General features: G+C 40.6%; 190 protein-coding genes (2 of these 190 running past the window's edge). 124 read left to right on the forward strand and 66 right to left on the reverse strand.

Going from position 1 to position 230686, the window contains the following annotated elements; genetic code table 11:
* Positions 1-821, reverse strand: the 5' portion of a protein-coding gene (locus tag OK025_RS14335) for a ferritin-like domain-containing protein (protein WP_317664691.1). Its footprint begins 13 nt before the window's first position; the window shows 821 of its 834 coding nt (coding positions 1-821); it begins with the start codon at positions 819-821; its stop codon lies off the left edge, out of view.
* 21 nt (positions 822-842) lie between these two features.
* Positions 843-1565, reverse strand: coding sequence for a ferritin-like domain-containing protein (locus tag OK025_RS14340; protein ID WP_317664693.1), 723 nt, complete (start codon positions 1563-1565; stop codon positions 843-845).
* A gap of 596 nt (positions 1566-2161) precedes the next feature.
* Between OK025_RS14340 and OK025_RS14345 the strand changes: the two genes are divergently transcribed.
* Together OK025_RS14345 and OK025_RS14350 are read left to right on the forward strand one after the other, a co-directional pair.
* Positions 2162-4975: a PAS domain S-box protein gene (locus OK025_RS14345; RefSeq protein ID WP_317664695.1), complete on the forward strand. Its 2814-nt coding sequence runs from the start codon at positions 2162-2164 to the stop codon at positions 4973-4975.
* A gap of 211 nt (positions 4976-5186) precedes the next feature.
* Positions 5187-5921, forward strand: a complete 735-nt coding sequence (locus OK025_RS14350; RefSeq protein ID WP_317664697.1) for an SDR family NAD(P)-dependent oxidoreductase — start codon at positions 5187-5189, stop codon at positions 5919-5921.
* Between the two features lie 208 nt (positions 5922-6129).
* On the opposite strand, the gene OK025_RS14355 is transcribed toward OK025_RS14350, so the two are convergent.
* On the reverse strand, positions 6130-7209 hold the full coding sequence (locus tag OK025_RS14355; RefSeq protein ID WP_317664698.1) for a fatty acid desaturase: 1080 nt from the start codon (positions 7207-7209) through the stop codon (positions 6130-6132).
* A gap of 477 nt (positions 7210-7686) precedes the next feature.
* Here OK025_RS14355 and OK025_RS14360 point away from each other — a divergent pair, with 477 nt between their 5' ends.
* The 3 genes from OK025_RS14360 to OK025_RS14370 all read left to right on the forward strand — a co-directional run bounded on the left by OK025_RS14360 (position 7687) and on the right by OK025_RS14370 (position 9720).
* Positions 7687-8382: a VIT family protein gene (locus OK025_RS14360; RefSeq protein ID WP_317664700.1), complete on the forward strand. Its 696-nt coding sequence runs from the start codon at positions 7687-7689 to the stop codon at positions 8380-8382.
* Positions 8383-8417: 35 nt separating this feature from the next.
* Positions 8418-9074: a type II CAAX endopeptidase family protein gene (locus tag OK025_RS14365; RefSeq protein ID WP_317664702.1), complete on the forward strand. Its 657-nt coding sequence runs from the start codon at positions 8418-8420 to the stop codon at positions 9072-9074.
* Positions 9075-9288: 214 nt separating this feature from the next.
* Positions 9289-9720: a hypothetical protein gene (locus OK025_RS14370; RefSeq protein WP_201669400.1), complete on the forward strand. Its 432-nt coding sequence runs from the start codon at positions 9289-9291 to the stop codon at positions 9718-9720.
* Between the two features lie 29 nt (positions 9721-9749).
* On the opposite strand, the gene OK025_RS14375 is transcribed toward OK025_RS14370, so the two are convergent.
* A complete protein-coding gene (locus tag OK025_RS14375; RefSeq protein WP_317664705.1) occupies positions 9750-10598 on the reverse strand; it encodes an NAD(P)-dependent oxidoreductase in 849 nt (282 codons plus the stop codon).
* 336 nt (positions 10599-10934) lie between these two features.
* Between OK025_RS14375 and OK025_RS14380 the strand changes: the two genes are divergently transcribed.
* Together OK025_RS14380 and OK025_RS14385 are read left to right on the forward strand one after the other, a co-directional pair.
* On the forward strand, positions 10935-12146 hold the full coding sequence (locus tag OK025_RS14380; RefSeq protein ID WP_317664707.1) for an enolase C-terminal domain-like protein: 1212 nt from the start codon (positions 10935-10937) through the stop codon (positions 12144-12146).
* A gap of 208 nt (positions 12147-12354) precedes the next feature.
* Positions 12355-12735: a YidH family protein gene (locus tag OK025_RS14385; protein WP_153846473.1), complete on the forward strand. Its 381-nt coding sequence runs from the start codon at positions 12355-12357 to the stop codon at positions 12733-12735.
* A gap of 44 nt (positions 12736-12779) precedes the next feature.
* Here OK025_RS14385 and OK025_RS14390 read toward each other — a convergent pair whose 3' ends face one another.
* Positions 12780-13961 carry an MFS transporter gene (locus OK025_RS14390; protein WP_317664710.1) on the reverse strand — a complete coding sequence of 394 codons (1182 nt, stop codon included), beginning with the start codon at positions 13959-13961 and terminating at the stop codon, positions 12780-12782.
* Between the two features lie 248 nt (positions 13962-14209).
* On the opposite strand from OK025_RS14390, the gene OK025_RS14395 reads away from it, so the two are divergent.
* Complete coding sequence (locus OK025_RS14395) at positions 14210-15139, forward strand: 2-dehydropantoate 2-reductase (RefSeq protein ID WP_317664712.1); 930 nt, start codon at positions 14210-14212, stop codon at positions 15137-15139.
* Positions 15140-15243: 104 nt separating this feature from the next.
* Here OK025_RS14395 and OK025_RS14400 read toward each other — a convergent pair whose 3' ends face one another.
* The 5 genes from OK025_RS14400 to OK025_RS14420 all read right to left on the reverse strand — a co-directional run bounded on the left by OK025_RS14400 (position 15244) and on the right by OK025_RS14420 (position 18459).
* Positions 15244-16338, reverse strand: a complete 1095-nt coding sequence (locus OK025_RS14400; protein ID WP_411567672.1) for a DKNYY domain-containing protein — start codon at positions 16336-16338, stop codon at positions 15244-15246.
* 59 nt (positions 16339-16397) lie between these two features.
* Positions 16398-16772, reverse strand: coding sequence for a nuclear transport factor 2 family protein (locus OK025_RS14405; RefSeq protein ID WP_205400689.1), 375 nt, complete (start codon positions 16770-16772; stop codon positions 16398-16400).
* Between the two features lie 170 nt (positions 16773-16942).
* A complete protein-coding gene (locus OK025_RS14410) occupies positions 16943-17743 on the reverse strand; it encodes a DUF1080 domain-containing protein (RefSeq protein ID WP_317664717.1) in 801 nt (266 codons plus the stop codon).
* A 144-nt stretch (positions 17744-17887) separates the two neighbouring features.
* Positions 17888-18250 (reverse strand): VOC family protein, encoded by a 363-nt coding sequence (locus OK025_RS14415; RefSeq protein ID WP_317664719.1) that lies wholly within the window; start codon positions 18248-18250, stop codon positions 17888-17890.
* A gap of 5 nt (positions 18251-18255) precedes the next feature.
* Positions 18256-18459 carry a hypothetical protein gene (locus OK025_RS14420; protein WP_317664721.1) on the reverse strand — a complete coding sequence of 68 codons (204 nt, stop codon included), beginning with the start codon at positions 18457-18459 and terminating at the stop codon, positions 18256-18258.
* A gap of 197 nt (positions 18460-18656) precedes the next feature.
* Here OK025_RS14420 and OK025_RS14425 point away from each other — a divergent pair, with 197 nt between their 5' ends.
* Positions 18657-20675: a hypothetical protein gene (locus OK025_RS14425; protein ID WP_317664723.1), complete on the forward strand. Its 2019-nt coding sequence runs from the start codon at positions 18657-18659 to the stop codon at positions 20673-20675.
* Positions 20676-20773: 98 nt separating this feature from the next.
* On the opposite strand, the gene OK025_RS14430 is transcribed toward OK025_RS14425, so the two are convergent.
* On the reverse strand, positions 20774-21040 hold the full coding sequence (locus OK025_RS14430; RefSeq protein WP_317664725.1) for a hypothetical protein: 267 nt from the start codon (positions 21038-21040) through the stop codon (positions 20774-20776).
* A 61-nt stretch (positions 21041-21101) separates the two neighbouring features.
* Positions 21102-22010 carry a diacylglycerol/lipid kinase family protein gene (locus OK025_RS14435; protein WP_317664727.1) on the reverse strand — a complete coding sequence of 303 codons (909 nt, stop codon included), beginning with the start codon at positions 22008-22010 and terminating at the stop codon, positions 21102-21104.
* Between the two features lie 51 nt (positions 22011-22061).
* Here OK025_RS14435 and surE point away from each other — a divergent pair, with 51 nt between their 5' ends.
* On the forward strand, positions 22062-22796 hold the full coding sequence (gene surE, locus OK025_RS14440) for a 5'/3'-nucleotidase SurE (protein ID WP_317664729.1): 735 nt from the start codon (positions 22062-22064) through the stop codon (positions 22794-22796).
* A gap of 24 nt (positions 22797-22820) precedes the next feature.
* Positions 22821-23849 carry an aldo/keto reductase gene (locus OK025_RS14445; RefSeq protein ID WP_317664731.1) on the forward strand — a complete coding sequence of 343 codons (1029 nt, stop codon included), beginning with the start codon at positions 22821-22823 and terminating at the stop codon, positions 23847-23849.
* Positions 23850-23941: 92 nt separating this feature from the next.
* On the opposite strand, the gene OK025_RS14450 is transcribed toward OK025_RS14445, so the two are convergent.
* The gene (locus OK025_RS14450) at positions 23942-25138 is read right to left on the reverse strand and encodes a GAF domain-containing sensor histidine kinase (RefSeq protein WP_088162480.1); all 1197 of its coding nucleotides are present in this window, start codon (positions 25136-25138) and stop codon (positions 23942-23944) included.
* 38 nt (positions 25139-25176) lie between these two features.
* Positions 25177-25356, reverse strand: coding sequence for a lmo0937 family membrane protein (locus tag OK025_RS14455; protein WP_088162479.1), 180 nt, complete (start codon positions 25354-25356; stop codon positions 25177-25179).
* Between the two features lie 211 nt (positions 25357-25567).
* On the opposite strand from OK025_RS14455, the gene OK025_RS14460 reads away from it, so the two are divergent.
* Entirely contained in the window at positions 25568-26440 is an 873-nt protein-coding gene (locus tag OK025_RS14460) for a helix-turn-helix domain-containing protein (protein ID WP_317664735.1), read from the forward strand.
* 124 nt (positions 26441-26564) lie between these two features.
* A complete protein-coding gene (locus tag OK025_RS14465; protein WP_317664737.1) occupies positions 26565-27785 on the forward strand; it encodes a TCR/Tet family MFS transporter in 1221 nt (406 codons plus the stop codon).
* A 45-nt stretch (positions 27786-27830) separates the two neighbouring features.
* On the opposite strand, the gene OK025_RS14470 is transcribed toward OK025_RS14465, so the two are convergent.
* Positions 27831-28028, reverse strand: a complete 198-nt coding sequence (locus tag OK025_RS14470) for a hypothetical protein (protein ID WP_317664739.1) — start codon at positions 28026-28028, stop codon at positions 27831-27833.
* Between the two features lie 177 nt (positions 28029-28205).
* Between OK025_RS14470 and OK025_RS14475 the strand changes: the two genes are divergently transcribed.
* On the forward strand, positions 28206-30554 hold the full coding sequence (locus OK025_RS14475; RefSeq protein ID WP_317664741.1) for a TonB-dependent receptor: 2349 nt from the start codon (positions 28206-28208) through the stop codon (positions 30552-30554).
* An 84-nt stretch (positions 30555-30638) separates the two neighbouring features.
* On the opposite strand, the gene OK025_RS14480 is transcribed toward OK025_RS14475, so the two are convergent.
* From OK025_RS14480 to OK025_RS14490, 3 genes are all read right to left on the reverse strand, one after another.
* A complete protein-coding gene (locus tag OK025_RS14480) occupies positions 30639-31148 on the reverse strand; it encodes an STM3941 family protein (protein ID WP_317664742.1) in 510 nt (169 codons plus the stop codon).
* Positions 31149-31349: 201 nt separating this feature from the next.
* Positions 31350-33170, reverse strand: coding sequence for an outer membrane beta-barrel family protein (locus OK025_RS14485; RefSeq protein ID WP_317664744.1), 1821 nt, complete (start codon positions 33168-33170; stop codon positions 31350-31352).
* 27 nt (positions 33171-33197) lie between these two features.
* Positions 33198-33812: a carboxypeptidase-like regulatory domain-containing protein gene (locus tag OK025_RS14490; RefSeq protein WP_317664746.1), complete on the reverse strand. Its 615-nt coding sequence runs from the start codon at positions 33810-33812 to the stop codon at positions 33198-33200.
* Between the two features lie 280 nt (positions 33813-34092).
* Between OK025_RS14490 and OK025_RS14495 the strand changes: the two genes are divergently transcribed.
* The 7 genes from OK025_RS14495 (at position 34093) to OK025_RS14525 (ending at position 40457) form a co-directional block, all read left to right on the forward strand.
* Positions 34093-34734, forward strand: a complete 642-nt coding sequence (locus OK025_RS14495) for a MarR family transcriptional regulator (RefSeq protein WP_317664748.1) — start codon at positions 34093-34095, stop codon at positions 34732-34734.
* A 200-nt stretch (positions 34735-34934) separates the two neighbouring features.
* Entirely contained in the window at positions 34935-36413 is a 1479-nt protein-coding gene (locus tag OK025_RS14500) for a phytoene desaturase family protein (RefSeq protein WP_317664749.1), read from the forward strand.
* Positions 36414-36417: 4 nt separating this feature from the next.
* The gene (locus OK025_RS14505; protein ID WP_317664750.1) at positions 36418-37254 is read left to right on the forward strand and encodes a phytoene/squalene synthase family protein; all 837 of its coding nucleotides are present in this window, start codon (positions 36418-36420) and stop codon (positions 37252-37254) included.
* A 9-nt stretch (positions 37255-37263) separates the two neighbouring features.
* Entirely contained in the window at positions 37264-37722 is a 459-nt protein-coding gene (locus OK025_RS14510) for a sterol desaturase family protein (protein ID WP_317664751.1), read from the forward strand.
* Positions 37719-38420, forward strand: coding sequence for a lycopene cyclase domain-containing protein (locus tag OK025_RS14515; RefSeq protein ID WP_317664752.1), 702 nt, complete (start codon positions 37719-37721; stop codon positions 38418-38420). The genes OK025_RS14510 and OK025_RS14515 overlap by 4 nt, the downstream gene beginning before the upstream one ends.
* A gap of 242 nt (positions 38421-38662) precedes the next feature.
* Entirely contained in the window at positions 38663-39226 is a 564-nt protein-coding gene (locus tag OK025_RS14520) for a Crp/Fnr family transcriptional regulator (RefSeq protein WP_075993728.1), read from the forward strand.
* A 76-nt stretch (positions 39227-39302) separates the two neighbouring features.
* Positions 39303-40457 (forward strand): acyltransferase, encoded by a 1155-nt coding sequence (locus OK025_RS14525; protein ID WP_317664753.1) that lies wholly within the window; start codon positions 39303-39305, stop codon positions 40455-40457.
* 216 nt (positions 40458-40673) lie between these two features.
* Here OK025_RS14525 and OK025_RS14530 read toward each other — a convergent pair whose 3' ends face one another.
* Both OK025_RS14530 and OK025_RS14535 read right to left on the reverse strand, forming a co-directional pair.
* Positions 40674-41006, reverse strand: coding sequence for a hypothetical protein (locus OK025_RS14530; protein WP_317664754.1), 333 nt, complete (start codon positions 41004-41006; stop codon positions 40674-40676).
* A gap of 76 nt (positions 41007-41082) precedes the next feature.
* Positions 41083-41607: a Crp/Fnr family transcriptional regulator gene (locus OK025_RS14535; RefSeq protein WP_317664755.1), complete on the reverse strand. Its 525-nt coding sequence runs from the start codon at positions 41605-41607 to the stop codon at positions 41083-41085.
* Between the two features lie 584 nt (positions 41608-42191).
* Here OK025_RS14535 and OK025_RS14540 point away from each other — a divergent pair.
* From OK025_RS14540 to OK025_RS14560, 5 genes are all read left to right on the forward strand, one after another.
* Positions 42192-42758: an RNA polymerase sigma-70 factor gene (locus OK025_RS14540; RefSeq protein WP_317664757.1), complete on the forward strand. Its 567-nt coding sequence runs from the start codon at positions 42192-42194 to the stop codon at positions 42756-42758.
* A gap of 84 nt (positions 42759-42842) precedes the next feature.
* Positions 42843-43877 (forward strand): FecR family protein, encoded by a 1035-nt coding sequence (locus OK025_RS14545; RefSeq protein WP_317664759.1) that lies wholly within the window; start codon positions 42843-42845, stop codon positions 43875-43877.
* A gap of 482 nt (positions 43878-44359) precedes the next feature.
* Entirely contained in the window at positions 44360-47485 is a 3126-nt protein-coding gene (locus OK025_RS14550; protein WP_411567702.1) for a SusC/RagA family TonB-linked outer membrane protein, read from the forward strand.
* 23 nt (positions 47486-47508) lie between these two features.
* On the forward strand, positions 47509-49290 hold the full coding sequence (locus tag OK025_RS14555; protein WP_317664763.1) for a RagB/SusD family nutrient uptake outer membrane protein: 1782 nt from the start codon (positions 47509-47511) through the stop codon (positions 49288-49290).
* A 15-nt stretch (positions 49291-49305) separates the two neighbouring features.
* Positions 49306-50754: an arylsulfatase gene (locus tag OK025_RS14560; RefSeq protein WP_317664765.1), complete on the forward strand. Its 1449-nt coding sequence runs from the start codon at positions 49306-49308 to the stop codon at positions 50752-50754.
* Between the two features lie 169 nt (positions 50755-50923).
* Here the strand turns inward: OK025_RS14560 and OK025_RS14565 are convergent, their stop codons facing one another.
* Together OK025_RS14565 and OK025_RS14570 are read right to left on the reverse strand one after the other, a co-directional pair.
* A complete protein-coding gene (locus OK025_RS14565; RefSeq protein WP_317664766.1) occupies positions 50924-51481 on the reverse strand; it encodes a hypothetical protein in 558 nt (185 codons plus the stop codon).
* A 12-nt stretch (positions 51482-51493) separates the two neighbouring features.
* Complete coding sequence (locus OK025_RS14570; protein ID WP_317664768.1) at positions 51494-51619, reverse strand: hypothetical protein; 126 nt, start codon at positions 51617-51619, stop codon at positions 51494-51496.
* 236 nt (positions 51620-51855) lie between these two features.
* Here OK025_RS14570 and OK025_RS14575 point away from each other — a divergent pair, with 236 nt between their 5' ends.
* Both OK025_RS14575 and OK025_RS14580 read left to right on the forward strand, forming a co-directional pair.
* A complete protein-coding gene (locus OK025_RS14575; RefSeq protein ID WP_317664771.1) occupies positions 51856-52026 on the forward strand; it encodes an SMI1/KNR4 family protein in 171 nt (56 codons plus the stop codon).
* A gap of 301 nt (positions 52027-52327) precedes the next feature.
* A complete protein-coding gene (locus tag OK025_RS14580; RefSeq protein WP_317664773.1) occupies positions 52328-52834 on the forward strand; it encodes a hypothetical protein in 507 nt (168 codons plus the stop codon).
* A gap of 25 nt (positions 52835-52859) precedes the next feature.
* Here OK025_RS14580 and OK025_RS14585 read toward each other — a convergent pair whose 3' ends face one another.
* The gene (locus OK025_RS14585; RefSeq protein WP_317664775.1) at positions 52860-53486 is read right to left on the reverse strand and encodes a hypothetical protein; all 627 of its coding nucleotides are present in this window, start codon (positions 53484-53486) and stop codon (positions 52860-52862) included.
* Between the two features lie 331 nt (positions 53487-53817).
* Positions 53818-54207: a hypothetical protein gene (locus tag OK025_RS14590; RefSeq protein WP_317664777.1), complete on the reverse strand. Its 390-nt coding sequence runs from the start codon at positions 54205-54207 to the stop codon at positions 53818-53820.
* 685 nt (positions 54208-54892) lie between these two features.
* On the opposite strand from OK025_RS14590, the gene OK025_RS14595 reads away from it, so the two are divergent.
* Entirely contained in the window at positions 54893-56233 is a 1341-nt protein-coding gene (locus tag OK025_RS14595) for a serine hydrolase domain-containing protein (RefSeq protein ID WP_317664779.1), read from the forward strand.
* 392 nt (positions 56234-56625) lie between these two features.
* On the opposite strand, the gene OK025_RS14600 is transcribed toward OK025_RS14595, so the two are convergent.
* Positions 56626-57432: a DUF6896 domain-containing protein gene (locus OK025_RS14600; protein ID WP_317664780.1), complete on the reverse strand. Its 807-nt coding sequence runs from the start codon at positions 57430-57432 to the stop codon at positions 56626-56628.
* Between the two features lie 1014 nt (positions 57433-58446).
* Between OK025_RS14600 and OK025_RS14605 the strand changes: the two genes are divergently transcribed.
* Both OK025_RS14605 and OK025_RS14610 read left to right on the forward strand, forming a co-directional pair.
* The gene (locus OK025_RS14605) at positions 58447-58569 is read left to right on the forward strand and encodes a hypothetical protein (RefSeq protein WP_317664782.1); all 123 of its coding nucleotides are present in this window, start codon (positions 58447-58449) and stop codon (positions 58567-58569) included.
* 241 nt (positions 58570-58810) lie between these two features.
* Positions 58811-59182 (forward strand): two-component system response regulator, encoded by a 372-nt coding sequence (locus tag OK025_RS14610; RefSeq protein ID WP_317664784.1) that lies wholly within the window; start codon positions 58811-58813, stop codon positions 59180-59182.
* Between the two features lie 246 nt (positions 59183-59428).
* Here the strand turns inward: OK025_RS14610 and OK025_RS14615 are convergent, their stop codons facing one another.
* From OK025_RS14615 to OK025_RS14625, 3 genes are all read right to left on the reverse strand, one after another.
* Positions 59429-60517, reverse strand: a complete 1089-nt coding sequence (locus tag OK025_RS14615; RefSeq protein WP_317664786.1) for a PepSY-associated TM helix domain-containing protein — start codon at positions 60515-60517, stop codon at positions 59429-59431.
* A gap of 2 nt (positions 60518-60519) precedes the next feature.
* Positions 60520-62661, reverse strand: a complete 2142-nt coding sequence (locus OK025_RS14620; protein ID WP_317664788.1) for a TonB-dependent receptor — start codon at positions 62659-62661, stop codon at positions 60520-60522.
* A 74-nt stretch (positions 62662-62735) separates the two neighbouring features.
* Positions 62736-63110, reverse strand: coding sequence for a hypothetical protein (locus OK025_RS14625; protein WP_317664789.1), 375 nt, complete (start codon positions 63108-63110; stop codon positions 62736-62738).
* Positions 63111-63389: 279 nt separating this feature from the next.
* Between OK025_RS14625 and OK025_RS14630 the strand changes: the two genes are divergently transcribed.
* The 11 genes from OK025_RS14630 to OK025_RS14680 all read left to right on the forward strand — a co-directional run bounded on the left by OK025_RS14630 (position 63390) and on the right by OK025_RS14680 (position 75057).
* Entirely contained in the window at positions 63390-63950 is a 561-nt protein-coding gene (locus OK025_RS14630; protein ID WP_317664790.1) for a sigma-70 family RNA polymerase sigma factor, read from the forward strand.
* Between the two features lie 55 nt (positions 63951-64005).
* Positions 64006-64998, forward strand: a complete 993-nt coding sequence (locus OK025_RS14635; RefSeq protein WP_317664791.1) for a FecR family protein — start codon at positions 64006-64008, stop codon at positions 64996-64998.
* Positions 64999-65010: 12 nt separating this feature from the next.
* Positions 65011-68034, forward strand: a complete 3024-nt coding sequence (locus OK025_RS14640) for a TonB-dependent receptor domain-containing protein (protein WP_317664793.1) — start codon at positions 65011-65013, stop codon at positions 68032-68034.
* A 4-nt stretch (positions 68035-68038) separates the two neighbouring features.
* The gene (locus OK025_RS14645; protein ID WP_317664794.1) at positions 68039-69388 is read left to right on the forward strand and encodes a DUF4876 domain-containing protein; all 1350 of its coding nucleotides are present in this window, start codon (positions 68039-68041) and stop codon (positions 69386-69388) included.
* Positions 69389-69398: 10 nt separating this feature from the next.
* Positions 69399-70973 (forward strand): DUF6850 family outer membrane beta-barrel protein, encoded by a 1575-nt coding sequence (locus OK025_RS14650; protein WP_317664796.1) that lies wholly within the window; start codon positions 69399-69401, stop codon positions 70971-70973.
* Complete coding sequence (locus OK025_RS14655) at positions 70963-72132, forward strand: cytochrome-c peroxidase (protein WP_317664798.1); 1170 nt, start codon at positions 70963-70965, stop codon at positions 72130-72132. Before OK025_RS14650 ends, OK025_RS14655 begins: the two co-directional genes overlap by 11 nt.
* Before the next feature lie 275 nt (positions 72133-72407).
* Positions 72408-72842, forward strand: a complete 435-nt coding sequence (locus OK025_RS14660; RefSeq protein ID WP_317664800.1) for an RNA polymerase sigma factor — start codon at positions 72408-72410, stop codon at positions 72840-72842.
* Between the two features lie 26 nt (positions 72843-72868).
* On the forward strand, positions 72869-73066 hold the full coding sequence (locus OK025_RS14665; RefSeq protein ID WP_317664801.1) for a hypothetical protein: 198 nt from the start codon (positions 72869-72871) through the stop codon (positions 73064-73066).
* Positions 73067-73188: 122 nt separating this feature from the next.
* Positions 73189-73626 carry a hypothetical protein gene (locus OK025_RS14670; RefSeq protein WP_317664803.1) on the forward strand — a complete coding sequence of 146 codons (438 nt, stop codon included), beginning with the start codon at positions 73189-73191 and terminating at the stop codon, positions 73624-73626.
* Between the two features lie 155 nt (positions 73627-73781).
* Positions 73782-74297, forward strand: a complete 516-nt coding sequence (locus tag OK025_RS14675; protein WP_317664805.1) for a YegJ family protein — start codon at positions 73782-73784, stop codon at positions 74295-74297.
* Positions 74298-74700: 403 nt separating this feature from the next.
* Positions 74701-75057, forward strand: coding sequence for a hypothetical protein (locus OK025_RS14680; RefSeq protein WP_317664807.1), 357 nt, complete (start codon positions 74701-74703; stop codon positions 75055-75057).
* 209 nt (positions 75058-75266) lie between these two features.
* Here OK025_RS14680 and OK025_RS14685 read toward each other — a convergent pair whose 3' ends face one another.
* On the reverse strand, positions 75267-75863 hold the full coding sequence (locus OK025_RS14685) for a hypothetical protein (protein ID WP_317664809.1): 597 nt from the start codon (positions 75861-75863) through the stop codon (positions 75267-75269).
* Between the two features lie 166 nt (positions 75864-76029).
* Here OK025_RS14685 and OK025_RS14690 point away from each other — a divergent pair, with 166 nt between their 5' ends.
* From OK025_RS14690 to OK025_RS14710, 5 genes are all read left to right on the forward strand, one after another.
* Entirely contained in the window at positions 76030-76398 is a 369-nt protein-coding gene (locus tag OK025_RS14690) for a hypothetical protein (RefSeq protein WP_317664811.1), read from the forward strand.
* 10 nt (positions 76399-76408) lie between these two features.
* Positions 76409-76900: a DinB family protein gene (locus OK025_RS14695; RefSeq protein ID WP_317664812.1), complete on the forward strand. Its 492-nt coding sequence runs from the start codon at positions 76409-76411 to the stop codon at positions 76898-76900.
* A 271-nt stretch (positions 76901-77171) separates the two neighbouring features.
* The gene (locus OK025_RS14700) at positions 77172-77327 is read left to right on the forward strand and encodes a hypothetical protein (RefSeq protein WP_317664814.1); all 156 of its coding nucleotides are present in this window, start codon (positions 77172-77174) and stop codon (positions 77325-77327) included.
* 15 nt (positions 77328-77342) lie between these two features.
* Entirely contained in the window at positions 77343-77573 is a 231-nt protein-coding gene (locus tag OK025_RS14705) for a hypothetical protein (protein WP_317664815.1), read from the forward strand.
* Between the two features lie 320 nt (positions 77574-77893).
* Positions 77894-78445: a putative glycolipid-binding domain-containing protein gene (locus OK025_RS14710; RefSeq protein WP_317664817.1), complete on the forward strand. Its 552-nt coding sequence runs from the start codon at positions 77894-77896 to the stop codon at positions 78443-78445.
* Between the two features lie 32 nt (positions 78446-78477).
* Here the strand turns inward: OK025_RS14710 and OK025_RS14715 are convergent, their stop codons facing one another.
* Genes OK025_RS14715 through OK025_RS14725 form a run of 3 tightly spaced genes read right to left on the reverse strand, consistent with a single transcriptional unit; the run spans position 78478 to position 80434 of the window.
* Entirely contained in the window at positions 78478-78843 is a 366-nt protein-coding gene (locus OK025_RS14715) for an SRPBCC domain-containing protein (protein WP_317664819.1), read from the reverse strand.
* Positions 78844-78887: 44 nt separating this feature from the next.
* Entirely contained in the window at positions 78888-79781 is an 894-nt protein-coding gene (locus OK025_RS14720; protein WP_317664820.1) for a cyclase family protein, read from the reverse strand.
* Positions 79782-79819: 38 nt separating this feature from the next.
* Positions 79820-80434: a Crp/Fnr family transcriptional regulator gene (locus OK025_RS14725; RefSeq protein ID WP_317664822.1), complete on the reverse strand. Its 615-nt coding sequence runs from the start codon at positions 80432-80434 to the stop codon at positions 79820-79822.
* A 131-nt stretch (positions 80435-80565) separates the two neighbouring features.
* On the opposite strand from OK025_RS14725, the gene OK025_RS14730 reads away from it, so the two are divergent.
* A complete protein-coding gene (locus tag OK025_RS14730) occupies positions 80566-82008 on the forward strand; it encodes a serine hydrolase domain-containing protein (RefSeq protein ID WP_317664823.1) in 1443 nt (480 codons plus the stop codon).
* Between the two features lie 151 nt (positions 82009-82159).
* Here the strand turns inward: OK025_RS14730 and OK025_RS14735 are convergent, their stop codons facing one another.
* On the reverse strand, positions 82160-82621 hold the full coding sequence (locus tag OK025_RS14735) for a VOC family protein (RefSeq protein ID WP_317664825.1): 462 nt from the start codon (positions 82619-82621) through the stop codon (positions 82160-82162).
* A gap of 393 nt (positions 82622-83014) precedes the next feature.
* On the opposite strand from OK025_RS14735, the gene OK025_RS14740 reads away from it, so the two are divergent.
* The 3 genes from OK025_RS14740 to OK025_RS14750 are packed head-to-tail and all read left to right on the forward strand — an operon-like array spanning position 83015 to position 84332.
* The gene (locus OK025_RS14740) at positions 83015-83662 is read left to right on the forward strand and encodes an Imm19 family immunity protein (RefSeq protein ID WP_317664826.1); all 648 of its coding nucleotides are present in this window, start codon (positions 83015-83017) and stop codon (positions 83660-83662) included.
* Complete coding sequence (locus tag OK025_RS14745) at positions 83659-83871, forward strand: hypothetical protein (protein WP_317664828.1); 213 nt, start codon at positions 83659-83661, stop codon at positions 83869-83871. Before OK025_RS14740 ends, OK025_RS14745 begins: the two co-directional genes overlap by 4 nt.
* A gap of 32 nt (positions 83872-83903) precedes the next feature.
* Positions 83904-84332: a hypothetical protein gene (locus tag OK025_RS14750; RefSeq protein WP_317664830.1), complete on the forward strand. Its 429-nt coding sequence runs from the start codon at positions 83904-83906 to the stop codon at positions 84330-84332.
* A 248-nt stretch (positions 84333-84580) separates the two neighbouring features.
* Here the strand turns inward: OK025_RS14750 and OK025_RS14755 are convergent, their stop codons facing one another.
* Positions 84581-84934, reverse strand: coding sequence for a hypothetical protein (locus OK025_RS14755; protein ID WP_317664832.1), 354 nt, complete (start codon positions 84932-84934; stop codon positions 84581-84583).
* Between the two features lie 840 nt (positions 84935-85774).
* Here OK025_RS14755 and OK025_RS14760 point away from each other — a divergent pair.
* From OK025_RS14760 to OK025_RS14790, 7 genes are all read left to right on the forward strand, one after another.
* Entirely contained in the window at positions 85775-86089 is a 315-nt protein-coding gene (locus tag OK025_RS14760; RefSeq protein ID WP_120336459.1) for a hypothetical protein, read from the forward strand.
* Between the two features lie 162 nt (positions 86090-86251).
* Positions 86252-86902, forward strand: coding sequence for a MarR family winged helix-turn-helix transcriptional regulator (locus tag OK025_RS14765; protein ID WP_075993673.1), 651 nt, complete (start codon positions 86252-86254; stop codon positions 86900-86902).
* Between the two features lie 231 nt (positions 86903-87133).
* Positions 87134-89458, forward strand: coding sequence for a TonB-dependent receptor (locus OK025_RS14770; protein ID WP_317664833.1), 2325 nt, complete (start codon positions 87134-87136; stop codon positions 89456-89458).
* Between the two features lie 4 nt (positions 89459-89462).
* Complete coding sequence (locus tag OK025_RS14775; RefSeq protein ID WP_317664835.1) at positions 89463-90263, forward strand: DUF4249 domain-containing protein; 801 nt, start codon at positions 89463-89465, stop codon at positions 90261-90263.
* Positions 90264-90523: 260 nt separating this feature from the next.
* Entirely contained in the window at positions 90524-90940 is a 417-nt protein-coding gene (uraH, locus tag OK025_RS14780; RefSeq protein WP_317664836.1) for a hydroxyisourate hydrolase, read from the forward strand.
* Between the two features lie 44 nt (positions 90941-90984).
* Positions 90985-91821, forward strand: a complete 837-nt coding sequence (locus OK025_RS14785; RefSeq protein WP_075993670.1) for a phytoene/squalene synthase family protein — start codon at positions 90985-90987, stop codon at positions 91819-91821.
* Positions 91822-91876: 55 nt separating this feature from the next.
* A complete protein-coding gene (locus tag OK025_RS14790; protein ID WP_317664838.1) occupies positions 91877-92803 on the forward strand; it encodes a TIGR01777 family oxidoreductase in 927 nt (308 codons plus the stop codon).
* 828 nt (positions 92804-93631) lie between these two features.
* On the opposite strand, the gene OK025_RS14795 is transcribed toward OK025_RS14790, so the two are convergent.
* Positions 93632-94198: a fasciclin domain-containing protein gene (locus OK025_RS14795; protein WP_411567673.1), complete on the reverse strand. Its 567-nt coding sequence runs from the start codon at positions 94196-94198 to the stop codon at positions 93632-93634.
* 425 nt (positions 94199-94623) lie between these two features.
* Here OK025_RS14795 and OK025_RS14800 point away from each other — a divergent pair, with 425 nt between their 5' ends.
* From OK025_RS14800 to OK025_RS14830, 7 genes are all read left to right on the forward strand, one after another.
* Entirely contained in the window at positions 94624-95175 is a 552-nt protein-coding gene (locus tag OK025_RS14800; RefSeq protein WP_317664840.1) for a putative glycolipid-binding domain-containing protein, read from the forward strand.
* A 295-nt stretch (positions 95176-95470) separates the two neighbouring features.
* Positions 95471-96031, forward strand: a complete 561-nt coding sequence (locus OK025_RS14805; RefSeq protein ID WP_317664842.1) for an RNA polymerase sigma-70 factor — start codon at positions 95471-95473, stop codon at positions 96029-96031.
* A 73-nt stretch (positions 96032-96104) separates the two neighbouring features.
* The gene (locus OK025_RS14810) at positions 96105-97085 is read left to right on the forward strand and encodes a FecR family protein (protein ID WP_317664844.1); all 981 of its coding nucleotides are present in this window, start codon (positions 96105-96107) and stop codon (positions 97083-97085) included.
* Positions 97086-97170: 85 nt separating this feature from the next.
* Positions 97171-100677, forward strand: coding sequence for a TonB-dependent receptor (locus tag OK025_RS14815; protein ID WP_317664846.1), 3507 nt, complete (start codon positions 97171-97173; stop codon positions 100675-100677).
* A gap of 10 nt (positions 100678-100687) precedes the next feature.
* A complete protein-coding gene (locus tag OK025_RS14820; RefSeq protein ID WP_317664848.1) occupies positions 100688-102679 on the forward strand; it encodes a RagB/SusD family nutrient uptake outer membrane protein in 1992 nt (663 codons plus the stop codon).
* Positions 102680-102764: 85 nt separating this feature from the next.
* Positions 102765-104282 (forward strand): alpha-L-fucosidase, encoded by a 1518-nt coding sequence (locus OK025_RS14825; RefSeq protein WP_317664849.1) that lies wholly within the window; start codon positions 102765-102767, stop codon positions 104280-104282.
* A 112-nt stretch (positions 104283-104394) separates the two neighbouring features.
* The gene (locus tag OK025_RS14830; protein ID WP_317664851.1) at positions 104395-106917 is read left to right on the forward strand and encodes a glycoside hydrolase family 2 TIM barrel-domain containing protein; all 2523 of its coding nucleotides are present in this window, start codon (positions 104395-104397) and stop codon (positions 106915-106917) included.
* A 141-nt stretch (positions 106918-107058) separates the two neighbouring features.
* Here the strand turns inward: OK025_RS14830 and OK025_RS14835 are convergent, their stop codons facing one another.
* Entirely contained in the window at positions 107059-107778 is a 720-nt protein-coding gene (locus tag OK025_RS14835; RefSeq protein WP_317664853.1) for a hypothetical protein, read from the reverse strand.
* 307 nt (positions 107779-108085) lie between these two features.
* Here OK025_RS14835 and OK025_RS14840 point away from each other — a divergent pair, with 307 nt between their 5' ends.
* From OK025_RS14840 to OK025_RS14875, 8 genes are all read left to right on the forward strand, one after another.
* Entirely contained in the window at positions 108086-108670 is a 585-nt protein-coding gene (locus OK025_RS14840) for an RNA polymerase sigma factor (RefSeq protein ID WP_317664854.1), read from the forward strand.
* 54 nt (positions 108671-108724) lie between these two features.
* Entirely contained in the window at positions 108725-109933 is a 1209-nt protein-coding gene (locus OK025_RS14845) for a FecR family protein (RefSeq protein WP_317664855.1), read from the forward strand.
* A gap of 177 nt (positions 109934-110110) precedes the next feature.
* Positions 110111-110782 (forward strand): STN domain-containing protein, encoded by a 672-nt coding sequence (locus tag OK025_RS14850; protein ID WP_317664856.1) that lies wholly within the window; start codon positions 110111-110113, stop codon positions 110780-110782.
* The gene (locus OK025_RS14855) at positions 110783-113650 is read left to right on the forward strand and encodes a SusC/RagA family TonB-linked outer membrane protein (protein WP_317669774.1); all 2868 of its coding nucleotides are present in this window, start codon (positions 110783-110785) and stop codon (positions 113648-113650) included.
* A gap of 34 nt (positions 113651-113684) precedes the next feature.
* Positions 113685-115436 carry a RagB/SusD family nutrient uptake outer membrane protein gene (locus OK025_RS14860; RefSeq protein ID WP_317664857.1) on the forward strand — a complete coding sequence of 584 codons (1752 nt, stop codon included), beginning with the start codon at positions 113685-113687 and terminating at the stop codon, positions 115434-115436.
* Positions 115437-115447: 11 nt separating this feature from the next.
* Positions 115448-116329 carry an endonuclease/exonuclease/phosphatase family protein gene (locus tag OK025_RS14865; RefSeq protein ID WP_317664859.1) on the forward strand — a complete coding sequence of 294 codons (882 nt, stop codon included), beginning with the start codon at positions 115448-115450 and terminating at the stop codon, positions 116327-116329.
* A gap of 65 nt (positions 116330-116394) precedes the next feature.
* Positions 116395-117468 (forward strand): SGNH/GDSL hydrolase family protein, encoded by a 1074-nt coding sequence (locus OK025_RS14870; RefSeq protein ID WP_317664860.1) that lies wholly within the window; start codon positions 116395-116397, stop codon positions 117466-117468.
* 426 nt (positions 117469-117894) lie between these two features.
* Positions 117895-119712: a DUF4365 domain-containing protein gene (locus OK025_RS14875; protein ID WP_317664862.1), complete on the forward strand. Its 1818-nt coding sequence runs from the start codon at positions 117895-117897 to the stop codon at positions 119710-119712.
* A gap of 191 nt (positions 119713-119903) precedes the next feature.
* Here the strand turns inward: OK025_RS14875 and OK025_RS14880 are convergent, their stop codons facing one another.
* From OK025_RS14880 to OK025_RS14925, 10 genes are all read right to left on the reverse strand, one after another.
* Positions 119904-120341 carry a hypothetical protein gene (locus tag OK025_RS14880; protein ID WP_317664863.1) on the reverse strand — a complete coding sequence of 146 codons (438 nt, stop codon included), beginning with the start codon at positions 120339-120341 and terminating at the stop codon, positions 119904-119906.
* Between the two features lie 2 nt (positions 120342-120343).
* A complete protein-coding gene (locus tag OK025_RS14885; protein ID WP_317664865.1) occupies positions 120344-120844 on the reverse strand; it encodes a helix-turn-helix domain-containing protein in 501 nt (166 codons plus the stop codon).
* A 7-nt stretch (positions 120845-120851) separates the two neighbouring features.
* Positions 120852-121406, reverse strand: a complete 555-nt coding sequence (locus OK025_RS14890) for a hypothetical protein (RefSeq protein WP_317664867.1) — start codon at positions 121404-121406, stop codon at positions 120852-120854.
* Positions 121407-121641: 235 nt separating this feature from the next.
* Positions 121642-122439, reverse strand: coding sequence for an IS3 family transposase (locus OK025_RS14895; RefSeq protein ID WP_317669775.1), 798 nt, complete (start codon positions 122437-122439; stop codon positions 121642-121644).
* 20 nt (positions 122440-122459) lie between these two features.
* Positions 122460-122726, reverse strand: coding sequence for a transposase (locus tag OK025_RS14900; RefSeq protein ID WP_317664869.1), 267 nt, complete (start codon positions 122724-122726; stop codon positions 122460-122462).
* Positions 122727-122821: 95 nt separating this feature from the next.
* A complete protein-coding gene (locus OK025_RS14905) occupies positions 122822-123256 on the reverse strand; it encodes a hypothetical protein (protein WP_317664871.1) in 435 nt (144 codons plus the stop codon).
* A gap of 73 nt (positions 123257-123329) precedes the next feature.
* Positions 123330-124262 carry a hypothetical protein gene (locus OK025_RS14910; RefSeq protein WP_317664873.1) on the reverse strand — a complete coding sequence of 311 codons (933 nt, stop codon included), beginning with the start codon at positions 124260-124262 and terminating at the stop codon, positions 123330-123332.
* A gap of 90 nt (positions 124263-124352) precedes the next feature.
* The gene (locus tag OK025_RS14915; RefSeq protein ID WP_317664874.1) at positions 124353-124943 is read right to left on the reverse strand and encodes a hypothetical protein; all 591 of its coding nucleotides are present in this window, start codon (positions 124941-124943) and stop codon (positions 124353-124355) included.
* A gap of 188 nt (positions 124944-125131) precedes the next feature.
* Positions 125132-125818, reverse strand: a complete 687-nt coding sequence (locus OK025_RS14920; RefSeq protein ID WP_317664876.1) for a hypothetical protein — start codon at positions 125816-125818, stop codon at positions 125132-125134.
* Positions 125819-125867: 49 nt separating this feature from the next.
* A complete protein-coding gene (locus OK025_RS14925) occupies positions 125868-126365 on the reverse strand; it encodes a hypothetical protein (RefSeq protein WP_317664877.1) in 498 nt (165 codons plus the stop codon).
* A 607-nt stretch (positions 126366-126972) separates the two neighbouring features.
* Between OK025_RS14925 and OK025_RS14930 the strand changes: the two genes are divergently transcribed.
* Genes OK025_RS14930 through OK025_RS14945 form a run of 4 tightly spaced genes read left to right on the forward strand, consistent with a single transcriptional unit; the run spans position 126973 to position 133408 of the window.
* The gene (locus OK025_RS14930; protein WP_317664878.1) at positions 126973-127341 is read left to right on the forward strand and encodes a hypothetical protein; all 369 of its coding nucleotides are present in this window, start codon (positions 126973-126975) and stop codon (positions 127339-127341) included.
* Between the two features lies 1 nt (position 127342).
* Entirely contained in the window at positions 127343-128881 is a 1539-nt protein-coding gene (locus OK025_RS14935) for a TlpA disulfide reductase family protein (protein ID WP_317664879.1), read from the forward strand.
* Positions 128878-132045: a SusC/RagA family TonB-linked outer membrane protein gene (locus tag OK025_RS14940; RefSeq protein WP_317664880.1), complete on the forward strand. Its 3168-nt coding sequence runs from the start codon at positions 128878-128880 to the stop codon at positions 132043-132045. The genes OK025_RS14935 and OK025_RS14940 overlap by 4 nt, the downstream gene beginning before the upstream one ends.
* A 4-nt stretch (positions 132046-132049) precedes the next feature.
* Positions 132050-133408, forward strand: coding sequence for a RagB/SusD family nutrient uptake outer membrane protein (locus OK025_RS14945; protein ID WP_317664882.1), 1359 nt, complete (start codon positions 132050-132052; stop codon positions 133406-133408).
* 44 nt (positions 133409-133452) lie between these two features.
* On the opposite strand, the gene OK025_RS14950 is transcribed toward OK025_RS14945, so the two are convergent.
* The 4 genes from OK025_RS14950 to OK025_RS14965 form a co-directional block, all read right to left on the reverse strand.
* Positions 133453-133782 carry a hypothetical protein gene (locus tag OK025_RS14950; protein WP_317664883.1) on the reverse strand — a complete coding sequence of 110 codons (330 nt, stop codon included), beginning with the start codon at positions 133780-133782 and terminating at the stop codon, positions 133453-133455.
* A 143-nt stretch (positions 133783-133925) separates the two neighbouring features.
* Entirely contained in the window at positions 133926-134501 is a 576-nt protein-coding gene (locus OK025_RS14955; RefSeq protein WP_317664884.1) for a MauE/DoxX family redox-associated membrane protein, read from the reverse strand.
* 140 nt (positions 134502-134641) lie between these two features.
* Positions 134642-135466 carry a hypothetical protein gene (locus OK025_RS14960; protein WP_317664886.1) on the reverse strand — a complete coding sequence of 275 codons (825 nt, stop codon included), beginning with the start codon at positions 135464-135466 and terminating at the stop codon, positions 134642-134644.
* Positions 135467-135494: 28 nt separating this feature from the next.
* Positions 135495-136484, reverse strand: a complete 990-nt coding sequence (locus OK025_RS14965) for a helix-turn-helix domain-containing protein (RefSeq protein ID WP_317664888.1) — start codon at positions 136482-136484, stop codon at positions 135495-135497.
* Between the two features lie 317 nt (positions 136485-136801).
* Here OK025_RS14965 and OK025_RS14970 point away from each other — a divergent pair, with 317 nt between their 5' ends.
* From OK025_RS14970 to OK025_RS14990, 5 genes are all read left to right on the forward strand, one after another.
* Complete coding sequence (locus OK025_RS14970; RefSeq protein ID WP_317664890.1) at positions 136802-136942, forward strand: hypothetical protein; 141 nt, start codon at positions 136802-136804, stop codon at positions 136940-136942.
* A 77-nt stretch (positions 136943-137019) separates the two neighbouring features.
* On the forward strand, positions 137020-137904 hold the full coding sequence (locus OK025_RS14975) for a hypothetical protein (protein ID WP_317664892.1): 885 nt from the start codon (positions 137020-137022) through the stop codon (positions 137902-137904).
* 45 nt (positions 137905-137949) lie between these two features.
* The gene (locus OK025_RS14980; protein WP_317664894.1) at positions 137950-138981 is read left to right on the forward strand and encodes a hypothetical protein; all 1032 of its coding nucleotides are present in this window, start codon (positions 137950-137952) and stop codon (positions 138979-138981) included.
* Positions 138978-139721 (forward strand): LytTR family DNA-binding domain-containing protein, encoded by a 744-nt coding sequence (locus OK025_RS14985; protein WP_317664896.1) that lies wholly within the window; start codon positions 138978-138980, stop codon positions 139719-139721. Before OK025_RS14980 ends, OK025_RS14985 begins: the two co-directional genes overlap by 4 nt.
* A gap of 6 nt (positions 139722-139727) precedes the next feature.
* Entirely contained in the window at positions 139728-140057 is a 330-nt protein-coding gene (locus OK025_RS14990) for a helix-turn-helix domain-containing protein (protein WP_317664898.1), read from the forward strand.
* 110 nt (positions 140058-140167) lie between these two features.
* On the opposite strand, the gene OK025_RS14995 is transcribed toward OK025_RS14990, so the two are convergent.
* Positions 140168-140623, reverse strand: coding sequence for a PA2169 family four-helix-bundle protein (locus tag OK025_RS14995; RefSeq protein WP_317664900.1), 456 nt, complete (start codon positions 140621-140623; stop codon positions 140168-140170).
* A 238-nt stretch (positions 140624-140861) separates the two neighbouring features.
* Here OK025_RS14995 and OK025_RS15000 point away from each other — a divergent pair, with 238 nt between their 5' ends.
* Together OK025_RS15000 and OK025_RS15005 are read left to right on the forward strand one after the other, a co-directional pair.
* Positions 140862-141845, forward strand: a complete 984-nt coding sequence (locus OK025_RS15000) for a YihY/virulence factor BrkB family protein (RefSeq protein WP_317664902.1) — start codon at positions 140862-140864, stop codon at positions 141843-141845.
* A gap of 99 nt (positions 141846-141944) precedes the next feature.
* The gene (locus tag OK025_RS15005; protein ID WP_046675215.1) at positions 141945-142130 is read left to right on the forward strand and encodes a CsbD family protein; all 186 of its coding nucleotides are present in this window, start codon (positions 141945-141947) and stop codon (positions 142128-142130) included.
* A gap of 51 nt (positions 142131-142181) precedes the next feature.
* Here the strand turns inward: OK025_RS15005 and OK025_RS15010 are convergent, their stop codons facing one another.
* The 6 genes from OK025_RS15010 to OK025_RS15035 all read right to left on the reverse strand — a co-directional run bounded on the left by OK025_RS15010 (position 142182) and on the right by OK025_RS15035 (position 151530).
* Positions 142182-142445, reverse strand: a complete 264-nt coding sequence (locus tag OK025_RS15010) for a SemiSWEET transporter (protein WP_317664908.1) — start codon at positions 142443-142445, stop codon at positions 142182-142184.
* Positions 142446-142488: 43 nt separating this feature from the next.
* Entirely contained in the window at positions 142489-144819 is a 2331-nt protein-coding gene (locus tag OK025_RS15015) for a BamA/TamA family outer membrane protein (protein WP_317664910.1), read from the reverse strand.
* Positions 144785-150091: a translocation/assembly module TamB domain-containing protein gene (locus OK025_RS15020; protein ID WP_317664912.1), complete on the reverse strand. Its 5307-nt coding sequence runs from the start codon at positions 150089-150091 to the stop codon at positions 144785-144787. Before OK025_RS15020 ends, OK025_RS15015 begins: the two co-directional genes overlap by 35 nt.
* 93 nt (positions 150092-150184) lie before the next feature.
* Complete coding sequence (locus tag OK025_RS15025) at positions 150185-150343, reverse strand: hypothetical protein (protein WP_317664914.1); 159 nt, start codon at positions 150341-150343, stop codon at positions 150185-150187.
* Positions 150344-150571: 228 nt separating this feature from the next.
* Complete coding sequence (locus tag OK025_RS15030; RefSeq protein WP_317664916.1) at positions 150572-151303, reverse strand: PRC-barrel domain-containing protein; 732 nt, start codon at positions 151301-151303, stop codon at positions 150572-150574.
* A gap of 44 nt (positions 151304-151347) precedes the next feature.
* Positions 151348-151530, reverse strand: coding sequence for a hypothetical protein (locus OK025_RS15035; RefSeq protein WP_145329788.1), 183 nt, complete (start codon positions 151528-151530; stop codon positions 151348-151350).
* A 607-nt stretch (positions 151531-152137) separates the two neighbouring features.
* On the opposite strand from OK025_RS15035, the gene OK025_RS15040 reads away from it, so the two are divergent.
* From OK025_RS15040 to OK025_RS15125, 18 genes are all read left to right on the forward strand, one after another.
* Positions 152138-152779: a DUF6266 family protein gene (locus OK025_RS15040; RefSeq protein ID WP_317664919.1), complete on the forward strand. Its 642-nt coding sequence runs from the start codon at positions 152138-152140 to the stop codon at positions 152777-152779.
* Between the two features lie 87 nt (positions 152780-152866).
* On the forward strand, positions 152867-153253 hold the full coding sequence (locus OK025_RS15045; protein WP_317664921.1) for a hypothetical protein: 387 nt from the start codon (positions 152867-152869) through the stop codon (positions 153251-153253).
* Positions 153172-153786 (forward strand): CHAP domain-containing protein, encoded by a 615-nt coding sequence (locus OK025_RS15050; RefSeq protein ID WP_317664923.1) that lies wholly within the window; start codon positions 153172-153174, stop codon positions 153784-153786. The genes OK025_RS15045 and OK025_RS15050 overlap by 82 nt, the downstream gene beginning before the upstream one ends.
* Positions 153787-153797: 11 nt before the next feature.
* Entirely contained in the window at positions 153798-154244 is a 447-nt protein-coding gene (locus OK025_RS15055; protein WP_317664925.1) for a hypothetical protein, read from the forward strand.
* 398 nt (positions 154245-154642) lie between these two features.
* On the forward strand, positions 154643-155248 hold the full coding sequence (locus tag OK025_RS15060; protein WP_159333192.1) for an RNA polymerase sigma factor: 606 nt from the start codon (positions 154643-154645) through the stop codon (positions 155246-155248).
* Between the two features lie 104 nt (positions 155249-155352).
* Positions 155353-156525: a FecR family protein gene (locus OK025_RS15065; RefSeq protein WP_317664928.1), complete on the forward strand. Its 1173-nt coding sequence runs from the start codon at positions 155353-155355 to the stop codon at positions 156523-156525.
* A gap of 213 nt (positions 156526-156738) precedes the next feature.
* Positions 156739-160176 (forward strand): TonB-dependent receptor, encoded by a 3438-nt coding sequence (locus tag OK025_RS15070; protein WP_317664930.1) that lies wholly within the window; start codon positions 156739-156741, stop codon positions 160174-160176.
* An 11-nt stretch (positions 160177-160187) separates the two neighbouring features.
* Positions 160188-161813 (forward strand): RagB/SusD family nutrient uptake outer membrane protein, encoded by a 1626-nt coding sequence (locus OK025_RS15075; protein WP_317664932.1) that lies wholly within the window; start codon positions 160188-160190, stop codon positions 161811-161813.
* 74 nt (positions 161814-161887) lie between these two features.
* On the forward strand, positions 161888-163030 hold the full coding sequence (locus OK025_RS15080) for a SusE domain-containing protein (protein ID WP_075993610.1): 1143 nt from the start codon (positions 161888-161890) through the stop codon (positions 163028-163030).
* A gap of 13 nt (positions 163031-163043) precedes the next feature.
* Complete coding sequence (locus OK025_RS15085; protein ID WP_317664936.1) at positions 163044-164168, forward strand: glycoside hydrolase family 76 protein; 1125 nt, start codon at positions 163044-163046, stop codon at positions 164166-164168.
* 67 nt (positions 164169-164235) lie between these two features.
* A complete protein-coding gene (locus OK025_RS15090) occupies positions 164236-165420 on the forward strand; it encodes a glycoside hydrolase family 76 protein (RefSeq protein WP_317664938.1) in 1185 nt (394 codons plus the stop codon).
* Between the two features lie 171 nt (positions 165421-165591).
* A complete protein-coding gene (locus tag OK025_RS15095; RefSeq protein WP_317664940.1) occupies positions 165592-169494 on the forward strand; it encodes an ATP-binding protein in 3903 nt (1300 codons plus the stop codon).
* A gap of 149 nt (positions 169495-169643) precedes the next feature.
* Complete coding sequence (locus OK025_RS15100) at positions 169644-172220, forward strand: hypothetical protein (protein WP_317664942.1); 2577 nt, start codon at positions 169644-169646, stop codon at positions 172218-172220.
* 198 nt (positions 172221-172418) lie between these two features.
* On the forward strand, positions 172419-175403 hold the full coding sequence (locus tag OK025_RS15105; RefSeq protein WP_317664944.1) for a SusC/RagA family TonB-linked outer membrane protein: 2985 nt from the start codon (positions 172419-172421) through the stop codon (positions 175401-175403).
* Between the two features lie 32 nt (positions 175404-175435).
* Positions 175436-177001 carry a RagB/SusD family nutrient uptake outer membrane protein gene (locus OK025_RS15110; RefSeq protein ID WP_317664946.1) on the forward strand — a complete coding sequence of 522 codons (1566 nt, stop codon included), beginning with the start codon at positions 175436-175438 and terminating at the stop codon, positions 176999-177001.
* Between the two features lie 111 nt (positions 177002-177112).
* Positions 177113-178165: a DUF5111 domain-containing protein gene (locus OK025_RS15115; RefSeq protein ID WP_286771053.1), complete on the forward strand. Its 1053-nt coding sequence runs from the start codon at positions 177113-177115 to the stop codon at positions 178163-178165.
* A gap of 36 nt (positions 178166-178201) precedes the next feature.
* A complete protein-coding gene (locus tag OK025_RS15120) occupies positions 178202-179224 on the forward strand; it encodes an arabinogalactan endo-beta-1,4-galactanase (protein WP_317664950.1) in 1023 nt (340 codons plus the stop codon).
* Positions 179225-179288: 64 nt separating this feature from the next.
* Positions 179289-181772, forward strand: a complete 2484-nt coding sequence (locus OK025_RS15125) for a DUF4982 domain-containing protein (protein WP_317664952.1) — start codon at positions 179289-179291, stop codon at positions 181770-181772.
* Between the two features lie 306 nt (positions 181773-182078).
* Here OK025_RS15125 and OK025_RS15130 read toward each other — a convergent pair whose 3' ends face one another.
* The gene (locus tag OK025_RS15130) at positions 182079-182258 is read right to left on the reverse strand and encodes a hypothetical protein (protein ID WP_317664954.1); all 180 of its coding nucleotides are present in this window, start codon (positions 182256-182258) and stop codon (positions 182079-182081) included.
* 518 nt (positions 182259-182776) lie between these two features.
* Between OK025_RS15130 and OK025_RS15135 the strand changes: the two genes are divergently transcribed.
* From OK025_RS15135 to OK025_RS15165, 7 genes are all read left to right on the forward strand, one after another.
* Positions 182777-183556 (forward strand): hypothetical protein, encoded by a 780-nt coding sequence (locus OK025_RS15135; RefSeq protein WP_317664955.1) that lies wholly within the window; start codon positions 182777-182779, stop codon positions 183554-183556.
* A gap of 146 nt (positions 183557-183702) precedes the next feature.
* Positions 183703-185202 (forward strand): alpha-L-fucosidase, encoded by a 1500-nt coding sequence (locus tag OK025_RS15140; protein WP_317664956.1) that lies wholly within the window; start codon positions 183703-183705, stop codon positions 185200-185202.
* Between the two features lie 303 nt (positions 185203-185505).
* Positions 185506-186051, forward strand: coding sequence for an RNA polymerase sigma factor (locus OK025_RS15145; RefSeq protein WP_317664958.1), 546 nt, complete (start codon positions 185506-185508; stop codon positions 186049-186051).
* 51 nt (positions 186052-186102) lie between these two features.
* Complete coding sequence (locus tag OK025_RS15150) at positions 186103-187206, forward strand: FecR family protein (protein ID WP_317664960.1); 1104 nt, start codon at positions 186103-186105, stop codon at positions 187204-187206.
* A 253-nt stretch (positions 187207-187459) separates the two neighbouring features.
* Positions 187460-190822: a TonB-dependent receptor gene (locus OK025_RS15155; protein WP_317664962.1), complete on the forward strand. Its 3363-nt coding sequence runs from the start codon at positions 187460-187462 to the stop codon at positions 190820-190822.
* Between the two features lie 13 nt (positions 190823-190835).
* On the forward strand, positions 190836-192650 hold the full coding sequence (locus OK025_RS15160) for a RagB/SusD family nutrient uptake outer membrane protein (RefSeq protein ID WP_317664964.1): 1815 nt from the start codon (positions 190836-190838) through the stop codon (positions 192648-192650).
* A 116-nt stretch (positions 192651-192766) separates the two neighbouring features.
* On the forward strand, positions 192767-195166 hold the full coding sequence (locus tag OK025_RS15165) for a PQQ-binding-like beta-propeller repeat protein (RefSeq protein WP_317664966.1): 2400 nt from the start codon (positions 192767-192769) through the stop codon (positions 195164-195166).
* A 144-nt stretch (positions 195167-195310) separates the two neighbouring features.
* Here the strand turns inward: OK025_RS15165 and OK025_RS15170 are convergent, their stop codons facing one another.
* Positions 195311-195667, reverse strand: coding sequence for a helix-turn-helix domain-containing protein (locus tag OK025_RS15170; protein ID WP_317664968.1), 357 nt, complete (start codon positions 195665-195667; stop codon positions 195311-195313).
* A 133-nt stretch (positions 195668-195800) separates the two neighbouring features.
* Between OK025_RS15170 and OK025_RS15175 the strand changes: the two genes are divergently transcribed.
* The 7 genes from OK025_RS15175 (at position 195801) to OK025_RS15205 (ending at position 204586) form a co-directional block, all read left to right on the forward strand.
* Positions 195801-196694 carry an NAD(P)-dependent oxidoreductase gene (locus OK025_RS15175; protein ID WP_317664970.1) on the forward strand — a complete coding sequence of 298 codons (894 nt, stop codon included), beginning with the start codon at positions 195801-195803 and terminating at the stop codon, positions 196692-196694.
* A 228-nt stretch (positions 196695-196922) separates the two neighbouring features.
* Complete coding sequence (locus OK025_RS15180) at positions 196923-198407, forward strand: TlpA disulfide reductase family protein (protein ID WP_317664972.1); 1485 nt, start codon at positions 196923-196925, stop codon at positions 198405-198407.
* A 76-nt stretch (positions 198408-198483) separates the two neighbouring features.
* Positions 198484-199395: an alpha/beta hydrolase family protein gene (locus OK025_RS15185; protein WP_317664974.1), complete on the forward strand. Its 912-nt coding sequence runs from the start codon at positions 198484-198486 to the stop codon at positions 199393-199395.
* 460 nt (positions 199396-199855) lie between these two features.
* The gene (locus tag OK025_RS15190; protein WP_317664976.1) at positions 199856-201433 is read left to right on the forward strand and encodes a hypothetical protein; all 1578 of its coding nucleotides are present in this window, start codon (positions 199856-199858) and stop codon (positions 201431-201433) included.
* A gap of 50 nt (positions 201434-201483) precedes the next feature.
* A complete protein-coding gene (locus OK025_RS15195; RefSeq protein ID WP_317664978.1) occupies positions 201484-201654 on the forward strand; it encodes a hypothetical protein in 171 nt (56 codons plus the stop codon).
* A 648-nt stretch (positions 201655-202302) separates the two neighbouring features.
* Complete coding sequence (locus OK025_RS15200) at positions 202303-202650, forward strand: hypothetical protein (RefSeq protein WP_317664979.1); 348 nt, start codon at positions 202303-202305, stop codon at positions 202648-202650.
* A 445-nt stretch (positions 202651-203095) separates the two neighbouring features.
* Positions 203096-204586 (forward strand): tetratricopeptide repeat protein, encoded by a 1491-nt coding sequence (locus OK025_RS15205; protein ID WP_317664980.1) that lies wholly within the window; start codon positions 203096-203098, stop codon positions 204584-204586.
* A gap of 28 nt (positions 204587-204614) precedes the next feature.
* Here the strand turns inward: OK025_RS15205 and OK025_RS15210 are convergent, their stop codons facing one another.
* Together OK025_RS15210 and OK025_RS15215 are read right to left on the reverse strand one after the other, a co-directional pair.
* A complete protein-coding gene (locus OK025_RS15210; RefSeq protein WP_317664981.1) occupies positions 204615-205508 on the reverse strand; it encodes an AraC family transcriptional regulator in 894 nt (297 codons plus the stop codon).
* Positions 205509-205874: 366 nt separating this feature from the next.
* The gene (locus tag OK025_RS15215) at positions 205875-206363 is read right to left on the reverse strand and encodes a PA2169 family four-helix-bundle protein (protein ID WP_083663697.1); all 489 of its coding nucleotides are present in this window, start codon (positions 206361-206363) and stop codon (positions 205875-205877) included.
* A 185-nt stretch (positions 206364-206548) separates the two neighbouring features.
* Here OK025_RS15215 and OK025_RS15220 point away from each other — a divergent pair, with 185 nt between their 5' ends.
* The 5 genes from OK025_RS15220 (at position 206549) to OK025_RS15240 (ending at position 213982) form a co-directional block, all read left to right on the forward strand.
* On the forward strand, positions 206549-208264 hold the full coding sequence (locus OK025_RS15220) for an FAD/NAD(P)-binding protein (protein ID WP_317664983.1): 1716 nt from the start codon (positions 206549-206551) through the stop codon (positions 208262-208264).
* A 137-nt stretch (positions 208265-208401) separates the two neighbouring features.
* Positions 208402-212022 carry a response regulator gene (locus OK025_RS15225; protein ID WP_317664985.1) on the forward strand — a complete coding sequence of 1207 codons (3621 nt, stop codon included), beginning with the start codon at positions 208402-208404 and terminating at the stop codon, positions 212020-212022.
* Between the two features lie 20 nt (positions 212023-212042).
* The gene (locus OK025_RS15230) at positions 212043-212417 is read left to right on the forward strand and encodes a response regulator (RefSeq protein ID WP_317664986.1); all 375 of its coding nucleotides are present in this window, start codon (positions 212043-212045) and stop codon (positions 212415-212417) included.
* Positions 212414-213241, forward strand: coding sequence for a protein-glutamate O-methyltransferase CheR (locus tag OK025_RS15235; protein ID WP_317664988.1), 828 nt, complete (start codon positions 212414-212416; stop codon positions 213239-213241). The genes OK025_RS15230 and OK025_RS15235 overlap by 4 nt, the downstream gene beginning before the upstream one ends.
* A gap of 84 nt (positions 213242-213325) precedes the next feature.
* Positions 213326-213982 carry a response regulator transcription factor gene (locus OK025_RS15240; protein WP_312352607.1) on the forward strand — a complete coding sequence of 219 codons (657 nt, stop codon included), beginning with the start codon at positions 213326-213328 and terminating at the stop codon, positions 213980-213982.
* A gap of 109 nt (positions 213983-214091) precedes the next feature.
* Here OK025_RS15240 and OK025_RS15245 read toward each other — a convergent pair whose 3' ends face one another.
* The 3 genes from OK025_RS15245 to OK025_RS15255 form a co-directional block, all read right to left on the reverse strand.
* Positions 214092-215633 carry a hypothetical protein gene (locus OK025_RS15245; protein WP_248932095.1) on the reverse strand — a complete coding sequence of 514 codons (1542 nt, stop codon included), beginning with the start codon at positions 215631-215633 and terminating at the stop codon, positions 214092-214094.
* Between the two features lie 21 nt (positions 215634-215654).
* Complete coding sequence (locus tag OK025_RS15250; protein ID WP_317664990.1) at positions 215655-218699, reverse strand: SusC/RagA family TonB-linked outer membrane protein; 3045 nt, start codon at positions 218697-218699, stop codon at positions 215655-215657.
* Positions 218700-219105: 406 nt separating this feature from the next.
* A complete protein-coding gene (locus OK025_RS15255) occupies positions 219106-221835 on the reverse strand; it encodes a DUF5695 domain-containing protein (RefSeq protein ID WP_317664992.1) in 2730 nt (909 codons plus the stop codon).
* Between the two features lie 254 nt (positions 221836-222089).
* Here OK025_RS15255 and OK025_RS15260 point away from each other — a divergent pair, with 254 nt between their 5' ends.
* Positions 222090-225491: a family 43 glycosylhydrolase gene (locus OK025_RS15260; RefSeq protein ID WP_317664994.1), complete on the forward strand. Its 3402-nt coding sequence runs from the start codon at positions 222090-222092 to the stop codon at positions 225489-225491.
* Between the two features lie 75 nt (positions 225492-225566).
* On the opposite strand, the gene OK025_RS15265 is transcribed toward OK025_RS15260, so the two are convergent.
* The gene (locus tag OK025_RS15265) at positions 225567-226046 is read right to left on the reverse strand and encodes a hypothetical protein (protein WP_317664996.1); all 480 of its coding nucleotides are present in this window, start codon (positions 226044-226046) and stop codon (positions 225567-225569) included.
* A gap of 235 nt (positions 226047-226281) precedes the next feature.
* On the opposite strand from OK025_RS15265, the gene OK025_RS15270 reads away from it, so the two are divergent.
* Positions 226282-227205 carry a hypothetical protein gene (locus OK025_RS15270; protein ID WP_317664998.1) on the forward strand — a complete coding sequence of 308 codons (924 nt, stop codon included), beginning with the start codon at positions 226282-226284 and terminating at the stop codon, positions 227203-227205.
* 2 nt (positions 227206-227207) lie between these two features.
* Here OK025_RS15270 and OK025_RS15275 read toward each other — a convergent pair whose 3' ends face one another.
* Positions 227208-227420, reverse strand: coding sequence for a hypothetical protein (locus OK025_RS15275; protein ID WP_317665000.1), 213 nt, complete (start codon positions 227418-227420; stop codon positions 227208-227210).
* A 547-nt stretch (positions 227421-227967) separates the two neighbouring features.
* Between OK025_RS15275 and OK025_RS15280 the strand changes: the two genes are divergently transcribed.
* Positions 227968-230686, forward strand: the 5' portion of a protein-coding gene (locus OK025_RS15280) for a TonB-dependent receptor (RefSeq protein ID WP_317665002.1). Its footprint extends 389 nt past the window's final position; only the first 2719 of its 3108 coding nucleotides appear in the window; its start codon is at positions 227968-227970; its stop codon lies beyond the right edge, outside the window.

Here is a 230686-nt window from a genome sequence, read left to right on the forward strand (position 1 = left end):
AATAAACCTGCAATATTAAGTACAGCTTCTGCAGTTAGAGGTTCGTCGAATGACTGAGTGGCTGCATTGGTCGAAATTTTCCCCGAGGCGCTTGACAAAGTCGTAATATCCACTCCCGCTTGTGTCACATTATTTTCGCCTGCATAAACCGGATCGACAACTGCTCCTATACCACTGTCATTGTTTCCGGTAATCCAAGGTTTTTGATTGGCGGCTCCACCTCCGCGGGCACGGCGCATTTGACGGATATGGGAGGCATGTCTTGCCTCAACCGAATGGATCTGCAGTGCGGCGGTCAGTACAACGCGATTGCCAAGTAAAATTCCCGCCTGGCCTTTATAAGCTCTTACACCAGTATCTTCAAATGCTTGTGCGACAGCTAAAAATGTATCATAGTCACTGAAAACATTGCCAAAAGTGCCACCAGCAGTAAAATCAAAGGTTGGTTTTGAAACAGCTTTACTGCCCAATACCTGTTTCAGAAAATTCACATGTGCAACTTCATGGTCACGAATGGTGGTTATCGCACCTAGTGGTTTACCTGTGGGGATAAGACCTGCCTTGGCAACACCCATTGTGTAATATTCTGCTTCGAGATATTCCAATGTCAAGGCATAGTTGAGTACACCATTTACATCTGTGGGCGCAGTGGCACCGTAGGCTTTTTTAAAGAGTTCACCTATCATAAAGGGCAGGGCAGCCAAGGTTACTTTTTTACTCATGGAAGCCAAACTTTTGATTGCTTCACGGCGAGGGCTGATGCGATCGCTGAATTCAGGATCTACAGCATTTATTTGTTCAAAAACGTTTAAGAGATTCATGATAATCAGATTTTGGATGAATTAATAGGTTGGTAGATCACTAACATCAATCTTGGACTTAATAAATGGTGCAGCGGCACTAAGCACCACGCTTGGACTCTTTGCGAGATCAAGACCATTTGAATCCACTACTTCTTGATTGGCAAAACTGCCGTTGTCGATCATATCTCTGACCCAAGCGGCATGTCGTGCTTCAACAGAAACAATCTTACCTGCCAATAGTAAATAATTGACATCTTTGATTAGCCAACCAGCACCATTGTAAGCCGAAACACCAAGGTCTTCAAATGTTTTTGCTGTTGCCAGTACTGTTTCACGGCTATTGAAATTGACGCCAGCTAGATTAAATTCGAGACTTGAAATGGCTTTGGCACCCAAGGCCACTTTGAAGAACTCACGGTGAGCGATTTCATGATCACGGATATCGGTAAAAAAAGTTTTTTCCATATCCGTCATACCGCTATAGGGATTATTGACTAACTGGATGTAGAATGCGGCTTCAAGTTGTTCAAGTGCATAGGCATAATTTAGGATAGCAATGTCGCCGCTGCCAAAATACATGCCCTTGCCGCCGTTATCCATACCATCGTCGTGGTCTTTTTTACAGCTCGACATACCGAGTATGGCTAATGTCGCTGCGCTGGCTCCTGCATATTTTAAAAAGTCTCTTCGTCTGAGATCTCTTTTGTCCATGTCACTATTGGAGTTCAATAGTGTTTCGTTGTGGGAGGTTATCTTTTCCATAACAAAAGTCTTTTAGTTTATAATTTTTTCTCTGTACTTATACCCATTTACGACTTTTTGGAAAGCTTGGATTTCACAAGTTCAATTTTTTTTAAATATTTTTTTCGCATTGAAAAACTGATATAATCTTCTCCTTTATGGGCGCCAAAGACAGAACAGTCCTAAAAGATTTTGATGATTTCTATTTTCAATCGACACAGGTATATATTATTCGTTACATTTATTGCATGTTCGTTTCAGGTCGCGTGTTATTAGGAAAGGATAACAGTTGGCTTTGGATAATTTTAAGCGCAAATGGTAGGTGGGAGTGAAGTACTTATTGTTGGTAGACTTTTAACCTAATAGTTTGTTTTTTTATTTAAAACTATTTTAACGTAGCGGTGTTCATGATTATATTTATCATGCTATTAGCGCTGGTTTTCGATGTTTTACCATAGAACCAGAAGAGTTAATACAAAATCTATTTTAGATGGGCGTGGGAATGATTCAAATCAATGTTTAAAAATAGTGTAAAATCATTTGTACGCTAGAGCAAGCTATACATGAGGACCAATAAGGAATTCGAAGATAACATTAATAACAATAGAAGCTTTTGAATGACTGCTAAATTATCCCCAAAGAATGAATCAGATCGGATTCGCATATTGCACGAATACGAAATTTTAAATACCGCAACCGAGGAAGAGTTTGACCGAATTACGAAAATCGCATCGCTTGTATGTGGTACACCTATTTCATTGATTTCTTTGGTGGATAAAGACAGGCAGTGGTTTAAGTCGCGCGTTGGTTTGGAGACTGAAGAAACCAGACGGGATGTATCTTTCTGCCAGTATACCCTGGAAGAAGATCAACTGATGGAAGTTGAAGATGCTGAAAAAGACGAACGTTTTAAATCCAATGAGCTTGTTACCCGAGAACCAAATATCCGTTATTATGCTGGTTTACCATTAATCGATCCCAATGGCTATGCCTTAGGTGCGCTATGTGTTATCGATCGTGTTCCAAGGCAACTCGACCAGCATCAGAAAGAAATTCTAACTCTTCTCCGGGATGAAGTTGTTGCGCTTATTGTCAACAGAAAGGAGAAAGAAAAATACAGGGAAAGTGAACAAAAGCTGAAAGCATTTTTCGATAATTCTCAAGGGCTTATGTGTACCCACGATCTGAAAGGAAATTTCATCACCGTCAATGATGCTGGAGCCAGGATCTTAGGCTATACGAGAGATGAGATTCAGGTATTATCACTTTTTGATATTGTTCCATCGGAGGGGCACAAAAATTTACAAAACTACCTGGATGCGATTGTTCGGCATGGAACAATCAAAGGAGAAATGCGTACCATGACTCGTTCGGGTGACATGCGTATCTGGATGTTTAACAATATTCTCCAGGCCAGTGAAAAAAAAATACCTTATGTGATTGGTAATGCAGTCGATATTACAGAAGAACATTTTCTAGAAAAGAAACTTAAGCATGCACAGGCCACATTGATACGGACCGGCAGGGTAGCTAGAATTGGCGGCTGGGAATATACACCTGCTGATGGGAAGATAGTATGGTCCGAAATTACGAGAGAGATTCATGAAGCACCTGAAGACTATGAACCAGATCTGACAACTGCATTACAGTTCTATAAAGAGGGGGCAAGTAGAAAAAAAATACAGACTGCAATTGAACACGCACTCGCTACGGGAGAAGCTTGGGATTTGGAACTTGAGATTGTCACCTTCGCTGGTCATGAACTATGGATACGTGCCTTGGGAAATGCCGATTTTGAAAATGGTCATTGTGTCCGTTTATATGGTACTTTTCAGGATATTGATAAGCGTAAACGTATTGAAGCAGAGTCTTCCAATTCAAAAAAATTACTTGCAGAAGTGTTGGAAGCAACCTCTGCTGTCGGTATTATTGCGACCGACAATGCTGGTGTAATTACATTGTTTAACACAGGGGCCGAAAACCTCTTGGGATATCGTAGTGAAGAAGTGATTGGTAAATTTGGTCTTGCACACTTTCATCTAGAAGAGGAACTTGTTTTGAGGGCGAAAGAACTGGAGGTCGAATTGGGACATTCAGTAGATAAACTTCGGCTCTTTGTAGATATGGCAGAGCTGCACGGTGCTGAGCAGCGCGAGTGGACCTATTGTCGAAAAGATGGATCTCAATTATATGTTTCCTTAGCAGTTACTCATATTAGGGATATTAACGACAACGTCATCGGTTATCTTGCGATTGCGACAGATATTAGTCGGATTATTCATCAACGCGAGGAGCTGGAAAAGGCAAAATTAGTAGCCGAGCAGGCAAATGCAGCAAAATCACAATTTTTGGCAAATATGAGCCACGAACTTCGTACACCGCTGAATGGAATTGTTGGCTTTACCGATCTATTGCTTGGAACAGCATTGGAGGATACGCAACGGGAATACCTTACGATCGTTGATCAATCCGCTAATTTATTGCTTGGGATCATAAACGACATTCTAGACTTCTCTAAAATTGAAGCCGGAAAGTTAGAACTGGAAATTGAACAGACCGATCTCCACGACCTAGTTATTCAGTTGACGAACTTTCTTAATCTGCAGATCAAAACCAAAAATCTGGCGTTTTATCTGAATATCGCGGCCGATGTACCGCATTACATCTGGGTTGACGCTCTTCGCATCAAGCAAGTATTGATGAATTTATTAAGTAATGCCACAAAATTTACCGAGAAAGGAACCATTGAACTAAGCATTACAGTAGAATCACATGATGCTGACCAGGCTGTTCTGTGCTTTAGTGTCAAAGATACAGGCATAGGCATCAAAGCGGATAAATTGGAGCGGATATTTGATGCGTTTACGCAAGAAGATAACTCGATGACTAAACGTTATGGCGGAACTGGATTAGGATTGACTATATCCAATAAACTGCTTAAAATGATGGATAGTGAATTGAAATTGGAAAGCACTTTAGGTGTTGGCAGCCGTTTCTTTTTCAATATTCAGGTGCGTTCTATCTGGGAAATAAAAGAGTGGGAGGAATTGAAAAAAATAAAGAATGTACTCGTTGTTGCAGAAGAAGAATCTGAACGAAATGTTTTGGCTCGGATGCTATCTTTAAAGAATATTGATAGCGTACAGGCAAAAACTGGATTTGAAGTATTACAGATGTTAAAAGGGGGGCGCTGTTTTGACGCTATCTTGATCGACAATCAATTGCCTATTATCAGTGGTATCGAAACAATAAAGAATATTCGCGAAAAAAAATTTAATAACAATTTTGAGCAGAACATCATTCCCATTTTTAGTGCTGAAGAGCAAGACATAGAACCGCTTTGTCATTCTCTGGCTATAAGTTATTGGTTAATCAAACCTGTTAAACCTGAGGACCTGTACACTGCCTTGATAAAGGTGATTACTTCTTAGTTTGAGTTAATCCATTGGTTTATGGATCGATATTTCCGAATTTATTGTCCTAGTCTAAAGTTATCCCTATATAAACCTGCAATATTATTTCTAGATAGCGCAATGTTTCAATCATTGTGAATTCAAGAAGGCATGTAAACATTATCGCAAGTTTCGGATTTTATAAGATGATCTTTCAGTATAGCTTTGTGTTAAATAATGAAAAAACACGATGCAAATTTTTAAAGACAAAGTCATTTTGGTTACAGGAGCCAATAGAGGGATAGGCAAATCACTGGTAACTGCATTGCTCAACAACGGAGCAGGGAAGATATATGCAAGCTGTAGGGATTTAAAAAAGATGCCAGTATTTGCTGATGATCGGATAGTACCTTTACAGCTAGACATCACAGATATTAAACAAGTAGCAAGGATTGCAGTCGCTGCATCAGATACTGAAATTCTAATCAATAACGCAGGAACCTTAAGCCCAGGGAATATTTTACAAGGAGAGCCATCAGGGATGGAAAAAGATCTGGAGGTAAATTATTTTGGAACAATAAAGATGATGCGTGCATTTGCGCCAATTCTTATACAGAATAGACCATCTATGATGATCAACATTGTTTCGATAGCAGCCTATTCTCCTTTACCTTCGATTGCTGGGTATGCCGCCTCCAAAGCAGCTCTTTATTCCGCTACGCAATCTGTTCGGATCGAACTGGCTAAAAATGATGTAAAGGTTTTCGCTGTGAACCCCGGAGCGATTGCTACCGATATGAATAAGGGAAGTGACTGGGATATGCCAGATCCAGACAGTATAGCTATTAAGATTTTAGAAAGTGTAGCTGACGGAAAACTTGATATCGTCCCGGATGAAATGGGACAAGGTATGTATGCCGCATGGCGAGAAGAACCTGCGAATCTGTCAAAAATATTTGCTGATCTCTATCATGCAGAAAAATAAAGGTCTATGTATTATTCGGCGTTCTCTATGGTGATAAGAAACGCCGAACATTTTGCTTAAGTTCAAAAAAAAATCACTATTTACCATAGATATTTAACGATCTTCGCTTGCTCTGTAGAAATAGTAACGCTAGAAAATTGTCAAAAAATTAAAATATAAAATGGCGCGTCAAAAGAATCCTGGAGTATATGATTGTCGATATTGATTACTATTCCTTAGATTTTAGGTAGGGGATACGATATTGTTCATCAAATCTTCTCTTGTCATCCCGATAACTACTGACTGCACCGAGTTTATGCATCATTTTGATATAACACCAAGCGAGATCAATCTGATAAGGTTTAAAACCACTCCGCGCACTCTTAGGATATAAGTGATGGTTGTTGTGCCATTCACCGGCTACAATGCCGGGCCATAACTGATTTATTGATTTGTCTTTCTCATTGAAATCAATACCTTCACGTTGCTTGTCTTCACCTTTTGCATGGCCTTCATAGTTGAATGTCCGTACACCGATTGCCCAGAAACCGGCCGCACCAAAGAGTGTGCAGGCAAGTGCGTGGCCACCGATCAAATAGAAAATGGCATACCAAAAAGCCCAGTTTAGTATCCAGGATCCAATAGCATGAGAAGGATTTACGTACGACCCCCATTTTCGATATTGTGCATAACTATTGGCGGTTACACCTGTATGTCGCATCAGTAATTTGACACGGTTATATGAATTTTCAGTAAGGTCCTTGGCAATAGGCTGATGATTTACATCGGCTAAAAAACAGTATAGAAAACCAGCCTGTGCATTATAAGGATCACCGGGGGTGTCAGATTTTGCGTGATGAACATGATGTGAAATCACATATATTTCTTCTGGAATTACATTAATCGTTAGATTCTGTGTGAAAAAACGCCAGAATCCGTTCCGGAATTTAAATGCGCCGTGTGTTGCAAATCGATGGTGCCATATCGTACCATGGGTCCCCATAACAATCATACTGTAGATAAATGCTGCCAAGACAGTCCACCAACTGAAGTGGTACACCAAAAAGATGATAAAAAAGGGGATGAGGCAAGCTACTTTTAGCCAGCTAAAAAAGGGTAACCAATTTCGTTTATCTTTAAAAATATTGAGGCGTTTGAAGAATTCTTTGAAAATTTCTTTTTTGCTTGGCTTTACGAGGTTTCCATCGTTGTCTTTCCATCCGTAGGTAGGAACTTGCAGAACATGGTCTAAAAAGGGCATTTGTGGTTGATGTAAATTATAATATTTGCTAAAGCTACCATTTAACATCGTTAAAAAGTGTTAATACGAAAAGTTTAACATATCCTTAAGATGCATCAGGCTATTTGGAAATATACATTAAGGAAACCGACTCCCATACGCGGTAAGTTTAATCTCATATAGTCTTCGATATTCACTCATACAATCGACGCTTTTTCCTCGGAGCTTAGTCGCTATTTATTCGCTCCCAACCGAAGAAGCACCGAAGAAGTTCCGAACAAGTACCGAACAAGCACCGAGTAATCTCTGAAGATAATAGCTATTAATTAAGCAAGATTCTTTACAACACCTTCTCTTTAAGTGCTTGAGTGGAATAAAGTTTGCGAAATGTTGAAAGGTAATGGTTAAAAGGGATACCCACAATCGGGAAAAAATCAGGATGGCACTGTAGATAATTTGATAGGTTGTTGACTTACAGTGAGATCAGAGTAGCTTTAAATAAATATAATTGCTAAATTTAAGCATCTTTCACAAATACATACTGATATGCACCATCCATTAGAAAAACACTATGTCAACCGGGTTGGGTGGCTTCGCGCTGCTGTGTTAGGTGCCAACGATGGCTTGTTATCGACGACGAGTATTGTAATTGGAGTTGCAGCGGCAAGCCCTGAACGCAATACCATTGTCTTGGCAGCATTAGCGGGCATGATTGCGGGAGCAATGTCTATGGCAGCAGGAGAATATGTTTCCGTAAGCTCACAGGAAGATACCGAAAAGGCCGATCTCCTACGTGAGAAAAAGGAACTTGAAGAAATGCCTGAAATTGAGCTACAGGAGTTAGCCAAAGTTTATGAAAGAAGAGGCGTCAGTCAAGAAACCGCCTTACAGGTAGCACGTGAACTAACGGCACATGATGCATTGGGCGCCCATGCACATGATGAATTGGGTATAAATGAGATTACCCAAGCTAGACCCCTACAAGCTGCACTGGCATCTCTGGGCTCATTTGCGTTAGGAGCGCTACTTCCTTTTATAGTTTCATTACTTGCACCAATTAGGCAGATGGTCTATCTGCAGTATGGTTTTACGATTATTTTTTTAATGGTTCTTGGAGCGAACGCGGCTAAGACTGGTGGCTCGAGTATCGGAGTTGCAGTAGGCAGAATATGTTTCTGGGGAACAATAGCAATGGGGGTGACCGCGTTAATAGGACACTTCTTTGGTGTTACGGTTGCTTAAATTTTTGAAATAATACGCACTTCATAACTGAACCTATGAAAAGGAAAGCATTTTCAATAATTCAGGATATCGGGTTCATCCTATTTCTTGTCGTATTTCCACATGCTGTGCCATTACCTTTTTATTCCTATGCAGTCGTTTGTTTTCTAGCAATTTTTCTTGTTTTAAGAAGAAAAGGCAAGACATTGAGGGATTTGGGAATAGATATGAAAAACCTTTCTTCGCATGCTATTCTTTTAGGAATTCTCTCTGCATTAGCCTGGGTAATATTTATGCAGATAATATATATTCCAGTTATCAAACATTTATTTAATGTTCCCGATTATACGGAGTATAATTTTATCCGGAGCAGTATGGCAAGATTGATCATGACAATTGTTGCAGCTTGGATTATTGGTGGATTTTATGAAGAAGTTGTGTTTCGGGGCTATATCCAGAATATACTCGAAAAAAGATTGTTTAGAGGAATGGGACGTTGGTTGCCTATTTTGATAACCAGTATTCTTTTCGGTCTCTATCATCTGCAGCAAGATATATTTGCTGTTATAGCTGCTTGTTTGGGAGGATTGTACTGGGGTATTTTATTTAAAAAATGGAATAATAATCTTTGGGTTTCAATCATTTCACATACGCTATTCGATATGATTACCCTTATCCTAATCTATACTGGGAAATTTGGAAAACTTATATAGATTTTGTTGTTTTTTAGACTTGTTTCATATGCTTTGTAAGCTCAGACAAGAATCTGGCGATAGAAAAACAGCCGACTAAATATGGCAAAAGTATTACCCTTATTTATTGATAGTGGACGAATATTAAGGAGATCAAAGCGATAATTATATTATGTGGGAGATTCCTTTTGCTTTTAACTATTTTGGTGTATTAAATCAATTTTTTATAATTAGTATGAAAATCAATCTATCACAGCGTACACTCATTTTTTATGGTGTCTTGGCGCCCTTTATTATTTTCGGATCGCTCTATAATCTTTTGGGAATTATCTCAGGTACAAGTACGGTTATTTCTTTTGGGGCCTTTGCTCTTTTTGGATTTGTTCTTTTACCCGCCTTACTTGTTTCCACCTATCGGCAAAACCGTTGCACGCTATTCAGTGACCGGATAAGCATTGGAAAAAAAGAATATGTTTTCGATAGTTACGCAGTTTCTATTGTTGAAAAGTATCTACCGCTAAAGGAAAGGCCACTTTTTTCATTATTTAGAACACAATATGCTAATTTAATTATTCGGGAAAAATCAAGTGGACAAATCGTGCTCAACAAAGATTTAGCTATTTCCTTGCAAGCAATAAATAAAATGAAGGCGTTTTTATCGGTGTAGATCAATAACTAAAGTGCCGTCTTGCTGTTTTATGGAAGTTGATTGAGAAGAAATTCGAAAGTATACTGCGGAGTGTAACCAAGTAATTGCTTTGCTTTATCACTTCGGTAGACTCTATCTATCGATGTTGGAAAACTCCAGCCTTTCAGTCGGTATATTTCAATGGCATTTGGGATACGCTTAGCGATGATATGGGAAGGGTTAGATTTTAGTTCAATTAAATCCTCCATTTCAAAAGGCGAACCGCTAGAAATATTAAAAATCTGAAACGACGTGACGTTGGATTCGACGCCCAATCTAAGAGCCTCCGCTCCATCTCTTTCGTCCAATCCCCGATACAAACGATGATTTAGCATCAGGTTATCGGGCTCTGGAAGAAATCGGCCAACGCGATAGACGCTGGTCATTAGCTGTTCTTTTTCGAAAAAGTCTCTGCATAATTCTTCACAAGCCTGTTTTGTAATGTCATAAATATCACGGGGTTGGACTATAAGTTCCTCTGTAACCCACACCGCCTTTTCCGCATCAACAAGTGCATTGCCGTATATGGAGGTTGTAGAGGTAAAAAGAAAACGCTTTATTCCGTTCTTTACACAGGCATTTAACAGATTTAATGTGCCTGTTATATTGGTATCTATAAAACTTTGCCGGCTATAATTCAAATCCATATGTCTACCATGCAGCGCTGCAGCATGGATAATGGCTTCATAACCACTTGTGAATTCAGTAACTGACTCGGCTCGTTTTATATCTAATAATTGGTCAGTGGTATCGCTTTCCAATAAATCAACTCCCGTAACATCATGTCCAGCCCGACGTAGATTCTGAACTGTTACACTTCCCAATTTTCCCGAAGATCCTGTTACCAATATGCGCATGTATACAAAATAAAGGAAAATTTAAGATATAGGTATTTATATGCAGATTTTTTTATATGGTATTGACATAAGGTAATAGGTCAGCCGAACCAGTAAAGACGATCACACAGTAATTGTACACGACAGGGACATGTAGAGAAAAAGTGATACAAATTGTACAGCAATTGATACGCCTTGTCAATAAATACAAACGCGTATGTAGTATCTTTCATATGGATATTTATAAACTAATTATAAAGCTTTGGTTAGGTGGCTAGTTATGCCTATGCTGGTGTAAAGGAAAAAACTAGAAAAAAGTCTATCCTGACGGTTTCGGATAATTGAAATAAATCAACTATGAAAAGAAGAACATTTATTCAGGCGCTGAATTTTGGCATTGCCTCAGCTACATTGTATAAAGGTTACGCAAATGAAATTTTATTTTCCTCTGATGCTGAACCAGGAAACAAGGTACTGTCGTATCACAAGATAAAAGATATCAGATTTTCTACCGTAAAGATGAATTATCCGAGGCTTGTGGGCAAAAATGCCCGTCTCGACCTACATGGTTATGGACCCGATGTGGAAATTTGTGTTATAAGGACAGACCAGGGAGCAATGGGCTGGGCCTCACTCCGTGGCTCAAGACGTGAAGCTGAACAAATTTCGGGAGAATTGATAGGCAAGAAAATGTCAGCTCTTTTTTCTCCCAAAGTCGGTACGCTGCTGCAGACACATATTCCCTTTGATATGGCCTTTCATGACCTTGCCGGAGTCATTTTAAATAAACCTGTTTATGAAATACTTGGTCGAAAAGATCCGATCATAACGGATTATTATAGTGGTATGATCTATTTCGATGACTTAGAACCTGCAGATAGGCCATCAGGAATTGACCGTATTCTTGAGGAATGCCAATATGATTATGGAGTGGGGTACAGGCAATTCAAGTTAAAAATTGGAAGGGGGCATAAATGGATGCCTTTTTCCAAAGGACTTCAACGGGATATAGAGGTTACAAAAGCAGTGGCAGACGCATTTCCTGACTGCAGAATTTTAGTTGATGGAAATAACGGTTTTACATCAGACCAATTTATTCAATATTTAAAAGGTATCCCAATGGTAAATCTCTTTTGGATTGAAGAACCTTTTCATGAAACGGTGATGGACTATCAAAAGCTAAGGGACTTTTTAAAATCGGAAGGCATAAATACCTTGCTGGCGGATGGTGAAGCAGATCCTGATCAGAACTTGCTGAGAACCTTATTTGAAAAGAAACTGCTGGATGTTCACCTTACGGATATTGAAGGCCTTGGATTTACGAATTGGAGGAACTTAATGCCAAAGTTAATACAACTCGGAGCCCAAGCATCTCCACATGCCTGGGGATCGCTTCTCAAGAGCTACTATACAGCGCATTTAGCCGGAGGGCTCGGAAATACCGTAACCATTGAAGGGGTTACAAGTACATCTGATGATGTGGATTTGTCGGGATATCTGGTCAAAGATGGGAAACTTATTCCTTCCTCATCTGCAGGGTTCGGTATGCCATTAATAAAAAAAATCTGAAAGAAGAGACATTAAAATATTTTTCAAACTTTTCAACGTTCTACAGCGTTTAATGAAGAACAAACAAAATGATTTCTTAACCTTAAAAAATTGACTAACCTGTGAACGAAATGAGCTAAAGCATAGTCACAGCTGTAAAAAGTTGTTTAAGGGTAAGGAATGGGTTTTATGATTCTTTTAACATAGTTGTTGATCAAAATTATTTCGAATGTCTAAAAATGCTCCACAAAAGGTAAATGACCATCTTGCTAATGAACGAACTTTCCTTGCTTGGATACGGACAAGCCTAGGGATTATGGGATTCGGTTTTGTAGTTGTTAAGTTCTCTTTATTTATTCGCCAGATTGAGCTCATTCTAAAAAAAGATGTAGTTGCAGGCTCCCAGCATGAACATTCTGGTGCTGTTGGCGTTTCCATTGTGGTCATTGGTGCATTGACGGTTATTGTCGCTTTCTTTAAATATCGTAAAACGAACAAACAAATCGAAGAAGAAAACTTTACTCAAACTTCAAATAGCATCACAATTGTGGCCGTATTAATTTTTGTCATAGGTATTATTCTGAGTTGGTATCTTATCGATGGTCTTTAAGGAGAAAGCGTTAGATTGGCTATTTATAATACCGGCAAAATATATTATTGCTGTGTACACTGTACCACGGTGATTTGATTTATGGAGTTGCGTCTTTCTAAAAGCTGCCGTAAGGCGATCATCAAAAAGGCTAGAAAACCAAAGCCCATCGTTAGCCAGGGCGAAAACTCCACACCTCTTGAAACGATAATCCAGCCACCTACGGTAGTTCCCACAGTCACCCCGAGATTGCCAAATGAAGTCGCTAGACTATTGGCAAATTCTAGCGCCTCGGGGGCGGAAGAAATCATATAAGTAGATGCGTTTAAGAAGCTGGGAGAATACAGAAATCCCCATAAGGCAATCGTACAGACTATAGCTAAAGTGTTGCCATCAGAAAAATGTAGCAATAGTGGAACAATCAGTGTACCCGATAAGAAAAATGCGGTGGTAACCGTAATATTTCGGTTGAGCATTTTCCCTGCCACCCAGTTAGCAATGACTCCGATAATACCAAATACAAATAGCATATAACTAACCATGGTACTATCCATATTCTTTGCTTTGTTTAAATATTCGGCGAAGTAACTATAAGTAGAAAACCAAGCTGATACCATAAAGAAATTCATTGCGGTACTGACTATAAAGATGGGTCTGATTAATATTTTCATCTGACTACCGTAGGATTTTTTTTCTTTTACAGGCAAAGGAGGAATAGCAAAATAGATTGCCAGCAGTGCTATAATACTGACAATAGCCTGTATCGTGAAAGAATATGTCCAGGAGTAGAGACTGGCAATATACGTGGCGAAGGGGACAGTTGTTACCATGGCAATTGCAACACCGCTAAAAACAATGCTCATAAGCTCATTTTCATTTTGCTTTCCTCCTTTTAAAATGGAAACTGACAATGCTGTCGCAATATAGACAGGTTGGAGAAAAGCGGGAAGAATTCTCACGATAAGCAGTAACCAAAAAGGAGGAGATAATGAAGAGACAATCGCCGTGACTAAGAAAATAGCGATGGCTGTTAACATGACTTTCTTGCGGTCGAATCCCGAAGCCAACAATGTCATAAATGGCCCAGTTATGGCAATGATCAAGGCAAAGGCACTCAATAAATAACCTGCTTTGTCGATACTGATATGATAGTGATCGGCTATTTGGGGCAAGATGCCAATAATGCCAAACTCGGTTGTGATTACTGCGAGAAAACCCAAAGCTCCGATGTATGCGTATTTTTTCATAAATAAAAACTTATTGTACATGATTAATTATACGAGCAAATGTAAAGGCAAATACTTGCTTCTGGTTGTAAAGCAGCTATTTGTGTGTTACTAACAAATTTGTAAGTAATGGTAAAAGAAAAGTTGTTCCTGAATAATTGATCTCCGCCTGACATTGATAAGTTGTGTGTTGTCAAAAGTTCCTTTATATTCACTTTAGATTTATTTTAAGGTTGAATACAGATAAGGAATACGAATTAAATAAATTAATGGAACAGCATATATTAATTGTGGGCCTGGGGGGAGTAGGCGGATATTTTGGTGGTATGTTAGCGCGTAAGTATGAAAACACAGATATTCATATCAATTTTTTGGCGCGAGGTAATCATCTTGAGGAGATTAACCAACATGGTTTAAAGCTGTTATTGGAAAAAGGAACCTTTATAGCGAAGCCTTATAAGGCTTCCAGTGAGACTGAAAATTTTACAAAAATGGATTACATTTTTCTCTGTACTAAATCTTATGATCTTGAAGATACGATGGCCTTATTAGGACCGTGTGTGAGCGCAGATACAGTATTCATACCCTTACAGAATGGAGTGGACAGTAAAGAACGTATCAACAGATATTATCCGAATAATTTGGTGGTGGATGGTTGCGCCTATATTGTGTCCCGGTTAAAGGCTGCCGGAGTAATTGAAGTGACAGGAAAATGGGGTACAATGAGTTTCGGATTGAATGGAGAACATGATGAGAGACTGGATAGGTTATATCATCTTGTGCAACAGGCTGATATCCATGTGAATTATTCCGATGAAATTGAGAAAATAATATGGGATAAATTTATTTTTATTTCCGCTATGGCCACAGCTACTTCTTATTTTGATTGTTCTATTGGTCAGATAATGGAAGATCCAAAGAAGAAAGATGCGGTTATTAAACTTATTCAGGAGGTTGCAACATTAGCTCAGGAAAAAGGAGTCGTTATTGCTGATCATATTGTACATATGACCTTGGACAAAATGGAGCAAATGCCTTACGATGCGACTTCATCCATGCATACGGATTATCTTAATAAACGACCGAAAACAGAGTTGGCATCTTTGACAGCTTACGTTATTCGTGAGTCTAAAAAGTATAATCTCGAGACACCTGAATATCAACGCATGTTTGATGTATTGCGCCTAAAATCTGACTAGCTGTATTAAAATAGTTTGCGAGGTGGAAATTTCAATCGATAAGTTCCCCTGGACAAGCTTTTTTTGAATACAAAAAGTAAGTTTTAGTATTCAAAAGAGGGGCATTAGATTTTATTTCCTGTAAGGGCGCTGAATTTATTGCCCCGATTGTCTTTATAAAAATCACCGTCCTTCTTAAAACTATTTGCATCTACTCCTTCAAGTAGCTGTTTTTGATAAAAGACATTTTTTGCATCTTTTCCGAAATCGTGACCTAAAGGTATAAACGTTTTCATATCGGCACCCGGAATTATTTCCTGATTATAATACACATTATTCTTGTCTTTTGAATAGGAGTTGCTTCCATACACATCATTCTTTTCATCAATCGGGAATAACGCAAAGGAAGGAGCATCTACCTGTTCATACCTGAAGCTTTTCCCCCTGAATAGGATCGTTTTGTTGTCAACACTAATATGATCCTGATCAAGTACACGAATTTTATCAATGGTCTTAAAAGACTTCGTTATGGCATCTGATCCCTGCTGAAATGGTGGGTAATAAATTGTATTACCAATTCTTATGTAATATTTGTTTATGGCTTCAATGTTTCCAGCGTTAGCAGTAACTGCTTTAAAGGCTCCTATATTTGGCGAGACATAAACTGAATCTTTATCCATTAAAAAATAGTCATTGACGAACGAAAAGGTTTTCCGATCTGCCTTTATCATGTCATTACTGTAGAAGTAATGGTCCTTGTCGCGTGCCCAGTTTATATGATCCTTTACGAGCTCATATGTTTTTGGATCTGCTCCCTGGATGATATTAAAGCCTAGGGCCTGATCGATATAATAGACATGAAAACGATCTTTTGGAATCTGATTATCGACATAAAAGGAATTCTTGTCCACGAGTTTTTGATTCGTGCCACGAAAATATACCGCATTTTTGTCTTTAGCTATATCTTCTGACAAAACCTCAAATGATTTTGCATCAGCCTGCATTTGTGAAATGCCCAAGCTAAACCAATTCCCGTTCTGACAATAAGCTATCTGCCCTTTTGAATCGATGAAGTAAGAACCGGATTTTTGTTTATCAACAGGTTTGCCAATATTTCGACAAGAAATAAAAAAGCAAAGTAAAATACAAGCCAGAAAAAAAGTGTATTTTTTCATTTTTGCATTGCATATAATTCTAGATTTATTAGTTATTATACCCATCTATATAAATTTACAACTACAAAATTAAAAAACCGAATTTTCAGTTTTCCGTTCCATTATTAAGGCAATTGCATAAAACTGGCACCAATGACTTTTAGCGTGTTGTCAATGCGTTTCCACACCCTAAAATATCTAAATTTTCCTTCTAATGGTGTTCCCATTACCTTGCCTTTTGCCGTCATCGTAGTAACGGAAAGTGCGGTATCCCCAATTATTCTGATCTCATTAATTTCTGTTGAAGCATTTTCAATAATCATAGCCTTTGATCGGTGTGCATTTAGATCCATTTCTTTGGTTAACATTTGACCATCAGGTGCTACAGCAACAAGGTCGTCATATAGGAGGAGATCAAGACCATCTACATTACTGGCTAGCTGCGCCAAGAAAAGTTGGTTCTCTACTTCTGCAATTTCTTTTATCGTGATTTTATCCATATTGTGATTTTTTATGTATAAATCTAGATATTAGTTGGCTGACTATAAGACAGTGTGCAACTATTTAAGGTTTATCTAAATCAAGAATTTTGTATAACTATAAAAATGGAGTTGACCTTGTTAAACGGCTAAGTTTAAAATCAATATGTTGCCTCTGTTGGAAAAATTAATTACTTCTTTGGTTTAGGTAGTTCCTTAATCCATATATTCTTAAAATCTACAGGTTGACCTTCACTCTGTAATGCAATAAATCCACTGCTGAGCAACTTACCATCGATCTTAATTTTGGGGTCATATCCATTGGCTGTTCCACCTCCAATCTGAGGTCTTGAATATTCTAGTACGGTATCTCCGTTAATGATATGTTTGATTAACGAATCTCCTAATACAATCAACTCCCCTTTAACCCATTGATCACCATCATAGGTCTTCGAAGTAGAATTTAAACAATGTGAGGAAGCTATTTTGCCCTGATAGACCACATTGGTTCCAGGAGAACACATATTGCCTGTAGGGCGGGGCTGGCCATCGCTCAGTCCTCCCAAAAGTTGCATTTCGACAGAAATGGGCCAATCCTGTTCTTTCAACATTGTTCTGGGGTCCTGCGAATGAAACATAACGCCGCTATTACGAAGTGTATAGGCGGGGGCACCTTTATGCAGCTCCCCTACAAATCGATATTCAAATTTTAAATGATAATATGAAAAGGGTGTTTTATAATATAAATGGCCAAATTGATCATTAAAATCACCATACTGATCATATCTGACCTTAATTATTCCATCTTCAACTCTAAACGTATTTCCGTAGTTCACACCAACATCATGATGATGAATTTTGACAAACCAATCATTGATGTCCTTTCCGTCAAACAAGGATTTCCAGCCATTATTATCGCCCTGACCTTTCATTCCTGCGCATCCTGTAAAAATAAGACTGCTAGCTACTATTGAATAGATAATTCTTCGCATTGAAGTGATATTTGGTTTAAAATTGGATAGCAAGATACGATATATTCTATTAAACTTTACAGTCTAAGAAATATCGTGGACAGCCGTAGCTCATTGCCCTTAAGCGCTGGTTAGATCATAATAAAACAATTTAAACGGTACTCATCAAACTTTATTTGATTTGGAATAATCTGTTATTCCAAGTTTGTTTCCGAATGGATCATTAAATTCAACCGCTAAACCCGTCATGATCTCAAATGGCTCGCTTAAAAATACGACTCCCTTTTCCTTTAAATATTCACATGTAGTTTTCACATCGTCAACAGTAAACCAAATAGTCGGTTTGGTATGTTGTACTGTACTAAGAATGATTGCAGGTTCATTTTTGCCTATTTTGAACGCAATCATTCCCTTATCCGAAAAATCGAATTTAGTTTCAAGACCAAGTTGATTTCCATAAAATTCCTTGGCGCTATCCAGGTCCTGTGCTGGTAGAAAGAAATTGTCGTAATCTAAGAGTAAGTTCATGATGGTTACGCTCTAATTTGTGATAAGTCAACACCAAATGCTGTCAATTGGGATTCTCCGAGTTCGGTAATATAGAGGTCTTTATCGATGGGATCTTTTTTTGCTAGCCAGCCTTTTGCTATTAACGCCTCCAATAAGAGCTGGCCGAGTTTTCCGCCGATATGTTCGTAACATAATTTTGCGGACTTTACTTTATCGTAGTTTTTCATTTTTGTTTTTTTTACGTTGGGCTTAACTTTTGATTTATAATTTCTTAGCTATAAAATTATGAAAATGAAAAGGGCAGCAAAATGATCAAAATCATCAAATCAAGTGGCTATTTGACACAATGTAGCGTGTTATTCTTTCAGTTTAAAAAAACAAAATGTACCTAAATTTGGTATCTAAATCAGGGATTTTATGATTTATGAAAAAAGAACAGGATAAAGAGCAGCAGGTAAGCAGTTTGTTTATACGATATAAAACTCAATTGGAAGACTCGTCTTATGTAAGCGTCGATTTTTTGGTTCTACTCGTGGATATCATTCGTCCCAAGCATACCAATCTGCTCTATAAGATCGATATTCAATTTTTGCTGGACTATCTCCATGCCGCACCTGAAGAGCTGGAAAGCTTTCAGCTTTATTTAATAAGAATTCTGGCTAGTAAAGATTTTGATCAATTGATTTCAGATACAGGAATTATCAGCTATGCGGATTTTTTTTACGAGCTTAAAAAAAGGATCACCGAGCGATACTTACCTTTTCAGCCACCTAAGTCTACTTTGCAATATATATTAAATCAGGTTTTTTATAAACCTGGTGATGCCGATTGGATTGCTACGGTTTCGCAAGAGCAGGTCGATGAACTCTTTCGTTTATGTGGATTCGAAACAATTTATGATGATGAAACTGGTTTTGGAATGATCGAAATATTGTATGGGTTGGAACTGTTGGTTCAACGCATTACGGGGCGTGCAATGGAAACGGATGTAAATAAGATGGTACCTGAGTTTCAAAATTTTGATAGTCCATTTATAGCCATTATGCGGGAATTCACCGAATTGAATGATCGTATTTTGCAGTCGGACAATAAGTTTATCTCTTCGGATGATCTGACTTATAAACAAATTTTGGTACTTCATAAGCAATGCGAATCGTATATTGAAACTGCCTTCGATAATTCACATCGTTTCGGAATTTCCATAAAGGTTAATCAATCACTTTTGCGCATGCGGCAACAACTTGAAAGGATCCGAGAAATCTTGCTTTTTTTAGTGATTGATCATCCGGAAGAAAAAAAGGAAAAGACGATTGCACTGGCAATGACCCTTATTGGATACAATTCCCGAAAAAGTAATATTCGCAAATTGGTTGGGCAGAGTACACAGCTTTTAGCCTACGAGATTACTCATCATACTGCACAGACTGGAGAACATTATATTACTTCAAGTCGGCAGGAATATTGGAAAATGTTCCGTTCTGCCTGCGGTGGCGGCCTCATTGTGGGCGTAATGTGCATCGTTAAATTATTATTAGGTAAGGTACACAGCAGTGAGTTTGGTCATGCATTTTTATATAGCCTGAATTATGCTGTTGGCTTTACGTTAATTTATCTCTTTGGGGCTACCTTAGCCACCAAACAACCTGCAATGACAGCTTCAGCATTGGTCAACGCAATTGAGCAGGGGATTGCCGAACAGGGGACCAGCAAGCATCGGTATTGGATATTTGCCGAATTATTTGCACGATTATTTCGGTCTCAGTTTATTGCTTTTGTTGGTAATGTTTTGATGGCTTTTCCGATGAGTCTTTTTCTTATTTGGGCGATTCAACAATTGTGTCAGGTCAATATTGCGAGTGCCAAGTGGTTGCATCTGGTCAATGACCTCAATCCGATAAAGACGCCCTTGGTCTTGCATGCCTCTATTGCAGGTGTTTTTTTATTTCTTTCTGGAATTATTGCCGGCAGTATTTCAAATCGGGACAAGCATAACTCCGTATATTATCGTATTCAGGAACACCCCATGTTGAAAAAGATATTTGGACAAGCAAAAACAAACAAAATAGCTTCGTTTTATGAAAAAAAATGGGCAGGAATCGTGTCTAACGTGTGGTTCGGGATCTTTATGGGTTCAACAGCTTCCATCGGACTTTTTTTAGGTTTAAATCTTGACATTAGGCATATTACATTTGCCAGTGGAAATTTGGCCCTGGGCTTATTTGGTCATGGGATGGAGCTCTCTACCGACATATGGGTTTGGGGCATTCTAGGAATTGGAATTATAGGGTTCTTTAATTTTATGGTCAGCTTTTCGCTATCCTTGATGTTAGCCTTCCGGTCGCGAAATTTATCGTCGAAAGAATTGATTAAAATGGGAAAGGCTGTTTGGATCTATTTTAAAATAAATCCAAAACTGTTTTTCTTCCCACCTCGAAAAGGTTAAGGGATAAATATTATCTTGACTACGATGTTTTGATGCCGAGAGGTATATGCCCCCACGGAAACGCCCCACGTAAAAATATAGGGTCATTTTGCTATGATCTAAACGTTGATGTCACCAGAAAGGTCGGGTTTATCTTTGTCATCTTTTTCTTTCTGTTCGGCCTGTGCTTCCTCCTTGTTATGGGTGCGATCGTCTTTGAGGCCAGATAGGTCGGTGTTAGGGTCCTCTTCTTCCTCTTTAGAGGCCTCCTCTTCCTGTGGCTTGGACAAGTCTGGGCTTGGCTCACGTGGATCCGGATTTGGGATAGCAGTCATGAGAAGAACCACCATACCTAGTTTATTATTTATGTTTTTTGATCTGTTCATTTTAACTCGTTTTTTAAAAGAGAACATTTTTCGAACCATTATCGTTGGCTGAAATCGTATCTTATTTATTGCCTGTGATAATTTCAACTATACCATGCAGCAAGGTAAGCTTCAACTGTTGGCCAAAGTAACTCTTGCGCTCATCATCGATGTGTATTTCTTTGCCTTCCCATTCCATTGCTAATCGACTCGTCCGGATAGGTATTATTTTAAATTCGACGTTTGTTCCATTCAATAGTCCATCGATATAGTTTATAAGTTCCTGACGTTGATCGACAGTGACAATGATGATATCAAACTGCCCATCTCCAGGATCAGCATCAGCAGCAAGCACTAACCTCGGTCCGATGCTTGGTATATTCATGATCTCAACCAGTATGCACTCTTTTTCATAGTTATTTCCAGCTACTGTAAGTCTCAGTGTGGTAGCGGGAAATGTTTCCACCAGTTTGCGGAGCTGTCTTAGTGCAGTTTTGATTTCATCTTCTGCACTAAGATCTTCGGTGTTTTTTTTATCCATTTTTTTTATTAGTGTAGGAAATACCCCAAAACCGATAGATTCAATAAAATATAGAGGTTTTTTTTCTAATCCTATGACCATCCCTACATCGAATTTTTTAAGTAGAGCGTTTCTCCAAAGACCAATAGCTTTTTCACAGTCGAGAGGAATACCGAGAGAAATAGCAATATTGTTTGCGGTGCCTTGTGGTAATATGGCGATCGGCCTCTTAAATCTTAGCTTTTTTTCCAGAAGACCCAAAACGGTCATTCTTATGGTGCCATCACCGCCGGCCAAGGCGATGATATCTGTCTGTGGGTCGATCTTTTTGACAGCATCTTTTTTTGTTACTACGGTGCAATTGTGGCCAAGATCTTCAATCAGTTGACATAGTTCGTCTTTGTCGCCGTTCGAGTCATCTCCAGCAGCAGGATTGTGTACTAACCTGATATTTTTGCCCTGTTCTTTCATAACAGCAGAACAAAGCAGGTTTGAGATTGGTTTTCATAGAAAAGGACAGCTATGAATATACTTATCACCAATGACGATGGTATCTATTCTCCGGGCATTGCGGCACTGGCACAGACGGCGAGAGAGTTTGGGACGGTAAAGATTGTGGCACCCGATGTTGAGCAGTCGTCAATGGGTCACGCTATTACGCATTCCCGGCCCTTAAGCTATCGGCGAGCGCCTGTTACTTTTGCAGATATTGATGCCTTTAGGGTCAATGGAACGCCGGCAGATTGTGTGGCCTTGGGTTTACATATGTTTCCAGATACGCAGGTTGTGCTTTCAGGTATTAATATGGGACCAAACCTAGGCAATTCAATGTGGCACTCAGGAACATTGGCTGCGGCAAAGCAGGCAACATTGCTCGGGATTACGGGTATTGCATTGAGTACACCTGTTGGAAAGACAGAACCTGATTTTGAAGGGCTGTCTCGGTGGACAATCGACGTGCTCAAGATATTACTGAAAAATAAGGGCCCTGCTCTTTATAATGTGAATTTTCCGCCTAAACCTCAAGGGCTTTCCTGGACAAGACAATCAGTACGTTTATATGATGGCCGTGTGGTGCCTGGAGAGGATCCTATGGGAAGGAAAAACTATTGGATCACAGTAGTGCCATTAGAACCTGCTGAAAAGGGTACTGATCGCTGGGCAGTAGAACACAATTTGGTTTCTATTACCCCCTTACGTCTTGACCTAACTGCACATGATGAACTTGCGGCCAGGCAGACAAGCGAACATAAATAATAGCGAGTAATAAAATACTATAAGATGGTAACAACCGAAAATTTAATACAAAAGAAAAGATTCCGTCCCGCCAACAAAGCTGGATTTGGGGGAGTGGCATTGGGAAATGGATTTCAGCACAACTCAGATGTCGAATGCTTAAAGGCAGTCGAAGCCGCCTGGAATGCAGGGATACGATTGTTTGACACCTCGCCATGGTATGGTTTGGGTATCAGCGAACGTAGGATGGGCTTATTTTTAAAAGATCAGCCTCGAGAAAGTTTTACGCTGTCAACAAAAGTAGGCCGATTAATGTTGCCACGGGAGGATTTTAAAATGGAGCAATCGTTATGGAAAGGAAAATTAAATTTTGCTTACCAATATGATTATAGCGCTTCAGGAGTGAGAAGAAGTATCGAAGATAGTCTACAGCGCTTGGGATTATCTTCCATTGATGTGGTATTTATTCATGATCTTTCACCTGACAATGGAGATATGAAAGACAGCTATACACATTATTTTGAGCAAGCTATTCACGGAGCAATGCCCGAATTGACTAAGATGAGAGAAGAAGGTATTATTAAAGGTTGGGGACTGGGAGTTAATACCATTGCGCCTATCTTACAGACATTGGAAGTTGCTGATCCAGATATTTTTCTCTCAGCCTGCCAGTATTCATTGATAAAACATGACGATGAACTGAATCAGATTTTCCCGAAAGTTGCTGAAAGAGATATTTCGATTATTGTAGGAGCGCCATTATGTGCTGGATTTTTATCGGGTAAAGATCGTTATCTCTATGATGGGAAGTTTCCTGCCGGTGTTAAAGAAAAGCTAAATGCTTTGCAACAGGTCGCGAAAAATCACGCTGTAGATCTTCGTACAGCAGCATTGCAATTTGCAGCCGCTCCCGACGCAGTGTCTGGTGTTATACCCGGTGCACATACCGCTGAACAGGCCGTGCAAAATGCACATTCCTTTGAGGCAAAGATTCCTGTCGACTTTTGGAAAGAGTTGAAACATGATAAACTTATTGAAGATCACGCACCGGTACCCAATATTCAACATAACTGATAAAACTAAGGGTGTGAATAGCGCACCCTTTTCTGTTGAATAAAGCATCTCAGCGACAACTAATGCTCGCTGAAATATTTGTTTATTCTTTATTATTGAACAACGTTAGTTAGATCGATCGGGATCATCAGGTTAAACGTAATTTTATTGTCTTTTAAATTTACGACTATCTTTCCTTTATGAATTTTAACTATTTCACTCACAATAAATAGCCCTAATCCGAGTCCATTACTATTGACTCCTTTTACGAAAGGCTTAAATAGATCTTTAAGATCTGAATATTGCGGATAGGTGACCTCATTTGTAACACTAAAAACAAAATTTTCTTTTTTAATGCATGCATTTATTTCGATATTTTGATGAGGATTACCATGTTTTATAGCATTTCCAATTAAATTAGCGAAAGCCCGCCCCATTTTCTGATGATCACAAGGCACATCAACCGGAAGGTCGATGTTGACGATTAACGTTCTATTATGTAATACTTCAAATTCCGATAAGATTTGCTTAATCAATGAATCCATACGGTAATGATCATTAATTCTAATTAGTCTGCCTTGAAGACGGATCGTACTGAAATCTAAAATATCATCTATCACTCCTTTCACCCGTAATGAAGCCTCTTCTATTTTCTTTATTAATTTTTTTTGACTTTCATCTTTAATGTTTGCGCCAAGATATTGCGAAATCACTTTTAAGATGCTGACAGGATTATTTAAGTCATGGGCCAAGGACGATAAAACCAGTTCTCTGTTTTTGGAATACCTAAGTTCCTGTTCTAATTTTCTTCTCGTATTTCTACGTTCAATGACAGTTTTAAAATCTATTGCAATCAAATCACTGCAAACAGGGAGCAACGTCTCCAATTTAATTGGGTCGAAGTGTACGGGTTCCGCATTCATGAAACTCAAGTGTCCAACAATAGAATTATTTTTGTTAATAATTGGATAAGAGATATAGCTTTTTAAACCGAATTCATGAAGAACTTGTGTCCATTCGTCGACAGAACATTGCTCGCTATCGTCAATGTAAATAGGTGAGAAACCTTTCCTTATTTCCTGATATATTTTAACGTAGTTTTCACTGTTTTTATTGACGATCTTCTGAGAGTGATAGTCATAAACGCACCAATTCCCCCATTTACGGCCAATTTTCCTACGTATCATGCCATACCTCATTTTCGTGTGGCCACATAAAGCCTCCAAAATTCTTTGACAGGAGTCGAAGTCGCTCTTCTTCGTATACCTATCGTACCATTGATTTTGATTTAATTGGTTTGGGATTGTCATTTTTATTGCCGGTCTATTTGTTTACGAATAGCTTTGACTTACTGTTGAGGTTGGTGCACCTTAGAAGTACTAATACCCTTTATTGCGCGAAATATAAATGCTATAGCTGCAATAATTAATAGAATATGAATAAAATCTTCTGTTATGAATCCGCCCACAAAAGTAACCGCCCAAACAATCATTACGCTAATAGCTACCGAATATAATAGGTCTTCCATATAATATTATTCTTTATTGAAGAACAATATCTAAATAGAATCGTTTCGTAATTTTGTAACTTGATAAGAAAACTTATAAAAAAAGCCGTTTTACATTAGTATAACGGCTTTTTATTCAATTTCTGCGACTTAGGACGTTGATTCCCTTAGGAAAATGGTAAAAGTAATGAAAAACACATGTTATGCTGTTTTTTTTTAACGACATTTGAACATGGCTCTATTAATAACTTTGGATAATGTCTATCAATTGTATAATCTCGACCTTTCAAAAAAGACGGAAGGCATAGTTATTCTTAGTCAACGACATGGTCCTGGGAAGAAATATACAAATCATAGCCGCATATTTGATGGTTTATTATTAGGTTTTATGGTACAGGGATCTATGAAATCTCAAATCCATTTCTTAGAATATGAAGTAAACAAAGGGGACATTGCTATTTTACAGCCACAAGTGATGATCGACACAAAATCATTGAGTGAAGATGCTGAAATTATAACAATCGGTCTTTCATTGGATTTCATTACAGAATTTCCTGTTCTACGGGAGTTTGTAATGAACAATCAAATAAGATGGCAGCCAATTATTAGACTTCAATCGGAAGAAATTAAACTCCAAAATGAATTATTGACCCTTATACAAAACTTCTACCATAAAAAAGCAAGTCCCAATAAGACACAAATGCTACGGCATCTCGTCATGGTGCTAGTTAGTATGATTTCTGAAGTCTATTCTAAATTACCAAATAACAAAAATTTGGTGAAAAGCCGTACGCATGAGATTATCGATGAATTTTATCTGCTTGTTTCAAGGTATGCCGGGCAACAAAGAAGTGTTGTATTTTACGCTGAAAAACTACATTTAACACCTCAATATCTTTCAACTTTCCTCAAACAGAAAACTGGAAGATCTGCATTACAATGGATTGATCATATCACAATTCTACATGCTAAAACATTATTAAAATCTTCTAATTTATCAATCAAAGAAATCAGTAATGAACTTCATTTTGAAGAAACAAGCGTCTTTTGCAGATACTTCAAACGAATTGTTGGTTTGTCACCAACAACTTATCGAAATGTGTGATAGATGGTATTCGTTTAACTATCGAAGGCATTTACAGATTTTCAAGTAGAATTAGCTTTCAAATGGTACGTAAACACCATTAAATTGTCAATAGCTCCTTTTCCCGTCTGTTTAATTTTACGGCATGAAAAATACAGGAAAAAAAGCAGCTATCGGGTTTATATTTATTACCCTGTTGATTGATATTACAGGTTGGGGCATTATACTTCCAGTTGTTCCTAAACTCATTGCAGAACTTATTCATGGAGACCTTAGTGAAGCAGCAAAATATGGAGGATGGCTCGGCTTTGCTTATGCTATTACACAATTTATATGTGCGCCTATAGTGGGCAATCTCAGTGATAAATATGGTAGACGCCCAATTATCTTAATTTCTCTTTTTGGATTTGCCATCGACTATATATTATTAGCATTGGCGCCATCTATCAGTTGGCTCTTTTTGGGAAGAATCATTGCTGGGCTGACTGGGGCTAGTATTTCAACCGCTAGTGCATACATCGCTGATATATCCACGGATGAAGATAGAACCAAAAATTTTGGTTTAATAGGCGCAGCTTTTGGTATGGGGTTTATCTTGGGCCCGGTAATCGGTGGTTTACTTGGATATTACGGCGCTCGAGTACCCTTTTATGCAGCCGCTTTATTATGCCTAGTAAATTTTCTCTATGGGTGGTTTTTCCTGCCGGAAAGTTTAGATAAGGATAAACGACGACCATTTGATTGGAAACGTGCGAATCCTATTGGAACATTTAATTTTCTGAAAAAACAATCGAAAATAGCGCGCCTTGTTATTGCCTTGATTTTGGTCTATATCGCTCTTCACGCCGTGCAGAGTAATTGGCATTTCTTTACCATGTATAAGTTTAGTTGGACAGAACGGACGGTTGGCTTATCACTTGGGTTGCTCGGATTATTGCTTGGATTAGTACAGGGGTTTCTAATAAGATGGGTAACCCCTAAATTAGGCGACGAGAAAAGCGTATATTTTGGATTATTCTTTTATGCGGTCGGTCTTATGCTATTCGCATTCGCTAGTGAAGGATGGATGATGTTTGTTTTCCTTATCCCATATTCCTTAGGCGGAATTTGTGGACCCGCACTGCAATCTATTATTAGCAAGAGTATTCCTTCAAATGAACAAGGTGAACTTCAGGGAGCGTTGGCCAGTTTGGTAAGTGCAACATCTATTATTGGACCTCCAGTAATGACAAACTCATTTTATTATTTTACACAGGATAAAGCGCTATTTCAATTTTCGGGAGTGCCATTTTTTCTGGGATCCATTTTAATTTGCATGAGTGGAATTATGATATATTTTGTTTTTCAACGAAATAATAATCATTAAGAAAAGGGGCGTTATTTTTACTTATTTGCTTTCTACTGCGACTTCCTATGCTTTATAATAGCTTTCTATTAAAGCTTGATAACTAGGCATCACCAAGGAAAGTGCATGCGCATGTGCATATTTCGCAGCGTCAGTATGTTTCCAACTTTTTAATATTTCGCTAATGACGGCTGTTTTCGTAATGGGGATAACGCCTGCCAACTGTAATCGAGAAATTGTTACTTGTGTCGATAATGGATTCATATTCTAAATTTTTAGCTTTAAGTATTTCCTAACTTTACTATATTTGCCATTAATAATAATTAGTCTAAATAGTAATTATATCTTTTTCAGGACAGGCTTTTCCAGATAGAAAGGTTTGGAAATAGACAGATATCTATATGCGGACAGGACGAGTGATTTTTTAAATACCTTCAACACGTGAAAACAACAACAAGATCTTGGTTTATTACCCAAAAAACAACATTGGCGAGCAGTCTATTGGTTTTAAGTTTTTCCATAATTCCAGCAATAAGTTTTTCAAGGGAAAGACTGATTGCTGTCAAGAAAAATGGTAATGATCAAGAATCGGGGACAATTAAGGGCAAGGTGAAAAATTCAGAAGGGAAAGGTTTGTCCAATGTGTATATCAATATTGACGGGATAAATAGCGCCAAGACTGATCATGAAGGGAATTTTATTTTTTCAAAGATTCCTAAAGGCATTCACTCCATGACCGTAAAGCATATTGGTTTTCAAGAAATCAAATCGCAGATCGCACTGGAAAGGGAAACCCTCGAGCTCCCAGATTTTGTCATGGAGCAAACAAGTAATCATTTGAATGAAGTTGTCGTAACGGCGAGCCGACTGGCTGAAAGTATTGACGAAGTGCCATCATCAATTACCTATATCGGCGGTAAGACCTTAGAAGATCAACGTCTGATAAATGACAACCTACCCAATATTTTAATGCAGAAAGTGCCCAGTATCTCTCCCAGTGAGGAAAGCCAAAACAATTTTATTGCTAAAATACGTGGTCGGAATTTTTTAGTACTTATTGATGGAATTCCTCAATCGACTCCATTAAGAAATGGCGGAAGAGATATGAAGACGATTGATGCTAGTGCAATTGACCATATTGAGGTCATCAATGGTGCTTCAGCTATGTATGGAAATGGCGCCGCAGGTGGTATAATTAATTACATAACAAAGAAGCCAAAGAAAGACAGGAGTTTTCATTCTTCAACCTCTTTAAATAATTCACTAAGCTTGGTCAGACCAGATGAAACATACGGGTATAATTTGGCACAAGTATTTTCGGGATCGAAAGACAAGTTTGATTATGTTGTGCAAGGAAAGATTGCGCGAACAGGTGTGGTACGTAGCTCCGATGGTACCATTGTAAGTCCATTTTATGGCCTGGGCGAGACAAAAAGTTATAATGCCTTAGCGAAGATTGGTTATCAGATTAACGATAATCATCGTATTGAACTTATGGGGAACTATTATAGAAGTGTTCAGGATAGTAAATATGTTGGCACTAAGGGGGAGTTTGGCAGTAAACCTGCTATAGGGATACCTTCAGATACAGTGATTAACGGTGGGACACCTTACAATAAAGCTTTTCATGTAAAGTATGAGGGTAACTTTGGTAGAACCTCAGCAAATATGGGGCTGTATTATGAAGATATGAACACGGTATTTGAAAGCTACAACCAAACATATTCTGATCATAAGGGAGCCAGACTAAATTTTAGTACGCCCTTTGATCTATCTAACAGCAATAATGTAACTTTAATTTATGGAGTAGATCTTTTAAAGGATCACACGGTTCAAAAAACGTTGAGCGATGGATTAGTGACACCCGATATGAACATGAAAAGTGGTGCCTTATACCTTCAAAGTAAATTTAATCTCGCCGATTACTGGATAGTGAAAGGTGGGGTGCGATACGAAAACTTGGATTTCAAGGTTGGAGATCTAACAAAAGCAGGGAAAGTCACTCCTGGAGATAAGAGCAACTCAAACGCATTTGTATTCAACTTGGCAGGAAGGTATAATAAATTAAAATACCTGCAGCCCTTTGTGTCATTTTCACAAGGGTATTCTATCGGCGATGTGGGACTTGTATTACGGAATGGAGTACCTTTGAGTCAAATTGATCCGAAGCCTGTAGTTGTCAATAATTTTGAGTTGGGGCTAAATGGAACCTATGCTATGTTAAGTTACCAATTGACAGGATATTATAGCTCTTCCAAGAAAGGCAATACTTTCGCAGAAACTTCGACACCGGGTAATTACGAACTTATCCAAGTACCGCAGCGTATCTACGGTTTGGAATTGGTTGTCGATGTAACCCCTGTTGACTGGTTTAAGTTTGGTACCATACTTGGCTACATGGATGGTCGACAAGATTTGAAAAATGAGGGAAAATATAAAGATAAATTGGATAATTCCATTATTTCACCTTTTAAAGTAAATATCAATGCAGATTTCAAATTGACAGATCGGTGGAATGTCTATCTGCAGTATTTACATTTAGGGAAACGCGATGTGTTTCAACCTTCTGAATATAATTATGGCAAATATCCGATTTCGGGCTATGGTCTGATGGATGTCCAAACACGCTACAAATTAAAGAATCTGGCGTTCATTTTTTCAGTTAATAATATCCTTAATAATGATTACTTTCCACTGCACGCGGAGGTGAGGGGAGCTACAAATGAAGGCCGTTATTATGTAAAAGGAAGCGGAACAATAGCGAATTTAGGTATCCAACTGGATTTGTAATACAACAATTTGATACGATTAATAGAAACAAGCCCCTGTAAGATTTTTATAGGGGCTTGTTTATGGCGAGTCTTTTCCCTCTTATTATCGCGTATACCGCTCATAATACTCATCTATTAATTTTTTGAGTGTATTAAAATCAAGCGACAATTGATCTGCCGAAACGGCTATTCCATTTTCGAGCAGATGTTGTTGTACTTGTGGAGAGAACTGCTGCATATAATCTTCGGGATGGTGTAGCTTCAAAAAAACAAAATGGACACCATGGGCCATTCCTGTCGAGACAGATTGAATAGCAGTCCATTTTACAGTCCCAGCCTTTATTCCTACTGGCGTACCATGATATCGAATGCCATTTGCATTCAATATCAGGCCAGTCCGATCTTTAACAAATAGGCTTTTTACTCCGCCAATTAGACAATAACATCCTAAGCCCCCTAAGGTCAACATCAATGCTCCAGGGAAAATTCTTATTTTTTCAGCGACAAAGAAAATATAGTAAGCAAATGCCAAAGCCGCTATCGTCAACAGCAAGCCAAATAGCGCCAATTTCAGACGTTTTTTGTTATCGAATTCTATGATAGTCTCGTTCATAATTAATGTTCTCTTTCACATGTTTATCGGACTAAGTTAAAACAACGCTTCTCATATTTTCATGCGAATTTCAATTCGTGTGGAATCGTTTTAAATTCGCAGTATTTTGACGTCTATCTGTATTTAAGCCATTTTCTAAACTCAATTAAACCCAGCGCTATGCTTCCACGAATCATCTTTGACGATTAACGTATTGATGGGTTAATCTATCCTCGAATCTTTTTCCAGCTTTTTGGTCTGTTTTGCGGAGAAGGTTTTTCCGAAATTGTAACTGAAACTCAATTTTGCATAGCGAGACTTCAATTTATTCACTGTTTCAATGCTAATCACATTGCCTAAACTGGAAATAGGTGCTTTTTGTAAGTTGAAAATATCCTCAATCGTCAGGGATATGTTTAACTTGTCCCGAAGCACTTTTTGTTGTAAACCCGTCGTGATATATCCTGTTGCCCCATATTGCATTTGAAAACTATTTCTTTTCGAAGTATAAAAGCCGAGTATTTGAACAGTAGTCTTTGGCAGAATATTAATAAAGGTGTTAATCGACCCACTAAAGTTGACAATCCCAGGTAACAAAATATCTGCTGTATTATTCGATCTGAAAGTCGGTCGTTGGGCCGATAAATATGTACTGACATTCACGCTGCTTCCAAATTTGTTTTGCGACATGACATAAGCTCCAATCTGGTTTAGATTATAATCATTATAGTAGTTAAACTCTGGACTTCCAACCTCCGCATTATATCTTGAGATATAGGTAAACATATTCTTCGAGGAGTTTCCATATAAAGAAAAGATCAGTGAGTGGTTGGTATTCCACTTATGTGAATATTGCAAATCTAGTCTATTTGCAAAATATGGCTTCAAATGTGTGTTACCGTTGGTAAAATAGATAGGATTATTGTTCATCGCAAATGGATTGAGCATGTTATAACCTGGTCGTTCGATTCTTCTGTTCCCCGATAAAGCAATGCTGTTTTTAAGGTCCTCGAAATCATAACGTATATTAAAGTTGGGAAATAAATTAAGATAGTTGTTTTTAATCTGTTCGTCAGTTAAAACGGATAGTAATTTATAATCGAATGATTCTAGTCGCAAGCCTACATCAAAGGAGAAATGTTTATATTTACCATTAAGAGAAGAATAAGCAGCAAGTATATTTTCGTTATATTGAACCTTATTTTCACTATTTACTTCACCTCCGACGGTATTTCCATCTGTGGCTAGATTCTTAAAGAAACTTTCTGTATTTGCACGGGCATATTTTACACCGAATTTTAGATCAGTACCCTTTCCGATGTTAGTTTTGAAGTCTGTATTGAATGTCCAGATTTCATATGGTCTGGTAATAATAAAATTTCTGCTACCATTTTCTGAAGAATTTATTTCCGTGTTAGAAAAATCATATGCCTTTCTCCAGAATGAAGTGTTATTTTCATTTGAGTATTTCGCGTAATTCAGGCCGATTGAAAGCTTGCTTTTCTTTTTGAAATCTTTATCATAAATCAAATCGACGATATAGAAATTATTATCCAAAAACATGAGGTCCAGCTGTTTAAGCTGCCTTTGGAATTTATCCTTCCGATTATAGATCGTGGCGTCTCGTTCATTTGGAAATTTACCATAAAAGCTGGCGTACCAATAATTAAAAGAGAGCGAACTTGTTGAATCAATATTATAAAGTGTATTGATTTTCATGGAATGTGTCCTTTGGGATCTTTCGCTAACCTGTTTTTGTCTATAGCGATAACTGGAATCAGGTAAGTAATAGTTTTTTATTAGATCGTTTCGTTTATGCAGGTTTTCACCGTATGAAAAATTATAACCTAATGAAATTTCAAACTTACTTTTTTTAAGATTTAAATTGAGCGATTGGTCCGTTCCCCAAAGGGTAGAAACAGCTGTACTTGCCGACCCAAAGAAGCCCAAATTGGAATTTTTCTTAAGTCTGATATCGAGGATACCTCCATCTCCGGCGGAATCATAGGCCGCACCCGGACTGGTAAGTACATTAACAGACAAGACCTCGTTGCTCGGTAGAGATTTCAGCTAGTTCAATAGATCCTGACCACCCAAATTGACTTTCCGCCCATTTATCAATACAGTAGCTCCCTTTCCAAGCAACTGTAATTTACCTTCTATTTCATCAACGGTCAATCCCGGTACCTGCTTGAGCAGTTCTGCTATATTTGTACTATTGCCTAATATATTGTTTTCCGCATTAAATCTATACCCACCGGTAATTAGCTCCAAGGTAGGTCTCTTGGAGGAAACTGTAACCTCCTCAAGTTTATTGTCAATCTTATGAAGTTCTATAGTACCGATATCTATATCGCTACCGTTCAGCGTTTCGATTCTTTTTATTTGAGGCTGAAAGCCAAGGTGGTTGATTTTTAGGTAAAATGAACGCTGACTGTGGGTGAATTGAAAGTCCCCACTTTCATTTGTAACCACTGTTTTGATAGGGGTGCTGCTACTTTGATGATCCATCAGGTATATTGAAACTAAATGAACGGGTTCTTTTGTAAGCGAATCGACTACTTTGCCCGTAACAGTAAAGGTTGAATCGATGCGCGAAAGGATAATTCTATTAGATGAACCATGAGCTATGGCGAAAAGAAGCAGGCATGGGAAGACTAGGGCAATTTTTTTTAAGACTTTCATTTAATTAAGGTTCTTGTGCAAAGTTTGATGACCATTGTTTGCAGTTAGTGACTATAGGTTAGTCGAGCTCAGGAAAAAAATGTTGCACGATTAATAATAAAAGCGATTACCAATTGGCACAAAAGTCTTTTTATAAGTAAAAGCAAGTCTCTACCCGATATGAGTTGCAGTTGGTCAAAATTAAGAGTAGATAAGATTTATGGTCTATATTTATTCTAAAAAAAATCTTTATTAAAAAAAACAAAACAAATATAGTATATTTATGTTCTAAATAAAGTGTATGAAATATCAGCTTTTAAAAGAAATCATTGTATTAGTAGAGGAATTTGAACAGGAGAACGTAGATGGAATCTACAGTACCGACGCGGATGGATTTAAACGTTGGGTAGTGGCAAAAGAAACCGATGTTCTGGTCGAACCTGAATGGGACGGTAAGGAAAATGGGCGTAGTCCAGAGAGTGTGATCAGCACATTAATAGTGCATATGAATAGGTTTGCAAAAAGTTATTCAAAGGCAGCTATTTGGGAATCTGATTTTTCTACACAAGAGGAGTTTATATACCTTATAACCTTAAGGTCGTTTGGCGAGATGACAAAAATGGAATTGATCAGGCGGAATATTCATGAAAAGCCCGCCGGCATGGCGATTATAAATCGTTTGATCAAACAAGGATGGATCGGTCAGCAAGATTCAGAGCAAGACCGACGAAGTAAGGTGCTTTATATCACAGAAAATGGCTTATCGGCGTTGGATCGACAAATGGGAAAAATACGTCATGCTACCCAGATTGTTTCAGGTGATTTGACCTACAGTGAAAAAATAACACTGATAAGTCTATTGGATAAATTGAGCAAATTTCATCAATTAATCTATGATAGAAATATTGCACCTGATAAATTGCTGGAACAAGTGAAGTTATAATTCAGTCCGAAGTGTAATAGGAATAGCTGGCTTTTTGTTGTCTTTTACACTTTTTGAAAAAGTCGCCTCCGAAATCTGATGATTAATAGGCAGATCAAATTATGGATATAATAAGATACTTTAATGCACACATTGTCCATTGCGGTAATGGAAGGTCCATCTGGATGTTACCCTCGCATAGGGAGTTAAAATAAACAAAAATGAAAAAGAAAGTAGCAGTTATTGGTGCAGGTTTTTCGGGTCTTTCAGCGGCGGCCTATCTTGCGCAGGCAGGATACGATGTGCATGTTTTTGAGAAACATACGCAGCCCGGTGGAAGGGCGAGACAGTTTAGTACGACAGAAGGATTTAGATTTGATATGGGACCGAGCTGGTACTGGATGCCTGACATCATTGAATCATTTTTTTTAGATTTTGGGTGTTGTACTGCTGATTTTTTTGAACTTGTATCACTCAATCCACAATTTGAAATGATATTTAACTCTGGACAGATTCGTGTACCTGAATCCTATCAGGAGTTAAAACAATTATTTGAACAGATCGAACCTGGGGCTGGTACGCAGTTGGATAGATTTATGGAAGCTGCAAAATTTAAGTATGAAGTGGGCATGCGGGATTTTGTGAATAAACCCTGTCACAATTGGGGCGAATTTCTCTCTCCAAAAATTGCACTTAGTGCTTTTAAGCTAGATTTGCTTTCTAATTTTAGATCCTATGTTGCCAAATATTTTAAGGACCAAAGATTGCGGACATTGATGGAATTCCCCGTTATATTTTTGGGCGCTTCACCCAAGGATATTCCGGCATTATATAGCCTGATGAACTACGGCGGTTATGCGCTTGGAACCCATTATCCCAAAGGGGGCTTTTTTCAGTTAGTACTGGCGATGCAGCAAGTAGCGGAGAGACAAGGTGTCACTTTCCATTTTGATCATAATGTTGATACGTTAAATATTGAAAAGAATAAGATCACATCATTAGTTGTTAATGGTGTGAATCATCCATTTGATCTCGTGGTTGCATCGGCCGATTATCACCATATCGAAACACTACTTGCCAAGGAGTTGAGAAACTACGATGATGATTATTGGAAGAGCAGGACCTTTGCCCCCTCAAGTTTGATCTATTACCTAGGGATGAAATCGTCCATTCCAAATCTAACGCATCACACACTGTTCTTTGAGCACCCGTTGGATGATCATATCGACTGTATTTATGGTGAAAAAAAATGGCCTCAAAATCCGCTGTTCTATGTATGTTGTCCATCCAAAACGGATCCGCATGTTGCTCCTGCAGACAGTGAGAATCTCTTCTTATTAATGCCCTTGGCAACTGCTATCTCGGATGATGATGAAACACGTGAAAAATATCTAATTAAGATGTTGAAGCGTTTGGAAAAGCATACCGGTACAAAAAACCTATATGAACAGATTGCATACAAGAGGAGTTACTGTGTGAGCGACTTTATCAGCGATTATAATGCTTACGGGGGAAATGCTTATGGACTAGCAAATACATTGAAACAGACAGCAGTATGGAAACCCAAGATCAGAAATAAGAAAGTCCATAATCTTTTTTATTCAGGTCAGCTAACGGTTCCTGGTCCCGGTGTGCCTCCCTCCATTTTATCAGGGAAAATTGTTGCCAAAGAAGCCATTGAATTATATCGTAAAACATAAGACCATGAAAAAGCTATTTGATGAACTCGCTTATGAAGTAAGCAAAAAAACAACTGAAAAATATAGTACAAGTTTCTCGCTCGGTATTTTGGCGCTCAAGCCCTCCATTAGGGCTAGTATATATGCGATTTATGGCTATGTACGATTGGCTGATGAAATCGTGGACAGTTTTCATGGATATGATAAGAAGCGGCTGTTGGCGCGGTTATATCTCGAGACAAACTGTGCTTTAGAGGAAGGTATCTCATTAAATCCGATATTACAATCTTTTCAGGAGACGGTACATAAGTATGCTATCGACGTCGAGCTAATCCGCCAATTTCTACACAGCATGGAAATGGACCTGAATAAAGTGGACTATAATTCTGAACGCTATAAAGAATATATTTATGGCTCGGCTGAAGTGGTGGGATTGATGTGTTTACAGGTTTTTACAGAAGGTAATAGACAGCGCTATGAGGAGTTAAAACCTTACGCTATGAAACTAGGCTCCGCATTTCAGAAAATAAACTTCTTGCGGGATCTTAAAGACGATTACCATGTTCTTGGGCGTACTTATTTTCCGAATTTGGATATGGCTGTCTTTGATAATGCACTCAAAAGCCAGATTGAGGATGAGATACACAGCGAATTTAAGGAAGCGCTTTTGGGAATTAAAAAATTGCCTGCATCGGCAAAATTTGGCGTTTATCTGGCTTACAAATATTATCTTTCCCTGTTTTCGAAGATTCGAAAAAAATCCTCAAAGGAGATTTTGGAAAGCAGGGTGAGGATACCAAATGTACAAAAAGCCTATGTTGCTTTAAAAAGTTATCTGCGTTACAAAGCTGCTTACTTATAAAATAAAGCTATGAATTTTATTACTGTATTGGTCACTTTTATTGCTATGGAGGGCGCAACCTGGCTTATCCATAAGTATATTATGCACGGCTTTCTCTGGGTATTACATCGCGATCATCATGATCATAGCAATTCGGGCTTTTTGGAAAAGAATGATTACTTTTTTATCATTTTTGCTCTTCCTACAATCGCGTTGATGTATTTTGGTTCGTTAAGGGGATACAATTATCTGTTTTATATTGGATTAGGGATTATGCTTTATGGTATGGCATATTTCTTTGTACATGATATATTTATCCATCAACGTTTCAAATGGTTGAGTAAAACAAATAACCGTTACTTTTTGGCGCTTCGTCGTGCCCATAAACAACATCATAAACATTTGGGTAAAGAGGAGGGCGAATGTTTTGGCTTTTTATATGTTCCGATGAAATACTTTAAAATGTATACTAACAATGAAAAAATATGATGCCATATACTTACTCGCTTATCTTATTTTTTACGGTCGTAATCTGTTTTGTCGCATCCTTCGACAAGCGGCTTCGATTCGATCGTGAGTTTGTCCCATTTTTAAAGTCAGCGGCACTTGTTGCTGTATTTTTTATCGCTTGGGATGTCTGGTTTACCAGTAAGGGAGTATGGTGGTTTGACACAAGGTACACCCTAGGCCTGGTTATAGCAGGTTTACCATTGGAAGAATGGTTATTCTTTATATTTATCCCTTTTTCCTGTATATTTACTTATTTCTGTATCGATAAATTTTTTAGATTACAATCGCTATCTGCCTTTAATAATATCGTAGTCTTTGTGAGTGTCATTATATGTGCTGTGGTGGCACTTCGATATGCCGACAGAATCTACACAGTTGTTACCGCTACGGTGACTATCGTGACATTACTGCTTTTTCACTTTGCATTTCGGATACAATGGATTACGCAGGCCTCTGTAGTCTTCACCTTGCTAATGTTGGGTTTTTTACCTGTCAATGGTATACTCACCGGAACAGGGTTGGATTCTCCGATAGTAAACTACAATCCCATGGAATTTATGGGGATCAGGGTGCTTACGATTCCGGTTGAAGATGCGGTGTACGGATACACCCAGTTTTTGTGGGTTCTTTACTTTTTTAAAAAATTTCAAAGCAGGCCTAAGAAACCCAATATATAAAGAAGGAATTCAGATTCACTGTACTGTCTAAAAAAAATGGAAACTTAGTCAAAAATAGCTTCAGAAAATACTAGTTCAGAAGCCGTTTTTTCTTACGACATTGCGAATTGCCTGTTGAAATAAAGCTTAGATAATTTACTCCACTTTTTTGAGCGTTATCATTTCGTTAGGCAATTTTTATTCTTTTATACATTTGATTTCATTAGTTTTGTCACTCATCCAACAATTGAGAATAACATTTAATGGATCACATCATCGCAGCTATACGAGCTCATTTCGATATAAAAAAAGAGCCTTTGGAAATATTGTTAAGCAATTTAACCATGCTAAGCGTTCCTAAAAAGACAAAACTAATACAGCCAGATAGAAGCGATAAGAACATTTATTTTGTCGAAAAAGGTATTGCCCGCGCCTACACCATACGCGATGGAAAAGAGGTAACCTCCTGGTTTAGCAAGGAGGGAGATTTACTTTATTCAACAAATAGTTTTCACGGATTTGTGTCAGGGTATGAGACTGAAACAGTACAGGTTCTCGAAGATTCACTTTTATATTATATGACAATAGATCAACTGGAAATGCTTTCCCGTGATTATATCGATATTGCTAACTGGATGCGATACGTCCATCAGAAAGCTTTTGTCGAGATGGAACGTCGGTTAATCAACCGCTTATATCTTTCGGCCGAGAAAAGATATGAAGATTTTATGGTTAACCATGCAAAATTGGCTCAGCGGGTAAATTTGGGATACATAGCGTCTTTTCTTGGCATATCACATGTGACGTTATGTGCACTTCGAAAATAGCGCTATTTCTTTAACTACTTAAAAATTACTCCAGGGTGGATTGTTTATTTTTGCATCTTAACCAACTATATTGAGTATGCAAATTTCTAATGCACATGTTGATCAGCAACGAATTGCCTGGGTAGATGTATTGCGTTTTATCGCAATATTCATGGTAATCGCCATTCATTGTTCAGATCCATTCAATGTATCGGCCGAAGCAAGGTCTAATACGGATTTTAACTATTGGGGCTCCATCTACGGGTCGGTGCTAAGGGCCTGTGTACCTATTTTTGTGATGATTACCGGATTACTGTTGCTACCTGTGAAAATGAGTATGGGTGAGTTTTATAAAAAGCGTCTGTTGCGTATTACTGTTCCGTTTTTATTGTGGTCGGTACTTTACAACCTTTTCCCTTGGATAACAGGACTATTGGGACTTCCGCCAACGATCATTTCAAATGTATTTGCCTATGCTGCCAAAGATTCATCACAGTCGTTAGCAAGCGCACTTGTTCAAATTTCTTTAATTCCAATTAAATTCAATGTTTATACCGTACCCATGTGGTATATTTATATGTTGATCGGTTTATATCTTTACATGCCTTTCTTTTCCGCATGGGTTGAAAAGTCGACCTCGGGGCAGCAGAAGGTATTTTTGGGAATTTGGTTATGTACACTGGTTTTGCCTTATGCCTATTCATTTTTCTCAAAAGAGCTATTTGGCCTTAGTGCCTGGAATACTTTTGGTACATTTTATTATTTTGCGGGTTTTAATGGGTATTTATTACTTGGGTATGTATTGACTCATCACCTAAAAACCTGGTCTTTTCCCAAGACATTTTTAGTGAGTGTACCTTTATTTATAATCGGCTATACAATTACACATACCGGCTTTAAATGGATGGCTTCCAATCCGGCTGCCAGTGAAGAACAGATCGAGCTGTTCTTTTTATATTGTTCTCCTCAAGTATTCATGATGACTTTAGCCATTTTCTTGTTAGTACGTACTGTAAAGTTGACGTCGGTAAAGATGAGAAGCATTTTTTCAAATATTACAAAATGTGGCTTTGGCATCTATTTAGTACATTATTTTGTTGTAGGGCTTGGCTATTGGTTGGCCAATGTTCTTTCAATTCCAATATCACTAAAAATACCTATGACTGCAGCCCTTGTTTTCCTAATTTCCTGGGGCTTTGTGGCTACTTTTTATAAAATAATCCCGCGGGCGTCAAAATGGATCTTTGGGTAAGGATAGCTACTTAATCGCGCTATAGGCCAATGATTGGGGAGCGATATTATGGATGTCTTTATCGGCTCCCCGAATGATATTTAGGCTTAAATTTATATATTATCGGTATTTTCAGCTTAAATAAAACACGATATTATATTTCATTTAAAATAGCTCCAGCTATGAATACCAGTATTGGTGCATCCTAAACAGCGTTTGAACGATAACCAGCGTTGTCTATTGCTTTACCCAATAAAAAGTCTTTGAAAAAATGCCTTTATGAGCCACTATTTTTAACTTTTTTCCCTGCAGGTACATTTCGCAATTGCCCTTTTGTCCAGTGTCGTGGTTTTCCACAGTCCCTTTCCACTCATTTTTTTCAAAACGCACATTATAGAGTGTTGGACGGCCTTTGGGATCGAGACCGGAAAATTTTCCGCTGTTGTAAGAGATCGTAATAATGTAGCCTTCCTCAGTTTTCCATTTTCCTGCAAAATTATCATTAGAGGATTGGGCAACACTCATGATTGTCATAAAGACGATGACAAGGGATGATAGTATTTTTTTCATATTTAATGATTTCATACTGCAAAGCAAATTATAAAAATCTACAGTGTTTTTAAGATATCTTAAAAAATGAAATCAGTTACCTGCTCGCACGTATCACGCTTAGTGTTTGTTGGGTAATACCCAGATAGGAAGCAATATGTCCCAGGGAGGTTCGTAGCAATATGCCAGGAAATTTGTCGAGCATATTTTTATAGCGCTGCTCGGCAGTCTGAAATTGTAATGCAAGAGTTTTATCGGATAACATACTTATCACTTGTAACGATACTTGCAGCCGGAAGTCTTTAAAAGCGGGTATGCTATTACAGAGTTCATCTAGTTTGCTATACGGGATAATACGCAGACTTGCTTCTTCCAATACTTGTTTGCCATAGGGGTGAGGACGGTTAAAAAAAATACTTTCAAAAGATACCAGGAAATTATTCTCGTCGAAAAAATAATGGGTGATATCTTTTCCATCTAAGTTATAAAAAGCACGTAATAATCCTTTTTCAATAAAATAAACATTTTGGTGGTGATTATCTGGATGTGCCAGAATAATACCTTTCGCAAAAGTTTGTTTACTAAAGGCTTTGTCGATAGCTTCGCATTCGGCGTTGTTCAATTTTATGTGCCTAAGTAGATAAGATATGAGTTCCATTTACTTCAAATATAGAAAAATGCAGCAGGCTGCCCATGACTCCTTTCCATATTTATTCTAATAGTCTTCAAGTCCATCAGGAAGTAGATAGATTAATTTTACTATTGCCAAAAAAGTGTGAAATGTAAGTCCAAGATTGTTTCAGTCCCCGCCGAGCATCCTGTTGTGTCGCAGTCCTGTAACGACTGAGGTTAATAATACAACGCTATAAGCCAGTGTGATGGACAGGATCAAATTGGGGCAATAGCTGGAGCGCTTGCTGTCCCGCTACTGGAGCCTTCTCAATATCACCTTGAGCCAGATAGATATTAGCATAAAGATTATATAGATAGGATTCCAATAATAATCTAAAGGTGGGATTCTGGTCCGATTACGTATTGGCGCAGTTTCTATCCCGCTTATAATCCAATTAGTACAGCAGTTGGTCGATCAGTGAATAATATCGTGATTAGTAAATGTTGAGCCGATAATGCTTCTTTTAAAATTCTTATATTCTTGCAAAAATTGATATCTTTATTTCCCATAGACCATTTCATATTTTTATTTAAATGCAAAAGTTGAATCAAGATCCCTTTTTATGGACTGAATTGCGGTATGCAATTGTATTCGATCGAGACCAGTTTGCATTTAAAACGTTATTTAAAAAATTTTACCCCGATTTATATGACTTTGGTCATGCAATTATTAAGTCACCAGTTCCGGTTGAAGATATTATTTCAGAAATTTTTATGAAATTATGGCTATTGGAAGATAAGTTAATGGAAATTGAAAACATCAAAACTTATCTTTTTAGGTCTGTAAGAAATAATGCCATAAAATACCTTGAAAGACAGCATACCCATGTGGATATTTCAGAAATTATTGACTTTAACTATCAATATCCAAGTGTGGAGCAAGAATATATTTCAAGCGAAAACCTGAAAATTATACAGCAGATCATAGACGAATTGCCTTCCAAGTGTAAAATGGCTTTTACTTTAGTCAAGGAACTTGGCTTTACCTATCATGAAACGGCTGCCATTATGGAAATTTCTACGAATACCGTTGACCGACACATCCAACTGGCGCTCCGTCGTTTAAGAGATTCTATTACTTGTAGAAAAATAAATAGCTAGAAATTAGTGTTTTAAAATTATTTTAAATTTCTATTGGTGAGATTCGTCTGTAATTGGCTCTTATATTAAAGACTCAAGCGTAAGATGGATCAGGATCAACTTCTAGCATTATTGAACAAAGAAATTCAGGGGAAACTAACACCTGAGGAGAAGTTACTGTTTGAAAAGTTGCTTATTGACAATCCAGATCACCAAGTCCTTTATCATTTTATTAAAAATCAGCAACGAACGCCGTCATCAACCATCGAAAAAACTGAAATGGCATTTGATCAGCTATGGAAGAAATTGGAAGACAGTACCCCCGAAAGCATTCCAGTAAGGAGTCGGGTAAAAAAACGCAACCTCTTTTATCTAGTAGCGGCTAGTATTGCAATCTTCTTTTTTGTTGGTATGTGGCGGTATTTATCTCAACAAGAAGTTGTTGAGTATAGAATGAGTTATAGCAGCAGTAAGGGCGAGAAACGGATAATTAGCCTGCCTGATGGGAGTACCGTTTGGTTAAATGGCGACAGCAAACTCTATCTGGCTACAGATTTCAATAAAAAGGAACGTCGGGTAAAATTGGTGGGGGAGGGCTTTTTTGCTGTTGCCAAAGATAAAAAACACCCATTTATTGTCTCATGTAAGGATTCCGAGGTAAAAGTATTGGGAACAAAATTCAATATCAGGGCGTATCAGGACGAGAATAAAACACAGACTTCACTTGTGGAGGGTGCTATCGAATTGAAAAGTCAAAATAGTGACAAAACCTATAAGATGGTACCCGGAGAAAAGTTAACCATAGCCCACATATCGATAGGATCCAAACCTAGTGATGAGAGCAGCACAAATGGGGTAAAACGGACAGCGCTTATTGTTCAGGATGGAGAAAAAATGCCCTCCGAAGCATTGTGGCTTGAGAATAAACTTTCCTTTGATGCTGACCCGATGGATATTGTTGCGTCCAAAATAGGCAAATGGTATAACAGGAATATCGTAATCGACAATACCGAACTGGAGAAAACCACCTTTACCGGGACGATGGAGAATTATAGCCTAGAGATGGTTTTAAAGACTATTTTATTGGCCAATCCGAAGCTACATATCAAAGAAGAAAACGAATCAATTATTTTATATTAACCCTAAATAAACGATAATGAGAGATTATACATAAAGTTTCAAAAAAAGGATACACCCAATGATGTATCCTTCATGTTCATGAAATAAGAGTGCGTAGTCCCTGAGAAAGATAAAGCACTCTATGGTTCCATAATCAATTTAAAACTATGAAAAAAAATTTACATGGTCAGGTATTTTTTGCACGAAAATCTAGCACCATTAAATATGCATTAATGACAAAATTAACATTAGCGCTCACTTTTGCATTTACCGTAAAGGTCTTCGGAATAGGTACCAAAGCACAGGAAAAGGTATCCCTAAAAATAAAAAATACCGATCTTAAGACTGTTTTAAAAACCATTGAAAAGCAGACTAAAGTCAAATTTATATATTTTGACAACGTGATCGCCAATAAAAGCCTTCCCCTTATTTCTGTCGAGAACCAAAATTGGACCAACGCTTTAGCGCCATTGCTGAATAAATTTCAGCTCCGGATGGAAAATATGAATGGAAACACCTATGTGATCACTGTCAACAATAAAGAAGCCCAAGGGCTTGATATCAAAGGAAAGGTTTTGGATCGGCAGGGCTTACCTTTATCGGGCGTCACCGTAGTCGAAAAGGATAAGGATCGCGGTACAAGTACAAACGATAAAGGCGAATTTAATCTAAAAGTAAGTGGGCCAAATGCCATTTTACTTGTCAGTAATGTAGGCTTTATCAGTCAGGAGATTCCGGTTAGCCAGTCATTTATGAATGTTGTCCTCCAAGAAGATCTGACCTCCTTGGAAGAAGTTGTTGTTGTTGGTTACGGTACACAACGGAAAGCAAATCTTACAGGGGCTGTAGCCTCAGTTGATATGGAAAAAGTGTTGGGAGATAGACCTGTAAGCAGTAGCTCTCAAGCATTACAGGGGGCTTTACCTGGTTTACAGGTTACTTTTGGTGGAGGACGTCCCGGAACATCGACAGAACTAAATATTCGGGGCGTTACTTCCATAAACGGTGGTAGCCCCTTAGTATTGGTCGACAACGTCCCTATGAATATGGACGATATAAATCCCAAAGATATCTTAAATGTCACCGTCTTGAAAGATGCTGCCGCTTCTTCTATTTATGGTGCTAGAGCAGCCTTTGGGGTCATTCTAATCACCACAAAGAAAGGATCCAGAAATCAGCCGACCAGCATCAATTACTCGAGTAATCTGACTTGGAGCCGCCCTTCAACGCTCCCTGAGAAAGCGACTCCACTTGAATTTGTGCAGGCGTTAAAAGACTTTGGAAATACTTCGAATTGGGCAGGACAAAATGTCGATACCTGGCTTGATTTATTAAAAAATTATCAAACAGATCCAACAAAATTTCCTGATGGAATAGCCGAGGTAAATAACACAAAATATCCCCTAAAAGAATACGATTTATACGATGAGGTATTCCAGACCGGATTTGAACACCTGCATAATCTTTCTATCAGAGGTGGTTCGGAAAAGATTGCGTATAGGCTTTCTGGTATGTATAGCAACGAAGATGGTATTATGATTACCAAAAAAGATAGCTATAGTAGATATAATTTCAATGCTTATGTAAACGCCGAATTGTTCAAAAATTTTAATGCGAGTGTCAATGTGTTTTATAAAAAGGATAATCGCCTTACCCCAGCCAATATGGGTGAGATGTTTTATCGGGCTCTGACATTCGGGTCATATCTTAATCCTGGCGAGACGATAGACAGTGATGGGAAAGCCATACCTTACGGTACGCCCAACAATTATCTAAAATATGAAGATCCTTCGCGCAGATATGAAGAAAATCTTAGATTGTTTGGTAAACTGGAGTATAACCCTTTACCAGGATGGAATATTACTGCTGAATACACCTTTAGTAAAAACAATCTGAACAATAAAAATGCGCAGAACAGAAATAGGTATATGAATCCGAATAATTTTAATACGGAATACCTGTTCAATCAAGATTTTTATACCCGTTCTAATTCCCTGACGGACTATAATGCTTTAAATCTCTATACGAGCTACAGTCGTGCATTGGATGACCATAATGTGAAAGTTTTGGTGGGAACAAATTATGAGAAAAGTTATACCGAATCATTTTCAGCAACCAGATATGGGATTTTAAGTCCTGATTCACCTTCATTGGGGACAAGCACAGGGACACAAAATACATCCGACAGTTTTAGTCAGTATGCTATCCTCGGTTATTTTGGCAGAATTAATTATGATTATAAGAATCGTTATCTATTGGAACTGAACGGTCGACTAGACGGTTCATCCCGTTTCCTCAAAGGTAGCAGGTTTGGATTTTTTCCATCCGTTTCTGCTGGTTGGAATGTTGCTGAGGAACAATTTATGACGGGGTTAAAAAATAGTATCCCAATGTTGAAGTTCAGGGCTTCTTATGGGGAAATCGGTAACCAGGTCGTATTTGATACCAATAAAAATCAAGTTTATTTTCCTGCAATACCTCAGATGGGGACAGGCAATGCAAATTGGATAGATCCAAATACTGGCATTCGCTACCTGACGATAAATCCACCAAATTTAATCAGTTCAACTTTTTCCTGGGAGAAGGCGCGTACTTTAAATTTCGGTGTCGACATTGCTTTGTTCAATAGCAAATTGAACGGAAGTTTTGACTGGTTTAGACGGCAGACAATAGGCATGCTTTATCAGGGGGCCGACCTACCGGCAGTTTTGGGCGCACAACCTCCATTCCAGAATATTACGGATCTTGAATCAAAGGGATGGGAGCTGGAACTTTCCTGGAAAGACAAGATTAAAGATTTTAAATATTCATTTACATTCAATCTTTCAGATAATCGAGGTTTTATTACCAAAATCAACAACAGTGCTGGCTTGATCGATGGCTTCTACAAAGGAAAAGAACTCGGTGAAATATGGGGGTATGTTACAGAGCGTTATTATACGGTAGATGATTTTCAGGAAAATAGTTTAAATGCCAGTTTGGTAAATGGAAAGTTAAAAGATGGAATCCCGTATTTCAAAGGTGTTGCTCAGAATCCTGGAGATGTTAAATATGCTGATTTAAATGGTGATGGTATCATCTTCAGTGGTACAGGTACTGTATCCGATCCTGGTGACATGAAGGTTATTGGCAATAATAATAGACGGTTTCAATTCGGTCTGAATAGTAATTTCTCTTACAAGAATATTGATTTGAGCCTGTTTATACAGGGTGTAGGAAAGCGGGATCTTTGGTTGAGCAATTTCTTGATGTGGCCTTATAATAACGAATTCGGTACCCTCTATAAGGGTAATCTAGATTATTGGACGCCGAACAATACTGATGCCACCTATGCGCGTATCTATGCAAATGCAGGTTTAAATACATCAGCGAATCGAAGAACACAGACCAAATACCTTTCGGATGGCTCCTATCTTCGGGTGCGAAATATTACACTTGGTTATACCATCGACAGAAAGACTTTACGGAGCAAAGTGATCGACAATATCAAGGTATTTGTTTCGGGTGAAAATTTATTTAAAGCTGATCGTATGCCCAAAGGGATGGAGGCCGATGGTGAAAACATCGGGTCGGGAGGTATTTATCCATTCCTGAAAAAGTATAGTTTTGGCGTTAATGTCACGTTTTAAATCTTCAAAAACCGCAGAATATCATGAAAAAGAAATTTATCCACTATATCCTTTGCTTGGGGCTAGCCACATCGTTAACAAGCTGCAGTAATTTACTTGATCTCGATCCAGAAGGTACATTGACAGAGCAAAGTACTTTCACAAACTATAACAATTTTATTTCCTATGCTTGGCAATTCTATGGCACGTTTCCTGGCTACAGCAATGCTGTCCCTGACGCTGAGGTCAACGGCGATCTATTTGCCAAAGCGCAGGCAAACGCCACTTCTGATTGGATTTGGCAGCGAATGGTCGTCCCATCAACAAGTAGCGATTACAGTAATCCTTTTGTGCAGATACGATCCATCAACGTTCTTTTGGATAATATTGAGCAGGCAAGCCAGCTATCTGAACCGGAAAAGAAGCATATCCGTAGCATCGGCTACTTTTTCAAGGCTTACCAATATATGGATCTCCTCAACAAATTTGGTCAGGCAATCTGGGTAGAGCGTACGATTGACGATGGCGATACCGATGTTCTCTACGGTACCCCGGGAACTCGAGATGAAATTGCGGCACATATCGTAGAAATGCTCAGCTATGCCGGAGAAAATATCAAAGAAAATGGGGATGGGCCAAATACTATCAATCGTAAGGTTGTCTTGGCACTGACAGCCCGTTTTGGCCTGAGGGAGGGGACATGGAGGAAATATCATCAACTTAAAGACGCTGAAAAATACCTGAAATTGTCAACTGCAGCAGCAGAAAAAATCCTATCCAGTACGATACCTCTATTGAGCAATTATGACCTGCTGTTTAACAGTGAATCATTGGCAAATGTCGCTGAGGTTTTTCTTTATAAGCAGTATGAGTTAAATCAGATTACACATGGTCTAGCATCGCTGGCACGTAATTCCTCAGGTAGATGGGATCTCACCAAGAAAGCTGTGGATATGTATCTGATGAAAGATGGGAAAACTCGCTGGGTGAGTCCAACATTTGCTGGTGATGAAAGTGCATATACTGAATTCCGAAACCGTGATACCCGTCTATACTTTACTATTCCACCTCCCTATAAAGTTAAAATGGGGAAGACAAATATGCTTTGGGAGTACTCGGATGATCCGAAGGACCGGGAGTATATCGATTTGATGGCCACACTATCAGACGACAAACATAAAACTTTACCCTGGATGAACTGGGAAGGTCTCATATTGAAAGAGGAACCACATTATGTAGATTTCACCAATGGACAGCCTTATAGTGTAAGCTACACCGGATATCGGTTTTACAAATTCAGTAACAAGATCAATAGGATCCAGAATGTTGATATCAACGATGCTCCTATATTTAGGCTTGGGGAATTGTTGGTTGGATATGCTGAAGCAAAATATGAATTGGGAGAGATCAACCAGCAGATTATCGATCAAACGATAAATAAATTAAGGTCACGCGCTGGCGTGGCTTCTCTGGAGTTGACGGCAATTCCACCCGATCCCAAGCGCGATGAGACGATAAGCCCCGTGCTGTGGGAAATACGTCGCGAGCGTGCTGTTGAACTAATGGGTGAAGGGTTTCGTTTTGACGATCTCAGACGATGGAAGAAAATGGATTATGCCATTACCCAAAAATTAGGACGATATATAACCAAGGGATTAGATGTACCTTCTAATACGCCTATTCCAGTTGAAAATGGACAGACAAAAGGTTATATTGCCTACGAAGGTAAAGCGCCATCTCCTTTTCCTGAATACTATTATTTATATCCGATACCTGCTGCAGAACTGGTACAGAATAAAAACTTAAAACAGAATGAAGGCTGGTAAAATAATTTATAACACATGAAAATATTAACATTGATAACGCTGAAGAAAACGTTCCTAGTTGTCTTAATCGCGACGTTCACAAGCAGTCTTTTCGCGCAAAGTGGAAGCAAAAGACCGAATATTGTATTTATTATGGCCGATGATCTTGGTTACGGCGATTTGGGGGCTTATGGTCAAGTTAAAATTGAAACCAAACATATCGATTCATTGGCCCAATTGGGGATGAAGTTTGATAACTTTTATGCAGGCACTTCCGTATGTGCACCATCGCGTTCATCCTTGATGACAGGACAGCATACAGGACACACTTACGTCAGAGGTAATAAGGAAATTGAACCGGAGGGGCAAGAGCCATTGGCAGATTCAGTGCAGACCATCGCGATGTTGCTGCAAAAGGCCGGTTATACCACCGGTGCCTTTGGTAAATGGGGGTTAGGCATGGTAGGTACAACGGGTGCACCTGACCAGAAGGGATTTGACGAGTTTTATGGGTACAATTGTCAGCGTCAATCACATCGTTATTATCCTACCCATCTTTGGCATAATAAGCAGCGTATTGAACTTGATGGCAATGGGTTGATGGCAGAGGGCCAATATGCACCGGCATTGATTCAGGAAAGAACCCTTGCTTTTATCGATGCCAACAAAGATAAACCCTTCTTTCTTTTTGTCCCCACGGTGCTACCCCACGCTGAACTTGCAGGACCAGCAGACGAGTATTATAAGCAATATGCCGATAAGTTTGATGAGAAGCCTTACCGAGGCAACGATTATGGTCCTAAAGCAACAGTTCCGGGGTACAACAGTGTCGAAAAGCCGCATGCAATGTACGCCAGTATGGTAAGTCGGATGGATGCGTATGTAGGACAAATTGTTGAAAGATTACGTCAAAATAATCTGCTTGATAATACAATTATTATATTCACCAGTGATAATGGGGCACATAAAGAAGGGGGAGCAGATCCTATTTTTTTCAATAGTTCAGGCGGATTACGAGGTACAAAACGCGATCTGTATGAGGGCGGCATAAAGACGCCGTTTATTGCTTACTGGCGAGGTAAAATTGCAGCTGGAAAAACATCAAATTATTTAGGTGCTTTTTGGGATATTATGCCAACGATGGTCGAATTAGCCAAAGCCGATAAGCCAAGATATACCGATGGAATTTCTATTGTCCCGACATTGTTGGGTGAAAGTAAAAAGCAAAAGCAGCATGGTTATCTTTATTGGGAATTCCATGAGGACGGAGGACGTCAGGCTGTCCGTAAAGGGAATTGGAAACTTATTTTACAGAAAGTGATGAGCGGTGCTCCAACAACGGAATTGTTTAATCTTAAGCAAGATCCAAAAGAGCAAAATAATATTGCTGCCGATAATCCAAAAAAAGTCATGGAATTACGTCGTCTGATCGAAAAAGCACATGTTGAAAGCACTATTTTCCCTTTGATTAAAAAGGTTCAATAAATCAAAATCTTTTCATATTAAATTAGCCCAATCTTTTATAAAAGGATTGGGCTAATTTTTCTGTAAAACAGTCGATCAACTTGACCTGAAAATTTTTATTTTCGAAGGTTATCTAAAACCAATCGGGAAATCATTTGCCAAAAGAAATTTCCACATCCAATGATCAGTTTTAGTTATTCTTTTTTGACTGTTCTATTATTTTCCGCTTAACATCATGGTTACTGTTGTATTTAAGCTTTTCTGAACCACATATTCCACAAGCCATAACTGTATATCTAAATGGTTTTTTAAGTTGAAATTTATTTTTCGTTATTGGGCCAGTAAGGTTTTTACAAGTCTCGCAATAGTATTTATGACGTTGTTCGCGGGAGATATTTAAGCCTTCCATTTCGACGAAGATTTTCATTTCCTCCAAGATAAATTCCTTTGAATTTTCAAGCGTAAGCCCTGGATTGTAAAGGGGCGAGTTGTTATAGTTCAAATAGTCCATATCCTCGTCAATTTCATAAAAGGCGATATACCTGTAATTGTATCCGCTTGCAGACACAATTTTTCGCATTTGACTGAAGGCATATTCTATACTGATCTCTTCGCTGATTGCTTTTTTTGCGATTGTTAGGGCATAGTTTTCCATTAAATCCGCTTCACTTTTCTCTATATTTAATTTTAGATCAGCAATTGATTTCCAAAAATAGATTTCGCGTTCTTCCGTAGATGCGTTATCCAAACCACCTAATATTTAGAGGTTTTCACTCTCATACCCCAGGGTTAACACATTGATGGCCCAGGTAACCAGGTGTTTACTCTCAAAATACGTCAATGCCCTTTCCGCATAAATTTCAAGTGTTAATTCTTCAAGTGTCATATATGATAATTGCTAATACTTTTACAATTGTTACACGTTTTCGCTGTTGGCTATAAAACAGTAAAAACTAAACAAATATATTCCAAAGGTACGCAGGGTATTTGCGCAATATATTTATTTCGAAACTAAGCAAAAATTCGCTGTGCTAACCATAATGTCATCGATATACATATTCTAATGCGACATAACCTCTAATTTGATGTGTAAATGTTTAAATTTGTGGGAAATAAATCGTTATGGATAGTCTAATAGCTTTGTATTTTGGTGATTTCATCAAAGGATTAGCAGTATCTGCCGATTTGATCAATCGGGTACAGAAGGATCTCGGTTTTAATCTTCCAGATGATTATATTTCTATGTTGAAAGAATTCAATGTGAGTGAGGGTGAGGTAGGATACAATAGCTGATTAAGACTGTTTCCTTTAGAGGAGCTTCAAGAAATAGATGAAAGCTATATCTTACTAATGGGGCAAATTCTAGACTATTTTTTATTCGGGATGAATGCCACAGATACCAGTTATGCATTCCACAAAGTAAAAATGACATTTCACTCATTTGGTTTAATGTCGAATTTTAAAACTGATTACATTGATTTTTGCGGAAATTCATTTTCCGAATTTTTAGAAAATTTATATAATTTCAGATCAAAATAAATAGCTCATTAATTATAATTTCCATCTCCATTTTTTATCTTGGCACCACATATCGATGAAAAAGCCAAAAAGTGAAGAAAAGATGAAATTAAATATTATTTATATTATGTTAGTTATTATGATAACGAGCTGCACAAAACAACAGTGTGGTTTTTATCAAAATAGTAAGTCAATTGAATCTGTTCAAAGAATTATAGTTAATAATCCGAAACAATTCTTTAATAATTCGGATATGCCAAAGTCCTATTTTACAAATATATACAAGGATCAGTATGCAACTAAAGATGATGATTTTAAAAAGAGATTAAGTGAAAGCGATTTCAACAGTTTGAAAAATCACTTTAATCAATTATCTATAGAAGAAATTCTTTTTTTTAACTCAGATAATATGCTATTTAAGGTTGGGCAAAATGAAGGTTACTTAAATACGCATGTTTACTATTTGGGATTTCTTGAAAATATAAGGGAACAGGATCTTTCTAAGTATTACGAAGTTGAAGATTTTAGGAATTGCAATGGAAATTGGTATTCAGCTATTATTATTCAGTCACTAGCGCAGTAAGTTTTCTTTATTTTTGAAGAATGCTCTAACAATAGGATATGTTTAAGGGGGATGTTAATATATATATTTCAAACCTCCCCACTAACTCCTTAAAATCAGCAATAAACTTGGTCTTATCAAAAGACACCTCCTTATGTCTTTTAGCCTTGAAAAGATGGTTATTACAAAAGTAGTCCCAGACTTTCGTAAGTTCTCCCGCTTCGCGAGATTTGAGCAGGTCTCCAAATCTTTCATCTTGGTAGCTTAGGTCACCGACCAAATTGTAAAAATCTACAAAATCAGCAAGAGTATCAACCGAAACAGCATCTGATCGAAAACCATCGATAATTTCCCGGGGAGAATAAGTGATCGATTTAGTAGGAGGTAAGTTTTCCATACCAGACAACCATGCTTCTAAATTAGCAGGTGCCTTGAAGGTATCGTTATTACTAATCAGTAAATGAACCAAGTTATCTATTGAAGGGGAAAGAAACACTTTTCCATCATTAGAGATTAGCAGCTTATCGTTTTCATCTGTATCTTCATACCAAATGAAATATTTAGTCGTGGGGCAGTCTAATGGTATGTAGCTCGAAATCCAGATCCTATAGTCTTGACAATGTTCCAGAAACTTTTCGGTTTCATTCAATATCTTACTGTAAGTAGTTCTCATATTGTCTACCTCCGCTTGCAGAGCAAATTCTGGTTCTGTTCTTTTATTTGTCAATTTCGAAAGAGCAATTTGTAATTCTAAAAGACTAAAAGCATTTTTAAATCTCGATTTGAGTATCATGTAGATGTTGAGTGCAGATTTTGGCTTGTGAAAGTAATGGTGTGAGAGAGCTTTTCAAAGTCAGACCTTAGGATCTTCTGATTATTGAAGCTTTCTGTTTTCGATACAAGATATGTGCTGTTTTTATCCAATCGTTTCATACATTTTTTAATATACTTAATCAATTATTTAAAAATTAGTTTTAGAAAACGAGTTGATCGTCTCTAAGTAATTAAATTTCACCTCTAGTGTCAGGAGTTAGGTATATTTTAAAGTTTATAAGATTCTTTTTATACCTCCCAGGGCGTAGTAAAAATGGTGTTTTTGTTGGTTTAATAACAAATATACCTTTGGGTACATGATTTTTATCAAATATGAGGAGCTTGGCATTGCTGCTGCTATCGATTACATTACCTGGCATGTTTTTAACATTATCTATTGAAACTTCTTTGCCATTTTCGATGTCAAAAAGCTGAATATTTATACCAACTTTATCTTTAGCAATTCTACTATCCTCTACCTCACTTCTTTGGTATTTTCCACTGTTATCCGCGACTTTCAATGTGGTACAAGACAACAGTAACCATGTGCCCAAAAGGATATTGTATTTTAAAAACTTCATTTTTCTAAATTTTGACAGTAATACTTTTTACACTTTGCTTGACCATATAATGTCATGCTGTGCGACAGTTGTTGTATGTATTGGTTAAAAAAACTTTCGTATTGAGGTAGTCATGAATTGCTTCTTATAGCGTAATCAAAGCTACATATTCCTTTGAAGCATTGCGCAATGTATTGAAATTTAAATCTATTCTAATACCCATATTAACAAAGGTGTAGTAGTTGACACACTTATTGGTCTTAGCGAAAAATGAGAATAAAAAATTGTATATTGTAACTTAATAGCCAATATTTATAAAAAGATCCTACTTTTTATGGAAGAAAATACCAATGAAAATATCGAGAATATTCCCGAAAAATCAATTTCCGATGATGATGCAAAAAAGCTGATAAAGCACATTCAAGAGGAATATAAGTTCTAAATTAACATATATCCCAGCGACAATAGACGCCGAGCCCTAGGCTTGCTATAACGAAGCTTCAAATAATATCAAGCTAATATTGTAAGATATGTTAAGGGATCTGAGTTTAAACTCAAATCGCATTTCCAAATTGTTTTTAAGTTTAAATTTGTTATTATACACTTTTGTTAAAATAAATCAATTAGTTGTCTAAATTAGAGAAATCAAATGGTGGCTGTTGGAAAGTTGAAAACAGAGAAATCGATTGTTATATAAATCCCTTATATGTGTTTTCTAAAAAATAGTAAGAATATCTCTGCCCTTATTGTATTATTTGCTTTTCTCGGCAATAGTACATTAGTGGCGCAAGAAAAGTTAGATGCCTATTTTGCCCATCTTTTCCAAAATAATAAAATGATGGGAACTGTAGCGGTATTGCACAACGATAGCCTATTTTATACAACTTCAATAGGCTATGCTGATGTTGGTTCCAAAAGAAAAAATGATAGCAATACAAAATTTCGCATTGCCTCTAATACAAAAACGTATACAGCCGTTTTAATTCTTAAAGCTGTGGAAGAACAAAAGCTAAGTTTGGATACTCATCTTTCGATATTTTATCCCCAAGTAAAAAATGCCGAAAAGATTACCATAGAACAATTGTTGAAACATCGTAGTGGTATATTTAACTTTACTGAGGTCGAGGGGCAGGAAATATGGGATCAGGAATTTCATACAGAAGCGGAATTTATCAACCATATTAAAAATGAAAAAAGCAATTTTGAACCAAATACTGCCTACGAATACAGTAATACGAATTATGCGTTATTGGGATTTATATTGGAGAAAGTATATCACAAGTCTTATGCTGTGCTATTACAGGAAAAGATATGCAAACCACTTAAATTGAGCAATACATATTTCTCTCCGGAGACAGATCCAAATAAACATGAAGCGATATCGTATAATATTCAAAATAGGTATATTGAAAATTCAAAGGTAAATTTTTCGAATCACCCTGGTAGCGGTGGTATAGCAACCACGGCTGTGGAACTTAATCGATTTCTTTCAGGCCTGTTTGAGGGTAAGTTAATTTCAAAGGAGAGCCTCGTGTTAATGTTACCCGAGAATAAGGGGGAATATGGAATGGGAATTGAAAAAGCACGATTTAAGAATCCAACAGGATATATTCATGGTGGTAGAATTGAAAACTATTTCTCGGATTATTGGTATTTTCCAGCGGAAAAGCTAGGGATCGTAACTTTGTGTAATGCCGTTAATATCGACTTAAGCCAGGTTCAAAATACACTCATCCAATATGTTTATGGTAGAGATCCCATCTTACCCGATTTCAATAAAACAAAAGACCTGACTGAGGAACAGTTTCGCCAAATAGCAGGGACCTACCGGTATAAGGATGGAAGTCAAACAATGACGATTTCTTCAGATGGCACAAATTTGATTGGTCAGTTATCAGATAATGGACAGATGTATGTCCCTTATCTCTATAAGTCAGAACATACATTTGTGTATGATGATGAAGGTAGCATCTTGGAATTTATACCCGGTGAACAGCTCCTGTTGTTGAAAGATGGAGACTTGGTTCTTGAGTTCAAGAAAATATAAGGATCCAAAGTAAACAGGCCTCGATAGTCTTCTTGAATTTCGGCATCTACTCCGTTCGGTATTACTAGAAAATATTGAACATTCGTGAGCCGTAAGTTAAATAACGCGTTTATAATTTCTATGTTGCTTAGTATAACCTCGAGACCGGCTTGTTTTCTACCCCCCTCGAATTCGAGGAGGTTAAAATTCCCGACTTTTCAATATCTCCCTTATACCGCTTAGAAAGATAATCTAGAAAATAATGCTAATGCGGTGATCGGGCTGTGACTTTGGCAATGTGGAGACACTCCTAGCATTTTGGCGGCATCAGGTAAACCTAAAGCGGAATACTTCTAGGGATAGCCTTTACACATTCTTTATGGAGAATCTTCTCAATAGTCTTGTTGCCAGGCTCATCTTTTTATTCCAAGAAATTCCCAAAGGTTGAACTTGGCTTTCTTCTTAATTTCCTCAATATGCTTTCCGAATATTTTCTCTAAATCCATGTCGGATTTAATCTCAATTTTTTCTCTATCTGTGACAACAACACCAGTGTGGCCAGGGACATTCGAAGGGATTTCTTCAAATTTCCCTAATGCGGTCATTTTTTTTATTATTCTTAACCCGTCGGCATATTCGCCAAATAAGGGAATTGGCAGAGTCCTATAGTCTGGTGAGGACAGAATAAACTTCATGAAAAAATATGGATCTAAATCTCCAAATTCGAGTCCGAATGCTAGAGGAACCTCAATACATTGTCCCGTTGTCAAATGGTGAAAACCACAGTGAAAACCATGGACGAAATACTTCCATTCATCAACTATTCCTAGCTGTCGATCGTCTCGTTTTAATTCGTTGAACGTATCTAGTGGAAAATCCTTGTTTAAGTTTAGATCAAGTTTGTCGATCAATATAAATACTAATTGCTCACCAAGTTTCCTGTAATCTTTCGCACATTGTTCAAAAAAGTCCTGATGGTCTTCAATCTCTTGATCCGTAATAAGCTTTACAATGTTTAGTTCAGGTTCGACCGTATGGGTCAAAACTTGGAAACCTGAAAGTGCATGTTCGAGATATTCTCCGACTCGTTCTCGTTGTTTATTCATCTTTCCTTTAAAAATAAGCTTTAAGGCCATCTCTCTTGGAATGGATTTAATTTCATCTAATGTCGGAATTTGGTCAATTGACTTAATAGTGATTATATGTGTTGTTCTGTCCAATGCAATTCGTTTTAAATCGATCAGTTATGGCTATTATTTTGGTTTATTTGCTTTTCCACTCTTCCTTAAGGATACTATAAACATAGGTTCCTTTGCTTTATCCATACGATTTGATGTTGTAATTTCTTAAAAGCCCTTCATTAACACTTCCAAACATCGTTATTCCGATTGGAATAGGACCGGACATATACCAGGTCAGAAATTCTTACGTATTTGGAGCACTGTAGACAGAAAGCTAAAAAACATATAGGAGAGTTCACTCCGAGCAGAATGAATGCCCATTGGATCAACGAATCTAAAAACTTTTCTTTTGCAATTCCGTCCCTATTCAGCGTTAGTATTTCTGTCGATTGTCGTTCGGAGGCCGTCTTAAATAATCTATAAATAGCTATTAAGAGGAACGGAAATAATATCAGTAACAGCCAGCTCGAGAGATCATGTGCAGGGCGTACAAGAAAAAGGGTAGTTGTTAGTGTAATGGCCAATAAAACCGTAAAAAACCAAACAAGAATGGCTGAGGTTTTACTGCGGTTATTAAAACGAAATTGATAGCTTTTCATCGTAAGTTGAGTAAGGGGAATTTCTAATAAAAAACCATAGCCTTCAATAATAAATATATGAATATTTTGTTGGAAATTAGTAGAATATCATAGAAGTCTTGGCAGATCGTTTGGTAGCCATGTTTGAACATGAGCTCTACAGATTTGTAATGGTATAAATCTTACATGACCTATGGCAATAGAAAAATAGGTGCTTCATTGTCAATTATTATTTGTATATTTAATACTATGATCTACTATTTCACATAACCCCATTTTGTAGATCCAATATGATAAACAAACTTGTTTTATCTTTAAATTCTCCACAATATATTTTCCGGAAATTTTTAGTTTAACAAATAGCTGCTAGCGTACCTCAAAGAGAGAAGACGTTTTAGTTTACATTTATTCTTCCCGATCAAGTATAAACATTGAAAAGGGAAAAGGATAATACGCACTATAAAATCCATATATCATGAGTAAAGACACTAAAAAGGAAAAAAGCACAAAAGAGAAAACGCAATCTTCTTATCAAAAAGAAAAAGATTCTGTCTCTAAAGACTTAACAGATAATGTTTTCCGTAAAAAAAAGAAATAGGCAATTGAAAAGATAGCTTATTGTTTGCTCTTGCACAAAGGCAGATTAATTAGGAGCGGGTACAAAGGCTGGATTATTAGACCAGGCTTTTGCTCGCTTTTTTTAATAAAACTGAATTTGACTACAATAAGCTGCATCTTCATGATGTACAGATGTTTAGAGTGGTTTTAAATAGATTTCATGTTTTTATGCAATTAAGCGTTGCATGTCTCTGATCAATAATAACAAAAAAAGACTCAAGATGAAAAAGAAAATAGTGGTATGTGATGACGACAAGGGAATACTGAATGCATTTTCCGTTGTATTGGAGGATCAAGATACAATGGTTATAACTGTTTCGAACAGTTTAATTCTGATAGATGTACTGAATTGTATAGATGCCGATATACTCTTTCTGGACATTCATATGTACGCACGAAACGGAGAGTTGATACTACAGGATTTACGGAGTTTACCTAAACATAATAGGCTACCTGTGATAATGATTTCAGGTCATACCGATGGACGGACTATTTCAAAGGAATGCGGAGCAGACGGTTTTTTAGCGAAACCTTTTGATCTTATCGATTTGGAAAACTATATCCGCAGATTTGTTTATGATACTTTTGATTAATTTTTAGGCTGTGAAGACACTAAGATTTCTGAATGAAGATGTTTCTTCCAAATTTCTACGAGGTAATTTCTCCCACCAGTTCGTTAGATGAGTGCGTATCAATTATATCAAGGAGTCAGAATCCTTCGACTTTTCGTCGACCTTATAATCTTAGGTCAATACCTGTAAAGGCTTGCTTCCCCCCCTTCGAATCCAAGAGGGGGAATTTGGCCAGTAAATCTTATTACTTTATTAATAAAGCTTAATTTACCAATTACGCTTATACCATAGATAGGTACCAGTCAAAGCAAGTAATGCTGGTGTCAACCCGATTAAAGCATAGATAAACTTTACGATGTAACCGCCAAATCCGCCAATATGCAATTGATAAATTGCCCATGAAATTCTTTTCGAAAAATCTGCTTTTTCAATATCCAGTTGCCCCATAAAGGTTGCATGAACAGGATCGAAAGCAAAATTGCTCGCCTTTCCACCAAACAAAAAGAATGTGGTACCTGGCAGGTGACCGCGGACCAAAATAGGGGATTTATTATCTTTTGGAATATTTATCGCAATGGGTTCAAATCCCGGAGCAGCTACTTCGCAGTAGTCCAGTAGTTTATCTAAATTTGGTTTTTCCGCGAAGGCACCCTGTTGCTGCGCGATGGTTTTGTGGTCAGAAAAAAGGTTCTGAAAAACGGGAATATTCATCCATACACCTGTGACCAGCAGGACGATATTGATCAAGGCTGACCAAACTCCTACCACCCGATGCAAGGAGGAGTATAGTCGCCGCCCTCCCTTGTATAGCGGTACCTGAAATAAAATAACTTTCTTGATGTATTTCCTATAGACAACCAGGCCCGAAATAATCGTCATTAAGAGAAGTATGCCGACAATGGCGCAGATACCTTGTCCGATGCGACCGAGTAAAAAGCTGTAATGCATGGCATATATCCATCTAAAAAATGAACCACTAAGGTCCTCGTAGTTGCCTTGGCGCAGAATTATACCCCGATGTGAGTCTACAAAAGCAAAACTCAAATGATTATCGTAAGGGCTTTTGGTCTTTCGATAAAGCATAAATTCGTAGGGTTCTTCCGATGATAGCGGAAAGTCGTGTAGGACAATTTTTTCCAAATCCGGAAAAACTTCTGCGACAACCCTATAGGCGCTGTCAGCAGAGATCATAAGCCCGCTGTCGGGCCTATGATAGATGTCTGGGTTGAATGCTCTGTCAAGATTGTGTCGGAATAGCAACAATGACCCTGTAATCCCCAAAATTAGAAAGCATAGCCCCGAACTTAGTCCCAGCCATCCATGCCAGCGGAATGCCCACTTGGTTATCGTCTTCATGGCTAGAAATTATAAGATACATTCAACCGGAACTCACGCGGGGCATAGGGCACATAGGCGTAGAGACCTATTGGCCTTGTCCAGGCACTCCCATAATTGAATCGGTTTGTCAGGTTATTGATAAGACTATTGATTGTTATTTTGCCATTTGTCCAACCTAGACCAGCATCCAGGCGAAAGAGCGCTGCAATGGATGGAATTTCATCCTGCGGATATCGGCCAGCTCTACCAGCTTGATATTGGTAGCCTGTGGAAATACTCAGTCCCGTCAGTTTCTCAAAAGGAAGCCGATAATTTAGCCAAGTGTTTTGTATATGCCTTACGCGATAGGGGGTAGCCTTACCTACCAGTGCTGGATTGGCATCGGCGGAAATATAACTATCGGTATACGCATAATTAATGACGGCATTCAATCCCTTGACAATTTCACCTTTGAGGTCAAACTCAATTCCTTTGGACTTGGTCTGCCCAATTTGTGATTGCAGGTTTGTCGAAGGGTCGGTCACCAAAATATTGTCGCGGGTAATATGATAAAGGGATAGGGTACTGTTCCATTTGCCATTCCACCAGTCTTTTTTTATACCAATTTCATAATTTTTCCCGCGTAGCGGATCGAATGTTTTCCCTTCCGCACTTAAGCCACTTTGTGGCGTAAAGGTATGGTCATATAATGCATAAATCGAGGCGTTTGTGCTGAGTGCATAGTTTACACCGAGACGAGGTGTGAGGACGAGATCCGAAACACTGGATTTTGCAGGGATATCAATATCGCTTTTCGATCGTGTTAAGCGCGCCGCCAAGGTTAGATGTAGTTGATTCTGTAAGAAACCAAGTTCATCCTGTAGGTAGAAAGCTAAATATTTTATCTGCTGTTTATTTGTTGCAATGCTTTCGAGTGAACCTGACTTTTTGTTGTCATCGAATGGTGTACCATACACGGGGTTATTAACATCTAGCGGGTATAGCGTTTGGTTGGCACTTTTGTCATTATATCCTGAGTAGCCAAGTAACGACTTTCGATTTCCGTCCAAGCTGGCCAAAATGTGATGATCGAGCTCACCTGTTTTGAACAGACCGTTCACAAAGACCTGAATGGAGGCAACATCGGTCGTAAATCTTTCGTAAGTAACACGTCTTTTGATTTCGGATGGCCGGTTTTTATCATAGGCAGATACAAAAAAATAGTTGCCATCCATATGGCTATTGGCGTAAGCAGTTTTTGCTGTCAGGTTCCAGTTGCTGCTTAGTTTTTTTGTATACGTTAAAAATGCGCTGTGTTCGGCGGCCTGTACAGGATCCTTCGTTGGGTCAGCAATACTGAAATCACGTGGGAGCGATGCGAATCCATAGGGAGAGAATACCGTGAGTAGATATTGAAGGAAAGATTGTTTTTGAAAACTATACTCCGCCGTTAGGGCGGATGTGGAGTCTATGCTGTATGTCAGGCTCGGATTGACCACGACTTTGTCATTAAATGCAAAGCGTTGAAAAGAACGCGATTTTTGCCCTAACGCATTTAATCTATAGCGCCATCTTTTATCCTTATCAAAACTGCCGTCCAGGTCAGTGCCCAGACGGTAGAGATCCCAGCTTCCTGTCTGAAAGAAAACTTGGTTGGATGTGATACCTGTTGGTTTCTTGGTGACAAGGTTAAAAGATCCGGCAGGATCACCGATTGCATTCATAAAGCCCGAAGGGCCCTTGATAAATTCCAATCGATCGATCATATTGGCATCTTCAGGCATAGGCCCATAATAGATCATGGACATGTCAATACCATTGCGTAAGGTATTGATCCCAGCCCCGCGCATAAATAGAAAGGGACCATAAAAATCGGCGGTGTTGTTGCGCATGACACCACTGACATTCCTGCTCACGGCTTCATTGATATTAATTGCCTGCTGGTCGGTGATGATACTATGGTCTATTTCTTGAATATTTTGTGGAAGCTGGAGTAGGGGAATCTGTAGCTTTAAAGTGTTGGATGCAGCATCCAATTTGTATTTTCTGTAATATTTGGAAGTGACAAGAGCTTCGTTAAGTCTGATGCTATCGCGTAGCCTAGCTGATGTATCGGGTGAAGAATGTTGTGCATATACGATACTGCCTGACAATGCAAGCAATACGGAAAATGAGTATTTCATGAATTTATGTTGCCTTTGATGATTTTTTTCTAAGAATAATGCAATGGCCGATAGTGCCATTGTAGGAAAAGTAATTAGGCAGCAATAGGGGGGCGAAATAAACGATTTGAGTCTATACTGTGATATTTTGTAAAAACCGGTCCCAGTTGAATCGATTTTATTTCAACCGAAGCTGGAGTGAAGGAAAATAGTGAATACGAATTAATGAAATCATACACTTCAGCCTTAAGCTTCGCTGTTGGATTCTGCTTTTCTTTCTCCTGTGCCTTCCTGATTTTTTTCATTAACACACAATTTCCGTTACAGTGCAATTGTGGTTTATCGCGGTTTTCACAAAGATACTTCGCAATGTAATCTTTGTTGACATAAAATGCACCTATGACAACATACCCCCAGCTAGCTTGGACGAGCAAGGAAATTGTCAAGAAGTATAGGAGCATTTTTTTCATTTGGCCAAACTTAGATAAATTGTTTCTGAAATACAATTTAATTTTTTGGAAGTCAATTATTGCCTTACTGAACAGTTCGTATTTCTTGTTACTTATCCAAATGGGATGGGACGCTAATTAATTTTCAACACTAGTAAAAATGCTGTCGGGCTTTTCACTAAAACAAGACGTTTCAAATATTAGTTTAACAGCACTACACATTTTCATTGAGAATGTGTAGTGCTGTTAATTGCTTAATATTATTTGGAATAAATCTAAATAATTATTTATTTTGCGCACTTGGATGCACTACAAACATGGAACGAGATTAAAACTGGCGATAGCGACAGTTTCTTGGCTTTATACGACTCGTTGTATACAGCGCTGTTCCGTTACGGATTGAAAATTAATGCCGACCGTGAAGTTGTAAAAGAATCAATCCATATCTTGTTTTGTGACCTATGGGAAAAGCGGGGAAATTTACCCATACTAACTACGGATCCAAAATATTATCTCTTTGTATGGCTAAAACGTCTGATCTATAAACAAGGGGCTAACCAAAATATACCACTGGAAGAACTGTTGCACACACCGATAGAAGATTCGATCGAATCGCAAAAAATAGCAATTGAAGAAACATTGGAACGAGATCAGGCTCTACGCAAAGCGATGGCTAACCTGACAAAAAAACAGCAGCGTTATATTGAGCTAAAATTTTTCCATAATAAGAGTTATGAGGAAATCGCAGAAATGGAAAATGCAGCACTGAGAACAGTTTATAACGTTGTTTATGAGGCAATAAAAAAATTAAAGAGTTCATTATCAGTGGTTGTGTTCCTTATTTTAAATTTTTCCAAATAAAAACAGGTAAAAAAATGAGTTTTTGTGCACTACTGTGTAAACACAATATCGAGGAATGGAACAACCTACTTTGGAAAAACTGATCTGTAATGAATCCTTTATCAATTATTGTCTGCAAGTGAGGCTTGAGGATATGGAATATTGGAAACAATGGGTTGAGGCAAATCCGCAGCATCGGCAGCTTGTGGAAGATGCGAAAGGATTAGTCCAACTGATGCAGATGGTTCCAAGTCAGGCCCAGGTAGCAGAAGAGCGTGTCAGACTTCAGGCCTTTATCAATAAAAATGTTACTCCAGTGCATCGTTTACGAAACTACAGATGGATTGGCTATACAGCAGCTAGCCTCTTGTTGGTATCTATGGGTTTTCTATTCTTAAAAAGACAGTTGCCGATAGCGGAAAATGCCACTCAAACTGAACTTGTTAGCCAACTTGTACCGACCGGTAAGTATATGAATGTAATTTTAAGCGATAGTACCAAAGTGAAGCTCGGCCCAACGTCTACACTGCGATATCCAAAGCATTTCAATGGAGATAAGCGAATCGTTAGCCTCAATGGTGAAGGCTATTTTGAAGTCACTCATAACATCCATAAACCTTTTATCATCCAAACCCCTGATCTTGAAATCAAAGTTTTGGGAACTTCTTTTAATGTACACGCTTTTGAAAATGATGAGCTGTCAAAAATAGCATTGTTCACTGGAAAAGTAGAGGTATCAAAAGGAACAAAGAGGCTACTGCTAAGTCCGGGGCAGGCTATTGTTTATCATAAGGACAAAGCAACCTTTGCAGTAGAATCCTTTGATATAGCCAAAGAGAAGGAAAATATGACGGGTGTTTTGCATTTTGAGAAGGCCACTTTCAGCGAAATAGCCAAACAGCTGAACCGAAAATTTGGAATCATTGTGCAGGACCGACCGGATATCGAATTGATGTATTCGGGGACCATAGGGCATGAGCCGTTGGAAATGGTGCTTGAAAAGCTTTCCTTGACAACAGGCTATCAGTTCAGTATCGAATCCAATACACTTATCGTTCGTAAAAAATAACATCATATATCTATGTTTTCTAAATCCATCAATAGAAGCGCCCTGCTTCTTGGTGTAATTCTTTCTTTCCAGGTGTTAGCTGTCGATGCACAACAACTGAAGATTGAAAGTAAAAATCAACCACTAAAGTCTATTTTGAAGCAGATCGAAGAAAAATCGGGTTACAGTTTTCTCTACGACGAGTCTCAGATCAATATGGATCGCCGCATCAATATCGAGGTAAATGGAGCGCTTCCACAGGTTTTAAATCAACTGGAACAGTTGACTTATCTTAAATTACAGATCTCGGGTAAGAATATTTTGATCAGTAAAGCTTCTCTGGGTGTTTTATCAGGTAAGGTTGTCGATGAAGCAGGAAAAGGAATACCATTGGTAACCGTGCATCTTAAAGAACTTAACCAGTATTATTTCACGGATAATAAAGGGACGTTTAGATTCCAGTTTCCGGCCCATCGGCTAAAGTCAGCAAACTTGCAGTTTTCCATGATTGGAAGGCAAGGGACTTCCATTACAACTATTTTAAATGGGACAAATAATGCCATTGCCGACATTACATTACCGACGTTGAGTGTAGGGCTAGAAGAAATAGCTGTCACTCCCCGAACAAACAGGCGGCTGGAAAGCAATAGTTCACTTTATATCAACCGCGAAGTGATCGAACAGTCGGGCGCATTAAGTATTAATGATTTATTAAGCCTTATTCCTGGACAAAAGATCGCGGCACCCTCCTTACAACAGGTCCAGCAAGCCAATTTAAGAAGCGCAACATTGGGCACAAACTCTTTTTCCAACAAAGATCCATTTGCACTCAATAATTCTTTTGGTGTAGCACTGATCATGGATGGTATCGCATTGTCTAACAACGCCAATATGCAAACCTTAAATGTGGGAATCTATGGTATGGGAAATTCTTATGTCAATGGCAAAATATCCGGACTGAGTGGGAGTGACGCCAGTATAGATAACTATACAGGTGATTATACGTTTGGCGGTACCGATCTCCGACAGATTGCCACAGACAATATCGAAAGCATAGAAATTGCTGCTGGTGTACCTTCTGTAAAGTATGGGGATATGACAAATGGTGCTATTATCATCAACCGTATTGCAGGCAAAACACCACTCAATTTTAATGTTCAACTCCGCGACAATGCAACCGTTTACGGAATTAGTAAAGGTTTTGATACCCGAAAGTTTGGGGCCTTCACTGTTGGTGGAAATTTCACGCGCTCCTTTGAAGACAACAGAGATAAGTTGAAATCCTACGACCGTCTAGGCGGAAATATCATGTGGAGTACCTTCGCAGGAAAAGAAAAAGCTTTTACCAATACGTTATCCATAGATTATGGTCGCAACATGGATAAAGTCCGGCGTGATAGCGATGATCCAACGGCTGCGGTCATGCGTTTCAAATCATATAATTTCGCTATCGGAAGCCGCGCCAATTACCGGATTGATCGAGGTTTTCTTTCTAATATCGGGTTGAACATCCGTTATAGCGAAACTTATCAGAATACGTACAAAGAACAGGACGTCAACGGTACTTATATTATCTACTCAGATGCCACAGAAACGGGAGTTCATCAAGGCCAATATGCAAGCGGAATCTATCAGGCCGTAACCAATATTGAAGGGAAACCCATCGATTTAACAGCACGTCTGGATCTCACGGGCACATTTCAGACGGGCGAACTGCTGCATCAAGTGAATTTTGGCTCATTTTTAAATTACTCAAAAAATATTGGAAAAGGACAGATTGTCGATCCATCCAGACCCCGTAATAATACCATCGCGACAAATGCTGATATTCGGAAAGAACGCTATTATGACGTCTCTCGTATTCATGGACAACGTCAGCTGGGGTTTTATGCGGAGGATATATTTACGGCGAAAATAGCGCATCGAGACCTGAACGTCCGTATTGGGACGCGGTTGGACAAATTTGAAAAGTATGTTACATTTTCACCGCGGACGAATATTAACTATGCAGTTTCTCCAGCGCTGACCGTGGGGATTGCGTATGGCTGGGCAAGTAAGGCGCCCGCATTGGCGCAATTGTATCCAGGACCGGTATTTTATGAGATTCCCTTATATCAGCATACTGCCTTTAATGGAGGAAGTGTCGATGAGGCAAATAGCCTTTACCTGATGTATGTAGATAAATTTACACCGGATAATAGCAAGCTTAAGCCTTCGTTGTCCGAGCAGCTTGAATTTTCAGCCACCTATGAATATAAAGATTTTAAATGGGGGGTGAACGTTTATCATAAAAAGAATTATAGAGATGTCGTTACCGTTAACAGTTTTGAGAAAATCCTGCTGGACAAATACGACGATAATCCAGATCCCAATGCGGAAGTTCCTTATATTATTGAGGGGACAAAACAATATAGGCTATCGCGCTTTGAATTTATGAATGCTGGCGACAAAAGAACTCAGGGGATCGAATTCATGCTATCTACCCCAAAATGGACGGCGATCGCTACCTCATTTAATATAAGGGCGGGATTGACCAAATCAACCTATAGACCCTTGCAAAACATGGCGACATTTACCAACAACACGGGCAATCCCAATCGTGCAGAATCTGCAATATATCCAACACAGCGAAGGACGACTACGGTGAGCAACGCTGCAATTACTTCAAGTACACATATACCCAAAGCTAAACTGTTGATCAATTTCACAACCGAACTTAATCTCATGAATAAAACCAATACCGATGCGTCGGACGGTATACCTATTGGCTATTATACGCAGGATGGAACTTATCATGCCCTAGCCAATTTTGATCGCGATAACGTCGATTATGCCCATACCCTAAGGCCTATAGAGGAAATCAACAATCAGAATCAGCCGGCTGTCTATACAAATTTTCACTTAAATGTATCGAAGGAAATCAGCAAACGGCTAAGCTTGGCTTTCCATGTCTATAATGTATTTAACTATCGTCCACAGTATAAACGCTCTGATAATTCCATGATCATTCCAAATGGTAAACCTACCTATGGTGCGCAACTCAGACTTAAACTATAACGCCATGAAAATCATCATTAAACTTATACTTCTGATCTTTGGTTTTAGCTATCTTATTAGCGGGTGTCAAAAAGATATCTTTGCCGATAACGGTTCCGTAGATATCTCATTGAGTACGTTTTACGAAAGTGAAACCTATGCCAGCAAATTGCCTTTGAATGATATTACGCTAAATCTCTATACCCTGAAAGGCAAACTGCTGATGACGGTGAAATCTGATGAAAATGGTGTCGTTAAGTTTCTAGATCTGGCTCCAAATAGGTATAATGTTCAGGTCGTGAAAAAATTCAGTGCGGCAGAATTTAATCAGCTAACGGGGCAGCGTGAAGACAATGAGGTTACTTTTAGTTCTGTGATACGCCAGATCGAGGTCGTAAAAGGGGCGGCGGCAACACATTGGGATCTCTCTCTCCTGACAGGTAATAGTAATCAGGAAGGCTTGGTTATCAAGCAGATTTATTACGCAGGTTCAGACGCCAATCAAGGCGCTAGTTTTAGGGATCAATTTATCGAAATCTATAATAATTCCGATGAGATTCGCTATGCAGACAGTCTCTATATAGCTGAAGCTTTTGGTGCGACAAATGCGAGTACGACCTATGTATACCAACCCAATAGTGGACAGTATGATTGGAGTAAGTCTTATCGTATGCCACAGGATATTGATGCCAACAGTGATTATGTCTACGCTCATCTGATTATCCAGCTTCCGGGCAGAGGAAAAGACTATCCGATTCTGCCGGGCGAGAGTATTGTTGTTGCCTCAACAGCAGCCAATCATCAGTCGCCCTATGTAGGAGCCGACGGGGTAGCAATCTCTGTAAAGAATCCGGGCCTCACGATTGATCTCAGCAAGGCAGACTTTGAAGCTTACTATGTGCCCTATCTTGGAAGTACTAAACCTCTGGCATCTGACATCGATAATCCAAATGTCCCCAATATACGCCTGATCAACCGGGGGAATGGTGCTGACATGATTATGAACCAAGCGGGTCAACGCAGCTGGATCATTTTCCGTGATCAGAACATGGGGCCAGTAATCAATTGGAAGGGCTATATGCCGCCATATGCCGATGGAAGGGAAAATTTGGGAACAGATTACCTTCAGATTCCAGTAGCTAATATTTTGGATGGCGTGGAAATTCAGTCCTCAACCTCAACACAATATCCGAAACGATTTACGGCAAAAATCGATGCTGGATCTATCGCTGTAGACGGAGGTGCGCGTTCCTCAAATTCAGTTATTCGGAAAACAAAAGAGATCATCAATGGAAGAAGAATATTGGAAGATTCTAATAACTCAAGTGATGATTTTGTGTCAATGAAGGCAAATCCAAAGGGATTTATTGATTAAGCGAAGAGAAATGAAAAATTATATTCAAGTTACCTTATGCCTATTTGTTGGGGTGTTGTCCCAGCTTCCGGCCAAAGCGATAGCACGACAAGATACCATATCCTATATTCAATATATTGATCAAGATAGCATGCAATTGCGCTTACGGCAGTTTGCTATCGATAACCCGATGTGGCTGGAAAAGAAGGTGCCGCAGCGTTACAGTTTGATTAGTATGGGATACAATTCCACCTCGGGCGATTATCACCGTGCCCAGGACGCACAGCGGGTAAATATGCTGAATTTTAGTTCGGAGGGAGCTGTTACTATTAAAGATGTACGCTTGTGGGGGCGTTTCAATTATACGAGATCTGTCGAAGATAGTACGAGGTTTGCCCATCAGACCAGAGAAAACACCTCTTCCCCCTGGTATTTTGGCTCCTATGGCTACAATCATTATGAACGAACGACCTATCGTATCCAGACACGGGGACAGCGTTATTTTGCAGATAGAAAATATGCTGTCTTTGGTGGATTCGATTACCAGGTAGCAAATCATTTTAGCAATAATGATCCGAGAGGTAGCATACGCGTAGCGCAACTTAACGGTACGCTCGGCGGTAGTATGCGTATCGTCAAAAACGTCGATATTGGTCTCGAAGGGAAGTATGGTTATGGGCAGGAGGACTTTGAAATCGCTTATAAAAATGGAAATTCGGCCACAAGCGCTGTGGAATCGCCCTACATGAACTATATTATCAGAGGATACGGATGGAAGGTGAGTGACTGGCTACTGGAGCAGAAGATGTTCTATCAGAACGACATGAAGCGCTTTGGTGGTAAATTTTACTCCTCATTGAATTCTTCAATAGGGGATTTTTATGGCAATGTAGCTTATCTACGTGAGGAACAGAAATATCGACAAACGCTGCGTAACGAGTCTCGCATCAATGAACTCAGTCAGTATAATTTAAACCGACTAGATTACAATTTGGTGTGGCAGCTGTCATCAGGAAATCAGACTTATATGGCATCACTTGATTGGTCCAGTACACGTGGAAAGGACCAGGTAACAGAAAGTGGAAATGCACAGAATTATGTTTATCAGAATGATAATGGAGCATTGAATTTAGCTTATATGCTAGCGAAGAAAAAGTGGCGACACTATTACGGGGGTAAAATTGGTTTATTGAATGAAATCAGAAGGGATGGCGGCACTGGCACAAGTCTGGACTATGAGCATTTAAACTATCAACTCAATGGAGCCTGGACCTATATCACCGCTGCGAATCAAGAAATAGAATTTGGTCTCACAGGTTCTCTTCGCCAAAATATAGGAACATCCTGGTCGCTACCGCTAATCAATGAAAACGTATTCCATCAATATGTCTTTTATCATGATGTCCTTTATAATCGTGCAAATTTATATGGGGGTAAAGTAAAATTGGGTTTCAAACAGCGCTTAAAAAAGGGAAATTTCATTCATTTGATTGCAGACTATAATTATCAAAAAGCGGCATGTTTATCTGATCTGAATCGCGAGAATCTTGCCCCTATAGGGACCACCCGGAAACAAGTGAATTTAATGATAGCATATGGATTTTAGGAAGTGGACTTTGATGAAGAAGAATACACTGATTGTTATCGCAATCTTTATTGCACCTTTGTTGATTTCGGCATTTGCAAATCGTGCCGACGAGCAGGTAGATCTACAGGAACTGCGCGAACGCTACAGTAGTGGACGTCAGGAACTATGGCCACAGCCACATATTGACTCAGCTGTGAGACCTGGTTTTATGGATATCGGTGTATTGCCCCAGGTAAGCTATCCGGTGGATAATCCATATAGCAAGGAAAAATCGCTGCTCGGAAAGTTGTTGTTTTTTGACCCCAGACTTTCAGCATCAAAGCAAATCTCTTGCGCAAGCTGTCATGATCCGCAATTGGGATTTGGAGATGGAAAAAGCCTCGCGCACGGACATGGAAGGCGTGAGGGAAAAAGAAATGCGATGACGTTGTACAATGTCGCATTTTATAAGTCTTTAATGTGGGACGGCCGTGCTAAGAGCCTGGAAGATCAGGTCTTGCTACCGACACAAGACCATTTGGAAATGAATACACCGTTGGATACTTTAATAGCACATGTAAAAGCTGTGCGCGGCTATGCGAAATACTTCGAACAAGCTTTTGGGGATAAACAGATTACCTTGCTTCGAATACAACAGGCGCTCGCTACCTTTGAACGTGGTATTGTGAGCTATCCAACAAAATTTGATCGATTTGTACAGGGGCAGGCCGATGCATTGAACGATGAGGAACTCACCGGGCTACATTTGTTTCGCACCAAAGCACGTTGTATAAATTGCCACAATACACCTTTGTTCTCTGACAATCTATTTCATAATGATGGACAGACACTGTACGGAACCAAACAGCAGGATTTTGGCCACTACCAGCTCACCGGAGATCAGAAAGATATTGGCGCATTCCGTACACCATCGCTTCGAAATACAGGTCTGACAGGTCCCTGGATGCATCACGGCAACTTTCCAACCTTGCGTGATGTGGTCGAACTCTATAATCTTGGTAATCCAGCACCAATACAAAAGCATGTAAAAATTGATGAAAAGACAAGACCTATACATTCACCGCTGTTAAAGAGATTGAATTTATCGAGACAGGAAGTCGATGCGGTCATAGCTTTTTTACAGGCTATAAGTACACCGACACAACGTCGGATTGCTATGCCACAACTTCCTGAATAAGGAAAGCTATATCTTGTTAGCGAATCAAATTCCAGGCTGATTTTTAGTTGATTTTTTTCTTTTACGCCTTGCCAGGGATGGAATTGCAGCTGTAATTATTACTTTAAAGCAGCTGGAAAAGGCTTTATTTTCATGCTTAGAATCGCATTGGGGCCAGGAATATTCGCTTTTCGGCAGTAGAATTATTCGATCTTCTGTTCATAGAAAAAAAATGGTAGATTTGAATGTAAATTTTATCTACTTAAACTGAAAAGCAAAAAGTCGCGCATTAATCGATGAACTCCGATCAACAGATTTGGCAAATGTTTCAAGTTGGGCATGAACCGTCGTTCAAAATACTTTTTGAACGATACAACCAACTGTTGTTCAATTATGGGTTTAAGTTTACACAAGATGAGGTGATTATCGAGGATAGTATTCAAGAGTTATTTGTTAAATTATGGTGCAACAGAGAGAACTTAAGTACAGATGTTGCGGTCAAAAACTACCTATATAAGGCTTTCCGTCGTACGTTGGTAAAGAAAATCGAGCAATCACTTCGGCGGACAGAAGTGACCAATTCTTCCGTTGATTATTTGCCATTTACCATTGAGCTTCCACATGATCTTACTATAATCCGTCGGGAACGTGCTATGAAGATTCGGGATAGACTCGATCAAGCGCTGCAACAGATGACCGCTCGTCAGCGCGAAATTATTCATCTACTCTAGTCGATGTAGTGTTTATTGATGCTCTTATGGATACTTGCATATTTGTTTTTGACGAAGATGTTTCTGGGGAATTTAGCACAATTGATCTGTTGTATCGAGGTCGGTTTGAAAATGGCAATGAGCTAGCTGAGTTTGATGGTTCTGGACGATCTTTGTACTATATAAGTTTTTATAGCGGGCTAGAATTAGAGGTATTTGCGAAAGCATTAGTAGTTGAATTATAGAATAGATTTTAATAGAAGTATTATATCTCGATTTTGAAGCAAGATAATAGAAGTGATTAGATTGATTTTCGCGGACATTCATTTTCCGAATTTTTAGACAACCTATATTATCAAACAGGACGATGAAAAAGATTCTTTTGTTTATCATACTGATATTTTTTCTTAGCGGTTGCTTTCAAAAGCCTGCCCTTGACAAATCACGAATTGACTATAGAATAGGAAATAGTTTTATTCGACTTTATATTGATCATTCAGGCCACGCTACCGCTCAATCCGGACGGTTAATTGAAAAGGGTGATAATAGCATTGTCATAGATCGTATTTTAGATAGCACAAAGTTTACTGTTAAAGCTGGTGGTGAATTTATAAGTAGGTTGAGAAAAATTAATAATCCTGTAGTTGAAGGCGGGAATGGTTACAGTCGAACCCAAATATTTCTCGGTGACTCTTTGTGTTATGATACTAAGGTATATAGTTCGAATTTTTGGAAATTATATTCTATCATTTCTGAAGACATACCCAATGAATTTAATCCATTTAAAACACATCAATTTGATTAGTTTTTTCAATTAGACTATTGGTATGAATGATCTAATTAGTAAAAATGCAAATTAAAATAATGTTTCCTGTACCGTATTTTTTAGAATGGATCGATTTGTTTATATTTCCTTATTTAAATGGCCGAGTAAAAATTGTGTATGCAAAATATTAAAAGATGAGATCAAAAATTTTTAGACCTATTTTATTTGTTGTTGTCAGTAGTACGCTGTTGCTGGCATGCCAGTCACCGTCCATAAAAGATAAAATTGAAAATGATGATGTTATTGGTTTCCGCTCTGATGATGAGGCAATGAACGCAGCCATAGTAAAGGCGAAAAACTCACTCAATCTGTTTTTACAGGCTGTTGAAAAACCGCAAGAAGGGTATGAAGCATTTGCACTTAAAATTGCATATGATACTCCTGATAAAAGTTTCGAGCATATTTGGGTCGGCGATATCACCTATCAAAATGGTCAATTCACTGGCATTGTCTCTAACAGTCCGGTCTCTACGAAAGAGGTCGCTCTTGGCGATACCGTAGTGATTGATAACCAAAAAATATCAGATTGGATGTATTTAGAGAAGGGAGTATTACGAGGAGGTTATACGATCCGTGCCATGCGTGATCAACTGTCAGGATCAGAAAAGGAAGAATTTAATAAATCGATCGATTTTGTTATAGAAGACTAGGTTTTTTTTACAACATAACAATAAGGTCCCATACTGTGCAGAAGCATACATATAGCAGATATATGAAGTGAAAATGACTGTTTTTTTTGTTAAGTTAGCTTCTATGAGATTTTATGAAAAGAGGAATCCTACAAGTGTTAATGGGTAAGTCCAGTTTTTTTAAGTATTGCTTTTCTTGCATCCTTTATTGCCTGCTTGCCTTATTGCTTGTTAGCTTTATGGGAGGTATAATTGCCATTATGTTAATTTGTTCGTAGTAAGAAAGAAAATTCAGACTTTCGATTGCCGTCATATGAAATATCTTTCGTTAATTATTGAATTAAAAAAGATAAAGAACTTCGTGAATAAATTTTGATGCTCTCGCTACAACTCAATAATTGAAGTATGCACTTGAAATATATAAATGATACCAAAAAAAGAAACAATCGCAACACTCAGTAAGAAGTTATCGTTGCCTTATACAGGTACGGAGCAGGACTGGGATATTGAGATGGCAGACTCCAATCGCATCAATGAATTTATCGAGTGGTATCATCAATATGAATTACCTTTTGAGGAAAAAGTGGCATTAATGTCTCTGATCATTGCATCTTATGATGATTTTCTAAATGAGAATAATGTAGAGATAGATTACAGATGGGTTATCATTAAGGCGATGTTAGCAAAGGATAGAATACACTTTGTGGGGTTGATAAATTATTGGTCACTGCGTAATCAAACGGATATTTTCAGGATAACACCTCTTATGAGGACTGTATAATGTGAATAGCTAGAAATATCCCATCTGGGTAGTTGGTTGTCAGCTAAATCAGGATGACATCATTCATCCAGTTCTAAGAATGTCGGTAAATCTGATGTGATGCTAAGTGAGATTTCGGTACTAGTTGGCCAAATATGATCCGAATATTCATGCTTGAAGCTTCTCATTAAACGATCAAATAGACTAAGAATTTGTTCTCTTGATTTCATTTATTTAAATTTCCTTAATTCTTCCAGCAATTTATTCTGCCTGGTAATGAAAGTATTCAGGCTATCCATTTTTAGGGGATGTGCATTTTGATACTTTTCAATTTCAGGTAGCGTTTTTCTGATCTTAAAAGCAGTGTACATGCTAACCAGCTTTTCAGTATTTTTAGTTATTTGACTGATATGATCTGTTATATTTTTTACTTTAAGATCGTATCGATCAGCACTGGCGCTAATTTCTTTTTGTACCTGTTGTTTTACAAGTGAATCTGTAATGGCCTTCGTTTGATCATCGGCATCCTGGTAATAAGATTTAGTGGTGTTCAGTACATTGTTATATACCGCTAAAACTTCTTCTGTTTCCTCCAATGTCTTCACAATCCTGGAATTGAGTGCTGTAAGATTTTTATCATCTTTAATTAATTCGGAATAGATATTGTTTACAGTTATGTTATTTCCACGATAACTTTTAAAAGAACCTGAAACAGCAGATTCAGCATTGTCCACCGCATTTTCTACAAGAGGTAAATTTTGTTGCTTATTTTCTTGGCAGGAAAGGATAGACAGAGCCAGTGTGGAAGCGAAAAGGACATTTTTCATAATAGTTTTGCTAAATGGCGTAATATTGTAACCATCCTATATGTCTTCATAATTAAATATACACATTTAACTCACATTTTACCAATTATCTTTAACTTGCCGAATGTCTTATCGCGCTAGTGGGGAGCAGGCTTAGAATAAAGATTATAAATATGCCATTTTAATAATGATGAAAGACCAAGATTTGTTTATTAAAGAGTTGATTCAATTGTTTCCGAGTTTGAAAGAAGAGTTTTTAGACGAAGATTGCAGGGCTTCTATTACCTTTCAAATGGGCCGATTTAAACGATTTATACAGCAAGCGATAGCTAAAAATGACGGGGATAAGTTTGATGTTATGGTGGATTTTTTAACCAAGAATTTGCCTTTAGTTGATAAACGGGTTCAAAATGCCATTTATCTAAGTTTTTTGCGTAAATTGGATTTTTCCGAAAATCCTGATTTAAAAAAACGCTTAGGACAGCATTTAGGTAAGGCCTATACTGATATAGAGAATTACAATAATTCTCCAAGAAACAATCGCGGCACCGAGTAAAAAGTCAAATATGCAAGATTCAATGATGATAAAAGACGCGCTTTGGAGCCAGTTTGGAGCTAGTTTAGACATGCTCGAAAACGCAATCCATATGTGTCCCGATGAACATTGGGACACCGCATTAGATTTTTGGTACCTGTCTTTCCACAGTCTCTTTTGGACAGATTATTATTTATCGGTAGAACCCAATAAATTTGAGCCACCAAAACCGTTTACTTTTTCAGAATTTGATCCGACGGGCAAAAAACCGGACCGGACATATACCAGGTCGGAAATTCTTGCGTATTTGGAGCACTGTAGACAGAAAGCTAGAAAGCATATAGAAGAACTCACACCGAGCAGAATGAATGCCCGTTGGATCAACGAATCTAAAAACTTTTCTCTCCTTGAGATTCTATTGTATAATATGCGGCATATTCAGCATCATGTTGCACAATTGAATTTATACCTTAGACAGACTATTGATCGTGCTCCGAAATGGGTATCTCAGGTGAAAAAATAAACTAGTGCTAAGGCCGAGTCGAGACGCTTTTTTTAAACGCCTGTCTCTACAACAATGTCGCAGAAGACAAACCTACTATTCGTTATCACTAAAAAAAATGACCAAATGAAATTATAGACCTGCTTTTGATGATGGGATATGTATTGATTAGGATCAAGTTGTCTTGTAAAATGTATTTACATGGACAAGATCAAGATTTTAAGTACTACTGTAGCAGATTATCAAATTCACTCGTATTGTTGATGTATCAATAATAAATAACCAAGAAGTTATGAAAAGAAATTACAGAATCTTATTTCCAGCCATCATTATTGTCGTTCTTAGCTCTTGCAAAAAAGATGAAAAGATAGCCATTGATAACCTTATCGGTAAATGGACCGTGGCAAATGATGATTCTAAAATTGCCGTAGATGGTTCCGTTACATAAAAATTCAACTCAGATATGACCTGTATTAAGAATATCTACGATGCGCTTTCAAATCGAGATACCACTATTTACAGAACCTATGTATTAAGTAATGATAAGACTTTGGTGACGCTCTACGATGAACGCAAGATATATACAGAACAGTATCTGATAAAAAAATTGAATACGAAGGAAATGAAATGGGAGAACGCTTCCCCAAATGACGGTAACGAGAATAAGAGGTTAGTTCGATCTAACGATCAATAGATTTCATTAACTTTTCAGATGAATGCGGGGCAGGAATCAAGAAGATAATGGCAAATATGGGCATCGGATCTTCAGTCGCAATCATGACAATACGAATGGATATATAATTAAATAAAAGTAAATTTTATCTTAAAGGCCGGTATTTATATAACATTCACCTTTTATTTAGATTTGAGAAATAACTGGTACAATAACTGCTTAATTACATAAATGACTTTTAGAACCGGTTCGCAACGGTATTGGGAAAGGGAATCAATCTCAAAAAATCATTCAAAGAAATGTTCAGAAATAAGACCGCAAACTGTAATTCATAGATCGAAATGAGAAAGATTATCTGGAGAGGCTTGGTTTATAAATCCTGGGAAGATTGCACGATAGAACTGAAAAATGATGCCTATTATGTAAAATCGTCTATCATTGGCAACTATTTGAACCGTATTTATAATGTAGATTATGTTTTAAAAATAGACAGAAATTGGTGCATACAGGAATTTGAAATAAAAACAGAAATTGAAGGGCACAAAAATTTAATTATCGGGACAAACGCTGCAGGTTTATGGTCGATCAATGGAATTCCTAGACCGGAGTTCAATGAATTTCTCTTTATCGATATTTCGGTTACACCTTTTACAAATACATTGCCAATCAATAATCTGTTACTGGATATAGGGCAATCAAAGTCTATTGATGTCATATACATCAACATTCTTGAAAATGAAATAAAGCCAGTCAAACAGCTTTATTGCAGAAAAAAGAAGGATGAATATCTGTACGATAATCTTGATACCGTATTTTCCTCGTCGATCACAGTCGATCAGAAAGGCATTGTAAAGAGCTATCCCGGTCTATTTGAATTAGTTTTGGAAGATTAGGGAAGATAAAACAATCCCTATTCATATGGGATTTAAGAGTCAAGTAATAGCTTCAGATCTTCAATCACTTTTGACCAATATGCTCTCGTCACTTCACGTTGGCTTTCATTCTTTAATTTATCAACATGAAATGAAATTGTTGTTTTATCTTGATTTTTCGAAGGAATAAATCTGATCTGTAAATTGGCTTCTTCTGTGAAATCTTTGTGCCTCCACTTTGTCCGGATATGGGAATATTTATTAAAAGTTGAAAAACCCTGGTCTACACCTTCAGACCAATAACTTAATCCCCTGTCTGAAAAAAAGACATTCCACAGTGTTTCCAGGTTTGCTGGCAAAGTTTTTCTGATTCCGAACTGCCAACCTGCATCTTTTGTTAATCCTACGTTATTTTTCATGTAATTGTGTTTCTTGTTAAAGGTGATTTCGTATTTGAATTTAATTATTTCTTTTCAATAGAAGCAAATGCCCTGACCGGAAAAGTCCCCACACCTTTAAATTTTGGTGGAGCGGCTGTAAACGTAAAATTCTCAGCAGGTAATTTATTCAAATTGCAGAGATGTTCAACGATTAAAATCCCGGCACCCAATAGCACCGTATGGACAGGTCTTGTTCTGCCATCCGTGTCATCTATATTATGGGAATCAATACCTACAAGTTTAACTTTACAGTCCCGGAGATACATTGCCGCCTGTTCGGTAAGAAACGGATGGTTTTGATAATATAGCTCCGTATTCCAATGTTTATCCCAGCCGGTCTGTATTAATACAGCCTTATTCCTGATTTCTCTATTTTTAAGATGAGCTTCTGTAATTTTCAGGGTTTCTGTAAATGGTATATGGATCATCACAGCATCCAGCTGCGCAAAATCTTTTAATACTGTTTGAGCTGTGTCTTTGCCATCCGCAAATCTATGAAATGGACAATCGATATAAGTTCCGGTGTTAGTGACCATCTCTATTTTTCCAATCTGAAAAGATGTATCGCTATCATAGTTCTGTTTTGATTGTTCCCTGGAGAGATAGTCGCAAATAATCGGTGCGGGTAGCCCCTTGTAAGTAATCAGGCCATCCTCTATTGTATGACTTAAATCTATTAAGAAATCTTCCGCCACACTTTCATCAATTGGTTTACGTTTATGGGGCTCAATGAGGATTTCTTTGTTAAGGATATTAACTTTTCCTACCATGAGCAACTGCATATCTTCAACGATGTAGTCCGCCAGGGCACTGTCAATGATATCGTCTCCAGATATATCTAATCTGAAATCTTCCCCTTTGATACTACCGCCGTTCGTAAAGAATATCTCGAAGTCAAATTTTACTCTTTTTTCCATAAATGATTTCAATTTTACTATGACAAAAGTGTGGAAATCTAAATATTGTTTACTTGATTTAGATCAATTTGGTTGATTTTTTTACTCCTGATCCTACTGAGTGTTTCAGGACTCATCCCAAGGTATGAAGCAATATGGAAAAGCGGTATCCGATTATCTGCATCAGGGAATTGTTTTAGAAAATAGTGATATCGTTCATTGGCATCCAAAAGCAGAAAGGAACTTTCCCTGCGGCATTTTTTGATATATTCATTGGCTAAAATATTATTCAATAAAATATTCCATTTGGTATCCTTCCGGAGCAATTTATCTATGAGATCCTTTGGTATGCTTATTAAATCACAATGTTCAATGCATTGAAAATGCAAGTTCGTTTTTTCCTGGGTAAGAAAACTTGTAAACGCAGTAAAAAAATCATTTTCAAAAAAGAATTCGGTATTGATTTCTTTATAATCTTTCTGATAAAAACTTCTAACAGTTCCCTTTTCTAGGAAAAAAAGCCGATCGGCAACATGCAGCGGTCTGATCAGGTTATTTTCCTTTTCTGCGGAAAAAATGCTGATACTATCCGTCAAGAGTAGAACCTCCTTATCATTCAAAGGGAACAACTGCCTAATAATTTTAATTAAATGATGTAATCGATTATCTTCCAAATTTTATATTTTAAAAATTCAATAATTGGTGCATATTCTTGACAATGTAGATAAAATCTTATTAATGAAAATAGTAAAGATTCTTCAATTGGATATATTAAATTTGTTAAACATACCCGAAATACACAAAAATGAAAATTAAACCAAATTATAGATTTTACAGTCTCCTGGTTTTATTGCTGTTCTCGGTACGGTACTTACCTGCCCAGACTACTCGTGCCGATTACAATTATTTTATGGAGGAGTTTCAAAGACTTTTTAATGAAAAAAAATCAGACGTGATTTACGGGCAATCGTCCGCCACTTATCAATCTAAAATTTCAAAAGAAAAGTTTTCGTTGGGAATGCGGAAGTTTGTGGCAAATGTGGGCATGATGCAATATTTTTCTCTTATTGATTCTACTAAAAACGGGTATAATTATACCATTCAATTTGAAAACTCCGAACAATTATTTTCTGTGCTGCTTGATAATGAGAAACAGGTTCTAAGGATGAATTTTAAGGAACTGCCATTTTTCATAGAAGATAAGAATTTCAAAGCAGAAAGTAATAATCCGTTAAAAGACTCCATAGATTTGCTGGTGGAAAAAATCGTCAGGCCTTATATTCAAAAGGGTGCTGCCACAGGTATTATGTTAGCGGTAATTGATGGAAAGCGACAAAGAAAATATAGTTATGGAGCTATTGCTAAGACAAGTAAACAACTTCCAGATGCTTCCAAAAGTATTTTTGAGATTGGGTCAGTTACAAAAATTTTCACCTCACTTTTATTGGCAAAAGAAGTCGTTGATGGCAATATGCAATTAGAGGATCCGATCAGTAAATACCTGCCCGATTCCATTCCTCGTTTAGCATGGCATGGTCATCCCATCACACTTGTGCAATTATCAAATCATACCGCTGGATTTCCTCGGCTCCCAGATAATATTTTTACGACTAATGCCGTTCCGGCAGATCCTTATAGTCATTATAAGGTTGATTCACTCTTTCATTTCCTTAAAAATTATCATGTTTCGTCTCAGACCGGAGCCAGATTTTCTTATTCAAATTTAGGCGCTGGGGTTTTAGGTGTAGCATTAGAACGTCATAGTAACAAAAGTTTTGGACAATTGGTCATTGATAATATTTGTTTGCCCTTGGGAATGAAAAATACATCGCTAGGGGATACCGACGTGGTACAAGGATACGATGAAAAAGGAAGGCCAACGTCGTATTGGCACTTGGAATCTTTGGCGGGATCTGGTGCCATAAGATCTACATTGGACGACATGATTATTTTTATGAAGGCACAGTTAGGCTTCAAAAATAAACTGACAAAGGCTATTCATTTAACTCATCAGCTGACTTTTGCGGATAAAGATCAGGTGATGGCATTAGGGTGGCGTGTTAAAAAAGCTGGGAGTAAGGCGATATTTCATCATTCTGGAGGTACAGGTGGATTTAGGTCTTTTGTGGCATTTGATGATAAATCTCAAAAAGCAATTGTTATTCTGTCCAATGCTGCATTGGATGTCACCGCTATCGGATTTTCGATATTTGAAAATCACCTAGACCAATCTCCCTTTGAAAGATAACGGCTTGCGCAATAATCAGAGACGCATTTTCAAATTTTTAAGAAGGCCTCGGTCTATGATTGAAACCTAGCGGCCATTGCTGCGTTGCCGGCACATTTATTTTTTCGAGTTTACACCAGTGTTTGAATATGGACTTTGTCGTTACCTAGTTTTAGAAATCGGCAATAATGATCTTTTTCATGCCCATCATTTTTTTGAATGCGCCCGGTCTTTTGTTGAGTTCCGCCCAATTTTCAGGGCAAACCTGCCAGCTTAATCCGAATTTGTCTTTCAGCCACCCGCAAACGCTCTCCTGTCCTCCATCCGATGTAAGTGCTTCCCAATAGTAGTCTATTTCAGTCTGATCTTTGCAGGGGATCATCAGCGAAATAGCCTCGTTAAATTTGAATATCGGTCCGGCATTGATCCCGATGAAACGCATTCCCAGAATCTCAAACTCAACGGTAAGCACTTTCCCAGCGAAATCTTTCTGGAAATCAGCTAGGCCTTCGGCTTCCGAATTGGGGTAATACGTAATATTGATTATTTTTCCATTTTTGAAAACCGAAAGGTAGTATTCCGCGGCTTCCTGTGCATTACTGTCAAACCAAAGGTTTGGAATAATCTTTTGCATAGCTTTATATTTTTAATTATTTTTTTCTTTATCAGTATAGACTACATTTGATAATCCGCTATTCCATTATATCTGGATTTTGATCATTTGCAGTCTTACAAATCTAACAGATTTGTTCTTCGATCGACTTGGCATAGGGTAAGAAATAGAACTGCATACCTAACGCATTGCATCGCGTTGATAGTCTGATAGGCAGGATAATTTTTCGAACAAGATATTTTGAAAGCGGATTTTTCGCCCGGGATCCAACTGCGAGAAGTACCTCAAGTTTGATGGATAAAATAATAAAATTTATGGTGGTTTAACCAAAAGATATTTCCACTATATTAGCTGAAGGGGAGGTAGTATAATAAATTGGCTTGTCGGACCAATTTTAAATAGCAGTAGCTAAATATGAATAGACAAATTACACTAAACAACTTAGAAGACAATGCGTTCTTTTGGTATACGTATATTAAATGGTTCAATGGGTACGATGACATCAACGAGATCAATATTGACGAAGCACTAGAAGTTATCGGAATTGACAAAGAAAAATTAGCTGAATGGGAAGAACAATTTTTTTCGATAGATAAAAGTGGAGAATCTTTAAAATTTATCGGAGGAAATTTAGTGGAAGATATAACTTTCTTAATTGAATTTCAAGATCATGAAATTGTATTTTTTCTTAACGACATTTACTTTGGAAATTTGGGAGGACATTTTGAAGCATGGTTTCTAACTTGGGATGAACTTTTATCATTTCAGCAGTTTGAACATTTATTTCTGCTTATGTTACCAATGACAGCAATTGAACAACATCAAAGAGACAATGCGAAGCAGATTATACATGACCATTTAAAAACAATACCAAAGTTTGAACAAAATGCAGAATATATTTCTAGTTGTATATTAAACGGACTTTTAATTGACGAGCTCTTTTTTGAAATCGATGAAGTGGGTACCGTAAATAATCAAAATCATAGTGTTCGAAATATTCGAAAATATCCAAGATATCGAGAAAACGTAATTGAATTAAATAAAGTCTTGAAAAAATTGTGAGATTCAAAATTGCAACTCCTTTTTTCGTGCAGGAAATAGGCAAAGATGATTTATGTTGGATCAATTATGATGGTAAAAGAATTCAAGTTTCTAAAATTGACTGTTTTGGGCTTGAAAGATTGGCGACTTGGAATGCGATGTATGTAGCGAAACGTATCAGAGATCACTATGATGGAAAACCTAATTTGTATCTTTGGGATTGGAGTTAAGATAGGTTTCATTATCCTTTTTAATTAAGTAAATGGCTAGCAAAATAATAAAGGGAAAGATTAGTTTAACACAAGCTGAATTATTTAAAAATAATATAACGCTAGATTTGGATGATGCTCATCTTGATCTACATAACGACTATGAGTGCATTAGATTGGTATACAACCGAACATATAACGAATTTCGCCTTACTTTTAAACGTGTCACTCTAGAAACTGATGTTAACTATAATCAAGTTGATGTAGTGTTTATCGATGCTGTTATAGATACTTGCCTATTTGTTTTTGACGAAGATGTTTCTGATAAATTTAGGACTATAGACTTGTTGTATCGAGGTCGGTTTGAAAATGGTGATAAGCTGGCTGAGTTTGATGGTTCAGGGAGATCGTTGTACTATATCAGTTTTTATAGCGGGTTAGAATTAAAAGTATTTGCAAAGGCATTAGAAGTTGAGTTATAGAATAGCTTTTCTAAAACAATAAAGCGCCCTAATTAAACTAGGGCGCTTGGTTGAATTTATTTAAATGATAAACAAAACGACTTTAGTAATAATATGGATATTATTCATATTTGGGAGCTATTCATTTGCGTAGTTTTCACTATCATTTAACATTTCATCAAAAATATCTAAATCTGCTTCGAAACCGTATGGTCTCAATGTCCGAAATATCTATTTCGTCATTGTCTACCTTTTTGCTCCATCGTCAACTAACTGAGCTGTTCATTCCATTGAGGTATACCGATAAACATATCATTTACAAATTTTTCTGTATACCGCTGCATTCCAGTTTCCTCTTTATCAAAGTAGGTTTTTATTTTTGAGCATACTTTAGGATTGTAGCATAAACTGACACGGAAGTTTTCGATCCATTCGGCCCGTATAACAGTGGTTATTAATCTTTTTGTATCTCTGGACAAGCCGATTACGGTGATAGCTTGGCACATCCCAGCATACCAATCGATAATATACACTTTGGTGCCCGGGCTAAACTGTTTCGTGCCATAACGGGTTTGCAGTTTCCCTTGACCATAGCTAATTTCCTGTTTGATGTTAGCTACCAATGTTCATAATGGTATAGGTTCTAAATGATCCATCTCGATTCAGTTCTATTTTAATTAGTTTATTTCCATTGACAAAATCTATCCGATAGTTAAGAGGCGACAGTTATCTGTCGTTTAGTAATATTCATAATAATTGCTTTGAAAATATTGCGCCCTCCTGAGAGAGAAATTATCCGTAATGAGCTGATGTATGCTATCTATTACTTTGTTAGGCCGTTTGATTTGACTTAATTTCCACTGAGGTTCAATCCCGTTATTATTCGCTGTATCATCAGCTACAAGTTGTCTTAGCCCCTGAATATACAGCTGCTTTTGTTTATCGATAGCATATGTTTTTCGTAGCTCGTTCTCGTCTTTTGGCATTAGGTAAATAGCATATTCTATTTCCGCATAGTTTATAACCAGTGCTGAAATGCCGTCATCTTGGAGCTACATCCCAATATAGTAGGCCATCGCTCCGTATAAAAAGGAATAGAAAACAGTTATTAAATATCTTGTAAATTTCCATATTAGAAAAGGAATAAAAAGAGGATTGCAAGAGCGGGAATACTAACTATTTCTATCCAGATGAAGTTGTTTTTTATGTACAGGAAAAAATGGAAGATAATATTTTTACAGTCAACCAAGTTTTTGTTTCAACGACATCATGGGCATCATTTTATGGTACAAAGACAAAATGTATCTTTGCGCAGATACACAAATCTTTTGGATTGTAAACTGATCACCGATTTTTCGGTAACTCCCGAATACCGCTTATATAACCTTTCTTTTTTCAGGCATTATTTCTAAAAACAATATGCTATTGGACGCTGTCCAATAAATGGAACATAAAAAAAGCAAATGAATTTTGATATCATAAAGTGTGAAGACCTGCAGCAGGCTATACACATACCAAATACGACGGAAGACCATAAGGAAGAAACCTGGTTTGTGAAATTTGGTGAAGAAATAATAGGAGTTGGGCTTTTTTCAAAACACAGCGGGCGTTGTGTTTTGGCAATTGTTGGTGATGCTTATGATGATAAGAAAATAATTGGCGATATCAATTCACACGATAAAATTATTATTGAAGGATTGAGTATAGCTTTTGAAGGGTATTTAAGATCCATTCTCGGTGATGTAGTGATTGGCGAAAAGAAAGTGGATGATAAGTAACAATAATGATATATATAGAAACGCCTTCAAAATTTTAGGCTGTTTATAAGATCAAAGTGATCAATTTTAATAATCAGTCGTTCAAATAGAAACTGATACAAAAACCTTTTACTTTTTTTTTCGCAATAAAAATCTTTCATTTGTATAGCAGAGAAAGTTGTGATGATAAGAAAAGATCTTTTGATCGAAATAGCTGAAGAGCTAGAGGATTACTGTACCAATGAATCGGTGAATGGTACGCTCACTGATTTTTTAAAATACATGTATCTCAAAAATTCAATTGGGATGACCCAGACACGTAAAGTTGGGGGAGAGCATGCTATTGTCACAGAAAGAGATGTCCCGGCAGAAGATTTGGGTAAACTTCTTTTGATGATGAATCGTTATGCGAAACATTACATAAAGTTAGCATTCGAAGGAACCCATCTGCAGACTCCGGAAGATTTTACCTTTCTAATGGTGTTGTTCTCTTATGATAAGCTACTTCAGACAGAACTGATTAGGAAAAATGCTGTCGAAAAAGCTTCTGGTACAGAAGTCATCCGTCGATTAATGCGACTTGGTTTAATCGAAGAAGCACCCAAAGTCTCCGATAAAAGAGCCAAACCAATCTGTATTTCCAATGCTGGCCGTGCTGAACTGTTTAAGGTGCTGCCTAACATGAAAACGGTAGGTAATATCCTGATCGGCAACCTTTCAAACGAAGAACGCGATTTATTAATAATATTACTTGCTAAGCTCGATCACCATCACCATACCCTGATTGATATGAAAGATGTGACCCATCTTGAACAATATCTCAAAAAGGATTGAGATAAGTTTAACCTATCTCTATTTTAAAAATTATTCTTTATTCATTTATCTATAATGCTGAATATCAATTGTATGATTTTGATATGAAATAGCGTGCATAGAAAATATTTCGTCGTTTTTGTACTACAATTCGGTCATGTCTTTATTATTTTTTAAAAAAGTAGTGTTATTTAATACTAAATTAGAGTTTAAATAAACTATATTTGATTTTGAATTCTTAAAGGTAGCCGTATGTTTGACAAAAATTTCATTTTAACGACACTCATTATGCTAAGTGCTTTTTCTGGTTTAGCCCAAAAGAAAGTACTCTCCGGCATTGTGAAAGATGCAAATACAGGTGAGACTCTAATCGGCGCAGTTGTTTCAGAAAAGGATACAGAGCGAGCAACGTCAACAAACAATTATGGGTTCTATTCCCTAGTACTCGAAGCAGGAGAGCGGATTGTGACTTTCAGTTATGTGGGGTACGAAACTCAGACAAAAACAATCTCCTTAAATGAATCAATGAAGAATGATATCGAACTCATACCTAACCAGAATGCATTGCAAGAGGTTGTTGTATCGGGCGTTCAACGCAATAAAAATGTGCGTAGTCCACAGATGGGATCATTCAAATTTAGTGTGGAAGAGATAAAAAACGTACCTGTACTATTTGGCGAGAAAGATCTGCTCAAGACGATACAGCTGCTGCCCGGTGTTCAGAGTGGAGGCGAGGGAAGCACAAATTTTTTTGTTCGTGGTGGAGGGGGAGATCAGAATCTGATTTTGTTGGATGAAGCAATTGTTTATAATGCCGCTCATCTTTTAGGTTTTTTTTCCACCTTCAATTCTGATGCGGTTAAAGACGTGCAGCTGTACAAAGGTGGGATACCAAGCCAATATGGCGGACGAATATCCTCCGTTTTGGATATTACGATGGTGGATGGAAATCAGAAAGAGTTTTCTGCTGAAGGCGGTGTTGGTCTTATTGCATCGCGCCTAAAGGTATCGGCACCTTTGCCTGATGATCGCGGTTCATTCATGCTCAGTGGCCGGCGTACATATGCGGACCTTTTTCTCAAACTTTCAAATGATCAGGATGTGAAGCAGAGTAAATTATATTTTTATGATTTAAATGCTAAACTAAACTATAAGATTGACGAACGAAATAAAGTCTTCCTTTCGGGTTACTTTGGAAAGGATGAACTGGGTTTTTCAGATAAATTTGGTTTTAACTGGGGAAATACAACAGCTACTGTGCGGTGGAATCATATTTTCAATGATCGCTTGTTTAGTAATACCTCCTTAATTTACAGTGATTTTAATTACAATGTTGGCGTCAATGGTAATAGCGGTGACTTTGATATCGCTTCCAAAATTGGGAATTGGAATCTCAAACAGGATTTTTCTTTTTACCCATCCAATAGGTCCACAATCCGCTTTGGCGCAAATGCGCTGAACCAAAATATCCGACCTGCCAGTTTAGATGCTAACGAAGATGCCAATGTCAATTCGATTCGTATTGAAAAGCGTAAAGGCTGGGATTTAAGCGCTTATTTTTCTCATGAATGGAAAGCCAACGATCGCCTTTCCTTACTGTATGGTTTCCGATTGTCAGATTTTATGGTGATGGGGCCAGGTACTTTCTATCGTTTTGATGACGATAGAGATGTTACTGGCGAACAGTATTTTGGAAAAGGAACGGTGGCGAAGCATTACATCAATCTGGAACCTAGGCTATCTGCAAGCCTACTTTTAAACTCCCTGAGCAGTATCAAACTTTCCTATAATCGGATGGCGCAGAATCTGCATCAATTAACCAATTCCACTTCGGCACTTCCTACAGATCAGTATGTGCTGAGCAGCTTGAATATCAAACCGCAGCTCGCTGATCAGATTGCTTTCGGATACTTTCGAAATTTCAACGGTAGCGCTTATGAATTTTCAGTGGAGTCCTATTATAAGGCCATGGCCAATCAGATCGACTTTCGGACCGGTGCTGATCTCCAGGCTAACGAATTCCTTGAAGGTGAACTTCTTTTTGGTAAGGGCCGTGCATATGGTCTTGAATTATTGCTACGGAAAAATAGCGGTAAACTAAGTGGATGGATAGGTTACACTTTGTCCAAGAGTGAGCGAAAGTTTAATGGAATTAACCAAGGAGCCTGGTTTAATGCCCGGCAGGATCGTACCCATGATCTTTCCTTGGTGACCATGTATAAGTTATCGGATAAATGGTCTTTGGGTACAAATTTTATTTTCAACAGTGGTCATGCAGTTACTTATCCAGCAGGGAAATATGACTTAAACAATACCACATTATTTTATTATACCCAGCGAAATAGCCATAGGTCCCCAATTTACCATCGTTTGGATCTGTCTGCAACGTATGAACCTCAAAAATCAAACAAACGTTTTACCTCCAGCTGGACATTTGGACTAAATAATGCCTACAACCGACGCAATGCCTATATTGTGGATTTTAGGGAGAATGAAAATAATCCCAATATAACAGAAGCCTATCAGATTGCATTATTTGGTATTATACCATCCGTTACCTGGAATTTTAAGTTTTAATATTATGAAAAGAAACCTACTTACAATATTGGCGCTTCTGACTGTTTTATTTTCCGCCTGTGAAAAGGTGATCGATCTAGACCTGGAAAATAGCGAAGCGCGCATTGTGATTGAAGCCAATTTAAATGATTTAAATGTAGATCAGCTTATTAGGGTTACTAAAACAGTCGCTTTCGGTACAGATAGAAAGGGCGACCCCATTTCCGGTGCATCGGTGCTGGTGCGGTCTTCTGTGAATGAGGAAATAACTTTTGTTTATGAGCGTGATGGTTATTATCGTGCCCAAAACTTCCACGTGCGTCCAGGAATAAAATATAGCCTTGAAATAGAATTAGAAGGAGAATATTATCGGTCTTCGGTTACTATGCCTCCCTATGTAGCTATTGATTCTTTGGGTGTCACAAAAGAAAAGATCTTCACAAAAGAACGATACTATCCAACCTTTAAATTTTATGATCCGGCTCAAACAGACAATTATTATCTGTACGAAATCGCTATCAACAATTCTCCTACGCGGTTTTCTTCAACATATAACGATAAGTTCAACGATGGAAAATATGTTACCCATAAAATCTCTGACCGTACAATAGATTTGGAGTTGAATGACGAAGTTAAGGTAATTCGGTATTGCGTTGATGCCAGCGTTTATAAATTCTGGAATGAGTTTCAGGCAGCAAATCCCGGTGGGGCAGCGCCCGGAAATCCAAGCTCAAATATATCTAATGGGGCCTTAGGCTATTTTTCAGTAGCATCTTCAGGGACATATTTGTTTAAAACGCAGGAATATATGGAGAAATTAGAATGAGACGGACTTGGATATATATATATTATTTGGTTTAATTTTATACTAAAAATCAGGTGTATTAAAAACAAATTTAGGATATTAATGGTATAAATATATACTTTTTTATCTTTTAGACCATCATAAGTGTGCATTTGAAAAACTAATTTGAGGAGAAAATTATAGTGTTGCCAGTGATCAAGCTAATGAATAAAGCAGAAAAAATTGAAAAAAGCTGATCATAATTAAATGAATTATATAACGAAACAAAGATGAATATAGCGATGATGAGTAAAAAAAAGTACATGATCATGTTGTTATGTATGCTGTTTGGATTGACGGCATATAGCCAGAAAAGTAAATATCAATTATCAAGTCACATTCTGGATATTTCAAAGGGATATCCTGCTCCGGATGTTAAAGTTGATTTGGAGAAATTGATGCCAAACAAGCAATGGGTTACTGTGGCAAGTGAAAAAACGGATAACAGTGGTCGCATCGGTACTTTCCTGGAAACTGGTAAAGTAGACAATAAAGGAGTATATAAACTCAAGTTTTATACGGAAAGCTATTTTCTTAATCAAAAAATCGAAACATTTTACCCATTTATCGAAGTCGTTTTTGAAATCAAAGACGATAAGCATTATCATGTTCCGATCACTGTTAGCCCATTCGGATATGCAACATACAGAGGGAGCTAAGTAAAATGAAATAAACGTAGAATCGGAAGATAATCTATAGGCCTATGAAGAGACTATTTGATGAACTAGCATATGAAGTAAGCAAAAGAACGACCGAAAAATATAGCACAAGTTTTTCGCTCGGTATTTTGGCGCTAAAACCCTGTATTCGTAATAGTATCTATGCAATTTATGGCTATGTGCGACTTGCTGATGAAATTGTTGATAGCTTCCATGGATATGATAGAAAGCGTCTTTTGGGACAATTGTATCTAGATACCAACTGTGCTTTAGAAGAAAGGATTTCTTTAAATCCAATTTTGCAGTCCTTCCAAGAAACTGTGCACAGGTATAAGATCGACGTCGAGCTGATCAGCCAGTTTCTTCATAGCATGGAGATGGATCTGAATAAGGTTGACTACAATTCCGAAAGTTATAAGGAATATATTTATGGTTCAGCAGAGGTGGTAGGACTTATGTGCTTACAAGTATTTACAGAGGGAGATCGAAAGCTGTACGAGGAGCTCAAGCCTTTTGCAATGAAATTGGGATCAGCGTTTCAGAAAATAAATTTTTTACGGGATCTCAAACAGGATTACCATACGCTTGGAAGAACCTACTTCCCCAATCTGGATATGACAGTCTTTGATAATACGGTCAAAAGTCAGATCGAAAATGAAATTCATACAGAATTTAAGGAGGCGCTTTTGGGAATCAAAAAACTCCCAGCTTCAGCAAAGTTTGGGGTTTATCTTGCCTACAAATATTACCTTTCACTTTTCGCGAAGATCCGTAAAAAATCTTCAAAAGAAATTTTAGAACATAGGATTCGCATACCGAACACCCATAAAGCGCTTGTTGCCCTAAAGAGCTATTTGCGTTACAAAATTGCTTATTTATAAAACAGCGCAGCATTCCGCTTCACGATGTTGTAGAAAAGATTAAGAAAGCTTATATATGAAAAAGATTTTAATTGCCGGGGGGACTGGTTTTGTAGGTGGGTATCTTGCTGTACACCTTAAGAAAATTGGTTATGAGTTACACCTCCTTACGCGGACACTTAAAGACCAATCTGCAAGTGGCGTAAAATATTTTGAGTGGGATCTGAAAAAAAGCTTCATAGATATCAATGCCTTCGATGGAGTCGATACCATTATTAACCTCACTGGTGAAAATATAAGTGCAGGTCGATGGACTTCCTCACGTCGCCTTGAGCTTATCGAAAGTCGTGTATTATCATTGAATTTACTATTTGAATACGTCAAACGCCACGAGCTTAATATTGATAAAATCATTTCATCATCTGCAGTAGGTTATTATGGAGCATATACTTCAGATACCATCCTTTCTGAAGATTCTATTAGTGGAAATGACTTTTTGGCTCATACTTGTGAGGTATGGGAAAAGGCCGCATGGCAGTTTGAAAGCTTGGGTGTCAAAACCGTTATTTTACGAAAAGGTATTATTTTAGGTAGAAATGGCGGGATGTACGCCAAGCTTGCTCCTTTGGCAAAACTTGGTATCAATGTTTCTTTAGGTGATGGAAAGCAATATATCCCATGGATAGACATACATGATGTCGTGCGCATGTACGAATTTATTCTTGATCGGACGGATATTCGGGGTGTGTATAATGCCGTTGCTCCTCAACATATCACAATGAACGATTTTGCGTATGTATTGCTTAGGTCATTTGGTAGGAGTAGCGTTTTGCCAAATATACCTGGTTTCGTTATTAAACTATTGTATGGTGATATGGCTGCTATGCTATTAAATGGTTCTCGTATAAGTGCCGAAAAAATTAGAAATAAGGGATTTAAATTTAATTATGATACCATTGCAAGATCGCTGGAGAATTCCAGTAAGTCAGTTATTAAAAGCTAGTGATTATTATGATGTTTATTTTTCCTGAAAAATAGGTTGCTTCTAGATGCAGATAAATGGAAAAAAATATATTGTATCTTTAATGATGGCTAAAAATAATTTATTTACGTTCAACCGGGTTATACCTTATCCCACAAGTTGGAGCCTTTTCATTATTATTCCCTGCTTGATATGCTATAGTATTTTATACTATATTTTTTTTAAGGCAATATTCCATCTTTCGCTCATGATGTTTTTCATGCTCATCTACTTTGGTACATGTTATATTATTTTAAAAGCGCTCTCCGTGCGTATGACAATTTGGTTTGATGGAGATTTTATGTATGTACAAAAAGGAAATGGAGCTCAGAAGAGGTTCTTAAAAAATAATATTTATGGATTTTATGCTTACAATTATGAAACCGAATCAGCTACCTTAAAAACCTCAAAGATATATTTCAGGTTCTGTTTGACAGTTGGGAAAGATATTTATTTAAACGATGTCGAATATAAAAACAAATATGATGACATTAAGGGCAGTAATCTGAAGAAATTTCTGAAAACGGCACAAACAGAATTTCACTTTTCGAAAACATCTAAAAACAGCCTTCAAAACATATATTGGTATTCCAATCAAAATTAAAAAGCGTTATTTTGGCTGGAGAAAAATAAAGTATACTAAGTTTAATGAACAAATTACTTATTGTAAACGGATTGGATGGATGGAAAAAATAAAACGAGCAATGTTAATATTGCCCGTTTTATCATTATCGACACCACTTTGATGTAATAAGAAAACATCATTGAATGTATGCTGCCAATAGATAGTTGATTTTATGGCAACAATATTTAGGGCATCAATACAGCATCTATCACATGAATAACCCCATTGGATTGATTGACGTCCGCAACTGTTACTTTTGCGCTATTACCTTTTGCGTCTTTTACATATACATCGTTCCCTTTCATCCAAAAAGTAAGGTTTCCACCTTGGACTGATTTGGTTACATAGGTTCCTTTACCATCCTTAATCGCTTTGGTGATCTGTGCGGCACTCCATTTTCCAGGAATCACGTGGTAGGTCAATATTGATGTTAATTGGGCCTTGTTTTCTGGAAGCATTAAGTTATTTAGGGCCTCTTTGGGTACTTTAGAAAAGGCGTTATTTGTAGGGGCTAAAACAGTAAAGGGACCAGGCCCCTGTAAGGTTTCTACAAGGCCAGCAGCTTTTACTGCAGCAACCAACGTAGTGTGATCCTTGGAATTGACTGCATTCTCAATAATGTTTTTGGAAGGATACATCGGTGCACCACCTACCATAACAGTTTTTTCCTTTGTTTGAGCCTGACCCATGTAGGTGCTTCCCAATAATGTTGCTGCAGTGGCAGCCGCCCATAAGATTGATTTAATTTTCATGATCTTTATTTTTTATCTGTTATTTAAAAGCTTTATATGATCACTTACGATGAAATCGAAAAGTTGGATTGCAGTGAAGAACAAAATTTGTTATTCGTATATAAATCATGTCATTATAGGCTAAATTGCATTAATATAAATAGGTTGCTAGGTCCCTCTCTTGAAGATTAATCGAACTTAACTTTAAACGATGATTCGCTAAAGGAGTTGGATGACGATTGATGGGATACCGATGAAGGCCGGTATTTATATAACATTCACCTTTTATTTAGATTTGGGAAATAACTGGTACAATAACTGCTTAATTACATAAATGACTTTTAGAACCGGTTCGCAACGGTATTGGGAAAGGGAATCAATCTTAAAAAAAATCATTCAAAGAAATGTTCAGAAATAAGACCGCAAACTGTAATTCATAGATCGAAATGAGAAAGATTATCTGGAGAGGCTTGGTTTATAAATCCTGGGAAGATTGCACGATAGAACTGAAAAATGATGCCTATTATGTAAAATCGTCTATCATTGGCAACTATTTGAACCGTATTTATAATGTAGATTATGTTTTAAAAATAGACAGAAATTGGTGCATACAGGAATTTGAAATAAAAACAGAAATTGGAGGGCACAAAAATTTAATTATCGGGACAAACGCTGCAGGTTTATGGTCGATCAATGGAATTCCTAGACCGGAGTTCAATGAATTTCTCTTTATCGATATCTCAGTTACTCCTTTTACAAATACATTGCCAATCAATAATCTGTTACTGGATATAGGGCAATCAAAGTCTATTGATGTCATATACATCAACATTCTTGAAAATGAAATAAAGCCAGTCAAACAGCTTTATAGCAGAAAAAAGAAGGATGAATATCTGTACGATAATCTTGATACCGTATTTTCCTCGTCGATCACAGTCGACCAGAAAGGCATTGTAAAGAGCTATCCCGGTCTATTTGAATTAGTTTTGGAAGATTAGGGAAGATAAAACAATCCCTAAATTCTCAGCCAGTAATTTATTTTAATTGCAGAGATGTTCAACGCTTAAAATCCCTGCATCCAATAGCACCCTAAGAACAGGTCTTGTTCTGCGATTCCTTGTAAATGGCATATCACTATGATGCTAAAGCAAAATTCGGATTGGTTTTTATTTAAAAATTTTATAGATCATTTTATACATTTATAAAAAAATGTTAATATTGTACTTATGTAATACATAATATTGTTGGCATTTTTCATAATCTAACCAATTAGTCTTAAACATCTGCTAACCATTGAAGAACAATTTAATTACCGATATGGAATCGAATCAAGTGGAAAGTCAAATAGAGCACAAAATTTTGCGCTGTCTAAAAGACGGAGATATGCAAGCATTTTCCTTAGTATATAATTTTTACTGGGATGGCCTCTATACCTTTGCTTTACGATTGATGAAGGAAGAATCACTAGCACAAGATGTTTTACATGATGTCTTTACTGAGTTGTGGGCCCGTCATAAAAGATTAAACATCGAGTCATCGTTAAAAGACTATTTATTCATTTGTACAAAAAATAGATGTTTTAAGCTGCTGGGGAAATTACGTCGGTTAAATGAAGTAGAGGAACACCTGTTGTTAGATATAGCGATTGAGCATGATGAGCTTTCGTATAAAGAACTTTCTGATCAGCTTGATGGCTTACTAGAGAGACTTCCTGTCAAAACAAGGGCAATTTTTATCATGAGTCGCGAAGATGATTTATCCTACAGACAAATTGCAAAAAAAATGAACCTTAGTATCAAATCTGTCGAATATCATATATCTAAGGTCTTGAATAAATTACGAAAAGCCTTATAATAATATTTACCTTTTCGTTATTTTGTCATATTAACAAATTAAAATCTTTCAAGTTCAACCGTATTATAAGCATATGCCCATAAACGATAGAGAAGATATAAAAAAACATACTTTTGATCGTATTCTAACAACGATTAGTAGAAAGAAACGTAAAAAGCGTTTGTTGAATGGTGCTATCCTATTTTTTGTTTTATCTATTTGTTCTGTTAGCTTATATATTTTTTATTCTCGTTCCTTTGATCTGTCCTCCAAAAAAGCCGAGCATATTTATGCGGATATTTCAGCTGGAGATATCACAATTTCAGGATCAAGGCCCATGTCCCTTGCTGAATGGGAGAATAATAAAAACAAACCTTTCAAAGTCAGTAAAAAGAAAGATATGTTGATTATTGAACCGACCGAATCATCAACCTCCGAATTTGATGATGTTGTTCTGCGCGTTGGGGTCGGTGGATTGTATAAGGTTTTGTTAAAAGATGGAACTATAGTATTTCTCAATTCTAATTCTGAGCTGAGTTACAAAGGCGATTTTTTAAAAAATCGGATTTTAACTTTAAAAGGGGAAGCCTTTTTTGAGGTTGCTAAGAAACAGCAGGCTGATATTAAACAGGAGTTTATTGTTCTGACAGATAAACAGCGGATAGCTGTATTAGGTACAAAGTTTAATGTTTTGTCTCGTGAAGGAGCCGAGCAGACTGTATTAACAGAAGGAAGTATAGCTTTAAAAAGTATTAAATCAGGAAAAAACAAGTTGCTTGTTCCTGGAGAGATGGCCATGCTGGATGATCATGGATCTATTGATAAAACAACTGCTATAACCGAAGATTATACGTCGTGGAAAGATGGTAATTTGTATTATGAAAATAAAAGCTTGCGCTATATTCTCTCAGATCTTGCTAATATCTATCCAATTCATTTTGATCCCAATAAAGTTCCCAATCGGAATTTTACACTTTTTCTTAAAAGAGATCGCTCGTTTTCTGAGATTTTGGATCTCATAAAAAAATCAGGCAAATTGAACATCACGTTAAAAGGTCATGAATTAATTTTTTAAAAAAAGTTTTTAGGGTAATCGCGTTTGGGAGACTCTTTATTGTAAGAATGGGAATAATGCCCCTTTTACAATAAAGCCTAAAAATATGAATAAAAAATTTCACCTGAGAAAAAACAAATTTGGGTTTGTTCGGGACAAATCTGCTTTAACTTTTTTAAAGCGATCGTCAAAAATAGGAACTATCCTCGGTTTGATAGCTCTCCAAAGCCTTCCCTTAGCCAAGGCACAAGAATTAAACCTTAATCTAAAAAATGCCACCTTAACAGAAGTACTAAAAGAGATACGTAAACAAACGGGATATCAGATTATTTATGATTCTGATATTTTGCAAAACAAAAAATTAATCTCTTATTCTGGTTCCAAATTGGATTTGAGGTTAGTGTTGAAAAAAGCGCTCACGGAGCAGGATCTAGATTTTGTGATTGAAGGCAAGACTATTATTGTTAAACCGCAGGAAAGGGCTAGTTTTAAAAATATCCCAGATCGGAAATCAGAAAAGATAGAGATTAAAGGTACAGTTTTAAATGCATCGGGAAAACCAATTGCGGGTGTGACCGTGACAGAAAGAGGTACGTCAAATACTGTATTGACAGCAGAAGACGGAACATTTACTTTAAAAGTAGCAAATGAAAAATCCATTTTGGATTTTTCCTATGTGGGGTATGCTTCTTTAAGCGAAAATGCGAGTCGCAACCCAATGATGTTGACAATGTCCAGTCAGGATAGGGCGTTGGAAGAAGTCGTTGTAGTAGGGTACGGAACACAAAAGAAGGCAAATTTGACTGGTGCGGTTTCGTCTCTTGACGGTAAAGAGTTAGAGTCAAGACCTGTGCAGAATGTTGGACAGGCCCTGCAAGGCATGATTCCTGGGCTGAATTTGCAGACAACCGGACTGGGGGGTGAACTAAATCAAAATCTAAGCGTCAATATCCGTGGTGCGGGGACGATAGGCGTAGGGTCGAGTTCATCAGTTTTGGTTTTAATTGATGGGATGGAAGGCAATATGAATGCGCTAAATCCTCAGGATATTGAAAATATCACCGTACTTAAAGATGCAGCAGCTTCTGCTATTTACGGGTCAAGGGCACCTTTTGGAGTTATCCTCATTACAACAAAATCTGGAAAATCGGGTAAGATAACAGCAAATTATAACAATAATATAAGATTGGGTAAGCCAAGGGGGCTACCCACGATGTTAGATTCCAAAACATTTGCGTATTATTTCAACGAAGTGGCAGCAAACGATGGTGAAGGTGCAAAATTTTCTCAGGAAGTATTGGAACGAATTGAAGCTTATCAAAGAGGAGAAATAGAAACGACGACTACCCCAAATACGAGTGACAGATTTCAATACTATACAGGGTCTAATGGGAATACAAACTGGTTTAAAGAGTTTTACAGGGATTTTACAACTTCCCATGAACACACGCTCAGTTTGAATGGCGGTACTGAAAAGCTAAATTTTTATAGTTCAGCAAATTACATGGATCAAAATGGCTTGAACAGGTTTGCTAATGACAATTTTCAACGATATTCGATAGCTACAAAAATCAATGCAAAGATTAGCGATAAGGTAGACCTCATGTACAATACGCGTTTTGTACGTGAAGACTACGAAAAAGCAAGCCATATGAATGATTTATATTATCATAATATAGCGAGAAGATGGCCTACGATACCTTTGTACGACCCAAATGGAAATTATTCCGAACCAAGTGAAATATTGCAGCTCCAGCAAGGAGGACGTTCTAAATTTCAGAAAGATTTTCTTTATCAGCAGCTACAATTGCATTATCAGCCAATCAAAAATTGGAATATAACAGGAAATGTCAATTATCGTATTACAAGTCAAAATGACCATGCCGAAATTTTGAGAGCTTATTCAAATGATGCAAAAGGAAATCCATTTCCTGTTGCGGTAGGGTACAATGCTGCTGGATATACCAATGTTTCGGAATACAATCGCAAAGACGAATATTTCAGTACAAATTTCTTTTCAGATTATTCCTTTGACATCAACGCTGATCATCATTTCAAAATTTTGGCTGGTTTCAATTCAGAGCTCAATAAGTATAGAGATCTTAATGGAAGCATGAGCGATCTGATCACAGATAATGTTCCGACATTGAATACTGCCACCACCAATCCCAGGGCTTCTGGGGGGTATCAACATTGGGCTACTGCTGGTTTTTTTGGACGATTAAACTATAGCTACAAAGATAGGTATCTTTTTGAGGCTAACGGACGATACGACGGTTCGTCACGTTTTCCAAGAGACTTGCGCTGGAATCTCTTCCCCTCAGTTTCCGCTGGATGGAATATAGCGAATGAGTCATTTTGGCCTATTAAGGAGCATGTTTCCATGTTTAAATTGCGTGGTTCCTACGGCGAGCTGGGAAACCAATATACGGACAATTGGTATCCTTTTTATGCAACAATGCCCGTTAGTATAGCTAATGGTACCTGGCTTTTGAATGGACAAAAAACAAATACGGCCAGTGCCCCTGGGCTTATTGCCTCTACCTTGACCTGGGAACGTGTCTCAAGCTGGAATGTGGGATTAGATCTGCGGGCACTTTCCAATCGTTTAGGTTTATCTCTTGAAGTCTATCGTCGGAATACATTCGATATGATAGGACCAGCACCAGAGCTTCCTGTTATTTTGGGTACAGCTGTGCCGCGTTTAAACAATGCCGAGATGAATTCCAAAGGCTTCGAAATTGAGTTAAATTGGAAAGATCATATTGGTAAATTGAATTACAGCGCTAGAGCTGTCCTTTCCGATGATCGTCAGACAGTCACCAAATATCCTAATCCTACAGGTACGCTGAGTACCTGGTACGATGGTCGCAAGAATGGAGAGATCTGGGGATATCAAACTTTAGGAATAGCACAGAGCGGAGAAGAAATGGCTGCCCACCTCGCTAAAACCAAACAGTCTTTCGGGACAAACTGGCAAGCTGGGGACATTATGTATGCTGATCTCAACGGAGACGGTCAGGTTAATAATGGAGCCAATACCTTGGCGAACCCAGGGGATCTTGCAATTATAGGAAATTCGGCCCCACGCTATCGTTATAGTTTTGATTTAAATTTCAATTATAGCGGATTCGATTTAGGGATTTTCTTGCAAGGTGTTGGAAAACGCGATTATATGCCCAATGGGCCATATTTTTGGGGGGCGAATGGCGGGATGTGGCAATCCGCTGGTTTTGTTGAGAATATGGACTTCTACCGCGATGAGAATTCCACGATGGTACAGAACGGTGTTTTAGGTGTTAATAAAGATTCCTATTTACCGAGACCTTATTTTAACACTTCAAAAAATCAGCAAACACAAACTAAATATTTACAGAATGCTGCTTATTTACGTTTAAAGAATGCTCAATTTGGATATACGTTTTCTCCACAACTATTGGGCAAGATAGGATTTTCTAAAATTCGTATTTATGCATCAGGTGAGAATTTGTTGACTTTTACCAAAATGGCTAAGGTTTTTGATCCGGAAACCGTTGGACTTGGAGGGTGGAATGATGGAAAAACATATCCATTTTCGACGACTTATTCTTTTGGCCTTAACTTGAATTTTTAAACCGATATATATGAAAACGACATATTATTTTTCCACAATTTCTTGGTTGTTATCGATGACCGTGTTGTTCACATTGCATTCCTGCAATAAGTATTTGGATAGAGAACCCTTATCCAATGTAACACCGCAGGAATATTTAAATACCGAAGCAGATTTGGCCGCATACACGGTTGGCCGTTATGCCTTTCCATCCCATTCTGGCTGGGGCCTTGGTACATTTGCTAACGATAACGGTACAGACAACCAGGTGACTTCAAGTTATTCGACACGTTGGGTACCTGGAGAATGGCGTGTGCCGAGTTCGGGCGGTGATTGGGATTTTACTCAGATTAGGCAGTTGAACTATTTTCTTGAACAGGTACTCCCAAAATGGAAGAACGGTAAGTTAACGGGCAATTCAGCAAATATAACTCATTATGTGGGTGAAGCCTATTTTTTGAGAGCGTATGAATATTTTAATAAAGTGCAGGCGCTTGGTGATTTTCCGATTGTTCGAAATACACTTAAAGATAATATGGAAGAGCTGACGGCTGCTTCCATTCGACAACCTAGAAATATGGTGGTTCGATTTATTCTTTCTGATTTGGATTCGGCAATTACATTATTGAACGATGTAGCTCCTGACGGGAAGAACCGTATTTCAAAAAAGGCCGCTTTACTTTTTAAATCTCGTGTAGGGTTATTTGAAGGCTCTTGGCTAAAATACCATAAAGGAACTGCTTTCGTCCCTGGTGGAACTGGCTGGCCCGGTGCAAAATCGCACCCAAATTTTTCGATCAATATCGATAATGAGATCAATTATTTCTTAGAACAGTCTATGACAGCCGCCGCTCAGGTAGCCGATGCAGTCGAACTTGTCGGAAATACAAAGGACGATGGTTATAATTCATCTTCGAACCCCTATTTCAAAATGTTTGGCGACGAGAATTTAAATGGCTACAGTGAAGTGCTTTTATGGCGGAGTTATTCCACACCCTTGGGAATTACCCATGCCGTAAATCATTACATGAATCGAAATGGCGGAAATTCCGGATATTCAAGAGGTCTTGTGGAAAATTTTACCATGAAAAACGGACTACCTATTTATGCTTCAAACTCGGGTTATGCAGGCGACGATTCCATCAGCCTTGTCAAAAAAAATCGGGATAACCGATTACAGCTATTCATGAAGGCACCTGGGGAATTGAGTTATACCAACCAGACTTCTTCAACCGGTGCTGTACAGACAGAGCCTAGACCCGATATTATTGGTTTGGCAGAGACACGGTACGTGACAGGTTACGCTTTGAAAAAAGGAATGAGTTACCTTTTTGCCCAAGCTGAGGGGCAGACTGGTACTACAGGCTCAATTATATTTCGTGCTGTTGAGGCTTATTTAAACTATATTGAAGCAAGTTATCTTGCAAAGGGAGTAATCGATGCAAAAGCCAACAGTTACTGGACGAAAATAAGAGAAAGAGCAGGCGTAAATACAGATTTTATGGCAACCGTAAACGCGACCGAAATGCAAAAGGAAGCTCAAGGTGACTTCGCTGCATATTCAGCCGGACAGTTACTTTCCGATAAAATTCTTTATAATATTAGAAGAGAACGCCGTTTGGAACTTATTGCCGAGGGATTTAGATTTAATGATCTTAGGCGTTGGCGGGCGCTTGATCAGCTAGCAAACAATCCATACATTATTGAAGGGATGAGGCTGTGGGGGCCTATGCAGGACTGGTACAAAGATAAGGGCGTCTCTACTTTAATCGTACCGGGCACAGCAGGAAAAACAGCAAATGTGTCTTCACCCCAGGAAAGTCAATATCTAAGACCCTATCGGATTAATCTTTCGGCTAACAATCTTGTTCTAAATGGCTATAGTTGGACCAGTGCGCATTATTTGTCTCCCATAGCCATAAGTCATTTGAGCATAACTTCGACAGATGGTAGTCCAGCTGGTTCAATTATCTATCAAAACCCGAATTGGCCTTTAGTTGCCAATCAGGGGGCCAATCAATAATTGGTCGGAACCTTTACGAAAATTTTGAAGATAAGATAGTTCGGAGATTATTCCGGCTATCTTATTTTTGTCCTATAGATATAAAATGAAGAAAATTAATATCATTACTTTACTATTATTGGCAGCGGTATTTGATACTGCGGCTCAAAATATGATTGCCTTACAACCCGGAGAATCAGAATCTGCTATTGTAACCAAGGCAGCCAACGTGATACCGACCCAAAGACAGCTTGATTGGCAAAAGCTGGAAGTGACCGGATTTCTCCATTTCGGGATCAATACCTTCACAAATAAGGAATGGGGTGAAGGGAAAGACGATCCAAAATTATTTAACCCGACACAACTAGATGCAGAACAATGGGTTAGGACAGCAAAAGAAGGTGGAATTAAACTTTTGATTCTTACCGCGAAGCATCACGATGGCTTCTGTCTCTGGCAAACGAATACAACAGACTATTCGGTTAAAAATTCTCCTTACAAAAAGGGAAAAGGAGATGTTTTTGGCGAACTAGCTGCGGCCTGTAGAAAATATGATATGAAGTTAGGGGTATATCTTTCCCCTTGGGATCGACATGAGGCTTCTTATGGTTCAGAAGCTTATAATGATTTTTTTGTTGCCCAATTGAGCGAATTACTGACCCGATATGGTCAGATTGATGAAGTTTGGTTTGATGGTGCTAACGGAGAGGGACCGAATGGTAAAAAGCAGGAATACGATTGGAATCGTTATTATCAGGTTATACGTGAAAAACAACCTGAGGCCGTTATCGCAGTAATGGGACCCGATGTAAGATGGGTCGGTACAGAAACGGGCTATGGTCGGGACACAGAATGGTCAGTTGTACCTGCTAGTAACCTAGCGCAAAATCATATAGCTGCTGGATCGCAACAGCAGATGAATATTAAACCGGCGGGAGATATGCGTAACAAAGATCTTGGGAGCCGGGAAAGGATCAAAGAAGCAAAAGGGCTGGTCTGGTACCCAGCGGAAACCGATGTTTCTATACGCCCGGGATGGTTCTATCACGAGGAAGAGAATAACAAAGTCAAAAGCCCAGGGAAGTTGATGGATATTTATTTTAATTCGGTGGGAAAAAATGGTGTCTTGTTGCTTAATATTCCACCAACAGCAGCCGGATTGATTCATTCGGTAGATGCTGCAAATTTAAAAAAGTGGAACGACTGGCGAACAGCATTGTTTTCGAATAACATTTTAAGCAAAGCCAAACTCCAGACTACCGACCTCGTTCTAAAAAAATGGAAAAAAATGCCATTTTGGACGACGAAAGATCAAAAAACCAGCACAGCAACTTTTGAATATATCCTGCCTAAGGCAACCGCGTTCAACGTTCTCTCCCTACAGGAAAGCATTGCTTTAGGCCAGCGTGTGGAGCGATTTAATTTGGAAGTATGGCAAGATGGAGTCTGGAAAGAAGTGTCGAAAGGTACTACGATCGGTAACAAACGTCTATTAGCTTTTCCAACAGTTATTGCCCAGAAGATAAGAATCAACATTTTACAATCTCGTCTAAATCCGCAGATAGAACAGTTGGGGCTCTATTTCAATGAAATAGGAGTATTTGAATGGCAAACCATAATTTAAGTTTTAAATCCAATCACAAAAGACCTGAATAATTTTATTATGTTATACATAAGTTGTATTTTGGGATCTTTAACTCGTTTTTTTGAACAAACTCAACCTTAAAATGCTATAGATGCAAAAAGAATCTAAATCTTATTTATTCATTTTTTCAACCCTAGGACTGAAATTTATACTGTGTGCAATAATATCTATTGGACCCAATACTTTATTTGCTCAGGAACGAATAGTAACCATGCTCGAGGATGGATGGAAATTTACAAAACATGATCAGCCAAACTTCGCTGATATCGGATTGATTACAAGCGAATGGCAGACTGTTCGTGTTCCGCATGATTGGGCAATTTATGGCCCGTTTAGTGCCAACAATGATAAGCAGAATATGGCTATTGCCCAAGATGGACAAAAGGAAGCATTGGAACATGCAGGTCGGACTGGTGGACTTCCGTTTGTTGGCGTTGGTTGGTATCGTAAAGAATTTGAATTGCCACAAAACGTTCAAAATAAGCGCACGGTTTTACAGTTTGATGGTGCTATGAGCAATGCTGTCGTTTTTGTTAATGGGAAAAAGGTCGGCAATTGGCCTTATGGCTATAATAGTTTTTATTTTGATATTTCCGAGTATGTGAGTCCGGGTAAAAATTTGGTAGCCGTAAGATTAGAAAATAAGTCTGAGTCATCCCGCTGGTATCCTGGCGCAGGATTATATCGAAATGTTCGATTGGAGATCACTGAAAAAACAAGTATTGCCAATTGGGGCACCTATATTACGACACCTGAGATCACAAAGGATTTCGCTCGAATTCAGGTTCGGACTGATTTAGTTGGTATAGATCTGTCGAAAGATTCTCTTTCCTTAGAGACTATTCTTATAGACAGCGATGGACAGATTGTGGCGAAGAAGAATGATCGAATTGGCAACTACCAGATCCAGCAGGAATTGTTCGTTGATAAACCACAATTATGGGAATTGCAATCCCCCAATTTATATAAGGCTGTCAGCAAGCTCTATCAGAACGGCAAATTAATCGATAAATATCAAACAGTATTTGGAATCAGAAGCATTGCTCTGGTACCAAATAAGGGGTTTTATTTGAATGGAAAGCTGACCGTATTTAAAGGAGTGTGTTTGCATCATGATTTGGGGCCGTTGGGAGCAGCCGTGAATGAGGCCGCTATTAGGCGGCAGTTGCGAATAATGAAAGATATGGGCGTTAATGCCATTCGCACCTCTCATAATATGCCGGCGCCGGAACTGGTACAAGCCTGTGACGAAATGGGAATTATGCTAATGGCGGAAAGTTTTGATGAATGGAAAATTCCCAAAATGAAGAATGGGTACAATCAATATTTTAACGATTGGGCCGAAAAAGATCTTGTCAATCTGATACGGCATTACCGCAATAATCCAAGCGTTGTGATGTGGTGTATTGGAAATGAAGTACCCGAACAAGGAAGTCCTGATGGATCAAAGGTGGCGCGGTATCTGCAAGATATTTGCCATCGTGAGGATCCATCTCGCCCTGTTACCCAGGGGATGGACAACCCTGATGCGGTCATAAATAGTAGCTTTGCCTCAACGATGGATGTGGCAGGCTTTAATTATCGCCCATTTAAATACCCCGAAGCGTATGAAAAGTTGCAACAGCAGTTGATTCTTGGTACAGAAACTGCGTCCACTTTGAGTTCTCGAGGCATTTATAAATTTCCCGTCGAAAGAAAATCGATGGCAAAATATGACGACCATCAGGCTTCGAGTTATGATGTGGAGCATTGTTCATGGTCGGATTTGCCTGAAGATAACTTTATCCAACATGACGATCTACCTTACGCAATGGGTGAATTTGTGTGGACAGGGTTCGATTATTTGGGCGAACCAACACCTTACTATACAGATTGGCCAAGTCATAGTTCTTTGTTCGGTATTGTAGATCTTGCCGGTATTCCTAAAGATCGATATTATCTTTATCGAAGCCATTGGAACCAGGAATCGCATACACTTCATATTCTTCCTCATTGGAACTGGAAGGGACGCGAAGGGCAGAAAACGCCAATTTTTGTTTATACAGATTACCCTGCAGCCGAAATTTTTATCAATGGAAAAAGTCAAGGAGTTCAAAGGAAAGATTTTGACGTTACCTTGGAAAATTCTAAGGATAAAAAAGCACAAAATGATTTTATGCGTCAGAAGCGCTATCGTTTGATGTGGATGAATACTAAATACGAACCGGGCACGGTTACGGTAGTTGCCTATGATTCTTTGGGGAGTATAGCTGCAAGAGATAGTGTAAAGACTGCAGGTAAGCTATATACTATACGATTAGACGTTGATCGGAAACAATTGAAAGCAAATGGAAAAGATATTGCTTTTATTACAGCTACGCTCGTTGATAAACAGGGGAATATAGTGACAAGCGAAGACCGAGAATTAAAATTCAAGGTAAAAGGGCAGGGGGCATTTAAGGCTGTGGCGAATGGAGATCCAACAAGTTTGGAATCATTTCAGAAACCCATCATGAAGTGCTTTAACGGTCAATTGGTTTTTCTGGTTGAGAGCAGAGAGTCTGCGGGGGATATTATAGTTGAGGTAGAGGGAAAGGGATTGAAGAAAGCAAGTATCAAAATAATAGCGAGGTAAAATATGATGCTAAGTCTGACATTGTTCAGGTTAAAGTCTCTAATCAGAAGTTGGATTAATACCCTATAAAAAAAGCTCAACTGTTGAGACAGATTTTTTTTGACATTGAAACTCTTTTATTATACAACATTTGGCTGTTGTTTAGTAATATTCATAATAATTACTTTGAAAATATTGCGCCCTCCTCAAATAGAAATTGTCTGTAACGAGCTGATTTATGTCGTCTATAACTTTGTTTAGCAGTTTGATTTGACTTAATTTTCGCTGAGGTTCAATCTCGTTATTATTTGCTGTTTCATCAGCTACAAGCTGTCTTAGCCCCTGAATATATAGCTGTCTTTGTTTATTGATAGCGTATGTTTTTCGAAACTCGCTCTTATCTTTTGGCATTAGGTAGATCGCATATTCTACTTCCGCCAGGAGCCTTTTATGCTGATGTCCATAGTACGAACCTCCATGTTCAATTAATACAAATAATTCATTTATTTTTGAAAATAGCTGAACTAATCTTTTGCGCTGTGTAGTATATTTATGCTCACCATTTACCTGCATTAAGAAGTAGGAATAGAGCATACAATAATTATCCTGTCCAGCTTCGCTATTGAACTCCATATCGTGTTGGAGGTGATAGCTCCATGTAGGATCAAATGTCTCTTTAAATAGAAATTCAGGATGATTACTTAAAATAGTGTCAAAATTCTCCCGGCTGTAAACCAGCGAGTCATTCGTTTGAAAATGCAGTACGATTAATGAATCCGTTGACAATGTTATTGCGGTAGCTTTTGCCAATGCCCAGTTTCGAGATCCTAACAAAAGTATTAAAATAATACAGATCTGAAATATTTTTACAACTAGCTCCATGATATGACTTTACTGGTTTTTGAATTTACAGAAAAGAATCTAACATGGCAAAATATAGAGCTCATTACCGATGGCTTCCATCTCTATTTGAAATCCTGGTATTACGTTTTCCAGATATATAGTGTCGGTTGTGAATAAACTTTTGTGGAAGAATGGCCTATAGATCGCTTTGTTGGGTAGTAGCCCTGTTGAAAACTGACTGAAATTTTGGGATACTCATATTTCATTTTGAAATAACCTTGCATTTATATAGATTTAATATAAGTTTTGTTGCTTAGACCAAGTGTAACCTAGGGAAAATATAACCATGGATTTAAATGCAGTTCCATTGAGTCTTGATGAGTTTAATCGCTTTAAATTGGGAGACGAGAAGGTTTTTAAAAAGATTTTTGATTTTTATAGGCCTTTGATGTATCACAAGGTACGTCGTGTATGTTCTTCCGAATTAGACGTGGAGGAGGTTATGCAAGAGATTTTTGTGCAACTTTTTCTAAAACGCAATTCAATCCCCTCTGCGGAAGCTATCTTTCCATTTTTATTTTTAGTAGCAAAGCGAACGGCCATCACTTTGTTTCGAAAAGAGCTGTCTAGACAAAAATATCAAGTATCACAATTAGCAGAATGGGATGAATTGAGTGATGAATTAGAGCGGACGATCGCTCATAAAGATTTAGATAGAATGCTCAAGACGATTGTATCCTGCTTACCGCCACAGCAAAAACTTGTATTTCATAAGAGCAAAATAGAGGAAATGAGTTATTCAGAAATTTCCGAAGAAATTGGTATTTCCAAAAATACCGTACGCAACCATCTTGTAGCAGCATGCCAGTTTGTACGTTTGAAACTTGATGGCTTACTTTTAATCCTTTTTTTAATAAAAAATATCTTTTGACTAGTTCATCGATCCTAGTTGTACGAATAATATTATAGCGTACAATAGATAAGGATGTCCAAAGTAGAAGCATATAAGATTATTATCAGCCAATTTTTGGCAAAAACATTAGACGAGCGTGTAAAGCAAAATTTTGCCAATTATCTCAATGATCCGGATTTTTTGAGTGCGTGGCAACAGCTTATGGAAGAGGGAGAGATAGAGCAGTCTCCTGACAATCAAATTGCGCACGATAATCTTTTTAAGACAATCATTGAAGACGAAAGAATAAAAGACCAAGTTGTTTCCAGTCCAATTATAAAGAAATCATCAAATCACATTATAAAGTATGTTAGTATCGCAGCTATATTGTTGCTAGTTGGTATATCTGCTTCGATCTTCTTCTTTATACGAGAAAATAGACCGGATGACCGGGCAATGGTCAGCAATCTACCTACGGTAGTTCCCGGATCCCAAAAAGCCGAAATAATTTTAGAAAGTGGCGAGCGTATAGATCTCGAAAAATTGAAATTGGATACGATCATAGATAATGGCGCGTTTGAAATTATCAAATCCGACAAAGGTATTATATCCTATCGTCTGAAAAGCTCAGGGACTAGCAATCTGCAGACAGCGTACAATACAATCGTTACGCCACGAGGTGGAGAATATAAGCTACTATTGGCAGATGGCACAAAGATTTGGCTAAATGCCGCCACTACACTGCGTTATCCAATTAGTTTTAACGGTGATGAAAGGAAAGTACAATTGCAGGGTGAAGCTTATTTTGAGGTTGCTAAACAGGTCTATCAAGGAAGACGGGTGCCCTTTATTGTTCATGCAGGTAATCAGAAATTGGAAGTTTTAGGGACAGCATTTAACCTTCAAAATTATGGCAAATCGATTGTGACAACTTTGGTGGAAGGCAAGGTGAAATTAAATGTTCAAGATAGCCCACAGGACAACCTCTACTTAAGTCCTGCTGAGCAAGCCGTGTTTCAATTTACGAGCAAAAAGTTTCTAAAGACGGCTGTTGACCCGCGCTATTACATTGCCTGGAAAGAAGGAAAATTTGCTTTTTATAATACACCTATTGACGAAGTCATGGAAATTATCAGTAGATGGTATGACGTGGAAGTCCACTTTGATTATCATCCCGAAAACTTTGCTTTCTCGGGCACAGTGTCAAGATATGATAATATCGACAAACTACTCCGTACGATCGAACTAGTCGGAGATATTCATTTTGAATTGAAAGGGAGGAAAATTTATGTGAAAAGATAACCCATAAAGAAGAGTTCAGGAGCGTTACGACCGCCCCTGAATTTGTCTTCGAAAAGACCAGGCTGAAAAAGATTTAATAGACTTAAAAACCATTACAACCGTATGCAAAAGTACAAAAAAAAACGGTATGGAGATCCTTTGCCTAAAAGTAGGATCTCTGCCAAAAAAGAATTTGCTATGAAAATGTCATTAGCGATTCCCTTGTTGCTGGCCTCTAACCTCCAGTTGAGTGCAATTACATTTGGGCAAGGAGTCAATTTCCAAAAGAAAAATGCTAAACTCGAAACCATATTAAAGGTTTTAGAAGAACAGAGCGGTTACAATATTCTGTATAAAGCTACTCTGCTAAGCAATGCCAAGCGTATCGATGTCGATTACAAAAATGTACCTTTCGAATATGCATTGAAGGATGTGCTTGCAAACTATCAGATCGTCTATAAGATTATGGACAATAATGTCGTATTAAGCAAGCCAGCTTCAACAGCAGCGGGAATCCCGTGGAATCGAAATGTTCCAGGTCTCAATAATACGCTTATCCTTCAACAGCGTCGCGTAGGGGGAAAAGTGGTAGATGCAAAGGGCAATCCAATTAGTAATGTTACAATAACGGAAAAAGGGACTGACAATAGAACAACTACCGACGACAATGGCAGATTTGAGATCCGCCTTAAATCAAACAATGATCAGCTTGTGTTTTCAATGCTAGGCTATCAGTCCAAGGAGGTAAATGTAAATGGACAAAATGAGATTCAAGTTAGCCTCAATACGGTTATCACAGCGATGGATGAGGTTGTAGTGGTAGGTTATGGTGAACAGAAAAAAGTTAACCTAACCGGGGCGGTGAGCTAAATATCGGGTAAGGAGTTTGAAGATCGTCCTGTCACACAGCTTACCCAAGCACTTCAGGGCAATATTCCCAATCTCAACATTGTCTTTGGATCAGGAAAACCCGGTACAAGTGGTTCAGTCAATGTGAGGGGAAATACATCCATTAACGGTGGTGGTCCATTGATTTTGATTGATGGTATTCTAGGTACCTTGGATCGTATCAATCCCAATGATGTTGAGTCTGTAACGGTGCTTAAAGATGCTTCCGCAGCGGCTGTTTATGGAGCGCGTGGTGCCTTCGGTGTTGTTTTGGTCACAACAAAAAAAGGGGGTAAAAATGGAAAGACCTCCATTGAATATAATAATAATATTGGTTTCACTACCCATGCCACAAATACTGATTTCATAACAAGTGGTTATTGGAATGCGAAGATCAACGATGACGCTATGTACAACGCATTAGGGTATCGGACCACGCGTTATACCGATGAGGATTATGAAGAATTACTTGCACGTGTTAACGATAAGACTGAAAATCCGGATAGACCCTGGGTTGTGGTTAAGAAAGATGCTAGTGGCAATGACATATATCGTTACTATGCCAACTTCGATTGGTTCAATTATTTGTACAAAAAAACAAGGCCAAAAAACGAGCATAATCTTTCTTTTTCTGGATCTTCTGGCAATACACGTTATGCAATATCTGGTTCCAAGGCGAGTGAACAAGGGATATTCAATATTGATCCCGATAAATTTGGACGTTATAATCTACGTGCAAATATCGCGTCAGATATCCGAAGCTGGCTGACCATCAGCAATAGCACACATTTTTTCAAATCCAGCTATGATTGGGCCGGACTGGAAAATAATTTCAGCACCGTTGCCAACAACGTGAGCAATAGTCCGACCTACCATTATCATGCGATGTACGTGCCGCGAAATCCGGATGGCACACTTACGGGGTATTCGGGTATCAATAGTTATCCTATTGGGTACGGCCTTCACAACGCGCTCGAAAGCGGCACAATGCGTGGCTATACGCGGGGCACAGAATTTACCAATATGACAGAAGCGGTTTTGAAATTGGGAAAAGGTCTATCCTTAACAGGAAACTATTCCTATCGTGAATATCGTTCTGACTATTCCTACCGACAGACCAAACAGTACTATTCGAAATATCCGGGACAGCTCGAATTGTCCTCACTCGGAGCTTTAAATCAGGATAAGCTTCGGGAAAATATGGGTAAATATGCTTGGCATTTTATCAATGTTTTTGCTACTTACCAAAAAGATTTTGGCGATCACCACCTTACCGTGATGGGTGGTTTTAATCAAGAGGACCGTTTTTATAAGCGTATTGGAGGAATTGGTCAGGATCTATTGTCTGAGAATTTGAATGATCTTGATTTGGTGATCGGGGAGAAGCAGTTTGAGGCAGGTGGCGATGAGTGGGCAGTACGTGGAGGGTTCTATCGTGCCAATTACGATTACAAAGGCAAATACTTGCTGGAGGTAAGTGGTCGATACGATGGTACCTCACGTTTTCCAAAGCACAGTCGTTTTGGATTCTTTCCATCCTTTTCTACAGGCTGGCGTATCAGCGAGGAGAAGTTCTTCGCTCCACTGAAAAACAAGATCAATAATCTGAAGATTAGATATTCGTACGGCTCACTTGGTAACCAGGAGGTGGATACCTATGCTTATATTTCATCCATGGGTACAGGTCAGATCTCCTATTTAGTCAATGGTCAAAAGTTAAATGTTGCCAATAGTCCCGCGCCGGTAGCGCCCACATTGACTTGGGAAAAAATTACCACCAGCAATTTAGGTCTGGACTTTAGTTTATTCAATAATAAGCTCGATTTTCAATCTGATTTTTATGTCCGGCAGACAAAGGGTATGCTGAGTAAAGGCAAAACTCAGCCGGCTGTATTTGGTGCATCTGAACCCAAGGAGAATGCAGCCGACCTCAAGACCAAAGGTTTTGAGCTTTCCCTTTTATGGAAGGACCATTTTGATGTAAGCGGAAAACCTTTTAATTATTCCGTTAGGGCAATGCTGTCAGATTATCAGGCTGAAATTACCAAGTTTGCCAACGATGCCGGGCTATTGAGCAATTATTATACAGGACAAAAATTGGGCGAAATATGGGGGTATCATTACGACGGATTTTTTAAGACAACCGAAGAAGCACAGGAGTATGCGAAAATCGTCAATCAAGATCAGATCAATAGGCGTCGTGTTCAGGCTCCCACAGCAGACTTGCGTATGCTTCAGGCAGGTGATATCAAAATCTTGGATCTCAATGGCGATGGTATCATTGATGCTGGCGATAATACGCTTTCCAATCCTGGTGATCGTACCGTTATCGGAAATGATCAACCGCGTTACTCCTATGGGTTAAACCTAGGAGCGAATTGGAATGGCATTGATCTTTCCGCCTTTTTTCAGGGAGTAGGGAAGCAAAACTGGTATCCTAATCTTGAAGCACAAGCTTTTTGGTCCGTTTATGCCAGACCATACGATTCATTTATTCCGTCGAACTTTCAGGATAAGATATGGTCGCCAGAAAATCCTGATGCTTATTTCCCTTTTTTACGCGGCTATACAGCACAAAACTCTGAACTTTCTGTCGCCAACGATATGTATATGCAAGATATAGCTTACCTAAAGCTGCGTAATCTGACTGTAGGTTATACATTTCCAGTCACACTTACTCAAAAGGCAAAGATTAATAAGCTACGTCTGTTCTTCAGTGGAGAAAACCTACATACCTGGACGAAGTTGAAGACCGATTACATCGATCCCGAACAAGTAATGAGCGATAATACGGGGCGGAGTTATCCTGTAGGTCGCGTCTATTCTTTTGGAGCTCAGCTATCGTTTTAATTTATACAGGACGATTATTTAAAATGAAAACATCATGAAAAGAAATCTTAATATTTTTACACTTATTGTTGGACTTGTGGTTAGCTCCTGCAACAACGACTATCTGGAACGATATCCCATAGCCGAGTTGGCTCCTGAAAACTATTTTCGGACCGCGTCCGAGTTGCAGACCTTTACAAATGGTTTTTATGCAGATCTTCCTGATGCGCTGGCCATACATTACAATACACCGGGTCAGGGTGATGACGAAGCACGTAATACGCTCGCTTCTGAGTTTCAGGGCACCCGTACTACTCCAGCAAGTGGAGGAGGATGGACATGGACATCCCTTCGCCGTATAAATTTCTATCTTGAAAATTCGCACAAATGTGCAGATGAGGCAGCACGGTTGCAGTATGATGGTATTGCTCGATTTTTTCGTGCATATTTTTATTACGACAAGATCGTTCGCTTTGGTGACGTACCATGGTATGACAAAGTAAATCAGCTGGATGATCCTGCGATGTTCAAACCTAGAGATTCACGTAAAGTTGTTTTTGCTAAATTACTCGAAGATCTTGATTTTGCTATCGCCAATTGCAGTACAGCCAAAAGCGCTCAATTGATCAGCAAGTGGACCGCTTTGGCTTTTAAATCCCGCATGTGTTTATTCGAGGGTACATTTCGCAAATACCATGGTTTGGGCGATTGGGAAGACATGCTTCAGCAAAGTGTGTCTGCCGCCGACGAGTTGATGAAGTCCAATACCTACAGTATCTACAAAAGTGACCCAAATAAAGCCTATCAGGAGCTGTTCATTGCAGAAGATGCCAATCCTACAGAAATGATCTTGGCGCGGCAGTATAGCGCATCTGTTCCTTTTGTCCATTCTGCGAATTTCTATATTTTGTCCGCTTCTTACGGCCGTCCGGGGATGGTTAAAGAGCTTGTGAATAATTACTTGATGAAAGATGGAAGCCGATTTACCGACAAGCCTAACTTTGATAAACTATCGTTTTACGAAGAAACGCAGAATCGCGATCCGCGGCTATCGCAGACGGTTCGCACACCTGGCTACAGGCGTATTGGCGCGAATACAACATCAGTTCCTGATTTTGCAACATCAGTAACAGGTTATCAATATATTAAGTATATTCTTTCACAAGGCTTTGATGCTGGGCAAAGCACCAATGATATGCCCATTATCCGTTATGCAGAAGTATTGCTTAACTATGCCGAAGCAAAGGCCGAATTGGGTACAATCAATCAGAATGATATTGACAGATCCATTAAATTACTTCGGGATCGCGTCAATATGCCCAATTTGGTGTTGGCCGATGCCAATTCCAAAGCTGATCCCTATCTTTTGGCTGCTTATCCCAATGTTAGTAAGAGTGGCCAAACAGGGGCAATCTTGGAAATTCGCCGAGAGCGTCGTATCGAGCTTGTAAAAGAAGGTCTGCGCTACAATGACCTGTTACGCTGGAAAGAAGGAGCGAAAGTTGCTAAACCATTTTATGGTATGTATTTTCCTGGAGCAGGCGAATACGATTTGGATCAAGATGGTAAATTGGACTTGGTGATTTACGAAGGCACTGCGCCTACCAAAAAACCTGGTGTCCAATATCAGAAACTAGGTGAACTGGTTTTGGAAAAAGGAAAAAATGGCGGCCGTATTGTCAATTTGCCGGACATCCTCAAAAAATGGACAGAGGAAAAAGATTACTACTATCCAATCCCGACACAAGAACTACAGTTAAATACTAAGCTCGAACAAAATAAAGGTTGGGATAAATCAGGTACTTAAAGAAAAAGAAAATGAAAAATTATAAAAATTTATTTGTTATTGCCGTCATTGTGGCTGCGAATGTGTGTATTGCAAATGCGCAGGAAACATTAAAGATTGTCTCGTATAATGTCCTTTATGGATTAAAGAAAGATTCGGTCAATATCGATCGGTTTGTAAACTTTGCTGAGGACTGGAAACCGGATGTGATTGCCCTTGAAGAAATGAATGGATATACGCAAAAGACACTGGAACAATTGGGACAGCGTATCGGTCACAACTATGTTTTACAATCTAAGGAAGATGGATTTCCTGTGGCCATTACTTCCAAGTATCCTTTGGTCAATTTTAGGAAGGTCACTGAAAATATGTGGCATAGCTACATCTATGCGAAAATTAAAGGTGTACACTTTTTTGTCATTCATTTTTCGCCATTCAGTTATGAGAAGCGATTGAAGGAAGTGACCGATATCTTGGCGCAAGTCAATGAGATCCCGAGTAACGAGCCGATACTGATCATGGGTGATTTTAATTCTCTGGATATATCGGATAAGGACAAATATGGAAAGGAAGTTTTGGACGCTATGAAGCAAAGTGAGCAAAAACATGATCACATCCGTAACTTGCACAATGGAGCGATCGATTATTCTGTATTGGGGAAACTGCATGAAGCAGGATTTAAAGATACCTATCGTTTGTTACATAAGGAGTTTGAAAGTTCTGTTCCGACTTTTAAGGATGGTAATGGGAATATCAAACAAAAGAATACAGGTCATCCTAAACGTATTGATTTTATTTGGGCCAATTCAGTAGCAGCCTCACGGGTTACCAAAAGCGGTATTGTCAAAAATGAATATACACATTATATTTCTGATCATTACCCAACATTTATAGAGCTTAAGCTCAGTAAATAATAAAATTCGCCCCCTATGGGAGCGAATTTTATTACGATTTTTGTTCATCATTAATTTAAAGTGCAATGAAAAAAAAGATCAATACGCTTCTCTTTATCATCCTTATTTGTAGTTCATTTTCTAGCTATGCGCAACAAATTATTCCTGCATCTAAATTTGAGATTCAAGGAAAGCCTTTTGAAAATACCCCTAGATATCACCGTGTAGACACATTAAAGTATAAAAGCCTTCCTGCTGCCGTAAAGAAATTGTATACACACGCTACTGGAATGTTTGTCACTTTTAAGAGTAATACCCGTAAACTATCCCTGAGATGGAAAACAGTCGATGCGGAATTGGGTAATAATTCGACCCCAATTATGTCACGGGGATTTGATGCATATGTGAAGGAAGCAAACAGTTGGCGTTTTGCCGGGGTGGCCCGTCCCGATCTCAAGAAAGCAGAAAGTAATGCTATAGTGGTCGAAGATATGGCCAACACCGAGAAAGAATTTCTTCTTTATTTTCCTTTGTACAAAGAATTATTGGATTTTGAGGTGATTATTGATGAGAAAGCTTCCTTTTTAGCCACTAGACAATCTTTTAATAAAACGGTGGTGGTTTATGGGTCTAGTATTGTCCATGGAGCCTCAGCAAGCCGTCCAGGCTTAGCTTATCCGGCTCAATTAGGACGGAGATTAAATGCTAATGTGATTAATATGGGAGTGAGCGGAAATGCCCGTATGGAGCCGGCTGTCGCAGATATGCTCGGTGATATCGGTACTGTTGATTTGTTCATTTTGGATTGTGTACCAAATAGTAGTCCCGAGGAGGTGAAAGAAAGAACCTTTAATTTTGTAGCGCGGCTTCGTAAATCTCATCCGCATGTACCTATATTGTTAATAGAAAGTATTACACGGCAGATAAGCAATTACAATTTGAAGTGGAAATCAAGATTGACTGAGCAGAATAAGAATTTTAGGTTACAATATGAAAAACTGCTGCAAGCAGGATATAAAGACTTGTACTACTTGCCAACCGATCATTTAATAGGCGATGATTCGGAAGGAACCGTGGACGGTACCCATCCGACGGATGTCGGATTTGAAAGGATGCTAAAAATAATTGGTGCTAAAGTTGGGACAATTCTTAATGATTAGATAATGGCATCATAGATTTTACTTTGGAATAGAACCTCTAATGCCATAGTCAAAGGAATCTGCACTATTGTACGGTTTGGAAATTTATTAAAATTGCGACGTACAAATAAGGGCTTCAGCTATACTTTATATCTGAAGCCCTTATTCTTTTACTTCGAATCCCCCGGTTTGTGCTTATGTGGTTTCAGGTCCGGATGTTTGGGTTTCGTTTCGGGAGTAACCCGTTGTCTTCTGTCGGGTGTGCCGTCTTGTTTCTTCGGCTTTGGTCCCGGTTTTATTGCTTTAATTGTTTCCATATAAAAAATGTTTTTATCTAAAATACAGTTAGATGAGAAGCATTTTTTATGGTATCCCGTAGAGTATTATAAAATTCTGAGGCTATAATTGCATTTTTGATTTCTCGATAGATAATCATTAAATTTATGAATGAGCCATAATATTGCATTACCTAAATCAAGTCGACAAGAAGAGCTAGAAACTATTTCTCGAAATCGGTTGTCGCTTAAATTTGATCCTTCATTATTTGAACTTCGTTCTGAGAGTCAACGAGACAAAGGAATTGATTTTATAGGTGAAATCAAGCAGAATGGCGTGTATACCAATTTTCGTTTTGCCATACAGCTGAAATCTACTGAGTCTAGTAAAAAGTTAAAAGATGGATCTATAACATATCCAATTGAAGTAAGTAATTTGAACTATTTAGTGAATTTTGGAATCCCTTCCTATTATATTCTATATGATTATCACGCAGGTCAGTTTTATATAGAATCAGTAGGAGAGGTATACCGCAGTTTTTTTGATAAGTATAATTCAAAAAAAACTCCCAAAACATACAAAGTCAAATTCAGACAAGCTCTTGATCATGCAAAGATTGATATGATTTTTAAGGAAGCTTTCGATTTCGGTAGTGTACAACGTAATGTAGGAATGCATCTTCGATTAAATAGCAATGAAGGAGGAAAATTAAAAAGTATTGTTATCGATGATATTCAAGAGGTATATAGTATCGATCAAAACATAGCATTTATTGAAAATTATGGCTATGAGTTGTTGAATCAACATGCATTCTCTCAGATTATTGAGATAGAAGAGCGGTCCCATCCGAGAGATAATGCCTCAGCAACATTCAATATGGTCTGTGGAATAGCTTACTATCATCAACATGATTTATTGAAAGCTATTAACTTTCTTAAACTGGCTTATAGCGAGTTAAATAGTTTGCATCCAGAAGATCAGACTATGGTCACATATACCCTAATCCAGGCGAAGTATTTACTCGGTATCATAGGGAAAGATCAATTTAGTAAAGAGATTGAAAGGATTGTTGAGAATGAAAATGCCGGATCATTTTTACAATTTGAAAATCTCTATAACAAATGTTTTGAGGGAAATAAATTTAGAGCAGAACAGATAAAGAAGTATTATGATGGTGTCACGAAAATTCTAGACAATAATCCGCAGTTTGCAGATATGAGAATCGTTGCCTATGCTCATGTGCTAAAAGCCGAAGCGAAATTATTATTGCACGAACTCGTTGGAAATTACTTAACTACAATTGGACGAAAAGTCGATGCCTATCGTGACTTACTCATTGCAGAATGGTCGAAGCTGGATGAACAATATAACCATCAATTGAAAGAGCTAGTGAAGTTTGCGAAGGAGAACTACAATTTTCTAGCAGTACGCAATCTTTTGGGTGAGAAAATAGAATGGGAGTTTACGAAAACATATTATTTTCATTCGTTCAGTAATTGGAATAAAGAAACTCTATCAATTAACATTGATATAAGAATAGAGGATCGTGATTTTTTACTTCTTTTATTAAATGATCTAGATCCAATTTTGGATACTTATGATAAATTACGGCATCGTAGAAATCAGTTTCATTGTTTGGTATTACAGTTTGAGATCTTACACTTTTTAGGAATGAAACATGAAGCTGAAAATTGTTTAAATTTAATGAGAAGGCTAATAGAAGCCTATGAGTTGAATTCCTTGGTAAAAGATATAGATAAGTTGACTAATGGTAATACCCGCTCATATTTGTTTATGGAAAAACTTGTTAATCAACGAGCAACTTTAGATAGAATAGCAAAAAATGAGGGAATATATGACTGTTTGTACGAAGATATTTCCCCAGAAATGAATTTACATCTTGGCCGAAAACCTAAATGGTCGCTTGCTGATCTGTTACCTCTTATTTATCCCGAGATTCGGATGAATACTAGTTTGGAAAATATATAGTACTATTTTTCTTTTGCCTGATTAGAAGCAAGAAGTAGGGAGTGTAACTTAAACTGTGTCATTGGATTAGCATCTTAAAAACCTCTTTCTAATTTGAGTCTATCCCCAAATCTAATATAAAGTTGGGATATGGTCAAGCCCCAGTTATGCATTGGCATTGTCCATTTTTTTGTAATAAGTTGAATTATTGACTATACTACTACATCTTCTTTAAACATGGTGTTAAGCTCTAAGACGCCAACTAGATATTTGTTAAATGGCGTATCAGCAGTTTTCTCATGGAGGATGCCACGAGCGGTTCCTAAAGTTATTTCAGCAAGATGTTTTGCAAAGTTTTTCGGCAATGTTATGTGGTTTTTATCGTTGTCGGATAGACTTTCCAAATCATCGCCATTCATCTCAAACTCGCAAGAAACTTTAATCTTAATAAATGGTCTTTCTTTATCTAAAATTGTATAATCCATTATACAGCTAATTAGGTTGGTGTTCTCATAAGTTTCGAATAATACCTCTATTGTCTGTTGAGAAGGTAAAGTCGGTGAAAAATCAGGCGCATCACCGATAGTTGCAAATTGCAGCGTTTGAATCTTGTGCAACTTAAAATGTATACTAATAGATTTTTTTTCCACGACTATGTAAATTGTTCTTCACTACAATATTTAGAAGTTTCTGTTATTGGCGCGCTTTTTAAAGCGTGGGATACATATAAATTCTTTGCAGGACGTTGTACAGGTATTACAACAGTATTCGATTCGAAAGTTTCCCACGATGAACTTATATGTTCTTTATAACAAACCGCTTTAATATTAAGTTTTTTTATAAAAATGTCATCACTTTTGATTTCAATTAGTTGTATACCAAGAACTTTTTCTATTTTATCAATAGTGTCCATTGTGAAATTTTCAGATCCTTTCACCCATTTGCTCACTTGTTGTTGACTTACTCCCAGTTTTTCACTAAACTCTTTTTGGGATATACCCAATTGGCGCAAAGTTCTAAGAATCTTTAACGCGATTAATTGAGATTTTCGGTGTGTACTTTGTTCAGCTTTTTCCTTTTTAAAACGATCAACAGCATTACTTTTCTGCATTCCGCCAAAAGCTTCTCGAAGTTTTTCAAAATTATTTGCCATTTGTGTCTTAATTTTTATTTGCGAATTCTAGATACCCATAATCAGTATCGTCATCGATGCCTAATTTTTTTAAATAATCTGCTACGTACTTAAGTTTCTTCAATTCTTGTGCCGTATGTTCTCTTTCTTGCAATTGTTTTGTCAATTTTATGGCTCCTCCTGTAATTACATAGACATTTTCGCCTAATCGAATAGCATACAGTCTAAGCATCGCACCCCTATCAACACGTCCATACGCTTTGGATTCCGATCTTTTTATGGCTATATCATTTTTGTGCAATGGTACAAAAATATGACTATCAAGATTGCCTTTTTCAGCAACATCAATTATATTGTTTTTGAATTGCTCTGCTTCCTCTAGAACTTTGAGAACGGCGTCTTCGCAACTTAAATTCCAAAATTCATCTTGTAAATCACTTTCATTTTGATGGAAAAATTTCTCTAGGTATTCGATATCACCCCATTTTGAAAAACACTCATCGAAACAATCCTTCTCATCTTCTTTATACTTTATTGCAGCTAAGGAATCTTGGACTATTTCAAAGATACAATCAATTTCCATAAAATCAACTTTTAGGTTTACTTTTGTTAAATATTACAACACGGCTATCGTTAAAGACTAATACAATAGTAGTTAAAATAAATCAAATATTGTCGAGTCGTTATTCTTCAATTTTTATTTGACGGCTATTTGATTTTTTCCATATTAAGCTTTTTTTTATGTATTCAGTAGGTAGACTTACCTGTTTTTGAAGCCTTACCGTTTTTCAAACAATGAATAAATATAAAAATACGCTTTAAGAAACTAAAGATTCCTTAGCGTATAACCAGGGACTTAGTCCATTCAGCGCTGTATGTGGATGATTTTCGTTGTAATCAACCTGCCACTCATAAGCAATTGCATTAACTTCTGTTAGAGAACCAAACAGATATGCATCTAGCACGTCTTCTCTAAATGTTCGATTCAACCGTTCGATGTAAGCATTTTGAGCGGGTTTTCCAGGCTGTATATATTGCAGTGCGATTCCGTTTTCAGCACAAAAGTCGGTGAAGACCTTGGACAAAAATTCAGGCCCGTTGTCCGTTCTTATACGCTTAGGTTTAGATCTATACATGATCAATTCCTTTAATTTTTGTACCAGTCTATTGCCTGGTATTGAATAGAATGCTTCATTTATCAATGATTCACGATTATAATCATCGATGACATTAAGTACTCTAAACCTTCTGCCATCGGCCAAAGAGTCGCTCATGAAATCAATCGACCAAGTGTCATTAACTGATCCGGGAACTAAGAGTTTCTCTTTAATCCTTGACGGAATTCGGCGTTTGCGTTTGGTTCTGAGCTTTAAATTGATATTTCGATAAACTCGAAGTACCCTTTTTCTGTTCCACAAAAGTCCTTCTAGACGTATCTTGCCATAATAGGTCTGGAAGCCCCAGGTAGGATAACGAGCAGCAAGATCCATTAACTTTGAAATAACAGTTTGATCGTTCTTTTTATGTGCGTAATAGTACATGCTACGACTCATACAAACAATCTTACAGGCTCTGTAAATACTGATCCCTTGCTCTTCTATTGCCCCATCGACCAGCTCCTTACGTTCACAGAGCTTTAGAGCTTTTTTTCAATGATATCTTTTAAAATTCGGTGATCCAAACTCAGATCCGCAAACATCCGTTTTAGACGGGCATTTTCTTCTTGAAGTGCTTTTAACTCTTTAAGATGTTGTGCGTCCATACCTCCGTACTTCTGCTTCCATTGGTAGAAAGTGGGCGCTGAAATACCATGTTCTCTACAAATATTCTTTGTAGACTTACCGGACTCGTATTCTTTGAGAATATTAACGATTTGATGTTCTGAAAACTTGCTCTTTTTCATATTATATAACAAACTAATTTAACATTTTTAATTTGTCTGAAAAATAGGTAAGTCTACCAAAACAGGTAAGTCTACCAGTCCACTAAATTTAGTTGTTAAAAAAGCGATAGTTGCTTAATTCTAATTCTAATTCTCTTTAAATTATCAAATTCGACAGGGTTTGTTGAAATTAAATGAGCGAGATGACCCGTGTAAGGACATACTATTTTGTAGGATGATTGCGCCAATAATCCTTTTTTTTCGAAAGTTCGTTTATAACGACAGGCAGCCTCAATAGGAATGCCTAGTGCTTGGCAATATGCTTTTTTTGTAGTTGTGAGAAAGTTTAGCCCAAGAAAAAAAAGTTCTTCTTCTTTTAGCTCTTTTTTTAAAGAATCAATGTTTTCCCCAGTGCAACTCTCAATTACAGCGATAATGGAGTCCATTAGCATTTTCTTGCTTAGGTGTTTTTTTGACGAAAATCGATGAGGAAAATTTAAGTTGTTCTTATTGTAATTTTGTCCGACCTTGTTTATTTTTCTATTTATCATTGTGCTTTTGTTTAATTCAGCACAATATGGATGGTGACTTTTGGGATTCCAGCGGGGATTTTGGGGATTCGCCTTATTTGTGCATCAATTTGTATATTGCTAATTCATCATCATCTTTAAAAGAGTTCATGCACCTCATAATCTTAAAAAGATTCTGCTCTTTTTTCAATTCACCTTCTCCAAGCTCATTATAAATTAATTTGACACATACAGCGACTTTGGTCTTAGCGTTTCGTTTTAAATTTATTGTTTCCTCAGGAAATGAAAAATTTTTCTCTTGCACAAAGAAGCTCGTCAATAGTGCTGAGATTTTATTGAAATCCTCTTCTGATCTAAAAGCATATTGCCAGCCGTACATCCGAGACATGCTATTAAAAGAATCACTAATAATTTTATGTGTTTTTTTTTGAGCTTCTAGTATTTTAATAGAATCCTTTACCTGCCAACCTGGGCTATGCTTATTGATTTCGTTCTTATTGTTTTTATATGACTCTTTGAAGACGTCAAAATTTCCTAGAGTAGTGTTAAGTGACTCGGCTTTATCCTCTGCTTTTTGATCTTCCTTTTTGTTATCTATAATAAATTGTAGGTCATCAATAATTGCGTCAATTGTTTTTAAAATAGAAGATGGAATACATAATTCATCTTCAAAATGAAAGATTATTTTGCATAAACATTCGAAGAAATACTTCCTTTCCTTATATTCTTTATGTAGATTTTTGTTTAATGCAAAGGCAGATAAATAGTCTCTAACAAATACTCGATTATCTGAATACAGAATAATCTTATGTAAAACAAAATAAAGCTTATTAAAAAAATCAAGTGTGTCGAAATTGTATTGGCGATACCCTAGAACTGGACTAGGCAATAAAGATTCATATATATCAAGGTTTATTTCATTATCTAAATACCATGAGATATCGCGAACATTCATGGTATGCTCTGCGGTCAGTTTTATAATTCCAGGTGACTTAGGTGTATATTTAATATACCATGGTATTTCCATATAAACTTAAAGATTATTCAGAAGCTAGTTAATAGTGGATTTATTGAGAAACAATAATTGTGATTATTCTTATGATCTCATTGGAGTTCCTTATCCGCCAAAAATTAATTTTCCAATTTCAATTGCAAGTGTACTAATCCCGGCAAAATTATTTGCCATAGCTAGGAGCGCGTCGAATGCAAATTTTGGTTTCTTGTCCTGATCTAAAGATGTTTTGATTTCATCAATGCATTCAATCATTTCCTTTTTGTTATTATGTGAAATATCGGATGTTGTTTGTACTACATTTACTAGCTGCTCTATTTTCTTCTTAATATCATCGATATTAGATATATTGACATTAACATTAGTTGAAGAGTTCACTATTGAGATTCCATGGCTATTATTGACAGATATGGAATAGTTATTGGTTATTATTGAACTTCCGCGATAAGAGTAAGAATCTTCTTCACAGTATTCTATTCCTCGAGATGTTATATCGACGAGCCCCTCACCTCCAGTAGCCATAAATGCTTTTATGTAACCATCATCCTGTAATCTTTTTATAAGAAGGCTAAATTCCCTTTCGTTAGATAAAGGAATAACGCTTTCATATTTGTTTTTTGAAATTTCGATCTTACCGTTGAAGCGATTGTTATAGAAGCTTTTAAGGAGAAGATCAAGTTTTTCCGAATGTTTCATGGCTAAAAATACTTTTTGTAAAATACTAAATTTTGCTTTTAATTTGATAATAAAGAATGGAATCAATTATCAATTTTGTGTCCTGTGATATAATGTTGTGACTAGATGAAATAAATATAATGCTGTATGAAAGTTCAGTTGATGCGAAAACGTAATTAATTTTTATCTCGAAGAAAAAAAGTTTTTGATTATTGAAAATCAGCATCCCCAAGGGAAACTTTTATATAGTTTTCTGTCGGTTTAATAATTATGATTAATAAGTTTTCATATTGAAAGTTTTTGATATCAGAGTATTTGAAAAATAAAGACATTTGATAAAAATCAAGATACCTCCCTCCCAAATCGTTGTAGCTCGTCCATGTGTTTGAATCAAATTCAACTTCTACATTTATTCCCCTTTTATCCTCCGGAGAAATATAATCATTAATAATATAAAGGAATCCATTTTCCAAAGCCAATTGCTCAACAGAAATCTGTGAATTGAACTTCAAAGGGAGAGGAGATATGAATCTAGGATGTTTTAAACTTTTATCTTGAATACTAAGTGTAAAATAAACTATTGAAGTTATGGGTTCAAATTCAGTGTGAGTAACAATAACATTTGGACGTAGGCTATCTCTAAACTTATGTGTTTCGATTTCTTTCATGTCCATCTGCATTTTTTGAACCTCTTGTTGACTTCTGAGTGTTTTATAAAGAAATACAGCTGTAACGATTCCTACAGAATACATCATCCAATCATTTACTGTTCCCCATATTTCAACATTAAATTTATATTGTTCTGGGGTAATTATGTTGCCTAAATATATTAGTGTACATATACCGATAGTCAACATGAAGGCAACCAAGATCAGTTTGAAGTTTTCATTTTTCATATTTAATCATCTATTAAACTAAAGGAATTCTTATTAATAGGCTAAAAAACTAAAACTTACAATAATAATTTCTTGTTCCAACCTTTACACTTTTCAAAGTTTTTAACTTGACAATAGGTCGAAGTATATCTGTTAAATCCTTATTAGTGAGATCTAGTTTCAAATATGAATCCTGTTGATTAAGTTCTATTATGACTTCTTTAATTGATTTTTTTGAATCGAAGAAATTAGAGTTAATCAAATTGTCTACGCCTAATCTGATTAGGTTGATTCTTTCTAATTTCGCTTGAGTATCTCTTTTCGGTAATGCCTGATCGATGGCTATATCAGGATAAAATAATCGTGGTGATATACCAAGATCAAGAGAGATTGCATTTATTTGATCATGAGTGTACATTTCCGGTCGTTTTGGATTCTCCACGTGTCCAATATACCCCTCAGATACATTTAATAACATTGCAAAATAGGATTGTGATTTATTGTAATTATTTCTGATTTGTATACTGTTTTTTACAATTTCAAGTTCATATTGAGATTTCTTCGACATGGTAAAATATTTTTTGCAATGTCTATAGTTATTACTATATTTGTCTATAGTTGTAGCTATAGAAATGAAGCTATGTATGGTTAAGAAGTAAATAAGCTGTATTTTCACTTTTCTATTCCTTTTAGGAACTTAGAAGGTGTTTACTTGTAAGATCTCGTTCGAGCAATGTGGTAATTGATTAGGACACGAGTGGTAAGTAAACACCTCGGTGCAATGATATATATTGTTGGGCCGAGGTCTTACTGATTGTGTCTGGTAGGAAACTACCCCCGATTACCACCGGGAGCTCGAACTATCAGTAGCCTCGGCCTAATTAATTTTTAGGTGTTGAGGCTCTAACAAATTAGAGCTATGAAACAAAAGAAACAAATCACAAAAAACATCTTCAAATCTCCCGAGTAGCTCGGTCTGATTTCGCCAGCAATGACCTGGTCACATCAGCTATGGAATTCGAGATGCCCAATAATATACCTAGTGATGCTCATTCACAAGAATTCTAGCTTTCCCAATTAACCAATTTTATTACGGGCGGTTTATGGCCTAAAAAGTAGCTGATTCAGTCGGCCTGGAACAGATATGCCCTAACTCGCCATTAAAAATCTAATGAATGAGATCTAATTACGCTCACCTAATTCTACTGGATTTGGTAATTTATGAAACTCATCGATCAGGATATGATCCGGTGAAAAATGTTCAAGACTTTTGGGATAAGTATCCTCTAAGTACAATTAAAGACTATATCGTTGTTTTACATCCCAACACGGTTGATAACGAAAAAATGAGTGGTAATCCGCAATTGTCTGAATTTTCCGTCGAACTTCTCCGCGTCCTGATAGCTTATTTTATGATCCATATGACTCAATTGGATCTTGGTAAGGTATCTATTTCTATAGAGGTAAACAAAGAAGCAATAGATACTTCTAAAGCAATCTCGGATTTCTTCCAACGAGTGTCCCCTTCCAAAACCAACCCCTAAAATGATGAAAAAATTAAAACTACAATCCAATAGCAGTGCGTTGCTATATATTCAAATACTAAAGATTACGGTACTTGTGATCTTATACTTATTAGTTTCTATGTTTAGTATATCAGCTCAGACGCTTCGCAAGGATAGCGGGGCTGATGGGCTTCTAATTAAATATCTCAAAATAGGGGATACTATCCCCCAGAGACTTTGGGATATACAGCTTGATGTGGTAGGGCATAAGGCCGGATCTAAACAATTGACGCTCCGAGACTATAAGGATAAGAAACTGATTATTCTAGATTTCTGGGCTACTTGGTGCTCATCCTGCATAGCCGCATTCCCTGGTCTCTATAAATTGCAGGACGATATGGACGGCCAGGTCAAAGTACTTTCAGTTACTTACCAAGATCGTGCTGCCGTAGAGAAATTTATTGGCAAAAGTGAGTTTATACAAACCCATGGATTGGCTAATAGGTTTTCATCCATTGTCAATGACAAGCTGCTGACCAAGTTTTTTGAAAAGGATGCAATCCCTTTTACCGCCTGTATTGACAATAATGGCGTGGTACGTGCAATAGCAATGCCGAGTGAACTAAATGCGTTTGCTTTAAATCAGATGATCAAAGACCGAAACGCAGTCCCCGTAGCGGCCAAAGTACTCGCATTTGACCAACCATTGTTGCAGCCTTATTATGATGCTAAGATCAACAGTTATTATTACAGCACCTTACTGCCCTATGGGCAGGGGATATCGCAGGCGAGCAGTTTTACGGTAGACTCCACCCATCAGTGTAAGCACCTCGTTGTACCCAACCTCAATGTATTTATGCAATATGGTATCGCATTGCAAAATGCTCAAAATTATATTGCCGGCCTTTCCAAGATTCGCGCTAGACGTATACTCGAAACAAATGCTCCCGATAGTATAATCCACAGATTGGAGGAGGATCGGAATTTTTGGAAATATACCTACGAATCGGTAAGCCCAGTGGTATGGAGTGATACAACCGTTTACAAAAAAATGGAAAGCGACCTCAATTTCTATCTCGGAATGAAAGCATCTTATCAATTACGTGATGTTGCATGCTTGGTGATGCGCCGTGCTGATGGTAAAAAGCCCCAGCAAAGTAAGGAATTGGCTAAGGTGCCAACAGTCATATTGAACGGTCTGGTGGAGAACGATGGGAGCTCAGACGGCAAGTTTTTGCAAAAGGCACAGGTTGGACACGATAAGGCAAAGAATGCATTTATCGGCGTTGAAATAAAAAATATCCCCAATCTGTTTAACCTCAGGTCTTTCTCGGTACTGCCCTTTATGGTCGATGAAACGGGGTTTGATGAAAAGATAGACTTATCGCTACCCGATAATCTCAGCGATATAAGCCAATTGAAACAGGCTTTCGCGGCACAAGGGCTGACTTTATCGCTTGAAAGACGAAATATGATCATGTTCGTCTTAACACAGGATGGATTTAAAGACAGTGGTAGTGCAATGAAATTGACGCGCTACGGTTATGTAGCCGAGCATGGAAAGGAGCCGATACGATGAAAAAATATCTTTTAGTCGTATTGATCTGTGTCGTACTTTGTTTGAAAACATCCGCACAGGTGCAATCAGTCAGGGTTCAGGATCGCGATACAAAACGACCTATTGCGGCTGTATCTATTAAAGATTGCGAGGGAAAGGTCTTCGGCGCCACGGACGTAAAGGGTGAGCTGCTACTGAGGGGACAGATAAGCTGTCTTATTTTTCGACGTCTTGGTTATCACCCTGATACGCTATCACTGGATGCGCTAAACCGACATAGTTGGTTGGTATACCTCACACCTCTAGTCAATGAATTGGAGGAAGTACAGGTATCGACGGGTTATCAAACCTTACCCAAAGAAAGAGCAACGGGAGCTTTTGACCTGATCGGGAAAAAGGAACTGGATAGGCAAATAGGCCCTAATATTCTCAATAGATTGGACGGATTGAGCAATGCCCTATTATTTGACAAACGTGGGGGCAGCCAGAATAACTTTTTGCTCAGGGGGCTGAGCACGATTACAGAAACCATCAAAGGTCCATTGATTGTGGTGGATAACTTTCCTTATGAGGGCGATATCAACGATATCAATCCCAATGATGTGGAAAATATTAGCGTATTGAAAGACGCTGCTGCCACGTCTATTTGGGGAGCTAAGGCTGGCAATGGTGTGGTCGTCATTACGCTAAAGAAAGGGAAATTTGATATGCCGATCCGTCTTTCGGTAACGAGTAATATCTCTGTTATTGATCGGGAGGATCCCTACTACCGGTCGCAGGTCGACAACTCAACCTATATCGAGGTGGAGCGACTTCTCTTTAATCAGGGCTATTACGACAATACGCTCAATAATAAGATCTACAATCCTGTAGTCAGTCCCGTAGTTGAGCTGTTGAACGATCATCGCAATAAGTTGATCGACGACTCTGCCTTGGAATCCCAATTGAATACAATTGCTCAGGGAAACTTGCGTGCTGATATAGCGCGGTACCTACGCCAAAAGGGAATTAATCAACAGTTTAATGTACAGCTGAGTACTGGAAGCGAGAAGCTGGCGTCTATTTGGTCGGCAGGATTTGATAAGGTGCGGAGTAACAGTGTTGGCAATGAAAATAGTCGGTTTACACTTCGTACAGAGCAGACCTGGCGACCGATTTCTAAATTGGTACTTGCGGGGGGGATGCAGTTCAATGCAAATAAAGTGACCAACAATGGTATTTCATCCTTGGCAATTGGAAGTGCAGGGCTAGCTTATCCTTATTCGCGGCTAATGGATAGCGATGGCAATCCGAGTCGATTGGAGCAGAACTACAGAAGTCGTTTTTTGGATTCGCTGGGCGAAGGCAAATTGTTGGATTGGTCGTATTATCCCTTGGCAGATCAGAAACTACTGGATAAGACGGATAATACGAATGTGCTGAAATTTGACCTTGCAGCAGCGTATGAATGGATAAAAGGGCTGCGGTCTGAATTGCGGTATCAGTATTTTACATCGAATGGCCTCCTTGAGGATCGGATGGATCATAACTCATTTTATGTGCGCGATCTCATCAATAAATACAGTCAGTTAAAAGGTAATGTAATTGAACGTCCTATTCCACTGGGTGATATTTTGGATAGAACTTCAAACAGACAATATGGTCACAACATGAGGGCACAGATTTCCTACGATAAACAATCCAGCCTCGGCGATCTGAATGTGTTAATAGGTGGGGAGATAAGGAACAATCGGGGGCTGCTGCACACTTATCGGCAGTACGGATATGACAATGAACTCAACATATCCCAACCTGTTGATTACCGGACAATTTTTACCTACTACGCTGGCCTTGGAAGCAATACGATCTGGTATAACTTTAATGATGAACGCAACGTAGACCGTTTTGCCTCCGTTTTCTTCAATGGATCGTATAATCTGCTCAAAAAATATATAGTCTCTGCAAGCGCACGTCGCGATGCATCAAATCTATTCGGTGTAAATACCAACAATAGATGGAAACCGCTCTGGTCAATTGGTGGTCTCTGGAATGTCGACCGCGAAAGTTTCTATAGCTGGGCTTGGATGCCGCACTTAACCTTACGGGCGACCTACGGAAAAAGTGGAAATGTAAACAATTCAGTTCCTGCACAGACGACTATAACCTATAACTCCAGTCCCGGTGTACTGGGAGGATTCACCAATGCCTATGTCAATAATCCGCCCAATCCAGACCTGCGATGGGAGGACGTCAGCCAGTTAAATTTAGGCCTCGACTTTGGCCTAAAGCACAATCGAGTGACTGGATCGGTAGCTTACTTCAACAAAAAAGCAACCGATTTGATCGCTATTGTGAATGTTGATCCAACTGTAGGTGTCGATTATTTAAAAAGAAATGCCGCAAGCCTGCGTACACAGGGCTGGGAAGTACAGCTCAATACGCTCAACATCGATGCCCCGTTGCAATGGCGTACCACTTGGTTATTTTCTTCTAATAAAACCCGGATTATTAACTATAGCTATCGGTCAAACGTGAATGCTGATATGGTTAATTCAGGGCAATCGCTTACACCAATAGAGGGTTATGCTGCTTATAATCTAGTCAGTTACCGGTTTATGGGACTCACAGCTGATGCCGGTAATCCTCAATTTAGTGTGAACGGACAGCCTTATTCCAATTACGCCGATTTAAGGTCCAAAGTCTCTCTTGAAGATCTGGTATTCCATGGATCTGCACTTCCTGAACAGTTTGGGAGTATCAGAAACAGTTTTACTTTCGGTGCTTGGGAAGCCGGTATCAACATCGCCTATCGTTTCAACTATTTTTTTAGAAGAGAATCAGTCAATTATTCCTCCTTATCCTCCAACATTCCGCTACACAGCGATTATTACAAAAGATGGCAAAAAACGGGTGATGAGGCGACGACTAATGTTCCTGCATTCAATTACCCATTGAATTCCAACAGGGATCAGTTTTATATGAACTCCGACATTTTGGTCGAGAAAGGTGATAACATCACTTTGCAGGACATCAGCTTGATCTACCGCCTGAAACCCAAGCTGGGTTATTTCAAAAGTATTTCCCTACAGGCTTATGCACGCAATCTTGGTGTGATATGGAAGGCGACCAAGCTAGATTTGGATCCAAATGGAATTACTATGCGGATTCCCTCGCAATTTTCTCTAGGTATAAACGCTCAATTTTAACACGATGAAGACAAACATAATTTCAACTATACTATGCTGCTTGTTGATAACATTGGCAGGATGTAACAAATTCTTGGATGAGAAATCCAAAAGTTCATTGGCAGTTCCCAAAACATTGAAAGATCTACAGGCATTATTGGATTATGAGCTTTATACCGTACGCAGCTTTCCGATCGGGATGGATGTCGCCTCTGACTATTATTTTATGAACGATAAAGATGTGAAAAGTTTGGCTGCGGAATTAAGTGATGTTTATCTATTGAATAATGAACAGACTAAATTGACAGACTGGACCGAAAGCTACAAGAAGATTATGTATGCGAATATCGTTTTGGATAACGTTGATCAGGCAGATTTGGATGGTATGTCAAATTCGGACAGGGATTTGGTCAAGGGAACGGCATTGTTTCACAGGGGATGGAATTTCTTCTGGCTGGCCCAGGAGTTTTCGCAGGCTTATGAAGTCGGTACTGCAAAGGATGAGCTCGGCATCCCACTTCGTACGACCTCAGATATCAATGTTAGCTTTCAACGCGCGAATTTAGAGGATACTTTTTCCCAGATTACAAAAGATCTTCGGGATGCAGCTGGTCTGCTCCCTAATCTGCCGCTCAAAAAGACGAGGCCATCCAAAGCTGCCGCTTATGCTGTACTGGCCAGGGTGTTTCTCTACATGGGGAATGTGAGCGAAGCCTTAAATTATGCGAATCTTTCATTAGCGATCCAAAAGGGTCTTATTGATTATCGGACGGTGTCGCCAACAGCGGCAATTCCATTTGAATTAATGAATAAGGAAGTTATCTTTCATAGTGGTATGGCGTCATCAGGCGGCATATTTACGGGAACAAAATCTTTTGTCGACACAGTACTGTTTGAACAGTACAACGGAGGTGATTTGAGGAAGATATTGTATTACAAAAAAAATGCAAATGGATTTTACAATTTCAAAGGAAATTATGCGGGTACTATAGGGAGCTATGCATTTTGCGGTCTTGCGGTAGATGAACTTTATTTGATTAAAGCCGAATGTGAAGCAAGGTCAAATCAGTTGATTGATGCTGGTAATACGATGGTTGAATTGTTGAAAGCACGTTATGAAACGGGCAAGCTACCCATTGTCCCCAGCGGGAAGACTGAACTGATCGACTTTATATTGAGCGAACGTAGAAAGGAACTGGCTTTTCGCTTTGGTACGCGATGGTCGGATATAAAACGGCTGAATAAGCACTATAATGTAGGCATTCGAATCGTACGTACCTTTGATGGAAAGGAATATGTTTTAGAATCTAACGATAAGCGATTTGCGCTATTGATCCCATACTCGGTTGTCGTTGCTGGAGGGCTTGTCCAGAATCCGCGATAGATAGGAAAGGGCGAACCGCCGCCCTTTCCTATTTTTTGCAGTTCTTAATTTTCCGCGCGATAAAACACATGACTAGTAGGTGTTCCTGAATTGATTTCAGATTTCAGCTCGTTAGTCATTTGTGGTTTACCAGCACCGTCATTTTCAGCTTTGATACCACAGAGAACTTCGTCGCTTGGACATAATGTGGCAATATCACCTGAATAGGGCTGGTAATTGTTTGGATCGGTCAGATCACCACTTGGATTAATGACTTCCCACGATTGCTCAGTAGTGCTCGCCGCTTTTCTACTGATTTCATTGGCGTGTCCAGCATAGACACCCAATCCCAAAACTGCTCCCAGAATTGGGATAAATAATTTTGCTTTTTTCATGTTGTTGATATTTATAGTTTATAAATACAGGTTCGGTAGTTTCTAGTGCTTCGGTATCCTGTCTCGGAGACTTGCCTTGTCGTAGGTTTATCGATATATATGAATTGTCGCAATCCCGAAAGAAGACATCGCTCACCTATTGACTACCTTTCCTGCTGGTCGAATCCCCGTCGGGATTCGCTATGCATAGTTTTTATTGCTGTTTTTTTATATTCCATCAGCTTTACTTTGTATTCCATCAGCCATGCCGGTGCCGCAAGTAAAGTAACCGCCAGATTGAATTGAAAATGTTGTTTCCAGCTCATTTTCTCAAATACTTTTCCGCAGGCACAGGGCACATAACCATAGATTTCGATATAAGCCAAATAGGCATAGATCGAATAGGCTGTCATCAATAAAATAGCTAGCCCCAAGCCCCATATCCTTACCTGTGGAATACACATCAGGAGGACAGTCCCCAGCTCCAACATCGGAAGCAAATAGCTCAAAATGGCCATCGACCATTGTGGAAGTGGCTGTTTGTGAAGCTGACTCACAAAAGCAGCATGGTTAAATACTTTTCCAAGTCCAGTGAAGAAAAGCAATAGGATCAGCATAACTAATGTGATCAGAATATACCAGTCCATATGGTTTTGCCATTTTGATTGCTGAACTTTTATGGACACTGTACTTGCCGCCCCAGTTCCATGATGTTGTATATATTTTTCGCTTCGTTCCATAGTCTTTTTTGTTAACCGTTTACTAACTTTTGTAAGGCTAAATTACAATCTCCGACAGCCCCAGCGTTAGGCCGAAGATGATCTGGCGATAGGCAGGTTTTGCTTATCGCAATATCCAGCTAGTCGGGGCAAACATCCCTCTACTCACAGTAATCTTCCAGCCGATAGGGGTAGCCCTTCGGGAACTCATCATAGCTGTGCAGATAGGCCAGCACAATGGGGCATACTTTGCGCTGATTGAACAGCCTCACAATGGCGGGCATATCAAAGGGATCTTCCACAGCAGTAGTATAGCCATCCATTATCGCGATAATCTCCTGTTTGAGCTCTATCTGCTTTTTTTCTTTTTCTTCGGGATCGAGAATGCTGTAAAAGACCTCGTTGTGCGCATCCTGCAGTTCGGCAATCTCGAGCAGCTCCACATCCCAATAATCGAGTTTAAAGCCATAGCTCCTCAGTATAGTAAACAGAGCTTCGATGCAGTGATGTAGATCCATTTCCTCAAGCAATGGCTCGGGGCAGGGCGGAAGTAGATTATAACAGTCGCGATGACAGTTCCCATCGAGTTGCCGGCGCTGGGCGGCTGTCTTCAGCATCATTTCGCGCATATCCTGAGGGTCAAAATAATAGGCCTCCGGTTCGCCCGGCCGATAGATGGTCGAAGCACAGGTGATCTCGGTCAGGATAACGGCCAGCAGGTAAAAAAGCTCAAGCTGGCTGTTGTGCTCCGGCGGAAAGCTAAAGCTGAAATAGTCGTCAAAACTGAGATAATCCTCGGGTTCAATATCGTCGAGAAAGCTATCATAGAGTTCCTGTCGATGGACCATTAGTTCCTGGTGTGTATATCCGTTTTCCCAGCCCTCGGGCGCAATGAGGTTCATCAGTCGGGGCAAGATGTCGTAGCAGTCCTGCAGGATATTGTAGAGGCAGTCGCGATCAAGCTTTGGATTGTTGTAAAATTTCATGTTCTTTTTTATCGGATTAGAGGATAAGCTATTTATGCTGTTGTGTTTCGATGTGCTTTTTATACTCGGCGGTGGTCATGCCGCTCATTCGGCAAATAAAGCGGTTCATCTCGCTGACCCCGCCGAATCCGGCCAGTTCTGCGGTGGCCGCCTGTCTCTCATTTTCGATGAGCAATTGGCCGATATGCTGCAGCAGCAGTCTGTTGCGGTCTGCGCGCATGCTGACACCATGGTACGCATGGTATTTTCGGCTCAGGGTAGCATGCGCTATGCGCAGTGCTTTCGCAATATCCTTCAGTCGGGCATGTGCTCCTTCCTGCACAATGAACAGCTCGAGCAGCTGCCTTGCCTGCTCCGGAAGCGGGATGTCGGAGTTCTGCTCCAGCAGTTTGAAGCGGCTCAGGTTGACCAAAAAAATAAGATGTTTGAGCAGGATGCACTCATTGTCGAGGATATAGGGATTGAGACGGCTGAAGATAAGCTGCAGGTATTTGATCGTAATGCTGCCCACGCGAAATCGGATGCTTTGGACAGGAAAAGGCGAACGTTCCTTTCGGGCCCGGAGAAGGGGAACGAGGAATCTGAAATGCTGCAGTGCCGGTGGCCTGAACATGCCCGCATCGATAACAAAGCCTATCAAAATATGATGCCCCACAGGCAGATGAAGGTTGTATTGTCCCGGCGGTAGGTAAAAATAGCTGCCATAGCTGGGCAAAATTTCAACCACAAAATCCGCGGCGGCCTGTTTGGCAAAGATGGTCTGCTGGCTGAATAGGGGATAGATCAGATGCAAGTCTTCCAGTCTGATCTCGATAGCGATGTCCATGGCCTCTTCGATCCAGTATTCATAGGAATAGAGATAGGCAAAACGGCCGTCAAAAGTCTGTTCGCTCACCCGGTTGCGAGGGGATTCCCAATGCTGCTGCTGGGCATGACGTATAGGGAAAGTGATTGCTTGTGTGGGGCAAGAAACTATCTTATAGTCGCTCCCCAGGTTGAAAGTATAGGGTTTTATCATCTATAATTTATAATTAGCTAAAAGATGATTTTATGAAGTTTAAGGGAAGAACACCAAATAAAATGCTAATCAACCTGTTTTTGGGGCCAACCGACAGCTTTTGGTCGAAATCAGTATTTTCTGTCGACTAACCGACAGCTGATCGTCCTGACTGTAAGCCAATCGACAACGTGCCTGTTATCTGCAATTTTTTTTTGGAATTATTTAGCTGTTCAAACATATTTGTTTTTATTGGAACCAATTGGAGTATTCATGTGCTCGACCGCGGGAAGGTACAGCCTGCGCGAGGGCCGATTATTAATTTTAGATGCTATGAAATGAAAATCTTGAAAGAACAGGAATTCAATGGCTTGGATCAGGTGCTGGCGGAGCAAACGATGCTCCAATGGACAGCGCTGCTGCCATTTATCTCAGATGACGAAGATGATGCAGACAGCTGCCCCATCTTAGCTTTCTAATTTTTGCAGCCAAATACCCTTGAGGTAGGGAAGGACCAGGCAGGTCCTTGCCCTCCCTCTTTTAAAACCGAATCGATATGATGTATACCGACAATAAACACAGCTGGACGTATGCGCTATTTTCTGCGCATATACACCGTTACCTCCCGGCATTGCCTTGGGCAGAACATTCAACACTTTATCAACGCTGGAAAGCGTATCACCAGCCGCAACCTTTTCATGCGACACTGCACTGGGATACTTCCTTGCTTGGGAGCTTACAATCGGGGCCACCCCGGATTTTGGTTCTGTTTCACCTCGGCATGCATGCCTTTTTGCCGCAGGTGCTGGCCGAAGCGGGTATTCAGTTCGACCTTCTGCTCGACCGGAAGGTTTTTGCCCGGCATCAGACGCTTTTTGCGGCGTTGCAGCAAGAGCGGCAGGAGCAGGGAGCCTGCTTCCGTTTTTTGATGAGCGACGATCCGCAGGTGCTGCTCAAAGCACGCTCGGCCATAAAGGCGGGCCGCCACCTGCTCATATTTGCCGATGGCAACAGCGGTACTTCCGACCAGATCGACAAAAAAGTTAAGATCAGCTTTCTGGCAAACGATCTCTTTGTCCGTAAGGGAATAGCATTGCTAAGTGCCCTGCTCGGCACGTCCATCCTGCCGATATCGCACCGCACCGTAGCAGGGAAACAGCAGCTGTTGCTGGGCACGGCAATTGAGCAGCTGCCCGATGAAAAGCGGGAGATCTATATCCGGCGCAGCATGCAGTTGCTGTACGATTTTCTGGCTGACCAGATCCGCAATGAGCCATGGCGCTGGGAATGTTGGGGCTATCTGCATAAACTCAACTGCTATCAGATTGAAGCATTTCAGCAGGCCGAATTCGACCTGGCGTCGGAAGGCAATATCAGCATTGTGCTGGAGGGTAGAAAAGGAGTGTTTAATAGGGAATATTTTTGTTGTCTGTTTGTGTGAGAATATTTTTAAATTTAAATATAAAGTAATACCAATTAATTTATAATGAAACGGATCTTGGATTTAACCTACTGGCATCTTTTTGTATATATCTTTATGTTGCTTGTCATCTGGTCTGCCAACCTGTTATGGAACAGCGTGCCCATTGCTCCAGTGCAGATCGTTACAGCGGCATGTCTGTATACGCTGTACAGTTATGTGATCTTTAGGCTGATCCTCTTCTATTGGTATGGCACCGTTGTGCAGAAACTACTGGCTATAGGCATCTATCTCTTTATCACGCTGACGGTATTCTTTTTTATGCGCAAATTGATCTATGTGCTGCTACCACTCATGGGGATCCATTTTTCGCGGCGCACCCAGCCGCTGCAGCTGCACCTGTTTAACTTCCATATGGGCGTTCGTTATTTTGTGACCAACCTGATAGGCGGGTTTACCTTCTGGCGGCAGCATGCTTACCGAACGGAGAAAGAAAACATTGTACTGAACAGTGAACTGGCTACTTTTAGGGAAAGAGCGCAAGATATGAAATACACTTCGCACTTTTTGCAATCGGTATTTGTGACAAGCTTTGGTAAGATGATGCTCAGCGAGGTACCCCAAGACCGTCACACCAAACGTGATATAATGCAGTTTTTGGCTTACCTGTTGCGGATTGAAAATTTAGGGAAGGCGCAGCCTTTCGCTGCCGAACTGGATGAACTTCATTGTTTTATCCGATTGCTGCGCTACCACTATAAGGAACGTTCCATTCGGTACAGGGAACGGATGCAAGATTGTCACTATCCGGATATCCCTGCCGGTATGCTGTTCTTTCCGCTCGAAAATTGCCTCAAACATGCAAAAATTGATGCAAAGAACCCGGTCGAGATGCAGCTTACAGCGGTTGAATCGGGCATCAGTCTCCGCTGCCAAAATCACTGGTCGCCTAAGAAAAGTGATATCAATTCAGAAACTGGTTTTGCCCTGCTCGATGCCAAACTGAAGCAGGTAGATTATAAGTCCACGGTGAAAAAACTGCTGCGTGACGATATTTTTACTGTACATATTAACCTTGATTTTACCAACCGAAAATGAACAAACTCAATTACCGCTTATTGATTGTCGACGACGATCCGGATTCGCTGTTATACATCCTGATGCAGTTACACGACCTGCCCTTTATCCACGAAGATATCGGCATTGTCAGCAGTCCCGAGCAGGCAATGACCTATCTGAAAGAGAACGAAGTGGATATTCTGATGCTCGACATGGACCTTGGTCAGGCTGGCGTAAACGGGATCCAGCTAGCCGGGATGATTGCCAACCCGCCGGTGATGGTGGCCTGCTCGGCCTATCCCAGCTACGTATTTGAGGCCAATGAGGCAGGCATATGTGCTTATCTGAGCAAGATAACAAGTTTTAAAATTTTAAAGACCATCATGGAGGAAGTTGTGGGCATTGTCGACCGCAAAGCAGAACAGCAGAGCCGGGATATACAGAGCCTTACGATGAAAACCCTGCAAAATGAAATCGTCCTGATCGAGGTCGGGGACATCTATTACGCCAGTGTGGAACTGGGCGAGCTACAGATCGTTTTGGAAGCGGAGAGCCATCGATTTAATACGAAACTGCACCAACTGCAGTCAAAGCTGTCTGTACAAAACTTTGCCCGACCGCGCCTCAATACACTGGTCAATTTGGCCAAAGTGGACTTGGTGCGTCCAAACGAGCTCTATCTCATAAAACCGCGAAATGGAATGGCTATTTCGATTACGCGGGCATATCGGGCAAATTTTAACCATCGCTTTGAAGTGTACAGACAGAACAACAGATAAAAGGGTATGGCTGCCCGCATTTCATGGTGTCGACCATTGAAATTTTATATGACAAAATTGGATGAAATCGTACAATTGCTTCGGCAGATCAACGAAAGACTGTCCTGCACTGGCCATCACCTGCTGCCAACAGAAAATAAGGATAGGGGATGGAAGGTAGATGAGCTGATGACCCGCATGGCTGTGGTGTCGCGCCTGGGAATCTCTGAACGCACCTACAACCGCTGGGTAAAAGCGGGTATTCTTATACCGATTTGCCTGGGTAACAAGCATTATTACCGCGAGCAGGATCTGCAGGAGGCGATCAAGCGCAGCATCAATAAAGGATTGATCTAATAGGTTGTTTTAAAGGCTGATTCGCAAAGGAATTAGCCTTTTTGCTTCGAAGAAATAGAGTATATCGTGCCCCTGTAAAACGAATATATAGTCTAATAGAAAGTGCAAATCTAGATTTCGCGCAGGATTTTAATATTTTCATGGGCTTCACGCTGCTGGCTCAGCTGAATCTGGATTAGATTTTTGGCCCCTATGGAGAGCTTATTTTCCTCTGCTAGCGCTTTGTTGTAAACCTCTCGGAAAGCCGTCTCGCCCCGATCACAATGCTCCAATAAATCTTGCATATTACCGCCCGATAATTTTGATTTGATGACCATCCACAGCCGAAAAAGCTCGCCGCTTAATTTGGTCCGGTCAGTGGCGTACTGGCCGGCAAACTCAACAAGGGGACTGAGTTCTGCAATAAATTTTTCCGACTGCCCTATAAACTGTCTGAAAACTGCTTCACGCGCACCTTCGCCCTGTTCATTGGCAAGGTCGATCGCTAGCTCATAACCTTCAATACGGTCATTGTTGATTTTAATAAGGTCATTTAAAATATTAGGGTCGTTCTGATTTCTTTTCATATTTTCTAATGCTGTTTTTAAGGTAGAACAAGAAAGATTAATCATTAGTTTGTCTTTGTTTCTTTTATGGTAATTATCTGTAGCTTACTTCTTGATTTTTAGGATACTTAGAGTTGATTATTTGGACTGAAGGTGTATTTTGAGGACATGGGTAATACGTTTCTTAGATGCCCAATTTTCTTAAAAAACAAACTTTATGTCATTTTAAGGAGTTTCTTTCTTAAAAACAATAACGACAATGCATGTAAAAAAGGAAAATAAAAGCAAGCTGCAAACGTATTGGACGATACTGAAAAATACCGTATCAGGCTTTATGAATGAAGACTCCATAAAATATAGTGCTTCATTATCGTACTACACCGTTTTTTCGATCGGCCCAATATTGGTTTTGATGATCGCGCTGGCCGGTATATTTTATGGTGCCGATGCCATTCAGGGAAAGGTTTTTGCAGAACTTAACGGCCTGGTAGGCAATAGCGCCGCCAAACAGATTGAAGAGGTTATTCAAAATCTGCAGTTATCGGGTAAATCAAATATGGCGTTGGTAATCAGTGTGGGAACCCTGATCATCGGTGCAACGACGGTTTTTGGGGATATGCAGAATTCCATCAATAAGATCTGGCATGTGCGCCCAAAGCCCAAAAAAGGTTGGCTCAAGATGATCCAGGACCGCTTGCTCTCTTCATCACTGGTCATTGGATTGGGGTTTCTTCTGGTGGTGACATTGATTATCAACGGAATCATTCTTGCACTTACCGGGCAGCTGCAGCGCTATTTCCCGGAAATCACGGTCGTGCTGATGAACTTAATCAATTTTGTCATCTCCTTTGTGGTTATCGTCCTACTCTTTAGCGTGATCTTTAAAACCTTACCCGATGTCAATATTCAATGGAAGACTGTTCGGGCGGGCGCGCTATTCACGGCTATATTATTTGTAATCGGCCGTTACCTGATCGGCATATATCTTGAACGCTCGGCGACGCAGGATACTTACGGTGCGGCCGGCTCATTTGTGCTTATTTTGCTCTGGGTGTATTACACCGCGGCAATTCTTTATTTTGGAGCTATTTTCACGCGGGAGTATGCAACAGAAATGGCTATCCCAATCGAGCCTTCTGAATTTGCGGTCCATGTAGAGACACAGGAAATCGAACGCAACGTCGATGAAATTCCACCGGCGCCGCTCGATGAAGAGGAAACGACTATTGATAAAACAGCATAGAATCCATTAGCTAGTTTTTTAACATTTGATAACATTTTTTTTTAAACGATTCCTGCTGCAGGCTGTTCTATTTATAAAAAAACGAAAGGAAAAAATAGTATGAGTGAATTAACATGGAAAGGTCGTTGGAACGAAATTAAAGGTAAGGTAAAACAGCAATATGCTGATCTTACAGATGATGATTTACTATATGCGGAGGGCAAAGAAGATGAGTTGGTTGGTAAACTTCAAAAGAAAACAGGTAAAACACAAGACGAGGTGAATAGTTGGTTGAACGGTTTGTAGAATAGTGTTTTCATGTTAAAGGCGGATAACAGCAATGTTATCCGCCTTTTTTTAGGTCTTTTTTCTATAAGTTAGATAGCTGCCTAACAGACACAGGTTGACCAGAACAGCAAAGCTGTTTGAATAGATAATGGGCGCCTCACTTTTCATTACCCCGTACCATACCCATAGGGAAAGTCCTATGATTAACGTTAACAGCATAACAGGAGAAAGGTCATCCACATTTTTTTCTTTCAATACCTTGATCAGCTGCGGCAACATAGCAATTGATGTAAGGGCACCCGCAATAATACCCAGAATGTTTTCATTGATCATAAGGACTTCGGTTTTAGGTGATCACTATGTTGATATGTCCAGACTAAAATGGATAACCGATCGCGAGATTAAACATCAGATTATCTTTTCGCCATCTTGAACTTCCAAAGTCGATATCCTTAAATACCCAGCGCTCGCCCTTCGGTAAATAGGGGATACGGAACGGGATGGAAAAGTCAGTACGCAGGATCAGAAAAGTAAAGTCAAACCGTAATCCCAAGCCGCCGCCGACGGCTAGTTCCTGCAGGAAATCCTTGCTGAATTTTCCGCCCGGTTTGGTCTCATCATCCCGCTGCAGCCATACATTTCCAGCATCGATAAAGGCCGCCCAATGGACAGGGCCAGCAATTTTTGCCCTGTATTCGGTGTTCAGCTCCAGCTTGATATCGCCTGTCTGATCGGCATAGAAAAGTCCATTGCCCAGTCTTTCTGGCGCTACCGTGCCAGGTCCGATCGCACGGGCGCCAAAGGCACGGATACTATTTGGTCCGCCCACATAATATTGCTTAAGATAGGGCAGGGAACGCGAATTGCCATAGGAGTAGCTCATCCCTATACTCACCCGTGATGCGATCTGTGAATTTTCGCTGAGCTTGAAATAATGCCTGCCATCCACACTGGCTTTGACATACTGCGAGAAGTACGCATCAAAAAGTTTAAAAGTCTTGCCCTTATTAAAGTCTGCACCTTTGATAAGCCCCAGGATATTTCCCGACAGATCCAGGTTTCCCTTGAAATAAAACGTATTGCGCAGGTGCTTTTTCATGGTGTTCTGAAAGGTGAAGTTATAATTGGGCCCAATTGTGAATTGGGGATCGATTACATGCCGCAGCGCCGGAATGGTATCCATCTGCATCTTGTAGCTTTCCGAAATACCTCTCGGCTGTACATAGGTGATTTCCATCAGCGCCAGATCATGCTGCTTCTCTTCGTTCTCTTGCCAGGTATAACCGTAGCTCAGCGCCATCGAATTGAGCGTATAGGCTTTGCGGCGGTTAAGGAATTCGTACCGTGCCTTGATATAGGTATTCGGAATATATTGACGGGAAGGATTATTGGTGCCAAATGGTGTCAGTATCCTCGGAAATGTCAAGGTTGCCTCGGTGCCGTAGCGGAAATAGCTGGAGTTCAGATCTGCATTGCCACCCGTTTGTATTTCATACCCGCCAAATACGTTGATATTGAGCTTCTCGGCGCCTTTAAAGGCATTCCGAAGGGTCCAGTTGATATTTACTTCGGTCCCATTATAGACCGAAGCCATTTTTCCTAGCAGTTCTACACGGACAGATTTCTTTGGCAGCGGAGTAAGGTAATAGTATACATCCAGCGCATTGGGTACTTCCTTGCTGTCCACAAAGTTATTTTTGACAAATTTCCAGCTGTTGAGATTCACCAGGTGGCTAATGGTCCTGTTGTGGGCGTCGCGGTTATACAGATCGCCCGCCTTGAAAAAAATATGATTGGCGATTACAGGTTTGCGGAAGGTATGATTTGGGTCAATAAAATAATAACTGCTATCAAATAGTTCGGCATTCCGCGGTGACTGCTGGTAGCCAGCTCCGGTCTCGGTATAGTTTGGGAAAATATAAATCTTATTGATTTTGGATGCGGCTCTTGCCTGTTCGGGCGTTTCCTTTTTTACGGTCACATAGAGGTTGACTTTATGATTCCCGATAGTGCTGTCGACCTGTACCAGGATGTAGTCTGGGCTGAAATAATAATAGCCCTTATTTTTAAGGACGTTGTCGATGCGGTCTCGTTCATTGAGCACAACATCAAGACTATAATTTTTGCCCACCTGCAACAGGCTGCGGTCAGAAGTTGCGCGGATATCGCGTCCCAGTTGCGTGCTGCTGTCTACGTCAAAAGTGACGGATTTGATCCGGTAGATCAGATTGGGCTTGGCGGTATAGTCTACCGTAGCTTTTTTATTTTCGACGATTGTATCCGAAGTAACTTCCGCATTGAAAAAACCGATATTTTCAAGCCGGTTGCGCAGCAGATTCTCATTGTACTCCCGGTTTACATCGCTCAGCAAAACGGGTTCTTCACCTATCTTTTTGAAAAAACGCTTGATAAAATTGCTATTTGACGTATCGCCGGCCATATTGTTAAAATAAAGCTTGTAAGGCATGCCTAAAACACGCTTGTTGGGCTGGGGCCGAAGCGATTCGGCCAGATAGGTAGCCAGCTTTTCCTTGTCTTTCTTTGGAATAGTATCGGAAGCGATCTTAACGTTTCCCTTTACATAAAGGCTGTCTCCTTCGGGCAGGTTTTTAGTCGACGAACAGGAAGCAATCAGCCCACCAAGGGCAAGCAGGCCAATAATCGATTTTAATTTAATTTGCATGGTAACTCCTTTCCTCGTCTTCATTTTTAATCGCTGTGGTTCTGATGGTATCTGAATGTGTTGGCATACTTTTTTTCCGGCCGTTGTTTGCAGCGCTGTCTACCTGCTGGCGGCGCTGCTGTTCTTTTTGCTGATCTTCTAGCTGTTTTCTGTATTCCGGACTATGGAGCATCAGGCTATCACGGATCACCGTACGCACACTGTCCCGATAGGCCGAATCTTGTTCCATTCGGTCTACGTCAAAACGCTTCCTGAATTTCTTGCTACCGGTATTGTAATATTCTTTGAGCTTTTTGGAACGCATAAAGATTTCCTTAAATCGGTTGTAATCCATCGTGATAATAAAACCGATTCCGGTTTCGACAAATTGCCCCTGCAAAGTCACCTGATATTGGTTTTTGCGGTAGAAGCGTGCAAAGTAGCGCCCGTCCTGCGAAAGCTGATAATCCAGCTGTATGTCGCCGGCGATATTATTGGCAGCTTCACCCGGACGTGAATTCCCTTCTACTTCAAAGTTAGATCCGATATTGACTTTCAGTCGGTCGTTGAGCAGCATTTTGGAAACGCCGATATTCAGGTCGGTACGTGTCTGGGCCGTTCCGGTGCTGTAATCATCTTCTGATGTCAGGTTGAAATCAAGCTCAACGCCGGTAATTAAATCTGAGGCCAGCCTGTTCAGCTGCGAGCTTAAAAACGAACTGACGCTATTCCGCACAAGCGCTTCTGTACCGCCACCTCCGGAAAGGCTCTCAAATGGATTTGCAGACATAAAACGGCCTAGTACAATCAGTGAAAAGACTTGTTTGTTGAGATCGGAAGGATTCTCCCGAAGTGTGCTGAGCGCATTGTCAACCTTGCTGATAACATCCTGCGATACGATGGCATTGTTGGCATTCAGGTCGATGTCAAAATTGAGCTGTGGCTGGAATAGCTTATCTGTGATTTTTAACAGCACATCGAATGGGATCTTCTGTTTGTATAAGTTGGCATTCTGCGTGCCGAGCTGTGGTGCAACAAGTTCCAGGGTAGGGGCTTTTAAGGTATAGGCTGCGGTAATATTGAGCTGTGCATCCAACGGATCTCCATTCCAGGTGATCGTACTTCCTTTCTGAAAGGTAAAATCTTTTTTCACAGGTCCAAAACTGAAAGAATAGCTTCCCTGCTCCACGGTAAATGTTCCCGACATCGTTATTTTGCCACTGGCATCCATGCCTGTATTCAATTCCGCCTCGCCCTGAATGTTTAGGGCATCTTGCGAACCGGCGTCAAGAAGAATCTTAAACTTGGCGTCTTTATCAGTCTGCAGATTCAGATCGACGTCTATTCCTGTAAGCTTTGTTACAGTCATCGAATCTAATCTGGCAAGCGCATTTGTGGTAGCTGTATCCCGTTTATCCACAAATTCGACCACGCCCTTCCGATCGGCCATGCCAGGATCATTGTTGGGCATCACCATGGTAAAATCGGTGCTGTCAAGGACCTTGATGGTACCGTCCACCACCGGTTTGTTTAGATTTCCGCTGATCTGCAGATCGGTGCCAAGAAACATTTTTCCATAAAAGAGGTCGTTGTCTGCCTGTGTGGAATTCAGGACTTCAAAATTTTCCATAGCGATGCCGATGTCAAAGTCAAAATCGGTGTAGGTCTGTGTATTGACAGAACCGCTGACCTGGGCAATATTGCCTTTGCTGTCTTCGAGTTCAAATTTGGGGAACGATAGGCCATTCTGATCAAAGCGGATCTGTTCATCCTTTGCTTTGAATAGGGCATTGAGCATCGCCACATTGAATTCAGCCTCTCTAAAATAGAGATCACCCCTGATCTGTGGTTTCGAAGGAGAGCCCACTATTTTTAACTGCCCTTCGAGGTTGCCCTTGGAATCTTTGAGATTCCCCATGCTGAAAGCCTGTACGGTCTTCATCGTCAGTGGCGCAATATCCAGTGTGAAGTCTAGCGCTGCATCGCCTTGTGGCGGGTTGATAAAATCGCCGCTGAGAACCAGATTATTTCCATTTTCAGTAACGCTCACGTTTGCGCTATAGGTATTTTCACGCTCGTTGTTGACCTTGATATTAACATTGCCCACGGTATCTTTTCCGAAGTAAAACTTATCTACGATCAGATCTGCCACAAACACTGGACTGCTTTCCAGTCGGGAAAGTGTAGTCTGCCCATTGATACCGCCGCCCAGATTCAGACTGTCGCTCATAACCATCTTGCTCAGGGTCTCTATGCGGAAATTTTTAAAAGCCACATCAACCGGTGAGTTAAGGATGCTGTCTTGCGATGCAATGCGCAGCTCCTGCCCCTTGTTGCTCAGCACGAAATTATCGGCCAGTATGCCCGCGCTGCCAAATTTTAGGGTATTATTAGGCGCTACATCCCATTTATCGTAGTTGAGCATTAAGCCGTCCTGAAGCAAACTGAATACAAATAGACCATCCTTGACCTGCATGTCGGCGCCGAGATGATATTGTTCTTTATCTTGTTTATCCTTGATCCATAGGCCCAGATTGACGATGTTTTGTGCGACCTTTCCGCTCAGAATGGTGTTGGTAATTTCAATACTGCTGACTTTAACTTTATTGATCAGGGCCGAATAGTAAAGGGAACTATCCAGGCTGTTGATGTCCAGGGTAACATTATTGATTTCTGTGCCGCCATATACAACCCGGGGTGCGTCTAGTTTGGCTGAGAGATTCTTGGATCCACTGTCGAAGCGACCATCCAGGGTAATGGCTTTCATTTCTGTCAGCTCAGGGAGAAAATCTTGAATAAGCCGGTTTCGGGTCAGCTGTGCCGAAAATTCGATGAGCTGCGGCGAGTAGGGCGGAATCTTGATAGGCTTTTCGGGTGTATAATATAGCTGCAGGAGATCCTGTACGGCACTTTGCAGTTCTAAAATTTTGTACTTGCCAACCAGGTGGGCATTCAGAAAGTCGGAACGCAGCTGCAGCTGATTACGGCTGCTGTCAGCTTTTGCCAGGAGGGATACCGTGTCCAGTGCATATCGATCGTTGTTGTATCGGATCAACGAATTGGTAATCTGCGCTTCACCGTTGAGGAGGTTTGGATCAGCAGTGCTGAAATTACCGCTGAGCTTACCGCGGTAGCTGATGGCATCTTTCACCAGGTTTAACTTTTGTAAGTTGATGCTGTCGACGTTCATTTCAAAGGCTATTTTGGGATAGGTCGCATCCATCTGCGCAGTGGCATCCAATTTCAGCTTGATATTCGGGTCGGGACTGATGACGGATGCTTTAATGGCGCCTTTGTCTGCCGAGAGATCCATATCGATATCATGATAGCGGTAGCCCATGGCGTCCATGCGGTTCACTTTTCCATCAAAACTGGCCATCATTTTTTTGGGATCTGTGCCTTTGCCTTTTATTTTTCCTTCAAAAGAAAGAATCCCCAACGTACTGTCCATTTTCATGATTTTGCCGATGTCCAGATCGCGCACACTCACCGATGCCTCATAGCTGGTATCGCGCTTGGCCATAGCAACCTTTCCATCTAATTTAGCAGTCCCTTTTTCGGTAACCAAAGCTAGTTTTGTGTTAAAAGATGCCATTCCACCTTTAAAAGTACCGCTCAGTCCGATAGCATTTGGCAGCTCAATATTTTGAGGTAGCATCGACCTGGAAACCAGCTTTTCGATATCCGAACGGCCTGTGGTTAATTTTTTAAGGTTGAGGTCTACCGACAATTTATTCATATCGGGTAATCCTTTTAAATGCAAACTTGCAATCAGCCTGGTATTGGAAAGTGTACGGAAATCGATATTCGGAATATTCAGGTCATCTACACGGCCAGCCACACGGGTATCAATATAGAACTTCTTGTCCATCAGGGGCTTCATCACTTCCATAGTGTCCAGAAAAGGGGCAAAAAAGCGAATATCGCGCATATCAATATAACTCTTTATGAGGCTGGCATTGACCCGTATCAGTTCTGGCTTTTTGGTAATGATATCCAAGGAAGGGTAACTTAGCTTAATATAATCGCGGATTAGGGTACGGGGAGTTTCCGCATATAGATTTTTAATTTCGGCACTTGTACTGGTATAGTTAAAATCGGCTTTCAGCTGCTTGATCGCAAAGCCGGAGTGATCAGCGGCAACAAGCTCTTTCAGTGATCCGCTGATAGAATCGGCGCTATAATATAAATCTGTCAGCTGGGTTTTGAGTCCCGGCATATGGATGTTAAAATAGTCAAATCCTTTGATGCGGGGCTGGTTGTCGTCCTTAAAACGGATACTGGTATTATTGATGTTGATGTCTTTTGCCGAAACGACCCAGTTCATCTTTGCGGCGCTGCTGCTGTCGGCTTCAGTTTTGCTGGTTTTTGCTGCTGCGGCCGAAGATTTTTGAATTTTTCCCAGCAGGACATTATGATCCGAACCATCGAGTTGGAGCTTTTGGATATCGACAAATTCATTTTTGAGATCGATCTTATTGATAGCGGCATAGAAATTTTTCAGGATAAATTGAGATTTAAGTGCACTCGATTCATCTTCATAACGAACCAGCACATTACTGAGTTCGGCCACCTGGATGCCTACATCAGGAAGGAGGGATGTGGTCTGTGCAGTTTTATCGGTTATACCAAAATCTTCAACCGATGGGCCTGCGCCTTCTACGGCGGGCTTCCACTGTTTGACCGTGGCATTTAGTCCGTCGATATTGATTTTCGGCAGCTCAAAGGCCATGTTTTTGGTCAGGTCAAATTTCTTTATGTTAGTATTTAAACGACCAAGATAGACGTCGGCACTGGTACCGATCACAGCATCGGCATAGACAACATGTATTTTTGAAAACTTGACCTTATCGAGGTTAAAAAGAAGGGCTGATGCTGTGTCGGCGGTTGGTTCACTTTCCTTTTCAGAAGCAAAAGCTTTGACGATATAGTCAAAGTTAAAGCTGCTGTCGGGCAAGGAACGACGTATTTTGGCGGTAATACCATCGGCTTCCAGGCTTTGGATTTCAACAGTATTCTTTAATAGTTTCAGCATATTGATATCGACCGCGATGCTTTTACCAGCAACTAAGGTGTCTTTACTTTGATCTTCGAGATAGATATCTTCCAATATCAATTTTTTAGGAAAATCGATATTGATGTAACCAATTTTGACGGGGGTGCCGATCTTTCCTTCGACATAATGTGTCACTTTACCAGCAATATAATTCTGTATGGAGGGTAGGCGAAGCAGGAAAACGATAAGAATAAAAAGCGTAATTATTCCTCCAATAATCCACAATATTGTTTTTAAAGCAATCCGGGCAAATCTGTTCAATGTGTTGTTGATTTAAGTTTACAGATAGGACAACACAGAACTGCAAATGGTTTGGATATTGTGAATTGATATCTCCGTCGATGTAGGGTTAGTTTACCACAGCAGCCAGGTAAGAATTGCCAGAAAGCCCCCACGGATAAGTAATTCTTGTGCTAGCTCCTCCCGGTCAAGTTTATACCAGCTATATTTTTCATAATACCTCCTGATGGTTTGTCTATTCTTTGCGTGGATGTTTTTATATGTTGTTTTCATAACCGATTTGTATTGATTTGCTACAAATCCTGCAATTTTAATGCAGTTTATATGACGTTAAAGGGATTTGAGTAGTTATTTTGTGCGATAGGTTATAAAATACTGGTATTTTGGGTATTTTAACGAGTCAATTCGGGAAATACGGCCCGATAAAACAGAAATAAATAGACAACAGGCTTAGATAAATACTGTTATCCAAGCCTGTTGTAATAGATATACTTGATTGTCCTATAATTCACTGTTATTGTCGAGCGTACCCGGCTCATGTCCTGTGGTTTGCTCATGTCGGGCAGCTACCCTTCGGGTTCGCTGGGTCTGATCCGGTGGAAGGCTTTCGGTCTTTTTCCCACCGCTATAAAACGTGTCTTCACTAAAGTGATAATGATCATAGAATTCAGTCGGATGATAGCTGTTCTCGCTCACGATAAAACCCACATCGCCGGTGCCTTCAAATACATGACGGATACTTAGTTCTGTTTCGGGATCGAGCTGATCCTGTTGGTAAGCAGGCAGGCGGATTAACTGATCTTCGTTGACGGATATCACAACAACTTCACCATCATCGGCGGGATTATACAGATAATCCGTTGCAGGTTCTTCCGTTGGAATTTCGTCTACTGTTAGGATCACGCTATGATCGATCGGTTCGACAGCTGGAGTCGGGTAAGCTTCTTCATTGCTGGCCTGAATTTGCGTACCATCGTAAAGCGACGCCAGTCCAATGGGGGCCAATACTTTCTTATCTTCGTCAATAACAAATTCGGCGTCATGGAGATCGATAATAATATAACGGACCTGCTGGCTTTCAGGATCAAAGAGCAGATCATCTACCTTGCCGAGCAGTTGGCCGGCTTCATTCTTTACTTTCCAGCCCCGGATATCAGGTTCGCCATCGACGATTTCGTAATCGCTTCCACCGAGTTCAATCAGATGATTATATTTTTTTTCTTCTAATGCCATGTCTTTAATTTTTTTGGTGATCAATTCGTATATGCAACGGAGTTCTAAAGCGTATCTGTTTGTGGCGCTGTTGTGTTAATGCTTGTGTCGGGAATAGGTTTATCTAACCTGGCGTCACTGTTAGTACGGTTTATAAAATACAGGACCAATCCCAGCGCGATAAGCGAAAGCAGCAGCCATAGCCACCAGGGCGCTCCGTTTCTCGGTTTTACTTCTAAATGTGCCATATATACTTTTTTAAAAAAAGAACAACTGCTATAGGGCTTCGTTTGAAAAAATTTTGTTTAAGCTGGATTTCAGGCGTATGCGCTTGGGACTGCGGATACATTGGCTTGCCTTTTTGCTGCCGTCCCTGTTGTTTCGCTGCTTGTTCTTTGGTATTTCTTTGTCCTTTATTTGCTTATCCGTTGCTGTTTATCTGCTTATTCGTTGCCCTTTGTTTGCCTGTTCTTTGCTCTTTCTTCGGGACTGCCTTGGGCTTTCATAACCCTTTGTTTGCCTGTTCGTTGGTATTCCGTTGCTGTTTCTCTGCTATTTTATTGCTGTTTTGTTGGTCGTGTGACCACAGAAAAACATCGAATTAGCCTGCTGCAAGCGGACGAGTTGTCTTTTAGAAGCCTCTTTGCTGCCTTCCATAAGTTTGCTAAGCCCAATCACAAGCCTTGCTATTTCCTTAATACATGTCGTAGAAACGGGCATTTTCGGACAAGTGACGTCAGATAACGCCATTTGGCAGCCTTCGTCCCGTTACCGATTTACCTTAGTGCCATGATATCGATATCCGTGGCTGCCTGCAGCGCCACATCGTTTTAAACATTTAAAAAAATTAATAACATGGCAAGATTTAATAAAGGTATACATGGTGCCTACACAGGTAAAGTGGGCAACATTGTGGGCTCGTCATGGCGCGGAATTGACTATGTCCGCTCCCTGCCCAAGAAAAGTTCAAAACCGGCTTCTGATAAGCAGCTGGCACAGCGCACGAAGTTTGGAATAACAACCAGCTTTCTCAAATCCATCAAAGATGTGCTGATGCTGGGCTATTCCGACAGCAAACAGCGCGGAAAGACAGGCTACAACGTCGCTTTTCAGCATTTTATCGATCAGGCAATTGTCGGTAACTATCCTAATTTTAGTATTGATTATGCTTCCGTAAAAATCGCCAGTGGTAGTTTGGCTATCCTAATGGGCCTAGAGGCTGTGGAGTCGGCACCGGGTGTACTCACATTGGGCTGGGATCCTACGATCAATAAGTTCAATGCCTTTTCCGACGATCAGGTACTCGCAATCCTACATGAACCGGTTGAGAATCTCTTTTATGCCTATGAAGGTGCAACCAGAAACGATAGTACCCTGGAAATTGCATTGCCGGCAAGTTATTCGGGCAAGACCGTGGTTGGCTGGGCATTTACCATACATCGGGATGGTAACATTACATCGAGTAGTCAGTATCTGGGTGAATTTGTGTTGACCTAGTTCTGGTCAGATTATGGAAGCTGCTCCAACAAGAGCAGCTTCCATTGATCAGAAAACAGTTTTCTTTTAAAAATTTAAATATGCAATATGGAATTTATACAAAAACAACTGGCCCAGGATATCGAGGATACCTATTGGCCTTTAACGGGGCGGCAGCTGCTTAGCATTATACTGGCCTGCCTGCTGATATTTTTTATTTCATCAGGCCTCTTGCTGCAGGCCATCGATCCAACAGCGGGCGTATTGGACATCGGTATGCTCTCGGTGCTGCTATTTGCCATCCTGGCTGGCCTAGCGGCTGTTTATTGCTGCTTTTGGCTTCAGGAAATGCTCTGGCAGCCTTTTAAGTTTTTCCGTCAGGAATTTAGTGCTCACTTTAATCAATTGACATCATGGCAACAATGCATTATCTATTTTTCGGTATTCTTTCTGTCGCTGTTCTCTTTCTTGGCCGTGCTGGCACTGCTGCTATAAGAGAACAGGATGTACCAAGCGGCTATACCGAGCTTCGAAGCGCCGATCCTTTGGTCGAGCATGGTGACGCTGTAGCGATAAATGACTACATAGGATCGGACCTGCGTAAACGTATTATCGATAGCGCTGTGCGGGAGATTGGCGTGCAGGAAGCTACAGGCAATAACGATGGTCCGCGGGTAGAAGCCTATCTGCGCTACGTGGGGCTTGGAAAAGGATACGCCTGGTGTGCAGCTTTCGTATCCTGGTGTTATGGTCGGGCTGGACGCCCATTGCCGCGCAATGCCTGGTGCCCGGCACTCTTTCCGATGGCCCGTCGGTATACGGCTGCACAGATCGCGCAGGGGAGCATCCGACAGGCCGATCTGTTTGCGATTTACAGCAGCAGTCTGCGGCGCATAAACCATGTGGGGCTTGTACGCCAACAGAAAGGCAAATGGATTGTGACTGTGGAAGGGAACAGTGCCAATAGGGTTTTGTCTAAACGACGTCCTTTGGCTACCATTTATGCTTTTTCAAATTGGCTGGACTGAAAGGAGGAAGGATGAACACAAGGCTATGCCAGATGATATTTTATGCGGGACTCTTATTCTTGCTGGGCTCCTGCAAGGTCTACGAAAGTAAAAAATATCAGAAACAACAAGAAACGGATGCGCACCGGCAGTATACCGAGCAGCTCCGAACGTTATATTCTGACCATCAGGATACGCTTTCCCGCCTTTGGTACTTTTGGACGGACAGTGCTTTTCGTTTCTATCCCGATAGTGGTCTGTCTGCCCGGTCGGGAGGTTTATTATTGCATGAGTCGGCCAAAAGGGTCAGTAAACAGGTACTGGAGCTGGCTGAAAAAAGGCAACAGGAAAAACAAAAGCAGGTCAGCCATGAAAAAAGCGGCAGCCAAATGCGCTCTGCCCAGCAGGTTTGGATCATGGGCTTCGTCTTGCTCCTGTTTCTTCTTTGGCGATGGGGCCGATCTCACCTATTGCCCTAGTAAGCGTGGGAAGGAGGTCTGAAGAAAAGCTTCGACAGGTACTGTTGGGCTATGAAGGAGACACGAAGTAAAATCGTAGTCTCCTTTTTATGTGCCGGATGAATTCCTGCTATGCATGTTTGAGAAAAATCAAAATTTGTTAATCGTTTTAAATTTTTATTAAAAAAAGCAAAACCGTTTTAGTTTTATTATATTTGTTCGTAACCAGATTAAGGGAGTAATCCACAAATTACTAGACACAGTGCGTGAAAGACCAACTTATGAAATATTCCTGCATCATGTAATTGTTTTTTGTGACGCTTATTAGCTTGTAAGCAAATGTTAAGATTGGAGATCAATAACCGGATATTATAAACAAATAGCAATCTTTGCTAGTAATGAAAGGGTAAAACGTGACAATGTACGCACAAAAATACGACGATACTGAAGAGAAGTCTGTCTTGATCTCCCTGCGTTCTGGCTGCCAGCGTGCTTTTCGGCAGGTCTACAGTAGGTATAGCGGGCGTATTTATCTCAACATCCGTAAGATGGTCAAATCCGAAGAAGACGCAGTCGAACTATTACAGGAAGTATTTATTAAAGTATGGGATAAACGGGAGTTGATTGATCCCGAGCAGTCTTTTCGATCTTATCTGTTCCAGATCGCCAAATATACTGTCTATAATTTTATCCGGCGAAATAACCTCGAAAAACAAGTTCAGGCATATCTTAGCCTTCACAATACAGCCTTATACAGTCACGTCGAAGAAGAACTCTATGAAAAGCAATATGAAGAATGGTTGTCTCAGACCATTGACCAGCTGCCGCCACAACGCAAATTGATCTACAAACTTTGTAAAATTGAGGGCAAAACCTACGCCGAAGTAAGCGACTTATTGAGTATATCGACATCCACCATCAACGACCACATCGTAAAAGCTACAAAATATATCAAAGAGAAGCATGGGATCCTGGATAAATCCACATTGCTCATTATTTCTTTTATACTTCTCCAACAGCATTAACGCATCTAATTTTCATTGCACAGAAAAAAAGTAAAATAAATTTGCAGGTAGAGCAGATGACGTTTACCGCTGAAGTGTATTAGCTGAAAAGAGGATAACCAATTGTGGAAAAGAAAACACTTCGATATACGTTAAGGCGATATATACAGGGAAAACTTAGCGAAGAAAATTCCCGTGCGTTTTTGTCCTATGTAAAATCAGGCAGGGATAAAATATTACTTCAAGAACTCATCCAGGAGGTTTTGGACGATCCCGTCGATCAACATCTGTTGGACGATCCAACTTTATTGGCCGTACTGGATAATACCTGGGACCAATTGCATCTCCAGATCAATAAACCAAAAACAAAATCGCTATGGACTTGGAAACGTATTGGCGCAAGCGCAGCTGCTGTTATCGGACTATTATTTATTGGTCGCTGGTTTCTTACCATTGAAACTAAAAACGTATCTCCGCAAGCTGCACAACATGTGATATCACCCGGAAAACAATCGGCGACCTTAACGCTGGCCAACGGCAAGCAGATTCATCTACATGAAACACAAAACGGTCGGATTGCGGAAGAATCGGGTATAAGAATTTCTAAAACAACGGATGGCCAATTGATTTACGAAGTCAGCGATAAGTCGCAGGGCGAAATCGAGCAAAATACCTTATCGACAACCAAAGGAGAAACCTATCGGATTAAGCTACCTGACGGTACACAAGTATGGCTCAATGCGGCTTCTTCGCTCAGCTATCCGGTTCGTTTTGCAAATCAAAAAAACAGAACTGTCACACTGACCGGCGAAGCTTATTTTGAAGTAGCGAAGGATTCCAAACACCCCTTTATTGTGCAGGCAGCAGCTCAGCAGGTCGAAGTGCTCGGTACCCATTTCAATGTAAACAGTTATGCCGACGAAACGGCGGTACAGACCACCCTACTGGAAGGTCGTGTACAGGTCAGTTCCCACAGTCAAAAATTGCTATTAGCACCGGGTGAGCAGTCGAGCCTTACAGCTCGTGGGGTGCTAAAATCCCGCCCAATAGATACAGCGCCGGTTATTGCCTGGACAAACAACGAATTTATGTTCGATGGAGATGATATCGAAAGCGTCATGCGCAAGGTGGCACGCTGGTATAATGTGGAGGTCATCTATCAGGGTAAAAAAACGACCGAGAAATTTGGGGGCGGAATATCGCGTTTTGATGATGTTCAAAAGGTCTTAAGCCTGCTCGAAAAAACGGGTGCCGTTCATTTCAGAATAGACGGAAAAAAAATACATGTACTTCCGTAATAACCTAAAAATAATTAATGACACAATAACCTAAATAAACAAACCGATGAATAAAAAACGACAAAACGAATAGCCACGATGGTGGGGTATAAAAAAGCAACCAAGATCCTGAAGGAGCTCGGTTGCCATTTGGGACAATTAAATTTTAACTATCCAATCTGCAGTATGTTTCTGTTTTGGACGACGCGAATACACTGCAAATAAACCTTACAAATGTATCAAAATTATATCAGAAAAAAGGAGATAGCGTATCTGCTATTCCGTAAACTATGGCTTATTATGCGATTGACAACCATAATTATCTTGGTTACTTTTATGCAGGTTAGCGCTACCACCTTTGCACAAAAGGTAACATTAGAATACTCCAACATGAGCCTTAAGAAAATATTTAGGGAACTCAAATCTCAGACGGGATACAATTTTCTGTACACGGAAAGGCAGATGGTAAATGCGAAGCCTGTTGACATAAAAGTTAGGGACCGTCAATTGTCGGATGTATTGGACCAGATCTTTAAAGATCAGCCCTTGTCGTACCAGTTGGATAATAAGACTGTGGTCATTTATGATAAGCCAAAAGCTTCCATAAAGTCCGTACCGATGGAGTTTACGATGATCCCAAATCAAGTCCCTGTAAAGGGACGTGTGACCAATGAACGTGGCGAACCGCTCGCAAATGTCTCTGTACGGGTCAAAGGAAATGAATCTATAGGTACTACTACGAATAGTGATGGTATGTTTACCCTCACAAATCTCTCACCCAAAGCAACCCTGGTATTCTCCTCTGTTGGTTATGATGCATTGAGCGGAGAACTGTCTTCCCTGCGGACCGATGGATCGGGGCAGCTCAATGTGATCATGAAAAATAGCAACAGTCAGCTCGAAGAAGTTATCGTAATCGGCTATGGTACCACGACACGTCAGCGTGTTGTCGGGGCCGTTGACCAGATCAGTGCGAAGACTTTCGAAAACCGACCTGTAGGCAATGTAACGCAAGCCCTTCAAGGAGCCTCCCCCAGTTTGACCATCCAACAGAAAAGCATGGACCCCAATGATAATTCGATGAATATCAATATTCGTGGGATATCTACCATAAACAGTAATGCGCCGCTGGTGGTGATCGACGGAATTATTACAGAAGGCGGAACACTCAATAAGATCAATCCGGATGACATCGAAACAGTGTCAGTATTGAAAGACGCAGGTTCTACGGCCATATACGGTTCGAGGTCCGCAAATGGCGTTATTTTGGTAACCACCAAAAGAGGACGCCAAAATCAGCGGCCTGCGGTGACTGTCGGCACCCAGTGGGGCGTGCAAGAACCTAAGATTTTATTTTCACCTGTTGCAGGGTATGAAAATGCGACCCTTCGTAATCTTGCACTGACCAACTCAGGAATGGACCCTCAGTTTTCACCTGAGGCTATTGCAGACTTATATGCCCATCAGGATATCGAGCGGTGGAACTTGCCGGAAATCATGAAAAACTCTTTCCAGCAAAAATATAATATCAGTGTGGCCGGCGGTGGAGATAAAAGTTCCTACTTATTTTCCGGCGGCTTTTACAATCAGCCCAGCAACTTTGTCGGACAGGACTTTGGTATTAAGCGGTACAATCTGCGGAGTAACCTCAGTACAGAGATCGGACGTTTTAAATTGACCTCAATCTTAGCCTATACCCGCAACAACAACATGAGCAACACGGCCGGAAGTGCCATTATCAATGCTTCCAGACTTCCGCCTTATTACTACTATCGCATGCAGGCTGATAATGGAAAATATCTTGTCAACAATGCACTGACAGATCAAAATCCTTTGGCCGAACTGAATGAGGGCGGCTATATTAAAAACGATAACGACTATTTCAATATCAACCTGAATCTCGAAGCAAAACTGTTTGAAGGTTTAAAACTGCGTGGTATCTTCGGAGCGGACATCTATGCAGATCACCGTTTTATCCGTAGAATCCAGGTGCCATTATATTCCAGTCCAGATGCCACGCAAGCACAGGTCTACGTTAATTCAGACCGCAATACCGAAGATTTTAACGAAAAAGCTTCATTGTTAAACTTTCAACTGCTCCTGGATTATGACCGAAATTTTGGCAGTCATCATGTATCAGGTCTGTTTGGAGCATCCAACGAATCCTATACACGCCGACAAAACGAACTGAAAATGAAATTTACTGATCCTGTCCTCGGCACACCGACGACAGGGACAGTTATTGATCCCGTGAGTGCCCGTGTGACACCAAATGGGACACTACAAAATAGTATCAATTCAATCTTCGGTCGTGCCGGATACGACTTTGCAAGTAAGTATTTTGCCGAATTTAGCTTTCGCTACGATGGGTCTTCTAAGTTCTCGAAAGCTAATCGCTGGGGCTTCTTTCCTTCGGGATCCCTCGGATGGCGGGCATCCGACGAAGTATTTATGAATTGGTATAAACAACATGTGGGTAGCCTAAAAATAAGATCTACCTATGGTGTTCTTGGCAATCAGGCCGTAGACGACTATGCGTATTATTTTACCTATGAATCCTATCAGAACAGCTATGGATTTAACAACAAACCCGTTTCTGCTGCGGGATTTAATTATGCCAGCCTGGATCTACGCTGGGAGAAAACCTATAATTTCAATGTTGGGTTGGACGCCACCTTCTTTCATGATAAATTAACGGCCAGTTTCGATTATTTTAAAAAGCGTACAGTTGATATCTTGATGTCGCCACAAATACCTTCCACCTTCGGAACCTCCCTAAAGAACCAGAATTTAGGTGAAATGAACAATGAGGGATGGGAAATCAACCTTAGCTACCGTGCTACAACAGGCGATTTCCACCATACGATCAATGCGAATATGGGCGATAGTCACAATAAGATTATTGCGATGCCCGGCGATGACCGTATTTCGACAGTCGATAACATTACTAAGTTGACGCGGGTTGGGCTACCCTATAATTCCTATTATGGGTACAAGATGGCCGGATTCTTTCAAAATATAACGGATATTGAAACTTCGGCCTTGCCGAGCGGTATTACGGCAGCAGACCTGCGCCCCGGCGACGTAAAGTATGTCGACCGCAATAACGATGGAATTATCGATGCACGCGACCGCTTTGTGTTGGGCAATGGTTTCCCCCGGTTTACATTTGGTCTTACCTATAACCTGAATTATAAAGATTTTGATTTTAGTATGTTCTGGCAAGGGGTAGGCAAGCGCGATATGATGATCCGGGGAGAATTGATCGAACCATTTCATCAGAATTATTCCTATACCATTTATCAGCATCAACTCGATTACTGGACGCCGACCAATATTGATGGACGCTGGCCCCGACTGACTGCAAATGGATCGACAGCATCGACCAATAATTTTGGGAAAGATTCTGATCTCTATCTTTTCAACGGGAAATACGCTCGATTGAAAAATATACAGGTAGGTTATTCGTTACCCAAAGACCTAGTGTCGAAATTGGGATTGCAGCGTGTTCGCTTTTTCATCAATGCCCAAAACCTGCTGACTTTGAGCAAAAACTCCTGGATAGATCCCGAATCCTCCGAATTTGATTCTAACATGGGTGGTTCGGCCAATAGTGCCCGCAATTATCCGACGTTGAAATACTATGGCGGTGGATTAAATATTCAATTCTAACCTTTTATGTAATGAAACTATATAAGATACTTATAGGAGGCTTGAGTTTAATGGCAATTCTCCAATTAACATCCTGTAATAAGTTGGATACGCTGCCAACAGACCGTTTTACCGATGAAAATTTTTGGGACTATCCAGAAAACGCCGAAAAAATGGTCAATATGGCCTATAATCAGCTGTATTCAGCAGATCGTATGTGGAATGATGAAGCCCTGAGTGATAATATTTTTGAGGGGCGCTCAAACACAGACCAGCGCGCAATCCGTAATGGAACCGCCGATCCAACACTGGGCCGTTTTGGGGCAGAGTGGTCCGATCTCTATGGCGGTATTAAGACCTGCCATGTCTATCTGGAGAATGTAGAGCGTGTACCCGGAATGGACGCGGCACTCAAAAAACGCCGTATCGCCGAGGTACGCTTTATCCGTGCATTTCTCTATTTTAGACTTGTTAATTTCTATGGCGCTGTGCCTTTCTTCACGAAAGATATCTCACTGGAAGAGTCTAAAACTCTTCCTCGGACAGAAAAAGCGACTATTATGGCCTTTATTCATCAAGAGTTGGATCAATGTATGGCCGATCTACCGAACAGAGATGCTTTACCGGTAGACGACCGTGGCCGGATTACCAAGGGGGCCGCTTCAGCCTTTCAAGCCCGGGCATACCTCTATGAAAGCAACTGGAATAAAGTATTGGAGTACTGTGAAAATCTGATGAAAAAACAAACGGAATTTGGTACTTACGCTTTATTCCGCAGTTATCCGGAGTTGTTTACTGCAGCCAATGAATATAATTCAGAGGTTATTCTGGATTATGCCTATGTACCTTTATTAAAAACGTGGAATAAGTTATATGATGCAGCACCGATCTCTGCACAAGCACGTTTAAACGGTTATGCACCATTACAAAGTCTGGTCGATAACTATTTGACACTGGGCGGAAATACCATTGCTACGGATCCGCAATATAACGACAATAATCCCTATGTCAACCGCGATCCACGTATGGCCGCAACCATCGTTTTTCATGGTGGACAATGGACTGATTTTGACGGTACAACACGCAAGATCTTTATCAAACCCGGCTCTGGTACAACAGATAAGGAACGCCTCGACGAATATCAGGGCGCAAGTGCCAACGCTTCCGCCACAGGGTATTACGTAAAGAAATACTACGATGTAACAGCAACGGTAAAATACGATGCCGGATTGAACATCATCATGTTTCGGTACGCCGATATCTTATTGATGTATGCAGAAGCAAAAGAAGCACTGGGACAACTCAATGCAGCAGTATGGGATATGACGATCAGACCTATTCGTCAGCGGGCTGGTTTTGAAGCATCAAAAGCATTGGACTTTCCGACTACCGGGGATCTGAAAACAATTGTCCGAAATGAGCGGCGAAGTGAGCTCGCTCTTGAGGGATTGCGTTACTATGATATCATGCGCTGGAAAGCTGGTAAAACCTATTTGGACGGCCAGGTATTGGGTGCTAAATATGGTGGTAACAATAGTAATATCAAACTGGATATCCGCCGATTTGATGAAAGTAGAGATTATCTCTGGTCGATACCACGAACCCAGATCGATCTAAATAAAAATTTATTGCCTAACAATCAGGGCTACTCAAACTAAATTTAATTAAAAAACTAGCGCAAACGGCGCATTAAAAAAATGTACGTTTCGAACCATAAATTAATGATATAGACATGAAATGGTATTTTAAAGTTATAGCAATGGTCGCATTGGCTGCGAGCATCGTTTCCTGTAAAAAAGACGATATGAAATACGCCGACGCAGAGGTGTCGGCTGTTGAGAACCTATATGCCCCTGCAGATGGAAAAGCTGTCAAATTATTAAGCTCCAGTTCCGCCGCGCTCTATTTTGAATGGGAGTCGGCATTGGTGGCCGACGGTGGGGCAGCGCAATATGAAGTTGTTTTTGATAAGCTCGATGGCGATTTCAGCAAACCTCTTTATACAGTCACGTCGGATAATAATGGAAACTCAAACGGCGCCAATATTAGTCACAAAATATTGAATCAGGTAGCAACGAAAGCTGGGATTAACCCTGGTGAGAGCGGCGATGTGATCTGGTCCGTATATGCTATCCGTGGAATGAAACGGGTATTGAGCAAAGCAAAGAAAGTGTTGAATATCAAAACACTGGAAGGCTTTGCGGAGATCCCCGATGAATTATTTATCACTGGAGAGGCGACTGAGGGTGGAACGGATGTTGCCGCATCTTTACCTTTTAAATTGGTAGGTAATGGTGAATATGAGATCTTTACAAAATTGGAAGCCGGAAAAAAATACACCTTTACGGATCGCAAGTCTGCTGAGGGGCGTGTTTTCTATTCGGAAGATCAAACCAAAATAAAAGAAGGTGAAACCGGAAGTAACAGCATTGCCAAGACGGCAGTATATCGTATTCGAATTGATTTCAATGTGGCAGCAGTTACTTACACAGAGATCAAAAACATGGGCGTTTATTTTTCTCCGTCCGGAGCTGTGGTGTTGGATCTACCTTATCAAGGTAAGGGAATTTGGTCTGCAACTGGTATCATCAATTTTAAACAGGAAAGTTGGGGCCGTGACCAACGGTATAAGTTCCAGATGGAAACCGTCAAGGCCGGAAAGGCTGAGACCTTACAGCTGGGAACTCAAAACGGGACGGACAGTCCTCCCAATAGTTCATCAGCTCCTTCTTATTATTTCGTCCGAATATTGCCCAATCTTTCACAGTGGGACGATAAATGGAAATTTGCGGATGCAGTAGACGGCCATCCAACAAAAATATCGATGATTTTACAAGGCGACAAAGACTATACGCATACTGTCGTACCAAATTAAAGGAGGAGACCCCATGAATAAAATGATTATACTGTCATCCCTATTGTTTCTACTCTTAGGATGCACCAAGATTGAGGACAGCTACCCCTATGACGACACTGTACAGCAAAGCTGGACAACTATTGCAACGCAGGTTTCCGATAAGATGATTGCCGGATTCTGGAATGAGTCCGGGTATTTTAACAATGCGATCAATCAATCCGATCTGGGATTTCAATATTGGCCCAATGCACATGCGATGGATGTTGTTATCGATGCCTATCTACGAACGAAGGACAGCAGATATAGTGCCTATTTCAGCAAATGGTTTGAAGGTGTGAAGATCAAAAATGGCAATACTTATTATAACGTATTCTATGATGACATGGAATGGAATGCACTGACCATATTGCGCTTATATGAAATCACCAAGGATCAAAAATACCTCGACACGGTATTGCTTTTATGGACAGATATTGCTGGCGCATGGGATGAGCAATATGCAGGCGGTGGATTGGCTTGGAAGAAAGATATGCGCTATAGCAAAAATGCTTGCTCGAATGGGCCAGCTAGTATTCTGGCAGCTAGACTATATCGTTTGACAAAAGATGAAAACTATCTGACCTGGGCCAAGAAGATCTACGAATGGCAAAAAGCAACACTGTACAATCCGTCAACGGGCGCTGTTTATGACAATATTAATGGTCAGACAGGTAATGTGGATATGACAACACTGACTTATAATCAGGGGACGTTCCTTGGTACCGCAGTGGAGCTTTTTAAGATTACTAAAGATCAGCTTTATCTGGTTGATGCGCAAAAAATTAGTTATTACACAATCACACGTTGTATCGATGGCGGGAATAATATTTTGCGCGACGAGGGAAGCGGCGACGGCGCATTGTTTAAAGGGATATTTATACGATATTTTGTAGACTATTTAAATCAGGAAGGAATTGATGTAGCCTACCGCAGTAAGTTTGAGAAATTTTTGGTCAATAATGGTAAAATTGCCTGGACCAAGGGAACAAGTCTACCGACGCTGTTCTTTGGTCCGTCCTGGGCCCAACCACCTATTGGCAACAGTGAAATCACTGCCTATGCAAGTGCTGCGATGCTTTTTGAAGGATTAGCAAGCTATGAAAATAAATTAAAATAATGGAATGAACACAAAGAAGCCTTCGTGACCCAAAAGGTTTCGACGGCTTCTTAAAATACATATGCTGATGAGACAAATCACTAAGATAACGACGACTATGCTGCTGTCGGGTTTATGCTATTTAACAGGCTATGGGCAATTCAATAAAGGACAGTCTGCCGAACGTGCCCAAAGAACGTTAGCTATTATTTACGCTAAGTATGGAAATACCAAAAATCAACTGTTGACTGAGAAATATCCCTTCGACGAAACCTTTAAAGCGGACTATCTGGATAATCCCGAACAGGCAGCCGGGCAAAAGAAATATGCTTACCTATGGCCCTTCTCGGGGAGCTTTTCCGCTGTAAACACATTGATGGAACTCCCAAAGAACAAAGCGCTTTACCAAAAGATCTTAGACCAACGCGTGCTGCCGGGATTAATGGAATATAGGGATCATTCCAGAGAGCCCGTTGGTTATGCGTCCTATATCAATTCTGCTCCGGCATCAGACCGGTTTTATGATGATAACGTCTGGTTGGGTATTGACTTTACCGATAGTTACCTGCAGACAAAAAAGGTCGATTATCTTAAGCATGCGAAAGAGATCTGGGCTTTTGTAAAAAGCGGCGCGGATGACAAGCTCGGTGGTGGAATCTATTGGTGTGAACAGAAAAAGGAATCTAAAAATACCTGTTCCAATGCTCCTGCGGCAGTATTTGCACTAAAGCTCTTTGAAGCTACTAAAGAGGGGGGCTATCTGAATGAAGCACGACAACTCTATGACTGGACAAAGGCAGGTCTGCAAGACCCAACGGATAAACTCTATTGGGATAATATTCAGCTCAATGGAAATATTGGTAAGGCCAAGTATTCCTATAATTCCGGACAGATGTTGCAAGCAGCAGCGTTGCTTTACAAGCTTACCAAGGAAAAAAAATATCTGATCGATGCCCAAGAGCTAGCAAAAGCTTGTTTAGCGTATTTTTTTCAGACCACGGACCAAGATACTTTTCCAATGTTAAAGAATAGTAATTTATGGTTCCATGCTGTAATGATGAGGGGATACATCAGTTTATTGGAACAGGACGGAAATAGAACCTATATTGATATTTTTGCGAAAAACCTAGACCGCGCATGGTATAAGATGAGGGATCAGGACGGACTGTTTGATGTCGACTGGACTTTGGAGAAAAAGCAAAAATCCAAGTGGCTGTTAGATCAATGCGCTTTTGTGGAGATGTATGCACGTTTGGCAAAACTAGGATATTAATTCATGTATGAATTTGCTGACGACGATAGGGAGGCGCGACCAAGTTCGATTGCTTCCATCGCGCGGTTATTCAACTCCTGTTACAGGATGCTATTTCCGCTTGGGGCGATTGATTGAATAAGTGGTATTCCATTTGAAATAATTAAGTTTGTGGTATAGCGCTTATAAAAAATGCAATCTCTTTATTTCTATTGGTTACTTGTCTGTTCCTTCGTGGGTACGGCTGTTTTCGGGCAATCGCTGGATTATCCCTCTTTTCGCAATATTTCCTTGGGAACGAATGCAAATACAGTCCACTCTTTTGCACAGGATAGCTTGGGGATGCTTTGGCTCGGAAGTAACAATGGGTTATTTAATTATGATGGCTATGCACTACAGCCGCTCACGGGGACCAAATCTCCTTTTCAGACGTTCGTTTACTGTATTGCGCTGATCGATAATAAACATTTCGCATTGGGGACAGGGCAGGGAGTGCTGCTCTATAACTATCAGTACGACCGATTTGAATCTTTTCCGACAGGGGGACCTGGAGATGTCAGGTCTTTGCTCCTTGTTGGCGACACCTTGTGGATAGGTTCAATAAGTGGTTTGTATTGCTATAATACCAAGACACGTAAACTTATCGATTATCAGAATTCTTTTCCAAAGAACAAATCGAAAACGGCCGTGTATGCACTGGAAAAGGTGGGCGATAGAATCTTAATCGGTACGTATAATGGACTTTTTGAATTAAATCCATCAAAAAAAGATATTGTTCCTCTACCGCTCCCAGATTATAGGCCGGGGAGTAATCAATTTGTGAATTCTATATTTTCTATTCCGGAATCTGCAAGTACCTATGTGGGAACTGAATATGGCTTGTATCGCTATAATACGAAGAACCATACACTTCAGAAAACTCCGGTATTACAAAATCATCCCATCAAAGCGATGGCTTCCAAAGATTCCAACACCTTGCTTGTCGGTACGGATGATGGTCTTTTTACGTATCAGCTGGATCAGCAGTTGGTCAAACGGATCAAACATGATTCCCGGAATAGAAACTCGCTGGCCAATAACATCGTGTGGAGTATCTTTAAGGATCGGTCGGAAAATATCTGGCTGGGTACAGACCTGGGATTTTCCTTATGGTCCAACCGTAAGGTGGAAAAAATACTGCCGATCTATCAATTGACTGCGAGCAGCGACGGCAACCGTTTTTATAAAATTAACAGGGATCGCAATGGCTGGTATTGGCTGGGCGGCGATAATGGTTTGATCCGTGTACGTGGGCTGGACGACAAAAATACGGAAAGCAGCTGGTACCGTATGGATGCCAAGACCTATCGTCTGGCACACAACCGTATCCGGGATATATTTGAGGATCATGCGGGATTGGTGTGGATAGCCTCAGACGGCGGCGTCAATGTGTTTGATGCGCATACGAAACAGTTTAAAACCTTTACAATTGTCGATGCCAGTGGAAGACGAAATGCGAAATGGTCGTACGACATCTTACAAGATGGACAGGATAATCTCTGGGTGGCCTCCTATATGGGGGGAATATTTGTCGTCAGCCGAAGCCGTTTATTGGAGGCGACGGGCCCGGTCATAGCAAGCCGTAATTTCAGTAAAGCTGACGGTCTTCTGGAAGATTTTTCCAATCAGATCGTTGACAATGGTAGGGGGAAGATCTTGGCGCTGTTCTATAATAAGGGGATCAGTAGCATTGATGTGGCCACAGGGAAAATAACGGAACTTAAAGACAGCGCTGGGCATGCATTGGATCAGGCGACCTTTATGCTGAAGGATGGGCAGCATACGGTGTGGGTAGGGGAACATGGCGAATTGAGGCGTATTGCTCCAGACGGGAAAAATACATTGGTTCGTTTTGATCCTGTTGGTAAAGGAGAAGTAACTGCCATGGCCGAGGTCAAAGAAAGCATCTGGCTGGCAACAAGTACTGGGGTATGGCAGGTTAATAAGCAGAGTTTAAAAACTGAATTGTTAAGATACGGACAAAGGATATCCTCAATGTACTACGATGCCGAGCGGGAACAAGTGGTGCTGGGAGGAATTGATGAGGTGGTCCTGTTGCCCGCGCAAAATGAGCTAGCGGATCTGGATGGTTCCAAAAAGATTGTGCTCACCGCAATGTATGTCAATAATGAACGTTTCGGTAATTACGACTATGGCTTACGGTATAAAAACGAGATCACTTTGGCGCATGATCAGAATAACCTCCGGCTTGAATTTTCCGATTTGGATTATGGAAATCATTTGGGCTATCGCCTAGCTTATGCTTTTAAAGGGAAAAATGAAACCTGGATTCCGATGGAACGGGGTGATAACAAAGTGCTCCTGTCCAACTTAAGTTCGGGTAACTACAACCTTCAGTTGGCTAAAGTGGATGTCGCCGGTCATGTTGTGTCGGAGATTTATACCTACCATATTCAGATCCGTTATCCATGGTATGCAAGCTATTGGGCTAAAGCTGCTTACGTCCTCATTGTTATTTTCCTGCTATTTTGGGTCGTCAATTTTTTCAGGGTTCGCAGTACACTAAAATGGGAAAGACGCGAACGGAGAAAGGTACTTGAGCTCACAAAGATGAAAATGGACTTCCTGACAGCTGTGTCGCATGAGCTGAAAACCCCGTTAAGCCTAATTCTGGCTCCTGTCAGCCAAATGATGCGGCAGACAAAGAACAGTGACAAAAAGAAGCAGCTGGATGGTGTTCATCGAAATGCCTTAAAAATCAGTCATCTCATCCAGGAATTGATGACTTTTGATCAGGTCGAGCAGCAACAGACGCCCTTGCAGGGCCTGCTTACCTCTCAGATGGATCTGGTCGCCTATAGCAGACAAATTATAGCTGACTGGCAGCAGGTGCCTGAGTACAGTACCGTCCATATTGACTTTGTTACCGATGTAGAGAGCTTTTTTATACAGACCGATGTAGCCAAACTGGGATCGATTCTCAACAATCTCATCGCTAATGCCTGTAAGTATAATCGTCCGGAGGGTAGCGTGGAACTGCAGCTGAAAGTAATTGGTCCGGATGTCAAGCTTATCGTTCGGGATACAGGAATTGGTATAGCACCCGAAGACCTGCCTTATGTCTTCAGCAAATTCTATCGTTCTTCCCTGAAAGAAGTGAGTGCTGTACAGGGGACGGGCGTTGGTCTGTACCTGGTCAAAAGTTATTGTGAGCAGTTGGGCTGGAGCGTTGATATAGCGAGCGATCAAAAGGGCACAGCGGTAACGCTTAGTTGGAAACATGACCATGTAAACGATAAGGATGAGACCGATAGCATACCGGTAGGGGCTAAACGAAAACTACTGATCGTCGAAGATAATGCCGAACTCGCTGATTTTTTACGAAATGCCATGCAGCCACATTACGATTGCCGCATTGTGAGTGATGGTAGCGAGGGCTTACGCTTGATCGACGGACATACTTTTGTGCCCGACATTATTCTCACTGATGCCATGATGCCCAATATGGGGGGGATTGAAATGGTGAAAAAACTACGACAAAATATCGTGACGGCAACCATTCCGATCATTTTGCTGACAGCACAAAACGATGAGCTGATCAGACGCGAGTGGGTTGCCGTCGGCATAGATGCTTATATGGCGAAACCTTTTGATCTGGACTTGCTCCAGATACAGCTATTGCAGCTCTTGGATAGGAAAGATAAGATTGTCGCTCAATTGCGTATCGACGAAATCAGTAAACCCACAGAAGCAATAGCTGTACATTCACCGGATGAAAAATTTCTGACCAATGTGACACAGCTGATCGAAGAAAATTTAGACGATTCGGAATTTTCGGTGCAGCGGCTCAGTGAGCTCACGGATGTCGCCGCCAGACAACTCCATCGTAAAATTAAGCAACTAACAGGCTATACACCGGTGGAGTATATACGCAGCATTCGTATCAAGAAAGCAGCATTGTTATTACAGCAAAAAAAGTTTACCGTTTCCGAGGTGATGTATATGGTCGGATTCTCCAATGCTTCTTATTTCTCAAAATGTTTTCAATCGGAATTTGGGATGTCACCAAAGGTATATATGGAGGGTTATTTGTAAATAATTGATTGTTAGTGCTGTTTGTTGTTTTGGGTGGTTGGGGATGTCCAATTTGTGTTGTTCTTTGTCCGATATGTGGCTTTAAAAAATAATCACGTTTGATAGGTTTGTAAGAGTAATAACCAAAAAATTATAAATCGATACAATCCATGCGTGTAATTATTTTATGCTGCTTTGCTCTCTTGGGCTATGTCAATTCTTACGCTCAATCGAAGGCGATTAAAAAGGTTCCTACAGTTTTTGTCGACCGTGAAGGTGTCATGCGCTGGTCCGACTCCAAAGCTGAAGCTTCATTTTATGGCGTCAATTATACCGTTCCTTTTGCCCATGCCTTTCGGGCTTTACACGATAAAGGCATTGATCGAAAGCGGGCTATTGATCGGGACGTTTATCACTTCGCCCGTTTGGGATATAACGCTTATCGTATCCATATTTGGGATGTAGAAATCTCCGATAAAAATGGTAACCTGATCAGCAATGAACACCTTGATCTACTGGATTATCTACTTTTTAAACTTCAGGAAAGGGGAATTAGGATCCTGATTACGGGAATGACCAATTTTGGTAATGGTTATCCTGAAAGAAATATAAATACAGATGCATTTACGTATCATTATGATAAGTGTGCGGTGCATGCTAATCCACAGGCGATAGCTGCTCAAGAAAAATACATTACCCAGTTACTTCATCATGTCAACCCGTATACCGGAAATGCTTATCAGACGGACCCTTACATCATAGGCTTTGAAATAAATAATGAGCCTTGCCATACAGGTGCCATTCAGACGACGTCGGACTATATCGGTCGAATGGTGAATGCCATGAAGAAAAGCGGGAATAAAAAACCGATTTTCTACAATGTAAGTCATAATATGGAACATGTTAAGGCTTATTTTGATGCTGATATCCAAGGCACAACTTATCAATGGTATCCTGTGGGACTGGTTGCTGGACGGGAACGTCAGGGGAATTTTCTTCCTTACATTGATCAGTACGACATCCCTTTTTCAAACTTGAAAGGCTTCGCCAACAAAGCGAAAGCAGTTTACGAATATGATCCTGCTGATAATCTCTACAGCTATATGCATCCCGCGATGAGCCGCACATTTCGTTCGGCGGGATTTCAGTGGATCACTCAGTTTGCTTACGATCCGATGGATATTGCAGCCTACAATACCGAATATCAGACACATTATCTCAATTTGGCTTATACACCGGCAAAAGCACTGAGTACCATGATTGCTGCAGAGGTGGCTTATACGATACCGAGAAATAAAAAGTTTGAACAGTACCCTCAAGACACCCTATTTGGCGATTTTAGCGTTAGTTATGAGCAGGATCTCTCCCTGATGAATGCGCAGGATAAGTATTTTTACACCAATAATACGACGGTAAGGCCTTTAAATCCAGTGAAATTGCAACATATTGCCGGTCATGGCTCATCACCTGTGGTGGAGTACGGTGGATCTGGTGCTTATTTTTTAGATCGACTGGAAGATGGTCTATGGCGTTTGGAGGTTATGCCGGATGCAGAAAAAATCGCTGATCCTTTTGCCAAGCCATCGCTCGATCGGGAGGTGGTACATATCCTGTATCGGTCACAGATGATCGATATTCGGATTCCTGATCTAGGCGATCTGTTTACCGTCCGGTCACTGTTAGGGAAAAACAACAGCGATGAAGCTATTTCAGTCACTAAAACAAGTTTTAGTGTTAAGCCTGGCGTATATCTGTTAAAGCGTAAGAATCTCCAGCTGAAAAATAGCTGGCTAGCTTCCTCGCCCTGGAAAAATGGCCATTTGGGCGAATATTACGCGCCAAAAACGGAAGCCCTGAAGCAGCCTTTATTGATACACCAGCAGCCCGAAGTATTGGAAAAAGGGCGCTCTACCAAATTGCAGTTCCGTTATGTTTTTGAAAAACAGCCCGATTCCATTATTCTACAAACGGATCAGGTTTCGTTTTGGAAAGATCATAATCCCTACATCAAGTTGATCTCCACAGATAACTGTACCTATGAAGCGGACATCCCGGCATCCTTATTAGTCGGCAATGAATTGAAATATACAGCTACTGTGTTTGTGGGTGGTGAAAAAATTACTTACCCAGACAATCAGACTGGAGCCCCACTGGAATGGAATTATCGCGTCAATAGTTATTGGACCGTGGGCTTATATGAGCAGCGTGCGCCTATAGGGCTTTTTGAATCCTTCTCCAAAGTCTCTTCTTTGGAAACTTTCGCTATTCCGGAAACGGCTTACATGACTGCGCAACGGGAGCATCATGATCTCAGTAAAGTTCCTTTTTGGACGTATACCTTTCATGCCAAGGATTCGGGGGTACAGTATTTTTGGGTAAAAGATATCAAATCGACAATTGCTGAACGGCCTGCGGGTATCGCTGCTGCCACAAAGCTCTGTATACTCTTGAAACATGAGGGCGGGAATCCGCTACTGAATGCTGGGTTTGTGACAAAAAAAGGGTATACCTATGTGGATAATATAGCTATTGGGGCATCCGGTGAAACAGTGGTCCGTTTGGATCTAGCCGACCTAAAGCTTGTGCCTACGGCTTTGCTACCTGCTCCTTATCCTGTTTTTCTTGAACGTTTTTTTAAGCCCACGGTTCCGGTTCAATTTGACAAAAGGGAGATCGAAAAACTAATCGTTTCAGGCGAAACGATGGAAGGGGTGGCACTATCCATAGCTGCGATATGGCTCGAATAGCGATCAGCTGCTTAATACGATAGATTATTAGGGCATGGATATAATCCGTCAGGCTGTAAGGATCAAAGTTTGTAGCAGGGTGATGCCCTAAAAAAACGCCGTCGTTTTTTTAGGGGAAGGCTTAACAAAGCGATAAGGAGTACAAAGAATATAATAAAGGGAAAGAAAACAATTATAAACACATCTAAATTTTAAACAATGAAGGGTTTTGCATTTAAAACAAGTTTATTGGGCTTGTCCTTGCTATCCTGTCTTGGGGAAACGCAGCTTTATGCTGCAACGAAGGGGGAAAGCAAGTGGATCGGGTCGATGCAACAACAGGATGTCCGTGGGGTGGTCCGCAACGAGCAAGGGCAGGTGATGGCAGGTGTAACAGTATTGGTGGCCGGAACTACGGTGGGCACTTCAACAGCGAGTGATGGCTCGTACCGTATCTCATTGCCCAGGGGTAAATCCCAGCTTCTATTCTCTGTTGTAGGCTACAGTAGCCAAACCTTGACGGTTGTAGGGGGAACATCCGTGGATGTCAGCATGGTCCCTGCGGGAAATGTGCTGGAAGAGCTCGTCATCGTAGGTTATGGTAGTACAACAAAAAAGGATCTAACCGGTGCCGTAAATACGGTCGGAAGCAAGGATTTCAACAGTGGACTTGTCGGCTCTCCCGAACAGCTGATCAATGGAAAAACAGCTGGTGTGCAGGTGATGTCCAACAGCGGTTCACCTTCTTCCGGGAGTACGATACGGATCCGTGGAGGAGCCTCCTTGAGTGCCAGCAACGATCCATTGATCGTATTGGATGGGGTACCGCTAGAGACTGGTGGTATTAGCGGCAATAGTGGCAATTTTCTCAGTCTGATCAATCCGAATGATATCGAAAGCATGACGGTGCTCAAAGATGCATCATCGACCGCAATATATGGATCCCGAGCGTCAAACGGGGTATTATTGATTACAACAAAGAAGGGTAAGGGAGATGCCTTGCGACTTTCTTTTTCTTCAATCGTGTCTATGCAGCAGGCTATGGGAGTGGCTGATATGATGTCGCGCGACGAGTTTGCCTCGCTGATCAACACCAAAGGAAGCACTGCCCAAAAGGCTTTACTGGGCAATGCCTCAACAGATTGGCTGTCTGAGGTTTTTCAGGATGCCATCGGAACGGATAATAATTTAAGTCTACAGGGAAAGATCGGTAAAACCTTGCCTTTTCGTACATCGGTGGGCTATTATAATCAGCAAGGGACTTTGCGGACCGACAAAACGGAGCGCGTGACGGGCGCTTTGGTGTTAAATCCCACTTTTTTTAATAAACACCTGACCGTAAATTTAAATGTTAAAGGTGCTCATAACAACAACGGTTTTGCCAATACCGATGCGATATGGTCTGCTGTAGCGTTTAATCCAACGCAACCGATTTATTCTGGGGCAGATGCGTATGGCGGCTATTACGAGAGTTTGGATAATGCGGGCCTTCCGGCAACAGGTGCAAACCTCAATCCACTGGGATTGCTCAAGCAGGAAAAACACCGTAGCACAGTCAATAGAGCCGTGGGTAACCTTGACCTCGATTATAAATTCCATCCGCTGCCTGAATTGAAAGCGCACGTAACACTCGGATATGACTATGCCAAAGGAAATGGATCGAATCTTATTCCGGCAAGTGCGGCCAATAATTTTACGATTGGAGGCGCTTTTGACCGTTATGAACAGACGCTTAAAAATAAATTGTTTACAGGCTATCTAAACTATAACAAGTTCTTCCCGGAAATTAAAAGTACAATTGATGTGACAGCAGGTCACGATTATCAATATTGGAGTGCCCGACGGCCACCGATAGTATACTACAACGAAGCTGGTGATATACGCTCGACTGCTATTGCATCTGACGAAAGACATACCCTGATTTCCTGGTACGGACGGATCAATTACAATTACGATAGCCGTTATTTATTGACCGCTACGGTCCGTAAGGATGGAACTTCCCGATTCAGTCCCGAAAACCGCTGGGGGACATTTCCCTCAGTCGCCTTGGCCTGGCGTCTTTCGCAGGAGTCTTTCATGAAAGGAATCTCTTTCCTGGACGATCTAAAGCTCCGTGCGAGTTACGGTGTTACAGGGCAGCAGGAGGGAATCGGAAATTACGAATATTTGCCGGTATACAATTTGGGAACAGCCTATGCACAGTATCGTTTCGGCGATCAGTACCATCTGGTGTATAGACCATCGGTTTACAATCGGGACTTACGCTGGGAAACGACCAAAGCATTTAACTACGGCCTGGATTTCGCTTTGTGGAAAAACAGGGTGTCTGGTGCAATTGACTATTACACAAGAAAAACGCATGATCTATTGGCCAATGTGCCTGTAGCCGCAGGAACCAATTTTGACCAGAATGCGACTATTAACGTAGGTAATGTCGAAAGCAGTGGCTTCGAATTTCAACTGAATACCGTACCTATACAAAAGGATGATTTGCGCTGGGAAGTCAATTTCAATGCGACTAATCAACATACAAAAGTGACCAATATAGCTCTGGTGCAGGATGCGAATGCCGTGGGAACTTATGTGGGACCGAATGTCAGTGGTCGTGGTATCCAGATTCTGACAACGGGGTATCAGCCTTACATGTTTTATGTCTACAAACAGTTGTACAATGAGGCTGGCAAGCCGCTCGAAGGTGTATATGCGGATCTGAATGGTGATGGAGCGATCAACGAAAAAGACTTGTACCGCTATCAATCGCCGGCAGCAAAATGGCTCTTTGGTTTGAATACGCAGTTAACCTACAAAAAATGGACAGCAGCAACGACACTACGTGCAAATCTGGGTAACTACGTATTCAATAATACCAAAATGAACCTCAGTGCTTGGGAGACAGTTCAATATGTGGATGCGTCGATCAATAACTTACATCGGGATTACTTGAATACCCAATTCCAGACCAGACAATATTATTCGGATTATTATGTCGAAAATGCTTCCTTCCTTCGGATGGAAAACCTGTCGGTGAACTATAATTTTGGTCAGGTGGGTAAGATCTCCAATCTGCGTGTGGGTGCAGTAGCTCAGAACGTTTTTATTGTGAGCAAATATAGCGGTATGGACCCTGAGGTTCCGAGTGGATTCGACAGCTCGTTCTACCCACGCTCAAGAACTTTCTCCCTGAGTCTCAATATGGATTTTTAATGGCTTCCTCAAAAAAGAAAACTTATATAGCGATGAAAAATATAAAAAGATATTGTTTTGGATTGTTGGGTATAATCGCATTGCTGCAATCCTGTACAAAGGACTTAAACCAGTATCCTACTGTAGAAACGACTTCGGAGTCGGTATACACCTCTGTGGATGGTTACCGGGCTGTGCTTGCTAAATTGTATGCCTCATTTGCCGTTGCGGGCAATGGACGTGGTGATGCCGATCCGGATATGGCGGGCAGCACGGCTTCCTGGGGGTACCTTCGGGTGTATTTTAACTTACAGGAGGTACCGACTGATGAGGTGATCTATACATGGGCAGGAGGCGACAATATGACCGATATCCAGTATATGACCTGGGGAGCTTCCGATACCTGGGTCAATGCCATGTATTATCGGATCTATTATACGGTAGCGATCTGTAATGAATTTCTACGGAATGCAACAACAGAGAAGCTGGCGACTTTTAATTCGGCCGGGCAGGCACAAATTTTGGAGTTTGCAGCCGAAGCGCGTTTTCTGCGTGCATTGGCCTATAGTCATGCAATGGACCTTTATGGGAACGTTCCTTTTGTGACTGAAAAGGATCCGGTAGCTGCATTTTTTCCACCACGGATGACACGGGCTGATCTCTTTGCATTTATTGAAAAAGAATTGACAGAAATCGAAACGATCTTACCGGAAGCACGTCAAAATGAGTATGGCCGGGTAAGCCGTGCCGCTGCCTGGTCCCTATTGGCCAAAAATTATCTGAATGCTCAAGTTTATACGGGCACAGCACGTAATGCCGAATGCCTGAACTATGCGAAAAAAGTGATTGATGCTGGATATTCCTTAAATGCGAACTATAAGCAGGTATTTAATGCTGATAATGATAAACGGACCAATGAAATTATTTTCCCGATAGAGGCCGATGTAGCGCATACAACGACATGGGGTGCGACAACGTATCTTGTCAACGGCCCTATTGTTGGAAGCATGAAATCATCGGATTACGGTGTGCTTTCCGGCTGGAATAGTTTTCGTACACTTCGCGAATTTGTGGCACTCTTTCAGGCGGAAGACAAAAGAGGTGATTTTTGGAAAAACGGCCAGTCCCTGGATGTCGAAGATCCCGCTGCCTCGAGTCAGGGATATGGGCTTGTTAAGTTTACAAATTTGAAAGATGATGGTACCTATACCACAGATGAAGGTTTGGTGAGTACTGATTTCCCGATGATCCGCCTGGCCGACGTGTATCTAATGTATGCTGAGGCTGTACTGCGCGGGGGCGGAGGAAGTGTACAGGAAGCGATCAGGTTGGTAAACAGTATCCGTCAGCGGGGATATGGCAGTTCGGCCGGAGCCATTGACCAGGCGCAGCTAACACTGGATTTTATCCTTGCAGAACGCGGGCGTGAACTGTTTTGGGAGTGTACGCGTCGCACAGACCTGATTCGATTTGGGAAATTTACCGGTAGCAATTACCTCTGGCAATGGAAAGGCGGTGACATGAACGGCCGCTCTGTGGATGCAAAATTCAATCTGTATCCGATTCCAACCACTGATATGAGCGCTAACCCGAATTTGATCCAAAATCCTGGCTACTAGCGACGACTGGCATTAATAACTAAATCTATGGGGATATCCTGCTATTTGAGCACATATGCTGCGGAGAGTATCCGGGTATTCCCATATGGACTTTTAAAGATAATGATACATATGAAACAATTGACACTCTATATCCTGGTGTTGCTTTTCGTTGCCTGTAAAAAGGAGGGTGGGACACCGGCTGTCAGTGGGATAAAACCTGCGGTATTGTACAGCAGTACAACAGAACTGGTCTTAAAATCTACTGACCGCAAGGCGGTGGCCCTGCAGCTTGTCTGGGATGAGGCGATTTTGGCTAGCGATGAACCAGTGGCTCAGTCGGCTTTAAAAAATAAAATAGAAATTGCTGCTGATCCATCTTTTTCTGCTGTCTCCAAAAGTATCGAACAGGTAGCAAGCTCGCTCAGCTATACGCATGAACAATTGAATAACCTTGTCACGGGAATGGGATTTTTGCCTGATGAAAAGAATGTGTTTTATGTCCGTATTGCTTCACGATTGGGAACCAATACAGATTGGCTCTACAGCAATGTGATTGCCCTTAATGTTACCGCTTACCAGCCCGTTGAGGATGCAGCCTATCTCTATCTATCGAATAAAGAGTTTACGCAATTTCCATGGAAATTGTGTTCGAGAAAGGAAGATGGTTTTTACGATGGTTTTGTGCGTCTCGACCAATGGTACAACTTCTATTTAACCAATGCAGAAAGCGCGAGTGCATCGCTCATCTATGGTTCTTATCCCCTGGATGGTAGCCAATATATCTTGTATAGCGGAGCTGATCGCTGGAATTGCTGGACGAGTAAAGGTGGATACTTATACTTGACAGCCGATGTCAACAAATTGGCCTGGAAAGAGACTTCCGTAGAATCCATGACGGTAACGGGCGATTTTAATGGTTGGAGTGCAACAGCAACACCAATGGTATATGACCAGACGGCGAAGGTTTGGAAAGCAAGCATCACGACAACGGCAGCCGAACAATGGGGAATTAAGGTATTGATCAATGGCAGCTGGACTTGGTTTTTTGGCGCAGCAGAGGGCGATGGAAACTGTGCTTTGTATACGGCCGATGGAACTGGCTTCGCTTATGATAAGATCGGTACACATACATTGATTCTTGATCTAAGCGATCCAAAACAATTCAAATATCATGTGGAATAAAATAGATAGGGACGGGTTCTTAAATGAAATAATCGGATGAAAAAAGTAAAAATAATGTTGGCCCTGATAGGCTTGTGTTTGGGCTTGTCTGGCTGCAACGACAAAGATAATCTTAAGGTGGATGTACCTAAAACACATTTGGCAAAAGGTGCAGACGTGAGCTGGATTACTGAAATGGAAGCCTCAGGTGTGCAATTTTTTAATGCAGGAGGCAGCGCAGTGGATGGGCTGAAAATCTTGCGTGGACTGGGCATGGATGCGGTACGTCTGCGTGTTTGGGTAGATCCCCAACAAGGCTGGTGCAACAAGAATGACGTACTGGTCAAAGCTCGTCGGGCGCATCATCTGGGCATGCGTATTATGGTGGATTTTCATTACAGTGACACCTGGGCGGATCCGGGACAGCAGACAAAACCTGCCGCATGGAAGAGCTTATCGTTTGATGGGTTAAAGAAGGCTGTTAGTGATCATACAACGGAGGTTCTTCAATTGCTAAAAGATAGTGGTATCTCGCCTGAATGGGTGCAGGTAGGTAATGAAACGGGCAATGGGATGCTTTGGGAAGATGGAAAAGCCTCTGTCAGTATGGCTAATTATGCCACATTGAATAATGCCGGCTATGATGCGGTAAAAGCGGTGTTTCCGGCAGCAAAAGTGATCGTACATCTGCATAATGGGTTTGACAATAACTTGTTTCGTTGGATGTTCGACGGTCTGAAAAACAACGGTGGGAAATGGGATGTAATTGGCATGTCACTTTATCCGACCCCGGAAAACTGGGAAGAGCGCAATGCGGCCTGCATCAGCAACATCAACGATATGGTTGCCCGATACAATTCAGAAGTGATGATCTGCGAGGTGGGGATGAGCTGGGATGAAGCAGATAGTGCTGAAATATGGTTAAAGGATCTTTTCAACGCGGTCAATAGTGTGCCCGATCAGAAAGTACTGGGTATATTCTATTGGGAGCCTTTGGCGTATGGTGGGTGGAATGGCTATACCCTAGGCGCATTTGACAATAATGGGCGCCCAACAAAAGCATTGAATGCTTTTAAATAAAGTATATTTAAGCCGCTGAATGACAATGAAAAAAATGAACTGTAGACTATAAACACATGAATTGATGATGAGATTATTACTGCGTACAACTTATTTTTTGTTTCTTTTATTCCTACTTGTTCCGGGCAATTCGTGCGGACAGTCTTCACGCCAATCCTTCCTGTTGGAGAAAAACTGGCGTTTTTTTCAGGGTGAGGTTGTTCATGGAGAATCAGTAACATTGGATGATAAGGCCTGGAAAAAGGTCACTGTACCGCATGATTGGGCTATTTTCGGGCCCTTTGACCGGTCACACGATCTGCAGGATGTTGCGGTGACACAGAATGGAGAGAAAAAGGCAACAGTAAAAACGGGCCGTACTGGCGGTTTGCCTTATGTGGGGGTGGGTTGGTATCGTACCAAATTTGATATTCCACAATTCAATCCCTTCAATAAACGCGTGGTCCTGAAATTTGATGGTGCAATGAGTGAAGCCCGGGTCTATGTCAATGGAAAGGAAGCCTGCTTTTGGCCCTATGGTTACAATGCTTTTCATTGTGATGTGACCGAATTGCTACATCCGGACGGGATGAATAATACAGTTGCTGTGCGGTTGGAAAATAAAGCGCAGTCATCACGCTGGTATCCCGGTGCTGGACTTTATCGCAATGTGCATGTAATCGTGACGGAGAAGATCCATGTACCTGTTTGGGGCACGTATATCACGACGCCTTTTGTATCGGACAGTCTAGCCTCAGTTAAGCTTGAAACCAGTTTAAAGAATGCCGATGGCAAGTTGGTACGAATGGTAACTGCGATTTTGGATGCGGCGGGGCAGGTGGTTGCGCAGAAGGAAAACCAACAAAAACTAAATTATGGCAAGCCTTTCGTGCAAAATCTTGAAGTGCTAAACCCTGCCCTCTGGAGCCCCGAACATCCAAATCTGTATCGGGCCTCCACGCAAGTATTTGTAGACGGCAAATTGACAGACAGTTTTGAAACCCGTTTTGGGATTCGGGAGGTTCGTATTATTGCCGACCGGGGATTTATGTTAAATGGAAAAATCCGAAAGTTTCAGGGTGTATGTAATCATCACGATCTTGGACCATTGGGGGCTGCAATCAATGTTTCGGCTCTTCGTTATCAATTGGAATTACTCAAAGATATGGGCTGCGATGCCATTCGTACGGCACATAATATGCCGGCTCCGGAATTAGTTGCCTTATGTGACGAATTGGGCTTTATGCTGATGATTGAACCTTTTGACGAATGGGATATTGCGAAATGTAAAAATGGATATCATCGATTTTTTGCGGATTGGGCCGAACGGGATATGGTCAACATGATTCGTCATTTTAGAAATAACCCTGCTGTCGTGATGTGGAGCATTGGAAATGAAGTGCCCACACAATGCAGTGCTGAAGGCTATAAAGTAGCTTCGTTTTTACAGGATATATGCCATCGTGAGGATCCGTCCCGACCAGTGACCTGCGGTATGGATCAGGTAAGCTGTGTGCTGGAAAATGGTTTTGCTAGTCTGTTGGATGTTCCGGGATTAAACTATCGCGCGCACCGTTACGAAGAGGCGTATGCCCGATTACCCCAAAATCTAGTGTTGGGTTCGGAAACGGCATCAACAGTGAGCTCAAGGGGCGTTTATAAATTTCCGGTGCTAAAAAAAGGTGATATGTTGTATTCCGATCATCAGTCGTCTTCTTACGATATGGAATATTGCTCTTGGTCCAACCTTCCGGATGAGGATTTTGCCTTGGCGGAAGATCATCATTGGACCATGGGGCAATTTGTCTGGACAGGCTTTGATTATCTTGGCGAACCTTCCCCTTACGATACAGATGCCTGGCCCAACCATAGTTCCATGTTCGGTATTATTGATCTGGCGAGCATTCCCAAAGACCGTTATTATCTGTACCGAAGTTTATGGAATAGAAATGAGCATACCCTGCATATACTTCCACATTGGACATGGCCTGAGCGTGTGGGAAAAGAAACCCCTGTCTTCGTGTACACAGATTATCCAAGTGCCGAACTTTTTATCAATGGGAAAAGTCAGGGAATACAGCGCAAGAGTAAGGCTTCTTCACAGGAGCGTTACCGCCTCATGTGGATGAATACGGTATACGAACCCGGAGAAGTCAAAGTCGTAGCTTACGATGAATCTGGAAAACCAGCGGCCGAAAAAATAATCCGTACGGCGGGAAAACCCTTCAGGATTGAAATGGATGCAGTTCATGATTCCATTTCTGCTGATGGCCGTGCATTAGCCTACATCCCTGTCAAAGCAGTGGACAAAGCGGGGAACCTCTGCCCACGGGCCGCAGAACTGATCCAATTTGACGTAGTTGGCGATGGTACATTTAAAGCCTTGGCTAACGGTGATCCAACCAATCTGGAGGCTTTTCATAAACCGCAGATGCATTTATTCAATGGACAGCTTACCTTGATTGTTCAGGCAGGCGAAAAATCGGGAAAGATTCAGATCAAGGCGAAATGCAGAGGTTTAAAAGAGGGGGTATTAACTGTACAGACCGTAAATTCTAAAACGTTTTGACCGTAATAATATATACTTATATGAGCTCCCGATAATCGTATTAATCTTGGCCAAAATAGGATTATTCTTGGTCCGTGCTTGGATAATTACATCGAAGTATTGATAGCCGTAAAAAGAATAAAGATTGAGCAACTTAGTCGCTGCTCCATCTTTATGTAAATAGTCTGGTAGGATCTTATTTGTCTCTCACACAACGGATGGCCAATTGACCATTTTGGTGATAAGGTTGCATCGTAATGTCACTATTGGTAATGATCACTGCGGTTGTTGCGGCTCCACCACCGGCCGTAGTAGCCCAATATCCTCCTATTGCACCTTAGGGAAAGTTTTGCCCTGTGCAACGGCTACAGCAACAAAGGTATAGGCTCCTGCAGGCAAATTGATATTCCAGCTGGCGCCAGCCGAATAGCTGAGCTGGCCTGATGTACCTTTGTAATTACCGGCAGCATCATAGGCTGCTATTTGATAGATGGCGCCATTGTCCAAATTAACCGGAGTACTTGCAGCGCGTGTCGAAGCTGATAAACCTTTTGATGCTAAATTGTTTCATCCTGTTTGCGCTGTTAACGTGGCTTGTACCACAAGTTCATCATTAAATTGAGCAATGACAGTTTGTGAAGATTGGATTGGGTAGATGTAAGGATCCTGTTTTCTGTCGATTGTTTAAGTTTCGGATCAATGCCCCAAATCTTAGAAGCACCGAATTGGAGTTTTGCGCAATGGTCTTTCTCAACTTTTCGACAAAAAATATTTCGGAATATACCTTTGTGACAATACGGGCGGTACAGGTCCGTAAAAATAGGCTGCGAAAGAAATTCGATATCCCTTCGGATGTGGATTTCAATAATTAGATGCGTGAGCTGGTGGATAAAACAGACCAAATCTAGGCCCGAAACTAACGGCAATACACTTATTTTTTCAGAACTTTCTATATCTTGCAGCGATTTTAGTAACGATAAATCTATTGGTAGGCAATATTGATCTGCTAAATTCATCACATTCCTATGAAACTGACTTCGGATTTTACAGCTTTACATCGGTGCATGCCGCTCTTTGCAGCTGTTGTACTGAGCGGCTTTTTAATCGCGGGCTTTGCCGCCGATTATCCGATCAACTTAATAGCGCTGGTATGGGCTTTATGTTTTGGCTATTTGCTTTTCTTTAGAAACAATATGGCTCTCTTATTTAAGCTAGAAGATCTCAGTTACGAAAATGGACAATTTCATGTGGAAGGAAGTTCAGCCTGGTTTACAGTTACGGATATTGCGTTGATTGATGATCTGAGAGGTAAAATTACCAAAATTAATCTGTTGGATGGACGTACCTATTATGTAAAGTTAATGCATAGCGACTACCGTTCTTTATTCGATAAAGATTGGGATGAAGTTGATTTTGTCCAACAGACGGATCTCAAGCTCAACATGGATAAGAAAAAGCTGATCTTAAGCAATCGTTTTGTTCCAGAATTGACTTTTTCATTTATTATGTGCCCCCTCGTATTTTTCAATGTAGGGTATCCCGTAAATCTATGTGTCGCTATTTTTATAGTCAATCAGTTTATCGTGATTTTTTTAATAAAAAAATCGTGGATGAAGTTCTGTGCCCAAGATCTTATCTATAACAATACAAGATTTTATAGGCCGAGTACAGGTGAAGAATTTGTTAAAACCGATATTGAAGATATCAAAGATTATAAAAATGGAATGACAAGAATAATACTCAACAATGGCGACACGTTCTATGTCAAGTTTCCGAATAATTTATATAGAAACCTGATTGAATAGTATGGTGTTTGTTTGAGGTATTAGTCAACGTCTGTTTGGTAAATGCAAATATAAATTCAATAAATGCGATAAATGAGGTATTGAAAGTGTGTGGAAGCTTTTATTTTTAGCGAATTGATCATTCATTATAAAATTAATCTAGCATCATGAAAGCATATACCCTATGGGCACTTTTATTTGTTATGGGCTGTTTCTCAAGTACAGCCCAAGAACTGTTACCGGCCACCAAACCTTCAAAAGCCCAACAATTGATGATCAAACGTGGCTATGGTATGTTTGTGCATTTTGGTGTCAATACATTTGCGGATATGGAATGGTCAGATGGCAGCATTCCCGTAGAAAAATACAATCCCACAAATCTTGATCCCGACCAATGGGTGCGGGTGGCTCGTGATGCAGGTTTTAGGTATGTGCTGCTCATCACCAAGCATCACGATGGCTTCTGTCTCTGGAATAGTAAATATACCGATTACGATGTTGCCTCCACAGCAGTAAAAACCGATGTCGTCAAAGCTGTTGCCGATGCCTGCAAAAAGTACGGACTCGAATTTGCAATCTATTATTCGTTGTGGGACCGACATGCACCAGTGTACAAAGACAAGGATCCTCAAAAATATATCGACTATATGAAGAACCAGCTTACTGAGCTTTTTACAAATTATGGCCAGATCTGTGAATTGTGGTTAGATGGTGGATGGGATCGGGAACCAAAAGACTGGGGGATTGATCAGCTCTACAAACTTGTGAAAAGTTATAATCCGAATTGTGCTTTCAGTGTTAACCATACCATTGTTAATGAAGAGGGGAAAAGAAAATTCACGCTGCCATCTGCAATGACGGAAGACAATAAGTATTATTTTCACTATTTTCCCTCGGACTTCAGGTTGTGGGATCCGCAACTGATTACGAGATACGACAAAAAGCAATACCTGCATAATGGTAAGTCTTATTACCTGCCTTTTGAGCATACAATCTGCTTAAGCAGCAGATGGAACTGGTTTCAAAAATCAAAAGAGCTTCCCGTCAGAAACATCGACGAATTGGAGGAGCTGTTCTATTGGTCGACATACAATGATAATAGTTTGGTGATCAATGTGCCACCAGACCAGACTGGACAGATTAGAGAATATGAGGCCAATACAGTGATCGAACTTGGCAAAAGATTAGGAATCCAAAAGAATAAATCTCTCCCCCAAAATGGAGAATTTATTTCGGCGCTCAGACCTGCATCTGCGAGCTCAACGCTGGAAGAGACGGGGGGACGCTATGAAGCTTCGGCTGTTACTGACGGTAAATTAAATAGCCGCTGGGCTGCAGCAGACACCTTGGCCACACTCGAAATAAGTCTTGACCCGACGAAACGTTTTAATAAAATATCGATTTTTGAATATCAAGATACCAAAGAGTTAAACGATGGCTTTTCTAATATCCGTAACAACCGGATTGAGGAATATTGTATTCAAATTTGGGAAGGGGGCCGGTGGAAAACCATCTACCTAGGCACGACTTCGATGGAAGATTGCAAGGTAATCAGGTTTCCTCGACATTATCAGTCCGCAAAGCTGCGGTTAAAAGTATTAAAAGCAAAAGGGCTGCCCTCTATTTATGAACTCAATGTAATTGATATGCCTTTAACGGTCTCGTGATCCAACATATATTCATCATACGGACACGTATTTAATGTGGGACTTCATTATGCCCGCAGTTAATCTTGTTTGGATTTTAAGCAGCTCCGCCATCGGTTTTTCTTTTCGTTTTTTGTGCTTGACGAGTAACCATTTACCCAAAAGTTCCTTGGGGGATGTAGTGGTTACAATTTTGATAGATAGTCTGTCAAATTTGTACAAGATCTTGCACGATGCGCAATTTAATGTTATATTAACATCACAATTATACCTTTGTATAAATCTTCTAGAAATCCCATAAAGCGTAAATATAATCAATGCGTCATGAAAGAACTGTCTGATAAGGAACTGTTTGATCTTGTGAAAGAAAACAATACACAGGCATTTTCCGTGTTGTTTGATCGCTATGGCCATACTTTATTAAGCTTTATCTTGAAGCGTATCGGTTCGATTACAGATGCCGAAGATATCCTTCAGGATGTTTTTGCATCTCTCTGGAACCGGCGTCATAAAATTCAAATTGAGGATTCGATCTATCCCTATCTCTTCAAAGCGGCCAAATATGAGGTAATTGACTGGATGACGCGCGATCAAAAGCGGATTATGCATTTTGAACGTCTTGTGCTTCCATTAGAAAATGAACCTGTCGGTACAAGTAACTGCGATGAGAAATTGATGGTGAAAGAACTATCCTTTATGCTGGATAATGAAATTTCCAAAATGCCTACAACCATGCAGTCGGCATTTAATCTCAGTCGTGTGGAAGGTCTGAGCATCAAAGAAATCGCTTTCCGATTATCCATATCTGAACAGACGGTAAAGAATAATATCTCGCTGGCTCTGAGTCGATTAAAGCTTAAGGCAAAATAAAAGTCATTTTTTTTCGGTACCACGCCAAGTTATCTGAGGTTATATTAATATATGACAGAAGATAATCAGAGAGAGCAGGCTCAAAAATTGCTAAAGAAATATCTCAAAGGAGAATGCAATCCGGAAGAAGAACGGATGGTGATCGAATGGTTCTTTTCATTTGAGGAGGAACCGATACTGCCAATGGAAGAAAAAGAGGCCGTATTGGGACGCTCCAAAAAGGCACTGCTGCACAAATTTGAAAGCGAAGTTAATACGGCAAAATCTACCCGGAAGCTATTTACCTGGAAACGGATGGCTATCGCGGCTTCAATTCTCTTTGCATTAACGACAACTGTAATACTGCTAAAACAGAAACCGACAACCACTGTGAAACAGATTGCCGCAATCACTGCGGATACCTCGGGCATGTTCAAAAATGATATTCTTCCGGGTGGACGGTTTGCGAAGCTTTCCAATGCAAGTGGACAGACCCAGCTATTGGGAAATGAAAATCAGGATGAAAATAGCAGTCCGGCTGAGTTTAAAGGAAACCTTACGTTGGAAGTGCCGATGGCGGGTACCTATAGCCTTGTATTGAGCGACGGAACAACAGTCTGGTTAAATGCGGCTTCTAAATTAGAGTATCCAGATCAATTCGCTGGCAATGAACGCAGGGTGAAATTGGTCGGTGAAGCCTTTTTTAAGGTTGCCAAAGATGCCAGCAAACCCTTCCGTATCGAAGTCGAAAACTCCGTCATTGAAGTACTCGGCACCAGCTTTAACGTAAATGCCTACCACAAAGAAATTAGTACCTCGCTGGTCGAAGGGAAAGTCAAAATTATAAGCCAAGGGCACGAAGCTTATCTTTCTCCGGGCAATGAAGCGATCGTCAGTACCAATAATATACGTATACAACCAGCAGACATACAGAAGAACACGGCATGGCAGCGTGGTGAATTTCTGCTTGATGGCAATAGCTTGGAGGAGATTATCAGTCAGGTTTCGCGTTGGTACAATGTGGATTTCGTCAATGCAGAAGAGATTATTGCACTCGACAATCGTTTCAGTGGAACACTTAGTCGTGACGCTAGACTTTCAGAAGTATTGAAAATTCTGGCTTATACCACAAATCGAAAGTTTGAGATCGAGGGACGGCAGATATTCATTCGTTAATACAATTCAGTTTTTAACAATTAAAATTTATAAAATATGATATAACCAGACGAATTAACCAAAAGGTCCAATACAATAGAAAAGGGGATGTTGACGCATCCCCTGTTGTAAAGAGCCAAATTTATTGAAGTACGAATTCTATAGATTATTAAACCCTTAACAATTCAAAGTTATGAAATTTTTTTCTCCATTAATAGCATGGGGGGACCGGAGAAGTCATTCTTATACCCTAAGCATTAAAGTCATATTGACTATGAAGTTGATTTGTGTACTGCTGCTGGCATTTACGTTTGGTGCTAGAGCATCAGGATATGCGCAAGAAGTAAATCTATCCTTGAAAAATGCTACGATTGAAACTGTTCTGAAAGAGATTTCCACGCAGACCAGGTTACGTCTTTTTTATGATGAACGGCTATTTGAAAATGCCTCGCGCGTGGATATTTCCGTGGCCGGATCTGACGTGAGGGCTGCCCTGGCGAAGGCATTGCGTGGACGTAATCTGATCTTTGATATCATGGGCAGTACCATTGTCATCAAAGAAAAAAAGCAGACGGACCGTGAGATCTCAGGTGTTGTAAGGGATGCTTCCGGGCCAATGGCTGGCGTAAACGTCACTGTATTGGGGGTAACGGGATTATCTGCACGGACCGATAGAGATGGACGCTATAGCATTCGCGTTCCCGAAAAGGCAATCCTTTTATTTCGTTTTATGGGCTATAAAGATGCCGAAGTAAATGTCTCTGACAAGAACAGCGCTGATGTATTGATGGAAACAGCAGAGTCTCACCTCGACGAGGTTATTGTGGTCGGCTACGGTACACAGAAAAAGATCAATCTGTCTGGCGCTGTGGATCAGATTGGCGAAAAGTTTCTGGAAAGCAGGCCGATTACCAATGTCGGTTCTGCCTTACAGGGGGCCATGGCCAATCTGAACATTACACCAACATCGGGGCGTGCAAATAGCTCGCCGGGCATCAATGTGCGTGGCTATACATCGCTGTCGGGTGGTGGACCGCTGATTGTGATTGACGGGGTGCCGGCAACCAACGATGAGCTCAACCGCATGAACCCCATGGATATTGCAAGCGTCACGGTGTTAAAAGATGCTGCATCGGCAGCAATCTATGGTAGCCGAGCGGCGTTTGGTGTGGTACTGGTGACCACCAAATCGGGTACAACGAAAGATATCAAGGTGACTGCCAACTCGATTTTTGGTGCCAAAGCGATTACACGTACGGTAGAGATTGAGGACGATCCTTACCAGGTAATGAAATATCGAAATATTATGTCTGCGCCCTGGTATAATCTTTACGATGAGAAAATGCTCGAATATGGAAAACAGTTAAGCGAAAACCCATCTTTACCGCGTGTAATTGTAGATCCGCAAAATCCAAATGCTTATATCTACTTGGGTTCTACAGATTGGTTTAAGGAAGTTTATAAAGATATCCAGCCTTCTTATACCAACAACATCAGCATTGCGCAAAAGAATGAACGTTCTTCGTTTTATCTCTCAGGTGAATATTATAGACAAAATGGTATGCTCCGCATTAGCCCGGATACCTATGACCGCTATAATTTCAGGGCAAAAGGCGATTATAAAATTACGGATTGGTTTACCTTGTCCAATAATACCACTTTTACAAACGACAAATATGATCAGCCTTCGGCCATTGATCAGGGCTATCTTTATTGGCATAATGTCAACCGCCAACCATCATTAAATACAGTTTACAATCCGGATGGTACCTATACCGAAGCTGGAGTGAATATGATCGGTGCTGTGGCTGAAGGTGGCCGAAGCATTAGTCGAAATAATGACTTTCAGACCAGCTTTGGTGCAAAAATCGACTTCATTAAAAATGTATGGACCTTAAATGGGGACGCAACCTTTAGACGGATTTCAGGAAAATCGCATTTCTTTCAGTTGCCGCTGACTTACAGTACTGGGCCTAATGTAATGAATAAGCAAAACTTTAACAGTTATGCATCCAATGGAAGCTCTGAAACACGTTATAATGTATACAACATTTATTCGCAATACCAACGCACACTCCAAGATCACTATTTTTCGGTGATGTTGGGTTTCAACCAGGAGGAACGGATCTATGAGTCATTTTCCGCATCCCGGGATCAGTTAATTTCCAATTCGCTGCCAACGATCGGACTTGCTACCGGTCAAACGCCTTCTGTTGGTGCTTCTGATTATGCTTGGTCAGTTCGCGGGGCTTTTGCCAGATTGAACTATACCTACAAAGACAAGTATATCCTCGAGTCTAATTTACGCTACGATGGTTCTTCTAGATTTCCTAAAAAGGACCGATTCGCATTCAACCCTTCCGTATCCGCTGCGTGGGTAGTTTCGCAAGAAAATTTCTTTCAGCCAATTAAAGGGACCGTATCTAATTTTAAACTGCGGGGATCGTATGGCTCATTGGCAAATCAGGATTTAAGGGATAACTACTACCCTTATATTGCGAATATGTCCAAAGGAAGTGGAGCCATTCTGGATGGCAAGATTGTACCTATCGTCGGTAGTCCGGGTTTAGTGTCGTCGACCTTAACTTGGGAAACCATTACGCAGTCCAATTTTGGGGTAGATGTCGGCCTGTTTAAAAATCAGTTTTTTGGTTCATTTGATATCTATCGTCGCGATACAAAAGATATGTTGACAGCTGGCCGTACCTTGCCGATCGTGTTGGGTACTGGCGTGCCGCTTGAAAATGCAGCCAACCTAAAAACAAACGGATGGGAGCTGACACTTGGCTACAATAAAGAATTTATGGTCGCCAGTAAACCATTTTCATTCTCGGCAAGACTTAACCTCGCAGATAGCAGGGCTTATATTACAAAATATAACAATCCTAAAAATAACTTAAACGATTATTACGTCGGACAGGAATTGGGTGAAATGTGGGGACTGACGACATTGGGCTTGTTTCAGTCACAAGAAGAGATCAAGGCCCATGCCAATCAAAATGATGTTACATCTTATCCCGGTACCAGAAGCTTAGAACCGGGCGATCTTAAGTTTGCCGATATCAACGGTGACGGTAAAATAAACCGGGGCGACTGGACTTTGGACAATCATGGCGATTATAAGGTTATCGGAAATTCGAGACAACGTTATAGTTATGGAATAGATCTGAATTCAAGCTGGAACGGTATTGATCTGCGTGTCTTCTTACAGGGAGTTGGAAGAAGAAATTATTACCCTCCGGGTGGTGACCATTACTTTTGGGGTATTTATGCGCAACCTTGGGCGAGTTTGACCAAATTTAATTTGGACCATTGGACACCTGAAAATCCAAATGCATACTTACCAAGACCAAAATCTTATGTGGCCGAGCAGAGCGGTATTGAACTCGCTGCCACACAGACCAAATATTTGCAGAATGCAGGCTATTTAAGGGTGAAGAACGTGACCTTCGGGTATACGCTTCCTAAGCTTATCACAGATAGATGGGGCGTAGACCGTTTACGTCTATTCGTCAGTGGTGAAAACCTCTTTGAGTTTACAAAACTAATGGATTATCTCGATCCTGAAATTGTTGGTGATCGGACGGCATATCCTTTCCAAAGGACTTACTCGTTTGGCTTAAACTTTAATTTCTAAAATGACTATTATCATGCAAAATATAAAAAGACAACTAATCAAGATTGGAGCGCTGCTGGGGGTTTTGTTCCTCATCATGAGCTGTAACGATGATTTTATGGATCGGTATCCCACCACATCGGTTACTCCGGAGGTGTTTTTTAGCAATGTAAACGATCTGAAAACATATACCGATGGTTTTTATGGCAGTTTGAGTTCGCCGATAGCGGACCTTGGGACAGATAACCTGGCGCATCACAATTCTGGAAGTACCATTGATGAGATCATGCGCGGTGGGGTAAGTGCTCAGAATGCGGCGGTATGGAGCTGGTCTGCCCTGCGAAATATCAATTTCTTCCTGGAAAATGCAGGTCGTGTAAAGGGAGCTAGCGCCACCGATGTAAACCATTATATCGGTATCGCAAGGTTCTTTCGTGCACGTTTTTACATCGATAAGGTCAATCAGTATAGTGATGTGCCCTGGTATGGTAAGACCATGGGAACCTCAGATCTTGAACTCTTGAACAAGAAGCAGGATAGCCGGTCTCTTGTCGTAGATTCGATCATGGCGGATCTGGAATTTGCGGCTGCCAATATTAAACCGGACGGGCACAAATCTACAGTCACCAAGTGGGGAGCCTTGGCACAATTGGCACAGTTTGCCTTACAGGAAGGGACTTTCCGCAAATACCACAGCTATTTGAATCTGAGTGGATCGGCCAATACCTTTCTGCAGCGGGCTGTTTCCGCGGCAGAAGAGATTATGAAATCGGCTAAATTTTCGATCAGCAATGCAGGGGGTGTCAACCGGGCTTATCGGGATCTATTTATCAGCCTAAATCTACAGGCAAATCCCGAAACCATCTTATTTATCGATTATGATAAGGATCTGGGAAGAAGACGTAATGCACATACCGTATTGGACTACGAATGGGCATTAAGCCAAACGCTGATGGAGAGTTATCTGATGAAAGACGGCAAACGTTTTACGCAACAGGCCGACTATAAAACGAAGAATATTGATCAGGTATTCGTTAACCGTGATCCGCGTTTTGAGCAAACATTTATGAAACCGGGTTTCCAGGCTGTCAATGCATCAACACCACAGCGTCTCAAGCCAACCCTAGGGGGCTATAATCAGATCAAGTTTTACCCTGAAATAGCTGATATGATTAGCTGGGAAGCTGCTTATACAGATGCTTTTGTGTTTCGGTACGCTGAAATTCTTTTAATCTTTGCAGAAGCGAAGGCCGAACTGGGTATACTCACGAGCCAGGCTGATCTTGACAAATCTGTCAACCTGCTGCGTGCACGTGTGGGTATGCCGGCCATGCAGCTGGAGGAAGCAAATGCCAATGTAGATCCCATATTACAAGCTTATTACTCAAATGTGAAAGGCGGGAATGTCGGGCTTATTCTGGAAATCCGTAGAGAAAGACGTATTGAATTGGCTTGTGAAGGCCAACGCTACAGAGATGTCTTTCGCTGGGAAGTGGGCGAAAGACTGGCCGATCAGCAACAGGGTATGTATGTAAAGGGTTTGGGAGCAATGGACGTAACCGGCGACGGAAAAGTGGATATTGCGATACTCGAATCTGCAAAAGATACCGGTCCGATCAAAGATCTGACGGAAGATGAAAAAAAGAGTATTTCCCTTTACTATTTAAAGGATGCCAATGGCAATAATACGTCTATCTATCTTGAAAATGGCAACAGTGGACATATTATGTTTACGGTAGCACGGGATAAAAAGAAAACATTTGAAAAACCCAAATATTACTATTATCCGGTAGCCAATAGCCAAATGGTGCTGGATGGCAGCAAATTGGTACAGACAAATTTCTGGTAGTTGAATGTATTATTTTTTAGAGCGTTTAGGTAAAGATAGGTACCTTCCGATTGGTGGGAAGGAGCCTATCTTTCCTTATATAGTGCGAATAAGTTTTGAATAGCTAATTTTTTAACATGAGACGACCAGTACAAAAAATGCTACTTCTGCTCTTACTGCTATGCAGTAACGCGATGTATGCACAATATCAGGGGCATGTCTTTTTGGACGGCAATAAGAACAAAAAGATGGATGGCAATGAAAAAGGAATGCAGGGCATTGTCATATCGGATGGGTATGAAGTTTTCCCAACAGCTGCCGATGGTAGCTTTAGCCTGAACAAGAATGAAAAGGCAAAATTTCTTTTTGTACGTATCCCCGCTGGATATAAAGCGAGCGGTACGCATTACATCAAGATTGACCCTAAATTAAAACGTTATGACTTTGGTTTAACTCCAGATGAAAAGCAGACAGGGGATAAGCTTCGATTTATCCAGATTACGGACACCGAAACACCTTTGTATGGCGAATGGATAGACAACATCCGTAAGTTTTCTCAACAACAAGAGGCCGCACTCATTATGCATACAGGCGATATCTGCTACGAACCGGGTATGCAGTTCCATGCCCGACAGGTCAATACAGCACTCATGGGCGTTCCTACTTACTACACGGTAGGTAACCACGACCTAGTCAAAGGGGAGTATGGCGAGAAGTTATTTGAAGATCTGTTTGGGCCAGTTTATTATTCCTTTGAGGCCGGACCGGCATACTTTGTCGTAACCCCGATGCCTGGAGGCGACTATGCACCGAGTTATAATCAGGATCAGGTCATCGCCTGGCTTAAAAAGGATCTGGCCCTGAAAGCGAAAGATAAACCGCTGGTTTTTATCAACCATGACCTGATTGTAGGAAAGGATTTCGTGATGAAAGGAAAAACAGATTCTATCGATTTAAAGCAGCATAACCTGAAAGCTTTCCTGTATGGGCATTGGCACAACAATTATAGTTTTGGCAGTAGGGATGGGGTAGCGGTGATATCGACAAATGCACCCAACAAAGGTGGAATAGACAATTCTGTTGCGCAATTTATGGTTATTGATATGGATAAAAATGGGGTAAGGAACATCACCCCCAAATATCCCTATCTGTCGGACCATATCGCTTTGATTTATCCGCAGAGCAGGCTGATGCAGATTTCAAACGGACAAAAGCTGGAGATTGGCGCCAGCGTATACCATACCGAAAAATCTGTTCTTTCTGTATATGCCAAGTTATTAAATGAACAGGGCTGTGTCCTAAAAACGGCCAAGTTGAATAAAGCGAGTGACTGGAACTGGCGTGGAACGCTTATGGGCACTGCGTCGATGAATCAAAAGCAGACGATCCTGCTGGAAGTGAATTATGGGGATGGCACGCAAGCCTTGAAGAAATTTGGATGGAATAACGAACCTGCTTCACCAAATTTGCTCCAGTTGACCTGGTCAAAAAACTTGGGGTCTAATGTATGGAAGAGCTCACCTCTGGTACAGGGACAGCGGGTATATGTGGCCAGTATCGATGATGCCATTGGTGGTAAAAGTAAAATTCAGGCCTTAAAAGCCCAATCCGGTGAAACCATCTGGACTTTCCATACCCAGAACTCCGTTAAGCAGAAGTTGGCCTATAGCAATGGCTTGATACTGGCGACAGACATGGGTGGCACAGTTTATGGGATTAGCGAAAAGGACGGTAAACTTATCTGGAAAAAAGATTTGAGTGGCGGAAGGCTCCCAGGATATGTAAGCGCTGGCGTTGTTGATGATGGTATTTATTATACCGGTGCAGGAAATTATCTGTCGGCATTAAAAGCTGATGATGGTACGATCATCTGGAAAAACCGGGATTGGAATGGAGGTGAGGGCATGCCCGGAGAGCTGTTCAGCACAAACGATTATTTAATTACTGGCGCAAACTGGAATAGCTTATTTGTACATGATCGCAGAAGCGGAAAACTAATATGGAAAAGAAATGAAGATGGTTTGCGTTTTAGAACGGGTGGAGCCAGTGCCGATAGCAGTTCTTTTTATGTCGCTGGACTGAACAATGTTTTTCAGTTAGATCAGAAGACAGGAACAGTAATCAAGAAGACGCAGAGCGAAGACGATTTTAAAGTGATGGCTTCGCCACTGTTGGCTGAGCAGCTACTGATTATGCCGACAGCGACCAACGGCGTAAAGGCTTTTGATCGCAGCAGCTTAAAGGAAAAATGGAATTTCCAGACGGGAGAAGCACTGATCTATACTTCTGCCTACTCAACACCGGATCTACACAAAAAAGTGGGTACTGTTGAATCTGGTATTCGCTATGCGGCCGGAAAACTGTTTTTTGGTGGATCGGATGGTTATCTATATGTATTGAATTTGGAAGGAACGCTCGTCCAAAAAATAAACCTGGGCACGCCGATATTGGCCGAAGTTACAATTCAGGGAAATAAGGTTTATGTAGCTGATTTTGCAGGAAATATATACTGTTTTACGATGGGTAAAACCGAATGAGGTAATTTTGGACGTCCATAAAATGCCACTTACATAAAATAGAATAATCTAAATAATACTTATCATCGAAGGGGCCTTCTAAATAAAGTTCCCGAATAATTTATATAGAAACCTGATTGAATAGTATGGCGTTTGTTTGAGGTATCAGCCAACGGTTACCTCGCCTAAATTTTCGATCAGATGATTGTTTTCAATACCCCATCGGTCGATGACGGCGATGACAGGCAATAGGCTGTTGCCCAATTCGGTCAGGTTGTATTCGACCTTAAGTGGAAGCCCGGGGTAAATCTTTTTGCTGATGACACCCATCATTTCCAGTTCGCGGATCTGCATATTGATAACCCTCGGGCTTGCATCGCCGATTGCGCGATGCAGCTCGCTCGGACGTTTTATCCCCTTTTGGATGCCATCCAAGATACAGGCTTTCCACTTTCCGCCCAGTATTTTCATCGTCACCACAATACCACAGTCGAGGTCTTCGGGAATCTTTCTGCTATACATAATCTTATTTTTTTGAAATAAATCTACTGAATTTTAGCCTTTGGTAGGGAATAATTTTTCCCTGGATGAATCCTTTTTCCCTTATTGTGACAATACGGGGATGTATCCATATTTGTCTTGTTAAACAAATTCAATGAAATACATGGAAACATCAAAAAATCAAATCAGCATTATCGGATTGGGCCCTATGGGCATTAAAATAGCAACGCTTTATATACAGCAAGGTTTTCAGGTAACAGTATTTAACCGGACGCAGGCGAAAGCAGATCCGCTCGTAAAACTAGGTGCCAAACCTGCTGAAACAGTGCGTGAAGCCCTTGCGGCAAGTCCTGTGAGTATCGTGATCGTCCATAATTACAGCGTATCGAAGGAGCTTTTTTCCTCGCTCGAAAATGATGATGTACTATCGGGCAAAACCATTGTGCAGTTGACTACGGGTACCGCGCAGGAAGCGCGTTTAAGTGAAATGTGGTTCCGGGAAAGAAATGCCGTCTATATCGATGGGGCCATACAGGTAGCGCCAGAGCAGATGGCACAACCCGATACCACCATCTTGTTCGCGGGCAATACCGATAAATATCAGGAACTGTTGCATCGATTGACGATTTTGGGTGGCAATCTCAAATACCTTGGCGAGCATATCGGGGCTGCAGCGGCCATGGACACCGCTACGCTCTCGTACATCTATGGTGCGGCGGCGGGTTTTCTGCACGGCGCACTTATTGCCGAATCGGAGAATTTTGATGTAAAGGAATACGGTAATATCATTGCGGAGATCGCTCCGGGAATGGGCGAATTTCTCAAACATGAAGGGAAGGTGATCGCTAGCGGTGATTTTAGCATCTCGCAGAGTCCACTGTCCATTTCAGTGGAAGCGACCGAGCGGATTCTGGCGACAGCAAAATTAAGCGGTATCAATACGGAGTTCCCACAGTTTGCAGCAAACTGGCTGAAAAGGGCCGAGCTTGCAGGTTATGGACAGGAAGAGTTTGCGGCAGTGATCAAAACCTTACGGCAACAGGCATAGCGGCAATAATACAATTTTTTTAAGGGCCGGGTCGTGAAGATCTGGCCTTGTTCTGTTTTGAGGGTATAGCGAATTAAGAGTATCCATATTGTTATTTTGGACATCAGATTTTAAGAGCGGGATTGGGGTAAAATTGTTTAAAATAAAGCTGGGGTGTATTGCTTTTAATTTAAAATATTATTTAAATTAGAGGGTAAATGACCCTGTAAACTATATAAATTCTGAGCTATGCTAAAAAAAATGAGCTGTGCCTTTTTCTTGTGCATCCTTTTACTGAGTTGTACTTTTGCACAAAGCCCTTCGCTTTCAAGTGGTTTTGTAACCTTGGTCGTTAAGGTTAGAGGCGATAAGAATGTGAAAGATCTCGATCTGCCTATTCCGTTCATGAGCAATTCCTTCCAACAGGATAAACCATTGCCCTTTAAACAAGTAAATGATTCTACATTAATGGCATCAGCCTATTCCTTTGGACCTTCAGCGGTCTATATGCGGCTAAATGGGCAATACCTAGCTTTTATACTAATACCAAAACAGGTAGGTACGTTAACCGTTGATATTCAGAATGGTGAAAACGGCGGTTTGCATTATCAGGGGCCGTTTAAGGAGATTTTTGACAATTCGGCAAAGCAGGAAAAATTGCTGATGGGCTTGTTTACTTATCCAAGCGATAAAAAAAATATAAAAACACCATTTAAGTCAGCTAATGATTTTAAAAGATACCTTTTGGGCCAGACGGAAGAGATGACAAAGAAACTGATCGCAGATACAACTTCGGGATTCCTCAGGGAATACTATACCCGACTCGTTGAAGGTTTTCAGGTACCAAGCTTTCTTTTAAATTATGCAGCTATTGTGTATGAGCACAATAAAAAGGCTGGACTGGACTCTACCAAGTTTCCAATGGTACCAACACGGGATATCTCGTTTTACAGCGATATCCTTAACCCCAGATACCAGGATACGATGAGTCTCTATTATTCTGTGTATTCGAGTGTTCAGGCTGCTGTCCTACAAGATACGCTATTACATCTTCCAGATATTACAGCGGTTGGGCCTAGAGCCTTCAGAAAACAGTTGCAGCAGCGCTTTGATCCTATATTTAAAGGGCAGGGCAACCTGTTTTATGAGATGGCAACAGCAAGTGCCTTTGTTCAAAAGATGAACAAGGGTTATCTGTTAAGTCCACAAGATAAATACGATATAACCAATAGTTTTACAATTAAAGACCTGGGCGAATATCTTCTTTATCAGGATGAACAAAATGTGCACCTAAAACAGCAATCCAATTCAAAGGTCACGATGTTTCCTTTCGCAGTCGAAAAAGAGGAGGTTATTGAAGAGTTGATCAAACCCTATCGGGGAAAAGTGGTACTGGTCGATTTGTGGGCGACCTGGTGTGGTCCCTGCATTGCATCTTTTCCTGAAATGGAAAAAGTAAAGAAACAGTATAGCGATCGCGATGATGTGGTATTTGTGTATGTGACGGATGAAAGCTCCGATCGCAAAAAATTCCAGGAGTTTACAAATCTGTTGAAAGGCGATCATTATTACCTCTATAAAAAACAATTTGAAGCAATTATCAAGCAGTTTGACTATGCTATTCCGAGCTATCTGGTTTTTGATAAAGCAGGAAACTTATCTGATCGTGCTGTCTCCCCCGAGAACAAGGCTGAGGCTGCCAAATCCTGGATAGAAAAGGCGCTGAATAAATAAGGGAATGGAAGATTCTTTTATTTTTATAAATTTAGGAAATCAATGGTATTGAACTTTTTAGGAACCTAAAACAAGCATGAAAAAAGCAGTGAAATATAAAATTTGCTACTTAAACCGTACCCTACATTACGGCTTATTTGTTTTATTATTGACTATTGCTGGGCCAAGTATCGGACAGCGCAAATCGAGTTCAGATCGGATCACTTCAGGGGAAAATGGAGTGGACGATTTTAATCTGGCCGAAAATATGAAATTAGGTGCCTCAAACTTAGATTTCCACGGATTCGAGGGCTATAGTTTTTTGTTTCAAGGACGCGAGGCGAAGATCATTCGGCCAAAAGTGACGGCGGTAGGGCATCCCTGGGTATGGCGCGCCCGCTTTTGGGGGCACGAACCGCAGGTCGATATTGGTCTGCTCGAGCACGGCTACCATGTGGTATACTGTGATGTCGCCGAGCTTTTTGGCAATGAGGAAGCGCTAACAATCTGGGATGGATTTTACCGAAAGTTACAGGAAGGTGGGCTCAGTAAAAAATCGGCTATGGAGGGAATGAGCAGGGGTGGTGTCTATATCTACAATTGGTGCCTACGTTATCCTGATCGGGTAAATGCGATCTATGCCGATGCGCCTGTATTGGATTTTAAAAGCTGGCCCGGTGGCAAAACTACAGGAAAAGGAAGTAAACCGGATTGGGAGACTTTTAAGAAAGACTACGGATTGACCGAAACACAGGCTTGGGCATTTGCGGATGCACCCATTGATAAAGCCAAAATCATTGCAGGTTTCAAAATACCATTGCTCCATGTTGTCGGCGATAAGGACGATGTCGTGCCTATCGCTGAAAATACCTTGCCATTTGCGGAGGAGATCCGTCGCGCAGGTGGTCGTATTGAGATCATCCATAAACCCGACGTCGGGCACCACCCGCATTGCCTGGTGGATCCAAGTCCCATTATCAATTTTATATTGAAGGCGAGCAGTAGGTAGCGACCAATAGGTAAACCGAACCAACTTAAACAAAAAAACTTCGAAAGACGATAAATTGAATAACAGCTTGAAAAGGCCAATCCAAAAGGATTGGCCTTTTAGTTTTTATACCCTATTGATCTTATGCTATCAGAAAACCAATGCTGTGCTTTCGGTAATAAATGGATAATATTTATCCCTTTATTAATAATATAACTTTTCTTTTGTATTGAATATAACCTTAAGTTAATCTGTTTTGTTTTTATTTATATTATTGATAATTAGTTTGTTATGTTTTGTTAAGCAAAGTGTGATAGCGATGTGATAGGTGCTTTTTCTTTATTTTTTTGCTCGAATGTTAATCTTTGTGGCAACGTTTTGAAGCATGGAAGAACCTGGTGTTGTTGACATGTAATCGAATCGAAGTATTTCATTCTAAAATCATAAAAAATACATTAATATTTAATTAACCATTTCCAAAATGATTTCACAATTTCGAACAACAAGCGGTTGGAAAACGTTAGCCTTTTCGGCACTTATCTGCGGTTCTTTATACGCATGTAAGGAAAGTAAAGACAGTGTAGCCCAGAGTGGCAAAGCGAATGTAAGCATTCATTTACTCGGGGTAGAAAATCCTGTCGTTACAACAAAGAAAGCGAGCAACGGAAGTAGCTCGACAGCATCCAATCAGACCATTGTAGTACCGCTTACGAAGACAAGTTCTTTTGAAGCAACGTTGACGAACGAGTCGTCCGCAACAAGTGGCAACCTATTGCGGGCCTCGTCCGGAAATCGCGCTGCGGTAACCGAGGAGCGTACTCCACTTGGCGATAACGTCAAATACAAAATCGTTGTCTATAATAACAGCGGTGATTATGTGACTGAAAAGACCTATACAAACACAGTAGACAATACGAGCGATATCACGCTGGATGCCGGACAAGCCTACACTTTCGTAGCCTATTCGGTGAACAGTACCGCTACGGTACCTGCGGTCACGGCACAAACAGATTTGGCAACAGCCAGTCTGGATAATATCAGTGCTGACCTGATGTACTTTAAGAAGGATCTTACTGTTCAAGCTGGCGACAATAATCTCGATGTTGTCTTAAAGCATCAATACAGTGAAGTAACGACCAAACTGAGCATGGCGACAGAAATGACGGGTGCCATTACAAACCTGGCTTCAACAACTATTGACCCGACGCATCCAAGTGCCAATTTAAAATTGGCGGATGGTACAATTACCTACAATGGATCAACAGCTACAGCCAATGTTATATTTCCGACATTGGGTGCTGCTGGATTACGTACTGTGTCTAGTACGCCGACAGTATTGATACATCCAAGTGCAACAAATGGTGTCTTTAATTTCGGATCCATCACAATCGATGGTGAAACGAAGAATAATGTATCTGTAGCAGGTTTAAATATTGTTCCAGGACAACGTTATAACCTGAACCTGAACTTCAAAACCTGTACGCAGGAAGTAACTGGTGGTGCTAATTTGAATTGGGATTACCCCGCTGCCAATAATAATGGGAACAACGGTGCGAACGTTGATGGAGTCGTTGTACCTAATGGGGGAGTGATTACCCGAACATTGACGGCACCAGGGGCAGATTATGGTTTTGTATTCGATATTCAGCAATTGGATAATTCGTTCAATATGGAAGTAAATGGAGTCAAATTAGCGACTCAAGAGATTCAATTTGAAGCAGGTATCGCCATTGCACCCCGAAATGTACAATTTGCGGACGGAAGTATTTATAATGGAGCGAACGCCGAAGGTGGGGCTAATATTCCTCAGATTTATAACATGGTTGGTACAGCAACTCATCCAATTATTCGTGTTGTCATTGCTCGTGATGGTAAGGTAAGTATGTATGGTAGTAAAAGTAATGGTGGCGAATTGTATCCATTGGTTTTAACAGCTGGTACATTTAATATTGTGCCTTGGAGTTCGACTTCAAATACGGTGAAAATTACTCAGATAGTGCAAGGTAAAACAACTATGCTTGGTGCAGGTAGCGGCAGAAAAAAAGTTGCCTGTCCTTAATCTAAAAATTTAATTTATTCTTTGGAGTACCGATAATAAAAGATCAAATCATGAAAAATACAGAAAAGAAGGTTTATATAAGTCCACGCGTTGAATCAACGACAGTAGAGTTGGAGCAAGGTATCGCAGCGGGGTCGGCAGCTCCTGATACGATCCATAGTACCGATCCGCAAGAGTCATGGGACAATGCGGGTGACGATAATCGAACCATTAATTGGTAAGGTAGGGCTGTCTAAGATGACAGATTTTAGGTTGAGATAAATAGCTGTTGAATTGCAATTTTCGGCATAAAGATTCAGAACAACTATTTTGACATACTACTCGGCAGGGATTTAAAAGATCTCAGCCGAGTTTTTTTTGGAAGGGAACTTTATCCAATGAAGCGAGAAACCAACACTCGGCTTACATCGGTGGAAAATTCGGCGGTTGGGCGCGTACTGGATTGAACGGGAAGTTAACTGGTTATATAGATGTATTGGTTTTAACTTTTTGTTTATCAGTTATTTATTAAGTGTGATAGCAATGTGAAAGGCTGTTTTTTTTGTTTCTTTCTTTTAATCTAAATATTTGTGAAGATAATCAGGGAGGGTATTTCGAAAAGGAGATTGGCGGATAAATGTATAGCTGAAAATGCGCTGTTAAAAGTTCCCTGATGATTACAATAATGAATTATCGCCCGGACCAATTTGCGTGAAGGTTCGTGATAATATATTTGGATTTACTCGATGGGGAAGATGGAGCCCCGTCGAGTTTAATAGCTCTACTCTCCTTAAAGGGAAAAATAAAAGTCTGTTTTTTGGAAGTTATGGAGTTCATGGTAAGGATCTCAAGAATAAACAAGGATAAAACTTACAGAAATAAAACGTACAATGGAAAGGAATAAATTTACTGATCTAATTGCTCTAGCGAAAAATAATGATGCCGAGTTTTTGGCTTTATTCAATGAAATCTATCCCGAGTTTATCGCCTCATTAAAAACAATAAATCCAAAAATCCGCAGCAGCGAACTGGAATTCTGTGCCATGACCTTTCTGAATTTTTCGACCAAAAACATTGCTCAATATACCTTTGTAACGGTGCGGGCTGTCCAGATACGTAAAAATAGATTGCGCAAAAAACTTAACATCGCCTCCGATATAGATTTTAACAATTGGATGCGCGATCAGATTCACCGAAACCCTTTTAATAAACAAGAGCATTCTGTTGAAACGATCTAAAATAAATTGCAAACCATATATTTTTATTTCCATTTATCGCAATTCGAGGGGATCCAGTCGTAATTTCTAGGTTCGGATATTTATTCTATGTGTGATACTTTTGTGATAGCTGAGTTTAATCGGCGTGTTTAACGATTGTTTATCTTTGCTTTCAATAAATTATTGTAATTCAATACGATCTTTATCGCATTTCTCTGGCCGATGCGCTTGCTATTAATGCGCCATATTAATCAAATATGATGCGTATCGTGATCGTGCCGTACTCTTAACTATCTTTCTTTTAAGAATATGAAGGTGACAGTATTGGAATTTGAATTTATTTTGTACCAATTTAATGTTGGTTTAATTTCTCGAAATAGCTAGATTTGCACACGCTATTCGAAGATACAAAAAAATCTAGCAAGAGAGGCAAGGGAGAGATGCCTGAAAATGACCTATTGTTACCATGAAGAAGCAATTTTTATTTTTCATTTTATGTTTACTCACGTTTCAGGCAATTGCAGCTGATCGCGTTAAGCAAGAAGTTGATTCACTTTTAGCAAAATCGATGGAATTTGCACAGAAAGGGAATTTGGTAACCTATATCGAAACGGCAATAAAAGCACTTAATATCGCCAATGCCGCTGACTACGACGAAGGAAAAGCAAAATCCGGCTCTTATGTAGCGGAAGGACTTGTGACAGCAGGTTTATTTAAGGAAGGGCTAAAACAACTAGACCGTATTGAAACCACGGATTATTATAAGAATGAAATTTTCCTGCAATCTGAAGTCCGTCGCTTACGGGGACGGGCTTATGGTGGTCTCCTGCTAAATCAGCAGGCTCTTCGGGAATTTCACTTGCAACAAGAGCTTATTAAAAAGCTGACTGGTGAAAAGCAGGTAAAATCCCGTCAGTTTAACTATGAAAACTTAAGTACTGTTTTCCAACGTCTGGGGCAACTGGATTCGATGCAAAAATATACCGAGCTACAGTTGGATAACCTAAAGGTATTTGCTGAAAAGGATGCCGCTATGCGTTATCAGATTGTTTATGAAAACCTCGGAAAATTGTTTGCTGAAAAAGGCGATTTGCCCAAAGCGCAACTATATCTCGACAAATCACTTGAACTAATAAAGAAATATAACATTCCTGTTGTGCTGAATACGTATGATGCTTTAGCTATTTTAGAGGAAAAGCGAGGAAACTTAAAAAAGGCTGCGGTGTTCTATGAGGAGGGGTTAGCAAGAAAGCGGGCAGCTGGTAGCAGAATAGGCATGCAAAATTCTTACCGCGAGCTAGCCGATTTTTACCGCTCAACCAACTTAGATAAAGCTAAAGCCGATCAATATGAAATGGCTTTTAGCCGGCTCACTGATTCGCTTGAGAGCGAAAATAGACAGGTCGTTGATCAGGTGCTCAACCAGATTTTGAAACTCAAAGATGAGGAATCGAATACCAAAGTGTCAAGGGCAGGAACAATTGCACTTAACGCCCTATTGTTGCTGCTTGTTGCTGTTTCGTTTTTTGTTTGGCGGTCGAAGCACAACAGGAAGATATTGGTACAGAAAGTAGAGGCATTGCAGGAAACCGAAACAATCAATAGGGAACTGACCGAACAGATCGGGGAAAATAAATTCAATACACTCATAGACCTGGCCAAAAGCAACAACCCTGAATTTTTGATTTTATTTACTGAATTGTATCCACAGTTTATCCAGGCGCTCAAATCATTTGACGCTAATCTTCGGAGTACCGAATTGGAATTCTGTGCCATGGCATTTCTCAACTTCTCGACAAAAAATATTTCGGAATACACCTTTGTGACGATCAGGGCGGTGCAGGTCCGTAAAAATAGACTGCGTAAAAAGTTCGATATACCATCAGATGTGGATTTCAATAACTGGATGCGTGAGCTAGCTGGAACATCCGTTAGCCCATTGGAACCGAAGGGCTAAAAAAAGAGCAATGTTAACAGCTCTTTTTTTACAAGGTCGGCACTGCTCGCCAATCTTTATTTGATAAAAGCTTACTTTTATAATCGGAAGGGGTAATCCCTTTAATGGATTTGAAAAACTTGTTGAAGTTGGGCAGGGAGTTGAATCCACATGCATAGGCAATATTGGTGATCGGGTTCTCATCCTGAACCAACAGCCTGCAAGCTTCATTGATCCTTACTTCATTGACGAATTTTGAGAATGTTTTTCGTGTATGTGCTTTAAAAAAGCGACAAAAGGATGGCTTGGTCAAGTTCGCCAATTTAGCTGCCTCCTCTAAGGAAATTTCATTGTTGAAATTTTCAAAAACATAATTGTAGATGTTAAAAATAAGTTCTCCGTCCTTGCGCGGTGATCCATTGCTATAAGACTTATCCGATAGTACAGCATATTCTTCTGTGTGAAGAAGGGTAGCCAAGCACTCAAATAGATAGGCTGTTTTTTGCATATCGGAGGCGCCGACCATTTTTCGTAGTATTTTTTTGAGTGCATCTTTTGTTTGTCCATAAAATAACATCCCCTGTCGCGATCTTTCCAGGAAGTCATGCAGCGGGGCCGTTTCAACTAATAAGGGGCAAAAAGACAGTAGGGCTTCTGGATCGAAATGTAAGGTGATAGACTGTGCGCTAGGTTCGTGGCTGGTATCACCCTGCGCATTATACCAAACATGTGGCAAGCCCGGGCCGGTAAATGTCAGCTCGTCGCTTTCAAAGTCTTCCAGATGATCTCCAATGCAGCGTTGCCCATTACCCTTGATGATGTAGGTAAGCTGGCATTCACTGTGAAAATGATATTCGGAGAGGTATTTGTCGCAATTTTCTCGTCGAATTTCAAAAATCCTATTCCCTAAATTTGAAAGTGCTTTCGTATAAACCGGTCTCATAAATGCTGAAAATATTTTAATGAAATAATGGCAGCGTGTACCTATCTTTATAATTGATTTGAAATTGTATCTCAAAAGACGCATTATTAACCAAAAAAGCCATGTATTAAAGGCTTAAAATCATGTAAAATATTACTTTTTTTAACCGTTTATGTCAATGCTGCTATACCATATGATTTTTCAGATTCCCTTTTTCCGCTTATGGTTACGACAACAATCTCTGTTCGGGAGAAATGGAAGCAATTAGCAAAAGCAGCGCTACATTCCTGGCTAAGATGAGTCAATGACGAAGTCGAAACACAAAAAAATACCGAAGGGATTACACTTCGGTATTTTTCGTGAAAAAGAAAACTTACTATTTCAATCTTAGAGGGTTTTGCTATCGCGCAGCATTTTAATGATATTATGCGCTTCGAGCTGCTTGCTGAGTTGTGTATTGATCAAGCTATGAACATTTTGCGAAAGTTCTTCCGATCCTTCAGCCAAAGCTGTTTGATAAGTTGATTTGAAGGCATCTTCTCCCTGCTCACAGGTTTCGAGCAGACTTCTTTCGTCATCTCCCGTGATATTCACTTTTATGCCCATCCAGGCACGGAAAAGCTTGCCGCTCAGCATGGTGCTATCCGTCGCCTCTTTGCCTTCAAGCTCAACATAAGGTGTCAACTCGGCAATAAATTCTTCCGACTGTCCGATAAATTTTTGAAATGTTGGTATAAGTTTATCTAAACCATGACTTGTCGCCAGATCAATAGCTTTTTTATAACCCTCGATGCGGTCGTTGTTGATCTTAATAATGTCATTGATGATCTCCGGATTGTTGATGTTGTTTTCCATAATATTGTTATTTGTTATCATTTTGTTTATTCGAAAAACAGCAGGTACCTGATGATCGTTTGCAGAATCCGAGATTCAGGTATTTAAATCGTGGCCCGTATTTATCCCGTTTTTTATTGTCCGGGAATAAATGGGCCTAAAACTTTCTGCAATTTACCCTTGTTCTTAGAACCGAATACTGTCCTTTAGGCAGCGCAACGAAAACTATGCAACAAAACATTCATGTAGCCATTATCGGGGGTGGACCCAGTGGCCTGTTTATGTACAAGAGATTGGTCGAAAAGAATATAGCCGGTCTCAAAGTATCTATTTTCGAGTCCCGCAAGCAATTGGGGGCAGGGATGCCTTATAGCTACGAAGGTGCTACACCTGAGCATCTAACTAATGTCTCGGATCATGAAATTCCCGCACTGGTCTCCACGATTGAGGATTATGTTCAATCCTTATCGGAAACCGCGCTTCGAAGCTATGGAATCGATGTTGACGATTTTAATCGCCACAAGGTGGTGCCACGGTTGCTCCTTGGCCGCTACCTATCGGAGCAGTTTATGCTATTGAAACGGATGGCGGATGAAAAGGGGATAGAAACACAGATTCATCTCGGCTGCCAGGTCAGCGATATCATTGACCTGGAAAACCAGACGCAGGTTAAAATCATGGTCGGCAGCACCGATACCTATATCGTAGACAAGGTTATCATCTGTACCGGACATAAATGGCCAACCAGGTATGAGGGCAATGTAGAGCATTATTTTGAATCACCCTATCCGCCGTCAAAGCTCGCCTTAAAAACAGACCATGCAGTAGGCTTACGTGGCGCTTCGCTCACGGCAATCGATGCTATCCGTACAATAGCACGTCATAATGGGTCTTTTGAGGCGCTGGAGACAGGTGAGTTAAGGTATCAGATCGACCCGGGAAGTGAAAATTTTAAGTTATTGATGCATACGCGCAGTGGTCTTCTGCCTGCGATCCGATTCCATCAGGAAGAACCTTTCTTAGCCAACAAGCTCTTGATCTCCGAAGAGGAACTTATGCTTAACAGACTTGAAAATGAAGGTTTCGTGTCGTTGGATTTTTTGTTCGATCGTAATTTTAAAGCGCAGTTTAAGGAAAAGGATCCCGACTTTTATGCAATTGTGGAAAAACTCAGCCTGGAAGATTTTGTAGAAGCAGTACTCAGTTTAAGGGAACAGAAAGATGCCTTCGAGGGATTTCGCCAGGAGCACGAACAAGCGCTGAAATCTATCAGAAGGCGCCAGTCTATCTATTGGAAAGAAGTGCTTTCTGCCTTGAGCTTTACCCTGAATTACCCGGCTAAATATATGTCTGCCGAAGATATGCTGCGTCTAAAAAAAGTACTGATGCCGTTGATTTCCATTGTCATCGCCTTTGTGCCGCAGAGTTCCAGTCGTGAGCTCCTCGCACTGCACGATGCTGGTCGGCTGGAAGTGGTCAATGTGGGTACGGACAGTCGGGTTGAACCCGCGAGCGACCGCGGTGCTAACTATATTTATACCGATGAATCTGGGATAGAAGTAAAAACCCATTATAAGACATTTGTGGATTGTGTAGGACAGCGACCCTTGGACTTTGAAGAATTTCCTTTCAAGAGTTTAGTCGACAATGGTAATGTCAGTCCAGCTTACCTGCGATTTCGTTCAGTGGAACGGGCCAAAGAACAAATGCTAGCAGGCAACGACCATATGTTTGTGGCTCCGGATGGCACCATTTTTTTGCAGGTACCAGGGGTAAAGATAGACGACAGCTTCCGGCTGGTAGACCACAGCGGCAACGCCAGTCAACGTCTTTTCATGATGGCTGTACCTTATATGGGCGGCTATAATCCGGATTATTCGGGTCTAGATTTTTGCGCCGCTACCTCCGCTATCATTGCCGGCAAGATCGCTGAAGGGGGATAAATACGTAAGTTTTTGTTAAAATACGGTAAGATGGTTGGGGCCGTACGATACGGGATTTAATTTAAGCTCCCTATTGCTATATTTGGCGGCCATCTAGATCATCAGTTGGCATTGTCTTAACTCAATTGTTGAAAAGCATGCCTAAAACTATTTTAAGAAACCTACAGGTAGGTTTTGGAATTTCACTTTTGATCCTGTTAGCGAGCTCAACGGCTTCTTATGTGAGTATCCGTAAGCAGATCCATAATAGTGCGATGGTTGACCACAGCCGCCGTGTCATGAGCCGTGTCAATAAAATTTTGCAGGATTTGCAGAATGCAGAGACGGGCCAGCGTGGCTACTTGCTGACGGGGATGGACAAGTTTCTCGATCCCTACAAAAATGGTCTTCAGTCCCTGCCTCAATCGCTGAGTCGCGCGCATGATCTCACGGCTGATAATCCAGCGCAGCAGCAGGTGATTGATACCCTGTCAACACTTGTCCAGTCTCGACTGGATCGATTAGAGAATTTGGTGAACATCAAAAAACGAGGTGGTATGGTCTCTGTTGCCCAGCTCGAAGAAGGCAAAACCTATATGGACAGTTGCCGTTTGTTGATCAGCAAAATCATAGATAAAGAAGAATCGTTGCTCAATCGACGTTCAGATGAACTTACACGCTCTTCGGGATACACCTCCATATTTGTTTTATTGGCTGCGGCAGTTTCGTTGCTGATTACACTGTTTTTTTACTTCCGCCTCAGGGCAGATTTCTTTAAGCGTGAGGAGTTGCAGAATGACTTGAAACGAAAAGATGAGGAGATCCAGCGCCGACTGAGCATTACCCAGCGTATAGCACGCGAGATTGCTGCCGGCAATTATGAAATGCAGATTCAGGATGCCGAACAGGACGATCTGGGCAGCTTGACGGGATCCCTCAACGAAATGGCCAGGTCGCTCAAAACATCATTTGATGAACTCAGTAATAACAATTGGCATCAGGCCGGACTAACCCAGCTGGGCAACCTCTTGATGGGTAATAAACAGCAGGAAGAGCTCACAGCCGTTACGCTCGGCCATCTGACAAAATATGGCAACTGTGTCAATGGTGCCATTTACCTGATGGAACAGGATGAACTTGTCTTAAGGGGAGCCTATGGACTCGAAAATCCCGACCATAAGCGCTTCGCTCCAGGAGAAGGCATGATCGGTCAGGTCTTTAAAGACGGGAAAGAAAAGTTATTTGAAAACCTCGAAAATAGCAGCTATGTTATCAGTTTTGCCAGCGGAAAGGTGCAGGTGAACAACCTTTTTATCTTGCCTGTTTTTGATGGTAACCAATGTATCGGTGTGATGGAGCTGGGGTCACTACAGCCTTTTTCTTCCATACAGCTGGCATTTTTTAGAGATGCAGTGCAAAAAGTAGGTACTACACTTGCGGCGGCACAGGCCAGACTTGTGGTGCAGAATCTATTGGAAGAAACTCAGGCGCAGACTGAAGAGCTGCAGGCGCAGCATACCGAATTGGAATCCCTTAATTCGAGCCTCGAAATGCATACGCATAAATTGCAGGCGTCAGAAGAGGAACTCCGCGTGCAGCAGGAAGAACTGGTGCAATCTAACCGTGAATTGGAGGAGCGCTCAAAACTGTTGGAAGATAAAAATGTTGAAATCGCGGAACGCAATCAGGAAATTCAGAGAAAAGCGGCAGAGCTTGAGCAAAGTACACGCTATAAGTCTGAGTTTTTGGCCAATATGTCGCATGAACTGCGCACACCGCTCAATTCAATTCTGTTACTTTCCCGCTTGATGGCCGAAAATTCGGATGGTAACCTCAATGAAGAGCAGATGGAATCGGCAGCTGTGATCCAGAGTTCTGGAAAGAGCCTGCTGACCTTGATAGACGAGATTCTGGATCTTTCCAAAATAGAATCCGGAAAAATGGATCTGGATGTACAGCCTGTATATTTTGCCGATATACTGAATGGACTGACGGCTATGTTCGGACCAATCGCCGCGGATAAGCAGCTCGGATTGGAAATGAGCGCCGCGAAAGGTTTGCCGATGCAGCTCGAAACAGACAAGCAGCGCCTGGATCAGATTTTACGTAATCTATTGTCGAATGCCATCAAATTTACAGCTTCGGGTAAGGTTACCTTGCATATTGACCGCGAACAGTCGCAGAGACACCGTATCGTATTTGAAGTACGCGATACGGGAATAGGAATACCAAAAGACAAGCAGCATCTGATTTTTGAAGCTTTTCAACAGGCTGATGGTTCGACGCGCCGCAAATTTGGCGGTACTGGACTGGGGCTCTCGATCAGTCGGGAACTGGCGCGCCTGCTCGGAGGCGAAATTTTGTTGGATAGTGAAGAAAACAAAGGCAGTGTATTCCGCCTCATCCTTCCGGAGCAGATTTCGGGCAACATGCCATCCGTATTTGCTGCGGAATTGCAGCGACCAATGATCGGAGAAACAGACATTGAAGCGGTGGAGCCCGCTGTAGTGGAACAAGATTCACAAGTGGCAGTGCAGGCCGTGCACAGGATGCCTGAGATTCCTATTCCAGCCGATATTCCGGATGATCGCGATAGCATCGTCGCAGGCGACCGCTTTATCCTGATTGTTGAAGATGATATTGAGTTCGCAAAGATCCTGCTCAAATATACGCGTCAGCAAAACTACAAAGGTATCGTGGTCGTCCGTGGTGATATCGCGGCGGAGATGGTGGCCCGTTATATGCCGCTGGCGGTCCTATTGGATATTCAGCTTCCACTTAAAGATGGCTGGCAGGTAATGGCTGAGATCAAGGAAAACCCCAAGACTCGACATATACCTGTGCATATTATGTCTTCTTTACAGGTTAAAAGAGAAAGCCTGCTTCAGGGCGCCATAGACTTTATCAATAAACCGATGGCATTGGAGCAGATGGGCGATATGTTCCGTAAAATAGAAGATGCCCTCACGCGGCATCCCAAAAAAGTATTGATCGTTGAAGAAAATCCCAAACATGCAGCGGCGCTGTCGCTCTTCCTTGAAAGTTTTGACATTGCCTCGGAGATTAAGAGCAATGTAGAAGATAGTATTGTGGCGCTGAGCTCAGACACTGCCGACTGTGTGATCCTTGATATGGGGGTTCCAGACCGTGTTGGCTACGAGACATTGGAAGCCGTAAAACGAAACCAAGGCCTTGAAAATTTGCCGATTATTGTATTTACCGGTAAGAACCTTTCGCAGGTAGAGGAAATGAAATTAAAACGGTATGCGGATTCTATCATTGTAAAAACGGCTAATTCCTATCAGCGTATTTTGGACGAAGTCGGTCTATTTCTACATCTTGTAGAGGAAAATAATGGTCCTTCTACCAAATCGCCGGGTAGACTTGGCTTTTTGCAGGATGTTCTGCAGGGAAAAAAAGTACTTGTAGCGGACGACGACATTCGAAATATTTTCTCGCTAACCAAAGCGCTCGAAAAATATCAGATGACCGTGGTGCCGGCAACGGACGGAAAAGATGCGCTGAAACAGCTAGAAGATAATCCGGATGTGGCGGTGATCCTGATGGACATGATGATGCCCGAAATGGATGGTTACGAAACGATTGCTTCGATCCGAAAAGATCAGCGATACGAAAACATGCCCATTATTGCTGTTACAGCCAAATCAATGATGGGGGATAGGGAAAAATGTATTGCCGCAGGAGCGTCTGACTATATATCCAAACCGGTGGATATCGATCAGCTATTGTCTCTCTTGCGCGTATGGCTGTATGAATAATAACGCAATAAATAAGGAGCATGGATAAAAATAAAACCATATTGATCATCGACGATGATCAGAACAATATATTTGCGTTGAAATTGGCCTTGAAGTCAAGAGGTTTTCAGGCGATAGGCAGTCTGTCTGCAGAAGAGGGACTTGCTCAGTTACGGGATCATGCCAGTGTAGGTGTTGTGCTCATGGATATGATGATGCCCGAGATAGACGGCTATGAAGCCACCAGGCTGATCCGTGATTCATGGAATGCAAGTGAATTGCCTATTATCGCCGTGACGGCACAGGCTATGACTGGCGATCGTGAAAAATGTCTGTCTGCAGGGGCAAATGGCTATATCTCGAAACCGATCGACATTGAACTGCTTGTGCAGATGATAAGAGAAATAGCAGGATGACCACAGGGAAAAAAATTGTCAGCCAAGAGCAGGTCATGATCCTGATGGAGGATGTGGAGCGTCTCTATGGTTACGACTTTACCCACTATACGAAAGCATCCTTATCGCGGCGGATCAACCAGCTTTGCCTGCTGGATAATTTTGCGAGTTTCGCCGAGCTACGTTATCGTGTTGTCCACGATCCAGAATACATGCAGCGATTTGTCGAAAAGATGACAGTGAACGTAACCGAAATGTTTCGTGATCCAAGCTTTTTCGCAAATCTTCGCCATGAAATCCTTCCAAAATTGCGTACTTCGCCCTTTATCCGCATCTGGATAGCGGGCTGTGCAACAGGTGAGGAAGCGTACTCGCTGGCAATTTTATTGCAAGAAGAAAATCTATTGCACAAATCATTGATCTATGGCACCGATATCAACCCCTCGGTGCTTGAGCAGGCAAAGAAGGCTGTCATCTCGATGGCAAATCTAAAATCTTATGTTGAAAATTATCAGCTTTCGGGCGGTAAAGCTGATTTTTCATCGTACTATACCGCGAACTATAACTGGGTAAAACTCAATTCCACGTTGCGGGAACGTATTGTTTTTGCATCTCACAACTTGGTGAGTGATGCTTCTTTTAATGCTTTTCAGCTGATTCTATGTCGCAATGTGCTGATCTATTTTGACACAGAGCTGCAGGCCAGGGTATTGTCCCTTTTTGATGAAAGCCTCGAAACATTCGGCTACCTTGCCTTAGGCAGTCAGGAGACACTGCGCTTTTCTGCGCTGGCACACTGCTATAATCAGGTGGGCAATGAAAAGATATGGCGAAAGGTAAAGTAGACTTGTAGGGGATTTTTACTTGAACTAAATTTAAAAAATAGCCTATTAAAAAAAATAAAGTATCTTAGTAGGATTGGAGGAAAAATGACTAAAATTCTTTTAGTTGATGACCATCGACTTGTGCGAAATGGGATACGCTTGATCATTGATACCCACGACAAGCTCTCGGTGGTAGGTGAGGTCGACAGTGCAGAGGATGCATTGATCTATCTTGAACAAAATGTATTGCCGGATCTGGTTTTAACGGACCTGAATATGCAGGGCATGGATGGTGTAAGTTTCATCCGGATGGCCAAAAAAATATATCCTGATCTTAGGTTTGCTGTGCTTTCCATGATTGAAGATCCGGTTGATGTAGCCGAAGCTTTCCGGAGTGGCGCAGACGGATATCTATCTAAAGGGGGAGATTATGATGAAATCTTATTTGGATTGTTACGTTTATCGCATGGGCATAAATATCTGATGACCAATTTCGGTTTACGGTTTATGGAAAATTTTGATGTTGAGAATAGCGCGAATGTTGATGTTACTTCACGGCTGTCGCAGTATGAAATCACAGAAAGAGAATTTGCCGTACTGGAACTCATTGCGCAGGGTTTCACCGCTGTGGAAATTGCGGATAAGATCTTTCTGAGCAAACGGACTGTCGAAGGGCACCGTCAGAACCTGATGGACAAAACCAAAAGCAAAAATACGGCCGATCTGATCCGTTTTGCATTTCAGCAAAAACTGCTGAGCTAAAAAGCGCTGTAAAAAAATAGCCTTTGTTTCCACGCTGCTGTGTGCAGCGCGGAAAACGGAAGGCGTATATATAAACGGGGTTAGTTCGACAGAATGGTGTGCTGTTTGATTATTTTGAAGCTGGCTTCCAGCCATTGTCGCGGGCTGTACCAAGCTCACCAAATTTGCCTTTTTCACCGGCAGACTCATTCCCACCAAAGGTGTAGACAGGTTCTCCGATGAGTTCCAGTTGGATCTGTGGTATCGGAAACTGGGTAGGCGTGCCACCCTGTAGCAGATCATTTCTCCGCATAAAGGTGAAAGGTACAAAAGTACCACCCGCCCCATCTATTTCTATGGCATATTCATAATGAATGGCATCGCGTAGGGCACTGGCGTTGGCTATCACATCAGGAAGACCTCCTTTTTGTTTGCGGGAGGCTGTCGAAGCATTCAGCTCAGCGGCAGCACCATCGTAATCTTTCAACCAGTATTTTGCTTCTGCCCGCAATAAGCGTGTTTCTTCGGCCAAAAAGTAAGGATTGACAGCGCCCGCAACATTGAGGGTAGACAACTTGGGATACATCCACCGGGAACGCATGTAATTGCTGAAAAGCCCCCTTCCTCTGGCTTCCAGCAAAATACCGAAGTTACTCGTGTAAGTAAAATATTGGTAGAAGCGTTTGTCGTCAGATTCAATAGGACCCAAGATAATGCTGTTGTTGGTTGGATAAGCTGTGGGCGTTTTTTTTGTTTTATCCGCCAAATAAGCGATTTTGATATCTGCAGGAACATAGGAGGCCGTTCCGTAAGGCCGTTCGAGTACATCGACCAGGGCATTGTAATAGCCGCCCACGGTAGTGGTGATGGTGTAATCGGTGGTAAAACCCTTGTTGGCATAGGCAAGAACTCTGTTCCAATAAGGAGAACCCAGATTTTCGGCTTCGGCCTTATCCCGTGCTACGGAGGAAAGGATCCGTGCAGAAAGCGAATTGATCAGCAATACGAGATCGCCTTTGGAAATGGTGACACCCTTTAAAAAATCGAAATTCAGGTTGGGTGTTTCGGCAATAAGCTGCAAGGTCTTATCAAGATGTTTGATGCCATTCTCGATCAGCTCTTTATAGGAATTGGGAAACTCCTTGAGTTTAAGGTTGACATCATCGACAATCAGTCCGCGGTCGAATATTGCGCCCAGGTAACCTTGGGAGACACCTTTTGCATAGTAGGCACCAATAAGACAGTCTTTGGTCCGGTCGGCACCCTTGTCATCATAGATTGTCAACTTTTGATTCTCGATCAGGTCGATCACTTTGGTGGCATCCAGATTGGACTGATAGAAATTGGAATACACTTCACGAACGGCTGCATTACCGCGGTAAGCGGAATTGTTGTTCAAACGTAACCGCGGTTCGTTCGCAAAATCCCACCAGGACTGGCTGCCGTTGGTATTGGTTGACTGGTCTGCCCAAAGACTAAAATGGGAGCCACCAGCGTTATTGGTCGTGGTATTAAAGGCGGTTTGCACACTGCTTGTTGTGAGTACATAACCCAAACTTTTTATCTTTTCTATGGCTTCGGCATTCGTCAATGTCGAGGGGTCATCGAATCCGATTGATTCGCATGAGCCTAGTGAGAAAAGCACGGCTAAACCAAAAAATATCTTCTTCATGTTTTACTTTGTCTGATTAGGTTAAAAATTGAAGGTTAGTTTTCCTGAAATAATACGGTAGGTAGGGTAATTAAATCCATCCTGTCCGATTCCATCCACATTGACTCCCTTATAGTTTGTCCAGATAAAGAGGTTTCTGCCGATAAGGGATAGATTGGCATTTTTCAGAACCTTGGAAAGACCTAGTTTTTCTGTTGGGAGTTTATAGGATAACGAAAGTTCGCGAAGGGCCAAATAGGTGGTTTTTTCGATCCAATAATCTGTTACTTGTGAGGCGTTGAATACCTGGGTGGTAAAGTTTAGCGGTTTGCCTGCGGCGGCACTCCGGTCAGAAAATTCCGAGCGGTAGACATAGGTCAGATATTGTGCGGTTTCATTGAATTTTTGTCCGCCTTGTTGCCAATCCAGCACGCTGTAAAGTGAAAAACGTCCGTAATTAAAGGTGTTTGTAAAACCCAGTAAAAAATCTGGATTGGCATCGCCGATAATTTTGGCATTACCGGTTGCAGCGTTGACATAAAATACGGGCGCTTCGTTGGCCGTACCCAAAGCGGCTTTTTCGACCACGACACCAAATTCATTTACCACATAGTCTTCAACCCGTTTGGTACCGTTACCGGCATTGATGACAAAACCGTCGGCATTGGTTTGCAACTGCGCGAGATCCGAGTGGATACTGTACCCATAAATTGCGGTGGTACTGGCACCGACAGCTTTTCGATAACCGTTGTATGTAAACTCGGGAACATCGCCCAGTGAGGTAATCCGGCTACGGACGCGGCTGAAAGTAAGGCCTGATGACCAATTAAACTTTTTATGCTCGAGCACTTTTCCATTGACCTCCAGTTCGAGAGAATTTGATTTTACAGCGCCTAGGTTGTCGTAGATGCTTGCTGAGCCCGAAATCGGTGTAAAGGCTGGGACAGAAATAAAATCGTTGGTACTATTTGAAAAAGCATAGTTGAACTGCACATTCAGTCGCTTAAATAAAACGGCATCAAAACCAAGTTCCGTTTCCGCGGTAACTGCCCGCTTCAGGTCGGTATTGTCATTTTGTGTATAGCTGACACCCCCTGTATTGGTGATGCTGACGCGGCTGTCTTTGGCGCCAAAAGGAGGAAGGCTTCCCGCTTTTCCATATGCCACCCGCAGCTTAAACTCTGTCAATGGATCGAGCTTGATATCCTGCGTCAAACGGTATGCGGCAGAAATGCGGGGGAAAAAGGCTGTACCGACATCGCGGCCAAACCGTGAACTCTGATCGAGCCGGCCGAGGGCGTCGACAAATAGTTTATCTGCCCAGGCAAACTTGGCGTTGAGGAAATAGCCATGGTTAACTGTTTTCTCCCAATTGGATGAAATAATCCTCGTGCTCGGTTCTGTCACATCTAGGCTTTTGACTGGGGCCGTAAGATTTCGACCGGAAGCATTGAAACCTGTCTGAGATGCAAATTCATACACATATTTGGCAGTAAGACCCCAATCCAGATTGCCAGTCCTGCGGTTGTAATTTAATTGTAGCTGACCATTTTTGCTGGTGCTTTTGGAGGTTCTTAAAGCATAGTTCCCATTATTCAGACTGACATCCGGGACAATGGTCTGATATCCTTTAGGGTAGTATTCTTCGGTATTATATTGTTTGGTCTGTAAGGAAAGGGCTCCTTCGGCACTCAGGTGTTCGGTAATTACATATTTTAGTTTTCCACCCAGCAGCAGATTCTCGGTCTGATAGGCGTATTCCTCATTGCTCAGTCGATAGAAAGGATTGGTCCATTGCTGACCGGAAAGATTGCTCCCTTTGGGTAGGTAGACATATTTTCCCGATTCATTCTTTTCGCTGAGATCGATAAAAGGCTCGACAAGTAAAGTCGAATAAAGCAGTCCATCCGAACGGCTGGATACAGCACTCGAAGGTGTATTGAAGAAGCTATACTGCGTGGTTAGATCGGCTGTAATTTTGGGTGAAACGCGGTAACCAAGATTGAACAGAATGTTCTGTCTTTTGTCTGCATCGACCACTGGTGAAACACCGCCTTTATGTTGGTTTTGTGCGGATAAATAGATGTTGTATTTTTCACCACTTGCTGCGGCCGAGATGGAATTGGTAAAATAGCTGGTCTGGCCCAATAGATTTTTGGTATTGTCCACATAGTCTTTATAGGGATGCAGATTGACCGAAAAACCATTTTCCTTGTAGTCGATCACCCGGGCTCCATTGACCAACAGGAAAGATCCGTCTGGATTGACCTTGAAATGATGCTGAATGGATAGGGGTGGAAGTAATAACAGACTTGAGTAACCAAGTTCGTTATCTATACTGATATTCAGTTTTCCTTCCTTTTTACCGTTTTTTGTCAACACCTGAATGACCCCGCCCTCGCCGCGGGTTCCATATAAGGCCGAGGCTGCAGCTCCTTTGACTACTTCGATGCTCTCAATATCGTTGGGATTAAGATCTGAAAGACGGAGGGCTGTGACAAAGCCATCCACAACGATCAAAGGTTCGATTTCTCCGGTTACCGACTTTGATCCACGGAGATATACCGATGCCCCGGCATTGCCACCCGACTGGTCGATGCGGAGGCCGGCGACTTTTCCGCGTAAACTCGTGGAAGCATCGAGCGCAGGAACGGTGCCGATCAGCTCCTGGTCTACTTTGGTCAATGCAAAGGATAGCTTTTTGCGGCTTGTACCTTGTGCAACACCTGTTACCACAACTTCTTCCAGATCTTTGCTCGCTGGGCTGAGCGCAATAACTATGGGGCTTTTGTCGATCACAAGGGATAGTGACTTGTAGTTGAGATGTGTTAGCTTGACCTTAAAGGGGAGCTTCTGTCCAGTAACAAATTGAAATCTACCCTCCCTGTCGGTTTTCACAGAGTGGGTAACAGCATCCAATTGCACAGTGACATCTTCTATAGGCTGTTTTGTAGAAGCGTCAATGATATGGCCCTCAAGGGTAGCGTTTACGATAGGTTTGGGCTTGTTCTGTGAATAAGTGGGGTGTACCCAAAAAAAGAACAATAGAAAATAGATAGAATACAGCCGTACTCCAATGTTTTTCATAAAATTTGGATTAATAGTTAAAAATTAAACAAGTGCCAACGCCAATTGATTACTTGCAGGATTTCTAGGGGAATGTTTCTACAGCAGAACACTGCAGTTTTGTGTTAGCAACACATTCGCATGGATGCAATGTGGAATAGTTGATTTTTCATAAGGGATCTTAAATGTTAAAAAAGTTTAGTTGATTGAATACGATAAGCAAATATAGGGAATTAAAAATAAAGTCTATAAAATTAGTAGATTATTTTTTTAAATAAATTGAACTGCGCTGCTGCTACGAAACCAAAGCGGGCTTCCATGTAAATGAAAGCCCGCTTTTTGAAGTCTTTTGATCGCTTGTGTTTCTAGCATGGAGGCTGGCGAAGATATAGGCCATGTTTTAGTAGGCCATTGTCTGGATTCTTTTCTACTTCAGCTTTTTCAATTTTACTGTTTTTGTTGATAGGGGTATCACATAGCGATTCAACGGATCTTTGTTTATTCCTTCCACCTCATAATGGCTTTCGGGATTTACATTGAGCAGAATATTTGTGCTGTTTTGTTTTGCTTCATTATTGAAGATCAGGGTGACGCTATGGTCTTTTTGATCGTAATGTAATTCGGCAATTTCTCCGGCATCTGTGGTCAACCATAGATTTTCTTTTGCCAGGAAAACACGTCCTTTGGAAGCTGTAGTCAGTGCAACCTTGACCTGTTGTTTTTCGGTTTTTAGATTACCGCTGAAAGCCAGCCAGCCAAATTCGGGATGTTCGACAATATAGGTCCCCGAATTGACGGCATAACCATAAAAGCCGGTTCCATAATCGCCCGAGATGCCGTCATTGGCCAGTGTGGATGGGTAGGAGTGGAATGCTCCCGGGCCAAAGCCGTCGGCTGTGACATTGGCCAATGCACCCATCATACCTGCATGTCCGATACGGAGCAGGTAGAAGTCGTCTGGATGGTCGCGGTAGGCTGTAAGGACGGGAATGGCATTGAGGGCCGAACCATAATGATGCAGCTGCCGCTCGATACGGGAGAGCTTGCCGCCATAGACAAAATCCCAATAACGGCGTGCACTGCCATTGTAACCCCAGTGCGGCACGGTAGGCATGTAAGCAATGATGGCATTGAGCGTCACTTGAGCTTTTTCGTCGAAGCCGAAAAAGCGCGACCAGAGGTATACCTCTTCCTGACCTGTAGAATCCCATGGCATCTCACTCCCGAATGGATAATTGAGGGTTTTCCAATGCTCTGCTCGCTTGCGCATGGCGGCTTCAAGCTTGTCGGCCATCGTTGTTAATCCTTCCTTGCGGAGATCATTGAGGACGATAAGGAAGATACTGCCTTCCATTTGACCGAATTGCGCGTAGTAAGGTGCTTTTTCGACCATGGCGATACTGGTCTGGTAAGCCCGTTCGAGGTACTTGTCCCAGGTTTCCTCATTGACCAGATTGTTGTAGTTGCGGGCGAGCCTGTACATCACCCAGTGTGCTGCCGCAACATGTGGATAATTGTAGGATCGTCCTATGTCATCGGCTTCCTTTTTGGGCCAGGCAGACCAGGTTTTCCAGTTGATATCCGAACGGTAGGTACCGGCGGGCATTGAATCTGGTTCATAATAAAAAAGGCTTTTGACAACACCATATTTCTTGTCGCCTTCTTTATGCTGGATATGACCGTATAGTGTCTCATTGACAAAACGTTTCAATTTGGCTATTTCCTGTTGATCGGGCTGCAGTACTTGTTTCATCAGGGCGGCAAGCCAGCTTGCTGCTCCGGCTTCATCGCTGAGGCCTGCAAACCAGGCGCTCCTATTTTGGGTGATGGGCTGCTGTTCTTCATAGTCATAGGATATGACAGACGGTGAACGGCCAAAGAGATCCTTGTCATTTTCATACCACTGCTTGGTGGTGAGGAAATGGCCCAGATCCTGTACAACTTCTTTTTCGGATTTGATTACTTTATAGTGGATCGTCTGCGTAATGCCATCCCTGTAGTTGATGGTAAGCCGTGCACGTCCCCAACGGTTGCCCTTCACTTCGTATTCGGTCCATTGCTGAGCTGTGCTTCCTTTCTTTGTCAGGGTCAATGCACCTTCGGGATAGACACTGACACTTTTGACCGCTTTGTTGTGCTTAACAAAGAGTTTGGCGGGATTGTCCATGGGGACAACATATCCGGGAAGTCCAACAGCGACAGGCCTATTGTTTTTCAATAACTCCGATTCAATTTGCCTGATACTTGGCGCGAGGACAAATTTTAAGGCAAAGGTCTTTGACTCATGTGGTTTCAAGAGGGTAGAAGTCGGTGTATTCCATTGTTCTACGCCTTTCCAATCAGTCTCGGCATAGGCCTTACTGTGGATCATCCATTCATGAAATCCCTCAAAGGTAATACTTCGGGGGGTAGGGTCTGTATTGAGCGGATTGTAGGCTTCAAAGCCTGCATTTTTATAGGGCAATACCAACAGACTCGGCCCATTGCCATGTAGGCGGTTGACCTGTAGATAACCCGCATCTTGGCCGATATAGGGATCGAAAAAGACATTCTGTGCATGTGCCTGATCGAGATTTTTCCAATCCATGTTGTTGTTGAAGGGAAGTGGGATACCCAGCGCCCCGATTTCGATGGGATAATCGTTGGGATTTGAAACCTCAAAACTCAGGATCAGATCGCCTCCGTCATCTCGCCAGCTGCGTACAACCTTCAACGGAATATTGTTGAGCGTAGGGCTGATGTCTGCGCTTGCAAGATCGTTTTTTGCCGGATTTATTGGGATGACATGCTTACGGTCTGCCGCCGATGAGTAGGAAGTCCAGGGGGTATCACCCTGACGGCGCAAACTGATATTGATATCACCGATATGAAAAAACTTATTGCGGTCTCTTTTGCTCAGGAGCTCAACAGGCGTATAGTCAAAATCTTTTTCGCCGCCGTTGGGGCGAAAAGAAGATAGCGTCTGCGATGCATTGAGGATAGCTACATGGAGGTTTTTGAGGGTAAAGCTTTTGGCGCCCTCTTCTACACCTAAAGTGGCTTGCTGTGCTTTGACTGCTTTCCATACGGGGTGTTCGTCCTGTTGACTATATACGCTGCTTGGCAACTGTGTGCATACGAGCGCAAATAGGATCCAATAGCTTTTTTTAAGATTCATTTTTGACATGTTATTGCTCATTTAATACGCCGAAGATCATTGTTCTTACAAAGATGAAGGATTGTACTCTCGATTTATGGGTAGATTTTAACCTTCAATAGCCCATTTTTAACCTATTAGCCCTCAAAATTTGTAATGCGATGATCGAAGTTATAAATTTAATGTTAAATAGACATTTATCGTAGATTTTAGTTGTTATAAAGTCAGTTGAATGGCGATATCGTTTTTTATGTACCTGTAAACTTTGTGTTATCATGAAACATCATTTTTCTTGCGTTATTTTGGTTACACTGGTTATGTCACTTACAGGGCTGGTGGCACAGCCGTTGAAACCCTACCAAAAGCCTAATGTATTGAATCCACTGTTGCCTGGGTATTTTGCGGACCCGAGCATCAAGAAAATTGCAGATACGTATTATATCTATGCGACCACCGATGGTAATGGTTGGGGAGCAGGGCCATCACAGGTATGGACATCCAGGGATTTTAAGAACTGGACCATTCAACCCATGAACTGGCCCAATACACACTGGTACTGGGCTCCTGATATCACGCAGGGATACGACGGACGATATTACCTCTATTATAGTCAGCCTGTAGAAATTTTTGGGGCAGTGGCCGACAGCCCTACAGGCCCCTGGGAACCTTTGGTATCCGGTGGCAAATCGATGATCCCGAACTATATGGTTCCAGGTGTGATTACCCTGGACGGGCAAACCTTTCGGGATGATGATGGTCGCATCTATCTATTTTGGGGAACCTGGGGAATCTACCCCGATCATGGATGTGGGGTGGGGATACTCAACAGGGATATGAAAACGTTCGAAAAAACAGCATTGATTCCAAATACGGTTGCAAAGGACTTTTTTGAGGCGCCCTATATGTTTAAGCGTAAGGGCATCTATTACCTGATGTACTCCTCGGGGCATTGTGAAGATGGTACTTATCGTGTGCAATATGTTAAAAGTAAAATCGGTCCTATGGGACCTTTTGAATATCCATCGGCCAATCCGATATTGATTACAAACGAGGATGGCAGTATTCACGGTCCGGGACATCATAGTATTCTTGAACAGGATAATCGTTATTTCATCGTCTATCACAGGCATAATAATCCACATGCTGGGGGCGGCTTCCACCGTCAGGTTGCCATGGACGAGCTATTCTTTAGGCCTGACGGCGATATTGAGCCGGTGCGGCCCACACATGCTGGTGTGCCAGATTTGCTTCCAACAGTTACAGGGCCAGTCGATTTGGCTTTTGGGAAAACGGTGCAGGCCTCTTCTTACTACAATGCAGATTTTAGGCCTGCATTCTTAGTCGACAACAACAATGGAACACTATGGCGGGCCAAAAATAATCAAGGACCGGCCTGGGTAGCTATTGACCTGGGTAAGAAGCTGGATATACAGACCATATCCATTCAGTTTGAATACCCGACTTATGCCTATCAATACCGACTCGAAACTTCTGTGGATGGTCTTGCCTGGAAAAGCTTTATAGATCGCTCGAATAATGACCGTTGGGCAAGTCCTATTGTTGAACATGGCAAAGCTATGGCAAGATATGTTAGATTACATGTATTGAACACGCAAGTGAATGGACTTCCTCGTGGCGTTTGGAACATGAAAGTGTATGCACAAAAGCTTGCGCAACAGACGCTGTGGTCTGCAGCACAAACGATGCCCGTCAGGGAAATAACATTGGGTAATTTAATCCATATCGATGCGGCCAATTACCTTGAGGGGCAACAGGTAAAAGGTATTCAGAATAAAGGGCTACTCGGGGGGATGTTCAGTACAGAACATGCCTTGGCCGTTAAAAATTATCAGGGTAAAAAGGCATTCTTCTTTGATGGAGCTACCGCATTGCGATCGACTTTCGCTGTGCCCCAGTCGTTGGCTGCAAATAGTTCTTATAGTATTGCACTATGGGTCAATAATCCGGACATCGCCCGGTTTGAACCGTTGGTTGCCTGGTCGTCGGGGCAGCAGGATCTCAGTAAAGCGATTTTTGGTTATGGTACAGATTCCGGACGTGGGGCCATCACGCATGGCTCCTGGCCTGATTTGGGGTATGCATCGGTACCGGGCGCAAATGTATGGCATCATATTGTATTTTCTTTTGACGGCTATCAGGAGTCTATTTATGTGGACGGAAAGCTGCAGCGCAAGGAAAATAGGATGCTGTTTGTCAGGCCTGGTGACGCCTTTGTGTTGGGAGCTTCGGATGTGCTGGATCAGCACTTTTCGGGCTATGTATCCAGTTTGCAGGTATATAATACGAGCTTGGATGAGGAGGAAGTGGCCAGGTTGGCCAATGAAGTCCCGAAATCGGATTTCTTTGCGCTGCAAACTGACGATTTAAACCTCGGAAAGCTCAGCACTTTGCGGAACCAGGGAACAGCAAAGGATACCTTAGTGGCCCTTGACGATGCGGAGGTGGTGGTAGCGGGAAATAGATTGGCATTGAAAGGTAAGGCTTTTGAAAGTGCGGCGCTAACAGACATTCTCCGTCAGCAGCAGTATACGCTGGGTTTTGACTGGTATGACGGCGCTGCCTGGCAACATGCTATGTTTGTATATGATAAAGGAAAAAAGCGTTTTTATCGCAATGGGAAGGCTGAAAAGCGGGTGTTTTCTAACAAACTGCTGCGGGTAAATAAGACTAGCATCGAACTGGCTTATCCATTTCATTTCTTTCGCGCCTATGCTGGCACTTTAAGGTCAGAGGAGATAAACGCTAAGTTCAGTCAGTGGAAAGCAGGCTTGGCCAATGGGCTGGACGGGTATGTTCCGCAGGTACTTTCTCCACCGCGTCTGATCAATGCCGATCAGGTATTTGCACAGGTCGAAAAAAGGCTGGGAATGTGGTATCTATTCCGTTCTGAGGGCGAAAGTTCAGGCTGGAAGCAACAGCCTTACCATCTCTTTAAATCGTTCGAACCTGGAAAATCCATCGAAGTTCTGGCGAAGGATGCCTTTGGCAATGTCAGTAAGCCGGTAGTGGAAAGGGTTTCGGCGAAAAGGCCGCAATTGGTACAGCCAGCACACAATGAAAGCTATTCGGCCAAGGATCAGAAAATTCCTTTCTGGGATGGTTATCAATATAGTGAAAGAACCGACAGTACACAGACAGCGCTTGCCTACTTGAATGGAACCTGGAAAATCCAGTCCAAAAATACAAAATGGGGTGATGCAGACCTTCTGGCCCCCTTTGTTTATAAAGAGCTGGAGGGCGATTTCACGCTAGAGGTTAAGGTAAGCGATGTGGCAGGCTTGGCCCGCAAAGCACGTACATCAAGTGAAGCCGGTATCATGATTCAACGCACGGATAGTAAGGATGCCTACATCACCAATTGTATTTTGACGGGATGGAACCTGGGTAATCTTTCGCGGAGCATCGGCCCACAGATTTTTCAGGAAGAGAATACAGGAACGGGCCTAAATTTTTCGCCCTACCTTCAGGTTCAGAAGATCGGTAATTATTTCTTTTTGCGTTGCTCGGGAGATGGCATGTACTGGAAGGATCTTCCTGGAACACCGTTTCTACGCGCCGATCTGAACGGCAAAAGACTGCGCGTCGGACTTTATCAGATTGCCGGTAACAACCAGTTAGGTTATGGCGAATTTGAAAGACTTCGTATCTGGAAGTAAAAATGATATGTCCATAAAAAACGGCATTGAACGTTGTTCAATGCCGTTTTTTATCGAAAGTTTACTGATGAAGGATTACTTGGAGTCATTTAGCGCTAAAGTGCTGATCAATGAGTCCGCTTCTGCTTTTTCGATTTGTTTACTGTATGATGCGGTCAGCACTTTATAACGGATATCCAACACTTTCTCCTGTAAATCATAATCTGTCGTTACTTCCAATACTTTGGTATATTGTCTTTTTTCGGCATCATATCCGAAAGCAAAAAGATCGAGTTCTTTTTTGATGCTGCAGCCTTTAAAATAGATGTTTTTCCAGCGACGCCCTATATTGCCGCTCGGATTATACCAGATGATGCAGGAATCAAGGTTCCTTCTGCCCCAGCTAGCTGGAAGGGGATATAGCCCCAGCTTTTTGCGTTGCTCGTTGTAATTGACTCCATATTTTTCAATAATACATGTTTTGCTGAAATACGATCGAATAGATGGGTAAATAGGCAAGAGTATCACAACGAAGGATAATACAATAAATAGGTTTCGAAAAAGGGTTTTGTTCATAAATGGTCTTTTGATGTTGCTAGGCTCGTATATTTTGCACCCTCATTGTATCTGTCTACAATGGGTTCCTGTTTTCATTTTAAATATATTAAAAAAATTGAAGTGATCTATTTGTTGTGCCGATTTTCAAAAAAATAAAAAGCCTGCTTTTTTGGAAAACAAAAAAGTAAAATAAGGGGAAGCAAAAACATTCTGAAATAGTTATTGTTGTAAAAGTAAGGCATAACCTCAGGTAATGAAAATACTTCTTTTAGCGCTAAGATCCTTACTCTTTTTGTCCGTATTGCTGTTGACAGCCTGTTCGACCTTAATAAACAATGTTCAGGTACATACGTTAACAACAAACTACTGTGCGCCAAATGTGGCCTATACATCAATTCCAATACAGGAAATCGCTGCCTCGGACAGTATTCAGATAAGGAAAATTTTTTCTTACCATGATTTTGTGCTGATCAAATACCTCAATCTGGCAGAACCCATTATCCACTATTTGGGGACTGCGAATAATGCTACACTGAAATTGGCGGCAAGGCAAAAGATGACCGAAAGGTACATGCTGTTTGAGACAGAACTGAATGCCATTGCAGCAGAGTTGGACTGTAACGGTGAGCGTATCGATAAGCTCGCAGGATATATAGACGAACTGAATGCGAAAACGCAGACGCGTTTGACTGTGGCTTCTATACTTCTGGGAGCCGTGACAGCGGTGACGGCGACCACGGTTAAAAATGATGGACTCAACAATGGATTGAGCATCGCTGGCGGGGTCGGTACGGCGGTATTGGGATTTATGACCCTGAACCCAAAAGGCAAAAAGGTCAAGATGCAGCTGCAACGTAATATGCTTGAAAGTATTTGGTATCAAAATAATAAGGCGCAGATCTACCCGAGCTCAGTTTGGGGGATTTTATCCGAGAAAAAATTTAGCAACGCTGAAAACTCGTCATTGATAGAAACAATGCGGCAGCGCTGGCTGCAATATGGTCTGGACGATGAACCGGATAGCCCCCTGCAGCAGCTTTATTTTAAGAATGGTGGAACTTTTGCGGCCGAGGAACTACATGATCTGGCCAATATGCACAATGAATTGCAGGCGACCATCCGTTCTATTCAGCAGGATATGCGAAGTTTAATACTGGCCATTCATTCAATGGATTGAGATTAAGTGGCTATCTCCTCCTCAATAGCGACAGATTGTGGTTTTTTAATATTTTTGATGCCTTTCCTATGGAGCCATTCGGTAAAATGATCTGGATCGTCCGGTATAAAATGGATCACCTTACCATTTTTGAGGAGTAAGGAAAATATACCGCAATTAGCGATGAATTTGATGATGTCATCGGAATGGTGTTTCAAGAGCGAAAAATATTCCATTAAGTTTGGTTTTTCTTTAAAAAATAGGTCGGATAAACTATCCAAAATATGCGTTAAATGGCTAAATCAATCGATTGCATAAATCAATTCAAAGATGTGAAATATTTTTAATATTTCTTCAAAAGATTATAAATTGATATTGCTTTTTTTTTTACGTTAAACTGTTTTCGCTTGGCGACCTGATCACCGCATTTCAATAGATCTCTCAAAATGATCTCCCAATAGGTTTTCTGTTTTGGTCAGCTTTTAAACATTTTTACCCTTCTTTTAAATATTCGTTGCAAAGCGATTTTGTTGAAAGCAATAGCTTTGCTTTGTAACCAATTGGCGAAAAGCCAGTTCATTTTAAATAAATGATCGAGTAAATGCAATAGTGAATTTTTAAGGGATGCCACCTGTTGAAACGAGCTCATTATGTGATCTGATAGCGCATAGCGGTGAGCACATACTACAGTTAGCATATAAGTAATAAATAACCAATTTGTATAAATAAATAACCAAGTACTCGCCTCAAGGGGCAAAAAGACATTTATCTTAAAAAAAGATTATGAACAGAAATTATGTGTCTTCTTTCTTTTGTTTTCCCAAAGAAAGGAATAGGAAAGTGAAGTGGTTGTTAATGGCTTCCATGTTAATGGGCATTGGACGACTGTCTGCTCAGGAAAAAGTGATCCATGGAAAAATCATCAGTGATCAAGGAAAACCCATTATCGGGGCGTCGATCAAAGTGAAAGACAAAACCCTCAGTACTTCAACAAACGAGAAAGGCGAATTTGTACTCAAGCTCAATCCGGGAGAAGTCCTTATTGTATCCAATGTGGGTTATAATCAGGCAGAATATGTAATCGGTAATTCTTCGGAAATCAGTATTCCACTTGTTGCCGCAGAAATTGCCGTGGATGAAGTTGTGGTGGTAGGCTATGGTAAACAGAAGAAGGTCGATCTGACCTCTTCCATCGCTGTTGTGGACACCAAAGATCTGGTGAAAGTACCTGGTGGTACAATTGCTACGCTTCAGAGCGCCGTGCCTGGAGTGCAGGTAACCAATGGCGCTATCCGTATCCGTGGCGTTGGATCCATTAACGGAACCGACCCGCTCTATGTCGTGGATGGGATGATCGGCGGAGCTATGCCGGATGAAAATAATATCGCCAGCATTCAGGTTTTAAAAGATGCCGCATCAAGTGCCATCTATGGTTCCCGTGGGGCTAATGGCGTTATTTTGGTCACCACAAAACGGGGTAAAGCCGGAGAGGTGAAGCTCGATTATAATGCCTTCGCCGGCATCAAAAATATTTCCCATAATATACCTCTGCTCAACGGGCAGCAACTGGCCGAATTGATTAATGAGGAAATGTACAATAAAGATCCCTCGCGCAAAGATTATCTGGCCGCGCTGTCTAAACCCTCCGACATCGGGCAGGGGTATAATATGATGGACGAATTGCTGCAGACGGGCAATTATCAACGGCATAATCTCTCGGTTTCCGGCGGATCTCAAAACGCCAATTTTCGGCTTAGCGGTATCTATGCGACAGACAAATCCATTATTATTCAAGATAAAAATAAGTATTATGGCGCCCAATTTATCTCTGATTTTACCAAAGGAAAACTCAAGATAGGCGAAACCCTTTCCTTAGGTTACATCCGCCGCAACTGGAGCGACAAAAATATCATCGATGCGCAAAAGTGGTCCTCGACATTACCGCTCTACGATGCCAACAGCAGCACTGGTTTTGCCGGAGCTGGCAATGGAACGGATGTTCAGAGTGCATTGGCAAATGCCCACCTCAATAAAAACGTCAATGACAATTTTTCGGTAAACGGCAATGCCTGGGCTACTTATGAGATTATAAAAGGCCTGGTTTACAAATTTAATATGGGGATCGACCTTAACCGGGTGCGGAATGAGGGGTATATAGGTAACTACGCTGTCGGACAATATCAAAATCATAGTCCGGATGAACTCAATATTTCGAGCAGTCAAAATAACCGCTGGTTGTTTGAAAATACGCTGACTTATGAAAATAATTTTGGCAAACATGCTATTTCGGCTTTGGCAGGTATTACTTCGGAAGAATCCCGTTATAATGCTGTCAATGCCGGTGCCCGCGGTTTGCCAAGTCCAGATGTTTTGATCCTTAATTCGGCTTCCTTGGCGAGTTCCCGTCTCGTGGGGTCAGGTGTGGGACAGTCTGCCATGTATTCCATGCTGGGCCGTGTCAACTATAATTATGATAACCGTTACCTATTGACATTTAACATGCGACGTGATGGATCGGCCAACTTTAGCAATCAATACCGCTATGGAAACTTTCCTTCGGTATCAGCGGGATGGCGGATCAGTCAGGAATCTTTCATGAAAGCATTTCCTGCGATCAGCGAATTGAAGATCCGTGGCAGTTATGGTCTTCTGGGTAATTCCGATATAGCGCAATATCAATATCAGCGGACGGTTAGTTTCGACCACGTCTGGTATTATTTGAACAATGTTATGGTTACGGGGGCTTTGCCGCAGACTCCTTCCAATCCGAATGTAAAATGGGAAAGCCAGTATTCAACTGACCTTGGTCTCGATCTGGAACTGTTTGACCATAAATTGGCCCTGACGGTCGATTATTATAACAAAAAGACTGAGGACATGTTGATCAATGTACCCATTTCGTTCACCGCAGGGTATGTCAACAACTTTCCTGTGCTGAATGCCGGCAGTATACGCAACCGGGGGTGGGATATCCTGGCTTCCTACAAAGATCAGGTCGGTAATTTTGGCTATCGTATCGGCGCCAATATTTCTTTTGTGAAAAACCGCGTGCTGAGTCTAGGCAACAATAATGAAATTTTATGGGGAAGTATCTCTCCTGGGGGTGAAAACGTCACAAGAACAGCAGTTGGTCGTTCGGTAGGGGAATTTTGGGGCTACACCACCAACGGTTTATATACCAGTCAGGCACAATTGGATGCCGATAAAGCTTTTGCACCCCACGCAGCATTGGGCGATATACGCTTCAATGACCGAAATGGCGACAAGGTCTTAAATGATCAGGATAAAGATTTTTTGGGAAGCCCAATACCTGATTTTAGCTACGGCTTCAATGCCGATGTAAACTACAGCAGTTCGATTGGCACATTTGATCTGTCGATGATGTGGCAGGGAAGCAAAGGAAACGATATCTACAACAATAGCCGCTACTGGGGCGAGGGAATGTACCACTACTACAATAATTTTGCATCGACTCTGGATCGTTATCGTGCGGAGGAGCTTG

Source organism: Sphingobacterium sp. UGAL515B_05 (assembly GCF_033097525.1).
Lineage (GTDB): Bacteria > Bacteroidota > Bacteroidia > Sphingobacteriales > Sphingobacteriaceae > Sphingobacterium.

Coding starts and splice junctions, on each gene's coding strand:
- OK025_RS14360 (WP_317664700.1), top strand. CDS start 7,687: ATGCACCATCCATTAGAAAAACACTATGTCAACCGGGTTGGGTGGCTT.
- OK025_RS14935 (WP_317664879.1), top strand. CDS start 127,343: ATGATGAAAAAATTAAAACTACAATCCAATAGCAGTGCGTTGCTATAT.
- OK025_RS14690 (WP_317664811.1), top strand. CDS start 76,030: ATGATGAAAGACCAAGATTTGTTTATTAAAGAGTTGATTCAATTGTTT.
- OK025_RS14385 (WP_153846473.1), top strand. CDS start 12,355: ATGTCTAAAAATGCTCCACAAAAGGTAAATGACCATCTTGCTAATGAA.
- OK025_RS14710 (WP_317664817.1), top strand. CDS start 77,894: ATGAGAAAGATTATCTGGAGAGGCTTGGTTTATAAATCCTGGGAAGAT.
- OK025_RS14795 (WP_411567673.1), bottom strand. CDS start 94,198: ATGAAAATTAAATCAATCTTATGGGCGGCTGCCACTGCAGCAACATTA.
- OK025_RS15135 (WP_317664955.1), top strand. CDS start 182,777: ATGAAACTGACTTCGGATTTTACAGCTTTACATCGGTGCATGCCGCTC.
- OK025_RS15005 (WP_046675215.1), top strand. CDS start 141,945: ATGAGTGAATTAACATGGAAAGGTCGTTGGAACGAAATTAAAGGTAAG.
- OK025_RS14555 (WP_317664763.1), top strand. CDS start 47,509: ATGAAAAAGAAATTTATCCACTATATCCTTTGCTTGGGGCTAGCCACA.
- OK025_RS14590 (WP_317664777.1), bottom strand. CDS start 54,207: ATGAAGTTTTTAAAATACAATATCCTTTTGGGCACATGGTTACTGTTG.
- OK025_RS14920 (WP_317664876.1), bottom strand. CDS start 125,818: ATGAAAAATGAAAACTTCAAACTGATCTTGGTTGCCTTCATGTTGACT.
- OK025_RS15035 (WP_145329788.1), bottom strand. CDS start 151,530: ATGGCACATTTAGAAGTAAAACCGAGAAACGGAGCGCCCTGGTGGCTA.
- OK025_RS15180 (WP_317664972.1), top strand. CDS start 196,923: ATGCTAAAAAAAATGAGCTGTGCCTTTTTCTTGTGCATCCTTTTACTG.
- OK025_RS14870 (WP_317664860.1), top strand. CDS start 116,395: ATGAAAAAAAAGATCAATACGCTTCTCTTTATCATCCTTATTTGTAGT.
- OK025_RS14550 (WP_411567702.1), top strand. CDS start 44,360: ATGAATGGAAACACCTATGTGATCACTGTCAACAATAAAGAAGCCCAA.
- OK025_RS14355 (WP_317664698.1), bottom strand. CDS start 7,209: ATGTTAAATGGTAGCTTTAGCAAATATTATAATTTACATCAACCACAA.
- OK025_RS14680 (WP_317664807.1), top strand. CDS start 74,701: ATGATACCAAAAAAAGAAACAATCGCAACACTCAGTAAGAAGTTATCG.
- OK025_RS14940 (WP_317664880.1), top strand. CDS start 128,878: ATGAAAAAATATCTTTTAGTCGTATTGATCTGTGTCGTACTTTGTTTG.
- OK025_RS14620 (WP_317664788.1), bottom strand. CDS start 62,661: ATGAAATACTCATTTTCCGTATTGCTTGCATTGTCAGGCAGTATCGTA.
- OK025_RS14945 (WP_317664882.1), top strand. CDS start 132,050: ATGAAGACAAACATAATTTCAACTATACTATGCTGCTTGTTGATAACA.
- OK025_RS14695 (WP_317664812.1), top strand. CDS start 76,409: ATGCAAGATTCAATGATGATAAAAGACGCGCTTTGGAGCCAGTTTGGA.
- OK025_RS15075 (WP_317664932.1), top strand. CDS start 160,188: ATGAAACTATATAAGATACTTATAGGAGGCTTGAGTTTAATGGCAATT.
- OK025_RS14980 (WP_317664894.1), top strand. CDS start 137,950: ATGAAACGGATCTTGGATTTAACCTACTGGCATCTTTTTGTATATATC.
- OK025_RS14770 (WP_317664833.1), top strand. CDS start 87,134: ATGTTTGACAAAAATTTCATTTTAACGACACTCATTATGCTAAGTGCT.
- OK025_RS14595 (WP_317664779.1), top strand. CDS start 54,893: ATGTGTTTTCTAAAAAATAGTAAGAATATCTCTGCCCTTATTGTATTA.
- OK025_RS14525 (WP_317664753.1), top strand. CDS start 39,303: ATGCAAATTTCTAATGCACATGTTGATCAGCAACGAATTGCCTGGGTA.
- OK025_RS14450 (WP_088162480.1), bottom strand. CDS start 25,138: ATGACAATCCCAAACCAATTAAATCAAAATCAATGGTACGATAGGTAT.
- uraH (WP_317664836.1), top strand. CDS start 90,524: ATGATGAGTAAAAAAAAGTACATGATCATGTTGTTATGTATGCTGTTT.
- OK025_RS14420 (WP_317664721.1), bottom strand. CDS start 18,459: ATGAAAAACTACGATAAAGTAAAGTCCGCAAAATTATGTTACGAACAT.
- OK025_RS15090 (WP_317664938.1), top strand. CDS start 164,236: ATGAGACAAATCACTAAGATAACGACGACTATGCTGCTGTCGGGTTTA.
- OK025_RS14865 (WP_317664859.1), top strand. CDS start 115,448: ATGAAAAATTATAAAAATTTATTTGTTATTGCCGTCATTGTGGCTGCG.
- OK025_RS14365 (WP_317664702.1), top strand. CDS start 8,418: ATGAAAAGGAAAGCATTTTCAATAATTCAGGATATCGGGTTCATCCTA.
- OK025_RS15045 (WP_317664921.1), top strand. CDS start 152,867: ATGGAATTTATACAAAAACAACTGGCCCAGGATATCGAGGATACCTAT.
- OK025_RS14430 (WP_317664725.1), bottom strand. CDS start 21,040: ATGAACAGATCAAAAAACATAAATAATAAACTAGGTATGGTGGTTCTT.
- OK025_RS14790 (WP_317664838.1), top strand. CDS start 91,877: ATGAAAAAGATTTTAATTGCCGGGGGGACTGGTTTTGTAGGTGGGTAT.
- OK025_RS14950 (WP_317664883.1), bottom strand. CDS start 133,782: ATGAAAAAAGCAAAATTATTTATCCCAATTCTGGGAGCAGTTTTGGGA.
- OK025_RS15215 (WP_083663697.1), bottom strand. CDS start 206,363: ATGATAACAAATAACAATATTATGGAAAACAACATCAACAATCCGGAG.
- OK025_RS14400 (WP_411567672.1), bottom strand. CDS start 16,338: ATGGGTATAATAACTAATAAATCTAGAATTATATGCAATGCAAAAATG.
- OK025_RS14660 (WP_317664800.1), top strand. CDS start 72,408: ATGAACTCCGATCAACAGATTTGGCAAATGTTTCAAGTTGGGCATGAA.
- OK025_RS15170 (WP_317664968.1), bottom strand. CDS start 195,667: ATGTATAGCAGAAAGATTCCCGAAGACCTCGACTGTGGTATTGTGGTG.
- OK025_RS15230 (WP_317664986.1), top strand. CDS start 212,043: ATGGATAAAAATAAAACCATATTGATCATCGACGATGATCAGAACAAT.
- OK025_RS14810 (WP_317664844.1), top strand. CDS start 96,105: ATGCCCATAAACGATAGAGAAGATATAAAAAAACATACTTTTGATCGT.
- OK025_RS15270 (WP_317664998.1), top strand. CDS start 226,282: ATGAAAATACTTCTTTTAGCGCTAAGATCCTTACTCTTTTTGTCCGTA.
- OK025_RS14370 (WP_201669400.1), top strand. CDS start 9,289: ATGAAAATCAATCTATCACAGCGTACACTCATTTTTTATGGTGTCTTG.
- OK025_RS15055 (WP_317664925.1), top strand. CDS start 153,798: ATGAACACAAGGCTATGCCAGATGATATTTTATGCGGGACTCTTATTC.
- OK025_RS15105 (WP_317664944.1), top strand. CDS start 172,419: ATGAAGGGTTTTGCATTTAAAACAAGTTTATTGGGCTTGTCCTTGCTA.
- OK025_RS14465 (WP_317664737.1), top strand. CDS start 26,565: ATGAAAAATACAGGAAAAAAAGCAGCTATCGGGTTTATATTTATTACC.
- OK025_RS15235 (WP_317664988.1), top strand. CDS start 212,414: ATGACCACAGGGAAAAAAATTGTCAGCCAAGAGCAGGTCATGATCCTG.
- OK025_RS14350 (WP_317664697.1), top strand. CDS start 5,187: ATGCAAATTTTTAAAGACAAAGTCATTTTGGTTACAGGAGCCAATAGA.
- OK025_RS15205 (WP_317664980.1), top strand. CDS start 203,096: ATGAAGAAGCAATTTTTATTTTTCATTTTATGTTTACTCACGTTTCAG.
- OK025_RS15115 (WP_286771053.1), top strand. CDS start 177,113: ATGAAACAATTGACACTCTATATCCTGGTGTTGCTTTTCGTTGCCTGT.
- OK025_RS15275 (WP_317665000.1), bottom strand. CDS start 227,420: ATGGAATATTTTTCGCTCTTGAAACACCATTCCGATGACATCATCAAA.
- OK025_RS14410 (WP_317664717.1), bottom strand. CDS start 17,743: ATGCGAAGAATTATCTATTCAATAGTAGCTAGCAGTCTTATTTTTACA.
- OK025_RS15185 (WP_317664974.1), top strand. CDS start 198,484: ATGAAAAAAGCAGTGAAATATAAAATTTGCTACTTAAACCGTACCCTA.
- OK025_RS14580 (WP_317664773.1), top strand. CDS start 52,328: ATGAAAAAGCCAAAAAGTGAAGAAAAGATGAAATTAAATATTATTTAT.
- OK025_RS15225 (WP_317664985.1), top strand. CDS start 208,402: ATGCCTAAAACTATTTTAAGAAACCTACAGGTAGGTTTTGGAATTTCA.
- OK025_RS14635 (WP_317664791.1), top strand. CDS start 64,006: ATGGAACAACCTACTTTGGAAAAACTGATCTGTAATGAATCCTTTATC.
- OK025_RS14445 (WP_317664731.1), top strand. CDS start 22,821: ATGGTAACAACCGAAAATTTAATACAAAAGAAAAGATTCCGTCCCGCC.
- OK025_RS15125 (WP_317664952.1), top strand. CDS start 179,289: ATGATGAGATTATTACTGCGTACAACTTATTTTTTGTTTCTTTTATTC.
- OK025_RS14505 (WP_317664750.1), top strand. CDS start 36,418: ATGAAAAAGCTATTTGATGAACTCGCTTATGAAGTAAGCAAAAAAACA.
- OK025_RS14900 (WP_317664869.1), bottom strand. CDS start 122,726: ATGAAAAAGAGCAAGTTTTCAGAACATCAAATCGTTAATATTCTCAAA.
- OK025_RS15190 (WP_317664976.1), top strand. CDS start 199,856: ATGATTTCACAATTTCGAACAACAAGCGGTTGGAAAACGTTAGCCTTT.
- OK025_RS15245 (WP_248932095.1), bottom strand. CDS start 215,633: ATGAAGAAGATATTTTTTGGTTTAGCCGTGCTTTTCTCACTAGGCTCA.
- OK025_RS14515 (WP_317664752.1), top strand. CDS start 37,719: ATGATGCCATATACTTACTCGCTTATCTTATTTTTTACGGTCGTAATC.
- OK025_RS14575 (WP_317664771.1), top strand. CDS start 51,856: ATGGATAGTCTAATAGCTTTGTATTTTGGTGATTTCATCAAAGGATTA.
- OK025_RS15070 (WP_317664930.1), top strand. CDS start 156,739: ATGTATCAAAATTATATCAGAAAAAAGGAGATAGCGTATCTGCTATTC.
- OK025_RS15025 (WP_317664914.1), bottom strand. CDS start 150,343: ATGAAAACAACATATAAAAACATCCACGCAAAGAATAGACAAACCATC.
- surE (WP_317664729.1), top strand. CDS start 22,062: ATGAATATACTTATCACCAATGACGATGGTATCTATTCTCCGGGCATT.
- OK025_RS14490 (WP_317664746.1), bottom strand. CDS start 33,812: ATGAAAGTCTTAAAAAAAATTGCCCTAGTCTTCCCATGCCTGCTTCTT.
- OK025_RS14975 (WP_317664892.1), top strand. CDS start 137,020: ATGATGTATACCGACAATAAACACAGCTGGACGTATGCGCTATTTTCT.
- OK025_RS14380 (WP_317664707.1), top strand. CDS start 10,935: ATGAAAAGAAGAACATTTATTCAGGCGCTGAATTTTGGCATTGCCTCA.
- OK025_RS14825 (WP_317664849.1), top strand. CDS start 102,765: ATGAAGAAAATTAATATCATTACTTTACTATTATTGGCAGCGGTATTT.
- OK025_RS15085 (WP_317664936.1), top strand. CDS start 163,044: ATGAATAAAATGATTATACTGTCATCCCTATTGTTTCTACTCTTAGGA.
- OK025_RS14930 (WP_317664878.1), top strand. CDS start 126,973: ATGAGATCTAATTACGCTCACCTAATTCTACTGGATTTGGTAATTTAT.
- OK025_RS15040 (WP_317664919.1), top strand. CDS start 152,138: ATGGCAAGATTTAATAAAGGTATACATGGTGCCTACACAGGTAAAGTG.
- OK025_RS15175 (WP_317664970.1), top strand. CDS start 195,801: ATGAAATACATGGAAACATCAAAAAATCAAATCAGCATTATCGGATTG.
- OK025_RS14850 (WP_317664856.1), top strand. CDS start 110,111: ATGAAAATGTCATTAGCGATTCCCTTGTTGCTGGCCTCTAACCTCCAG.
- OK025_RS14970 (WP_317664890.1), top strand. CDS start 136,802: ATGAAAATCTTGAAAGAACAGGAATTCAATGGCTTGGATCAGGTGCTG.
- OK025_RS14965 (WP_317664888.1), bottom strand. CDS start 136,484: ATGATAAAACCCTATACTTTCAACCTGGGGAGCGACTATAAGATAGTT.
- OK025_RS15240 (WP_312352607.1), top strand. CDS start 213,326: ATGACTAAAATTCTTTTAGTTGATGACCATCGACTTGTGCGAAATGGG.
- OK025_RS14345 (WP_317664695.1), top strand. CDS start 2,162: ATGACTGCTAAATTATCCCCAAAGAATGAATCAGATCGGATTCGCATA.
- OK025_RS14460 (WP_317664735.1), top strand. CDS start 25,568: ATGGCTCTATTAATAACTTTGGATAATGTCTATCAATTGTATAATCTC.
- OK025_RS15145 (WP_317664958.1), top strand. CDS start 185,506: ATGAAAGAACTGTCTGATAAGGAACTGTTTGATCTTGTGAAAGAAAAC.
- OK025_RS14740 (WP_317664826.1), top strand. CDS start 83,015: ATGAATAGACAAATTACACTAAACAACTTAGAAGACAATGCGTTCTTT.
- OK025_RS14520 (WP_075993728.1), top strand. CDS start 38,663: ATGGATCACATCATCGCAGCTATACGAGCTCATTTCGATATAAAAAAA.
- OK025_RS14730 (WP_317664823.1), top strand. CDS start 80,566: ATGAAAATTAAACCAAATTATAGATTTTACAGTCTCCTGGTTTTATTG.
- OK025_RS14735 (WP_317664825.1), bottom strand. CDS start 82,621: ATGCAAAAGATTATTCCAAACCTTTGGTTTGACAGTAATGCACAGGAA.
- OK025_RS15265 (WP_317664996.1), bottom strand. CDS start 226,046: ATGAACAAAACCCTTTTTCGAAACCTATTTATTGTATTATCCTTCGTT.
- OK025_RS15080 (WP_075993610.1), top strand. CDS start 161,888: ATGAAATGGTATTTTAAAGTTATAGCAATGGTCGCATTGGCTGCGAGC.
- OK025_RS14955 (WP_317664884.1), bottom strand. CDS start 134,501: ATGGAACGAAGCGAAAAATATATACAACATCATGGAACTGGGGCGGCA.
- OK025_RS15010 (WP_317664908.1), bottom strand. CDS start 142,445: ATGATCAATGAAAACATTCTGGGTATTATTGCGGGTGCCCTTACATCA.
- OK025_RS15155 (WP_317664962.1), top strand. CDS start 187,460: ATGAAGTTGATTTGTGTACTGCTGCTGGCATTTACGTTTGGTGCTAGA.
- OK025_RS15210 (WP_317664981.1), bottom strand. CDS start 205,508: ATGAGACCGGTTTATACGAAAGCACTTTCAAATTTAGGGAATAGGATT.
- OK025_RS15150 (WP_317664960.1), top strand. CDS start 186,103: ATGACAGAAGATAATCAGAGAGAGCAGGCTCAAAAATTGCTAAAGAAA.
- OK025_RS14670 (WP_317664803.1), top strand. CDS start 73,189: ATGAAAAAGATTCTTTTGTTTATCATACTGATATTTTTTCTTAGCGGT.
- OK025_RS15260 (WP_317664994.1), top strand. CDS start 222,090: ATGAAACATCATTTTTCTTGCGTTATTTTGGTTACACTGGTTATGTCA.
- OK025_RS14610 (WP_317664784.1), top strand. CDS start 58,811: ATGAAAAAGAAAATAGTGGTATGTGATGACGACAAGGGAATACTGAAT.
- OK025_RS14760 (WP_120336459.1), top strand. CDS start 85,775: ATGAATTTTGATATCATAAAGTGTGAAGACCTGCAGCAGGCTATACAC.
- OK025_RS14540 (WP_317664757.1), top strand. CDS start 42,192: ATGCAAAAGTTGAATCAAGATCCCTTTTTATGGACTGAATTGCGGTAT.
- OK025_RS14500 (WP_317664749.1), top strand. CDS start 34,935: ATGAAAAAGAAAGTAGCAGTTATTGGTGCAGGTTTTTCGGGTCTTTCA.
- OK025_RS14700 (WP_317664814.1), top strand. CDS start 77,172: ATGAAAAGAAATTACAGAATCTTATTTCCAGCCATCATTATTGTCGTT.
- OK025_RS14960 (WP_317664886.1), bottom strand. CDS start 135,466: ATGAAATTTTACAACAATCCAAAGCTTGATCGCGACTGCCTCTACAAT.
- OK025_RS15015 (WP_317664910.1), bottom strand. CDS start 144,819: ATGAAGACGAGGAAAGGAGTTACCATGCAAATTAAATTAAAATCGATT.
- OK025_RS14915 (WP_317664874.1), bottom strand. CDS start 124,943: ATGAAACATTCGGAAAAACTTGATCTTCTCCTTAAAAGCTTCTATAAC.
- OK025_RS14835 (WP_317664853.1), bottom strand. CDS start 107,778: ATGGAGCTAGTTGTAAAAATATTTCAGATCTGTATTATTTTAATACTT.
- OK025_RS14645 (WP_317664794.1), top strand. CDS start 68,039: ATGAAAATCATCATTAAACTTATACTTCTGATCTTTGGTTTTAGCTAT.
- OK025_RS14455 (WP_088162479.1), bottom strand. CDS start 25,356: ATGGAAGACCTATTATATTCGGTAGCTATTAGCGTAATGATTGTTTGG.
- OK025_RS14775 (WP_317664835.1), top strand. CDS start 89,463: ATGAAAAGAAACCTACTTACAATATTGGCGCTTCTGACTGTTTTATTT.
- OK025_RS14890 (WP_317664867.1), bottom strand. CDS start 121,406: ATGGAAATTGATTGTATCTTTGAAATAGTCCAAGATTCCTTAGCTGCA.
- OK025_RS15200 (WP_317664979.1), top strand. CDS start 202,303: ATGGAAAGGAATAAATTTACTGATCTAATTGCTCTAGCGAAAAATAAT.
- OK025_RS15250 (WP_317664990.1), bottom strand. CDS start 218,699: ATGAAAAACATTGGAGTACGGCTGTATTCTATCTATTTTCTATTGTTC.
- OK025_RS14830 (WP_317664851.1), top strand. CDS start 104,395: ATGCAAAAAGAATCTAAATCTTATTTATTCATTTTTTCAACCCTAGGA.
- OK025_RS14925 (WP_317664877.1), bottom strand. CDS start 126,365: ATGTCGAAGAAATCTCAATATGAACTTGAAATTGTAAAAAACAGTATA.
- OK025_RS15050 (WP_317664923.1), top strand. CDS start 153,172: ATGGCAACAATGCATTATCTATTTTTCGGTATTCTTTCTGTCGCTGTT.
- OK025_RS14605 (WP_317664782.1), top strand. CDS start 58,447: ATGAGTAAAGACACTAAAAAGGAAAAAAGCACAAAAGAGAAAACGCAA.
- OK025_RS14765 (WP_075993673.1), top strand. CDS start 86,252: ATGATAAGAAAAGATCTTTTGATCGAAATAGCTGAAGAGCTAGAGGAT.
- OK025_RS14655 (WP_317664798.1), top strand. CDS start 70,963: ATGGATTTTAGGAAGTGGACTTTGATGAAGAAGAATACACTGATTGTT.
- OK025_RS15140 (WP_317664956.1), top strand. CDS start 183,703: ATGAAAGCATATACCCTATGGGCACTTTTATTTGTTATGGGCTGTTTC.
- OK025_RS14800 (WP_317664840.1), top strand. CDS start 94,624: ATGAGAAAGATTATCTGGAGAGGCTTGGTTTATAAATCCTGGGAAGAT.
- OK025_RS14815 (WP_317664846.1), top strand. CDS start 97,171: ATGAATAAAAAATTTCACCTGAGAAAAAACAAATTTGGGTTTGTTCGG.
- OK025_RS14885 (WP_317664865.1), bottom strand. CDS start 120,844: ATGGCAAATAATTTTGAAAAACTTCGAGAAGCTTTTGGCGGAATGCAG.
- OK025_RS14840 (WP_317664854.1), top strand. CDS start 108,086: ATGGATTTAAATGCAGTTCCATTGAGTCTTGATGAGTTTAATCGCTTT.
- OK025_RS15000 (WP_317664902.1), top strand. CDS start 140,862: ATGCATGTAAAAAAGGAAAATAAAAGCAAGCTGCAAACGTATTGGACG.
- OK025_RS15030 (WP_317664916.1), bottom strand. CDS start 151,303: ATGGCATTAGAAGAAAAAAAATATAATCATCTGATTGAACTCGGTGGA.
- OK025_RS14340 (WP_317664693.1), bottom strand. CDS start 1,565: ATGGAAAAGATAACCTCCCACAACGAAACACTATTGAACTCCAATAGT.
- OK025_RS15110 (WP_317664946.1), top strand. CDS start 175,436: ATGAAAAATATAAAAAGATATTGTTTTGGATTGTTGGGTATAATCGCA.
- OK025_RS15220 (WP_317664983.1), top strand. CDS start 206,549: ATGCAACAAAACATTCATGTAGCCATTATCGGGGGTGGACCCAGTGGC.
- OK025_RS15165 (WP_317664966.1), top strand. CDS start 192,767: ATGAGACGACCAGTACAAAAAATGCTACTTCTGCTCTTACTGCTATGC.
- OK025_RS14875 (WP_317664862.1), top strand. CDS start 117,895: ATGAGCCATAATATTGCATTACCTAAATCAAGTCGACAAGAAGAGCTA.
- OK025_RS14845 (WP_317664855.1), top strand. CDS start 108,725: ATGTCCAAAGTAGAAGCATATAAGATTATTATCAGCCAATTTTTGGCA.
- OK025_RS14785 (WP_075993670.1), top strand. CDS start 90,985: ATGAAGAGACTATTTGATGAACTAGCATATGAAGTAAGCAAAAGAACG.
- OK025_RS14615 (WP_317664786.1), bottom strand. CDS start 60,517: ATGAAGACGATAACCAAGTGGGCATTCCGCTGGCATGGATGGCTGGGA.
- OK025_RS15255 (WP_317664992.1), bottom strand. CDS start 221,835: ATGAATCTTAAAAAAAGCTATTGGATCCTATTTGCGCTCGTATGCACA.
- OK025_RS14435 (WP_317664727.1), bottom strand. CDS start 22,010: ATGAAAGAACAGGGCAAAAATATCAGGTTAGTACACAATCCTGCTGCT.
- OK025_RS14665 (WP_317664801.1), top strand. CDS start 72,869: ATGGATACTTGCATATTTGTTTTTGACGAAGATGTTTCTGGGGAATTT.
- OK025_RS14990 (WP_317664898.1), top strand. CDS start 139,728: ATGGCTGCCCGCATTTCATGGTGTCGACCATTGAAATTTTATATGACA.
- OK025_RS14905 (WP_317664871.1), bottom strand. CDS start 123,256: ATGATAAATAGAAAAATAAACAAGGTCGGACAAAATTACAATAAGAAC.
- OK025_RS14545 (WP_317664759.1), top strand. CDS start 42,843: ATGGATCAGGATCAACTTCTAGCATTATTGAACAAAGAAATTCAGGGG.
- OK025_RS14705 (WP_317664815.1), top strand. CDS start 77,343: ATGACCTGTATTAAGAATATCTACGATGCGCTTTCAAATCGAGATACC.
- OK025_RS15160 (WP_317664964.1), top strand. CDS start 190,836: ATGCAAAATATAAAAAGACAACTAATCAAGATTGGAGCGCTGCTGGGG.
- OK025_RS14415 (WP_317664719.1), bottom strand. CDS start 18,250: ATGAACTTACTCTTAGATTACGACAATTTCTTTCTACCAGCACAGGAC.
- OK025_RS14375 (WP_317664705.1), bottom strand. CDS start 10,598: ATGCGCATATTGGTAACAGGATCTTCGGGAAAATTGGGAAGTGTAACA.
- OK025_RS14650 (WP_317664796.1), top strand. CDS start 69,399: ATGAAAAATTATATTCAAGTTACCTTATGCCTATTTGTTGGGGTGTTG.
- OK025_RS14860 (WP_317664857.1), top strand. CDS start 113,685: ATGAAAAGAAATCTTAATATTTTTACACTTATTGTTGGACTTGTGGTT.
- OK025_RS14715 (WP_317664819.1), bottom strand. CDS start 78,843: ATGAAAAATAACGTAGGATTAACAAAAGATGCAGGTTGGCAGTTCGGA.
- OK025_RS14470 (WP_317664739.1), bottom strand. CDS start 28,028: ATGAATCCATTATCGACACAAGTAACAATTTCTCGATTACAGTTGGCA.
- OK025_RS14405 (WP_205400689.1), bottom strand. CDS start 16,772: ATGGATAAAATCACGATAAAAGAAATTGCAGAAGTAGAGAACCAACTT.
- OK025_RS14720 (WP_317664820.1), bottom strand. CDS start 79,781: ATGGAAAAAAGAGTAAAATTTGACTTCGAGATATTCTTTACGAACGGC.
- OK025_RS14585 (WP_317664775.1), bottom strand. CDS start 53,486: ATGAGAACTACTTACAGTAAGATATTGAATGAAACCGAAAAGTTTCTG.
- OK025_RS14750 (WP_317664830.1), top strand. CDS start 83,904: ATGGCTAGCAAAATAATAAAGGGAAAGATTAGTTTAACACAAGCTGAA.
- OK025_RS14530 (WP_317664754.1), bottom strand. CDS start 41,006: ATGAAAAAAATACTATCATCCCTTGTCATCGTCTTTATGACAATCATG.
- OK025_RS15195 (WP_317664978.1), top strand. CDS start 201,484: ATGAAAAATACAGAAAAGAAGGTTTATATAAGTCCACGCGTTGAATCA.
- OK025_RS14995 (WP_317664900.1), bottom strand. CDS start 140,623: ATGAAAAGAAATCAGAACGACCCTAATATTTTAAATGACCTTATTAAA.
- OK025_RS14675 (WP_317664805.1), top strand. CDS start 73,782: ATGAGATCAAAAATTTTTAGACCTATTTTATTTGTTGTTGTCAGTAGT.
- OK025_RS14910 (WP_317664873.1), bottom strand. CDS start 124,262: ATGGAAATACCATGGTATATTAAATATACACCTAAGTCACCTGGAATT.
- OK025_RS15120 (WP_317664950.1), top strand. CDS start 178,202: ATGAAAAAAGTAAAAATAATGTTGGCCCTGATAGGCTTGTGTTTGGGC.
- OK025_RS14625 (WP_317664789.1), bottom strand. CDS start 63,110: ATGAAAAAAATGCTCCTATACTTCTTGACAATTTCCTTGCTCGTCCAA.
- OK025_RS14570 (WP_317664768.1), bottom strand. CDS start 51,619: ATGACACTTGAAGAATTAACACTTGAAATTTATGCGGAAAGGGCATTG.
- OK025_RS15060 (WP_159333192.1), top strand. CDS start 154,643: ATGTACGCACAAAAATACGACGATACTGAAGAGAAGTCTGTCTTGATC.
- OK025_RS14820 (WP_317664848.1), top strand. CDS start 100,688: ATGAAAACGACATATTATTTTTCCACAATTTCTTGGTTGTTATCGATG.
- OK025_RS14560 (WP_317664765.1), top strand. CDS start 49,306: ATGAAAATATTAACATTGATAACGCTGAAGAAAACGTTCCTAGTTGTC.
- OK025_RS14395 (WP_317664712.1), top strand. CDS start 14,210: ATGGAACAGCATATATTAATTGTGGGCCTGGGGGGAGTAGGCGGATAT.
- OK025_RS14390 (WP_317664710.1), bottom strand. CDS start 13,961: ATGAAAAAATACGCATACATCGGAGCTTTGGGTTTTCTCGCAGTAATC.
- OK025_RS15100 (WP_317664942.1), top strand. CDS start 169,644: ATGCGTGTAATTATTTTATGCTGCTTTGCTCTCTTGGGCTATGTCAAT.
- OK025_RS15095 (WP_317664940.1), top strand. CDS start 165,592: ATGCAATCTCTTTATTTCTATTGGTTACTTGTCTGTTCCTTCGTGGGT.
- OK025_RS14985 (WP_317664896.1), top strand. CDS start 138,978: ATGAACAAACTCAATTACCGCTTATTGATTGTCGACGACGATCCGGAT.
- OK025_RS14480 (WP_317664742.1), bottom strand. CDS start 31,148: ATGAACGAGACTATCATAGAATTCGATAACAAAAAACGTCTGAAATTG.
- OK025_RS14685 (WP_317664809.1), bottom strand. CDS start 75,863: ATGAAAAATGTCCTTTTCGCTTCCACACTGGCTCTGTCTATCCTTTCC.
- OK025_RS14495 (WP_317664748.1), top strand. CDS start 34,093: ATGAAATATCAGCTTTTAAAAGAAATCATTGTATTAGTAGAGGAATTT.
- OK025_RS14425 (WP_317664723.1), top strand. CDS start 18,657: ATGAAAAAAGAACAGGATAAAGAGCAGCAGGTAAGCAGTTTGTTTATA.
- OK025_RS14640 (WP_317664793.1), top strand. CDS start 65,011: ATGTTTTCTAAATCCATCAATAGAAGCGCCCTGCTTCTTGGTGTAATT.
- OK025_RS14510 (WP_317664751.1), top strand. CDS start 37,264: ATGAATTTTATTACTGTATTGGTCACTTTTATTGCTATGGAGGGCGCA.